The sequence below is a fragment of the Paenibacillus sp. AN1007 genome (assembly GCF_040702995.1).
Taxonomy (GTDB): Bacteria; Bacillota; Bacilli; order Paenibacillales; family Paenibacillaceae; genus Paenibacillus.
On sequence record NZ_CP159992.1, the window covers coordinates 2264630 to 2495315 of the forward strand.

The following is a 230686-nucleotide window of genomic DNA, read 5'->3' on the forward strand; positions in this document are numbered from 1 at the left end:
GCACGAAAGGCAGCTCCTCTCTGGAGCAAACGGATTGAGGTACAGGAACAGCACCAGGTCATTGAGACAGCACTTACCGAGCTCTCGCAAGGACTCGGTAAGTTATACGGTGTACAGCCTGCAATCTGGAATTCTCAAATTCAGAATGCTGAAGAGAATGAAGGCGGGCCAGCGATCCGCTTGGGCACGTGGGCAGGAAGTGACACTGCAGCCCATTCTTTCTCCGAGGCAGAACGTTCCGCGGTGCATGGCGAAGGTTTCATCATTCGTGAAGATGAATCACGCGGTGAACTGGTGATTGGTTCAGAAACGCCGCAAGGCGTCTTGTATGCTGTCTTCCATCTGCTTCGGGAGCTGACGCTGCAGCAGGGCGAAACGGTTATGGCGGATTCCACGATTCATGGGGAAGCAACGCGGATCGATATTACAGAACAGCCTGTGAATCAGCTGCGAATGATTAATCAGTGGGATAATGTGGACGGCAGTATCGAGCGGGGATATGCCGGACGTTCCATTTTTTACGATAACGGAGAGTTTACACAGGATATAGGACGAATTCGAGATTATGCACGGCTGCTGGCTTCAAGCGGCATTAATGCAATATCGATCAATAACGTGAATGTGCACAAGCAAGAGAGCTTGTTTCTGACAGAACGCTACCTGGATGATGTTGCAAAAGTAGCGGCTGCATTCAGAGCTTACGGTATTCGTTTATTCCTTAGTGCCAATTACGCCAGTCCAATTGAGGTTGGCGGACTGCAGACGGCCGACCCGCTTGATGAACAGGTGCGGGAATGGTGGAACATTCAGACAGCCAAAGTATATGCAGCGATCCCGGATTTCGGCGGATATCTGATCAAGGCTGATTCCGAAAATCGCCCGGGTCCGTTCACGTATAACCGTGATCATGCAGATGGTGCCAACATGTTAGCCGAAGCACTGCGTCCGTTTGGCGGATTAGTGATCTGGCGCTGTTTCGTTTACAACTGTAAACAGGATTGGCGTGATCGTTCCACAGACCGGGCACGTGCGGCTTATGATCACTTCAAACCGCTGGATGGACGGTTCGCGGATAACGTTATTCTGCAGATCAAAAATGGACCGATGGATTTCCAGGTAAGGGAAGCCGTGTCACCTCTGTTCGGGGCAATGGAGAATACGAACCAGGTGATTGAATTCCAGATTACACAGGAATATACGGGCCAGCAGCGTCATTTGGCTTATCTGGTGCCTCAGTGGAAGGAAATTTTGGATTTCGACACGTATGCCAAAGGCAAAGGCTCCGAAATCAAACGCATTGCAGACGGCTCACTCTATCAGCGGCCGTACAGTGGATTTGCCGCTGTGTCCAACATCGGTGCGGATGCCTGCTGGACAGGACATCCGCTTGCTCAAGCCAATCTTTACGGGTACGGCAGACTGGGATGGAATCCTGAACTTTCAGCAGAAGAGATTGCAGATGAGTGGGTAAGATTAACATTTGGACATGATGAGCAGGTTGTTCAGCGAATTACAGGTATGCTGCTGTCTTCACTGGATATTTACGAAAACTACACGGCTCCCCTTGGTGTCGGCTGGATGGTAAATCCGGATCATCATTACGGACCTAATGTGGACGGTTACGAGTATTCCAAATGGGGAACGTATCATTTTGCTGACTGTCACGGAATCGGGGTTGATCGGACGGTGAAGAGCGGAACAGGGTATACCTCACAGTATCACCCTGAGAATGCTGACCGATATGAGTCATTGGAGACGTGTCCTGACGAGTTAATACTCTTTTTCCATCACGTTCCATATACGCATGTCCTGCATTCAGGAAAGACCGTTATCCAGCATATCTACGATACTCACTTCGAAGGTGCTGCACAGGCTGAAGCATTAGCGGAGACATGGCGAGAACTGGAAGGTAAAATTGACCCGGTTATTTTTAACACGGTTGCTGCAAGGCAGGAGGAGCAGGCGGAACATGCCAAGGAATGGCGTGACATGATCAACACGTATTTCTACCGTAAGAGCGGAATACAGGATGAGCAGTCGCGCAGGATCTATTAGAACGAAACGAGTTCTTTTTAAGAAAGTTATTGGATCAATGGTCTCATCTGGGAAAATATTCAAGAAATATCTTGTGATGGATAACAATAATGTACAGAGTACGCAGCGTTTTCTTTAGAAGCCAAACACAGCACTGATCTGCACAAGGAGGAGAATGCCGTATGAATCAACAAGGGCTTGACCTGCCAGAATTGATGAAAGCTGCAGTCATGACAGAGCCAGGACATATCACTATTGAGGAACAGCCTGTTCCCAGACCTTCAGCCAATGAAGTACTCATAAAAGTGATGGCTGTAGGTGTCTGCGGTTCAGATATCCATTATTTCGAACATGGACGCATTGGCAGATTCGTTGTTGAGAAACCGATTATTCTGGGTCATGAATGCGCTGGTGTTATTGCAGCAGTAGGTAAAGACGTTTCACGTCTGAAACCGGGTGATCGGGTTGCGATTGAGCCTGGAGTGACATGCGGACACTGTGCCGCATGCAAAGAGGGCCGATACAATCTGTGTCCAGAGGTTCAGTTTCTGGCGACACCTCCGGTAGACGGAGCTTTTGTCCAGTACATGACGATCAGGGAAGATATGGCGTTCCCGATCCCGGATCATCTGACGTATGAGGAAGCAGCGATGAATGAACCGTTTTCTGTGGGTATTCATGCAGCACGCCGCAGTAAACTGGCTCCTGGTACAACGCTGGCGATCATGGGTATGGGACCCGTCGGACTGATGGCTGTAGCGGCAGCCAGGGCATTCGGCGTACAGACGATCATTGTTACGGATCTGGAGGAGGTTCGTTTGGAAGCTGCCCGTAAGATGGGCGCTGCACATACCATTAACGTACGGCATGAGGATGCAATGGAAGTGATTAAGGAAATCACTGGAGGCATCGGGGTGGATACAGCTTGGGAGACGGCTGGCAATCCGAAAGCGCTGCAGTCGGCTCTTTACTCGCTGCGCAGAGGTGGGAAACTTGCCATTGTAGGTTTGCCCGCACAGGATGAGATTGCTATCAATGTTCCGTTTATTGCGGATAATGAAGTGGATATCTACGGCATATTCCGTTATGCGAACACGTATCCGGCAGGGATTGCCTTTCTAGCCTCCGGGCAGCATGATGTTATGTCGTTGATCACAGATCGATATACGCTCGAGGAGACCCAGCAGGCTATGGAACGGGCGCTTCACAATAAAAGCGGCAGTCTGAAAGTGATGGTTTACCCGAACGGAATGTGAAAAATAATCAAAGGAAGTCCAGTACACTAATGTGTACTGGACTTTTTTGCTAATTCAAACGAAGTTTTTTTCTTTTTCACATAAAAGCCATGGACAAGCTGCCAGCACATGGTATAATTCATGTTGATTTTGTTATATAAATGAAAACACACCGTTAAAGGTGTATAGAACTCGGCGAAAGGAACTGAAGGTTGTGAGAACACATGAGTTTATGATTCACGCGGATTTTCATCGGGATGAGCTGTTGTCGGTATCTTCTCAGGCGTCACGTTTTTCCTCAGATATATTATTGTCTTATACGGAGTCTGAACACGAACATCGTGTAGATGTGAAGAGTCTTCTGGGCATGGCCCTGCTTCCGCTTCGGAATGGCAGTGTTGTCCGGTTACAGACAAGAGGAATGGATGAGCTTGAGGCGCTGGAATACATGCTTCATGTACTGGAGAAAGGCCCAGCGTAACGGATCAATCAGCTGCCCAATCGCATGGATTATAATTTTTTTGTCATTTCATTAAATCCTGCTGGTACTTCGTGCAAAAAAAGAGTATAATAAAATTTAGTTTGATTCTAGGGAGTACCCATATTAAAGGAGTGTAAATAGATTATGCCAAAAGTTGACATCCATCCTAAGACACAGCTCGTTATTTTCTACGATGCAAGTGCTGATTTCAAATTCCTTGCTTCTTCCACGAAGTTCTCCAACGAAACAATGGAATGGGAAGACGGTAACACTTACCCTGTTATTCGTGTAGACACCAGCTCTGCATCCCACCCGTTCTTCACTGGTAAACAAAGAAACGTGGACATCGGTGGACGTGTTGATAAGTTCAACCGTAAATACAACCTCAAAAACTAGTTTGTCCATAGATGACAGGAAAACCCCGGGAGATGATTCCTGGGGTTTTTTTGTGTCTCCACACAGCTGTATCGATTGAGTTCAGGCAGCCAATTATTGCGCTTTCAATAGATTCAGTTGTAAACTAGTACAGAGTCTGAACTTAGTGGAGGAGGAAACAGAAAATGAGCAGAATTACACATATGGTGACATTTACCCTTTATGCAGGCAAGGATACCGAGGAGGCCGAGGTTTTTTTGAAGGAAAGCAAGGAAGCGCTTGCGGTTATTCCGGGTGTTGAACATTTTCGAGTCCTGCGTCAAGTGAGTGCAAAGAACGAGTTTGATTACGGCTTTTCCATGGAATTTGCAGATCAGGAAGCGTATGATGCTTACAATGATCATCCCGTACACCGTCAGTATGTCGCAGAGCGCTGGGAGAAGGAAGTCAGCCGTTTTCAGGAAATCGATTTGATGGAACAACGTGCAAATTGATGATTGCAGGAGTCTGCAGAAATAGCATTAGGAAAGCATCTTCCTCTATCGTTTAATCGAAATCGTTTTCCGTGGAAGCTTCTAAACAGGTAGAATCCATAAGGAGGTGATCTCTGCAATGCAGCTGAATCTAACGGGGAAAACGGCATTAGTAACTGGAGCAACCGGACAATTGGGTAGAATCATTGCTCGTACACTTGCTGCTTGCGGCGCGAACCTGGCCCTTCATTACATAAACAATGAAACGAAGGCGAATGAACTGTTAGGCGAGATCGAAGCAATGGGGCGTCAGGCCGTCATTGTACAGGGTGACATTACCAAACAGGATACGGCATTTCGGATACGGGATGAAATCCAGAACAAGCTGGGTGGTGTAGACATTGTCGTTGCTAATGCAGTCATTCAATACGAATGGACCACTGTGCTGGAGCAGGCACCTGAGGACTATCTAAGTCAATTCGAATCCTGTGTGATGCAGAGTGTATATCTGGCCAAAGCTTTTATTCCGTATATGCAGCAGGTGAAGTCGGGTCGTTTTATCGGGATTAATACCGAGTGTGCGATGCAGAATTTTGCCCACCAATCGGCGTACAGTGCCGGAAAACGCGGTATGGATGGTGTCTACCGTGTTTTAGCCAAGGAGGTTGGCGCGTATCAGATTACGGTGAACCAGGTAGCTCCGGGTTGGACAATCAGTGAACGGGATCGAGCAGGTGAACCTGGGCAGGATGAAGCCTATACTCGGACCGTGCCATTACAGCGCAGAGGAGAGGATCAAGAAATCGCCAATGCGGTTGCGTTCTTGGCATCGGATCTGTCCTCCTTTATTACCGGAGCGTATATCCCTGTAAGCGGCGGAAATGTTATGCCAGCAATCTGAATTAGTCATAAGATATCGTATTTTTGATTTATCGGGATTCTCTGGAGCATGTAAAGTAGGATATAAAGCGCACCTTTATAAGATTATCCGTTTGCCTTCAAGGCAAACGGATTTTTTTGATTTTCTTTTTTTGATGTTCAATGAAATTATTGTATCGGTTGTCATCATCATATACTTGAAATGACATATGAGTTTGATTCGATTTTCAAAAATTTGGGGTATAAGAATAGGTATATTCACGGGAAGGTAACCTAATCAAAATAACATATCGAAGGAGTGACTGTGCATCATGAAAAAAACGATTGCAGATGTTCTTGTTGAAGCTTTGCTCAATGCAGGTATACACAGGATATACGGCATAGTTGGAGACTCTTTAAATGCAGTCCTCGACTCCATACGCAAGTCGGGCAAGATAGAATGGATTCATGTACGGCATGAAGAAGTGGCTGCTTTTGCTGCTGGTGCAGACGCTCAAGTCAGCGGCAGCTTAGCCGTGTGTGCAGGCAGCAGCGGGCCGGGTAATATGCATTTGATCAACGGACTATATGACTGCCACCGCAATCGAGTGCCGGTACTCGCCATTGCTGCTCATATTCCGAGTGACGAGATCGGCAGCGATTATTTTCAAGCGACTCATCCAGAGTATCTGTTTCAGGAATGCAGTCATTATTGCGAAGTGATTACAACCGCCAAACAGATGCCGCGTTCGCTCACCATGGCAATGCAGACAGCGGTTGCCCGTTCCGGTGTGTCTGTCATTGTGCTGCCAGGTGATGTTGCCGGGCTTGAAGCTGCTGATCTGCCTGTTCCTGAACATGTGTACCACGCACCACATCCGATCGTACATCCTTCTGAGCCTGAACTCGCCAAGCTCGCTTCATATTTGAATCAGGATAAAAAGATTACACTTCTCTGCGGAGCCGGGTGTGCCGGGGCACGTGAACCGCTGCTGGAGCTGTGTGACCGGCTGAAATCCCCTATGGTTATAGCCCTTCGTGGCAAAGAGTACCTGGAATACGACAATCCGTATTCGGTGGGACTAACAGGGCTGATCGGATATTCCTCGGGATACCATGCCATGATGGATTGTGATGTACTGCTCATGCTCGGAACAGACTTCCCGTATCGCCAGTTTTACCCGGAAGATGCCACAGTACTTCAGGTGGATATTCAAACCTCACATCTGGGCCGGCGTACGAAGCTGGATTATGGTGTGTGCGGAGACGTCAAGGCAACGCTCGAAGCCCTGCTTCCCTACCTGACGACGGAACATAGTGATAAACATCTGCGCAAAAGTGTGAAACACTACGCCAAGGTTCGTGAGGATCTGGACGAGCTGGCCGTAGGCAAACCAGGCAAAAAACCGATTCATCCACAGTATTTGACCAAAGTGATCAGTGATGCTGCTGCAGAAAATGCAATCTTTACCTGTGACGTGGGTACCCCTACCGTATGGGCAGCTCGTTATATTGAAATGAGCCGTAATCGCAGATTACTGGGTTCATTCAATCACGGAACAATGGCAAATGCACTGCCGCAGGCGATCGGCGCTCAGGTTGCTGAACCTGGAAGGCAGGTCATCTCCTTATCAGGTGATGGCGGTTTAGCGATGCTGATGGGTGATCTGCTCACGCTGAAACAGCATAACCTTCCAGTAAAAGTGGTTGTATTTAACAATGGCGCACTCAGTTTTGTGGAACTGGAGATGAAAGCAGCCGGATTCCTCGAATCCGGTACGGAACTTGTGAATCCCAACTTTGCGATGGTTGCTCAGGCGATGGGCATTGAGGGAATCCGTGTGAAAGACCCTGCAGAGCTTGAAGGGGCAGTTGATCGTGCGCTGCAGCACAATGGGCCGGTCCTGATCGACGTGGTGGTCAATCGCCAAGAGCTGTCGCTGCCTCCGAAGATTAATATAAAACAAGCTGAGGGTTTTACGTTATGGATGATGAAAGCTGTTCTGAACGGACGCGGTGATGAATTGATTGAGCTTGCCAAAACGAACCTGCTTCGATAGGGCATGGGTAACCGTGATAGATGCAGGAAGGATTCAAAAAACGAAATAGATTCAAAGAATTGGGTTTGTTTTCAAACCGAATGTTACTTAGAATAGGTAAAGTCAGGAAGGTATCCTTCCTGGCTTATATCATTTCATACATGTGAAGCCGAGCAAATGAATGAATTGGTACAAGCACACATGACACATATCGGAGGAGATCATCATGAGTCACACAGGAAAAGTAGCGATCATTACGGGAGCAGGCAGTGGATTAGGTCAGGCTGCAGCGCTGAAGCTTGCGAAGCAGGGCGCTTCAATCGTTGTCGTTGATCTAATCGAGGAAACAGGGCTTGAGACGGTGAAACAGATTGAGCAGCTGGGAAGTAAAGCTATTTTTGTCCAGGCAGACGTAAGTAAGGCCGACGAAGTCGAGAATTATGTGAAAAAGACAATTGAAGAGTTTGGCCGGATTGATCTGTTCTTTAACAACGCGGGGATCGCCGGACCGGGAATCAAATTGATTGAACATACCATTGAGCAGTTTGATCAGATTATCGACATTAATCTGAGAAGTGTGTTCTACGGACTAAAATATGTCATCACTGAAATGCTCAAAACAGGCGGAGGCGCTATTGTAAATACGGCTTCTACAGCAGGTATCGTGGGTGTACCGGCGGTTGCGCCTTATGCGGCAACCAAACACGGCGTTGTTGGTTTGACCCGCACAGCAGCAATTGAATATGGCAAGGATAACATTCGTGTCAACGCTATAGCCCCAGGTACTATAGAGACACCGATGGTTGTTCAGTTTGGCAAAGACAATCCGGAAGTATTCCAGGCTACGGTAGACAGCATTCCATCGGGGCGTCTGGGCAAACCGGAAGAGATCGCGAATCTGGTGTCCTTTTTGCTTGGAGATGAGGCTCCGTACATTAATGGCGCTGTATATCCGATTGATGGTGCAGTGACGGCACAATAAGGATTTATAAAATACACATATGGTTGATTAAGAAATAAGAAGAGGGGCTGTGTGGTGTATTTCGCTGCAGGTCCCTTTTTTGCATTGGATACAGTCCAGCCTGTCATACTGCCGATTGTGAGAAAGGCGTTAACAGTCTCTTTATCATCACAAAAAAACGAGCCGCTAGAATCGTTTCCAGGGCTCGTTTGGCCTACTATTTGTCCAGTGCATCCACCTGATCCTTGGCTTCTTTTAAAGAGAGGCCGCGGGCTTCACGCAATGTTTTGATCGCTTTAATTTTGTTCCCGCTGCGTACCATGGTAAGCAGTTCCTGCTCTAACTCACGATCCATTGTAGGATGAGACATCGTGCTGCTATCAGAAGAAGGAAAGAAGGATACAGCATCTGGTGCAGAAGAGGTGCTGTTTACACCAAAACGATGGGTATCGCCGGATGAACCGTACCGAAGCCCCTCCACCTCTGTCTTCAATTCATCTACCTGACGCTGCAGACTCCCTAGCTTGGACCATAATAATGGAGTGATGAGCAGCAGAACAACGAGCAAGAAGCCGCTCATTTCAGCTGTACCGGGAGTTCTTGGACGCCGCGTACGACCATGCCCGGTCTCCATTCCAAGGTGTCGACATCCTTTTGCAGTCTAATGTTGGGGAAACGCTTTAACAGCGTGCTGACTGCAATCTCTCCTTCAAGACGGGCCAGCGGTGCACCAAGACAGAGATGAATGCCTTTGCCAAAAGCTAAATGTGCGCTTTTCTCACGTGTAATATCAAACACGTCCGCGTCTTGGAACTGCTCTTCATCCCGATTGGCTGCATCCAGCGCAACGATCACAAGGTCTCCCTTGGCGATCTGCTGTCCGCGGAATTCAATATCCTCGGAAGCCCAGCGAGAAGTGCTGAATTCCACCGGCCCGTTATACCGCAGCATCTCTTCAATAGCTTGATGAATCAGCTCAGGCTGCTGAACTAACAAGTCCCGCTGTTCCGGATGTTCCAGTAGGGCCAGAATACCGTTACCTATAAGATTTACAGTCGTTTCATGTCCGGCAATAATAAGTAGAGAAACAACGCCAAGAAGTTCTCTTTCGGTTAACTGGTCACCGGATTCTTCGGCAATGACAAGCTGGCTGATGAGATCCTGTCCGGGTTCTTTTCGCACTTTGGCGAACCAAGCGGTCAGATACTCGGTGAACTCCCGTTCATGCTGCTCAAACAGTTCGACACTCTTGGTCGTGGATGCATCGATGACGGTGTTCGACCACATCCGGAATTTGTCACGATCCTCCACCGGAACACCTAAAATTTCACTGATGACAATAATAGGGAGCGGAAAGGCAAAGTCATCAATCAGATTCATTGTGTCCTGTGAAGGTAGATTGTCCAGGAGATCATCCGCGATATTCTGGATATGGCTTCTCATATCTGCGACTAGTTTAGGCGTAAAAGCCTTCTGTACCAAACCCCGCAAACGACGGTGATCCGGCGGATCGGAGAACAGCATGTTGCTGGAGAAAATACTCTGATTGCCCGCTCCGTATCGTTTGACCATGTCTTTGCTGAAGCGGTTATCTTTTAAGATTTGAACCGCGTCCTCATACTTGGATATCATCCAGCCAAACTCACCGTTAGGGAACATGACCTTGAAGACGGGATGCTCTTTTCTTAATTTTTCATAGACGGGATAGGGGTTGTGAGTAAAGGATGCCGTAAAAATACTGGAGCTTGAAGTGTCATTGGATTCATTCGGATTCAAATGTGTAATCTCCTCTCCTATGGCTTGATCGTATTTTACCCTCTTTTTAGGTGATAAGCAAAGAATGGAAATTGGATTCACGGTCCTAAAACCCGATTGCTGCAGGAATACAGGCAGGACTTCCAGAAAAGAAAAGAGTGAATCAAGATGAATGAAGAATACGCTTTCAAATTGAAAAATGAAAAAGAGGTGAGGACGGTTATGTCTTATAGACAGTTACCTTTGCATGATCATCAGATTCCGACAAGCCCTATGGTCCTGGGTTGTATGCGCTTTGGAGGGGACTGGGACGGTCAGCCCATTACAGATGATTTGGTGGTCGAAGGTCGGCAGGCGGTAGAAGCCGCGCTGGAGATCGGTATTCGTCACTTCGATCTTGCAGACATCTATACACGCGGTAAAGCTGAGCATGTATTCGGGCGGGTACTGTCCGATATCCAAGGACTTCGTGAACAGATCATCATTCAGTCGAAATGCGGAATCCGGCTGGCAGGAGATGACGAAGGTCCACAGCGCTATGATACTTCAGGTGCACATATTATCGAGAGTGTGGATGGTATTTTATCCCGGCTGGGCATCGATTATCTTGATATTCTGCTGCTGCATCGTCCTGATCCGCTTGCCCATCCGCAGGAGATTGGAGAAGCGCTGGCGAAACTGCATCAGGATGGAAAAGTAAGACATTTTGGCGTATCCAACATGGGCGCCGAACAAATTCGCCTGCTTCAAATGTACAGCCGCGTACCGTTTATCGTTAATCAGCTGGAGATGAGCCTGGATAAGATCGGTTTTGTTGAAGCAGGAGTAACGGTGAACCGCGCGCAGGCAAAAGAGAATGTGTTTCCTTATGGAACGATGGAATACTGTCAGGCAGAGCATATCCAGCTGCAGGCCTGGGGTCCTCTTGCTCAGGGAAGGTTCACAGGGCGCGTTGTCGAAGGCCAGCGGCCCGAGATTAAACCAACGGCAGATTTGGTGGCCCGCATAGCCAAAGAACGTGGTGTAACACCAGAAGCGATCGTACTGGCTTGGCTTATGAAACATCCTGCAGGCATTCAGCCCGTGATTGGTTCCATTCGTCCGGAACGGATTCTGGCCTGTCGCGATGCGGCTCAGGTGGAGCTGACGCGATATGAATGGTACGAGCTCTATTCCTCTTCGTGCGGACGCAGAATGTAATTGAATTCAGAAGATGAAGCACGGGCTCCCAGGAGCCTGTGCAATTTGCAATTTTTTTATGTAGGTGTGATTAAAGCCTATAGTGTATTGTTTATTGACTTGTAGTGTCTTTTCTCTGCAATCGTGCAGCTGGTAACATACTTAGATAGATACATATGCCTAAGATGAATACGTTGTAACGGGTGAAAAAATCACATGATTTGATATGAAGAGCGGATAGAAAATTCATGTTTGTGCGGCTGTGTAAGTCCTTGGACTTAGATAGAAGTGCAGATAAGAAGGACGTTTCAACCATTTTTGCTCGTTTTTTGGCTGAGTGGATGAAGGCTATGATAAAATAAGAGAAATAGGAACATACGATCTGTTTATACGAGAGGAGACATCGTCAATAATGGAGATGCTTAAACCGCCAGCCGAGACATTATACGAGGCCGAATTACGGGCGTTACAGCAGGAGGATCAGGGTCATCGGCCGCCTAACTGGCTGTTATCTCCAGCCTATGTGCGGGATTTTATTATTGGACGGGAGCAGCCAGCGATGCTGGATGGAGAGAAAATCAACATTACGCGTAAATTTTATGGAAATGATGTGTTAATTGAGCGTGCGGTTGTTACCCTGGCAGGGAATCGCGGGTTAATGCTGGTAGGAGAGCCGGGTACGGCCAAAACGATGCTTAGTGAGCTGCTGACAGCTGCGATCTCCGGAACGAGCCTGAATACGATACAAGGGACGGCTGGAACCACCGAAGATATGATTAAGTACTCCTGGAATTATGCCATGCTTCTGGACAAAGGTCCATCGGAAGCGGCTCTTGTGCCTTCTCCTTTATATAATGGGATGAAAAAAGGCATCCTCACCCGCTTTGAGGAGATTACGCGATGTCCGGCCGAAGCACAGGACAGCTTGATCAGTATACTTAGCGATAAGGTCATGAGTATTCCTGAACTCGACGGAGGTGTACTTTTTGCCAAACCAGGTTTCAATGTTATTGCTACCGCGAACATACGGGACAAAGGTGTGAATGAAATGAGCGGGGCGCTCAAACGCCGCTTTAATTTTGAAACGATCAAGCCGATCCAAAATGTGAAGATGGAAGCCAAAATCATTGAATCCCAGGCGAGAAACCTGTTATTACATAGTGGAATTGATATTGAAATACAAACCGACGTTGTGGAGTTACTTGCAACGACGTTTATGGAACTGCGTACAGGGATGTCACGTGAAGGTTATAAGCTGGATACACCGCAAGCGTCCATGAGTACTGCAGAGGCGGTATCCGTATATGTGCAGAGTGCGATGACATCTCATTACTACGAAGGGAAATCCATTGCGCTGGATCGTTTGGTGCAAAATATGCTGGGAACGATTGCAAAGGAAAATGACAAGGATCTAAGCATTCTCAAAAACTATTTTTCCAAAATTGTGAAAGCTCGCTCCGCGGAAGAGGAGATCTGGAAACATTATTATGAGGAAAGAAAATGGATCGGTTAGGTCAGGTACAGTCTGCTGACGCTGACGGTTTATTGGATGCTGCGGATTTAAGTCAACTGCAATCTCTGTTTGAGGCGTGTGTGTACAATCTGAATCAACGAACGGTTTATTTTCCAATACGGCATCACAGTCCAGCCTGTGCTCATCATCTGCTGCGTGCAATCGGAGAGTACCAACCCGATATCATTCTGATTGAAGGGCCGGAAAGCGGCAACCCCCTGATTTCCGTATTAACGGATGAAGCCACCCTTCCCCCGGTCAGTCTGTATTATACCTATGAGGATGAGCATGGAAGAGAAGCCTGTTATTATCCGATGCTTCGATATTCACCTGAGTATGTCGCGCTAAAAGAGGCTCACCGACTTGGTATCCCGGCACAGTTTATTGATTTGGATTATCGGCATGTTTCAAGAAGCAATGAAAGCTTGGTGGAAACGAAGCCGAAAGAAATCTCCATCCAGGACGAAACGCTGCTTGCCGGATCAGACTTCATTAACCGATTATGCGAGAAAACAAACTGCCGCAGTTTTGATGAGTTGTGGGAAAAGGTGTTTGAGATCGGGGGTCTGGAGAAGTCAACGTATGAATTTGTACGGGATGTGTTCACCTATTGTACGTTATCCAGAATGTGTTACACGCCCAGCCGTTTGATCGAAAATGGTGATTTGTTAAGGGAATCACATATGATGAAACGGATTAAGGAAGCCGAGGAGCAATATCAGCGTGTGCTTGTTATAACCGGAGGTTTCCATACGTATGGTTTAGTGACTGCGATAAGGCAGGAAGAGGAAGATCAGCTGAAAGTACGTACGGAGTCCAAGAAGAACATCGCTAGGGTCAACTCGTTGGAGAAGTCCGATCTACCTCCTGCCGAAGCAAAAATGAGCAGGTCAACCCGGAAGGCTGCCACAGATACAGCAGATGTACATCAGCAGATGTATCCAATGGTCTATACGTTTGCCGAAGCCGACCGTCTGAATGGTTATGCAAGCGGTATGCCTTATGTGTATTTTTACGATCAAATCTGGGGTCAGCTGCTTCGTTCCCCAAGTTCTCCTTATCGTGTAACTACGCTGCAGGTATTATCCAAGCTGATGCGCAGGCTGCGGGATAGCGAAGAACATGTATCTACGAGTGATGCGATCGAAGCTTACAGCATGATCCAAGGTCTGGCACAGCTGAGAGGCAAGCGGGAAGGCGGAGTCTATGAACTGATGGATGCGGCACGCTCCTCCTTTATCAAAGGGGAACTGACACTGGCCACGGACAAGCCGCTGCAGGAACTGCAGCTTCTGTTAACCGGGGATGCCATCGGAAGCGTTGCGCCTAATGCCTTTCATATTCCAATCGTGGAGGACTTTAAAGCGCGCTGTACAGCGTTCAAACTTCAGATTCGTACGACAGGACAGCATAAAAAGGTGCTGGACCTCTACGCCAAACCGGAACACCGGCTGCTCAGTCAGCTGTTCCAATGTATTTCTTATCTCGTTCCCGAATTTGCGAAACGTCAGGCAGGGCCGGACTGGATTGCACAGCGTGACATGAATCTGGTTCGAGAAACGTGGGAGTACATGTACTCCTCACGCATTGAAGCGCGATTAATTGAAAATTCTCTATATGGCGGTACGCTTGCAGGAGCCGCTGCTCGCAAAATGGAAGAGCAGATGCAGGACATACCGGACCATCACAGCGGTGAACTTGCCAGTTTGATGCTGCGGGCACTGTTAATGGGTCTTCAGGAGACGGCCTTGCATTTGTACGACAAAGTTCGGGCTGCCCTGCGGACAGATGGTCATTTCTTGTCCTTGTGCAGCAGCTTAACGATTCTGAACCGGATTCATCAGCACCGCAGACTGCTCGGTTTATCGGATGATCCGCATCTTTCGGACCTGGTGTCAGAAGCTTACAGTAATGCGGTGGACAAGCTGCAGCAGCTGTCCAGAACCAATGCGGATGAGCATGAGGGCATTATTCAGGGATTGAAGCTGCTGGCTATGCTGGCCGATTCATCGGAAGAGCGATTCCAGGATACGGCATTTCGGACCCATCTGGATGAACTTCTGTCCGATTCGAAACTTCCTGCCCAGCTTGAAGGTGTCTGTATCGCTATTGCCTCAGGACTTGGAGATCGATCCCGGGACGAGATTGTGGAGCGTGCCAGAGGGTATATCCGCGGTACGCCTGAACAGACCCGTCAGACGGCTTTATTTTTACAGGGCGTATTTACGGCAGCACGGGATGCTTTCTTATATGAAGATGAACTGCTCTACGAGCTTAACAGCCTAATAGAACAGTTATCCTATGATGATTTTATTGCAATGATTCCGGAGCTGCGCCTCGCTTTTACTTATTTTACGCCGATGGAAACAAGTCTAATTGCCGAACGTGCAGCCAAGCTTCATCAGGTGAAGCCGGATGAGATGGCGATTCCTGCACTGGACGAGCAGCTGCTCATAAAGTACAGAACGCAGGATGAGGCGCTTCGAAAGGAGTTTGCGGCATGGAAGCTAATATGAATGAAACATTGAATGAAACCCGACAGGGGCCGGACGAAACGCAGACAGAACTGTCATCACCGGAAAAACGAAGTGCTGCGGAAACATTGAATCGGTGGCGCCTGATTCTTGGTGAAGCTGCCGAAGAAGGCTTAAGTGAAGCCGATCAGTACCAGTCAGACGAGTTTCAGTATAAGGAACTGGATGAGATTCTGGGTTATCTGTACAACCGTGAGTACGGAGAGGAGCAGGGATATCGAAAAGAAGGCGGCCGCGGTCCATCCGAGCTTACCGTTCCCAATTGGCTGCACAAGGTCCGTGATCTTTTTCCAAAATCAACCGTTGAAATTCTGGAGAAACAGGCGCTGGATCGCTACGGACTGACAGAGCTGTTAACTGATAAAAAGCTGCTGGAGTCTCTTGAGCCCAATATGAATCTTCTCAAAAATATTATGCAGTTCAAAGGGCGAATGAAAGGAGACGTGCTCCGAAGTGCCAAGGATATTGTACGAACGGTGGTTGAGGATTTGCGCAGGAAGCTGGAGTCTCACGCCCGGGCCAGCATTATGGGAAAACGCAGTCGGTACGCATCCAGTTCGGTGCGCTCGCTGCGCAGCCTGAACTTTAAACGTACGATTACCCGCAATCTGAAAAATTATGATAAACAGAAACGAAGGTTTGTCATTGATCGACTTTATTTTGACGGGAACATACAGCAGCACAACAAGTGGAACATCATCATCGGTGTGGATGAGAGCGGCAGCATGATGGATTCGGTGATCTACAGTTCCGTTATGGCGAGTATTTTTTACCGTTTGAACGCGCTGCGGACGAAATTATTCATTTTTGACACCAAGGTTGTAGATTTGAGCGATCGGTTGGAAGACCCCGTAGATGTGCTGATGAATGTGCAACTCGGCGGAGGAACGCATATTGCCAAAGCGCTGCGTTATGGAGAGACACTGATTGAGAATCCGAGCAAAACGATCTATATTCTGGTCAGCGATCTGGAAGAAGGTTATCCGATCAATCAGATGTATCAAGCATGCAGGGATATTCTTGATGCGGGATGCAGGCTGTTGGTGCTCACGGCCCTCGATTTCAACGGAGATTCGGTGTATAACAAACATGCTGCGCAGACGCTGGCCAACATGGGGGCACACGTAGCCGCAATTACGCCTAACGAGCTTGCCGAATGGATTGGAGAAATTATTACCTGAATTTACTTTATTCATTGAGAAATATCAGATTAAAGGGTAGAGATTGAAGGCTGGATGTCCAAACGTTATTTTGACGTTACTTAGAGGAGGAATATATGATGCTTACCGCAGACCGCGCAGTAGAGAGTTTGGTAGAAAAGTTTGCTTCCATCTGTTCAGATGACTACTCACTCACGACGGACCGCAGTTCCGAGATTATTGATTATGTCATGGGTGTGACGGATAAATTTCCTGAAATGATGGGTAAAACGAGTCATTACGTCTATCGTACGGTAGAGGCGCTGGAAAAGCTGGGCAAGAAAGAGGATGGCGATATTTTTTTTCGTGCGGGTGCTGTTGCGATGCATCTGGAGTCGAATTATTTCCGAAGAAGTCCTTGGGGAGTTAATGCATTCGCAGCTTGTCTTGGCCAAGATTCGGAGGCGTACGGATTAAACGGGAAAAGCAAGAGTCCGGACCGGATGGGTGCCTTGTTATCCCGTTTGAAGAAAATGAAACAATTTGCTGGCGAAGAAGAGCTTCTCTCCGAGCTTAAGAGTCGTGTGAAGCGGGCACAATGGCTGTTTGATTCGAAAAAAGCAGATAGTCAGGGGAACTTTAGAGATGTTCTTGATGCATTGATTCTCGTAAATCTGTGTTCGCATCCAGATGTTGAGTTTGCGAATAAAGACGAGATCAAGAAACTCAGCGCCCTGCTGCCCGAGCTGTTCCAGCATGTGATGGCTAATGATGCCGAGAAGCTTCATAAAGAACTTTATGCTTTGATCGAACCATTAATTGCAGGCAGTGTGCAGGGAAAACAAAACAGTTCAACGCAGCTGCTTGGAGAGGAATTCCTTAAGCAGAAACGCAGTGAACTGATTGCCAGCCACTATCCTGAGATTACTTTTTCAGCAAAACATCATGTTTCACATGCCGTTTTCCATCAGACGATGGTGTTAATCAGCAGTGCAGTGCTGTACCTGACCAATATTAGCGGAGGCAAGCAGCGGTTTCTGGATAATGTCAGCGAGGTTGGCAAAGAGCTTATGAAAGTCGTGCAGCACCTGCATGAGCTGTATCCGATGGAAGTTCGCAAATATCTGCTCAGCATGAATCCTCGTTCAAGAAGTGAAGATGATCTGCTGGCTGGGCTGGTGCCGCTGGATGAGCCTTATCAGTTGATCGAATTAATGCAGATTGAGTTGAACTCATACAGAGTGTCATGGAGTATCCTTAAGGCGGCTGTGGCTAATCAGCCTGAGAAGTCCATGCGGGCTTATGAGATTGTCAAAGCGCCATTCCTGAAATTATGTTTTCAGAAGATGATGCTGGATCAGAACATCACTTTACTTCATCCCGAAAGTTCAATAGAAGAGGCTGTATTCCGCGTTTTGCGCCAACCTTTGGAAGGCGGGAGACAAGGACTGGCCATTGCCCGATATCTGAGCGGTGAATATTCACTCGAAGAGTACTGGGCGGATAAGGACAGCCGCGGATTGTTCAATCATGTTAACCGGGACCGAAAACGGATTAACAATCTGATCAGCATCAGCTTCCTGCCGATCGATTCAGACCCGATGCACCGCTTTGCGATTCTGCTCACCCATCCGGAATGGACGCTGGACATTATATCGGATATGTATCACTCGTATGCGTTTAGCGGGGAGCAGATTTTGAACAGGTACGGAGATGATCCCCAGGTCAAACGAGAGCAGCTGCTGACCAGTCTGATCTCCCTGAATGGCATGACGGATTATACGTATCAATCGATGCCTCAGGACGAGTATCGCCGTATTCTGCAGCACAATCTGGAGCATGCGTTGAAACAGTATAAAAAGCTGCCAACGGATACGCGTATTTTAACGCTGGAGGTGGCATTTGAGCAGCGGGATGCGATCCCTAAGAAACAACTGGTGGCAGCTGTTCAGGCAGGTCTGCAGGATGCCTCCAAACGGGCTAACAGTATCGCCCTGGCTGCGTTTAACCACGTTCCTGATCAAGAATTGTATATGATGATTTATCGTGCCGAGAAAAAGGCTTCAATTAAGGAAATGGCGCTGACAGCGGTCCGTAGTCTGGAGAACAGCAGGGAATTGTACATGGAGCTTCTACAGAACGAGAAGGCGGGAGAGTGGAAAAACCTGATTCAGATTCTGCTCGATACAGCTGAGCTGAGTCCTGAGTATGCGCATGCAGCACTTGCCGACTTGGCCGACGCCAAGAAAATGTCCCGAATCAGCTGGTTACCTCTTAAAGAGCTTCCGTCTCTGATTCGATCCGCGGATGGTCAGCCTTTAGATGATCGTATTAAACAGTATATATTACTGCAGTCGATTGATCATGGGTCTGGACCAAATGAGCGGTTAAATGAACTTAGAGAATATGTGAGCGAAGCTTCGCTTATTCGTTTCTCAACGGAACTGCTGCAGCTGTGGATTCAGGATGGTGCACCTGCCAAGGAGAAATGGGTGATGTATATCTCCGCACTCTTCGGTGATATTCAGATTGTTCATATTTTGACTCCGCAGATTAAGGAATGGACAGAGAACAGCCGCGGTGCAATTGCAGCAGAGGCCGTGAAGGTGCTTGCATATCTGAAAGAACCAGTCGCACTTATGGCGATTGATAAAGTTAAACGCAGTGTGAAGAACCGTCAAGTTAAGGGCGCAGCTGAAGAGGCCCTGCAGCTCGCTGCGGAGAACATGGGACTAACGGCTGAGCAGCTTGAAGATCGGCTGGTTACTTCTCTTGGTTTTGATGAAAAGGGAACACTGCAGCTCAGCTACGGCGAACGCTCCTTCCAGGTTAAAGTTAATGCGGACCTGCAGGTTGTTGTCATCAACGAAGAAACAGGTAAAGCGGTGAAAAGTCTGCCTGCTCCGGCACAAAAGGATGATCCTGAGCTTGCAGCACAATCCAAGACGCGCTTCACTCAACTGAAGAAGGACCTTAAAACGATGGTTACGATTCAGACTGCTCGTCTGGAGGAATCCTTATCAAAGCAGCGCCTCTGGACAGCAGAAGAATGGACATCCCTGTTTGTGGACAATGTGATCATGCAGAAATTCGCTGTAGGATTGATCTGGGGAATTTATGAGAACGGTGAGCTGGTTCGTACGTTCCGATACATGGAGGATGGTACATTCAATACGGTGGACGAGGATGAAACCGAACTGCCATCAGAAGCTCAGGTAGGGTTGGTGCATCCGCTTGAACTGGATCAGGAGACCCTTGAGGGCTGGAGTACACAGCTGGAGGATTATGAGGTCAAACAGCCGTTTGAGCAGCTGAAACGTCAAGTTCACTTGATTGAGGAGGAGGAACAGGATAAGACGGAATATGATCGTCTTCCAGAAGATGAATTCTCACCAACAGCTCTTCCGAAAGCGCTGGAGAAATACGGCTGGATCAAAGGTCCTGCGCAGGACGGCGGCTGGTTCAATGAGTTTTACAAAGAGTATGGAGAGATTGTTGCCGAGCTTCAATTCAGCGGCACAAGCATTACGTATTATGAAGGGATGGAAGATGTTACGCTGGAATCCCTGCACTTCTTCAAACCAAACGGCAAAAGACAGCACTATTATTATGCAGATAACAAATCGATCCCTTTGGGTAAAATTCCAGGCCGTGTATTTAGTGAAACGATCTATGATATTTTAAGAGCGGCGGGGCGTTGATCACGTGGGTATGAGTGAATTCAAGCAGCAGTTCAGGCATTTTTCGAAACGCTGCACAGAGGATTATCTCATTCGTTATGCTAATAAGGGATTATATAAAAGGGCACTTAAAGAGCTGGATCAAGGGATTCGTGTCCAGTACACATGGAATGAGACATCGGTGATCTGTCAGCTGAGTGAGGGTACGGAATGTACCCTCTATGCTTCACTGGATAAGTGGGAGTGCTCTTGTCCATCGGAACATATCTGCAAACATGTACTGATTGCAATTGTTTATGATCAGCGGCAGCAGATAGCAGAAGAAGATGTGTCTGCAGCAGCTTCGGCATCAGAAGAGCCTGAGCCTTTGTCTATGTCTCTTGATGGACATCAATCACCCTCAGCATCAGCGGAGCATGCCGATTCCAGTTCCGTTTCCGATTCTGGCGATCAGCCGATTCCTCTGGTGAAGGAGACAAATCATTCGGGTTATAGTCAGCATGCTCAGTCGGTGGAAACGAATTCCCGTTTTCAGTGGATGCTTGAAGCCGATCTGACAGCGCTGATTAAATCGTATACTTCAACGTTGGTTGAAGAAGTTGTTTTTCGCCTGCGTTACCCTGAAGAAATTCAAATCACAGCGGACACGCTTCTGACAGTTCTTTTGAAACGTCAAGATATTGAGGTTTCCTTCACAGAAGAACCTAATCTGACCAAAGCTCTATGCAAATGGAAGCAGACTGCAGGGAAGATGGCTAAACTTGAAGCCCTGCTGCGGTACCGTATGATTCATGGGCTGGATGATACGGAGGTTCTGAGTATGCGCGCATATGAAGCGAAATTCTCGCTTCAAACGGTTAGCGAATGCCGCGAAATGCTTGCAGGCATCCTTAAAACAGGGCTGGCACGGCTGCCGCAGTCGTATTTAGCGCAGCTGGAGACGCTGGCGATTGCTGCACACAGCGGTAACCTTCCGGATATTGAACGCAGCCTGCGCGGGATTCAGGGAGAGCTTCAGCTTTTCTTCAAAAGACATGTTCGCTTCTCCATGCAGACGATGCTGGAGCGTATAAGTAAACTTTATCTTGCGTTAGAGGTGCTTGTCGAAGGCGATATCTCTGTCAAACAGCAGAGCCAACTCGTTGGAAGCTTTCGAAGCAAGTATTTTACTGTACCTTCACTTCATCTCTATGGCCTGGGGGCTGATTCTTGGGAGACGCGTTCAGGTTTTCGCGGCATTACGTATTATTTCTACTGTTTTGACGATAGAAAAATCTATACGTACAGTGATGTGCGTGCAGTCTATTACGAAGACCAGCAATTCTCATTTGCAGAGCATTATGGAGCATTCACCCCGTGGCTTCCAAGTCTGACCTTCAGCCGGTTTACTGGAGAAGAAGTTCAGTTCCAATCTGTTAAAGTGAACGAAGAACGCCGGATATCGTCCGGTGATGGAGCCCAGCTTACGATTTTGCCGCGTACGAATGTATCTGAGGTTCATTTCGGAGCGTATATGATGGATATCTCTGCTGCGCTTCAGCAGCGGCCGGACTCCACCTCGTTATTCACTGAACCGAAAGAACGACTCGCATTGATTGAAGCAGCTCGGATTGTCGAGCATACGTTCAATAAGCAGACACAGGATCTAATTCTTACGGTGGAAGATCAAGAAGGAAGGCGCCTGCCTCTCACCCTTCCATATTCTTCAGATTGGCAGTCTATGATTAATCGACTGGAATCGGGACTTGGTTCACAGAAGCTGGAGCATTTTTATGCGTTTGTGCGACTGGAGGCAAAGCGGATCACTCCGATCAGTTTCCTGAAGGGCAAGACGCTGCTGAGTTTGAAGCTGGATTCCGGTAGTGGGAGGATAGGACGTTTTGGAAGAAGATAATGGATTGATTCAACAATTACGCGGCTGGTCCGAGGAATTATTTTTACGAGGGTTATCTCAGTTTACGATTCGAGATACGCAGCTGCTGGAGCATATGGCTCTTGATGCACAGCGACTACAGATGCATTTCCTTCATGAATTGATCAGCGGTGTAGTGGAAGCCGGCCGCCGGGCAGCACTTGGTGAAGGGCATGAGGAGCAGCTGCTGGATCAGTACTGCCGCCTTGCTCAATATGTACAGCTCAGTGAGCAGACATAAGCTTAGCATGATGGATTTTTCTTATTAGGCATGTACTGAGCTTCATATGAAAGAGTTCCTCCAGCCTACAGCTGAAATTTCTACCCGGTTATAGATCAATACAATAGATTATTGCAATAGTCAAAAAAGCAGGTGGCCGAGCCCTTGCTTTTTTTGTTGTTGATTGTAAGTAAAATGGATTGGAGAAACGAATATAAGAAGAAAGCAATCTTTTGCTTGGGAAATGAAAGTTACATTTGGAAGGAGGCGTGTAAGGCTGTGAAAGAAGAAGAAATCAGGCAGGCTGTAGCGAATCGTGATCCTGAAGGGATGGAATGGGTGATGAACCACTATTCGGGTCTGTTGTGGAAGATTGCTCATTCTATTCTCCGTCATGCTTCTAATGAAGAGATCGAAGAATGTGTAGCAGATACATTTTTTACATTTTGGCAGCGTCCGGAGGCTTTCCAAACGAGTCGAAGCAGTCTTAAAAATTATCTGGCGACAATAGCTAAACATAAGGCTATCGATCGTTATCGGAAAATGAATCGGAGATCCGAACTTACATACGAAGAACATATTCATTCGGTTGGAACGCAGGATGTTTTAATGCAGCTGATTAGTAAAGAGACGGACGCAGAACTGGAACAATTGATTGAATCTTTTCCAGAACCTGAACGTGAGATCTTGAAACGCCGCTTTTATGAGGGTCAGAAGCCGCATGAAATATCAGAAGCTTTATCACTGCAGGTCAGACAAGTTCATAACAAGTTGTACCGCTCCAGGCAGCAGTTGAGAACATGGTGGAACAATAGGAAGTAAAGGAGGCGATCCTGTGGGAGATTCCAAACATCAATTCACTGAACAGAACCTTTCCAATATTAAAAGTATGTTTTATGAAAAGGTAGCAAAATACAAATCGGATTCAAATGTAAGTGTGCTGCCAACAAGATCATCGTTCGACGAGTCTGTCCATGCCGAGAGAAACATAAAAAATATGAAAAGATACCGTAAAGTCTTTTATATTCCCGTGGCGGCAGTGTTATCTCTATGCATTGTGACCGGTGCGGCAGCTTCAATCGGGATCATTGATCTGACTTCCGTTCTTCAATTTCTAGGATTGGATCGGATTAATATCCTACAGCCTGTACATCGAGTAAGTGAAGATCAGGGCATACGTATGGAGGTTATTGGAGCAGTCCGGGATGGAGATGCGGCGGAAGTTTATGCTTCCGTGTCAGATCTGACAAGTGATCGTATTGACGAAACCCTTGATGTATATGATTACAGATTAAGTGGAGGCAGCGCGAGCAATGCCCAAACGATTCATTATGATAAAGCTTCAAGAACTGCCATTGTCCGTTTCATAACGCAAGGTAAAGGCAGCAGCAATCGGATGACGATCCGCATCAATACATTGATGTCGGGAGCGGCGCGGGAAGATGGATACTCTATTCCTATGGATTGGAATGCACTGCTTAAAAATAGAGATCAAAGCAGCTATGAATTATTAAATCAAGATCAAATCAGCGGACTGGGCGGTAAAATCGCGAATGAAATGGATAAAAATTCGTTCCAGGTACTGCGAAAGGATCAGACGAATATCTCCGTTCCGGGTGTAGACTGGATGCATATATCCAACATCGGCTTCATCAATGGAAAGCTTCATGTGCAGATTAACCCGGATAATGAGATGGGGGGATACAATCATGGATTTTTCTATTTTACAGATGCGCAGGGGCATAAGCTGGATATTCCCGAATACTCCATCAGCTATGGTCATTATATGAAAGATGGCGTTCGTTATGGTGGAGATTATATCGAATATGTGTACGATCTTACTGCAGTTGATGCTGTAGATAAGCTTAAGCTCCGGGGGAGTTTCACCAATATTGGCGAAGTTATTCAAGGAAAGTGGGAAACGAGCTTTAATCTGGAACAGCATAACGCAAGTAAAAGCGGACATGTAAACCTTGGTAGGAATGCAGACACGCATGTTAAGGTAACCCTTTCTCCAATCGGTATTACGTTAACCGGCGATGATCTAAGTCGAATCCGTATGGAGGATTTGAATATCGAACTGCATCTGACTGACGGCACGAAACGGGCTGCTCGATCCGGATTTATTCAATTGGACAACGATCTGCTCAAATGGATATCATCCGAGACGGTTCCGGTGAAAGAGGTAAGCTATCTCCTTATCGATGGAAAAAAGGTCAGTTTAGAAGAGTAAAAGATTATTTCTGAATTGACACTAATAGAGGAGTGTATTCAATAAAATGATGGAATGAATACAACTGCCTTAATTGGCCGCTGTATTCATTCCATCCATCTTTACTGCTTTGTAGTAAGTCTCATCATCTTTTACTGTGATATAATCAGTTGTCTCGACATTTCTTACTTTAAATAATTTTGTCCCTTTTTTATACTTGTTGGAAAACAGATTCGGTAATTCATTACTTTCATTTGTAGAGTGTTTTTTAATTATTCCAATTTCGATTTCAACTTCAGTTTTAGTAACAGTTTCATTTGTCACCTTGTAAATCCCATTCTTCCACGTTACAACATCAAATGCCCAACTTTGAAGTTCACTATGACCTGAGTTTGAGCATGCTGCAATCAACAACATTAATGTCAGAATGAATACAGAAGCTCTTCTTGAAGAGTGAAGTGGAGGCATTTTCATGTCATATCCCGAGTTATGATGCATACCATTAGGCGAATGCGGTCATAAGGGAGGAAGCGGAGATGTCGATGAGTGAACCGCTATTACTGCAAATTGTAAACCAGCATATTCCGGCGGGTGCAGCGGTCGTAACGATTGATAAACCAATACAGCATCCGGCCGTGTATGCGGCTGATCTCACAGGTGACGGCTTGCCGGAGATTGCCGCTGTATATCAGCTGAATAGCGAACTGTATTTGCTTATACTAAAGTTTGTTCAAGGACATTGGATCAAGATGGCTCTGACCAAGGGATTGGGTTATGGAGTTACCATGTTGACGGCAGCACCTGTAACTTCAACGTTAAGAAACAATCTCATTGTGGGCTGGCAGATCGGTGCGATATGGTCTAAGCTCGCGGTATATGAATGGGCCGAGTCCGGTCTCACGGATACTGCTCCTGACGATTTATATTACAGCTTCGCCGAAATTATCGATATACCGGGTGTGCATGGTCGAGACGGCAAGGTAGAGGTCGCGTTATGGATTCATGATACGGGGGAAGCTTATCGAGTGGAAATCATTCGGTGGCATCAGGGCCAGTGGATTCCCGCAAAGGATGCGTACCGGGCTTATTATCCCAAAGTAGTTCAGTATTACAAGCAGCTCACGCAGCATTATCCGGATTATGTATTCTATTGGTATTACCTTGCGGATGCTCAGTATCACGCGGGTTTATATGCGGCAGCACTTACTTCGGTTCAGAAAGCGCTGAGCTTCCCGGAAGCATATCCTTCGAGAGAAAATCTGCTTAAACTTGAGAAAAAGATTAAACAGGCCATGGATACCAGCATCCATGCCAGAGTCACAACCTGGTTGTATCCGGTCTCTGTTCGAACAACGAACGGGACTCGCTGGGGATACATGGATGCGCAGGGACATGTTCGTCTGGAGCCGGTGCTGGAGGAGGCTCAGTCTTTTCAGCCGAATGGATTGGCAGTTGTCGTGAAAAACGGACGTGCCGGGGTCATTAATCTTCAGGGGGTGTATGTGGTTCAGCCTGTGTATGATTCGATTAATTCTTTTTCCGAAGAACGGGCCATGGCTATTGATTCTCAAGGGTTCAAGATGATTAATGAGCAGGGCATCGTACTGACCAAACGGGCATACCCGTTTATTTCAGACATGCATGACGGCAGAGCGATGTTTTACGATTCTAATCCGAATCAGACCGATGGTTCGTCAATCCTGTATGGTTATCTGGATGCCTCGGGAAATGAAGTAATACGAGCACAATTTGCCTCGGCGAATGATTTTCAGCAGGGGAAAGCGGTAGTACAGATTAAAGATAAGGAGTATGCTCTCATTGATCGAAACGGAAATCGGATCGCGACATATCCATATGCTTATGTAGGACCACTTGGGGATGGATGGCTCGCTTTTCAAAAAGAGTCCTCGGGCAAGTATGGTTACATTGATGAACGGGGTAATATTCGCATTCAACCCAAGTTTACATCGGCATTTCCTTTTCACAACGGGCAGGCGATCGTTAATACGGCAGAGGATTACAAATCGAGCTATGGTGTCATTAATAAGCAGGGATCCTTTGTAATTCAACCCGCTTATAACGATATTCGGGAGCTAGGTGAGCAGAGATATGCACTCGGGAAAGCCATCGATCCGGAGCAGCCATATATCGGTTCGTTGTATGCCATAGCAGAGATAAACGGTAGGAGACTAACAGAGTTCATCTATCGTAATGTAGAAAATTACAAACATGGCCTTACTTCCGCATCAGATGGCATACAGACGTACCTGCTGGATTTGAGCGGCAGACCGGCTTCAGGGTATCCTCGTGTGACAGGGGCAGGTTCTATGGAAGTTGTGGCGCCGGATCTTATTAAAGTATTTGTAGACCAGCGTTTATCTTATGTGAATCGGGCCGGACAGATCATCTGGCAGCAAAATACGATCGTACCCTTAAATCCGCCTTATCGAGTGCGGGAGGAGAAATATAAACCCAATCGGGATTATCTTGTCTACTATCCGCAGGTTGAAGGATTAAGTAATCAAGCAGAGCAGAATCAGCTGAATGCCAGGTTGAAAGAACTATCCCAGGTCAAAGCGATCCCGGCAGATCAGCAGCTGGATTATACGTATACGGGTGATTTTGATATTACGTTCTATCAGCAGCTGCTGCTTCAACTGCAGTTGACAGGTTACAATTACCCGGCTGGCGCAGCACATGGAATGCCAACGATGGTATATGCCATTATTAATCTGAGTGATGGCCGACTGTATGAGCTGAAGGATCTGTTTAAGCCCAACAGTGACTATGTGAAGGTGTTAAGTCAGATTGTAGGGGAACAGATCAAAAATGATCCGCAGTATTCCTACGTTTTTCCAGATACGTACACTGGAATAAGTGCGAACCAGCCATTTTTCGTAACAGCAGATGCGCTGCATTTGTATTTCAATCCGTATGATATAGCCCCATATGCAGCAGGATTTCCGACGTTTACAATTCCGTTCAGCCAGATCATAAGTATCATCAATACAGAAGGGTCGTTCTGGAAAGCATTTCATATGTGAGCGCAGCAGGAGAGGGCAGCCAAAAAATAGAGGCCATATGCGCAGTACAGTATGGCTTCTATTCTGATTGAAAGAGAAACTGTAGGTGATGTAAGCTGAAGGATTTGTTAGTGCAGGAATTCACTTAGGTCTCGGCTACGAAAGGAAAAGAGCAGCGGAATGTCTATTTAACAACAGCATCCCGCCGCTTCTGAATCCCTAGCCATCCATACTATCTTTTCAAAAATAGACTTATGGAGTGGACAAAAAGCATATACTTTAATTTTTATGCTGACATAGACTATATCGTGGATCGACATTAAGGAGTCAGTTTCAGAATAGTCACCGTGGTATTCAGATTATTATGCAACTGTGCAGGAGTTGCATTCGCATTGACCAGTTGAATCGTTGTTGGAACTGTTGTGACCGTAATAATAACTTCAGCAGATATGGGGCCTCCGCCATTACCTGTGAAAGGCACGGGTGTGATGGGAGTCCCATTCACTGTAAGGTTGAAATCGGCATCGCCCTGATTATGAATGGAGAAAGAGATAAAGTAACTTCCTGTTTCATTGATGGTTATCGTTGAAGATGGCGGCACGAATGTAAAGGCCCCCCCCACGTTAGCCAAAACACCAGTCAACGTAATTGGCGAGTTTCCTGGAACGGTGTCCGTACCTGTGCCGGGATCAGCTCGGAAAACACTTAGGAAATCTGAGATTCCAGCCCCCGTTGGCCCTGCAGGACCTGTTGATCCAGTTGCACCTGTTGCTCCAGTTGCACCTGCTGGGCCAACTGCTCCGACCGCACCAGCCGGACCCACGGGTCCTTGTATACCAGGAATCCCTTGCAATCCGACTGGCCCCGGTATCCCTTGAGCACCAGTGGCCCCTTTGGGACCTATCGGTCCTATTGGACCAGGAATCCCTGGTACGCCTTGTGGTGCATTAACTGTAACCTTAGGTTTAACCTTTACTACCTTAACCTTCGCACCGCAATGTAAATGTTTTTTGAATTTACGTCTACAAATCCGTTTCCCATGATGATTAATCAATGAACTCACCTCCGTGATATTTCTCCACATACTATGTGCTGTAATCACTGGAGGCGTAGACAACTAACTATAATTCAGAAAATTACAGGGCCCATTATGAGGAAAGTTGTCTATCTCATGGAGCAATATTTAGACGTTAAGATTCTTCTACATATTGAAAAGCCTCTTACCAAAGAGCCGAGAATACAATGCAAAGCATATTAAATCTCTATACATTACACATGTTTGGTATGTGATGCTACACCCGCAAGCCAGTATGTGAGTGCACCTGCATAGGAGAAAAAATACTACCAAAACAAATATTTTGATGAGAAAGTTTGAATTGCAAGGGGGCAATTCGATTAGATCTAAATGGAAATGTCCGCATCAGACAAAGAAACGATTCATACACCTCAGAAAATCTCAATGCTATTGACAAGAAACTTGTACCGATTGCCAAAATGGACAAGATCCTAGCCCGATTACCGATTAGAGATACATCTAAACATTGATTACTTGATTGATCCAAAGGGACATGAGATAACTTACGATTACATACAGCCGGGAACTTGAGAAGTAGCTCAGTATGAATATGACGCATGGGGAACGTAATGGGAAAATTTAAGGAGGTGGTTCATGTTGAGAAGGGAATTCTTAAAATGTAGAAGAGTTCAGATATAAAATATCTATTTAATAACGAGATCGTGGCTTATGAAATGGGCGAACGCAACGACAATGAACTGGTGCTTAAGTCGAATTTGATTAGTTAAAATTCGTAAAAATCCATTTAATTCACTTACTGTTTCACAAAACTCGTATTTTGTACATATGTTCCTTGGTCGTAAATAACGCTGAATGGTTCTGCTAAATCCTGCCCGCAGGGTCACTATAGAGAAGAAAATTACTGCTCTCTCAGCGTAACTATAAATTATGAAGGCTTGAAATAAGCGAACACACTACTGCGTGTTCGCTTTGTTTTTATTTAAATCTTTTTAACGTAAAACTTATAAATACCGTTGTCTTCCTCATAGGAAATCAATTCGTGTTTGGTTTGTCTTACCCAAGCTTGAAAGTCATTAACGGAGCCTTTGTCCGTTGATATTACTTCTATGATTTGTCCGGTTTCAAGACCATCCAGCGGTTTCTTTGCTTTTACGATCGGCATAGGACATGCCAGTCCTTTAGTATCTACTACCAGATCTGTTTTCATAATTTCTTGCAATATGTCCATCGATAACCTGTTGCCACGCAAGAAAAAGGATGTAAATGTCCATTGTTTTTTTAATTCACTTGATACCGACTACTTCAGAGGTACTGGAATAACCTGCCCATACATCTTTGACATATCGACCCTCATCCTGCATCTGTCGAAGCCATAATTCTGCTTCCTCCAGTTTCACATTTTTCGTTTTCTGATAAGTTTCCTTCAAGGTCTCTTCGACTGCTGGAGCCATGCGTCTGCCGTCGCCGCACACATATATCTTGCCCTGTCGGTCTAAAAGATCCATGATCTCTAATCCAGCTCGTTTAACTAGGTCTTGAACATAGACACGGGGTTCCCCGTCAATACGGGAAAAAGCAGTATGCACCTTTACAATTCCCTCTTGCTCGAACTTAAGCAAATGATCCCGATAAAGAAAGTCGGCGTCATTCCTGCATCCGAAAAATAGATGTGCATCTCCGAGGCTGACTCCTTCTTGTTTAAGCGCGTATCTAGCCTGTAAAAACCCTCTAAACGGAGCCACACCTGTTCCTGGACCAATCATGATAATAGGTACGCTGGCATCTTTTGGAAGTTGGAATCCAGATTCCGGGGTTTCTACAAATAACAATACTCGATCTCCAGGAACTCGTTCTGCCAAGTAACACGAAGCTACCCCAGCATACTCACCTTTCCCATTCCATGCAGGATCTCTAAGGACACCAACAGTTATACTTACTTGTTCAGGCTGAAGGCGTGGAGAGCTGGAAATAGAATAATATCTAGGCTTGAGTGGTGTTGAAATCTCCAGAAATCTGGAGAAATTTAACTCACAGGCCTCATATTTCTCCAGCAGGTCCAGCATAGTTATTCGTAAGTCAAGAATCTCGCGGGTGTAATGTTCATCATCCATCACAACCTCTAGTTCCCTCCGATGAGGCGGGCAAACCGTGCTCGTTGCCAATTCCTGTAATTGTAAACGAGTAGCCGGTTCTTGAAGTTCTACACAGCTTTGAAGTAGTTCACGGACGTTTATCGTCCGGTCCATTGGTAAATGTGTTAGGTGTTTGACATCCGCACTCAAACGGATCATTTCCCCACCTTCCAGGTTAAAGCGGGTCAGTACGCGTTCGATGTTTATTTTTGAATTCAATGGCAATACACCAATGTGATCACCCTCTTGATAACCAATATTTTCGGGTAGACGTATTTCAATATGTCTAGTGCTTCGACCGCTATCTGGAGCTTGCAACTCGTGATTAGAGGTAACCTTCCCATAAAAAGCACCATATGTTTTTATATAAGGAATTTGAGGTGGCTCATTAACGAATTCCATTTTCAGTCCCGATGGAAGTTTTGGTTTGACTGGGTCAGACTGCACTCCCAATGTTTTCGTTACCGCAGTCCACATCCCACGCAGCCAATTCTTAACCTGGTGCTCCATATCGGAATTTGCATCAGCTTCCCCACGAGATAATAATCTTTTTCCTCCGATAGTCTCCATTTGATTATCAATGTAACGCGGGATGCTTTGATATGTTCCAGACCAGCTTCGATCACCGCAACCAAACACGGCATAACGTACTCCTTGCCCTGCACCTGCTTCAGCTTGTTTTAACCATTCGACGAACTTTGTTGCATTGTAAGGAGCCTTGCCATTGTAGGATGCAGTAACAATAATGACCAGAGCCTGGCTCGGCAATCTCCCTGCCCAGTCATTGAGTGATGCTATTTCGGTTTGGATCCCATAACCAAGGGCTGTGTGTGTGATTTGCCTAGCGATGCCTTCAGCTGTACCTAAATTGGAGCCATATAATACAAATAATGACGGTTCACCATTCTTTGCAGCAGATTGGTTAGATTGGCTTAGGACCGTGACTGTCCCAGTAGTGCTGTCAGCTTGAGTTGGTACAGAAGTCGAGTTCAAAGACGCTGTTGTTGAATCCGTTAGTGTTTCTGGATCCCGGGGTTTAGCCTGAATCTGAAAATCCCCAGGCTTCAAGGTCAACGTCTGTTTAACATCCAATTGATAATTATTAAAGTCATTAAGTTCAAAGTTCTTTAGGATCATGCCCACAACCAAAGTTGCTTCGTACAAGGCGAACTGCATCCCGATACAAGCACGTTCGCCGTTACCAAAAGGTTTGTATGCATGATGAGGCACTTTAGTCGGGTCTTCAAACCGCTCTGGTCTGAAAAATTCTGCATCCTCTCCCCAAACGGTGCGATCACGGTGAAGCCGAGTAAGAAGTATACTGAGATTTTGGCCTTTGGGTATATGAAATCTCTCCCCAATAACTGTATCCTCTTTTGCGTAAACTTCAAAGCCCGGTGCAGTCGGCCATAGCCGTAACGATTCATTAAGGATCAAACGGATATACTTGAGCTGGAGTACTTCTTCGTATGAAGGCGTAGAACTTGTCAGAATCTTATCCACCTCTAATTGTGCTTTTTTGAGAACCTCCGGATTCTTCAGCAGGAGATAAAGTGTAAAGGATAATAAGCCGCTTGTGGTCTCATGGCCAGCGATCAAAAAGGTGATGATTTGATGTCTAATATTTTCGTTGTCCAGCCTTTCCCCACTTTCAGGATCACGGCCCTCCAGCATGCGCGCAAGAAGATCCGTTTTCCCTGCCTGAGAACTCGCCTTTCGCTCAGCAATAATTTGGTCAACCAGTGTAAACATCGTCTCGATGTCTGATTCAAACTGTTTTTTGGTTCGAAACATCAGCATATTCTGAATTTTCATGCGTGAACTTCTGTGCATGGCTTCGTCCAAGGCCCGCACCATACTTTTTACAAAAGGTGCATGCTCTTCGCGGTAAAAACTATTGAACCGATAATCGAACCCGCAAAGACCTATGGTATCCAGGGTCAAACGTGTCATATCGTCAGCGACATCGATCGAATCCTGAGGGTTCAGTCTCTTCCATTTCAGGATTAACTGTTCGGCGACATCAATCATCATGGGGTGATATCCTTTCATCGCCTGTTTTCCGAATGTCGGAAGCAATATATTGTGTGCTTTTCTCCAGTTTGGCTCGTGTGTCCAGCTTGTAAACAGACCGTCACCGCCAAAAGCACGGACATTTTGTAACTCGCTAAAGACATATTTGTCAAATCGGTTCACATCACATGCCTCTGCGACTAGATCAGGACCAGAGAGCACAATCGTTGAGAACCCTGGTGCAGTAAAACGAAAGATAGGTCCATATTTTTCTGCCAATGTCCCTAAAGTCAGTGAGGGCTGGTCAGGATCAATTAGCGGCATGTTACCCAACGGACCATATGTTGGGGGTTGGGGAATTGAATTGGTAGTCATTTTCATCATTCCTCTCCTTGTATAATTCGAAAATAGCGTGAACTTTTAATTTAATGATAGTTAATTCTATCATTTGATTTAATAATAATTCAAATCAATTTAAATTTTCAACTTTACTGTTTGGCTGCAGAAGAACAATATCGCGATAACTTCCTTTTCCAACTCTAGACTCTTAAAATTCACCCGAAGCTGTCTTAACCTTAATTCGATTACACCCTGTTATTTTTTGATTGAAACTAAATACTTTTAGAGCGATTGTTTAGTATTTTTTTCGCTTTTTCAAAACTCACATTCACGACCCCTTTCATATTTTATGGGCTGTATGTTTGAATATCTGGAAAATTAAAAAGTCCCCAAGCATGGGGACTTTTTTTTGACTACGTTATAAAGGGCTATGGTATCACTTATCTTCCTTCTTTAATGATTAAAGATCATTATTACGAACATTTACAATTTGTCAGATTTAAGGATGCTGCATTGATTAGAAAGTTGTATCTTTTTTCATATAGCCAGCACATTTTAGATATGATTTGGTACCAATTACATCTCCATTCAATAAACAAAGTATAATAGGGAAATCGGATATGCAAAATTGTTTAATTTTCATATGGGTATAACTTCAGGTTATATTATTTATATTTTCGGTACCATTCATAAGAAGTATTCCTGATAAAAAAGGAGTTAGCCCAGCGTCAGTTATCCATAACAACGTGAACATTTTCAAATAAAATGGTATAAGTTCTTGTCCTGGGCTTAAGAACTTATACCGATAAAATAAAAGAAGCCGCTATAATAGCGACTTGCATGGAACAATGTTATTGTCCCGCGACAGGAGTTGATCCCGAATGCTATAGTGTTCGCCCTACTTGTCATGACCATGATTGATGCTGGTTGGGACGTAAGATCCCGTATAACAAGCGAGGCTATGGAGCGACAAAAAGAACTTCTGACCTTTAACTGCTGGCATAAAAAATGCCCCCCTTAGAATTTCATTGGATAAACCAGGGGTTTAATCCAATGTCTATTCTTAGGGGCACTTCATGTCAACTTAGGGCGAACGATTATGTCCGTGGTACCGCCTAAATTCAGATTTCTCTGCACTTGATCAATACGATGAAGATTCGCACTAACCATCTTATCTCTGTGAGATCCCTAATATCTACTATTTCTCATCATAGTCTCTCCCCTCCCATCAATTGCATCAACTTTTTGATTGGGATTGCGGATTTTATGCTAACTTGAAAGAAATAATCAAATATCTCATCTTCATCGACCTTCTTAGTCGTAATAATTCGCTGGAACAATCGCAGCGCTTCTCTTTGTTCTGCATCCGTTTCTTTTAATTTTTTTTCTTGGGACTTAGCTTCTAGAGTACTCAGCTCTTTCAGAGGCTGTAAAGCACCATATTCATATTCCTCTCTATTGTTATTGCGATTTGGCACGAGCAGCGCCGTTGAAAGACAAGCTGACAGTAAAGTAACATATTTGGGTTGATTGTATTCACTCATTAGTTCTGCAATTTGGTTATCATGCTCTTCACAAGAAAACGCATCAATATGAGGTAAAGTTTGCTTCATCATATTACGTAAGGCGGAGCGAGGCCCAATTTCAATAAACGTATTTACTCCCTGTCTTAGCATCCAATCCATACTATCTGACCATCGAACAGGATGCAGCATATGGTGACTAATTCCTGTTCTTATATCGTCTAAACTTACATAAGGTTTGGCAGTTACATTACCAATAACAGGCCATTCCCCATCGGCAAAATTGATCTGCGATAAAATGTCTAAAAGTTGAGCATTTGCACTTGCCATATACGGGGTATGAAACGGTGCTGATACATGTACCGGATAGACAGTGCCTCCCAATTTAGCAAGCTTGTCACTTGCCTGACGAACCTTTGAGTTTTCGCCAGAGATCACGATCTGATCTTCAGTATTGATATTTGATATTTGTACAAGTCTGTCTCCTTTAGATAGAAGGGAACAGACTTCTTCAATGATAGAACGATGCAATCCTTTTATTGCAGCCATACCTCCAAAACTATTTTCAGCTGCTTGCTGCATTAATTGACCTCTTTTATTGACAAGAGTAAGTGCATCATCAAAAGACAGTACTCCTGAACACGTAAGTGCTGTAAACTCTCCGAGACTATGTCCTGCTCCGCATACTGGCTTTATATTATAATTTTCTTTTAAAATTTGATACCAAGCATAACTGTAAGTAAATATAGCGGGCTGAGCATATTCTGTTTGCTGTAACACGTTCGGGTTACTATCATTCATTACGGACAATAGATCATACCCCAATATGTCACTTGCTTGATCAAAAATGCACTGAGCTATCTTGAATCTATCAGCTAGATATCCCATCCCTTTATACTGACTGCCTTGTCCCGAGAACATGAATCCTAACTTGATCAATACCCTTCCCCTCCGCTAAAAGACTTGGTTATGTTCCATATGCTGGTAAAGAACCATGTTGTTTTGGATCCAGCATTTCCATTTTTCCAAATTCCATCTTCACCAGCTTATCTGCTTGTTCGAAATATCGATCGTCGTGAGTGACTGCGATAACGCATTTCCCCCGTAATTTAAGTTCAGGCAGTACATGATGATAAAAATAACGGCGATATTCAGGATCCTGGTCCGCAGCCCATTCATCAAAAAGATACACCGGTCTGTCTTCGAGGTAACTTATGAGCAGCGCTAGGCGTCGACGTTGTCCTGAAGAGAGGTCTGTAGTGCTGAATTTCCCATCTTCTATAGAAACCTTTTGTTCAAGCTGCAGCTTCTCTAAATGGTAGTCAATAGAGCCCTTATCCAAGCTGTTCGTAAGACCATAAAGTTTGTCAAATAAATGATACTCACTAAATACGGCTGCAAACAGCTCGCTCTGCTCTCCGTTCAGTTTCGGTTTCCCATTGACGAATAAGTTTCCGGATGATGGTTTATAAAGCCCGGTAAGCAGTTTGACCAGGGTTGATTTCCCGCTGCCATTTCCGCCGGTGATAAAAGTAATCTCTCCAGCACGCAGAGTCAGATTGATGGGTCCGATCGAAAACGATGTCCCGTTGGGAGAAACATATTCATAATGAATATCCTGAAGTTCAAGATGGCTAAACTTATCGATTTGGTGTTCTTTAGTCATGTTCGAATTTGTTTCTGAATGTTTCTCGTCATCCAATTCACCGGCGAGCTCATTCATGCGATTCCAAGCGATGCGAACACGAATTAAATCAGGTACTGCATCCAGCACTCCCCTTACAGGTGCGCCCATATATAAAAAGATGAACACAAAACTACTGAGTGAATAAGATTGCACAGAGTCAAACAAGATTGGAAAAATAAATGCAACAACACCGATAACGACTGTAAATAAAATTTCGCCAATGACAAACACGTTGGCAAAGCGAATATCCCCTTGGATTCGCCGCTGTCTATATTCGTCACAAGTATCGTGCATATCGATCTGAAACTGTTTCTTTTTATCCTGATGCAAACTTAATTCTTTAAACCCTTGGGCCATGTGGCCAATGTACTTGTAAAATACGTTCTGAACATCTCTTGTCCTCGCCCAATGCTTGTTTGCATGTCGACCAGCCACATAATAAGCTAAGGCAGCAAGCGAAACTACGAGTAAAGATATGAGCAGCCCATATATGTTCAGATAGCCTAGATAAATAAAACAAAATATAAGGGTGATGATGCTCGTTAATCCGAAAACAAGAACGTTAATTCCACCACTAATGGTTTCAATATCGTGATTCAGTACAGCGTATAGCTTTTCCTTGGCAACTTTCTCGACCTTATAATATGGCGAGCGTAAAATGCGATTAATAATTTCAGTTTGTTTTTGATAAATAAGATCATTCGTGAAGCGAATCAGTTGACTGCGAACGATCTTTTGACTAATCACATAAGCTGCTAAACCCATTAGAAAGAAAGTAAACAGTCCTGTTTGAAATGAACTTGTATTTATAAGTGCTTGGTTAATGATAAAGATAATGAGTGTATTTCCAAGTCCACTTACGAGGCAAAGCACCGCAAATGGAAAAAGTGGAGTTCTTTTCCCTTCACCTGGAAACATTGAATGTAGCAACATACATAGCCCGAATAATATTAAACTGGCATATAAGATAGAGACCGCCATCTTTAAGCTGGGAGGTGCCCATACCTCCGCAAAACTCCAGTTAACGCCGTTAAAGAGTACCTGAGGGATATATAGAAAAGCGACACCTACACCTCCAGCAAACAAAACAAAACCAAACACCCGAATCACATGTTTAATCCAACCTTGGGCGGACTTTCTGCGCCGCTGCAAAATATCTCTCACCATGGTACCGAGAAACCACAAGGATAACCCCATAAAAGGTATGGAAACTGCCAAAATAACTACTGAGATGCTATCGACCGTTCTATAGATGTCACTTAATTCGGTTACCGGTTCTTTGCCGATCATGATGTCCAAAATGCCCTGTCCGATTACAAGTGTGCTGGATGAATTTAAATTTGCCATCACAGCCACTCCAACCTGCTCTTCCGGACGAAAAGCCACAAATGAGGAGTATGCAGGATTGTTACCTGAATGTGAGAGTTCCCCACCACCACTCTGATATACATACCATCCTGCAGCATAAGAGGAGCCGTCAGAGTCCGGTGAGACGGTACGATCAGGCATGTGTGACATACCTATGATCTCCTCCATAGAACCTTTAACAGGAACTGTGTTTAAGTGAATTTTGAGCCACTGTGCCATATCATTGCTATCGGAGTAGAGATATCCGGCTGGCGTATTTCCGCGGTAGATTGGGGCGTCAAATGGACGGGCATTCAAATATCCTAATTTATACCCTTGAGCCATAGTTCCACTAGTTTCCGCCTCTGCTTTGGAAAGGAAGGTATGTTGTAATCCTAGCGGTTCAAGAACTTCTGTATTCATGTATTCTTCGTAGGACTGATTGGTCACCTGCTCAATTACATATCCAAGGATGTCGTAATTAATCGTTGCGTACTGAAAACGCTCACCAGGAGAGAAGTCCAGTGTTGTTCCACTTAAATTTTCTATCGTTTCCCTTAAAGCTGTATCATCGTTGCTTGAAGGAATACTCGTGATAGAAGTAAATGGAATACCGCTTGTTTGGTACAGAACCTGCCTTAATGTAACGGAATCACTGCGGTTGGAGTCCTTTGTATGGAATTTGATCCAAGGGATATAATCCGTGACCGAGTCATCCAAGTTCAGCTTACCTTCCGCCACCAGCTTAAGAAGTCCAAGCCCGGTAAATGCTTTGGTTGTCGAACCTAGTTCAAAGATGCTTTTTGGGGAAACGGATTGTTTCTTATCGACATTAGCAAAACCAAAACCCTGCTGGTAGATGGTCTCATCTCCGTGAACGATGGTAACCGCCAATCCGGGAATAAGGGATTTATCCATCTGACTCTTAATCAGATGCTCAATCTGTTGAAGTTGTTCATCCTTGGGTAAACTAGTCTGGCTTGCCTCTGCAGAGGCAAGATAAGATACAGGATAAATCGCTAATAAAAGGCCTGTAATACACATAACAATGGTCATTATCGTTGAACTTATACGTGCTCCTCTTCGTATCCGCATACTCCGCTCCTTTAGTTTACTGACGCTGAAGTTAGGAAAAAATACTATCCAGTTCGTCTTGCGTTAAATCGACGCTTTCAAAGTCAGAGGGAGTAAATTCCTTTGTATGCTGGACCGAACAATGCTGCGTGATCTCCAGCAATGAAGCGTAAAAACGATCCATAATCAATTTAACCTGCTTCTTTTCGGCCAGCGATACATGGACAATACGTGCTTCGAACCTTAATCTGTGATCAAAAATACCGCCATTAATTTCTACTTTATGACGCCCACTACTTTGTGAAGCAGTCAGTGCATGAATTGAATTCACCAGGCTAAAGTCTGCTTGGTTATTTCTTTCTGTAAACTCCCCTAAATAATTAAAGATAAAATCATTGTTCGGGGCGTCTGGCATTGACCGGTGGATATATTTCAGGACTCCATAACCAACACCGCCTCGCGGTACTCTTCGAAGTTGTTCTTTCACTTTTATGATTAGGTCACCCCATGAAGCAGGTATTTCAGAAAGGACAAAGGGATAAAGACTAGTAAACCAACCGATGGATCTTGATAAATCGATAGTATTTATCTTTTTATCTCCTCCTTGTGGCAAAGCTTCTCGCCCGTTCCCTTCTAAATCAAGGCTTACGGCCGACTTTCCTGTAACCTCTCTTATCGCAGCAAATAAGCCTGCTAGAATAAGTTCAATCGTTCTCGTGTTGTATGCTTGGTTAGAGGTTCCAAGCAAGCTGGAGGTGATGTCTTCAGGAATCTCAATATAATGCGTCTCGACAGTTGATTCGTTTTCCACATCGTCACTTGAATCGTTAAATCCTTCTGCACTCGGACTGAAAAAAGGTATTACTTTACATATGATTTCATTCCAATATGACTGCTCCTGGTCATAGAAAGATGATTTCAGGTAGTGTAATGATTCTGCCCAACGGAGATACGAAGTGGTCTTGTGCAGAAATCTTGCCTCTTCTCCTTTTCGAGACTGTTTTGCAGCATGATTAATATCTTCCAATAGAATTCGCCAAGACACTCCGTCCATAATGACATGATGGGCAGTCAAGATAAGATAAAGGGGTTGGCTGTCTCGACAAAACAGAATAGACTGGATTAACCTATCGTTTTCCAAGTCGAGCTGCTTTTCAATACGGTCCACTTTTTCCAGCATTCTGTTGTAGATGTCATCCGGCGATTGAGCTGCCTCACCTAATTCATACACGAGATGTTCAGCCGGCCGAGGGAAATCGTTATAAAAGAAACTCGCAGATCCTTTCACCTTATTGATGCGGAATATATCATGGTAATCATACAACTGATTAAGCAGGGTACCGATCTCTAAGGCGGAAAGATTTCGTTTTACTTTTAGAATAATGCGCTGATGATACTGCTGAGGGCAATCAAGTTCAAGTGTATTAAACCAAGAAAGCATAGGAGTGTCTGGCAGCGGGCCGCTGCAGGGCTCCTCCTCCTGCTGCAGATTTAATTTTTGAATGAGCCTTGCCATATCGGTTACGACGGGATTAGATAAGATGTCGTTAGCTGTAAGTAGATAACCTTGTTCACGTAAATATGAAGAGACCTGAATCGCTTTAATGGAGTCTCCTCCCATGTGATAGAAGTGTGTGTCATAAGCGATATGTGATAATTGTAATACGTCAGCCAGCACGGTTAACAGCGATGTGTACCCCGAATTGTTTTCAGATAATTCATCAAGATGTCCAGCTTGATTTGATGTGGAGATTATTGGAGATGGAAGGCTCGCTTTATCTAGCTTGCCGTTTCGTGTCATAGGCAGTTGATCAAGGTATACATAGTGGTGCGGAACCATATAAGATGGCAGTTGCTGTGCTAAAAACGTCTGAATGTTCTCTGGAGTTTCTTCCTGGTTTAAGATGACATATGCACATAATTGCTGTGTGCTTCCCTGAATTGAAACGGCTGCTACCGCTGCTTCACTCACGGAAGGATGTGATAAGATTATGTGTTCAACTTCACCAGGTTCTATACGATATCCACGGATGCTAAGCTGATTATCGAGACGGTTTTTATATTCAAGAAGTCCGTCTTCTCGGAAACGTCCCCTATCACCTGTTTTGTAAATTCGTTTTCCGGTTTCGAAGGGATGAGGTAGGAAGCTTGTCGACGTTGCTTCCGCTCGGTTCAAATACCCCAGAGCAAGTCCGTCACCAGCTATATAAATCTCACCTATTTTCCCTCTTGGAAGAAGCCGGAGATGTTCGTCGAGCACGTAGATTTGCACATTGTCGGCCGGGACTCCAATAGGTAGAGATCCTTCGAGATCCTTTAATTTATCGTACGTATAGATCATGCAGCCTACTGTAGCTTCGGTAGGTCCATATTCGTTGTGTATAGAAACTCGCCCGCCCCATGCCCGATCGATTGCTGCTGCCGTGGCCACTTTGAAATCTTCCCCACCGACAATTAAAGATTTAATGGTACAGTTACGTAAGTCCATGTCTTTAAGCAAGGATAGGTGAGATGGCGTAAGCTTGAGAACCGTTACTTTATTTTCTCTTACAATTTGATATAACGGATGCTCGATTCCGTCGTCTGGATAAATCACGATGCTTCCACCACATATGAGTGGAGTGAAAATGGAAGTGACCGTCAGATCAAATGCGAGAGAGGAATAAAGAGCAAAAGCATCTTGCTTCCCGTCCGTGTACATTCTAGCTGCCCACCCAATATAGTTTACTAGTGAACGGTGCCCTACTAGCGTTCCTTTAGGTTGTCCTGTAGAACCTGAAGTGTAGATAATATAGGCCAGATCATCGGCTGTGGAGCTGCTTCGAACCGCTTCTTGATATACATTTTCATTACCTTCATACCATAAGGTCTGAGATTCAATCCACTCGCCTTCATACGGAAAACGCTCGGTCCGATCCGTTACAATGATGCTTACACTCGCATCCACAGCCATGAAGGAAAGCCGATCAAAAGGTGCCGATTGATCCATTGGGAGATAAGCAGCTCCGGATTTGAGTACCCCAAGAATAAATGCAACCGTTTCAATGGAGTGATTCATATAAATTCCAATGACATGTCCGCTACCCATTCCCTTAGATCGTAGGAGATCCCTTACTTTGTTCGCCAGATTGTCCAGCTCTGCATAGGTTAGACTGACTTTTCCAAAGCTCACTGCCGTTTTTTCAGGAGTAAGGCAAACCTGATTTTCTATAAGCTGCGTTATTATCGTTTCACGATTATAGTTGTGTGCGGTATCGTTATATTCGTACAGCTGCCAATTCACTTCCTGTGAAGAAAGTAAACTTAGCTGACAGACAGGAATATTGGGTTCGTTCATTCCCTGTCTCAGCAAACGACTAGCGATAATGTACATCTGCTCAATTTCCTCATCGGAATACACATCAACTTGGTAATCCATATCCAGAGTTAGTGCTGGATCGGACGACCAGTCACGGATAATCCATTGTAAGGCGTACCATTGTTCTCCACTGTAAAACTCAGTATTTTGAATAGATAAATCCATGACTTCAATCGTATGCCGAGTATTATAGTAATTAATAGACGTATCGAAAAGAGCAGCTTGTTCAAATCCCCTATTTCGTAAGTCCTGCAGCAATAGATCATAAGGGTAACGGTGGTGTTTATAGCATTGTTTCATCTCATCTTGAATATGTTGGATCAATTCTAAAAAAGTCCAGTTTCCTTGTATCTCCATGCGTAAAGGCATGGTGCTCGTAAACATACCAAATGTTTTTTTCTGAACAGCACCGTTCCGATTCAATAAAGGCATGGCTATCGTAATTTTTTGCTTACCTTCAACACGATGAAGGTAAGCAAAATATACGGCTACAAACAAAAGATTGACTGACAAGGATGTTTGTTTCGAGAAATCTCGGATTGCTTCAGATAACTCATTGTCCATCACAAAGGATTTTCGTTTTCCACGTAATTCTGAAACGGACAAGGGAGCAATGTCCGACGTATCTTCGAATTTGTCCAGCCAGTACTCCCGATCTTGCTTAAATCTAGGAGAACGTTTATAACGATCTTCCTGTTCAATAGCATCCTGAAGTCGGGACCCTAACAGAACAGGAGGTTCTGACTCGGTCCCCTTGTTTATGGACTTCTCTATTCGCTCATATAACATCCATAGCTGGTCTGTAAGGAGTGCTGTCGACCAACCATCCGCAACCACGTGGTGCAATTTAATCAGGAGTGCACTGACCCCCTCTCGAATGATACACAGTGAAAAGGTATAAAGTGGAGCATTCAGGAGCTGGAACGGTGTGCTTGCCTGCTCTTCAACCCATTCCTTGAAGCGGTCTTCTGGGTTAGGCTGATTCGAGAAGTTTACTAATGCTGCAATGCACTGATCAGCAGAAGGTTCTTCAGCAACAAATTGCTGCAGCTCACCGTCTTGTTGTACAAGCTGCACTCTTATGCCTTCATGATGACGTATAAACAATCGAATGACTTCTTCCATTAATTCCGGTTTAAAGGCGCCCTGAATGCGGATTACTCCTCCGATGTTATGCATGGGGGAGCCGGGGAACAATGATTCCATGGAGCTAACGCGTTTCTGGGGATGCACCAATTGGAAAGTTTCATCTGTTTTGGAAGCCTGCTTATTGTTCATGAAAGGTCTCCTTCTTTATAAAATCAAGTGCAAGGTATGCTTAATACAGATTTATACGATTTGACCGTGTTTTTCGCCAGATAATATCTGGGATACTCGATTGGACGAATCTACAAGTACAACATGAGGTACATGGCCAGCGGCCTCTTCTGCATTCATTAGCCCATAAGAAATAATAATGACGATGTCTCCCACTTGTACGAGCCGGGCTGCAGCCCCATTTAGGCAGATGACGCCAGATCCACGTTCACCTGCAATGATATATGTCTCCAGTCGGGCCCCGTTGTTATTGTTAACGACTTGAACTTTCTCGTTCTCTAGGAGGTTCGCTCTATCCATCAAATCACGATCGATCGTAATGCTGCCAACATAGTTGAGATTGGCTTCCGTCACGGTTGCTTTATGAATTTTGGATTTCATCATTGTTAGAAACAGTTAGATAACCCCCTTAAGATAGTGAACAACGGTTTCTATTACGTGTTCCTGGTCTTCATAAACGAAATAGTGCCCGCCAGGAAACATCTCATGCATACAAGATATATCCACTAATTCATGCCATTCTTTTTCTTCTGCCACGACAGACGAATCTTTCGCACCGTTCATAACAACGAGCTGGCTTCCGTATTTCTTTCGACCCTTTATATGGTGGTAGGTGTCACATAAACGCAGATCAGCTTTGAGTATAGGGAGATACATCTCTCGAATCTGCTGTCCATGCTCATGCTCATCCCAAGGCGTTTGACTTCCTTCTAGCAGGAAAGACCAGAGCTCATCATCAGACATGGCGGAATAGCGTGAAACGCCACGAAAATGATGAGGAGGATTTTGTCCTGCTAGAAAAAGCACATGTGGCGGGTGTCCATTCTCTTGAGCTCGCATAGCCAACTCGTATCCGAGTAGACTGCCCATGCTGTGTCCAAATATGGCATAAGGTTGACCAGACTGCATCTGAATGAGCTCATTATATAAATCAGCCGCAGCTTCTTCGAAGTCGTTATATAACGGTTGATTAAATTTACGACCTCTTCCAGCAAGCTCTAGCGGAACAAGCTCTACGCTTTTTGGCAGTCGATTCTTCCATTCCACGTACATGCTTGCAGAGCCAGCAGCGTGAGGAATGCAAAACAGCTGTACGTTATGGCTGCTCACCGTTGGTATCAAGTTTTGTTTCCCCCTCCATGAAATGTGCTAGTTCTTCAATGGTCTGATACTGATACAGGTGTCTTAAAGAAATTGTTAGTCCCCAATCGCGAGTGATTTCGGTAAGTATTCTGGTTGCAATTAAAGACTGTCCACCCATCTCAAAGAAATTATCGCGAATACCGATCCTTTCAGCATTCAAGTATTTTTTCCAAAGATCAGCAAGCCCTTGCTCCATTTCCGTTCTTGGCTGAATATAATTGGTTTCGTCCACTAATGAGATGTCGAAACTTTCAAGTTGTTTTCTATCCAGCTTGCCATTTAAAGTCACAGGCAGATGCGATAGCTTTACAATTTTTGCTGGCAGCATATAGTGAGGTATGCGGTCGGATAAAAATCTTCTTAACACATTGGAATCAACAGGCTCGCTTTCTACGATAAAAGCACATAAATAAGGCTCCTGATCTGTCATGGTTTTTACAATGACAACAGCTTCATGGACGAATGAGTGCTGTAAAAGAGCAAGCTCAATTTCCCCGGTTTCGATTCGGTAACCTCGTATTTTGACTTGATGATCGGCTCGCCCCTTAAACTCAATGTTACCGTCCATAAGCCAGCGGCCCTTGTCGCCTGTTTTGTACATTTTTTGGCCAGGTGAGAAAGGATCGGCTATGAAGTGTTTCTTATTTACTTCCTCTAGTCCAACATAACCTGCCGCGATGCCCTCGCCACCGATGTATAATTCTCCTTCAACACCAATCGGCTGTAATTCGAGTGATTCATTAAGAATGTAAATCTTTCTCCCTGCGACCGGTTTGCCAATTGGAACCTGCATTCCGTTGAGACCTCCCGGCTCAGGCCTCCATGCCGTCGCAAGAATTGTTGCTTCCGTAGGTCCGTAAAGATTAGCATATTCAAATTTCTGCCAGCGTTCATATTCATGTTTAGAAATAGCTTCTCCTCCAGTGGCTGCGAGGCGTACGGAATGGAGATGAGCTGGATTTAAATAAGCCAGATGTGAAGGCGTCATAAACATGACGGAAATGCCGCTTTCGTTTAGTAATTCTGTCAATTTCTCTGGATTCGCTGCAACCTTTCTTGGTACAAGGTGTAACTGGGCACCGGTAGACAAAGCGGCAATTATTTCGAATGCAGCCATATCAAAAGCAATGCTCGCTATCTGCGATATCTTATCTGATGGTCTAATTTCAAGGTTGTCAGTACACAACTCAGATAAGCTGCACAGTCCTCGGTGAGGAATTTTCACTCCCTTCGGTTTTCCTGTTGAACCCGAAGTATAGATGACATAAGCGAGATGGCTTGGCTCAAGCAGAACGTTTGGATTGTTGATTCTCATTTCCCATAGATCCACATTCGCTGCAAAATCGTAAATCATGGCAGGTACGTTTCCTGTCATTTTGGCATGATCAGCATCAGTAATGACCATTTTCGCCTCGCTGTCCTCAAGAATAAAGTGCACTCTGTCTAGAGGATACTCTGGATCCACAGGGAGATAGGCCGCTCCCGCTTTTAAAATGGCGATAATGGATACGACAGTATTAATAGAAGAGTCCATATATACAGCAACGACTTGATTGTGCCCAATACCTTGCTCCATTAAGGTATAAGCTAATTGATTCGCATGCGAATTTAATTCGCCATAACTTAAATGCATTTCTCCCATAACAATAGCTGTAGCGGATGGCTGACAATCAGCCAGGCGTTCAAAGGTGACATGTATCCATTCATCGGAGTAGATTTCCTTACTGCTTTGATTGAAATTATCCAAAATCAACTCTCTTTCGTTCAGCGGCATGCTTCCCAATTTCCCAATCAGAGTATCTTCCGAATGAATAATAGAAAGCAATATTTCACGGTAATGCGCCATCATCCGATCGACGGTTTCTCGACTAAAGAGAGAAGTTGCATACTCAACTAAGCATCGAACGCCATGTTCTTGTTCGGAAACAGACACAGATATATCAAACTTAGAACTAGTGTGGCTGCTATCCCAACTAGTAATTTTCATACCCTCCAGGTTCATTGCTGGCATATGCATGTTTTGAAAGTCGAAAGTAACAGAGAACAATGGATTTCGAGTTGGATCTGCAGCGAATTCCAATTTTTCCATCATACGCTCTAGCGGGTAATCCTGATGTTCGAATGCATCTAACAAAATCTGCTTCACTTCATGCAAATAGGCTGTGAATGTTTTATTGTGTTCTGGGCGGGTGCGGACAGGTAATGTATTGACCAACATGCCAACAACGCGGGCCGCGTCCGCATGTGATCTACCGGCTACAGGAACGCCGACAATAATGTCCTCATCACCCGAATATTTGTGCATCAGAATATAAAAGGCGGAAAGCATGATCATGTAAAGAGTCGAATTTGTTTTTTGGGTAAGCTTGCGTAATTCTAGTAATAAGTCCTGATCCAATTCTAGAAATGTTAACTCACCTTCGAATTTTTGGTGGATAGGTCTTGGAAAGTCTGTAGGTAATTGGAGTACCGGCAGCTCTCCTGATAGATGATTCGTCCAAAACGTTTCTTTTGAAATCGTTTGTTCTGACTTTAGCTGATCTTCTTGCCAAACTGCAAAATCTTTAAACGTAACCTGTACTGATGGAAGCTGTTCTCCACGATAAAGTGCAAGAAACTCTTCAATCAAAATGCCGATGGATGTGCCATCTGACACAATATGATGCATATCCATAAGAAGAATATGTTTTTCCTTATCCAGCCGAATAACTCCGAGTCTCATTAACGGGGCCGTATGAAGATCAAATGGACAAATGAAGGAGTTCACTAATTCATTTAATACGCCCTCCTCTACTCCTTCTGCATCTCGGTACCACAGAACGATGTCCTCGACATCATTCACGATTTGAATTGTTTCTTCGTCTTCCATATGGAAAGAAGTACGTAAACTTTCATGCCGCTTAAGGAGGGCCTGATAGACGAATTGGACTCGTTCTAGATCAAGCTTACCTTCTACAAGCAGCGAAGAAGACAAGTGGTACGTCGTGCTAATTCCTTCATATTGATCGAGAATGTAGAGTCTTTTTTGAGCAGAAGTTAGCGGGTATCCATGGAGACGATCTGTCTTAACAATAGACGCGGCTGCTTCAGCTCCATCCAATCCACTGACGTAATTTGCAAGTAATTGCACTGTCGGATATAGGAAAATATCCTTCAGGGTTATCTCTACGCTCAATTGTTTACGAATGTCTGCTACTAATTTCATTGCTTTCAATGAATGACCACCCTCGGCAAAGAAATCCGAATGTCTTCCGAGATGATTTTTGCCAAGAGCATGTTTAAACAATTCGCTTATTTTCAGTTCAATCTCCATCGTTGGTGCTTCATATGACTCGCTTATCAAAGTAGGAGCAGAAGCGGCTGACAATGCCTTATAGTCCACTTTTCCGTTTCGGGTAAGCGGAATGGTTTCAAGCCGGATCAAATGAGCAGGCATCATGTACGAAGGTAAACGCTTAGCAAGAAACAACGATACATCCGAATGCTCAATCTCCTTTTCTGCCACGTAGAAAGCAAGCAGTTCCTTACCTCCATGTGGATCGGTTTTTACGATTGCTGCTGCTTGACGAATTCCTTCTTGCTGAAGCAAAGATGCAGTAATCTCTCCTGGCTCTATCCGATAGCCTCTAATTTTAACCTGATGATCTGTCCTGCCAATCAGTTGAATCTCTCCAGTAGGTAATAATTTGGCAAGATCTCCTGTTCGATACATTACCACCCCATCTTGATAAAGATCTTGTGTGAACTGCTGCGCAGTCAGCTCTGGCTGATTGACGTACCCTTGTCCGACAGATGCTCCCGAAATGTATAATTCTCCTGCGACACCAATTGGAACGAATTGCTTCTGTTGATCTAAAATGTAACAACGTACATTGTTAATCGGCTTTCCAATGGTCGGTCGTTCTTGCAACCCCTCATCTTTGCCGAGGGCAATAGTTGTTACTACATGAGTTTCAGATGGGCCATAGTGATTGTGTAATATAACTTTGCTTTGCTGATAGGCTGATCTGAACGGGGCTGATAATACCAGCGCTTCACCAGCGACTACAATGTGCTGAAGTGTTCCCCCCAGTAGGTCGTTAACCATATCTGCTTCCCCAGCGAGGAAGTTGAAATATGCTGTCGGTAAAAATAATGTTTTGACTTCATGCTTCCGGATAAATTTTAACAACAGGTCAGGTGTTGTTTTGACCTGTTCCGGTGCGATCACAAGTTCCCCGCCGCTAAGAAGTGTTACAAACATTTCCTGATAACAGACATCAAATCCAATAGACGATGCGTGAAGCACTCTGCCATCCATTTGAATTGTGGATTGCTGCTGGTGATGCAAGACAAGGTTCATCAGATTACTGTGAGCCAACTGAACACCTTTTGGTGCACCTGTCGTTCCTGAAGTGTAGACAATGTATAACGGATCTTCAGGTTTGACGGTGGGTTCTAAACCGATGTTATACTCTTCGTCATCGTTTATCTCTAAAGAAAGTAAAGGAACTTCGGAAATATCCGAGAGTTCACCTGAACAATCTATTACAAGCTTTGCGTCTGAATCTTGGAGCATGTACAACATCCGATCTGGTGGCAGTGTTGAATCGATAGGAACAAAAGCAGCTCCGGCTTTTATGATTGCAAGTACACCCGTAATGTATGAAATAGAACGCTCCCCACAGATCGCTACAGCAGATCCATGACCAACTCCCTTCTTGCGAATAACGCTAGCAAGTCGATTGACACGCTGGCTAAGTTCTTGGTAGCTAAGAAATACCTCTTCCTCTACGATCGCAATTCGGTCCGGAGTGCGCAGTACCTGTTCTCTAAAGGCACTGTAGATCGTGTTCACTTGTCCGCCTTTTCTGTCTTCGCCAGAAAGCTGCCTATCTATTACTTGTATCTCCTGTGCAGTTAGAACACTGATATCTCTAATCTTCAATTCCGGATGGGTGACGACTTCCTCAAGAACACGCACGAGGCTCGAACCAAAACGCTCCACGGTGGCCTTGTGAAACAAGGAAGTCGCGTACTCGAATGTCAGCACAAGTCTTTCCGCATCTTCTTCAGCTTGAAGGAGCAAGTCGAACTTGGATGAGGTCCATTCGTAATCACAAGCTGTAATCTCCAGGCTATCCATGCGAAAAGTAACCTTTTCCATATTTTGAAAAGCGAGCATTGTATCAAACAACGGATTCCGGCTGGAATCACGCTGAACTTTAAGATCCTGAACCAATTGTTCCAGTGGATAATCTTCATGTTCAAAGGCTCCCAGGCAGACACTTTTGACTTCGTTCAAAAATGAATCAAAAGTCAAATCAGAACGCGGGAAACTTCGTATAGCCAGGGTATTAACAAACATGCCAATGATCGGTTCCAAATCCACATGTCCTCTACCTGCTGCCGGCGTACCCACAATGATGTCTTCTTGTCCCGTGTATTTATGCAGCATGATTTGGTAGGCTGCCATCAGCAGCATGTACATTGTTACGCCTCTCTGAAGGCAAGTTTCATGCAATTTTTGAGTAAGATTGCTGCTGAGGTGTATCGTTAGTTGATCTCCTCTAAAATCTTGGATTGCCGGTCGTTCTTGGTCGTATGGGAGCTGAAGTACAGGTAATTCCCCGGCAAGCTGGCTATGCCAATAGTTCTTTTGCTTTTCGCGTAAATCCTCTCCCTGTTCTTGCTGCCAGATAGCATAATCGGTGAACTGGATATGGAGAGGATTAAGCTGTTCTCCGCGGTATAAAGCCATAAACTCGTTAATCCACAAGTACAGTGAAGTACCATCTGAAATCAGATGATGCATATCCAGCATGAACATGTATTTATCATGGTTCAGACGGATGATTTCAAGCCGCATTAATGGAGGCTGGCTCAAATTAAAAGGACGTACGAATTCGTGAATGTGTTCTTGTAAAGACGTTTTGCTTACATCCTCCAGTTCAATGTAACGGATGTCTGGAGTCAGTTCATTTAACTCGAACACAATTTGAGCAGGAGAATCTTCGATCATGGTAAAGGCGGTACGTAAGCTAACATGTCGTTGTAGTAACTGCAAGCAGCATGCCCGTACGCGATCTACATCAAGCTTCCCCACTGCCTCAAGGATGAGAGGCATATTATAACTCGTACCGATGTCACTAAACTGCTCCAAAATGTACAACCTTTTTTGCGCTGAAGTCAGCGGGTAATGTTCTCTGGGTTCAGCCGGATGAATGCCTTCAAATGCACGAATGGAACGCAGCCCAGCCAAATGCACTGCAAGTTCATGAATGGAAGGGAAACGGAAAATATCCCTGAGATTCAATTCATAAGCTAACTCCTTGTATACGCGAGATACTAAACGTGTTGCCTTGAGCGAATGACCACCTAACTCAAAAAAGCTGTCATATCTTCCTATTCGTGATACGCCAAGGATGTCCTCAAAAATGCTAGCCAGACTTTCCTCAAGATCACCCATTGGCTGCTGGAATGTTTGTTCCCGGTGCAGGTCTAAACGGGGATCAGGAAGTTTTCTTCGATCTACTTTTCCGTTTGGAGTAAGAGGTATGCTGTCCACTTGAACGACAAAAGTAGGAATCATATATTTAGGCAGCTTCTTTGAGAGCCATTCTTTGATCTCTTTAGGACCCACTACACCGGAAACGGTATAGTACACACAAAGTTCTTTACTATCGTCCTTTGATTCGATCACTTGGACAATCGCCTGATCGACATTTGCATGCTGTAAAAGAGCAGCGGTAATTTCTCCTGATTCCAACCGATATCCCCTAATTTTGACCTGTTCGTCGATTCTGCCCATATACTCGAGCGTGCCGTCTGTATTCCAGCGTGCCAAATCACCCGTTCGATACACTTTTTTACCAGGCTGCATCGGAATGGAAGTGAATCGCTGCTCCGTTAAGTCCTTCAAATTTAAATATTGTCGTGCAACACCACTTCCACCTACATACATTTCACCTGGCACCCCAGCTGGGACGACCCGCTGTGATGGATCAAGAACGTACACCTGATAGGATGGTAGCGCCCTGCCAATATCGGATACATTACGATGAATATCCTCAGAAGTAATTTCTTTATAAGTAACGTGAACGGTTGTTTCTGTAATGCCATACATGTTGATTAACTGAACTTGCGGATAATGTACATTCCATTCACGAAGCATGGTCGGTTGTAGTGCTTCTCCGCCGAACACAATCGTTTGAAGTGATGGTAATTGAATATTGTTCTGCACGGCTTCACGGGCAAATTGATAAAACGCTGATGGCGTCTGGCTCAGCATCGTAACCTGATTCTCTTTCACAAATGGTACAAAACGACGAGTGTCCGCTGCCAGTTCCCGAGGTACAATGACAAGTTCGCCTCCATAGAGCAGTGCACCAAACATTTCCCAAACCGAAAAGTCGAATGATATGGAATGGAACATAGACCAAACATCACGATGGTTGTATGAAAACAGCGAGGCCGCTGTCTTTAGTAAACGAACCACATTATGATGTTCGACTACGACTCCTTTAGGTGTTCCAGTTGACCCTGAAGTATAAAGAATATATGCAGCGCTGCTTGCCGAAAAATCGACTTGAGGAGCGGAATCAGGCAGTTCTTTGATCCATTTCAGATCATGCTGATGCTTCCACTTGCTAGGTCTGCTGGATAATGAAGGCCCATTTTTTTCAAGGATCACATCATACCTAAACAAGGTGAGTTCGTTAGGAATCGTATACACCTTATCTGAGAAACGAACGCTGGTGATCTCCTCATATGTCGCATGAATATCCTCGAAAAATTCCCTAGACAAAAATAACTCATTATCAAATTCCATTTTCGTGTTCGCTTCCGGATGTGTTAGAGCAAATTGCCGTAAGTCCTCTAAAAAAGCTTCTTTGCTATCAAGGTCCATAACGTCGCCGATAAATATTTTGCCTTCTGCTGAGAGCATATTCAGAGCGGAACGAAGTACCTTCCGCAAATAATGGTGCCCTTTAAAAATTTGAACGACGCTGTTCAGAACAATGATGTCAAAAGGCGCTTCGTCAAGTGTTTCTATCTGATCAGCAGGGAGACTTCGTAATCGAATGTGTTCAAAGCCTTCTCGTTCGACTCTCTTCTGACAAAAATCAATCATGCTTTGGGATAGATCCGTTCCATAATAAAATCCAACATGAGGAGCGAGCGTAAACATACTGATCCCAGATGCACAACCAATCTCGAGAACACGAGTGTCTTTGTTTATGAAAGGTAACAGCTTTTGCTTGATGTTGTTCGCGTACTCATCCATTTCTGTCCGCGACAAATCCTGACGCGTATAACTGTTTACCCATGCACCGCCAGCAATATCATCACCAGCCTGGTCTGCTACAAAGTTCCATACAGCCTGATCCATAAACTCACTTTCTAACTCTTCAGCATGATCTAGTTGATCTGTATCGAGGCAAAGATATGCCTTAAACAATGACACTTCCCATTGCAGGCGATTGAGCTGTTTGAGATAAGTTTTAAGGGACAAGACCGTATCAATACAGGCATCGGTCATCATCGTTTTTAGTCGTACAAGGGGCAGTTCAGGATCCAATGGAACATAAGCTCCACCTGCTTTGAGAACGCCAAGGATGCTGAGGACTGAATAGACGGAATTATGCATCATAATTCCAACATGCCCTCCAGGCTGTAAACCGCGTTCCTGTATTAGATAAACAGCAACGCGATTAGCCATGTCATCTAATTCCTTGTAGGTGTACTTCCCGGTATCCGATCGAATGGCGACTTTGTCCGGATGCTGTTCCACTTGTTTTACGAATAATGTTGGAATTGTTGAAACTAGATTGAGATCCTCTTCCTGACTTATTGCGGGTACGAGTAAACTCAACTCGTTTTCATCAAGTATTTCGTACGATTCCAACAGTTGGTCTGGATGAAAGAGCAGTTGGTCTAATATCCGTTCAAAATGAATGAACAACTGGCTGATAAACCAATCGGCATAAGACGACCTCGCATAACTTAACTGTAAAACTATCTCGTCATTAGAACGCTCGAACTCGAAACGGCAATCATAATGAATATCTTCCACAATCGATGGATCATACGTTCCTTTCATGGTTGCGATGATGCTGCAGTGAGGGCCTTCTTTTTGATCAACACCAAGCATATCGAGCAAAAGGGAAAAAGGAAAATTGGAATGACGATCCGCATCTACTATGCATTGTTTCATCTGTGCAATGAGTTGTCGCCCATTTTCTCCAGACTGGTGCTTGGCCCGAATGAGCATCAACGTATTTAGCGAAGCTCGCTCCTCATCCGGGTTAGCTATGATGGGAACTCCGAAAGTAACATCGGTCTTCCCTGTATATCTATGCAAAAGGCAGCTGATCCCTGAGAGCAGCAATATAAACATGGCATGTTCAGAGCCTCTACTCACCGTCTGGAGACGTTGTGTAAGTTTTGAATTTAAGGAAAAACGCTTTACTACAACTTCTTTCTGTGGAACGGATGACTGAAAGGAGAGCCGTGTCATTTCTGTAAAATCAGAAAATTGTTCAAGCCAGAATCGCTTTTCCTTTTCCAGCCTTGCATCAGATAAAAGTACGTGTTTTTCGAGCGTATTCATTCACTTGCCCCTCTCCTGTTTCCTATGGGTTAGAAATCAAAAGAAATACTCTCCAGCCAGTCCTGCTGTTCTCGAACGGTATAGCCATGTTCTAGTTCGATTTCGTCAAGCCTTAACGATGGATCATGAACAAACCCTTTTAATATGTGCAAGTAGTTGCTGCTGAACCTGCGAATGGTTTCTTCCTTGAACAAACTGGTGCAATAGTCCATCGTGCACTGCAGCCCATCGGCACTTTCCGTTACTTCAAAACGGATATCAAACATCGTACTGTTCCTTTCAAAATCCCTTGGTTTGAACACTAGGTCTGAAATGATTGATGAAGGTTCCTTCATGTTCTGCATAACCAAGACCGTATCAAACAATGGGTTACGGCTTAAATCCCGGCGGTAATCTAATTGATCTACGAGTTCATCGAACGGGTAGTCTTGATTGGAATAGGCCTCCAAAGTTCGCGTCCGAACATTTTTAAGCAGTTCATTAAACGATACGTCTCCCTCCAACTGTATGCGCAGCGGAAGTGTGTTAACGAACATACCAAGCATGTCCTCAAGCTGCTCGTGCTGCCTTCCGGCAATAGGGCAGCCTATTACGATGTCTCGCTGGCCAGAATAACGGTACAGTAAAACGTAATATGCTGCGAGCAAGACCATATACATGGTGGATTCCGTATTAAACGCAAGCTCTTTTAATTGCTCTGTCAGCTTGGAATCGACAGCAAATGATAGAGAACGGCCTTCAAAACTTTGCAGTTTCGGACGCGCGTAATCGTAGGGAAGCTGGAGTACTGGCACTCCAATGTCAAACTGGTTGATCCAGTATTCTTTTTGCCGATCTAACTGACTTCCGCTAAGCATTTTGTGCTGCCATGTCGCGAAGTCCTTGTACTGTAGTTGAACAGCTGGAAGTGAATTCCCTCTGTACAACTCCATGAATTCCTCTATGAAGATAGCAATGGATACACCATCAGAAATAATGTGATGGATATCAAAAAGTAAAATGGCACGGTCTGTCTCGATATGAAATAGACACAGCTTAAGCTGGGATGGTTCATCCAGTCTAAAAGGCTGAATTTGTTTCTGAATCTCTGGATCGATCATTTCTTCGGATATCCATAACTCATTCCAATGGACTGGAGTTTGATTATGGATTACTTGGACAGGAACGCCATCAGCAAAATGGAACGATGTCCGTAATATGTCATGCCTCCGAACCATGATTTCGAAAGCTTCACGGCATCGGTTGGCATCCAGCGGTCCTGACACATCCATTACCAAAGGCATGTTGTAACTTATGCTGCTGCCTTCCGCAGCACTTAGCAGAAGCATTCGCTTTTGCGCAGAAGAAATAGGGTAATGATCCGATAGAGGTGCAGTTGAGATATTTTCTAGTTGAGCAGTATCTAGATTCGTTTCAAGAAAAGAAGACATTTCAGCAATTGTTTGGTATTGGAATACATGCTGTATGTTAAAATCAAGCCCAAATGCATGCCGAATTTTGACTGCAAGACTTGTAGCCCGAAGAGAATGACCACCTTTTTCAAAGAAGTTGTCATAGATACTAAGCTCAGAGCTTTCAAGCACTTCTTGCCACATCTGCATAATCTGAAGTTCCGTCTCTGTAGCTGTTCTCGCTGGCTCTTCTATTAAGGCTTCATTTTCTAAGAGCGCGAACTCTTGCTCAAGTTTTCGGCGATCCACTTTGCCATTTTGCGTCAGTGGAACATGATCCAGTTGAGTGAATTGATGTGGAATCATATATTCAGGCAATGCTTGTAATAATTGTTCGCGGATATTTGATCCAGGTACTATTTGATCTGTTACTAAGAAAGCTTGTAACCGCTGAAAATGGCGCTCATCACTTCTTACCAACACCACTGCTTCTCGTACACCTGAAATCTGAAGCAAAGCAGTTTCAATTTCCTGTAATTCCACGCGATATCCACGGATTTTCACTTGTTGATCCACGCGTCCAATAAAATGTAATGTGCCCATTTCATCCCACTTCGCCAAATCTCCTGTGCGATACATCCACCCGCCTTCGAATGGGTCTGGAATGAATTTTTCTGCCGTTAGTGTTTCTTTACCCGCATACCCTAGTGAAACTCCCGCACCGGCAATGAATAACTCTCCTGGAATTCCCGGGGGTTGGAGCTGGCCAAACGGGTTCAAAATATATATTCGGTAACCTGGAATAGGCTTACCGATAGGTATGACTTCGTCATCCCTCTCTTTACAATGGTGGTATGCAGCACATACTGTTGTTTCTGTTGGACCGTATGAATTGTAGACTTCAGCTTTTTGCATCAACCTACTAATGTGCTGTTTCTTAAGTACGTCTCCTCCAGAGATGAATAATCGAACTTGATGTTCCTTCAAGTGCCGATCCAATTCACTGAGCATGACGGGAGAAGCGGAAATGACGGTAATAGCCCGCTCAGCAACAAATGAAATTAAGCTTTCTACATGGCGAGCGACCGCCTTACCCGCGATATGCACAGATGCTCCTGTGACTAACGCAGGATAAATCTCTTCCATAGACGTATCAAAAGATACGGAAGAGTGGTGTAATACCCGATCACCAGGAACGATGCTAAAGCTTTCGCAAAATCTTCTTATATAATGAACAACATGGCTTTGTTTAAGCAAAACCCCTTTGGGCTGACCAGTTGTCCCTGAAGTATACAGTCTATATACGATATCATCTGGCTTGCTGCAGTCCGGAGGAATAGATCCGGCGGCTTGTACTCTTTTTGCTAAATTTGCATACCTTGCCCGTGAGTGGTTACTTTTCTTGTCCACTTCTGGTGCATGATTAAGAATGAGTGTTTGTCCTTCCCATAACGCTGGAATGTCACATTCTTCATTAGTAATTAATAGAGCAGCTTCGGCGTCTTCCAGCATGTATGCGATCCGCTTCTCCGGATAATCAGGATCAAGCGGCATGCAGACTGCACCTATGCGCTGAATGGCAAGTAAAGAAATAATCATCGCAGCACTGTTAGACATGAGAATGCCTACCGTGTCACCTTTCGCCACACGTAAATCTTTGAGATAACTGGAGAGCAGCCCAGATCTTTCTATTAACTCGCCATAGGTGAGCAGCTCGTTTTCGCTCTGAACAGCAGCCGATTCTGGTGAGATTTTAGCCTGAGCCTCCACAAGATGAGATAAGGTGAAAGAAAGATTTTCAATTTCGTATACTTGCGGATTAAACTCTTTGAGAATGGTTTGCTTTTTTTCGTTTGTCAGCATGTCTGCATTAGCGAGTTCTGCAGAAGGATGAAGAATGATCCACTCCAGAAGACTGGTGAAATGTTCTCCTAACAGCTGGATGGTGCTTTCTTTAAAAAGACGAGTACTGTATTCAACAAATACATCCAGATCCTCCTCTTGTTCATACAACTGGAACGACAGATCAAATCCCGACTGACCGGGGTCAAAATCATACGGTTTGCAATCCAGACCTGGAATCCTAATTGTGTTGGAGCTCATGTTCTGCAGTGAGAACATCGTATCAAATATAGGATTTCGGCTCGTATCCCGGGTGACGTTAAGGGCGTTAACGAGTTCCTCAAATGGATACGCAGCGTGTTCGTATGCCTGCAATGCTGTCTTTTCTATTTCTTCCAAATATTCAGATACAGTCAGTTTCCCGTGTAGACGAGACCTTATTGCCAGTGTATTAACGAACATCCCAATAACTTCAAGCATCTCCTCATGTGTTCTTCCTGCAACAGGTGTACCTATAATAAGGTCGTCCTGACCTGAATATCTATGCAGCAGTAGTCCATATGCAGCCAGGGTTAACATATATAAGGTAATACCGTGTTCTTTGCTGAACGCTCGCATTTTGTCAGTCAGTACGGGTCCTAGGGCAAAACGAAGCTGACTTCCGGCATAATCGCGCAGGATTGGGCGAGAATAATCCGTAGGTAAATCAAGGACAGGCAGCGTGCCTCCGAGCTGCTCAAGCCAGTACTTCTTATGAGAATCAAACGCACCTGAATGCAGCTGCTGCTGCTGCCAGACTGCGTAGTCCGTATACTGCAGTCGAATCATTTGAGTTTCGGTCAGATTGGTCCCATCGTATAGCCGCATGAACTCTCTGGCCCAAATGTTGATGGATACTCCGTCTGAAATCAGATGATGCATATCTAGAAGAAGTAGATGCAAGTCTGGAAGCAGTTGAACGATCCCTGCACGTACTAATGGTGGAGATTCTAGTACGAATGGCCGAATAAATCTTCCGATTATTTCTCTCAGCTTTTTTTCATCCGAGAGTGCACAGGTACAGCGTTCAATTTCAGTGCTAATATTTTCCATTGGAACGATATTTTGTACAGGTCTTCCGTCTGCTGTCATATGAAAAGATGCTCGGAGCATGGGGTGCCGAGTAAACATCGCTTTATAAGCGTTCTGTACACGATCCTCATCCAGTTTACCTTCCAGCTGAAAAACAAATGGCATGTTATAACTCGTTCCAATATCCTGAAACTGTTCGAGAATGAACAATCTTTGTTGAGCAGATGAAAGTGGAAAATCTGCTGTCTGTTTAGAAAGAGGAATAATCTTGTCGAGTTTAACTTCCCCCTGCTCCTTATCGCTCAGAACTTTATCTTCGAGGATAGATGCCAGTTCAGCCATAACTGGATGTCGAAACACATCTTTTAGTGTCAGTTCAATGCCCCACTCTGACCGAATACGGCTTACGAGCTGCATGGCTTTGAGAGAATGACCTCCTAAGTCAAAAAAATTACTGTTCCTTCCGGCAGCATCTATTTCTAACACTTCCTCAAAAATGGGGGCTAAACGCCTTTCCATATCGCTTGATGGGCCAAGGAGATATGAATCACTTTCCAGCACATCTGACCATGGATCTGGTAAAGCCCGTTTGTTTAGCTTGCCATTTGGTGTTAGCGGTAATGAATCGAGCTGAGTGATGAACGTAGGAACCATATAACGCGGAAGTCTAGCACCAATAAATTTACGCACTTCTTCACGCTCAAGCCCTATGATCTCAGATGTAAAATATGCGCTGATCTCCTTGCCACGCTCTCCTTCTTTCTCAACGGGAATTACTGCTGCACCTGTAATATAAGGATGCTCTAGCAAGCAAGCGTGTATCTCTTCAAGCTCCACACGATAACCCCTGACTTTCACCTGATCGTCGATTCGTCCGATGAACTGCAGTGTTCCATCTGGCTGCCATTTTGCGTAGTCTCCTGTGCGGTACATGAGCTGGCCTGGAGCATATGGATTCAGAACAAATTTGAGATCTGTCAAATCTGGTCTATTTAAATAGCCTCGACCCATGCCTTCTCCAGCCACACATAACTCACCCTCGACACCAAGAGGCTGAAGCTGATCGATCTGTTTTGGGTCCACAACGTAGGCTTGGGATCTGAAAAGCGGAACACCTATAGGTACAGTGCCAGTATGACCGGGTTCCACTTGATAATAAGTGGAGAATGTTGTGTTTTCAGTTGGGCCGTATCCGTTGATCAGTATCGTATTTGGACATGCCTGATACAACAAATCCGCATGATATGCTGACGCTGCTTCACCGCCAATAACGACAGTCTGTAGTGGAGCAAAAGCAGAAGGCTGCTGCTGCACTAAGTAGTTAAATAATGAGGTTGTCAGGAACAAATCGGATATTTGATATTTCAACACCGCTTCACCGAACAAATGAACATCCTGAATCACACGTTCATGTAATACGATTAGTGCTCCTCCGTTTGCCAGTGTACCCCATAACTCCAAGGTGAACGCATCGAACATGATAGAGGCAGTTTGGAGCACCCGTTCTCCTCTGATAAATAGACGGTAGTTCTCCTTCATAGCCATTCTGACAATATTGCGATTTTCAATCATTACCGCTTTAGGAGTACCCGTCGTACCAGATGTGTACATGACATAGGCCAGTCGGTCTGGTGAAGATTCAAACTGAAGATTATCCGTGCGCTGAGAGAGTGTCTCTGCTTGCAGCATAAGTTGTTCTGTATCTATCTCTACAAGACGATCTTCATGCTCAGGGACAGTTATGACCAGAACTGCGCCGCTATCCTTGATCATGTATGCAATCCGTTCTTGCGGTAAATCCGGCTCAATGAGCAGATAGGCTGCTCCAGCCTTTACGGTGCCTAATACGGATGGCACAAGCCAGCGGTTAGAACGTCCTAATAGGATGACGACTATAGATTCCTTGTTTTCTGGCAGTTTTGAAATAAGGGTGTGCGCCAAACGATTTGCCTGCTTGTTCAATGAATCATAAGACACACACTCTTCTCCGTTAAGCAATGCAAGTCTTTCTGGATATTGCTCGGCGATTGCCTCAAATCGAGACTCGATTAATTCTTTATCCACTGATTCACATTGGAGTGGGTGCGTAAATTCCAGTAAAAGCCGTTCTTCTTGCGGCTTCATTAACCGCATATGTTGTAGTTTCTTTTCAGGTTCCGTCAAACACTGATCGATGAGATGCATAAAGTGATTGCTCATTTGTTCCATATAAGCGGCAGAGAATCGTTGAGCTCGATAGTGGAACAAACAAATAATCTCACCGTTCAATTCTTTGGCTTCTAACATCAGGTCATATTTTGAAGTTGTATTCGGTACGTCAAGACCTGTAAAAGTTAACGAATTGGCTTTGACATGCAAATCAATGTTTTGATACACAAACATCGTTTCAATAAGAGGTTGTTTTTCTAGATCGCGTGTTAAATCTAGCTTTTGAACAAGTAATTCAAAAGGATATTCTTGATGATCAAATGATTGTAATACGTTAGATTTGATATCATTCAAGAAATCAAAAAATCGTTTATCCCCGGTTGGATAATTCCGTAATGGCAGTGTATTGACGAACATACCGACAATATCATCCGCGTGCTCATATTGTCTTCCAGCAGATGCAGTACCAATGACGATGTCTTCTTGATTGCAGTACTTAGACAAGAAAACATAATAAATGGCTAACAGTGTCATAAACGGTGTGCCTCGATATTGAAGGGACATAGCATTAAGTTTTTGTACGATATCCCGATCCAACATAAACTGGAATTTGCCCCCTTCATCATTCCGTATCCAACCTTGCTCTGGTTGTAACGGAAGATTCAGTGTAGGCAGCTCTCCTTGGTACTGATTTAGCCAGTACTGCTCCTTTTGTTTCATCTCCTCAGACGAAATAGATCTTACATAGTGCACATAATCGCTGTATTGGTGAGTGGGAAGAGGCAATATTTTGCCATCATAGAGTTGAATGAACTCTCTGATTAAAATCCCCGTGGAGACGCCGTCAGAAATAATATGGTGCATGTCCATGAATAACAGATGGCGGTCTGCATCAAATCGGATCAAAGATGCACGAAATTGTGATGGTAATTGTAAATCAAAAGGTTGAATAAATTCATGTAAATTAGCAGTCGATAGCTCAAACTCAGCTTCTCTGTAATCAAGAATAATGGAAACTTCGTCCACATGATGCACTTTCTGAACAGGCTCTGTTCCCTCCATATGGAAGCTAGACCGAAGCATAGGATGCCGCTCTACCAATCTGCGCAGAGCTAACTCTACCTGTGTTTTGTTTAAAGTTCCTTCAACGATAACTGCTGAAGGAATGTTGTAATTGGTATCTTTATCGTGAAACTGGCTCATGAAGTACATCCGAGTCTGCGCAGGTGACAGAGGATAAGTTGTCTCTTGTTTCCCATGAATTAACTCACCTTGCTTTGGTACAATTATATGGGTGAGTACCCGATCGAGACCTCGAATGGTAGAATTCTCGAAAAGCTCGCTTAAAGGAAGACGTATACCATGCTCTTTTTGCATGGCGGTAATTAAGGTTGCGCCTTTCAAAGAATCGCCGCCAAGTTCAAAGAAATCGTCGTCAATCCCGATAGGTTCAATACCAAAGAAATCTTCCCAGAGTGAGACGAGTTGACGTTGAAATTTATTTTCCGGCTCACAGTAAGAATCCGACAATAGGGGACGAGGAAGCTTCCGTATGGACCGTTTTGATGAGGCTCCATTTTTTACTGGCTTCAGTGCAGTCACCCAGCGTTTTCTTCGTTGAATTAAGTCTGCAGTCGCGACTATGAGATGACCCGTCTCAGTGCTTTGCAATATGCGTTCCAGCACCTCAATTCCTTCATGAGGTTCCATAAGGTAAGCATCATTTGATTGGTCCACATTAACTTCTGAACTTATATTCCAGCCATCCCAGCCAATGCTGATCCACCGACTGTCACCGTGATGAGAGACTGAATTGACGTATGCATCAAGAAAGCGATTACCTGCAGCATATGCTCCATAGCTGATGCCACCTAGAACAGCGGATAACGATGAAAACATCACGCAAAAATCAGGATTATGTTTTTCCAATACTCGCTTAAGCTCGATAGTTCCGTATACTTTAGCATGGAACTGTTCTTCTAGTTGTGTCTCGTTCAAGCTGGAAGTCAATTCAAATGTTGTGCCACCAGTCAATCCCGCGGCATGAATTACACCATGAATATCCCCCCATCTTAACTGGACCTGATGAAAAGCAGCTGTAAGATCGGTTTCTTTAGCAGCATCTGCAGTTACGAGCATGATCTGTCCACCACGTTCTTCCAAGCCGCGTGCCCACCGTATCAGGGAGGTTGTTCGCACACTCAACTCATCCTCCTCTGTCCTATCCCATGTTGATGGATCTGGTATGGCGGTTCTGCCTATTAGGACAATCCTAACCCCATGTCGAATGGAGAAATGTTCTGCCATTGCTCTACCGATACCGCCAAAACCACCTGTGATGCACCATACTTTATCTTTCCATGCACCATATGTTTCTTTATTTTCAACGGGTAATGAGGCTGGTACATACTGTGCGATCCAGCGATAACGATAACGGAAAGCAATAAACGGTTCAAAATGATGTTTAGAACGCACTGCTTCTTGCAGTACGGAACAGGCATATAACGCTGTATCTTCACTAGGCACTGTTTCTTCAAAATCAATTACAGTACATGTTACATTTGGATGTTCCTGTTGAACAACTAAAGAAAGTCCGTGAATTGGCGATTGGCCAGGATTTATAGACTCTGCACCTGTTACAAGCTGAACACCATTCGTAACTGAAATAACATCTAATTCAAGGTCTCCAGCGTATTCGATGAGTTTGCGAATATATCCCAAGAATCGGTATGAACCTTGCTTCTGTAATGACTTGAACTGCTTCTGCGTAAGATCGACTTCCTGCTGATGAACAGCTTGCAAATAAATGACTTTTAGCGGTTTGTTATTATTCTCAATGATTTTCAAGTCTAGATCATGATCTACATACAGCACTTCAGCTTTGTGTTCCTCAAGTAAAGCTCTAAGATGTTTCGCAATACCATAAGAATCAGGCATGATGATCCACAGGTTTTCCTTCAGATTCTCTTCGGTTTCTTTATCCAATACATCAGCAAGTTTAAATGTTCTCGACCAGCTCGGTATATATATCCAAGTGGACAAGTCGGATGATTTTTGTATTTCTTGCTTCACTACGGATGGAACTAATCCATCTGAATGGCTGCCAGACTTATCCACTAAACCTGTTCCATTCCTTGTTAGTTCCTTGTAGACCTCAAGCTGCCGATTGAATTGTGTTCGCTGGAAAGGATATGTTGGAATATGTAATATTTTTCCAGTTAAAAGATAACCATAATCTCTTTTAATACTGGCTCCTGAAAGCCAGTTGTCTCTTACCTCACCCCATATATGGTTAGCAGCCTGATCCGTCGAAGCCTTTAACTCTCCAGATGCTAGTTCATGAAGCAGTTCTAAAGCTTCCAGCCGGGATGAGCAAATGATACCAGCCCGATGCATCCACGCTTCTCTTGCATGAACCAGCGTATAAGCAATATCTTTCAGATCAATGTATGGATGCTCTTGCAAAAAACGAGCTAGCCTGTATGACGTTTGGTGCAGTGCTTCCGGTGTTTTGGCTGAAAGAGGAAAAAAGAAAGAACTCTGTTCATAACCACTTATGGACGGTTGTGAAGCGTCTGTTGTAGTTAAATCATCTTGTTCGAGATCTTTGGGTGCCTCTTCTAATATAAGGTGCGCGTTCGTACCGCCAATACCGAATGAACTTATTCCCGCTCGCAGCGGCGACCCATTACTAGATTTCCAAGGCCTGGTTTTTGTATTGACGTAGAATGGACTTTCTTTCCAATCAAATTGTGGATTCGGATTGGTAACATGCAGTGTTGGTGGTAGTGTCTTATACTTGAGAGCAAGTACAGTTTTGATTAACCCTGCCACGCCAGCAGCACAATCCAAATGTCCAATATTGGATTTAACGGAACCGATACCGCAAGAAGCAGGCATTGCTCCTTCGAAAGCTAGCCGAAGACCTTCTAGTTCAACCGGATCCCCGATGTAAGTACCTGTTCCATGAGCTTCTACATAACTGATGCTGCAGGCGTCAACCTCACCTGCGAGCATAGCGGTGCGGATCACTCGACTCTGTTCCTCAATGCTAGGAGCACTAAAAGCAGATTTAACAGAACCGTCGTTGTTAATGGCAGATCCTTTTATCACAGCATGAATCGGATCTCCATCTTCCAGGGCATCTTCTAGCCTTTTCAGCAGTACGACTCCTGCACCACTTCCCCCTACTGTTCCAGAAGCGTCTTGGTCAAAAGCTCGGCAATAACCATCCGGAGAGAGAATCATCCCTTCCTGATACAAATATCCACCCTCTTGGGGAAGTGAAATCGTTACCCCACCAGCTAGAGCCATGCGACATTCCCCGCTTAGCAGTGCCTGGCAAGCCATATGAATGGTCACTAATGATGTAGAGCAGGCTGTATACACAGTTAAGCTTGGTCCTTTCAAATTAAGCGCATATGATACCCGAGTAGATATAAAATCTTTATCCGTCAGCTGGCTGTCTGCAAATAATTTGGATTCCGGAGCACTTTCTGCAAGGGAAGCTGTTGCCTCCCACAGTAAGTTGGAAGAAGCTCCCGCGTATACGCCTATAGATCGATCCGCATCTGAATGTGCGTACCCTCCCTCTTCTAATGCCTCCCAGGCACACTCATGAAAAAGACGAATTTGAGGATCAAGTAATTCAGCATCTGTAGGGACGTAATTGAAAAACGATGCATCAAAATGATCATAATCGGTAAGCAGTCCTTTAGCGTTGACGTAACTCGGATGCCTCAGCAGATCATCAGGCACACCGTCCCTTTTCAGCTGCTCATCCGTAAAACGGGTGAGCGATTCAACACCATTTTTTAAATTGTGCCAAAACTGCTTCAGATCTGAAGCTCCCGGAAATCTACCAGACATACCTATAATTGCAACTTCTAATCCGTTATATTGACTACTTTCCATGTTTTCAATCTCTCCTTTGTATGCTACGTCTTACCTATTGCAAAACGTTGAAAGACACACAAATCTCCGTCATATAACTCTTCAACTTCAGTATGATGTATGCTGTATTTTTCGTAGACCTTTCTCCAAAAAGAGATCGCACGTTGATTTTCGGCTAACTGAAACACAAGATACTTTCCAGGAAATTGTTCAAAGACAAGACGTACGGCCGCCTGCCCGATTCCTTTGTTTCTGAAGGGATTCAATATAAATAGTTCATTCACACAATAATTTACATCCTCTGATGTGTAAGGAGGTTCATTAAGCAGGACGAATCCAGCGATTCTGGAATCATGCATGATTAAAAAAGCGTGTAGGCGTTCGTCTTCTTCGTATAAATGAAGCCCTTCATATTCAAATAATCCTTGATCATTCGGTTCTAGTTCACGCGTGTATGCGGACAAATCATGAAGATATAGAGCAGCAAGATTGCTTAGAATTTCTCTCTGTGCAGAATCCTGCACAGAGATTAAACGTGTACCTGTAGGCACCATTTTCTCGTCCTCCACTTCTTTGCCCGTTATCGGTTTCGTCTTCGATTCAGCATTTCTTTTTTTCGTTCATTTGCATCCTTAATACGTATGGACTCCTCCTTTTTCTGTTCCATCGCGTTTATCTCAGTTTGAACCGAAGACGGTGCCGCATTTAGCTGAGCGATGAAGGTGCGAATCGTTGGATATCTAAACAATGTGGCCACATTAAAATCAAGCGATAATTTCTTTCGGATTTTAGTATTCATCTCCAGGATGGACATTGAATTTCCTCCTAGATCGAAAAAGTTGTCATCCACTCCTACTTCACTGCAATCAAGCACAGTCATCCAAATGGAGGCTAGCTGTTTTTCGAGGTCCGTAGATGGCAGATTTGGACGGTTCCCTAAATAAGATGCTGGTACTTGAGGTAGCGGTAACGCTTTAATGTCAATTTTCCCGTTATGGCTAATTGGTAAGGTCTCAAGTCGCATCCATCGAGTTGGAATCATGAAATCCGGTAAGGAAGCCGCCAAAAGGAGCTGTAGTTCACGATAATCCAATTCCGTTTCGGACGTAAAATAAGCGTATAAAAGCGCGTCCCTACTTTCTTCTTTACGAGCGACGACGACGACTTCTTGGATCAAAGGATGTCGGCGCAGCACGCTTTCAACCTCTCCGGTTTCAATACGCAGCCCTCGTATTTTAACCTGTTCATCTTCGCGGCCTAAAAACTCAATGTTTCCGTCTTTTAGCCATCTGGCCATATCCCCCGTCCGATAAACCTTCTCTCCACTATTAAATGGGTCAGGCAGGAAGCGTTCTTCCGTCAACTTGGGCTGGCCACAATACCCTAACCCTACGCCGACTCCTCCGATGTAAAGCTCTCCGGCTACACCGGTCGGGACAAGCTTTCCAAGACGGTCTAAGACATAGAAATAGACATTAGGTAAAGGTTTTCCAATAGGTACAGTCGTTTCTGGGAATTGTGTACCTGGCTTCCATTCATAGTAACTTGAGTCTACCGCTGCTTCAGTCACACCATAGCTGTTCACGATTCGAAAATTGTTACCGAACCTGTCATGAAGCTGCTTGAAATCTTGGACTTTACATACGTCGGAGCCGATAATAAGCAGCTTTAGATGCGGAATGGCCATCTCTAGTTCGCATATAAATTTCATAAAGGGTACGATTAACGCTGCAGTGGACTCAAACAACGTGACCTTATGATCAACCAATAGGCGATGCAAGCGATGAAAATCATATTTTTCTTCTTCTGTGCTAATGACAAGCTTGCCTCCGTGTAGTAAGGTTCTGCCCATATCGCCAGTAAACACATCAAAGGATATACTTGCAAGCTGGAGAAGGCTAAAACCCGGTTCGTGGAGTTGGTATTCTTCCTTCCATATGCTGCACATGTTAACGAATTGACGGTGTCCAATCATTACTCCTTTGGGCCTGCCGGTAGAACCTGAAGTATAGATGATGTACATTAGGCTGTTTCCGTCGATTCGCGGCTTTTCAAATGGTGTTGGGACGGTGGACCAATCCATTCTCTCAATAGCAATGGTACGTATTGAAGTCGGTAGATCCTGCTCGGGATGTCCATGACAGATGATCCATTTCGCATTACTATTCTCGAGCATGTACCAAATCCGCTCTGCAGGATAACTAGGGTCAATAGGAATGTACGCAGCCCCAGTCTTCAGAGCAGCCAGAATAGAAATGATGCCTTCCATTGAACGTTCCAATAAAATACCGACCCTACTACCAACACGTACTCCTTTCCCATGTAATTCAGACGCGAGAATGGATACTCTTCGTTCCAGCTCGGCGTAAGAAAGCTGCTGACCTCCATAGAACAAGGCTGGCCGTTCACTATTTCGATAAACCGTTTGTTCAAACAACGTATAGAAATCCAATTCATCTATAAGAAGAAGTTGATGATTTTTATATAGGAGCTTTGCCTCTTCTACCTTAGATAAGATTTCGATTTCTCCCAGTTTCTGATCCAGATCAACAGTGCATGCTTCCAATATGCGGACATAATAACCTAGATAACGTTGAATGGTTTCTGCTTCAAAAAGCTCTTTACTATATTCAAGTTCCAAAATCATTTCTTCAGAAGTATCTAGTATATTCAGTGAGAGATCGAACTTGGAGATTGGAAAAGAATACAAATAAGGCTCCAATTTCAACTCCGTCGTCACGGGTAACTGCTGCTGCTTATTTTGGTAGCTGAACATCGTATCAAATAGTGGATTACGGCTCATATCTCTAGGCAGATTTAAGCGCTCAATCAAATTCTCAAACGGAATCATTTGTTGTTCCTGTGCGGCTAGTAGAAGTTCGCTTACTTCACCTACATATTCCCGTATCGTTTTTTCAGCAGATGGATAGGACCTTAAGGCGACAGTGTTAACGAACATGCCGATCATTTCCTGAACATCTGCTTGCTGTCGATTGGCAAATGGTGAGCCTACGATGACGTCTTCCTGGTTTGTAAGTCTATGGAGCAGCGTATAGTATGCGGTAAGCAGCAATGTATTTAAGGTAACGCCCTTATTAGCTGCGACCTGAATTAATTTTTCTCGCAGGGACGGAAGTAAGCTTGTTCTGACCGTGTCCCCGTCATATCCCTTGACTGCTGGCCTTGTCCGGTCAATTGGCAAATTCAGCAATGGTAACTCCCCATCCAAAAGCTTTAACCAGAATGATTCCGCATCTTGATAAGCGCCAGCTTCAATCTGGTGAATCTGCCATACACTATAGTCCTTATAATCAACCCTAGGTGCAGGCACCAACTGCTTTTCTTCGTAAAGAGCAAGAAAATCGCGAATGATGATGTCCGTACTGATTCCATCAGCAACAATATGATGCATATCCATCATGAATTGGCTATCATTCTGCCCGATACGAACGAGGCAAACTCTGGCGAGCGGTGCTTGTTCCAAAGTAAAAGGTTGAATGAACTGTGCCGCGACCTCAGGGAGCTCTTTGTCGGATTGAATCTCCCGATAACATACAGGAATTTCAGCAGTGGGTTGAATTTTTTGCACAGGCTTGCCGTCGAGAATCTCAAAGTAGGTGCGAAGTGAAGAGTGACGCTTGACCAGCTTTTCTAGAGCAAGCTTCATCCGGACTGGATCAAGTGATCCTCTAACTCTAACCATTAACGGCATGTTGTAGGAGACACCCTGCCCTTCTCCTTCAAGTTGATATAAAAAATACATGCGCCGCTGTGCAGGAGAAAGAGGATAGTACTCTGTTCCTTCGGTCACAGGTATCGTTAGCACTTTTGCAAGTCCCTTAGTTTCAACTAAAGCACTTAGCGCTCTCACTGTCGGCTCTATGAAAAACTCACGTAAGCTGATGTTAGTTCCTAGCCGGTCATTCATAATTAACAAAATCGAACTGGCTTGCAGAGAGTTTCCACCAATTTCGAAAAAAGATTGGCTTATAGATGGCGGTGCTGAAAGCCCCAGTACTTTCTCCCATATCGAAGCAATCTGCTGCTCTAGTTCAGTTGACGGCTTAACAAGTTGGTGAGCCTCTTCTTCTCTATACTCAATGGCATGTGTAGTGGACAGTCGCTTGCGATCCAGTTTGCCATTTGGCGTTAATGGAAATGAAGAAACGTGTATTAAACGCCCAGGCACCATGTATGGAGGAAGAAATTTGGAAAGATGTTTCCGCACCTCTCTAGGCGCACAGAAATCCCTAGCCGTGTAGTAACCGACCAATATTTCACCGTGTTCTTGGCTAGGTTCAGTTAGAACAGCAGCTTCTGCCACTCCTTCATAGGACATTATCGCTTCTTGAACTTCCTCTGTATCAATGCGGTACCCTCGAATTTTCACCTGATGATCGAGTCTGCCCATATACATGAGGTTTCCATTTTCTAGCCAGCGAACCAAATCACCGGTTTTATACATTCTTCCATCACCTGTGAATATATTAGGCACAAAACGTTCTTCTGTCAGCGCAGCATTACGATGATAGCCTCTGGATACTCCTCTGCCCCCGATATACAATTCTCCGGGAACACCCGTAGGAACTGGCTTGCCCAATGAATCCAACACATACACTTGGGTATTTGCAACGGGTTTCCCGATATCATTACGAGTCGAGAGGGTTAGTTCTTGCACCGTAGACCAGATCGTTGTTTCGGTTGGACCATACATGTTAAAGATTTTTGCCTGAGTAACCGCTTGAAGCTCAGCAAGTAAGACTAGGGACAAATGTTCACCGCCAACTAGGATCTGCTTGCTCTGGCTAAGAAGCTGTACCCCTGCTTCATGTTTGAGCAGCATCCCGAGACGGGATGGGGTGAGCTGCAGCGTATGGACAGGTGTATTTTGCACAAATTTGCCGAGCCATTCAGGATCTTGCTGCATCGCTTCGTCCGCTAACAATACGTTCATACCGTTAAACAAAGGTAAAAGCATCTCTACAAAGAAGATGTCAAACGATACCGTCGTTAGAGCCAGTACACCAGCACCTGCAGGACAATCCAGTCTCTCCCCCATTGCATGAATAAAATTGAACAGATTATCATGCGTGATAACTACGCCTTTAGGAGAACCAGTGGAACCTGACGTGTACAAAATATAAGCCATATCATCCGGATCATTGACAGATTGTGGGTTAGCAAATGAAGCAGGTTGTTTCGCCCACTCGTCCTGCAGTCGCAAAATTTCACCGTCATATTGCCATGCTGAGGTGATATGATCCTCTTTACTCAAGTCGGTCAATACCAGTTTTGCCCCACTGTTTTTGAGCATATGCTGGATACGCTCACCCGGAAAACTTGGATCAATAGGCAGATAGGCACCACCCGCCTTAAGTACTGCCATGATCGCAATTAAGAGATTCGGATTACGCCTTATGACAATTCCGACAAGTGTATTTCGATTCACACCATAACTTCTTAGTAGATGAGCCATATGATTAGACTTTTTATTTAACTCATCATAGGTCAATCTTTCTTCAGAGGTAACAAGTGCTGTGTGTTCCCCTAAGATGTTGGACCATTTTTCAAACCATTGATGAATGCCACCACTCGCATGATAAGCGGATTTGGTGTTATTCCACTTTCGAAGCAATTTGGTACGCTCAGCATCACTCATCCATGAAATCTCTTGAAGTGGTACTGAGGGATCATCTGTAATCAACCGAAGGAGTTGGATAAAATGTTCGGACAGTCTCTGAATCGTTTCTTCACGAAACAGGTTTGCTCGATACTCCCATACCAAGTCGAGCGAACGTTCGTTATGCATAACAGCGTAGAGACTAAGGTCAAACTTGGCTAAGTTTGGGGAGATCGCTTTTGCCTGTATGTGCAGCGGACCGATTTTAGGGATATCTGGCGAAATCTGAAGTGAGAACCAGGTGTCAAATAAAGGATTATGATTGATACCTCGTTCGGTCTTTGTTTCAGAAACCAGCTTCTCAAATGGGTAAGACTGATGCTCCAAGGCAGATATGAGAGTTTGATGGACCTCTTTTAAAAATTGATCAAATGTCATCTGTCCTGAAGGTTTGTTTCGCAATGCCAAGGTATTCACGAAAACACCAGCCACCTTTTTTACATCCGGATGCTCACGTCCTTCTACTGGTGTGCCGACGACGATATCATTCTGTCCACTATATTTGTGAAGCAGCACATTAAATGCAGCTAATAAAACGGTAAACAGGGTAGTTTGCTTGTTTTGAGCAAATGCAGTTATAGCGGGTACAATGTCAGGATCACAAGTCGATTTAAGAACGCTGCCCTGCCAGTCGTCTGTGTTTTTCTTTGGTGAATCCAAAGGTAAGGAGAGAATCGGAATATCTCCACCAAACTGTTCAAGCCAGTACGCCTCGTGGGTCAGCATCTCTTTGTTACCAAGCCCTCGCTTCTGCCAAGCCGCATAATCTTTGTAACCAACTGAAATTGGATCGAGCGTCTTCTCTTCGTAGAGGGAGAGCAGATCGCTAAGTAATATTTCCAGTGTGGTTCCATCCCCGATAATATGGTGCATATCAAACAGAAGATAGTAATGAAGCTCAGCGATACAAAGTAATTCAACTCTATATAGCGGCACGTTGTTTAGCTTAAAAGGTCTGACAAAAGACTTTATGAACCCGCCGAGAGACATTTCGTCAAGTGAAGTTATAGCAAAGTTTGTGTTTAACGTGAATTCATGGTCTGGAACGATCCGCATCACAGGGTGTCCTTCTCGTACCTCAAGGCAGGTGCGCAAGACCGCATGTCTAGATACAAGTTTCTTGAAAGCCGATTGCAGTTTCTCTTCCTCTAACGGTCCTTTAATCTCCAGCATTGCAGGCATATTATATAATGTGGATTCTTCACCTGCTGCCTGACTGAGAAAGTATATCCGCTCTTGTGCTGAAGAGCATTCATAGTGTTGTTTATTACCAATTTCAGGTATGTTGGTGAACGTATGATCCATACGTTCCTTTATTTCCTCACAGAGCGATGCGATAGTGGGATGTTCAAAAATAGATCGGATTGACAAAGTACATCCATAATATTGGTTTACTTCGTTGATAATCAAGGATGCAATAAGTGAGTGTCCTCCAATATAAAACAGTGAATCATCTACACCGAAATCAGCTTTTTGAGGCACATGCTTTTTCCAAATATCAAATATGACTTGTTCCATTTCATTCCGAGGCGAGATCTTTGTTGTTCGTGCAGCCAGTTTTTTTCGTTCGGATTGGAGCTTACGGTAATCAAGCTTGCCGTTAATGGTAAGTGGCATGGAATTCGTTTCATATATATGTGCTGGAACCATGTAAATAGGCAAACGTGCCTCTAAAAAACTACGTATTTCTTCATTTGTAATGACATTTCTAGCAATGATATAAGCAGCAAGCTCGGTACGTCCCATGTCATCTATTTCCGTTGTGATTGCCGCATCTATAACGGAATCATGGAGGAGCAGCTTCTCCATGATTTCACCGATTTCAATCCGATACCCACGTATTTTGACTTGCTGATCCATTCTACCCAAGTATTCGAGATCTCCGTTCTCCATTCGACGTACCAGATCTCCTGTTCGATAGAATCGAGTTGTTTCCATTAAAGGATGAAACATAAAACGTTCTTGGGTCAATTTTTCTTTCCTGTGATATCCTTGCGCAACACCCTGTCCCGCGATCCATAACTCACCTGGTACACCGGATGGCACCGGGTGGCCATCTCGATCCACAATCATTCCTTGTAAGTGAGGTAAAAGAACACCGATGTTGCTTAAAGAAGATCTGAAATCTTTTTCTTCTAATCTTTTAAATGTTGCATGGATTGTGGTCTCTGTAATTCCGTACATGTTAACCAATTCAACCGAAACATGCTGCTGAGCCCAATCTTTGATTTTACTTGGCATTAAAGCTTCGCCGCCAAAAATAATATAGCGGGGATCCCATGCTGAAATAGACTCTTCTCGAATAAGTTGATAGAAAGCCGAAGGTGTTTGATTGAGAACCGTTACGGCTTCTTCTATCAGCAAACGGGCAAAGCTAGTTGTATCCTTAGCTGTATGCTCTGCTACGATCACAAGAGTACCTCCCGTAACAAGTGCACCGAACATTTCCCACACCGAGAAGTCGAAACTAAACGAATGGAATAAAGTCCACCGATCATCTGAATTAAATTCGAACATAGGGAGTGTATGCCGCAATAGACAAGTAATTTGCTTATGCTGAATAACGGTTCCTTTTGGATTTCCCGTCGTGCCCGAGGTATAAATAATATAAGCCGGATTATTAAGAGTTTGTTTGATCGGACGAATGTCCGGTTCTCCATCATCTGCATCAACTTGCGAGTTTTCAGTTATATTTTCTACAAAGATCACGGTTTTGACTAATGGATGATTTATGTTTTCAAGATTTTGAGAGGTTAGGAGTATACTGGCGCTGGAGTCTTCTAAAATGTAATGATAACGCGCTTCGGGAAGACTAGGTTCAATTGGTAAGTAGGTGCCTCCTATGCTAAGTATGGCTAGTATACCTGCTACCATGTCGAAGGAACGTTCCAGCCGAATGGCTGCAATCGTACCTATACCGGCACCAGCCATTAGAAGTTCACGTCCAATACAATCTGCCCGTTTCTTTAGCTCCCCGTATGATAACTTGCACTCTCCATAGATAAGTGCAGTATGGTCAGGAATATCAATCGCTTTTCGAGCGAACATTTCATGGAGAAGCATATCCCCTTCATCGATTAACTCTGTGGTTAACTCCTGTTGAAGTTGTACAATTTCCTCGTCTCTCATTATTGAAATAGAGCCAATAGGTTGTTCTGGATCGGATAAAGATTTACCTAGGATCAATAAGAAATGTGTCAGTAACCGTTCAGCAGACGATTGATTGTAGCGTTCAGCATCATAGTACAAAGTCAACTGTACTAGATCCACTTCTATATCAAGTGAGAAGGTAAAAGCAGTTCCAATATCATTCATCCACAGCACGTCATGCGAAGATGCAACCATTACTGCGATGTCGAAAAAAGGGTTGTCCGTTCCTTCCCATGCCAGACTTAGTTCGTCAGCCAGCACCTCAAGCGGATACTGCAAATAAGCTTGTGCTTCGTTTAGACGCTTACGAGTAACAAGTAAAAGTTCTTTAAAGCTAAGATTAGAGGATATCTGAACAGGTATCACGCTAGCAGGCACACCGAGCAGAAAATAGTCCGCACCTACGTATTTATAGGTAAGTACGGAAGCACAAGCCAAAGCAAGTGCTTGAAGGTTTGTATCGGATCCGTTACTTATGCGAATCAACTCGCGCGCAATAGCGGCAGGTACTTCTTTTTTGACAGTATGAAGAAGAGTTGATGAGTGTTCACGATCTGACATTCGTTCTGGAATTCTATCGTAAGGTACTACTGGTTTAGGCAATTCCTCTGACACAAGTCCAATGAGCGTTTCTTTTTGACCGTGAAGGCCGGAAGCAAGTAGTACTTTTTCACTGTATAGTTGCTTGGTCACACCCATACGCTCCTTCGCTGTTTAGAATTGGAAGTCCGTTTCTTCTTTTGGTTCGAATTTTGCAGCATAGGTTTCAATGATGTGGATATCTTGGATCATCCTATCCGGCTGACTCGTCACTTGATCCAGTACATGCATATATCGTTCCACCCATTTTTTTGCACTTTCCGATTCAAATAAAGAGTGTGCATAATCAATCTTTATTTGAACAGGCATTCGATCTTCTTCCAATATTGTAACGGTTAAGTCGAATTTGCTTTGTGTATGATGAAGCGGGTTCAGGCTCATACTCATCTCAGGAAGTTCCCACGTTTTGTCCATCGGAAGAAATGTAAAAACAGTTTGAAACAGCTCCGACGATTTCCCACCAATATTTCTTATATTCTGTACTAGACGACTCAAAGGAAAGTATTGATTTTGCAGTGCTAGTAAAATCGATTTTTTCACCTCTCCAACTAAATTAGAGAATGAAGCATTCGAAGTTAACGTATGTCGAATCGGCATTGTATTAACAAACATCCCACTTATTTTTTCTAAATCTGGATGCCATCTCCCCGACAAAGGCACACCTACGGTGATGTCCTCTTGGCCCGTGTACTTGATCATCATAATAAAATGCGCAGCCAACAAGACGCTGAATGTAGATGTTTTATGTTTGTCTGCAAGTGTGATTACACCTTGGGCAAGCTTCGTTGAGAAAGAGCATTCAAGTCTGCTAACGCTGAATTCGTTAGAAGATCTTTTACCATCGGAAGGGAGTGCCCTAGGAATAGGGGCTTCGTTAATCACGGTCATCCAGTGCTTCTCTGCTTGAGCGTATGCTTCTGTTTTTTCAAATTCTTTTTCCCAAACTGCATAATCCTTATATTGTAAAGTGAATTTAGGAACATCGATTTGCTGATACAGCTTGTTAAAGTCCGACATAAGTAATTGCATGGAGAAATGATCCGCAATGCAATGATGAAGATCGCCTAGCAGTACATAATTATTCTCATCAAGGCCGAGTAATCTTGCTCTAAATAATGGTGCTTGACTTAGATCGAAGGGACGAATAAATTCATTCTTGTACTGGTTTAGCTCTGTAATGTTTATACAATTAAATTCGAGACGGAATGATACTTCTTCATGAACAATCTGTCTGATTTCAGTTCCTTCAACACGTATACTTGTGCGTAATGCCTCGTGTTTTTGAATTAATTGTCTTAACGCAGATTCGATTTTTTGAACACATGTATTGCCTTTAATCCTGATTTCGAATGGTAAATTATATGCTGTATTGTTTTCTTCCCATTTGCTGCTCAAATAAATGCCCAATTGAGCTGAAGACAACGGATAGTCTTTAGATTGTGGTGCAGGCATAAGAGAAGGAAGCGTCTCCTTACCTTGCCCACCGGTCAAAAACGCTGCTAACTGACCAAGTGTCGGATAGCGAAAAACATCCTGAACTGTCGCTGAGATCCCCAGCTCTTTTTGAATGCCAATTACCAAATACATTGCTTGCAGCGAGTGGCCGCCGAGATCTATAAAATGAACATTGGAATGAGGGGTTCCTTGCAATGAAAAAGTATCATTCCATACGTGCATGAGAACATGCTCCAATTCGCTTTGGGGCACAAAGACATCATCTGATATATTATTTAATTCATCATTCCATGCAGGTATAGGTAACGATTTGATATCCAGCTTTCCATTATGGTTCTGAGGAAGCTGCTCCACTTGTATAAAAAAGCTAGGAACCATATAATCTGGCAGTCTGGATAATAGAAATGCTTTGATTCGTTGAGGGGAAAGTGTAATTTCTCCGACTAAGTACGCGCATAAATACGGGATTTTTTCCTCCTCTTGGCTAACGATGACCGCGGCTGCAGCAACATCTGGAGCTAACAGTAAGTGGGATTCAACCTCTGCTAATTCAATCCGATATCCTCTAATTTTCACTTGACGATCCATACGTCCGAGGAACTCTAGGTGTCCATGTGCATCCCAGCGCCCAAGATCTCCAGTTCGGTACATTGTTTTGCCTGTTCCATCCGGATCAGAAACAAACCGATCGGCAGTCAAATGAGAACTGTTCCAATAGCCACGACCAACTCCATCTCCACTAATCCACAATTCTCCTGGAACCCCACGAGGTTTCAGACGGCCGGTATCGTCCATAATTTGAATTTTGACATTGTTGATTTCCTTGCCGATGCTAACTCCAGTAGTCTCGTTATATCGATATACAGTAGACCAGACGGTAGTCTCTGTTGGTCCGTAGAGGTTATACATTTCAGCACCGAGACTGTTTTTTACCAAGAGGGCCAGTTGTTCGGGTAAAGCCTCTCCACCAACTAAAACATCCGTTACGCTCTGCAGGCGTTTCGTATTTGCAGGGGAACTGAGCAATGTTTTCAGCCTCGTTGGCGTCATTTGTATAATGCTGATTTCATGTCGTTCTATCAACTTACTTAAAAGAATGGGGTCTTTTTGCTCCAGGGCATCTGCCATAACCACTTTCATACCAACAACCAGAGGAAGCAAGGTCTCGACAATAAAAATATCAAAGGAGAACGTGGATAATGACAGCATTATTTTGTCTCGAGTCCAACCAAGCTTACGGTCAAATGAGCGAATAAAGTGTACAAGATTCCGATTTTCGATCATGACGCCTTTTGGTTTACCGGATGTCCCTGAGGTATACAAAATATAAGCTAGAGAATGTCCGATTTGTCTAATATTCACGTCTTCGCATTCCCGCTGCACTTGATCTAATTCTGAAAGATGAATGAATTTGCATTCCCACTCCTGTTCATTAAGCATAGCTTGCGTGTGGTGATCCACAATAACAAGCGGTGAGCGAGTATCCTCCCAGATGTCATTAATTCTTGTTAAAGGCAAGTCAGCGTCCATTGGTACGAAGGCTGCACCTGATTTTAGAATGGCAAGTACGGTGATGATTAGGTCAACCGATCTGTACAGGAATACACCAATCGGAACTTCGGGCCCGGCCTTGTTTTCAATTAGCAGCTGTGATAAGCGATTGGCACGATGATTGATGTCTTTATACGTCCACTCTTCTTCTCTGAACACAACCGCCAACTGATCAGGATTTTTTCTTACCTGCTCTTCAAACCACTGAGCATAGGTCAACTCCTGTCCAGTATCGTTTTCTACGAAAAATTTCTCTTGGCACTGAAGTGACATCGTTAAACTTTCCCGCTGTTTTAGTTCATTCTGATGTAAATTAAGCAGTTCATTAACCGTCCTCTTCTGTTTATCACCCATGTGATTTAAAAAGAATACGAAATCTTGTAGTAGCCCTGTAATAAAATCTTCGTTGTAATCACTGGTGCGGTAAGAAATCGTGATCTTAATGTTTTCAAATGTCTGGACTCCAACAGATATCGGATAATGCGCATGTTCGTGGACGGTATGAGAATCAATAGTGAAATCACTAGATGATTTTTCCTGCCCATCCATTTGAATAAGCGGATAATTTTGCACGACTAATAAAGTATCCAATCCATGATCCGGGTTATTCTCACCGATATCTTGCATTATTTGTCCGAGTGGATAGAAACTATGATTTTCACATTCTAGTAAAGATTGTTGGACCTGCTGAAGCAGATGCTGAACTGATTTACTCTCGTCCAGCTGTACGCGAAAAGGAAGCGTTCGGATAAAAAGCCCTACCATTTCAGTTATCCCTTCTATAGGGACATTTCGACCTGAAAATGTAGTACCAAAAAGGATATCTCTCCGGCAGCTATAGATATGCAGCACAGTTGACCAAGCAGCATAGATTAATCCAGCAATTGTCATCTCATATTTCTTAGCAGCATTACGCAAGGTTTCCGTTTGTAGTGAGGACAACTCGTGGATATGCTGCTTTGCGTCTACTGTGTTTAGAGTTCCAGTTGCGATAAAAGATTTGATCTGAGCATGTTCAAGGTTATTGAGCTTAGAAAGCCAATACCTCCTCTCCTGATCTAGATTTAAGTTATGTACGTATTTGATATAATCTATCATCCTTCTTTTTTTATGGATAACAGCTGGTTCATCCGACTTCAATCTTTCATATATTTCGGTGAATTCCTTGAGAATAATACCTGTGCTCCACCCGTCTAATAATATGTGGTGGTTACTGATCATCATCTCAAAATGATTTTGACTTACTTGAGTAAGATATACCCTAAATGGTACTTTCTCCTGTAAGTCGAACCCCTTTTGGCGATCAACACTCCGTATTCCTTCCAATAGCTCTTCTGTTCTCAATTGATTCTCTGATTCTATAAGGTTAATGTGCAGTTCAAGTGGGTTTTCCTTTAAAATGATCTGAACGGGCTTTCTTAATCCTGACCAGCGAAAAAGCGAGCGTAGTGCTTCATTGGCTTCAATGACTTTGTGCCACGCTTGTTTGAATAAGTCAATATTCACCGTGCCCATAAGAGAGATGCAGATTTGTTCAAAGTATGTCATAGAATTTTTTTCGTTCATACTATGGTATAAAATTCCTTCTTGAACAGGAGACAATGCGACAATGTTTTCTATATTTTCCTTTTTAATATCGATCCACTCCTCGAATTACATAGGATGATTGAAATTATTGGATTTAATGTTTATGTTATTCAATTATATAATATTATTCCTGTCGAAAGCTCGAAAAACATGTCGATTCTTTTTTAACTTATTTTGTTATATTTACAAATTATTCATTTTATGTGTTGTCTAATGATATATTGATTCGCAAGAAGAATATTTGTAAAAAATCAGTCGAAAAACAACTGTTACTGTTACTGTTATGAAAATGGATACTTCGGTTACCGTAGTGGATTTCGTTCAACGTATCAATGACCGTGCTGCGGACCAGATGACCATACTTATGTTCTTCAGATTGAGTTGATTTCTGCAGAGTACCCTTGGATTGAAGCAGGCCCGTTTTGATATCATGCGAGATGTTCAAAATCCATTCCGCTTTCATCTGATCCAGCTTTTTCCGTTCCAGTTCACTTGCCTGAAGCTCCTCAATCAGCATGTTAACATTGTGAAACACGTCCTTATAGATGCTCTACGTTTGGAAGTGTGCCCGGCAGTTCTTATGGGAGATCTGTTTTATTCCGTCAATAGGCGCCGTAAGCAGAAGGGCTAACCTTCTGCTTAACAAATAAGCGATGCAGAGCAATGGAACCGTCTCGGATAAAAGTTAGTTCAAGTCACCTTCAAGCTTTTGCTTTGCTGTTTCGGGGAGCTCGTCCGCCTGCACTTCATGGTAAGATTTGACCGAGCTCCCTTTCACATAGATTCTGCTGAATATCATTGAAGCGAAATAAGAAAATAATTCATGAGATTATGTCGAATGTTCTTCCTTGCGATTTTAAACAGCGTCATGATGATCACCCCCGAGCGTCGCCAAAACTTCAATAATGACCGAAATGACCGAAAAATGCTTGTCTTCCCAGTTCCGTCTTGTGAAGCTCCTTAAACAGTCTGCCGTCATTGATGAAAATGACCCGTTAGTTTCCTTTTACTTGAAAATATTTAGATAACAATCTAATCGGTAATGACACAATGTTCTTGTCCTTCGCTTGGGACAAGAACTTGGTTCCTAAAAACAAAAAAGCCGCTATAGCAGCGACTTTGAATGGTACAATGTTCTTGTCCCTCGACAACAATCCAATACCAACTCCAGGGATAGCCATATATAACGCTAACCACATGATTGATAAAGCTAATGCGTTCAAAGGATTGTTTACTACCGATAGTGACAATCCAAGCAGTTCCATTACATATCTTCCTTTCCTATAAGTACACCTGTTGTTCTCTTGTATTAGACCTTTCTTCTTTTCTAATCCAAAATCTTTCCTTCAACTTTCTCCTCATGACTTATTTGTTAAACTATCCTGCCCTTATGATACGGTTTGGCGTATTATCTTTAGAGCGAAATCGAAGGCACATAGTAGAGTGCCCTCGAGGTTCTTACTGTCTCTCTTTGGCAAGTTGGATAAACGAACTCAAATCTATCAACCAACCTTGTTGGGACACTCGTTCATTGTAAAGAACGTGCAAGTGCATCAACAGAGCTGCGGAAATCGGGTCTGCCGTCAGCCGTCCACAAAAGCGCTGTCACAAATGTATGGCGATTCGGATCGTACAGCGGATCTCCTACAATGTTCTTGTACGTTCTTGCGTGAAACACAAATAGCGTCTCTTCTTCGTCCTCTGAGACCGTAAAGGAATTATGGCCGGGACCATACATTGATATGCTCTCATCGGTCGAGAGAACCGCTGTTTGCGACTTGCGCCATGAGGTGGCATCGAGCAAATCAGCATCCGCGTCGGCTTCAAGCAGCCCCATGCAATAATTGTAATCGGTGGCGCTAGCCGAGTAAGAGAGGAATACCCGATTACCCTTGCGAAGAAATGCCGCGCCTTCGTTCACTTTATAACCAATGATCTCCCAGTCATATTCCGGCAGCGAAATCATCGTTTGCGGCCCAGTCAGCGTCCATGGATTGCTCATTTTAGATATATACAGATTAGAGTTACCTTCAATATTTGGATCCTTTTGTGCCCATACGTAATAACGGCTGCCGTTATGCTCAAAGGTAGTGGCATCGAGGGCGAAGCTTTCCCATTCGGTACGAACCTGCCCTCTTTCCATCCAACTGCCTTGGAGCGGATTGGCATTTTCATTCTCCAGCACGTACATCCGGTGGTCGAACAAGCCTTCATTTGTTTCTGTCGTATGTGCTGCGAGCGAAATACACGTACCATTTGTTATCAATAAAATGCAGTTCGGGTGCCCAAATATTGGCACTAAGGATACCCGTCTCGCGCTTTCTCCAGATCACTACAGGAGTAGACGTAACAAGCTCTTCAAGGTTCTGAGCTCTACGGATTTCAATCCGATCATACTCCGGAACGGATGCTGCGAAGTAATAATAACCATCAGAATGTCGGTAAATAAAAGGATCAGCTCTCTGTTCAATTAATGGTTGAATGTCGTGTAACGCTCGTTGTTGGATTTCCATCTTATCACCCGTTTCGTCTTAATTTTTACTACCCTTTAACAGCACCTGCAGTCATACCGTCTATGAAATATTTCTGGAAGGCAATAAACAGTATGAAAATTGGAACGATGGAGAAGAAGGAGCCCACGATCAATAGGTCATAGTTATTGCCATAAGGAGTTAACAACGTTTTCAAACCGATTGGAAGTGTATATTTACTCTGATCTCCGAGTACCATGAATGGCCACAACAGATTATTCCAGCTATTCATCCCATTCAAAATAGCCATTGCCGCAAAGGATGGCTTCATAATCGGCATAATTAGTCTGAAATAAATCGCATATTCGTTTGCGCCATCAACCCGCCCAGATTGAATAATCTCTTTGGGTATGCTTCTTAGATATTGCCTGAAGAAAAATATTGTCGCGGCATTAGCTATACCCGGCAGAATGATTGCTGAATAGCTATTCACCATTCCCAAATCATTAATTAGGCTGTACAAAGGAACCAGCAGTATTTCAAAAGGCACCATCATAATGAGCAAAACACATATAAAGAGGAAGTTCTTACCTTTAAATTGATATGCTGCAAAACCATATGCAACAAATGCGCTTACAAAAAGTGTTAAAACCACTTGAGCGATTGTTAAAATCATACTGTTCCAAAACCACACAAAATAATCATGTTCTCCAGTAAACAGAAAGATAAAATTATCAAAACTCATGATTTCAAAATCCAAACTTAGGTTAAGACCATATCTAACTAATGATTCACCTGGTTTAAAGGAAGATAGGGCCACTGCGTAGAATGGGATCATAATTATAACGAATAGTATAATAAAGAAACAAATAATTACTATTCTAGAGATGAAATCACTCCTTGTCTGACTTCTGCCCACTTTAATCCTCCTCCTTTTTGAACATTCCACTAAATTTTAACTGTGTTAAATTGATAACCATAGCAATGACTAACAGAATGATACCAACCGAAGCTGCGTAACCCAGCTTATTCTGCTCAATCCCTTGTCTATACAGATATCCAACAATGGTTAAGCCAATATTTTGGGGTGATTTGTTACCGTTGAACATCATCAGACTCTCGGTAAACATGGCTAAACCTGCATAAACACTAATTGTGGTAACATATACCGTGGTCGGCTTCAATAATGGCATTGTGATCATTCTAAACTTCTGCCAAGCAGATGCACCGTCAATTGAGGCAGCCTCATAATATTCATTGTCAATGTTTTTCAAACCGGATAGATAGTAAAGCATATTAACGCCTGTCCATCTCCAACATGCGAGGATTAACAGTGCTGCCATACTCCAATTTCCGTCTTTCAAAAATTTAATAGGTTCTACACCAAATAGACCCAGGAAACTGTTCATTAATGAACCTTCCATTTCACCGAATGTCAGGCGGAAAATGGTACCCGCAACTGCGACAGATGTCAAGGCAGGGAGAAAGAACGAAGATTTAAAGAACTCTCTTCCCATCATTAACTTACTGTTAATCATAACGGCGAATAACATGGGAAAGGGAATTAACAGCACTAAGGTTCCTAACATGTACACAACGCTATTTTTAATAGATATCAAAAACACTTTATCTGTAAGCAATTTCGAATAATTCGCTTCACCAATCCATTTAGGATCCTGCCCCAACATCCTATCTTGAAAACTCATTACGAATGAATTTACAAGGGGGGAAAACCAGAATATCAAAAATATGATTATAAATGGCAATACAAAAACATAAGGCGCAACTTTTTGAGAGTATACAAATTTCTTTATCATATTCTCAATCTCCCTTGACTATGGTTAAACCTGCCGACCACTATACCTGCCAACAGGTTTAATCGAATCATTTGCTTATTATATTTATTTCAATTCTTGTTCAATTGCTGCTTGTGCTTCATCCAACGCTTCCTTCACGTCCTGGCCATCTTCAAAGATCGCATTCAAAGTAACCGTATTGAATATATTGCCGATGGTTGGTGAAGCTTTAACGGACTTTATCACTCTAATTTCGTCCTTGATTTCATTCAAAGTATCAAATGCATTTGTTTTAAAGTATTGGACGTATTCATTTTCAGGGTTTTTCGTAACTGCATCATCTTTCCATACTTCCATGTTGATTGGGTCAAATCCAAGTGTATTCCAGATTTCAGTAGTAGCTTCTTTCGAAAGCTTAGCAAAGGCTACAAATTCTTTTGCCAACTGAACGTCTTTACCATTCTTAGTAACAACTGTGCCAGTACCGCCTAAGCCAACGGAACGAGGATTACCTTCTTCAAATACAGGCAATGGAGCTATTGCATACTTCCCTTTAAGGTCTTTCATTTCGTTTACAAAGCGGGACATGTACCACTCAGGCATTAATGCACTTGCGTAGTTGCCTTTGTTATATTCGCCTTTTGCTTCTTCTGTGTCGGGTTGTCCGCCAGGGATCGTATGAATAACATTGTTCTTCTGCAGATCGACTAACATTTCAAATGCTTTAATCATTTCAGGCGAATTCACTTTTGGATTACCATTTTCATCTGTAAAATCAGCATTTTGCTGAGCTAGCAGCAGCGATGCTTGGAACGAAGCTGAAGTATCAGCAGTACCTAAGTACTTGCCAGTCTTTTCGTAAACCTGGATACCTGCTTGTTTGTAATCTTCCCACGTTTTGATTGTCTTGTAGTCAACACCTGCTTGTTCGAGAATTTCAGTGTTGTAGAAAGCAAGCGCAGCACCTACGTGATAATCAAAGCCATAAACCTGATCGGCTTTGGAGTAAATCTCGACACGTGAAGGAACAACCGCGTCTTTGTATGGTGCATATACATCATTCAAAGATTCCAGGGGAACGTTGTCACCTTCCAAAAATTTAGGGAATTTACCAAGCTCGATATCCGCGATATCAGGAGCACCTTTTCCGCTTGTAACTGCCAATAAGAGCTTGTTGTGCATATCATCGTAAGGCATAACCGTTACATTCAACTTAATCTGTTTGTCTGGGTTCTGTTGGTTCCATAACCCCAGCATTTTATCCAAATGCTTGCCGTGCAAATCTACGAATGTCCAAAATGATAATTCTGTTGCATTCTCACCGGCATTAGCGCCTAATTGCTGTGTTTCCGTTTTTGAACCAGAAGGATTACCACAAGCAGTAAAGACAATTGACATAATAAGGAGTGTAACGATGGAGATTAAAGCACTGCGTTTTTTCATTTGTTCGTCATCCTCTCTTTTTTTGTTATACATTTGAAAAGTCGGCTGACTAGTTAGTTTTGTTAATTTAAGCGGTTACAATCCATCTTGACAACACCGTCCTTAACTTAATTCTAACTTTTCAAAGAAAAGACCCCTTCGCAACAACTTCTTAGATTCCATATTGTAAGCGCTTCACATGACGTATTAATATATATATGAAATAAGCTTTATATAACCAACTGATTATAAAATCATAAAGTTTATGCGGAGATGCTGCTCTTTGAAAAAGCTAGCGTTCTGCAAACAAATTCGAGAATGGGTCGCACGATCGGCTTCGAGCAGGCGTACACAGATCAAGGCATTTCGATTGACAAGAGTTTGTGGTGTCACATCCTTCTCGAAATTCTACGCAGCGAGCAAGCATTAGACTATGTAATTGACTACTTGCAGGACTACAGTGGAATTTCGGCAGCCTTTTCCCTGACTGAAGAAACTGTACGCCTTACATCAGCCGCTATCAGTCGTCTGAACGATCATTCAAATATCGATTTGCTATCTTTCGATATTCCACATCTTTCAGATGCAGCTTATGTGCAGCAGGATGAACGGGAAATGGCACAAACAGCCGTAAAGCTGTTACGTGAACAAATGGAAGTATTCATTCTCCTAAGAGCCGTCATTCCCGTGCAACTCATTAACTTTTATCTCGCCACAGGATTCCATCATAATGCTATTTAGATAATTACCTAATCTGGAATGATACAATGTTCTTGTCCTTTTCGGCAAAGGGAGCAAGTTTTTGTCCTCAGCTTGGGACAAAAACTTGCTTCCTTAAAGCAAAAAAGCCGCTATATTAGCGACTTTGAATGGAACAATGTTCTTGTCTCGGGACAATCTAAGGCTCTCATAATGTGTGAGTGTTTAATTACCAAGCGTACATATCGATTAACTAACTCTAACAATATTCGGCTGCAACAGTTCCCGTTCTACCCTTGCTTCCAAACACAATGAAAGGCGACCTTCTTGCCGGCATTATATGCTCCAACAACCTCATGAATGGCTTGTTTGAAAAGCTCGGCTTCATATTCTTTCGTATCGTCATCAAGCGGAACCTTTACCCACTTCACATAATCTGCTGGATACGCGCACTCTGTTGCTTCTTCCCGAAGATCGACCACGACTTCAAAGCCTTCGTTAAGAACCACTGCCTCTACGTCGGCAGCTCCGCCCATAAAAACTTGTTCAGCATTAAGTGCATGGTATTTCTTTTCTGCGTGATCCATTTTACTTACCTTCTTTCAAAAATTGCTCGATACGAGCTTTAATTGAATCACGAACCTCAGCGAATGTAGCTGTGATTTCTTCCTCTGTACCTGTCGCCTTGGCCGGATCATCGAAGCCCCAGTGCCATCTTTCAGCTTTGTCATTACGTACAACGGGACAATTATCGTTGGCATGACCACAAAGCGTGATGATGTAGTCTGCTTGTTTTAAAATCTCAGGATCAATCACATCCGATGTATGATTCGAAATATCGATTCCAGCTTCTTTCATCGTTTGAACAGCACGAGGATTTAAGCCATGCGCCTCTAATCCAGCACTTCTCACCTCATATTTGTCACTACCAAGTGCCTTTAAAAATCCATCGGCGATTTGGCTTCTGCAAGAGTTTCCTGTACACAAAAAGTAAACAAGGGGTTTTTTGTTCATGATTATTGATCTCCTTTATCTTTGGTGTGGCTTACTTGTATTTTTTTGGCTTCACTCATTTTTGAGTTAGTCAACGTTTTTATGACCATAGCAATAACAACCAATGCTGCTGTGATTACGGCAATCATTAACCAAACGTTTATATTTGTTGAATGAATCAGGTATAGCCACAGATACAGTCCTGTTAACGTGATAAAGAGCGTTGGGATGGTGAGCACAATTCCAATTTTGAAATAACTTCCCCATGTGATTTTTACATCCTTACGGGATAGTACATGCAGCCACAAAAGTGTGGCGAGCGATCCAATCGGTGTAATCTTTGGACCCAAGTCACTGCCGGTAATATTGGCATAAATCAGCGATTCCCGGATGACACCTTGCGTGTTTGTTCCATCAATAGCAAGCGCATCAATCATCACTGTCGGCATATTGTTCATAACCGAAGACAATAGTGCAGCTAGAAAGCCCATACCAAGTGTGGAGATGTAGAGCCCCTGGTCGGCAATCGCTTGAATGACCTTCCCAAGTTCATCCGTCAATCCCACATTTCGCAGTCCATAAACGACGACGTACATACCAATGGAGAAAATCACGACTGCCCATGGAGCTCCTTTAATGAGCTTCCAGGTTTGAATAGCGCGACTCTGCCTTGCAGCTAAAATAAACAAGATGGCTATAACACCGGCGATTACAGACACCGGAACTTGAATGAACTCGCTCATCAAGTACGCCACCAGCAGCACGGCTAAAATCACCCAAGATATGTTGAAAAGTTTCTTATCCTTGATCGCTTCGGCTGGCTTTTTGAGCTGACTGACTTCGTAGTTGCCTGGAATACTCTTTCTAAAGAATAAGAACAGGACCAGAAGACTTGCCAATATTGAAAAGAAATTCGGAATAATCATACGACTCGCATACTCCACAAAGCCAATACCGAAGTAATCCGCAGAAACGATATTGACGAGGTTACTCACGACGAGCGGAAGTGAAGTTGTATCTGCAATGAAACCACTAGCGATGATAAAAGGTAAAATCATCTTTGGATCAAATTTGAGCGCTCGGACCATAGCAAGCACAATGGGCGTTAAGATCAGTGCAGCGCCGTCATTTGCAAAGAACGCTGCAACCCCTGCTCCAAGCAGCACAACATAAACGAACATCAACTTACCATTACCTCTTGCGAGCCTTGCCATGTGTAGTGCAGCCCATTCAAAAAATCCAATTTCATCTAAAATCAGTGAAATTAAAATAATAGCTACGAAAGCAAGCGTGGCGTTCCATACGATTCCTGTAACCGTACCTACATCGGATAGACTGACGACACCAAAAAGAAGTGCAAGGACAGCTCCAGCTGACGCTGGCCATCCAATATTAAGTCCCATAGGTTGCCAAATCACAAAAGTAAGTGTAAGCAAAAAGATTAATATCGCGATAATGGTCATGCTTCCTCCTGAGGACCGCAGCAGTTATTCAATCCTGCTATTTTATCTTTCATGGATGGCAGATACGGATACACACACTGAACATATGCTTCTGCATCCGGATTAAGAGAGTAGTACACCCACTGCCCTTTTTTCTTTTCATTAAGGAGACCGGCTGCCTTTAGTTTTCGAAGATGCTGACTGGCGTTTGGTTGTGACATGCCAATAATGTCAGTGATATCACATACACAAAGTTCGTGTTCCTGAAGTAGCGCAATAATGGTCAAACGTGTTTTATCAGCTAATAACTTATATGCCTCAGCCATCTCCTGAATTCTTTGTTCCATATGTACACCCCCTGTGATTAGTCTTGTCGGCTTTATTTAATGATATAAGCATATAATGAATCACTTATATAAGCAATGGCGAATATAATGAGATTTAGGGCACCAAAAAAGTCGGCAATAAAGATTACCGACTTTACTCTCCAACTAAAAATTCATATCCCCTGGACGGATAGCCCAGACTAAAATTATTTCTTATTTTTGTTCAGTCGCAGCATCGGTTTCAACGATCCAACTGTGATCTTCATGAAAACGTATTTATCTCTGAGTTAACTTATATTTAGTTCGTGGCTAATGGTAGTTTGATGTCACCCCGATTCCTTGGCGATAACTTGAACCCCTCCATTTTATTAAATCTGCTAGATAAATCAAAGGAATACACAGGATCAAATTCTCACGTTCCGTTCCTCCAATGAGCTGCCACAAACAGAATTTACCATGAAGGAGTTAAGTTCAAATCACTGCTAGACACGAGTATCATTCTTTATGACAAAATAGTTAGCTAAAGTTTGACCTTTTTAATTTTTAAACATTTCTTTCGAATCAGGCCCATTTATGGGACTGAGATAAAACACCAAGGTTTAGTTTTCCTTATCCAATCGTTCCCACCGATTAATCCGCATCGTACGATATACATGCCTTCACCAGCAGCATCAACTGATACTGCCTCCCACTGCGAAGCAACTTGTTTCTCCCTCCAAAGTCTCAGAACAGGTTTCTCGTAATTTATTGAACCATGTACTCCAGTTTGGGCAGGAATAAATATTACATTCCGGCTAGCCGCAAAACGTCTTCTATTTTCAGTTTCCCAATAACCTTATACCCCCTTTGATCTCCCAGAGGTTGTATAATAACAGTCTCCATACTTGAGAGTTCTCCCAGCCCTAACCCTGGAGGAAAAGAATGAGCTACAATTACCCTGTTGAAATGACTTGGAGGTATTTGTTCAACTTCTTTGTTGAAATCTTGTAGTGTACTGTTCATGGTTTCAGTGCTCGGATTTTGACTGAGTTTATATATATTCAGCCAGAAATCATTAACTTTTACATTTTGTATACCAAAAGCAGTTTGAGCGGTTTGGACGGTTCTACATAAGGGGCTGCTTTCCACGGGCATATAAACTGGAATATTTAGTTTTCGAATAGCACTGCCATACTTCTTAGCCTGTTCCTTTCCGAGAGCGTTTAAATTTCTTTGTGTAGTGCAATCAGTCAAACTAAGATCATGTTGATCTTCCCCTACAGTTGCATCTCCATGTCGGATATAAAGTATGTACCCACCATTTTGAAGATCATGTACTAGAGAACTATCAGAGAGCTCTGACGCCCCAGCAGTATTGGTACTTCCAAGCAGCAGAAAAATACAAAGTACTACTATGAACAAACGGTACATTGTTGCTCCACCTCAGTTTCTTTTTTATTCTATATCAACAGGATGTTTTAATTGATCTTTATAATAATCGATATATAATCTTCCATCACTTCCTTTGACTGCATAGAAGACATCACTGACGTTCTTATTGTTTGATTCAAGCTGTATGAGTAACTCTTTATCTGAAATACCATTTAACTTCAAATTCATCACTAATACCACTCCATCCATAACTAGCTCCACAGGCATACGTTCCTGTTTCTGTTCAGATTTTTTATGTACATCCTGAACTGTGGCTGCTCTGTAACCGGCTTTTTTCATCACCGAAACTTGTCCATTTACTTCCAATAATGCATATTCCACTTCTTCGATATTAAATATATCTTTTTGTCTTAACATCTGGTTCAAGGAATCTAATGTAAGTTTATTCTTTGCGAGGTTAATCTCCATAATTTTTCCTCCTTCAATTAATACAGTTGGAGAACCTTCAGCCAATAAACGTAATTTTCTGCTTTTTAGATTCATTTTAGACAACAGATAGGAGGTACAAGTAAAAACAATCAACGATATGATTAGATGCATGACTTCCATCTTCTCATTAAAAGCTAAATTAGCTGCAATCGCTCCCATGATTACTGCAGTGACAAATTCATGAAAATTCATGTTTGACAAGGTTTGTTTCCCCAGTATACGTGCGATAACTAATAAAAGTAAAAAGGCAGAGATACTTCTGATTAGAATCATGAAATGATCTAGCAAGTTAAGCACTCCTTCAATCGTAAAAACGCTATTGTTACAATTATTCTCCGACACCATTTTTTGATACATTGTAATGATTTCCAACATTAAATTGTATTGTTGAGAGCCTTATTCCCTCGTGGGCTTATCTGGTAGTATAGCCTGAATTGTATATCTCCCTTAATTGGTCTACATCTCTGGCTTCACGAGTAAATCGATTCCGACTAAAATCTATCCACTTAATGCAAATTCCACATTCTCGGTTAAGAGAATTAATAGATCAGAATGGTTGTCACTACTATGGCTTTTAGCAGTCCCCATTTTAAATATTTTTTATGGAATCTTAAACCGGGCAGGAGATCGAGTGTTTAGTCTTCAGACGAACTTGGACGTTCTAATCCCCTTCATTCCAGGTTTTATCGTCCCTTATTTAATTTGTATCCTTTTATTACCGGGGTATTGGTCGCCATAGCATTTCGGAACAGAATGGTCTACTTTCAAACGTTAATTGCATTATGTAGTGGACTAATCATGTCTATATTTTCTTTGCTTTATTTCAAACATCCATTCAACGCCCGGACATGCAATACGAAACGGGATTTATCGCTCGATTAGTTCAATTCGTATATTCGACAGATCAACCTTATAACTGTTTTCCAAGCATTCACGTATTAACAAGCTACCTTATGTTAAGAGGTGGACGTGTCTTTAACCCTACTATACGTGTGTACATTGCAAGCATTTCCTTGCTTATCATTATTTCAACGGTACTTGTCAAACAGCATGTGGCTGCAGATATATTAGGTGGTATTTTAGTTGGGGAGTTATGTTTCCGGCTGGCCAAATTGGCTGTCCTGCGAAAAAAAGTAATTCTTCTTAATCCAGAATAATGTTAAATCATGTTCAAAAATGTTTAAGCTGTTTACTCGAAAATATTTAGATAACAATCTTATGAGTATTGACACAATGTTCTTGTCCTTTTCGGCAAAGGAACCAAGTTCTTGTCCTGCGACAGTTGAGCAATATGTTGTTTTTTTTGGGATCAAAAGTACTTCAGCTCGTAAACACTTCAGAATGTGTGTATTCCCCGCTTGTAGTATCAATTTGTATATGTAAAACCCCCAGGGCATATAATGTGCCCCTGGAGGCAAAATGATTGTGAACGATATCTGCAGCCTTTACTGTATTGAATTTTTCAGCTGTTTTTTCTTTGATCGTGTTCCAATCCATAGCATGCCTAATGAAGCAACTACCAGTAACACAATAATGGCTGCAATAACAGCAAAAAAGGACTGATCAAACGCAAATCGCGCGGCCTGTTTCAATGTTTCCGAGGCAGTTCCAGACATCCCTTCTGCTGCGATTAAAGCTTCATCCAAACTATCTTTCACCTTTAATGAAACATTCAATCCTGTTGGAATTTTCATGGTTAACGTGTACACAAGACCTGATAGACTTCCGATCATGGCTATTCCTGCAGCTCCACCAACTTCATATCCCACACTTTCCATAGATGCAGCCATACCTGCCTTTTCATACGGAGCGCTGCTCATTATAGAATGCGAAGCTGCAGTCATCCCGCCACCTAAGCCTACTCCAAAAATGGCTAGTCCAAATACTTTCCCAGCAATGTCCGAATCCAATTGTGCAAGATAGATTCCCAATCCTGCTGCTGTAATGAATAGAACAGCACTCTTGATATAAATAACATTGAAGCGATTCAAGAGCATTCCGGTCACTGGAGCTGCAATGACAGATGCAAAAGGGATCGTTAACGTATATACTCCGGCTAGTAGTGGGCTGAAACCTTCTATTAATTGAAGGCGCTGCGTCACAATATATTGGATTCCCGTCATACCAAATAAACCTACCAATGCCGTAATAAATCCCGTGGCAAACAGAGGTATCTTAAATAATGAAAGGTCAATAAGTGGGTCAGAACTTCTGTTCTGACGACGTATAAAGATAACAAGTGCTGCAATGCCGACAGCAGCTCCAATCACTGCAAAAGTTACCGAACCTTCGCGGCGAGTAAACTCCTTGATCGCATAAATTAGAGTCACCAAGGCAATCATGATTTGGATTGAACTGGTTAAGTCAAACTTTTTACTTGTATTACCTTCATGTTTTGGAACCAGCAATATGGTTAGTACAAATGCTAGTATTGCGATGGGTAAATTTATTAAGAATACAGATCCCCACGAGAAATACTCGAGAAGAAGTCCACCTACAATGGGCCCAAGTCCTGCACCTCCTGAGGCAACAGCACCCCAAATACCTATAGCCAAGCCTAACTCACGCGGATCTGTGAACGTAACTCTGACGATTGCCATGGTAGCAGGCATCATAATCGATGCACCAACAGCAAGAAGTACCCTTCCCGCTATCAAAACATAGGGGGTGGGAGCAAAAGCCGCAGTAAGCGAAGCAATTGAAAATATAATCAAACCTATCAAGAAAACCCGTTTATAACCAAGGCGGTCTCCTAATGTCCCCATTGCGGGAAGCAGACCCGCCATAACAAGTGAGTAACCATTTAAAATCCATAATTTTTGTGATGCAGTCGCTCCCAATTCATGTGTTAATGTTGGCATCGCCGTGTAAAGAATCGTCATATCCATGACGATGAGTAAGAGTGCACTGGATACAATGATTAGAATCATCCAGCGTTTGAATGTTGACATAAGTAATCTTCCTCCGTACGAATTATTTTAAACCTGTAACATCTTGAACTATAATGTATAGGGTAACCCTATAGTCAATAAACAATCTCAGTACAACCAATAAATAGCTATAGAGGCATGGAGGATAGAAAAATGTCGAATATATCAAATGAATATTTCACAACCAGTGAACTAGCTAAAACTTGCGGAGTGACTAAACACACCCTTTTTCATTACGATGATATTGGACTGTTAAAACCTGAATTTGTCAATTCCAAAGGTTACCGTTATTATTCCGTTCAACAATGTCTTGTACTTGATTTGATTATTGTGCTCAAAAAAGCCGGGAGTTCACTAGAGGAAATCAAGGTGTTTCTCCAGAAGCAAAATACTCCTCTATTAATAAATATGTTAAAAGAAAAACAGGTGGATTTGGAAAGAGAACAACGTAGGATAGCTCAAATGCAAAATATTCTGACTAGTGCCATCAAGATGACAGAGGAAGCAGCAGTAGAATTACGAAACTCACCAAAGATTCTGGAATGTTTAGAGGAATATTTTATAACTACCCAACTGGATGCAGGTGATGGTGATAAGGAATTTGCCAAAAAATTAACCGAACATCGGGACTATTGTGAAAAACGCTATATCGATCATGAATTTCCGATTTGGACGATTATAAGTAAAGACCGATTTGAATCTAGGGACTATTATCCTGAATACATAGCTAACCAAATAAAGGCCCCCATTTCTGAAGAAAAGCTGTTTATTAAACCTGCAGGTTTATATGCAGTTATAGATCACAAAGGCTCATACGATAGCATGTCACAAACATATTCCGTTATTAAAAAGTACATTGCACGTAAAGGAATGAAAGTAATCGGAGATGTGTATGCATTGGACCAGCTCACCTATTGGGCAGAAAAGAATCCAGACGACTATAAAATACGGATATTTGTTCAGGTATCACATTGATTTCTCTTTCATTTGAAAGCCAGATTAAAAAATAAAATCCCCCTTCGTTTCTAACGGGAGGATTTCGAGTTTAGGTTCCTGCATAAGGCTGCTTATCGGGGAATTATTTTGTATTGCATATCTTTCTTGATTGTTCATGGATCAATCTCAGTCCTTCAGCCCCTCCCTGTTTTGTTGTATTTACAACAAAAAAATTATGATTTATAATCATTCTAAAAGTATGTTTAATTTGTTTTTAATGACAAAATGAATTTCTGAAAGGATTATAAGAAATGAAATCCAAAAAAATAGACTCCATTGAGGAGCTCAACATCGCTTTTCAAATAAGAGAAGAAGTGTAATGCTTTCTCTGTACATTCAACAAGCTCATTTCCAATGCCTGTTCTCTGATATTATGTTCTGCTCATTCGTTTAGCAAAAACAGCCGATCCATTGATCGACAAATATTTTGCATGAGATGGGAGATCATAAAAGTGGAAGACAGCCATAAAGGGAGCGTTATCAGCAATAAGTAAAGAAATCAAAAATGGGGGGTATTTTGTTGAACAAACAAAGAGCAATTGAAATTTCGGAATCGACCATTATGAAAAATGTAACTTATCAGGATGCACCGATCTTTATCCAGCATGTTAATGAGGATGAAACTGCCCGAATCTATCCGATCGGAAACTCGGAGCAGGAAATGACAGTACCTTTGTCCAGTTTAACTGAGCATCCCTAGTTTGTAAGCTCACTTCATTACAGTCCTGGTTCATGTGTTAATAAATCAAACGCCGTATCTCGACACGAGATACGGCGTTTGATTTATAGTGGGAAGATTACCAGAATTTTGTGGCTGAACCTGTGCAGGAGCTTAACCATTTTGCACCGGATTCGTTGTTTCCTATGCTGCTGTTATTTTCATTAAAGACCCTTAAATTCGCTTAATTTAGCATATTGAGGGGTATTGGTTGATCACATAATTCAGCTGCAGGGAATATAATCTTGTCCATTACGGCAATCGGTACAGGTTCTTGTCCTTGACTCGGAAAACGAACTTGCATCGATAACATAAAAGAGCCGCTAAAATAGCGATTCAATGGGATCATGTACCCCGACACTATAACTCGTATCATTAATCAAGTTTTACTCCTGATTGTGTGTATTCCCAATAATCACCCGCTAATCCTTCGATGATTGAGCTGCTTGCCCAAGGCATCAGACAGAACCAGGTACTGGCGGGAGTGCCATCTGCATATTTTTCGGTGACAAGTCCTTCAGAATGGCAGAAACGTTCTGACATCCATCCTTTTTTTCCAAAGCCGAATTCCTGATCATAGCGATTATAAGTCTGACATCCCCAGTTTATCGTGTCCATCATACGCTGAAAAATATAATGATCCTCCCGCTGCTGTAGATAGTAGAACAGCTCGTCTACGAGGTTACTAGACATAGGGTGAATATGTGGATTAGCTACTGAAGTGACACTTCCACCGGAACTTGACCAATTCAATGTACTGAGCGGTGGAACCTTTACCGGCGAATTGTAACAAAATTTAAAACTGAACTCATAAGAGATTGCGTCTCTCATATGATCGAGGAAAAGTTCCTCACCAGTCAATGCATGTAAATAACGAACCGCTTTTATATAAGCCAAAATACCCTCCGAATCAACCGATTTATCCGCATCCAGAGGAGCGCCGTAGCATTCCATATGTTTGACGTACGTATCATAATAATGGGCTTCACTTAGTCTAAGTTCCTTTATAGACGATGAATCCTTGGTTAACCATTTATAGTAAGCCATAGCAGCGAGACACCAGACACCGCTGAACGCATCATATTCGAGGCCAGCACCTGTTCTCTCTGACAAGATGATCGGATACTCTTTATCTGTATTTTTAGTACGTTCCATACGATCAAGTACCTGCTTGACGTATATAAGCCAATCATCGTGCTTATGATTGCGAATTCGAAGCTCATAATCATAGCACTTCAGGATATAGAACATGGCCTGAGCTGCTAGGTATGCAGAATGTCCTGGGGTCCGCATTCCATCGAACCACCAACCCTTTATATGCCATGTACCATCCTGATACGCATCATATGGTAGACCAGATTCAGGATTCATTGCATTTTCGATAATATTTGTAATACAAGACAGCGCCTGCTGCCGCATGGGTTCGTCATTTAACCGTAGAGCAGCCATAAGCATTGGTGCAGCTATGGCCATACCATTCGTCCAACTGATTGAGATAATTTTATTGTACCGGTAGCCTCCAGTTTCAGCATCCTCATATACAAAGGTGGAGTAATGTCGATCCTCTGGCAGCCAAGCGTATTCGTAAATGGCTTTGGATAAATCGAATACGGTTGTACGAATATCACTACCTTTTCTCGGATGCTCATGATACCGATCATAAATCGCTTCGAGTACTGAATTAATGCCAAGCTCTGATGTTGACTCGTAACTATACAGGTCTAATGTGAACTCAACTGTCTCTCCGGCAGCCAGTTCGAAGCAATTTTCTGCAAGGTCAGCACGTTCATGTACAAGCCTTGATTTGATAAATAATAATGGCGCATTCTCATACCCCAATGTGTATCCAACGGTACCTTTTTCAATGGAACAAGTAAATCCCCCGTATTGATAAAACTCTCCCTTCAAGCCGGGTTGCCACTGTTTCTTGTCTTTACCACTGCTGATCCAGTAAGGACTTGCACAAATGCCATACACATGACCCTCATCATAGACCAGTGCTGCCGGATGTGACAGCCGATCACTTCGAACCATCCACCATGGCGACGAAGGGCGAGACGGATTGCCTTCCCTTAATCTCGGAAACTCATTCGGAACATTTTGCGGTGCTTCTCCACGGTTGCGACCGTACATAAATGCAGGCAGAAAAAAATGTGGATTTTGCTTCTTAAACGGTAATTCTACATGAATGACCCCGGACCATGCGATTTCTCCGTAGTTGTGAATCCTTATCCCAGCACACCAAGGATCCTTTGCGTTACCTAACCCTTCTTTTAGATCCACTTCGGCTTCCAGACGATTGTCTGTCAAAGATGTATAGTCCGTACTTATCTGTGTTCTGCTTCGTGCAGTAAAAATTAGTTCCATAATCTCCTCCAATCAAGTGTCCACACATATCTGATAGCGCTTGCATTTTTTGATCCATCATGCTAGGATAATAACATTTTATAGGTTTAGATTTGCAATTTCATTGCACAAATCGCTATATTTATTGCGTGAAATAAAAGGAGATGTTTGATTGGTATGAATGAATCTTCCGAATACCTTTTTGATCCCATTCAAACTGAGATGATGTATCTTCATCGCGTAACTACTTACAACATGGGCACGTTCCTTCATCGTCATAATGCATATGAGCTGTATTTGTTTCTCCGCGGAAATGTAAATTTTTACATCGAAAACCGTTGTTACCATCTACAATCTGGTGACTTAATCCTTCTTACCCCGGAGGAGATGCACCGTTCCTTTGCAATGGACAAAAACGAATATGAGCGTATAACCATTAATCTAAAAAAATCATATTTGAACCGTTTGTCTACCTCGACGACCAACTTGTCAGCATGCTTTGATTTTCGTCCTAAGGGCAAGGGAAATATAATACATCTTGATTCTGATCAACTGCAACAGGTATTACAATTAACTGGAGAGCTTGAGCAGATTCTGAAGTCAAATGAATACGGAGCAGATATTCAAGCCAATGTACGGATTACTCAATTGCTGCTGGTGGTAAATCTCGCGTTTCAGAATACAAGCTTTGTTCCTACAGATATAATGCCCAAACTAGTCCGAAATACGATGGATTATATTGAAGCCAACCTTGCGGGGGAGCTGACACTTAAACATTTATCGGAAGCTTTATGTATGAGCACTACTTATATCAGTCGGCACTTTAAAGAACATACAGGACTTACTATTCGAGCATATGTTCACAGTCGCCGTATAGAGCTGTCTAAATATTATCTATCCGAGGGCATGAGTATTACAGAGGCATGTTATCAATCGGGCTTTAGAGATTATGCGAATTTCATTCGAAGTTTCACTAAGCTGGTTGGGATTTCTCCAGGGAGATTCACTAAGAATTTAATAAAAAAAAATAATGATATTTAATGAGGCTTTAAGCAGCATTGTATTCACTATTTTGATATACATCTAATCCGCACTGTGACTAATTTTTTGTCCTTGGCTCGGGACACGCGGTACAATAAAAAAGACGCTAATATAGCGACTTTTAATGGGAATATGTCCTTGTCCCTTGACAATAATCCGTAAACTCCTAAGTTCCTTGTATTTTAACTCACAATGGTTCAGCCTTCTCTGCTTAGTTGGATCAGCTGTTCTTGTGAACTGTTAAAGTCCTGGGTCAGTGAGTTGAACTTTTCTTGAATTTCAGTCAATTTGTCATAAAGAACATTTCGTTTTTGAATAGCAAGTTTAATTTCTTTAAGATCCGTTTTAGCACGCTCTCTCATGGATCCGTATACTTGCTCTTCAGCATCCAAACCTAGTCCGTAAGCTTCAATAAACATCTGAAGTGTTTGGTTTCTTGACTCATATTGTTCGAGAGCTTTGCCCGCGAGAGAAAGTGTTTCTTCTTTTTCAAACGAATGTTTTAACAGTGATTGTTGAAGTGATTTCGCTTGTTCATCTGCCTTCAGACTAGCTTTTTCTATTTGTTCAAGAATAGTTCTTCGCGCTTGAATATGAGCTGCTGCCTGATCGAGGAACCCAGTAACGTTACTGTTTTTCTCTTTCCCTTGACTCAGAATAACATTGTATAATTTCATATCTTCTTGTTCATGATTTGCAAGGGACTCCAGACCTTTGTCGGTGGCCTGACTATTTTGAGCTAGTTTGTTAATCTGATTGACCGCAGGCTCCTGAGGCTCTCCACATCCGTTAAGTAGGAGGAGTAATACGATAATGAGAACAGCATGTGTCCGTTTTTTACTTATATTGTTCACGGGTTTTCCCTCTTTTACTGTTAATTTATCTAAGTTGAACTACAAGCGAGGATCGTGGCTGAAATTAACGACCACATGCTCATTCGGATTGTAAACCTCAAACTCATAGCCTTTTGCTTTCAGCAGCTTTAAAATTTGTGGCAGAGCTTCTACAGTTTGTTTCCGTTCATGCATCAGAATCACTTCTATATCTCGGTGTACGCCTCTTTGTATCCGGGATATAATTTTATTGGGCTGGCCGGGAAGGTTCCAGTCAAGTGAGTCCGTAGTCCAATCCCACATTTTAAATCCTGCTGCCGCGATATCCCCTCTAAATGCCTCACCAATCTGCGGGCTGCTTCCATAAGGTGCGCGTATCAGATGTGGTGTATATCCAATCAATGCCTCGACCTTATACTGTACTTCTTTAAACTCATTCAAAAAGTTGTCAGTGCTTCCGCTCTTATATAACTTTTTATAACTATGTGTCATACTATGCAGCCCGGGATAATTGCCTTCTTTCACCAAACGCTTCACCGCTTCCGGGTAGTGATCCAGATTCTCTCCAACCATAAAAAAAGTAGCTTTAGCATCATACTGGTTCATAATGTCCAGCAACTGCCCCGTGTATTTGCTAGGGCCGTCATCAAAGGTAATATATGCCACTTTCCTCACTTGGCCGAAAAATCTCGTTGGTTGTTCTTTTACGTTTGGCAATTCCTGAATGAGCCCTAATTGAGCAGGCTGTTTAATAACAGAAATGGGTGGAGGTGCAACCATCGTTTTTATCCAATGTGCCATACCGCTGAATGAGTATGTAATCCCCATAACAAGGAGAATCAAACTCATAAGTACCAAACTGAACTTTCCATAACGAATTTTTTTTCTTCGTTTGCGAATTCCACTTCCGTAAACTTTTGTTGATTCATGATGTAATTTCAAAAACCGTTCACGTCCTATCATCTTGTTATTTATGCTAACGATCAATCTTTAAACTTGTTCTTACATAAGATTAATAAAACTTTGCCGGGAGGCGATCGTTCTGTCCACCATCTCATTTAATTCGTCGGGAATAGGAATGGAATCATACTCCTGCTTTATCCTATTCAGCTTGTTATGCATTATCGTTTCTCCTCTCTTGGTCTTCCTCGTTCATGTTCACACGAAGCTTCTGTGGTCCTTATAGAGCCTTGGTTTCACGGTACTGAGATTCTCGCGGCCGACTCTCATCTAATCAGACATTCCTTTGGGTCCGCGCGGGTAACCATCAATTGCAATAGCCTCACGTAAGCAAGACGGGGGAGTTGTTTGAAAAGTTTGATCTTGCATAAAGAATTTTTTTCAATGTGATCTTATCTGTGATTTGGCGGTCCATTCAGCCGCGCAACAGGAAAAAAGACCGCTGGCGCAAATGATTGCGGGCGGCCTTTTGCTGTAATCGAATATGAGGGCGTGCAAAAAGGAAGAAAGCGCGTTTTTTAATTTCCTGCGTTGGAGATCGTGATCTGACCTTGCTTGTCTTGGATGGCCTTCAAATTCAGAATTTCGGACAGGAACTCAAGCGGCACATACACGTATCCATTTTTCATTTCCGGTGCCGCACCGAGCTTGCGGGGAGCTTTTTTTCCAAGAAAATAGCTGTCCTTGTTCAAGCTGATGGAGCTCCAGAGGGCTCCTTTGGAAATGTCGGCGGTTTTACGTTTGCCATTCCATGTAACGTCGAAATTCAGCTGGCGCAGCACGCTGGCTAAAGGCACCATTAGCTTGCCGTCTTTGCCGATGTAATGCTGGCTGGAAAGAATGATCGATTGGACTGCTCCGTGTACGTCTTTCTGGTCCGGGATCTTCACGGCAAATTCCGGCGTGCCGGTCGATCCTGGAGCGATGCTGTATTTTTGGAACACGATGGATGCATAGCCGTCCTTCACGTAAAAGCTCTGCTCGGGATCTACACTCTGAAACCCGTTCTCTCCTTTGTAATAGAGCTCTTGGTCTGCAGCGATTGCGGAGTTAATATGCGCATCCAGAATGGATGCGTACTTATTGCCGAACAGGTCTTCAAGCTTTACGCGCTTTGCCTCCGTTTCATTCGTGAAATTGTATGTGTCGACATGTGCCTCCGGATTGTTCATGCCGGTCCCCTCCGTGGTGATTTTAAGGGAGACCAGGCCGTTGTCCGAGCCGTTCGAGGTCAGCTCATATTGGATCAACAGCTGGTAGGGATGCATGGTATAGCCATTCTTTTTGGCCAAGGTGGCTGCTTCGGCGGTGGCCTCTTCCCATTTTGCAAGATCCTTGGAGGCATGGGTTTCAATGATATTATTCAGCTCATCTTGATATTCGGTATCTGCGAGCCCTTGGAATACGGGAATGGTGATATCTGCCTTCAGCCATTTCTGAGATGATTGGAGTTTCTTGCTTGTCACCATCTTCGTGGAAAGCACGGGAGCCATGTTCTGTCCGCTTCCGGAAGCGGCCTGGACCTGTGCATGGAATTGTGCGGAAGAAAGCCCGGAAGCGGACACCATCAGAATGCCTGCCAATCCGGCCGCGGCTATGGTTTTAGTCCATTTTGTTGTATACTGTGTCGTTTTCATTGTAATTACCTCCTGGTGATTATAAAAGATTTAGTCGTAAAGTTGTTGTTGCATTCGGACCATTACCGTCTCGCCAGAGGCGATTTCCCGATCTTACGTGGGGCTCGTTTGTTTAATTCCCGAAATGTAACCCGCACAGTTCGCTAAGGAGCGATTGTGCGGAGCAAAACGGCTCTTATTGGACATACTCGTTGCTGACGAGCAAGTCTTGGATCGCGTCCGTCGGAATCGTAAACTGGGCAACGCCCATGTAGCCAGGCGCTACGTCATATTCATTGAAGCTGATGACCAGCTTGCCGTCCTGATTAATGTAGAAATTCTGGTCCTTCGCGATGCTGCGGAACAGATCATCCTCCGGCATATCCGCCTCGATCCCAGGTCGCTGAACCCAGTAAACCTTGCTTGGGTCGTCCTTCATCTGCTGACGCATTTGCTCTTTAATATTGTCGCTGATCCTTTGAATATAGCGATCATCGCTGAAAAGGCTCGGCAGCGTGATGACGATCTGGTTGACTTTATCGATCGTATCGTATTTGCGGGATTCGGCGGAGGATCCGGCTGATTCGACGACATAACGAGAGAGGGTCAGCAGCCGATCCGTATCGGTGACGACTTCATAGCCGCTTTCCAGCCCGAGATGCCCTTCCCCACCATTTTCCAGCTGGGCCACTTCATTCTTGAAGCCCTCGTACAGCTTTTTGTTTTCCTCCACATATTTGGTATTAAGGGACTGTTCCAGTTCAGGATTCCCGGTGCCGGTAATGCCGGGCGTTTTAAGACTTACATCGGTGTTTTCGTTCTGTTCAACATATTCTCGAATGGTGATCACCTTGACAATTTGCCCGAGCACCGGCACTTCAGACAGCGCCTTGGCGAAGGCCGGGCTGGCGTTTACGCCGACAGACAGCAGGATGCAGGCAGCCGCAGCGCTTACGAGCCAGGGTATAACCTTTCTTTTTGTTCGCCGGGAGGCGATCGTTCTGTTCACCATCTCATTTAATTCATCGGGAATAGGAATGGACTCATACTCCTGCCTCATCCTATTCAGCTTGTCATCCATTATGGTCTCTCCTCCTCTTGATCTTTCTCGCTCATGTCCACTCGAAGCTTCTGCAGTCCTTGATAGAGCCTTGTTTTCACGGTATTGATATTCTCGTTAAGCACTTCAGCTATTTCTTCGATCTTCATATCTTCAAAAAAGCGGAGGATAATCAAGATCCGATATTTGTCCGGCAGCTCATTCAGTGATCTTGCCAGATCCAGATCGGCATAATGGTCTTGGCTGCTTGGCAGCACAACCTCCAGTTTTTCTTCGTCCATGATTTGGACTTTTTTCTGTTTCCGTATAAAATCCAGAGACGTTGTTACTATGATCCGAAAAAACCAGCTTTTTAATGAACCCGTATTCTTCAGGTTTTCAATGGATATGAACGCTTTGTGGATGGCATCCTGTACGATGTCGAGAGCATCCTCTTTGTTGCGGACATAGCTGTAGGCCAGTCGATACGCTCTTTCTTGGTTTTCGGTAATGCATTGGATTAGAAGCTTTTCCAGCTTCCGGCCGACTTTCATCTAATCAGACACTCCTTTGGGCCCGCGCGGGTAACCATCAATTGCAATTGCCTTACGGAAGCAAGACGGGCGGGTTGTTCAAAAAGTTTGATTTGCAATAAAAAAATTCAAACAGAGTGATTTTATATGCCGATTTGGCAGGTCAATCAAGCCGTGTAACAAATTAAGGACCCCATCTTCATCGGGGTCCTTAGCTATTTTCTATTCACTTTCTTATATTTGGATATGTATTGCGGAAACATACCCACCGAAGCCTAACGAACTTTTCCAGCCAAAATACTAACCCTTTGGAACTTAAATTATCAGCTGGTTTTTAGAAATATACTTTATTTCATCTAATGCAGTTTCTTCAAGCCGGTACATCGTTCTTGTCCTCGACTCGGTACAAGAACCAGTACCGATAAAACAAGAAGGCCGTTAAATTAGCGATTTTAATGGGCTCATGTTCTTGTCCACCGACAAATATCGAGTTCTATTATTGTTATCCTGCCTGTCTATGTTCTAGCAAACGTTGTGATGTTCTCGATAATGATTTCATAATATATCTGTCTTACCAATACTTATTGGGATGCTTGGTTAAGAGCTTTAAAAATACTTCAGTTGGTTGTGCGCCGGATATCGCGTATTTTCTATCAATGACAAAGAAAGGTGCTCCTGTAATGCCTAATTGTTTTGCTGTGGCTTCATCTGAGCGCACTTCGCTCGCATATTTGGATGGATCATGGAGAACTGCCATTGACTCGTCCCTATTCATTCCAACTGGATTCTGCAATACTTGCTAAAGTATCATGATCACTAATTAGCTTGGCGTCCGTGTAATAAGAATAGAACATCTTCTCTGCTAATTGCTGATCTTTACCCACAGATTTGGCATACTGGGTTAAACGATGCGCATCAAACGTATTGGTGGGCTTTATTTGGTCGATATTATACACGAGACCCATCATTGCTGCTTGTTGTTCAAGTTCAGCATGTGCCTTTTTCGCTTGTTCGAGACTCATACCATGTTTCTCAGAAAGTATTTGATGCATACTTTTGCCTGAGTACATGGATGTTTGCGGATTAAGTTCAAAGCTTTTATATTCAATAAACACTTCATTCGGAGCAGCGAATTGCTCCAGTGCAGACTCTAATCGTCGTTTCCCAATATAACAAAATGGACAAATATAATCCGACCATATCTCGATGTTCATTTTGAATCCTCCCTCACTAACCACCTTAATCGGTGAATGCTGCTTTCTTATTAAACTTATTTGTTATAAATAATTGGCATTTTTCTAATCAATTGGTTGTCACGAGCGGCAGAGTACATAAATTGGGCAGCATTTTCTCTGGAAACAGACCATTTAGCCGATTTATCTCCGAATGAATAGTCGTAAGACTGCCCTGTATATTTTACATTGGGATTAATAATTCGAACGACTGTCCAATCCAGATTCGATTCCTTAATCATTCCTTCCATTTTCTTCATTTCTGCATAACCGTTTGGTAGGAAAACTTTCGCTAAGGCACCTGGAAGTATCGTGGACATGTTTTTCTTATCGTCATCGGATTGCAAAGCTGGCGTCGCAAGTGTAATGAGCCTTTTTTTGTTAAATTTGTTCATAGCCCTAATCATCAGTTCGTGCCCGTCAGCAATCGGCGTGCCTTTAAGCTTTCGTGACATATCCGATGCCGGCCCCAATGTGCTGATTACAACATCGGATTCGGCAACGGCCTTCTCGATGGTTGAACTATTCGAAAGTTCCCCTTGTACAAGGCTCAAGTTTGAATGTTTGAGGCTGATTTTTTTGGCGTTCCTAACGTATGCCGTAACGAAATCTCCGTGATCTAAAGCTAGTTGTGTTACAAGTTGTCCAATCGCACCACTTGCACCAAAAATGGTGATATTCATATTCTTTTCTTGTATCTCCTTTCAAATAAATTATTCAACTCACACTTTATCTTCAGTTATAAACTCTTCTACTCTGTCTTTTTTGGTGTACATGTCGTACCAAATATCAGCGATTTTATCTTGAACTCCTGAATTCGGCTGCATCCAGATTCCGATCGAAAGATGACCTGCATAAACTCCTTTGTCAGCAAGCTCGCTGTTCAAATTAAAGATATAATTGCGAAGTCCCGAGATTGCAATTCCGACATTACCCATCCTTGGAACCGGGTGGACTGAAGCACCTCCAGTTGTAAATAACAGAGCACCGCTTTGCTTATCCAACATATCCGGAAGCACTTGTTTGACACTCGATAAAGCACCTAAAACATTATATTGAAATTGGTATAACGCATTTTCTTCAGTTACATCTAATGTTGGCGCTACTGAGTCAAAGCTCGGCGTTGGACTGTACTCAAGAACATCAATAAACCCGTATTTCTCTTTAATAGCTGCAAACGCCATTTCTATTTGTTCTTTATTCAATATGTCCGCTTGAAAAGAAGCAGCTTCGATTCCCAATTGTTCTAATTCAATAACCAGTTGGTTCAACTTTTCTTCATTTCGCGCAATAAGCGCGACGCGGAAGCCATGTTGTCCGAATTTCTTTGCAATGGACATCCCTAAACCTGCTCCTGCTCCAACAATCGCTATCGTTTTCATCTAAAATCTCTCCTTTAGTTAAAGTTAATTATCAACCAGATAAATAATGGTCAACGTGTTGTATATTTATCTTTTGTTGATTATGATGAATAAAAGGTCAGCCTTCAATGTTTAATAATTTTGATTTTGAGAGATAAAATACAGTTTCAACTTAAATGTCGTATATCTAACAAAAAAAGTTAAGGGAATGAGCCATAATGAACAAAAAAACCGATTTGCGTATCCTTCGCTCCAAGCTCTCGATAAAAAAGGCGTTTATAGAACTTCTTAATGAAAAGGGCTACGAAGGAATTACGATCCAAGATATAGCCGATAAGGCGATGATTAACCGAAATACATTTTACCTTCATTATCAGAACAAACCCGATTTGTTAAATGTATCAATGGACGAATTATTAGATGAGTTAAAGAGTACACTCAAGCTTTGTTCGAGCAGCAAATCTCCTATAAGTGGCTCTATGCTTGAACAACTGATGCAAACCATACTGGAGAAAATTAAGGACAATATCCCCTTTTACAAAGCATTCTTACTGGATGAGAACAGAATTTATGGTTTTCAATCAAAAATGGAGGAGATTATAAAAAATACAGTGGAAGATGGCTTGGATCATACGCCCCTGAAGATTTCGAAGGAATTATTACTTCAATATATCGCATCTACTTTTATGGGTATTGTAATATGGTGGGTTAGAAATGATTTTTCTTATACTCCAAATGAACTTGCTTCTCAATTCGGAAAAATTCTAACTCATGGACATTTAACAGCTGCAGGTATTCCAATCAACGATTAAGTGATTCAATGGTTACGAAAGAAGCTGGTGAGATAGATGTGCTTTTATTCATTCACAATAGTTTCACTTAGGACTTCTTAGATAACTACTCAATTCGAAATAACACAATGTTCTTGTCCATTCAGGCCAAAGAACCAAGTTTTTGTCCTCCGCACGGGACAAGAACTTGGTTCCTTAATGGAAAAGGAATTATAGCAAAAGGAAATCAATTAAGAGGAAGACTGTTTTTTCTGTCATTAAATACATCTAATATATCAAGATCATCAAATGCCAACAGAATAACGTTGTTACAGATGGCAATCCTAAAATATCAGCTATTGTTCCACTTTTTTATTAATTACTCCTTTAATCCTTCTGACTCCAGCAGCAGAAGATTGTTCTTTTTTAATACTGAACTGTCCTAAGTTTGTTGTATCTTCTACATGAGGTCCCCCACACACTTCTCGACTCCAAACGTTCCCTTCGTTATCTTTGATTGTATACACCTTAACGATATCCGGATACTTATCCCAAAAATTCCCTTCAACATTACTTTCTTTCGCTTCGATTTTAGGCATCTCTGAAATATAGATAACTGCCTTTGATGAAATCGCATCATTCACATACTTTTCCACCGCAGCTAGTTGCTCTGGCGTAAGTTTTTCATCATGGTTGAAATCAAACCTTAATCGTTCTGAAGTAATATTACTTCCTTGTTGATGAACATGATCACCTAAAACTTCCCTTAAACCAGAAAGTAATAAATGAGATACCGTGTGCAGCGCTGTTGTTTCCGTTGAATGTTCAGCTAATCCACCTTTAAATTTACCCGCAGAAGCAGTTCTGCTCTTCTCCGTATGTTTCTTTGCCGCCTCTATATAAGACACCTTGTCTTCCATGCTGTAACCATTTTCAGTTAGAAACTCTTCCGTTAACTCCAAGGGAAACCCATATGTTTCGTAAAAATAAAAGGCATCTGCACCTGTAACTTTACCCTTATTCTTAAGATGGTTTTGTATTTCAGATTCTCCTTGCTGTAAAGTTCTATGGAAAAGATTTTCTTCCTTATTTACTACTTCGATAACTTTCTTTTTATTACCGATCAAATCTTCATAAGCTGCTGCTTCATCTATATAAACCTCAGACAACTCGCCCACAAAACTTCTTTGTATACCTATTTTTTTACCTGCACGAATCGCCCTTCTTAATAACCTTCTTGTTATATACCCTGCATCACTATTAGCTGGCTCCGCGCCATCATTAATTAAAAAAACAGCCGCTCTCACATGATCAAGTATGATTCTAAAAGACTTTAAATCGTCAGTATATTGTTTACCACTTAACTCCATCAATTTTTTCTTGGGATTAAGGAAGAAAGCCGTATTATAAATATCCTTGTCACCATTAAGGGCTGCTGCAACCCTTTCTAATCCGCCTCCATAATCCGTATTGGGATTTTGCATTTTTACAAATCCTATGTCTTCTTTTTTGTAACACATAAATACGTTGTTCCCAATTTCTAAAAACCTTTCGCTTGCAGAAGCAGGATGATCCAGTGAATCTCCGCCTGGTTCAAAATCATAGAACATTTCACTATCAGGCCCACCCGGTTCACCAATAGGCATATTCAATGGACTTCCGGCTCTACTCCACCAATTTTCTTTTTCATCATATAAGAATATCCTTCCACCTCTAGATACCCCATATTGATAGGGATCATCTTCAATGATGGGTTCTATACCCACAGATTCAAATTTTTCTGACCAGATTCGAATGGCTTCCGTATCTTTCTGTATATTCAAATCATTACTTCCTATAAAAGCACTGATATACAGCCTGCCAGGATCCATTCCTAATTCGATAATATGCCAATTCCAAATGGCATCAATTTGCTTTTTCTTATAGTTATTTTCATTTGCTTTAAACTCCCATCGACCTATCATTTCAAAAAATGTCAGATGAGACGTATCTCCTACTTCGTCAATATCCACTGTCCTTAAACACTTCTGAATATTAGCAATATCATTACCGATCGGATGCTTTTCCCCCAATAAATAGGGAACCATAGGCTGCATTCCACTTCCTGTAAACAACGTCGAGGGATCATTTTCTGGTAACAAGCTGGATGAGGGCACATGACTAGCCCCTATTCCTTTCATAAAATCAACATATGATCTCCTTAACTCATCTGGTGTCATTCTCACCATGCTCAATCCCTCCATCAATATTATTTATTCTAAGCAATAAAACAAAAAAGCCCTAAGCTGACATGTTTCTTGTCAACTTAGGGCGAACTATTATGTCCGTGTTACCACCTAACTTCAGATTGCTCTGCACTCGATCAGTACGGGATTTCTCCGATACTGTTTCCTGAATAACGGTGGAACTCCGTTGAAGCCTACTAAGATTCTTCTGTTCGGTTCACAGCTCCGAGACTGCTTCACTATTAGATCAATGAAGATTCGCACCAACCATCTTCTCTCTGTGAGATCCCTAATAGCTACTATTTCTCATCATAGCCTTTTTGTTTTAAATTAAGCCAATGCTATCATACTTAATTAACTCCGTCAATTAACATTTATGTTAAATTTTCGAAAGGACGGGAATTAGTCAATCTGTCCTTATAGAAAATCTAGTATGACATTTTTGTTAGTTAGGTTAAGCCAAAATGTTCTGTTAAAATCTCCACTAAACATTGCTTATAAACATTTAAATCATATGAAGAATTGTTTGCCTTTACCTTAGCTATGTTTATGTTATTAAAAATTTCCTCTTCCAATTCTCTTCTTGCCTTAAGAACCTGAAGAGTTCCCTCTAACCCAATGTAACCAAAATTTTTCCCATATCCTTGATTTGTATAATATTCAATAAAACCCTCTGACCATTCTTTAGGTCTTTCCTTAACCGCTTTTCTGAAGGAATGCTCGAGATCATTCTGTTCAACGTAAATCAATAAGGGATTAAGTCTCTCTACAATTTTTTCTAGTTCTTTAATGTAGCTGGCGACATCTTCATGCGCTGCACCATATTTGATCATTCCTATTGTTATAGGATTTTGCATAAAACAGCAATCAAAAATGTAAGTGTCTGAACCATTCAAGGCACGTTTAGTAAACTGCTTCCATCTTTCTGTAATTAGTTCCTTGTTGTGATCTAATGTTAATTCATAAACATCGTTTCTGAAAATTGCAGTTAGCAATTCATTTGGAATCTGGGTCGCATCTTCATTTATCATTTTTCGATATTCAAGGAAATAATGGTTGCCTTCATTAATAATACGATTATTTAATAAATCTCTAAATTTTTCATGGTTATTTAACAATTCATCGTATTCTTCTTTCTTAAAACAAGCTACTCCATCATAGTCAGCAGGATGATCCAAGTTCCCTTCCAAATAAAGCTGAGTTTTAATGTTCGTATCCGTTAGAATTTCATGGACCAATCGAGCAGTTGTTGTTTTCCCGAAGCCTGGTATTCCCTCAATTAAAATCAATTTAGGTTTCATAAAATTTCCTCCATTCAAAAATTTGGAGGATAAGCAGGTACGAAGTAATTCGAGATGCGTTTTCCCAATCAAATAAAAAAGCGAATACCAATAGGTATCCGCGGAATAGGTTTATGAAATACCTTGACCTGCATACCCTGTAAGAATAAATGAAAAAATGCCAAATAAAAGATCGTTACTTTTAAAGGCATATTTTAATTTGTTTATCTTTACAGGTTAATCCACATGATAAGATTATGCTCCTTTGTATGCATCTCATGACTGATTTTACCAATAAAAATGTAGAAATACAATGAAACGTAAGGATCTCCTTTAACGTAACTGTTTTATTCTTTTTTAACTAAGGTTTCCATTAGCTAACGAAAGCCGCAGAGTTGACTTGAGATGATCAATATGATTTGGACACTGCAGCTCTTTCTCAAATTCCGTATCCCTATCTCTTGTATCAGCAATTTTTAGAAGAAATGTTCAATCTTTAATTCTAGAAAGTACAGCAAGGATGCAGCTGATAATCCTGACCTTTGAAAACTTACCGTCTTACATTCGTCAGTGTACTACCCCATTCACCGACTGGTTCAAGCCAGCTTACGATTCTATCATCAATTAAATTGGTGAGCAAACCTTCATACTCAGCACGATAAGGTTTGTTTAGTTCGTGTTGAATCCAACTTTCTTTTGTACCCTGCCAGATCTCATAGATGACAAGATCATCCGGATGATCAAGATCATCGGAGACGATCGCATTGACAAAGGTAGCTTCACTCTTGAAGTTGCTAATCATTGCAAATAGACTTTCACGGAAAGCTTCTTTCTTACCAGGCTTAATTTTAAAACGTATATTGAGAATTATTTGATTGTTGTTTGTTGACATCACTAAACACTCCTTTTATTAATTTTCATCCTGATCACAAGTTTTATTATGTACTATGAAGTACGATTAAAATAGTACGTACTTTTAAGTTATATAGTAACTAAAAAGTAATAATTGTGATGAAGTACAGAATAAATAAAATTATTCTATTCTACATTTAATCTCCGATATTTATCCTTGATCCATGTTTTCTCTGCATAATCCTGCCCCCAATTACAAAGAGCTCGCAAAGTGGGTTCAAGTGACATGCCCATTTCTGTAATTGCATATTCCACTTTTGGTGGTACCTGGTTATACATTTTTCTTTTAATCAAATTATTACTCTCTAACTCCCTCAATGACTGTACTAACATTTTCTGTGAAATTGAAGGTATGAGCCTTTTCAACTCACCGGTTCGTTTAGGTCCTTTTATTAAGTAATACAGAATTAGAGGTCTCCACTTTCCGCCAATGACATCTAACGTAATTTCCAGATCACAATAAACAGTTTTCAATTGAGAAACACCATCTCTCATTTAATTTTCATTATTATAGTACACTTCTGGTGGAACAACGCAACTGATCCTCCTATCAAAAAAGCAGCTCCGTCAGGAGCTGCCTCATGTTATGCTTTATCTTGTAATCTAATCTGTTTCCGCTAACCGCCAGCTTACTCGGCATCCGGATAAGGATTGATCTTCTGGATCGTTCCGTCTTCGTTGTATTTCAGCTCGGAATATTTAACGCAGCGCTTGTGGTTGACGCCTTCCGACAGGGAGCTGTCGTGATAGAACAGATACCACTTGTCTTCAACCTGCACAATGGAGTGGTGGGTTGTCCAGCCGATAACCGGAGAGAGAATTTCACCTTTGAACGTGAATGGTCCCATCGGGTTCTTGCCGATCGCATATACGAGCTTATGCGTCGTTCCCGTAGAGTAGGACAGGTAGTAATAGCCGTTATATTTATGCACCCATGGGCCTTCAAAATATCTCCGGTCCTCATCCCCGGCCAGAATCGGATTTCCGTCTTCATCGACAATCGATATCTCGGCAGGTTTGTCCTGGAAGGAGAGCATGTCGTCGCTAAGCAGTGCAGCTTGGGGTCCAAGCGCCGGCTGGTCAGGAGCCGGTCCTTCTGCATCCGGAACGAAGCTCCCGGTCTGCCATTTCTCCAACTGGCCGCCCCAGAGTCCGCCGAAATAGATGTATGACTGATTGTCATCATCCACCAGTACGGCCGGATCGATACTGAAGCTGCCTTCCATATAATTCGGCTGCGGCTTGAACGGGCCTGCCGGAGAGTCTGATACCGCCACACCCAGACGGAAGATGCCGTCATGATCCCGTGCCGGGAAGAACAGGTAGTAGGTATTGTTCTTATAAGCGGCATCCGGGGCCCAGAGCTGCTTAGAGGCCCATGGAATATCTCTCAGATGTAGCGCTTCGCCGTGATCGACCACCGGGGAATTGATGTTGTCCATCGAGAGGACATGATAGTCTTCCATTTTATACTGGTCGCCATTATCGTTGCTCGGCTCGTCATGATCGAGGTCATGGGAAGGATAGATGTAGATTTTGCCCTCGTAGACATGGGCGGATGGGTCCGCAGTGAAGATGTGGGTTACGAGCGGCTGGTGGGGCTTAGGTAGTTGTTGTTGTTGTTGTTGTTGTTGATTCATAAGGCATCTCCTTTGGTATTGGAATGATAGATTCCTTCATAGTAAGCAGGGCTGGCGTTCTCTGTACCGATGACGGAGGCGTGCAGCCCCAGGCAGACCCCGGTGAAGCTGAGGTGTTCAGCCGCGCCGTGAGTCCTGCATGTTCTCCTTCAGTTTCGGGCGTGAAGTTCAGGCTTAAGCCCTTCTCCATCCGGTGATGCTGCCGGCTGAGGTGCGTGAACATGTGAGGCACTTCATCGTCCAGCATGTAGGTATTCCCGCACTCGGTCCAGGAATAGTGCTCAAATATCGGGCGATTACGGGATTACGGTAAAACTTTGAATGCATCGTACCCTTCCTCTGAACTCAAAGCAAGCGTTTACAATCTTTAATGTTATTGTACAAGCCCCGATTGTTCTTTCCTATACTCATACTAAAGATCTTCCCCCATAAAAATGTACAATTCCCGCCTATCCCATTATACTGGAAATATACACCTATTGCTCGCGTTTTGCTTACTCGGGTGGACATTATTTAATTGTGATTGTACATTCCAATTCTCAGGAGGTTTTCTGCCTTCTGAAAACCAGTTATAACCATTGTTTATCCAAACTTCTCTCCACATTCGAAATGATTCCTCATTAGTGCAAAACTTCAGAACATCCTTATTAATGGATGAGTCAGCGGATATAGGTTCGTTGACTCATCCTGTAATTTTGCAATAATAAACTCGTCCGCAATAACGCCATGCCATTTAATTCATTACGCATCTCTGTATCAGCATTAACATCATCAAGAATGATTCTTTTGTTTCTTATTATAGTACGTCTCCATCACTTGATAAATAGATTCGCTTTTGATGGGTTTACTAATGTAATCATCCATTCCTGCCTTCAAGCATCGTTCCCTATCCCCTCTTAGAGCATTTGCAGTCACTGCAACAATATATGGACCGTCTTCAGAAGATCGATTCTCTTTGAGGGCTTGAGTCACTTCAAACCCATTCAATTTAGGCATATGCACATCCATAAACACAATATCGTATGCATTTCTCTCAGCAGCCTCTAAAGCTTCTTTTCCGTCCACGACATGATCTACGAAGTGTCCCTTTTTTTCAATCATTTTACTAAGGACAAGCCGATTCATTTCATTATCCTCAGCAATCAAAATATGGAGAGGGGTGTCTTTGTTAATAGTCTGAGAGAACTCTATGCGTTGGCCAACTTCTTCATTGTTCATTTTAAAGCATGCCGTGAATATAAACGTTGTGCCAGGTTCATCTGAATCCTCAATCCATATATCTCCATGCATGAGTTCTATCAATTTTTTGCTGATTGCCAGTCCCAATCCCGTTCCTTGCGTTTTGCGGGTCATAAAGTTGTCCAATTGGTAGAATGGCTCAAATAATTGCGGTCTTTTCTCTGCTGGAATCCCCACACCTGTATCTTTGACTTTAAACTTGAGAACCACGTTTTCATCACACTGCTCTTTAACAAGTACTTGAATTTCTATGCTGCCTTCGAGAGTAAACTTCACAGCGTTACCGATGATATTAGTAAGTACTTGTTTTAAACGAGAGGCATCACCATAAAGCGGAATGGGAAGCGCCTCATCCAAACAAATCCGAATATCTAACTTCTTTTCACGGATCAAAGGTTTTACGATTTGCACCGTTTCTGTCACGATTTCCTCAAGATCAAAAGGATCAACTGCTAAATCGGTTTTTCCAGACTCGATCTTAGAAAAATCAAGGATATCATTGATAATCGTAAGCAGGGAGTCACCACTCTTTTGGATAATCTGAATATATTCCTTTTGCTCCCCGCTCAGTCCCGGAGTATCTAGAAGAAGATCTGTCATTCCGATTACACCATTCATAGGTGTTCGTATTTCATGGCTCATCATCGCCAAAAAATCACTTTTCGCCTGATTCATCCTTTCAGCTGTTTCTTTGGCAATGAGAAGCTTTTTCTGTTCTGTAATGTCCTTGGCGATTAAATAGTAACCGACATTGACATTGTTAATAATAATTGGAGCAAGTGTTGCCAGTACTTCGGTCTCACGGCCATCTTTGTGCAAAACAGCATTCATTTTCTTCTCAGCCAAACCATAGTGACTCCGTAGAATGAGGCCTAGATTACCGGCTCCAATAAATCTTCCTATACTTTTCCCAACCATCTCGTTTACTGCATAACCAGTCATTTTTACTGCTGCAGGATTAGCGTTTATAATGTTTCCACTCATGTCGAATGAAATAATCGCATCATGATTATACTTTTTGAGCGAGGTGTAACGTTCAATGGTTTCTTGAAGCCTGAATTCGATCTGTTTCTGTTCGGTAATATCCTGAAGTACACCGTTTAACTCTATGGGCTCTTGATGCTCGTCATCAATGATCAGCCCACGTAATTGAATATATTTTTCTCTACCATTGGACCGAGCGCATTTAAATTCAAAAACAAAAGGGTCCCTTTGTTCTCTATCTCCTATTTTTTCTCGCAAAGATGCTGCATCCGCAGTACTCATTACTTTATAGATATCTTTTGCGCAATAATATTTGTTCGTGCGGTCAAGTTCAAAGATTTCCAATACCTGTTCAGAAATAGTGATCTGATCATGAACGACATCCCATTTCCAAGTTCCAATCTTCGCCAATCGTTCGGCATTTCTGCTAATGCCTTCACGGTGCGAAAGTTTCCGTTCAGATCGGATACGATCAGTGATATCTACCATAAAGCAAATGAAGTAATGGGGTTCAGAAGCTGTTTCATCACTGACTGGAGTTACATGAAATGAACACCAGAATTCTTCGCCATTTTTTTTAATGCAGCGTCTTTCATAGATGTTATCTTTTACTTTGTTATCGAAAATTCCAGCTTCTTCAACATGATACTTCGAGGCATCCTCCGGATGTGTTAAATCCTGGAAGTTTATTTTCATCAGTTCTTCACAAGTGAAACCGGTCATACGGCAAAAAGCAGGATTCACTTTCAGCCAATTTCCTGCCGGAGATATCAGAGCAACTCCAATCGGTGTTTGATTGTATATTTGCTCGAAGCATTCATGATGATTAACCTGCTGAACCTGCATTGAGAGCTCTCTCCCCTACACTTCATTTTATGATATAGAGTCGCTTTTCATAAAAACATCATTCTTTGTAAATCGAATGAACACGTAATAACCCATTTTTGAGATATTCGACTATATTCTACTCTTCAAATTTACCACAAAAAGTATAGGTCCATATATAATTATGCTATAAATATATCAAATAAAGGCAGTGGATTATGACGATCCTCCACTGCCTCTTTTGGTTTTCTTCTTTATTTTTTTATACTATCGTTCCCTTCTGAAAAAAAAATTCTATTTACCAAAGGTAGATGCAGGTAATTATAATTTTCAAACGTAATAAACTATTCGGATTTGGATCACGGCTCAATGCCCCTCTGTGGAACGCAACACAGCAAACGCATATGGATAACGAAATCTTAATATTCAACAGATTTGAGATTCATCCGAGCGTACTTGTGTGTTCCGAACAGGTTCTAAAAGTGGACTAATGCTGTTTTAAGAGAAATATGAAAGGGTGCCCTAATGAAAGAGCACTCCCGAATATCAAAATGAATTAGAGTGTCAGACCGCCATCAACTACGACGACTAAACCTGTCACACAGCTTAGTCGACCTCAACCTATTTCGGCCGGCCTTAACCTTCGACGTGTATCATTTTAAAAGTTCACTGGAATACGCTTTAATTCATGATCTTAAGTCATCAATACTTCGTCTTTCAACATATCCGTGACGTATTCAAAAATAAGTCTAAGCGGAATTCCTAAGGCATTTTGAGGAGGAGAATCCCGGAATGTCAAAGGGATGCTCGTTAGGTCCCACGCATCGGGTAAAAAAGTGAAATACCCCGTATCTTCCTAAGAATTCGAGCGTTCTTCCAGTTCTTTTACTATTTGAGGATACTTCTCATCCAAATCGTACTTGCGCAAGCAGATATACGTAAGAACGAATATCACCAAAGGAAGATATACCGTCAGAACCAGGATGCTGGTAATCGCTGAACTCGCCTGCGTTGCTAACGTTCCGTCGTAGCTGCCCATGGCAAGAATCCAGCCGATCATCGCGGCAGCCAGGCCCATACCAATTTTAACGCCAAAACTGTTTGCGCTGTTGACCATTCCAACTAACCGTTTACCTGTTTTCCATTCACCGTATTCCACGGTGTTGTTCACCAACACCCCGCCCACAGCCATCATAGGAATGGTTGCCAGTGTGGCGATCCCGCCTAGTACTAAAGCAGCTATAAAGTTATATGGCATGAAGCAGCGAATAAGTGATGAAACGATACCAAGAATCATACCTATCCGTGCAGTTCTGGTAAGTCCGAACTTCTTGATCATGGGTCCTACCATAACAAAACCTAAAAATACCGGTACCAATCCAACTGCTCCCATGACTCCTATCAGATCCTCATTTCCAAGAATATACTTGGTGTAATAGATTCCTGTTGAACCGTTAAGCGTATACAACATGTTGATCAATAACTGAGCAAACAGCATGATGACCCAGTATTTGTTCTGGAATAAAAGCTTGATGCTTTCCCAAAAGGGGATGTTATCGCTTTCAATAATACTTACGCCAGCATTGTTTTCTTTGGAAGCTAAGAAGGTCAGAATCAAGGAAACGAAGGACACCATACCCAATACAACCGCAACGATGATCCATGCTTTTTGATTCCCACCAAGCATATTGGTTATTGGAATTAATGCGATCGAGATAATCATCCCGATAATATATCCAAAGATGGTTCGGGTAAGTCCCATTTTACCGCGTTCTTCTACACTTTTGGTACGAATAGAAATCATACTTCCGAAAGGGATCGCAATTCCCGTATACACAATGGCTGAAGCAAAGGCAACGGTAGCTAAAGCATAGACGGTTTTTACGGTTGATGATGCCTCAGCGGGCACTGTAAACAGTAAGATGATCGATACCATTGCGGGTAAAGCCATCCAAAGAAACCAAGGTCTAGCCTTTCCATATTTGGATTTTGTCGCATCAACGATTCTACCCATCAGCAAGTCTGCTATTGCATTAATAAATTTGGTGATGAGCATAATCGTACCCACTGTGGCAGCTGCAATACCTACCTTGTCTGTATAAAAGTAAGTTAACATCCCGATTAGTCCGCTGATGGAGTTTAAAGCAACTTGCGCTACTCCGTCGCCTAAGTAATGGTGAGGACGCATTGTTTTCTGTATTCCTTGGGCATCAAGACCTAATGCCTTGGACTTTTTACTTCCCTTTTCAACTGGTGGATTAAGGATTTCTCGCTCTGTTTTCATGGTTGTTCCCCCTTATTTCATTCGCCCCATGGTATCGCTTTCAAACATAATTTTAGTCCTCTTCGAATTATAAATATGGTAACATAATTATTTTTTTAGTAATTTTATATTGAGCTCAGTATTTTTTAATGTGCTTTTTATGACGTTCTTCAAAACAGAATTTTGTAATACAAAAAGGCGCTGCTCGTTCTGTGCAGCACCTTCTAAATTCAACCCTTTCCTCTTCACGCCTTGGAGGCATTGAGTATTTGAATGACGCTTCTAAATAACTGTTCAGTCTCCGGCGGAGTATTGGCCAGCATTTCGCTTACAGAAAAATCATAAGCATATTGGATCATTGGGTGATCCAGCATACCGGGAGCGTGCTCGTTTAACATTTGAACTGCTGCGGGCTCTTCCACAATCTCTTTGAGTGTGGAGTCCATTGTAAACCGTTCTCTTTCGAGACTCGTTTCCGTCGCATATTCGAAACGGTATGATCCGGAACCAACCTCCAGAGGCACTGGTTTCTCAGGCAGTTCGATAATGGCTGTTGTATTTGCTGGTATCGTTACATTTACAATTATTTTACCCGCCCTACATGACCAAGAGCTTTTTATCTCTCCGTAGACCGATTCAAAAGCAGCATCTACCGAACTGATTCCTCGGATGAATTGAGGTTTTATTAGAATCTTCTTATAACCTGCTTCAATTGGATTGACTCCCGCGAGTTTTCTATACATCCATTCACCAATGGAACCGTAGGCGTAATGATTCAAGGAATTCATACCTGATGTATCGAAATCACCATTAGGAAGAATGGAATTCCACCGTTCCCATATGGTAGTAGCCCCTTTTTTTACGGCGTACAGCCAGGAAGGGAAATCCTCTTTTAAAAACAAGGTACCCGCAAGGTCATGCAGGTCATTGTCCGATAAAGCATGACAAAGATATGGAGTACCAACGAATCCTGTCGTGAGATGGTTTTTATGTTTCGCTATATTGATTTCAAGCGTTTTGCGGATTCGATCCTTGTATTTTTCCTCGGCAAGATCGAAGTGCAGCGCTAACACGCAGGCCGTTTGAGTTTCGCTAACCAGTCTGCCGGTAGAAGAGATATATTCTGCATTGAAGGCTTGTTTGATCTGGCTGTGCAATGCTTCGTAACGGACCGCATCTTCGGTTTTGTCCAGAAGCTTAGCTGTTTTTGCAACCAGTTCGGTCGAATACGCATAATAAGCGTTTGCTACCAGATATATATCTGTAGCTCCTGTTCTTTCGTTACTTATCTCCTCTCTGTCTAAACCGAGCCAGTCCCCATATTGTTGACCCGTCTGCCATAATCCGTTGGCTCCACAACGTGCAGTAATATAATCAATCCAGCCCTTCATGCTGTCGTATTGTTCTCGCAGCAATCGAAGATCTCCGTAGGTTTGATACATGACCCAAGGAACAATAACAGCAGCATCACTCCAGGCGGCAGCCCCTTCCTGATTCCCAAGAATGTTAGGGACGACATGTGGAACCCCATATTCCTCCGTCTGTTCAGAGGCAAGGTCGCGCAGCCATTTCTTGAAGAAGGAGGCAACATTCATATTGAACGCAGCTGTGCCAGCAAATACTTGTGCATCTCCTGTCCACCCTAGACGCTCATCTCTTTGAGGGCAGTCCGTCGGTATGTCAAGAAAGTTGCCTCTTTGGCTCCACTGGATGTTGCTTTGCAACTGGTTTACCAACGCATTAGAGGTTACGAAAGTACCTGTTTCCTCCAAATTCGAATGCAGCACGCAAGCGGTGAATTGATCAAGCTGAATCTCATCCATCCCTTCAATGGCGTTATAGCGGAATCCATGGAAAGTGAAGTGAGGGCTGAAGATTTGATCTTGACCGTTGCAGATCAATCGATCAATAGATACCGCCTGCCTTAACGTATCCGGATAGAAATTTCCTTCCTTATCAAGGACTTCAGCATGCCGTATGGTTATCGTTTGACCTTTCTGTCCTTTGGTTCTAAGCTCTACAAACCCCGTAAGGATTTGCCCGAAATCAATGACGCGTTCACCTTTAGGAGTAGTAATCAATTGAAGTGCAGGAAGTCTTTTTGTGATTTTTACCGGCTCACTTTCCTGAGCAACAAGGCGATTTTTATCGAAAGAGGCCGTCTCCACATAGAAGGACTGACTTTCATCAAAACCAGAGTCATAAGTCTCACCCATGTAAATTTCGCTTGAACGGATGGGTCCGGTAGTCACCTGCCAACTTTTGTCGGTAATAACGATGTCTTTTGACCCATCTTTATAGACAATGTGAATTTCCGCAAGTGCAGCGACTCGATCCCCGTAATGGTTTGGCGTGCAAGTGAAACCAAATATGCCTTTATACCAGCCATTCCCCACCGTAATCTCTATTTTATTCTGACTCTCCAGCAACCCGTCCAAACGGTACGTTTGATACTGCAATCGCTCGTTGTAATTCGTCCACCCAGGTGCAAAGTAGTCTGCTCCTACTCTTGTCCCATTGATCGCAATTTCATAAACTCCGAGGGCACTCGTATAGATTCGCGCTTGTTGAATTTCCTTTTCGACGGAAAATTCTTTGTAAAACACGGGTGGAGCACTTTCTTCGCTCGGGAATGGATGTGTGATCCACTCTGCCTGAAAGTTGCTGCCCTTCAGCAATCCGGTCTCAAAATGTCCTTCCGTTACTGCGTGATTACCTTTGTTATCCCAAACTTCGACTTGAACTTGATACAAAGTCGAGCCTTCTAAACGAGGGCCAGCATATTCCACTAAAACGGAGTTATCTTCATCCCTCTTTCCAGAATCCCAGATGTTTTGCAAACCTTGTTTAACTATTATTTGGTAAGCTGATTGCATAACGTCCTGTTCAGTAGATACCAATTTCCATGAAAATCTTGGGTTTATTGTGTCCAGCCCCACCGGATTTTGCATGTATTCAATCCGAAAATCTTCTAATTCCATGAGATAACCGCCTTTCATCATAGATCGTACACCAATATGTTAACGCTTACTAAAATAGTATAATGAATTTCGCTCGTGCAATATGGTAGTATCGTTGTAATTTTATAATTATGGTATGATATGATGATTAATAAAGGAGGCAAATACAAAATGGATTTAAAACGTCAATGTAAACTCATTGCGGACCTTTTTGATATGTCCATCTTCTTCGTAAGCACCACCGGAGAAGTTAAATTCGAATTGTTGGGTAATCGGATGCTTAATCCGCTGTATAAAAATGATAAACAAATCTTTTTTTCAGTGTTGGGGTTTGATCCATCCGTGTCTAAAGAAGCTCCATGTGTTGTAAGAACGAAGTTTTTTGAGAACTACATTTTAATTCGTATGGGTAACGATCAGAACGATGAAGGGACCATCATCTTAGGACCTTCCCTTCCATTTAGCTTGATTGAGCACAAAATCAATGGGCTTATCAACGACACACATCTCTTTGCGAACCGGGAACAAGTAAATTATTATTATCAGACTGTTCCTGTGATAGCCCTTGAGAGGCTAATCAACATCGCGATCTTGGCTAATCAAATGTTTAATCATGAATGGATCGAAGCTGAGAATGTAGTACAGGACTATTTGCACGGTATGTCTATCGAGGAAAAACCAATACAAGGTTCCGTAAATTCTTCCAAAGGCTATGATGAGATGCTTCATCACAACCCGTTGAATGAAAAGCAATTGTTAACGTTCGTCAAGGAAGGTAAATTGGATATGCTCAAACACTTTACACAACTTGGTCATGAAAATACAGGAGTGCTGTCCAAATCAAGTCATATCCGTTCTAAAAAGAATCTTGGCATTATCGGTATAGCTCTCGCAGCCAGAGCAGCCATTGACGGGGGGCTCTATTCGGAGCTTGCGTTTTCAATAAGTGATCTTTATATACAGCGCCTTGAGGAGCTACGAACCGATAAAGAAATCGATCAATGCTGCTTGGAAGCATTTTTTTCGTTAACCGATAAAGTCTCTCAGATTAAAGAATCGCAGCATTCTAAAACCGTAACCCTTTGCAAAAATTATATATATAACCACCGTTATTCCAAAATTACACACGAAGAAATTGCTGAACACGCCGGTATTAGCCCAAACTACCTGTCTGTATTATTTAAAAAAGAAGTTGGGGTTCCCGTTAATGAATATATTCAACAGATCAAAATTGAGGAAGCTAAGCATATGATTCAATTTACGAGCACTCCACTTTCTGAAATCGGGTCTCTATTGAGTTTTACGGATCAGAGTTATTTCACCAAAATTTTTAAAAAACATTCAGGTAGAACCCCTAAGCAGTATCAACAAACGTATCATATGATAGAGGAATAAGCCCGGGCTACGCCGGGCTTGTTTTAACGATGCATTCTTTTACTGGTTAACTGCGGACAAGATGCTCTGTAGTGTTTCTTCTGTGAACTGACCGCTGCTCATAAGTGATGCATTGTGCAATGTAGTTCCCATAATTAATTCCTGCATTCCCTCACCCAGGCCTGCATCATTTCCGTCATATTGCCCCATTGCTGCCATAATTTCAGCACCAACGGGATGCTGCAGTAATTCACCGAATGTGGAATACCTGGTAATTGGTTTGGTAACAATTACGCTCGATTCTACCTCGATCGTTTCAGAGAGTTCAATCTCTCTTGAAGATTTTCCGACCATTATGTCGAATTTACCCGTCTCCACATGCCAGTCTTTCAGCTTAACATCGTAGTAAGCAAAGGCTCTTTTGCCCAGTTCAAAATGTACGGTGGTCTCTTCACCAGGCTGAAGCGAAACTTTTGTGTACCCTTTCAATTCCTGAAGGGGACGCGGCACAGTTGATTCTACATCACGTACATATAGCTGAACGGCCTCTTTGCCTGCTCTTTCACCCGTATTTTTAACTTTTGCAGTAACCGTTACACTGCCGGTATCTTTAATCTGTTTATGACTGACCTGAAGATCACTATATTCAAATTGGGTGTAGCTCAAACCGAAGCCAAATGGAAACAAAGGCTCGACATCTCTTGTATCGTAATGACGGTAGCCCGTAAAAATTCCTTCTCGATATTCGGCAGTCTCGCCGTCTCCAGGGAAATTCAGGTACGACGGATTGTGGATCAGTTTTTTAGGAAATGTCTCGGCCAGTTTCCCGCTTGGATTTACACGTCCAAAAAGAATATCAGCGATTGCACCGCCCAAAGCCTGTCCTCCAAGGTATGCCTTCAATACAGCTTTAACTTTACCCAGCCAAGGCATTTCAATGGGACCTCCGCTGCTCAATACAACAACGATATTCTCTTGAACCTCAGCGACTGCTTCAATTAAAGTTCTGTGACTTTCCGGCAATTGAAGGTGTTTCCGGTCGAATCCTTCGGACTCATAACGTTCAGGCAGCCCGGCAAAAATCACTGCAACTTGTGCATTTTTTGCGGCAGCAACTGCTTCTTGAATCAGTTCTTCGTTTACAACATCTTCGTCTACTGCATAACCGGCCGCATACGAGATGCTTGCGCTGTTAGTGGCTGTTTTAAGGATTTCTTCATAGATGTTATCCAGCTTCGTCGGCATAATGTGTGAACTACCGCCGCCCTGGTAGCGTGGCTGCTGCGCGAATGCTCCGATAACCGCAATGGTATCTTCGGTGTTTAGAGGTAGAATGCTCTCCTCATTCTTAAGCAGTACCATGCTTTCACTTGCAATTTTTCTGGCTAACTGGTGCTGTGCTTCTACATCAACCGATGCTGACTTCCGCTGGCTATCTACAGCTTTGAATACAAGTGACAACAATCTCTCAACAGACTGATCCAACACCTCTTCGTTCAATTTTCCTGATTGAACAGCTTCAATAATTTTCTTGCATCCCAAACCGCTGCTGGAAGGCATCTCCAGATCCATACCAGCAGCTAGTCCTTCATCTCGTTCATTGACCGCTCCCCAATCTGACACCACTACCCCTGAAAAGCCCCATTCGTCCCGAAGAATTTCAGTCAGTAACCGGCTGTTCTCGGAACAATAATCACCATTTACTTTGTTATATGCTGCCATGACGGTCCATGGCTCTCCCTCTTTCACTGCGTATTCAAAGCTCGCAAGATATATTTCCCGTAGAGTCCGTTCATCCACCACCGCATCTACAGACATTCGCTTATATTCCTGGTTGTTTACAGCAAAATGTTTAATGGAAGTACCCACGCCTTGGCTTTGTACGCCTACAATATAGCTAGCTCCTAAAGTTCCCGATAAATAAGGGTCTTCAGAAAAATATTCAAAATTTCGTCCGCACAGCGGGGAACGCTTGATATTCACACCAGGTCCCAAAACAATCGAAATATCCGCAGCTTGTGCTTCTTGTCCGATGGCTTCCCCCATGGTATGGGCAAGTTCACGATTCCACGATGAGGCCAGCCCACTTCCGGAGGGAAAGCAGGTAGCCGGTATACTTTTGTTTATACCTAAGTGGTCCGCGCTCCCCTCTTGTTTTCTAAGCCCGTGAGGGCCATCTGTCATCATAATGGAAGGAATCCCGAGACGGTCAATGGATTCGGTATTCCAGAAATCTTTACCCGAGCAGAGTGCTGCTTTTTCTTCCAATGTCATTTGCTTGATCATTTCTTTTAAATCTCGTTCCATTTGTATTCCTCCAACCCTAATGATATCGCTTTCTTATATAAGAATAAATGAATCCGTTTATCGAATATGGTAATATCATTGTTTTTTTAGAATTAATCAACGGAATCGTATCGAATCTTTAAGATTTAAGGTATTCGGCTCAATCCGAATCTCCTTTCACCTAGGCATAGTACCTTGTACACCAAGCAAGGCATGAGTAAATTCATTCTGATACAGTCATAAGCGCTCCTTCATTTCAGATTCCGATGATGGATTCTGCCAATTCATTACGATGCTGAATTCGCCGTTCTCTTCTCCTCTTACTATTTGACCATTCGGCAAAACAATCGTGCATGAGATTTGCTCTGGCCAAGCGGCATGCATGCGAAATGTAGAATCGACAAGCTGCCATTGTACGGAAACCATGCCTTTAGAGGTCATTGCACACCCTTCAGCGTGGGAAAGGCGGCCGATTTGCGGACTTATTTTTATCTTCTCGCAGCCTGGGGCAGAGGGCTGAATCCCTAACGTTTCTGTTGTATATTCATAAATAGGCACGGAGCCCCAAGCGTGAGCATCGCTGCGCTTGCTTACAGTATCTTCCATCCACGTTGTTAGCCCTTCACACGCCATTTGCCGCCATGGAGCCAGTAAATCATATACTTTATCGTACAAACCAACTAAAGAAAGCGCACGGAACTGGTAGATGGACATCGCGAATGAACAGGGTACGAAGTCCGGGCATTCGATCGAGTGAAGGATTGCATGCCTGGCCTCTCTTCCTGTCAACGTTCCACTTAACACAGCCCAAATTTGGACATGTTGGCTGAAAAGCTCCAGTCCGGGGCCGTCGGTAAGACTGCCAGGGCGGCTGATCGACATGCAGTTTTCCTTAACAGCTAGCTGCATGCGTTCGGCTCGATCAAGATACTCCTTCGCAACGCTCCTTCTATCAGTAAAAGCAGCAAGCTCAGCAGCTCTTTGCAGTGCGTAAGTATACATTAGACAATAAACCGTCAGCGGGCCTTGGCGGGCTGCGTCAGGGACGCCATATTCTTCCTTCCATTTATCAGCCCAGTCTACAAAGGACCAATACCGAGGGTTCATCTTACCGATCAGACCGCTTGTCTCAATCTGCCGATAGAAATAACCGAGTATGGCATCTACACCAGGCAGGTATTGCTCAACAAGTTTCCGGTCTCCCACAAACATCATGTGGTCATGCAGCATGTAAATCCAATATAATGAAAAGCCTGGTATGACTTGGGTTGATACACTAGGATATCGGGACTGTGTTAATCCCTCCGGAAGCAAGGAACTGTAAAAATCAAATAAAGTTTTGCGGGCAAGCCTGTCATCGCCAGATAGAATATAGGTGAACTGGATTTGGGAGCGGGTATCCATCACATATTGAAGCTGCTCATAATACGGACAATCTTCGTATGTTTCATGCATGCATCGTTTAAGCGTTCTGACGCTAATATCCCATAAAGCAGTTTCTTGAGGATCTGAAGAACGATATTGGGCGATGACATCAAGCGGGTAACCTGTTTCTCTATAAGAAAATTTACGAAGCGTTAATGGTGCTTCTCCTGTCCTGATTTCAACTCTGACATAGCGGAATGTCCGGAACCAGAATGGTTCATATTTCTCTATAAATTCTCCGCTTTCCTGTTCCATGCCACTAGGTCTATAAATATCCAAATCACCATATAAATCTCCATTTGTACTGTCCGTCCGATCCCCTTTGTCGCGTATCCAAGGGACTGATATGGGCGGATTCTCATAACATTCGGCACACAACAGCTTAATTTCACTCCCTTGACCTCCGGACAAATCCATCTCAAGGTAACCTGTAGTCAGCTCTCCGGCGTCAAAATCTATCGTTATAACTGAATGAGGTGCGATCGTTAACGAGCGGTCATACGTCACCAGTTTTAACCAATCAGGCTTGCTTCCTTTTTCCGAGAGTCGGGAAATACCAACAAACCGGCGTTCAGTTTCATAGAGAGGAGGAATGGGACGTTTTCTTAACTCCCACGGTTTTAGTTCCCCATGAACGATATCGAATACATATCGGGAGGCCTTCTCCCACTTTTCTGGAACATAGCCTGCTTCTGTCCATCCAAAAGGACGCTTGAATCCGTCAACGGCTTCCGAAATTCCGAGAAATTGCGTATATACGCCTTGAGATAAAGTAATCGCCTCATCCTTCATACATTCCCAGGATTCATCGGTATGTGCAGCTGCAGCCTGAGTATTCTGCTCATCTCTGATGACAGCATGCACATACAGCCCGGCAAGCCGCGTACGCCATACAGACTGATTTCCACCGCCTGTATAAGGATAACGCAGCACCTGAGCAGCAAAAACGTTTATGCCTTCTTTCAGGTATTCTCCAATCTCAACTTCCTCATAATGCCACGTGAACCGGTCGCCTTTGCAAGGTCCCCGGCTTACGGGTATACCATTGACATAAAGCAAATAACGGCTGTCAGCTGAAATACGAAGCGCACAGTTATGCCTGCCTTTTCGAAGTTCAAATGTTTTTCTAAAATAGACAAATCCTCCTCCCTTAGCTTCATTTTCTTCCTTCCAATGAGGGTGCCATATCCAGCTTGCCTCTTCTTCCCAATCAGGACTCATAAGTGACCTCCTTTTTGCAGATCGATTACTCTTTTACACTTCCTGAAGCGACTCCTGAAATAATTCGTTCCGAAAAGATGAAAAATAATATGAGAACCGGAATGGTTGCAATGACGGAAGTTGCCAATGCTTTATCCATATTGAGCAGAATATTGGATGTATACTTCATAACTGCCAGCGGTATTGTCTTGACTGCGTCGTCTTGAAGCATAATTAACGGCAGGAAAAATTGGTTCCAGATATTAACGGACAATATAATGCACAGACTGACGATTACTGGTGAAGCAAGCGGAAACATAATTCGGTAAAAAATTCTCCATTCTCCGGCGCCGTCTATTCGTGCGGATTCGGCCAGAGCGTCCGGCAAGCCGGCAAAGAAATTCGTGAGCATCAGTACAGCCATTGATAATCCCGCTGATAACACCAGAATTACACTCCACGGAGAATTAATCAGTCCAAGATTCTTGATAATCAGAAATACGGGAACCACACCGAGCTGGACAGGGAACATGAGACCGATCAAAAAATACAGCATTACACCTTGCTTAAACTTAAAAGAGTAACGACCTAAACCATAAGCAACCATGGAGGCTAAGGCTACAATGATGATGATTGTCATCATGAGGATAAATACGCTGTTCCAGATATTGACGCCGAAATGCTCGTTGCGAAAAACTTTGACATAGGATTCCAATGTAAAGGACTTGGGCCAGCCCAGTGTATTTGACAGTACATCCTGCTTGGTGCGAAATGAGTTCCATGTAAGATACCCAAGGATGAGTAAGGTGAAGGAAGAGTACACCCAGAGGATCAGCTTCGTTACATACAGCTTTTTGACATCAGCCATGATCATTTCTCCTCCTTATAAGTGAATCTTAGCTGAATCAAAGCAACCACAAAGATGATGGCAAACATTACGACGGCAATGGTAGTCCCCATACCTACGGAGTTTGTGCTTACCGTTCCTCCCATTGCGCCGGTCGTTCCGAAAGTAATTCTGTAGAAAAACAGTGTCATCACATCCATCGAATTGTTAATACCGCCGCTCACCCCTCCCAGCAAATAGCTGAAATCAAATAAGGTCATGGCAGCGATATAACTGATCATAGCAATATTTACAATACTGGAACGGATCTGCGGTATAATGACCGAGAAGAACCGTCTCCAGTAGCCGGCTCCGTCCAAATAAGAAGCTTCCATCACTTCGTCGGACAGCATCTTCATGGCTGCCACGAAGTAGATCATACTGAAGCCTACACCGGCCCAAGCATTCATAATGAACAAGGTAAGGACCTCGTAGCCCGGAACCCCTAACCAATTTCGAGCATGTTCTCCTAACCCGATTAGCTGGAGAAATTCATTGAAAATACCGATATTCTGGTCAAAAACAAGTGTAGCCAGAAATACGATAACGCTAGTGGTAATAAACTGTGGAGCAAAGATCATTGTTTGAAAAAAACGGTAGCCTTTTACACGTGTATAAATGACATAGGCAAAATAAAGCTGTATAGGAATCAGTAGTCCGACGTTAAGCACGACCAATATCACATTGTTCTTAAGCGCATTTAAGAACTGCCGTTTTAATTCCGAATTAGTGAACAATTCAATATAATTATCAAAGCCTACAAACACCTTCTCACTAAAACCGTTTGACTGAAACAGACTAAGCTGGGCAGCTGAGAAAATGGGATAGATCACGAAAATAGAATACAGAATAAAACCGGGCAATATGAACCACAAATAAGGTTTCTTTCTAAGCCACTGCAACACCTAGATCGCCTCCAAATGATTTGGACGGTTAAGCAGCTCGGCTTAACCGTCCAAAAATCGTTCTGATTATTTTGTGCGGAGCAGCGCTTCTTCCAGCATGTCTGCAGCTTGCTGACCATCAATATGAGAGGTCAACAGTTGCGGCATTACTTGCTGAAGGAAGATATCATTCAACTTGATCTCTTCTGTTGATATGTTCGTTAATACGGAATAAATATTATGACCCAGGGAATCAAACGCACTCAATTCTTTGACTCCCTCATCTCTAGGCGTGATATCCTGCAGGGCCGGCACCATACCTGTTTCATCCTCAAACAGCTGTTGAGCTTTTTGGCTGGACAGAAACTTTACATATTCGACCGCTTCTTCCGGATGCTTGGTTCCAGCAGATACGGCAAAAGTGGTCGCATTACTGAAGCTTTGCGGAGCAATGCGTTCACCAGATCCTGTCGGGATATAAAATCTGCCGAGGTTTATTCCAGCGCCTACGAAGGTTGGATCATTCCAGGTACCATCTGCCATCATTGCTGTCCTGCCGTTAGTAAATGCCAACTGGGCTCCGGCATTGTCTACAGAGGCCAAATCCTTGGTGAAATAACCTTTGTCGGCGAACTCTCTGATCGTTTGGAATACCTTGATTATGCTTGGGTCTTTGAAAGAACCAGTCCCCTCATTAATCTTGCTTAATGCTTCCTCAGCGGCAGCAGGCATTAGCGCAAAGGCAAGCCAGGCCCGTTCGAATTCAGCTTTACCGGGAACGCTGAAAGGTGTGATTCCCTTATCCTTTAATGCCGCGACCAACGTCACGAACTCATCTAACGTTGCCGGAGCCTGCAAACCTTCCTTTTCAAAAATGTCCTTATTATAATAAATCAACTGAGAGTCCATAAAGGCCGGAGGCGAGGAATATAGTTTTCCGTCCACCTTTGCGTATTCCATGAGGTCTTCCCCGAAACGGCTGGTATCGAGTCCGTAATCATCCAGATCAAGCAATGCACCGCTCTGCACATACAGCTTCATTTTAGGCGTCTTGTTTCCTTGAACATAGAACACATCCGGCAGCGAGTTGCTCTTAACAGCCGTATCGATCGCTGTCTCTGACCCTGAGAATTGAAAGTTTAATTTGATATTCGGATGTTCTTCTTCAAATGCTTGATTGATTGCGGTAAATCCCGACTCAAACGATGATTGGTTAGACTGGTCTCCCCACACGGTTAATTCCACTTGTTTTTCAGTTCCGGCTTTGCTGCCTTGATCGGGTGAAGAGCTGTTTGTGTTGTCGCCACATGCTGCCAACAGCAAGACGGAGACACCTGTCACTGCAAGAAGTACTTTTCTGAATAACCCCTTTTTCATTTTTTATTTCTCCCTTCGTGTCTAACGGTTTGTAAGCATGTAATAATCATAGTTCACAAAATAAAGCGTTTCCATGAACAAGTTTTTGTTTATGATTCCACATTATTCGATAGTTGCATTTGATTTAGGGCAAAAAACCGGAACAGTGATGTCCCGGTTGATCGTCATTCCATATTATTAGATGAACATTCCATTTATTTAGTTGAGAAGCCAGTCGAGTTTCTGAATTCAGAAACGGTCATTCCGGTAACTTTTTTAAACACCTTCACGAAATAATTCGAGTTTGGATATCCCACACGGGAAGCTACCTCTTCAGCAGAAAGCGAGTATCGCTTCATGAGATCTACAGATTTACGGATACGAACCTGGGTCAGGTATTCAAGAAACGTCATCCCCATTTCCCGGCTAAATCGATGACTGAAATAATGAATGTTTAAATTCACTAAGCCTGCGGCATCCTCAAGCCGAATGCTTTGGGCGAAATGTGCTTCTACATAACGAAAAACCGGCTCCAGCCATGTTTGCGATTTCATCCTAGCGGTGGCGGATAAGTCATTGAACCGTTTAATCATCTGTAAAAAGCAGGACTTTAATTCGTCCCATGTTCGGATGGAATCCACTGAATAAAAGGGGAGGGTCATAAAATCGGACTTCTCTGTATCAATCAGCATATTCATGTTCGATGGATCATTTTGATAAATTTTAAGCATACACTGGACCAAACGGAACGCAGTATAGGGAGAATAACGTGTCTCTAGTTCGCTGCCTACGGCGTCCAGCCACTTCGCCATTTCTTCCTCTGAAGCTGATTTCAATATGCTTATAAATTGCTGCTGCCATTGTTGAAACTTTATGTCTAGCTGCTCCTGAACAACATTTAGACTCGCATCAAAGCGGTACAAGCCTGGCCCATTGAAAAAGGATCGGTCAATCATTTGCTCTGCTTGGTTTCTTATCACTTTACACTTCTGAAAGATCAGATGATCAGACATACCGGCTGATACTGTAATGGCAAGATTCTGCTTCACTGTGTCCATCCATTCTTTTACCAGACCGGCCATCATCGTTGTTTCTTCCGAATTTGTTTCTCGACTAAAGAGTAAGCCGTGAAAAAAGCCTTGATCAAACCCTAGAGGAATTGCATGAGTCGTTTTATTCATAAGATCTTGCAGGAGAAAGCCCAAGGCAGTCTGGTCATCATCGTTGCCTGAGTTATCCGTTGACCAAATACGAATAGCAACCCAACAAACGAAAGCAGCTTCTTTCAAAAGGTCTGTAAGCACAGGGTACTCTTTGTGAGAGAAATCCGCCGCAAAAGCAACAATACCCGGAAGTATTCTGGATTGTGCCATCAGTCGCTGCCTTTCTTCATCCATGGCATTGGCCCGGCTCTGTCTAGCGCGAACCTTTGAGGAGAGTCTCTCTGATAATCGGGTCAGTGTTGAAATCAATTCATCTGGGTCGAACAGATGCTTTGGAATATAGTCCTGCACACCCAATTGGATTGATCTTCTTGTATATTCAAACTCTTCATAGCTGCTCAGGACTAAAATGATCATCTCTTTATCCGTCTCTCTAATTCGTCTTATCAATTCTAGACCATCCATTTCAGGCATTCGTATATCGGTCAGCAGCACTTCGGGGTAACCATCTGTAGAAAAGGCCTCCCATGCCTCCTTGCCGTTCCGATAAACCCCTTGTATTTCATAGCCATTTTCATGCCAGTCAATAATAGTTTGAAATCCAACCCGAACCAGGGATTCATCATCTACAATCGCGATTTTAATCATTTTCGTTTGGCCATCCTTCTTTCAAGATAGGAAGCTTTAATTCCACAGTAGTGCCTGCTCCCCGTTCACTCGTAATGTTCATTCCGTAGGCAGGACCATAGAACATTTCAATCCTCTCTTTCACACTCAATAATCCGATGTGGCTTCCAGTTCCGCTGCTCATAACCTGCTGGATTTCAGATAAGCGCTCTTGATCTATTCCGCTGCCATTGTCCCATACCCGAATACTAAGCATCCCTTTCTCTGCTTTTGCCTCCAGACGAATCTGTCCTGAATGATCAATAGACGACAAACCATGAACTATAGCATTTTCTAAGAGCGGCTGAATCAAAAATTTAAGCAGCCGATACGGTTTCACCTCATCCTCCAGTTCGACCTGAAATATAAAGTTTTGATGACGTACTTGTTGAATCTTGACAAATTCACGCATGACGTTAATTTCGTTTTCAAGCGAAACAAGTTCATTGGTGTCTCTGATCGAGTATCTCAACAGATTGCTCAATGCATCAACTATCTCTTTTATATGATCCTGTTTTCGTATCATGGCCATCCACCGGATAGTATTTAACGTATTGTAGATGAAGTGAGGAGAAAGTTGATTTTGGAGCACTTTTAACTGCACCTGCCGTTTGCGTTCTTCACTGGCCTTTACTTCACCTAATAGATTGTAGATTTCATACATAACAGAAATAAAGGTTTCATTCAGCTGCGTAATTTCTCTGGCCCCTCTGAATTTGGTAAGGGAGTTAGGCTTCTCCCCGCGCAATCCTCTCCGCATATTGGCAAGAAGCCTCGCGATCGGCAAAGCAATGTCGGTACGAATCAGGTAGGAGGCAGCCAAACCAAGGACCAGACTTCCCCCGGCCAGCCAAGCTGCAAAAACACTCATTCGGTAGACGGTGGCATACACGGTATTTAGAGCATACTCCGCTGTAAGCGTCCATTCATTGTAATCAATACTTTGTTCAAGACGTAAAACTTCAGAAAAGGTATCTTCCTGTATTACTTGTTCTTGAAGCAGCACTCTATCCGGACCGTTAAGGAAAAAAGCAGTATTGGAACCTGCCATAGCAGAGCTAAGAACGTCCCTGAGTACATTAGAAGAAACAATAAGATAAAAATATCCTATAGGTCGGAAGTTCTCATCTTTAATGACACGCCCTAACCTGAAAGCACTTACATCATTATCTGTAGTATAACCTGACCTTACAGAATCCCAATAAGGTGCTCCGTTGGCTGTAACCGTATTTGACTTTCCTTTCTCACTTAAAGGCTCTTGTTCATCTTGGCCGATGATAAAGGTCGTGTTGTCAGTCATAAATACACATCCTTTGATACGGTTGCTGTCTAGTCCTCCAATGATCGGCAGCACACTTCGCTCCAGCTGCTGCTGCAGTTCGATTTTTTCAAATTCGTTATGTACCGGTTCAGACAGAATTGCTCCTATTTCATCTGAGGTTAGAATGTGCAGACTCACATTGTTATAGGTCTCTATGGTTGCTTCCAGTTTGTCTACAGTCAGGCTCGTAATCGAATCGGAATATGACTCGGCGTTGGTACGGATCGCAGCATTATAGTTCTGGGCTAAGAGACTTAGTCCAACGATAGAGGGGAGAACAAATAAGGGCAAGTAAAACAGGACCAGCTTCTTGGTCAAACTCCAACTATTCCATCGACGATTTAACCATTTGTATCCAGGTAGATAGGAAAGGGATTTTCTCATGCCAGATTCTTCTATACCTCCTATGCTGCTCTTAAAGAGAGTAACAGCCCTTACCTGATTCATTTAAACAACCAAGCAGTTCTTTAAAAGTAGCATAGCCGAAAAGGTGCAGCCCGGCAACAAGGTATCTATGTCAGGATGTAGTTAGCTAAGCAACTGGAAAAAACAAAAAGCCGCTATAAGCGACTTTTCTATAAAGACCTGATAAAATTAATCTTTATTTCAATTTGTTTTCTTCGGATATAGCATCCATTAATATTTTCTTGGCTTTAGCGCCATGATCCGAGTAATCAAACATGGACATACTTCCCCACCCACTGTAATCTGGAGCCCAATACCGGATACCTATAAGCCCATGTGTTTTACCCCACTGAACCACATCATGATAGATTGCCGCTTGTCCTTCTTCATTATGCGGATATCCCTTGATCGTGTTTGACCATCCCGCATATGCGCCCTGCACTTCACCTGAAGGATAAGAAAACTCTGCGATAAATACAGGTATACCCACCTCTTTGTTAATGGCAGTAACTATTTTTTTATACATAACCATTTTGTCGATGTACACTCCTGGCGCGCTGGGATAAAAACTAATTCCAGCAGTATCAATAGGGAATCCATTTTCCTTTAACGTCTTGAAATATGTGACTGCTGTTTTCACTGTTGTTACTACCGTGGCGATGTGAGTAGAAAACTTAACATTGCTTGAATCAAGTCCTAAACTCGTGTACGCCTCTTTAATCCCTTTAGCTACCGCAGTCATCTGCACTGCATTGTATTTCCATATATTATTTTTCAACCAATTGGTTCCCATCACAGAATAGACATGTCTCATAAAGCCCGGAACTTTTTCCAACTTTTCGTTTACTGCGGTTTTCAACCCAATGCTTACCCCTGCAAAACCATAGTTTGCTTCGTTACCAATGTTCCAGTTCTCTACTTTGACGCCTGTTTTCAAAAGTTCGGTTGCCACAAATTTTCCGTATGCTTCCAAGACAACGTTCATTTCACCCAAAGTTAATTCTTCCCAAGGCTTTCCATTTTGCAAAGCATATATCTCGGGATATCCTTCGAAATTAGGTGCTTGCTGCCGATCCATATCCATGTATGTGTAAGCCAGCATAATTTCAGGGTTCAACGGTATGTTTAATTTGGCTGCCATGTGAGCCAGCTCTAATCCCTGCTCCAAGGTATGGAAATTTGCATTTGAGTCTTCCTCACCATTCACGATATTATCTTCAGTAGGAGATCGTTTAGTCGCAATTCTTGCGTACATTTCCGTAGCCCCTGATGAAATATAGATCTTTTCTAATTCCTCTCGACTTTTCGCAGTAACGTCTCCTGCTGTATACGTAGTATTCCCCGTCTTAAATTCATTTCCCGAAAACGGGCTTACCGAAAGCGCTGCACGGAACTTCTCTGTAGTGGCAGCAGGTACATAATCTTTATCTTCCACATATACTGATAAATTTCTTACGATAATCCCTGCTATGATTAAAATAATGATAAGTAAAGAAATCATGATCTTTGTTCTTGTTTTCATGTGATTGAATACATACTTTATTTTCTTCATGATGAAAGAAGTCTCCCTTTATAGCTAAGCTAGGTAGTATTTTAATTAAAGTATAATCTGAAATAAATCGTTTAATATGTGCTTCGTTAACAAAAATTACAGAGACGAGAGATCATCCCTATTCGCCATATTCTAATCCTTCCCCTTTCACTTTTCTGAATTCCTTGAGCTGTAAACCGAGCAACCTGTACCCCCATGATAACGAAAAAGAAAGAAAAAAAATAGTACGAAAGGGCAAGCCCTTTATGTACGATGGGGCAACGGAATCAGCCCGAACTATTTGTGAGCATTTTTCGGTTGGCTTATAACTAAAAAGGATATTATTTGAATTTCTATGTATTTTTGTGATAGAGTTTCTTTGAGGTTGATAGTTTTGATATCAAATCGAAGTTTATCATATTAAAATCAGAGGTGGTGTTGGAAAGATGAACTCAGAACAGAGCAGCATCGTCATTCATGAGATATCAAAGTTACAAACTCCTGAACAATTATGGAATCCCTATGAGTGGTACAACGATATGCTTGTCAATAATCCGATATATTATGATGAGAAACAAAACGTCTGGAACGTATTTCGCTATGATGACGTGAATATGGTGCTTAGTGACTTCAAGCTGTTCTCAAGTATACGGAAAAGAAGTGTGTCACCTATTCCAAAAACAGTCAATACACGTGTAGATATCAATTCTACCGATCCTCCTATTCAACGTGATATACGTAAGCTGGTATCCAGTGCATTTACCCCAAGAAGTCTAAAAGAGTGGGAACCAAGAATCAGGATCATTGCAAAAGAATTAATAGATAATATGAAGCAGATGAAAAAGCCCGACATGATCCGTGATCTTGCCGTTCCTCTTCCTGTCACGGTCATTTCTGATTTGTTAGGCACACCAAGACAAGATCTTCATTATATAAAGAACTGGTCCGATATTTTGTTTTTCCCTAATTCAGATGACAACGTAACGGATCAAGTCGAAAGAAAATACCATGCGAAGTCGGAGTTCAATGATTATTTGCTTCCCATTGTTAAAGCAAAACGTCAGAATCCTGAGAAGGATATTATTTCTGATCTAACTCTTGCAGCGTATGAAGGGACACAACTTACAGATGAGGAAGTCGTAACCTTCAGCCTGGGTCTGCTTGCTGCCGGCAATGAAACAACAACCAATTTACTTGGGAACATGTTCTACACTTTCGCATATGAACAACCAGGAATATTTCAGGAGATTCTCTCCAATCACAGCCTTATCTCCAATGCCATTGAAGAAACATTGCGTTATCGCTTCCCCATCACACTAGATCGGGTATTGACCATGGATAGCGATGTGTTGGGTGTCCCTATGAAAAAAGGTAATATCATTGTTGTATGGCTTGGAGCCGCGAATAATGATGCAGAGCAATTCCCTGAACCAAACAAGTTTGATATACACCGAGAGAATAGTAACAAGCATCTTAGCTTTGGTAAAGGCCCTCATTTTTGTCTAGGAGCCCCTCTTGCGCGTCTTGAAGCTCAAATAGCATTAGAGTGCTTCGTTGAAACCTTTGCTGATATTGTTCCAACTGAAGCCTTTAATCCGGGACTGCATTTACACAAAGGGACACAAAATCTGCTTACTTTACCCGTAGAATTGAAAATTTTGGATAAGAGCATTATTTGATTTTTCTTCCATAAATAAAATAAGCGACCGGCCCTCTTTTGAACACTGAGGGAACGGTCGTTTTTGTATGAGGATTTTATTGAAATTAATCAGGACGTGTTTTGAATTTTATGTTAGTTAGTTCTCAATTCACTTGTTAATTTAATTACCGTTTGTCAAATGGCTTCTCTTATGCGTTAATAATTGAGCCCCCATCGACAAAAAAGGTTTGACCCGTTATATGTCTGGCATCTTCACTTGCCAGAAAAGCAACGACCGGAGCGATATCTTCATAAGGGTCTCCATACCGACCGATTGCCGTGGGCTTGAACCCCAGCAGCTGCGGGTCACGCTGATCTTCAGGCAGTGCATCCAGATGTGCGCGAATCCCATCCGTGAGGGCTCCAGGATTTACGACATTCACATTGATGTTTTCCTTGCCCCATTCTCGGGCAACAACACGCGACAACGCTCGTATTCCTTCTTTAATGGCAGCATATGCGGCATAACCCTCAAGCCCGTCATACCCTGCTCCTGAGCCAAAATTAATGATCTTTCCTCCACCTTGTTTTAAATACGGGTAACTTTCCTTCATCATGAGCCAAGTGGATATAAGTCCTGTTCGGTAGCTCTCATCAAGTGTATCCAATTCATGTTCCAAGAAGGAATGCGGTGTCCGAATAGCAATTGCTAAATTGACTAGAATGTCGATGGTATTGAATTTCTTAATCGTATCTTCAACCAGTAATTTGACCTGCTTAGGCTCAGACAAATCAGCAGTCTTGGCAAGAACCGAAAACCCTGCACGTTCACAACGTGCAGCGGTTTCCTCTAATGACGAGCCATTGATATCAGTAAGTATTAATGATGCGCCCTCTTCTGCCAGGCGTAGGGAGATGTAACTGCCCAGACCTCCTCCTGCACCTGTTACAATGGCAACCTTTCCCTTCAGTTTTCCCATGCTTCAATCCCTCCGCCTTTTTTGGATGCTTGCTGGATCTTATAAGCTGCTGTTTCAACTGGCATCTTCTAGAAGTTGGCTGATAATCAAGCGCACGTTCAGAATTTAGTATGCGACCGGGAACGCTTTGAGTCCCCGAATGATCATACCTGGCCTCCACTCCAGCAGTTCCAGTTCTGTATTTAACCGAATCTCCGGCAGCCGTTGAAGTAATGCATTGATCGCAATCTCGCCTTCAAGTCTCGCAAGTGGAGCGCCAAGACAATAATGAATTCCTTTACCAAAAGCAATGTGGTCATTGACTTTGCGAGTAATGTCAAACGTATCGGGTTCTTCATAATGACTGGAATCCCGATTCGCTGAGGATAACGCGACAAGCATCATATCTCCTTGGCGGATTTGTATTCCCTGAAACTCCACATCTTCTGCAGCCCACCGTACATTGTTTATTTCAGCTGGTCCATTAAATCGCAGCACTTCCTCAACCGCTGCTTGAATCAGATCAGGATCATCCATAAGGAGCTGCTTTTGCTGTGGATGTTCCAGCAATGCCAGCATACCGTTCCCAATCAGATTCACTGTTGTTTCATGCCCTGCAATGATGAGTACGAAAACAAGTGCATATAACTCCTGTTCCGTTAGTTTGTCACCTTCTTCCTCTATACTGATGAGATCGCTGATGAGGTCCTGTTGAAGATGTTTGCGCCGCTCCGTGATCAGTTCTTGTAAGTAATCGACAAAAGCCTTCATTACTTCATCGCTTTCCTGGCTCATCTGCGGGTTGCTGACACTCTCCATAATGGTGTTGGACCAGGCTCTGAATTTATCTTGATCCTCTAGTGGAACGCCTAGCATTTCACAAATAACGATAATGGGCAGAGGGAAGGCATAGTCCTCGATCAAATCAAACTCTCGAGTGCCTCCTGCCTGAATCTGTTCTAACAATTGATCACTTATTTCCACAATTCGTCCTCGAAGTCTCTCAATCATACGGGGAGTAAATGCCTTCTGGATCAACCGCCGAAGCCGACGATGATCTTCAGGACCAACACTGATCAGATTTCGTGAAATAATCGCCTGATGCGGAGGAAGTGTCTCCTCGTTTTCATTGTTATAGTTATCGAGAACTCCGGTTACAAAGCGGCCATCCTGCAAAATGTTGACGGCATCCTCATAACGGGTAACCATCCAGGCAGCATGCCCACTCGGCAGTAAAAGTCGATGCACAGGCTCTTCGGCACGCAATTTTTCGTAGACCGGGAAAGGCTGCTGAATGAATGAATGATCCATGAAATCAACTTTGGACTTGGAACGATCTTGATTTGTATTGGTAAACATCGTAACGCCTCCTAAAATGATAGTTAAAATATCAATACAATATAAAGACTATCATATTTAGGGATTTACTTTCAAATTACTTCGTTTAATTCCAGTAATACGAAATTCAACATTTTCTTGTCTCTAAACCTGCACTCCACTGTATAACTTGTGTACGATATTAGTTAAAAGAGAAAGTACACAAAGTCTGTAAAGAGAGTTTCACGAATTAAAAAAGACAAACGAAGGTCAATCAATGATCTTGGTTTGTCTTTTTAGGTTATTCACAAAAGACATCGATATTTATTAAATCAGGAATTATTGCTTCTGCTTTTTGTAGAAATCAATTAACATATTAAAAATGATTAAGTCATCACGGTAATCCTCTGGAGTTGTTTTTATGACCTGATCGTGAACAATTGCATCATAAAGTGCTTCCAGCTCAATCGTATAAGGGTCTTTATACGTATGGCGAATAACCGTTTCTTTGTACAGGTCCTCTTCTGTCTCTGATACGATTAATTTAACAGGTAGTCCTTGAATATAAGGTGTGTCAAATTCTACTCTAACCGTTTTATCCTTTCCGTACACTTCCAGATGAGCATCAAACTTACCTACGTTATTCATGCCTGTTTCATAAACAACATTGAAAGAAGGATAATTGAAAATGGCATTCATAAAGCCTCCACTATTAATAGCAAAACCGGATACGGATTCCGGCATTCCCAAAGCCTCACGCATGGCAGAAAGATCATGCGACCCTAACGCTGTAAGGAAATAGTACACCATAACTGTAGTCTCATCAGCGCCCTCACCAAGAACTTCGCTAATCCACTTTTTGGATTTTTCAGCCAGTTCTTTATTTAATTCTTCAGGAAAATCATTAAACTTTTTCGGGTGCGCTCCAGATTGCCTTATGAAATAATCATTTGGTCCAATAATATCTCGTACTCTTGCGTACAAAATCTGGTCTAACCCTCCTATTTCTTTAACTGCAGCTTCAAATGCGGGAGCATATCTTCGCATATAACCGACCATAACATGAACATTATTTCTGTTTTTCGCCTTGATCACAGCTTCTGCTTCGGATAATGACAGGACCATAGGCTTTTCGATGAAGACATGTTTACCTGCGTTGGCACCTGCTATAGCAGCATCTGCATGATATTCGTTACTGTTACAGACGAAAACAACATCAATATCTTCGTTATTAACAAGATCCTCTACATTTGTATAGAGATTTGAAATACCAAATTTTTCGCCGTTATATTTGAGGGAATTATACGAAACATCACATAGAGCGGTTACTTTGAATTGTTCTGATAATTCTTTAAGGATAGGCAGGTGTACGACTTGTGCAAGTTCTCCCGTACCAATAATTCCTACATTAAGAACTTTACTCATTAGAACTCATCCTCTCCGTATGGAAATGGCAAATTTCAATTTAAAATTTAATCGTGTCATTTAATTCCGCTGAACGATAAATCGCTTCAAGTATCTGAGTGACGACTAGTGCTTGTCTTGGTTCAACCACAGGATTTTTGTCTTCAAGAATTGCGTCGATCCATTGAGCCATTTCTCGATCAGCATCTGTTTCTTCTACGGGTGATATATACGATATACCGGCTGCATTCTGTAACTGGGTGTTAACGAGATTTCCATACATTTCTGTATTAAATATCAGTTCATTTGTACCTAAGGCTGTATTTCGGCGCATTTCGGCGCCTCCTTTTGTTCCAGATAACGTAGTCATTGCTTCTCTTTCATCTACTGAGTTCAGAGCCCAGGAACATTCTAGATAAATGGATGCGCCATTCTTCATTTTGATAAAAGAGAACGCTGACTCTTCTACGTTAAAATGATCCGAATCCCACGGGCCAAAAGGATTGGCTTTATTCTCATATCTTAATTTGTTGTGTACTACGCCGGTTACACTGTCAACTTCATAGTTATTCATCAACCATAGAGTCAGATCAAGTGCATGGGTGCCAATATCAATAAGAGCACCGCCTCCTTGCATTTCTTTATTTAGGAATACTCCCCACGTTGGGACACCTCTACGTCGAATTGCGTGCGCTTTAGCTACATAAATTTCTCCCAGATCGCCATTAGTACACGATTGTTTCAAAAGTAATGAATCTTTTCTGAAACGATTCTGATATGCGATTGTCAATTTTTTACCTGTACGCTCAGCAGCTTTTACCATTTCCTCAGCTTCTTGACTATTCATGGCCATTGGCTTTTCACACATGACATGCTTCCCTGCCTCTAAGGCCTCGACAGTCATTGAACTGTGTAATGCATTCGGTGTACAGATATGAACGACATCAATTTCAGGATCTTGCAGCATATCTTTATAATTGGTATAAACTTTTTTATCATTTCCTACCGAATCAGCAGCTTTTTTTGCTTTTTCTTCATTTCTATTAGCAAAACCTTTGACCTCTACCTTATCAGACAGTTTGAGTAATGCTGGTAGATGCTTTTCCATAGCAATTGCCCCGCAGCCAATAATACCTACATTTAATTTATTCATACTCAACACCCAATAAATCGGATAAGGCGCTAAAGCTTATCTCAACACTTTTCATTTCATCTATCGATATAACATCTTGCTCAACAATGATATATTTAGTGGCTGTGTGCTCTTTTACTAATTTGATAATTTCCTTAATATCCAGCTTCCCTTGTCCTATTTCTACAAAATTATCAGAATTAAACAATGGAATGAAATCATGTAAAGTTATCGCTTTTTCCTCGTTTAATGTTTCGAGTATATTTATTGAGCTAATTGGATGAGGCAAATCTTTTATATGAATGAATTCACATCGAGTTCCAAGTTGTTTTAGCAACTGCTCGACATTTGCCCCTCCTCTAATAGCCCAATAGATATCTAATTCAAATTTCAAATAATCAGGACTCGTATTTTCTAATAGGATCTCAAATACCGTTTTCCCATCAAACTTTTGAAATTCTTGAAAATGATTATGATAATACAGCTGGATCCCGTGTGTCCAAAGTCTCTTTCCATACTCATTTAATCGCTTACTGAAAGCGATTGCGTCATTAGCTCCTTGAAACAGCCTCATAGGAATAATGGCTCTATTACACCCCAACTCTTTGTGATAAGAAATTATTACATCGAGTTCTTGCTCATTTAATTCGGCTGGAATATGTGTTCCAATTACTTGTATGCCTGCCGTTTCAGTCATTCGTTTTAAATCACTGGCAGACAGAGAGTTGATATTAAAAGCGCTATCGCTTTGAAAATCAACTGGGATTTCAATGTGCTTGTACCCAATTGTTGATAAATCCTGTAATGTTTTAATTCGATCTTCATTGAATTTATTTCGAACAGAAAACATTTGTAAACCAATTTTAATAGACAATAAAGTGACCTCCTCTTTTAATCTTTTCCCAATACTTTAGCTTAATCATGGGGCCAAACTCCCCAAGAGCCTGGACCCCAACGATTTAATTACGATGTCTTTATAACGCTTGAAGGACGGCTCCATATCCTTCGATGTTGAAGACCGTCAAAATCCAGCTTCAGATTGCCATACTCGTCTTTTCGGGCCGGATGAAGATCCACGTACTCGATTGCAAGGCGAGGAATATGACCATCCCCTCCCCCAAAGCTTGAAAGGTTCGGCAAAACGTCCTATTTGTTCGGGAACGCCTTCGAAATGCGATTGCGTTTCTCCTGGTTGTCAAGATAATACAATTCCAACGGGACCAATCAAGCCGCAATCTAGCGGCAGCCGGTTAGGATCGAAAATGCTTAGCGCATTGTTCAGCGTAGTAGCCACTTCGACCTCTAGCACGTTGTCTTCTCCATAGCGTAAGTATTCTCCGATCGGAATATGACGCCCGATCTGATCCACACCGTGGATCTCTTGGCCATTAACGAAGACCCTGAACGTATCGGACACCTCACCCATCTCTAAAATAACGGCAGCGGAAGTATCATTCCGCTCTTCAATGCGGAAACTTGTCCGATATCGTCCAATTCCGGATACTTGCCGAAGCACCGGAATGTGAGTCCAGGAGCGCAGCTCGTCAAGTTCAAGCTCGATCCTTTCAAGCTTCGTCTCCGTCGGATGCGCGCCTGCAGTCCAACGGTCCACGACGAGAGACCAGTGATCTGGTATGATCCGCGTACCTTTCGCAATCATATCGCGATATTCCTCGCGCTGAAGCGCTTCTGTCCATTCATCTGCAACCGCGATCAAAGCAGTTCCGTTCGGAGCGAGTCGCAGCTTCGCCGTCGTTTGACCGGAGCCTGTATGAACAGCGGCCATCGGGCATATTGTTCCATCCCAAGCGTTCAGCTTGAAAGGATTCCCTGTCCCTGTGAACTGCACTTCTCCCTCGAATGCCTGCACTTGACTTGGATTGTAGATGAAGTAAAAGGAAATACCGTTTTCGTACCGACGGGCATTCAACAGAGGCGACTCGCACTGGACTTGAACAGCAGGAATGACGGAAAGCTCGCCCAGTGCCGCGACCGCATCTTCTTGAGTCTTAACCGCTCTTACCGTCGGCAGGTTTAACAGATGCTCGATTTGATCGCACAGCTCGACGTCTTTGGCTCTCATCTTGTCCTTGCTGCCAAAGAACGAACCAGCATGATTCGGAGCTTCTCCAACGACCACGACAGGTAGTCCGCTCTCCGCGAAGGCGATCAGTTGATTGGCTGTTTCAATCGGGAGATCGGACGCTATCCAGTCTCCGGTCAACGACTTCTTGCGCATATCTACGACGATAGCGCGATATGCCGGACCGTCTGCTGCCAGTACGGATTGCCCCTCGAATGTACCAATCTGGGCACGCGGTGAATCCAACAAACAAGGACTTACAAAGTCATACGTGAAACCGGCTTGTTCATAAGAAGTCAATTCCGTTCCCATCGCGCCATGAATTCCATCAATATGATAACGATAAATCGCCAGATCTACCTTCGGCTTACCAAGTTGAAGCAGATATTGAGTGCGCGCGATATAGTCTGTGAGGGCTCTTGCATGAAGGGAATTTGGTTGGCGTCCTCCCCATTCGTTCGAGAACCTCGACCCCATGAGCGATAAACCCGGCCATTTGAACATCGCTTCGAAATGTTCCGAAGCAGATGAAGTATCGTAGGACATACCGTGAAGAACCGCCTGGTTGACGCCAGCCGCAAAGCCTCGATGCAATTGCCAGAGAAGGCCGAAGTCCTGTCCGGTCCACGTCTGCTTGTAGCCATAACCCATAACAGCGCCTACCTCAATCGAATAGATCTCGCGATCATATAGATGAACTGCCCCCGATTGGATTCGGTAACCATCGGTCGAATCATGGAAACCGAGCGATTCCGTCTCCGGGATGTCAACTTCGTAAAGGCCCGTGGAGAGCTCGGTAGGCATGCCGTATGTTTGATAACGAAGCTTCATATGATGTCCGTTTGCCCACCTTCTTATTGTCCGTAGGTGATTGTCCCGGAACATATCTGTCAAGGTTTGAAAGAAGTCGTTCCTGATGCGCAGGTTTGCCGAGCGGTCAGCAAAATCGTAATCCGAGTCTCCGTCCGTCCGATTGCCCGCACCTAGCTGATACAAACCTTTGACGAATATCGAAGGCAGATAAGCAGTCAAATCATAGCCTCGACGCATACGGAACTCCTCTAATACGGCGGGAGACCAGATCGCGACGGGCATCGGCGCTGCACCGTACATCCCGCCCAGCATGGTTGCGTTCAATTCAATGGAATCACAGAACAAGCTTCCGGCGTTCTTCTCGTATAAGGCAAGAATCTCAGGGTCCGCAAACAGGCGTTTGTCCCAGAAACCCGTAACTGCATCGGCTGCAGCTTTCGAGAAGTGATCGATCGCGGGAGCCCCGATCGAGTCATTCATCTGTCCGTTCGTTTGGCTCCAAAAGCCGAACAAGCACCATTCTCCGTCAAGAGGAGCTGTCCATTCTATCTTTCCGTCGTCAACGCTGAAGGTAAGATCGGTCGCCGTTTCCAGTTCTAGCGTTACGACTTCGCCTATGGACTCGCCTCTGTATCTCCGAGCAGCCGTCACAGCAACAAGTTTATAAGGACGTGACGGATCGATCGTCTCTGGGATAGGAATTGCTTCGTTGTAAGTCCCTACAACTACCGCCGTCCCGATATGCAATCCATGTGTGCAGCGATCGTCATTCTTGTCCATGACAGCGGGCGTTGCGATCGGCCATAGCGGTCCTACAGTGAAATCCAACTGAAAGTTAAGCGGAATGGCGGCTTCGAGCGCATCTTTCATCCGATTGTTCCATTCATCACTTCCGAAAACGAAGCGGCCATAATCCGCTGGATTTACATCTGCCGAAGGGATCGGGAAGAAATGGATGATTTCCGCACCGCCGTAGCCTGCCTCCGCCATCCACTCGATCTCCCGTTTAATCTCGTCTTTGTCCATGAATGCGCCGGGAAGCCACCACCTCATTTTCGGGCGATAGCGCTTGGAGGTAGTTTGGAATTCTGCTGGATTCCATGTATTCATTTCAAACACTCCTTAATTGAGAAGATTGGGAAACTTTAATTTTTCAAAACTGTTATACATTCATTATAAGAACTTTGATTTAGAGAAACTGTAACGGAAACCAAACATCATATAACGCGATCTTAATCTGTGTTATCAATTAGAATAGAGAGGAAGCAAGTCAAAAATTCGCATTTGCTTCATGAAAAGAGTACAATTAACTTCAAGTTAACTTTAACTATTAAAGGAGCATCTTGATATGTACAGTATTAGTGAAATTGAGAAGATCACAGGTTTACGTCCCTCCACCCTACGTTATTATGAACAAGAAGGCATCTTACCACATGTGGAACGGAATGCTTCAGGTAGAAGAGAATATTCAGAAGAGGTTTTAGAGTGGCTTGAACTGGTTATCGCTTTAAAAGATACGGGAATGTCTATTGAAGACATTAAGACTTATACAGAGCTGATTCGCCAAGGTGATCCTTCCCTAGATGCCAGAAAACAATTTTTGCTTATGCATAAAACCAAAGTGGAACGTACTCTGGCTCAGACTCAGTTCCATCTGGAAAAGATTATTCGGAAGATAGCGATTTACGATATTTTAATGCATAAGAAGATGACATAGTCTATGAATATTCTTATTTCAAAAATGAGTATTGACTTCAAGTTAACTTTAAGAGGTAGAGTAAAGTTATTACCTTGAAGGAGTGATTACATTGTCAGAATCAAAAGTTTGGCTTATCACTGGATGTTCAACAGGATTTGGGCGGCACATCGCGCAGAAAGCGATTGAAGCAGGTTATAAAGTTGTCGTGACCGCACGTAATGTGCAGCAGGTAACAGATCTTGTTGCCGGGCATGAGGATCAGGTAATTGCTCTCTCACTGGACGTGACTAATCCAGATCAGATCCGCAATGTGGTTGACCGTACGATTGAGAAGTTTAACCGTATAGATGTGCTTGTGAACAATGCAGGTATCGGATATTTCAGCTCCGTTGAGGAAAGCGTAGAGGAAGAAACCCGTAAGATGTTTGAGGTTAACTTCTGGGGTCTCATGCATGTAACTAATGCTGTTCTTCCACATATGAGATCACAAAAAAGTGGTCACATTATAAACTTCTCATCCATTGGCGGTCTGGCTTCATTCCCGACCCTGGGCTATTATCACGCTACAAAATACGCTGTTGAGGGCATATCCGAGAGTCTCTCCCAAGAATTAAAACCTTTTAATATTCATGTGACTTTAATAGAGCCAAGCGGTTTTCGCACAGATTGGGCTGGCCGTTCTTCTGTCAAAACAGAGACAAGCATCCCTGAGCTTAAAGAATCCATCGTCGGACAAATGCTGCAAGGGATCGAACTCGGTGTTGGTCAAGAAAATGGAGATCCTGCAAAGGCTGCCGATGCAGTTATTAAAGTGGTGGAAACAACGGAACCGCCTCTTCGTTTGCTGCTGGGACAACAAGCCTACGATACAGCGACCTATAAATTCAACAGCCTGCTTGCCAGTATAGAACAATGGAAAGAAACAACGATAAACGCAGATTACAAATAATTAAATCTTGAATTACAAAATTTCACAGGGCATCACTTTTTGATGTGATAGCCTTGTGAAATTTTGCTGTTTGTCAGAAAGCGCATGCTGTTTACGATTTTAATTTCAATGCATAGTCTGGTTTGGATTTAGTCTTGAGAGATAAAGCAGCTGAAGGTTTTTGCTCCACGCAATGCATGCTCCGTACCATCTGGAAGCTTAACTATAGCCGAAGTTGCTATAGGCAATTTAGCTTGAAGTAAAAATTGATGCTCCTTTATACGCCATTCGATCTCAACCAATCCTTGCTTTGTTGCAACACTGCCCTTCGCCCACTCTAACTTCCCCACGTGCGGCTCGATTTTAATGCTAGTTGATCCCGGATCGGCGGGTGATACACCAAGTATAGTAGCTGGGAATTCAGCGAGCGGAACTGCACTCCAAGCATGACAATCGCTTCTTGGATTCACTTCCATCTCTGGAAGTGTCGTCAAACCTTGTGAAGTGAATACACGCCAGCGATCCCACAGTCCAAATATTTTATGCTGTAGGCCCACTTTCTTTAAAGCTTGAATCATTAAATACGAGAACGGCAGCGTTACCTGGTGAATTGGCTCATCCAGTGTGCGTTCCATCAGTCGTCGGGCTTCTTCTCCTTCGATTGCTCCTGCAAGGATCGATATAATCTGAGTGTGCTGACTATATATCTCCAGCCCAGGCATATCGCGAAATAACTGACGTTCTTCAGACCAGGCAAGCTTTCTCAAGGCATTACACACTTGTTCTGCTCTCGATTCCATCGTTGATGCAGTTTGACTCCAGCCTGCAGCATGTAATAATGCTGCGGATTTCCTTAACGCTGCTGCATACATGAAACTCAGCAAAAACATGGGACGATCCACGCTCTCAGGCGGGGCACCCAGCGGCCATGCATCAACCCAATCGAAATAGGTCCAGAATCGGTTTGAAGTTACACCAACGATTCCGTCATCCGTTAATCTTGTATAAAACCAATCCATTAATTCAATGATGGCAGGTCGATATTGTTCCACTAATTGCAGGTCTCCATTAAACTCAAAATGCTCTGAGATCATATCCACCCAGTAAAGTGAAAAGGATGGAATGACTTGAGGCTCTACCGATGGAAAACGTGCTTGAAGTAATCCGGAAGGTTGTCTGGATCGATAAAAATCGTCTATGGTTCTCCTTGCCATTCTGTCATCGCCGCTAACATTATACGTAAACAACATCATGAGTCGACTATCCATCGCATACTGGAGCTGTTCGTAATAAGGACAATCTTCATAAGTTTCGTGCATACAAAGTTGTAAGGTTCGAATGCTCAGATCCCATATCTTGTTAAGTTCTTGATCTGAAGATTCAAATTGAGCTTTTACTTCTAATGGATATCCGGTTTCTCGGTACGACAACTGCAGCAATTCAAGTGGTGTATCTTCTGTTTCAATTTCCAAACGAACGTAACGGAATGTTCTGAACCAGAAGGGCTCGTATACCTCATCCATTACATTTTCATTTACTTGTCCTGCAGCAATATAGGTATCGAATTCACCCATTAACTGTCCGGTGTTATCTTCTCGATCTCCTTTTTTTCGCTGCATTTCAGTGCTCTCGTGAGGTTCATAACACTCGGCGCCCATCAATCTCACTTTAGCACCTCGGCCATTGCGCATCCGTATGTTGAGATAAGCGGTTGTCAATTCTCCAGCATCTAAATCCACCTGGATTTTATGTCCGCTTGGGATTAGCAGCGATGATGTGTTATCAAGCGTATTTTGTAGAAACTGTTCAGCCTCTTCGACTCCCACACCCGTTGCTTTTGTTACTTCAACAAATTGTTTTTCTTCTTCGTACATAAATGGTATGGGTCGAGGTAACAAGTTCCATGGACTAAGGATCCCGGCGAATCCACGTGTCTCGGCAAATGGGACAGCATGTTCCCAGCTAGAATCATCATAATAAGGGAACTCCCAGCCTTGCGGTGCGCCATTCCCTTCTACTTCTTCTACGCCTCCCATCCAACGAATTAGCTCTTTGGATACATGTCTGTATCCTTGATGACGGTAGGTACGCCAGTTTGCATCAGAGTGGAGTGGCATTATCTCAGTGCCGTTTTCGTCTCGTAAAGAGGCCTCTATTAGCAGGCCAGCAGACTGTGAGCGCCAAACGGAAATGGGGCCTCCCTCTCCAATTTTGAATGGTTCCATCGCAGGATAACGGAGCACCTTTACTGCGAGTACGTTGTTACCTGGAAAAAGATATTCACTTACATCTACGGATTCGTAATATGTAGTATGCATATCGCCTTTACAAGGGCCGATCGAAACGGATGTACCGTTAACATAGAGTCTGTATCTGCTATCTGCAGAAATATTAATCACTAATTTGGGTGATATCGATTCACCGATGTGGAAGCTTTTTCTGAAATACACAAGGCGATGCTCAGTATTTGCCTGCTCCTCCGGCTGCCTTACATCCCATATCCATTTCCCTCTCCAGTACCGGTTCTCCTGAACAGAAGTTTCACCATATTTCTGAAGCTTCTCGTTTAAGGAAGCCCCCCGCCCTTTTTCACCTGAGAACTGAACTGTTCCCATGTATGGTAAAGATATTGATCCAGTACAAGTTTGATGTTGAAAAGTAAGTTCGATGTCATAAGACTGACCTGATGGATCTATTCCTTTTGCCGAAAGTACGTTTTCATTCAAACGAACCTGTTCAAAAGAAAGGTTTAGATTCATCGGTTCCGTTTCTACTACAAGCTGAACAGCCCCGCTGCTGTCTTTAGTGATTGTAAATACGGCATAAAACTGAAGGTAGGGCGTCTTAATGGTTCCATTCCATAATTCATGCATTTATTTAACTCCTTTCTTTTTTTATTCTTCTGCATATTAAAGCTTCAATTCAGCGTGAATTGACTGTAATATTTCTTGGGATACAGGGGAATGAGGAAATGAAGAAAGCATTTTAAGAGTAAAGCCTTTGGTATAATCAAGGTGCGGAGACTGTACCAGTTCGGGCAGGTATTTATTCAATATTGCTCTAGCCTTCTCATTACTCAACATATCGCCCAAAGTCGAAAATGATCCCCATTGGGCATTGGTTGCAATAAACCTTCTTTTCTTCAACCATTCCTCGCACAAAACGGGCCAATGCTGCGCCTCAAGATGATCTTCTGCCAAGCCAATTCCATGCATGCCACTTTCGAACAGATGTAGTGCAAACGGAATATTATGCTTACGGAGACCATTTGCGAACAGGAGACTGTTTTCCAAAGGTACACCGTTATCTTCAACCGTATGCCATAAAAACACCGGCGGCGTATCTGCAGTAATTTGCTTTTCGTTGGATAACAGATTCAGTAGATCGGGATCTGTTTGCCGCTCTCCCAAAAGCGCTTCTCGACTGCCTTTACTGGTAAATTCATCGTTCATTGTGATGACTGGATAGCCAAGGACCATGAGGTCAGGACGACTGCTTTGCTGATGGATTGGATCATTCGAATGAGGATTTCCGAGATCAAAATGGGTCCCTACTGTCGATGCAAGGTGACCTCCTGCGGAGAATCCCATGATGCCAACCCTTTTTGGATCCACATTCCATTCAGATGCGTTTGCTCTAACAAGACGGATGGCTGTCTGAGCATCCTCTAGCGGAGCAGGGTGTTGGTGTGGAGATACTCTGTAGTTCAATACAAAAGCCGAGATACCTATACGATTAAGCCACAATGCGACTGGCTCCCCTTCATGATATGCTCTTGTGGAGTAAGCACCACCTGGACAGATAATCATGGCAGGGAAAGAGTTATTTCCTTCTACTATATATGGTGTTAGCAAATCCATAGTAATCGCTCCTAGTATGTGATGGAGGTGCAACAATATAAATTTTAGTGGACAGATCTAGTTCGGAATATAACTATTTCTTAAGGTCGAATAATTCAATCTGAACTAGCTGTTATATTTCAAACTTATTGCTCAGATTATTGTTTATTGACTGAACGTTATCATAAACAAAAAAGGCACCTCCCTGGAGAAGTGCCTTTAATCTATATTAACCGAGAGACATATCATTGGCTGAGTAACGCATAAAGATGTTAGAATGCTCCGTTATTGAACACTATAAATAAAGCTTGCTTCTTTGTTTTCAAGCATGTACCTTGCATCTATTATCCGAATGTTGCTCGCATGATCGGTTAGAACTTGAAACTCTGGCCAGGCAGTAACAATGACACAAATATCACTACCTGCTGCGATTTCATCCAGGGAGTTTGCCATCTTTAATGGATAACCGTAGTGCTCTTCAAAATTCCTCATAGCCATCGGATCATAAGCAGAGAGGTTCGTACATCCCTCATCCAGAAGTGCTTCGATAATCCCTACAGCAGGGGAGTGTCTAACATCATCACTGCCAGGTTTGAAAGCTAAACCGAGTATGCCGATTTGTTCATCCCGATGTTTTAGACTTCTGATTACTTTTCTGACCGTGTGTTCAGATATATCAAGATTTACTTCCATAACAGCGTTCAATACCTTTGCTTCAACACCATGTTGATTTGCCGCATTTTTCAGAGCAAGAGTGTCCTTAGGAAGACAATATCCTCCGAATCCGCAGCCGAGATAAACATAATTTATCATTCCAGCCGGAGACCCTGACCAACGTTTATCCATGTGCAAGAGGCGGAATAACTCAGGTATATTCACCTGTCCTATATGTTCTGCAATTAGTGCCTGTTCATTTGCGAAGCTGATCATCGTTGCGAGCAATGCATTGGAAGAAAATTTGAGCATTTCTGCTGTTTCTGCGCTCACTTGGGCATATGGCACAGTAAAACTTTCATAGAGCTTTACAAGTGAATCTGACGTTACCCGATCTAATTCACCTATGATGATTCGATCAGGATGCATAAAGTCATCCCAAGCGTTACCTTCTCTCAAAAATTCCGGATTGTATGCCAAGCCGATATCTTGTCCAACTCGAAGTCCGTAATCCTCTATAACTGGCTTGATCTTGGTGCGCATCGTGCCTGGGGGTATAGTTGATTTGACTATGATGCTTGGATATGAATCTTTAGATGAAAATCGACATATGTCTTTAACCACATTAAGCAGCATAGACAGATCAAGGCCTGCTCCTTCAAGGTAAGGAGTACCGACACTTATAAAAATCAGTTTAGCATCGGAAAGGGATTCCTCCAGACTGTCACACAGTACTACATTTTCATTCAAATGTTTGTTCAGCATAGTGGATAAACCTGGCTCATGAAATGGAAGTTCACCCTTGCTCAATTCTATTGTTTTATAGATATCCGAGTCATATGCCTTTACCGAATAGCCTTTTTCCGCAAACCCCAGCGCCGCGGTTAGTCCAACAAAACCTAATCCAACAACAGTAATATCTATGGAATCTTTCACATTCATCTCCCCACCCCGCAACTGATCAAGTAACGCCGGATTCCTTGTTCTAATCCGATTTCAGGATTGAAACGAAGTAGTTTTCTCGCTTTTTCAATGCTGGGGCATCTTCGTTGTGGGTTATGAGTCAAATAATGGGGATCAGCTGATTTTTGATATGTAACTGCAGGAAAATACCCTGTTAGTACCCTTGAACATTCAGCAAATAGTTGTGCCAGACGGGATACGCTGATTTCTTGGGAATCGGCTCCAATATTAAATACATCAAATTCAGAATGAGTTATGACTTTAAAATACCCCACGATGGCATCCGCAATGTAACAATACGTTCGGGTTGGTGTACCATCTGATAGAATATCAATTGCTCGCTTTTCTTTGATCGCTTTGGCAAAGTCTGCAGCAGCTCTCTGATCACTCAGCTCAAGCCCGGGACCATAATTGTTGAAGGGGCGAACAATACGCACCGGGAGCTGATGCTCTTGATAATACAACGAGCAGATCGTTTCTCCCATCCGCTTGGACTCATCATAACAAGCCCTCGGCCCAATGGTAGCTACATTACCGTTGTATTGTTCTGAGGTGGGTATATACTCTGGATCGGGATTACCATAAATCTCGCTGCTTGAAAAATATAATATGCCTTTCGGTTGGTGAGACAGACAAGCATGTAACAGACGCTGCAAGCCAAATACATTAGCCTCCAGCGTACGCAGTGGATACTTCCGGTAAAATGATGGTGATGCGATGGATGCCATGTGAAAGATATAATCAGTCCCCGAAATATAATCAGAAAATGAATCCGTAGTCACGTCAAAGACAGCTGCAGTTAAGGGCTCCCCTACGGCCTGAAGTCGTTCAAGCCATGAAGGGATTCCTTTAGGAAAACGATCCAAAACAGTAATATGTTTAATCGGCATGCCTGACCTGTTTATATGTAAAAGGGCAAGCACGAGGTAGTAACCAATAAAACCTCCACCTCCGGTAATTAAAAACCGACATCCTGAAAATAAATGTCTCTGCTCCAATTTTTGAGTTATATAGTTCAAGTCTTCTTCAATGATTTCGTTTCCGAAGAAACCAGGCTCCCAGTGAAGGTTGAATGTACGAGATTGGTCATGTTCTATTGAATCTAACCCCATATTTTCCATGGTGCATTCCCTTCCTCCCATAATTGTTCCAATTCCTGTTTGTCCCGAATCGTATCCATACATGCCCAATAACCTTCATGATAATAGGCCATTAATTGTCCCTGATGAGCAAGTTCTGGTAACACATGGCGCTCTAATTCTGTCTGATCTCCATGGATATAATCCAATACCTTTGGTTCCATAACAAAAAAACCCGCGTTTATCCATTCATCAGATAACTGCCCCTTCTCTTGAAAGGAAGTTACTGTACGATCCTGACATTTCATTATGCCAAAGCGGGCTTTGGGTCTAACTGCTGTTACGGTTACAAGCTTGCCATGACTTTTATGAAAGCTTATCAGCTTATGAAGATCGATATCTCCGATACCGTCGCCATAAGTTAACATAAAGGGTTCACCGTGTAGACGCTGTTTCAATCGCGCTATTCTTCCCCCGGTCATTGTGGCTTGTCCCGTATCGATTAGATTGATTTTCCAGTTCAGTTTTGTTGCTGTTAGTAAATCGGTTTGATTTTGATCCAGACTCACCGAGAAATCATTATATAAAAACGGGTAATCCAGAAAATACTTTTTGATATAATTAGATTTATATCCCAGAGCGAGCTCGAACTCATGAAACCCCTGCGAACTATAGATATGCATAATGTGGCACAAAATTGGCATGTCACCGATCTCAACCATAGGTTTAGGGCGTACTCTCGTTTCCTCTGCAAGTCTTGTACCTAAACCTCCACATAGAATCACTGTTTTCATTAGAAGTGACTCCCTTCGTTTCCGGTTTCGCGATTCATTGTTGCATGTTGCTGTGCGTATTCCATAATCGTTTGATGCCATATCATTCGTTCCACACTTAAATGTCCTTCAGCTTGCCGAACATCAGGGTGAAGACAGCGATTGGCGAAGGCCTGTAGTTGATTCACATAATAATTCATGGGTTCAAATTGTTTTAAATAAGTCTGCGGATTAGAATCGTTCAGACGGATTTTCAAGCTGTAGAAGCCTGTTAATGGTTTGAAAAAGTTCGGAACAACCACTGTTGCCCGCTCAAAGTAAAGCGTATGCATGGCTTTATAAGGGAGTTCGAATGAAGTCAAAACATTCGCTTCAAACCCATTACCATATCGAAGTTTGGCATTAAACGTCCAGTCACAGCCATCGGGGCCATCAAAATTAGAAAAAGCTGAAACTCGACTTCCTTCCAGGCCTACCAAATGCTGTATCCATTGAAGCCAGTAACAACCAAGGTCATTAAAGCAGCCTCCGCCTTTAAGTCTCACACTACGATAATTATCACGATGACTTTTGGGTGCTGGAATGCTAATACGGGTTTCTGTCCGATTTAACAAGCCGTATTGACCAGAGTTTACAATGGCTTTGAGAGCAGCTTGCCAGGGATGATGTGCAGTTATTATCCCTTCCATGAAGACGAGTGAAGGAGATTGCTTCAGAGCACTCGCAAGCTGCTGGGCATCCTCCTTCCCTAATCCTGCAGGTTTTTCTACAAGCACATGTTTGCCAGCCTCAAGTGCACATAAAACCCATTCCATATGGAGGTCATTGCTAAGTGCAATATAAACGGCATCAACATGCGGATGCTCCAGTACCTCCTCAAGAGAGTGCAGGACATGAGGGATGGAGTATCGTTGGGCCAGGTGAAGTGCCTTCGAGCGGGTACGATTAGCTATGGCTACTACCTCCACCTGTGGTATATGCGAAATGACATCCAAAACAGCACGGCTAACGATAGCTGCACTGCCAAGTATGCCAAGCCGGCAAGTGTTTTTGTTGAGCTCGTTCATATATGAGTCAGCGACGATGAGCCATGCAGGTATAATACATTGCATTTTGAACAGGCGGGGGACAACTGTTTTCCTAATGTGGTTCGTATTTGATCATAAGCTTTCGAATGCCAAATATCGGATAATGATTGATCATGCAAGTTGCCTACAGAAAATTCGGAGAAAAACTTACAGGCACTTACATTGCCTGTTGGTGTAATATCTGCTCTTGTGCTCAGTGCCAAACAATTCGAAGCACAGCGTGAAGTCATTGAACGACCACTCACGAAATCTTCAATTTCATCAAAGTCCAGTCCAGGCTGATATCGAATCCGTGTTTTCCATGTATGTTCATTAATTGCACTGAGTTCCATCATTAATGCTGGAATATGCTCGGGTTTGATGTGATATTTAAAAGCATGCCAGCTGCTGCGGTGCTGCTGGTCCATGGGATGAAGCCAATTAAAGTTTTCCTGAAAAAAGGTATCCATTTCTGCCGACGTTTCATGTGAGATATACCAGGGGAAACATAATAAAACCAGATCAATCCCTTTTTCTTCAAAGAATTTCATTAATGGATGTAGTTGACCAATCATACTGTCGTTAATTACCGTGTGTATCGATATTTTCCCCTGAAACTTTCCTTCTTTACGCAGCTCCATCAGCCGGTCGATCTGTTTCATCACTTTGTCAAATGATCCTTTTCCACGTATCAGATCATGTTCTTTCTCAAACCCTTCAATGGCAATAAGTAACTCAAGGTGAGGTGAGATACGACACAACTCATCTTCAAATTTCTCGATCAGGTATGCGTTAGTACAAATCGTTGTTTCTCGGGGGTCTTTTTCAAGCAAGTCGAGAATACCACGAATATCCCGGTGGAAAAGCGGTTCTCCACCCCATAAATACAGTCTGGACTTCGTATGATGAGTTTCTTCCAATACTCGCTGAAAAACAGCAAGGTCCATGTCCATATTTTGTTCCGTTTTATCCATATCATGATGGTAGCCCGACTCATTCCACTGATAACAGTGCTTGCATCGCAGATTGCATCGATTGGTCAGTTTTAACGCAACCACTTCGGGCATGTCCATCTTAAATGAAGGGTTTAGCTTTCGCTCTCTATGCGGAATAACCACATTTCTCATCGTTCGTTTCAAAATCTCAAATGATTTATCATCCATTTCTACCCGACTGTTAGGCTGCATCATATCTCTTCCTTTCAGACTGAGATTTTGTTAAAAACGTTATGTCCGCGTTGTTGCCTTTTACGGTTTTTCGTTATAAAACAGGCAGCATCCTTGGCATATAGGCAAAAGATGCTTACGAAGGTAACGCCGATATTGCTTGTACTTTTCCCCTCTCCAGATCGCAGCAATGCTCTCATCATTAACGTTGCCCAGCGTAAGATCATAATAAGCATGACAGGACGTAACATCACCTCTGGCGTTAATTTCGGTGCTTATCCACGGAAAAGGGCAGCGTTTTTTGATATGCGTCATCGAATGCCAGTCTGCGGAAAAGTATTTCCTGATGTTATCCTCCGACATCATTTGAGGATACGTATTCATATATTTGTTGTTTTTTTCGCAAAATTCAGCTAGACGCTGGACTTGTTTCTCAATCAGACCCGCATCCATGTCCGAAAAAATGGCTGGATCACAAACAAATCCTTTGGATAGAGGCGCCTCTTGTACTCCAAATTCTTTTCTGAGAATCCCGCTATACTGTTGATGGTTTTCCTCCGTTATATAAGCCTGCAGCTCAATACTGATGCAATCCAGCTTGGAAATATCAATGGATTCAAAGAAAAATCGTTGCAGATGCCGGTGATTTGCAGGTGTAACAACTGTACTAATACCGATCTGCGGATACGCACTTCCTGCTTGTTCTCTCAAGGAAAGCAGTTTGTTGATTCCGCGAATAGCTTTTTTAAACACACCCTTACCACGCTGAGCATCATTAATTTCTTCAGGACCATCGAGTGAAATCCATATTCGCTCAGGCGCATATTGAATTAACATCTCCGCATGTTTCTCCAAAAGCGTTCCATTCGTCGGGAAATGAACTTTGCTTCCTGATTCATGAATGGCCTGAAGTATTTCACCAATTTGAGGATGCAGCAGAGGTTCCCCTCCGTAGAGCTCATAGTAAGGTTGTGCAGGTTTACAGGTTGCGATAATATCACGAATCACATCGATACTTAACTGGTTTAAAACCTTATACTCACGATAAGGACCGTTCTCTCCCCATTCGTAACACATTCTGCATCGAAGATTACAGCTCTCAAGCAGTTGTAAAAAAACCCACTTGGGTAATGAGACATCAAGCTTTGGCATGGTTATTGTGGATTCGATCTGCATGTAATGCCTCCTTCTCGGAATGAATGAAGCGGCTCATATATTCTGTGGGATAATCTTGAATCTGTTGTCGTCTAGAGATCAGATTATGAGCAAGTTGTGCTAGTAGATCTTTGGAGTAACCCTGCTCAGCCCATACGTTGTACGGTATGCCAAACCCGTTTTCCTCCCAGATGGATGCATTGCGCTTCTCATGCTCACCAAATGGTTCAAGCATAATGAGTGGTGTGCCTGATGCTAAAGAATCCATCAAAGCCCCTGCACCAGGCTTGGATACAACCGCCATAGCTTGGCGAACCAATCCATAGAGTCCGTGATGTTCAATGGGTGTCTCATAAACAAAAGGTTTACCAGAATCCGTAACAACGTAGGGAGGAAATGTGTGCAAACCAGACTCGTCTCTGAACCATGTTCGCCAGTGAGGATCATTCATTACATAGCGTAAAGCTGGCCTATTTGAAGGAACCACCTCATCTTCCGTGTATGCTACAATATCCAGGTCATACCCGTGTTCGGTGTCCAGGAGTTGACGAAGCTTTTCCCTGAAGGTTCCAATGCCCCATCCTCCTCCGTGAATAACGAGGCGACTTGCGCGTTCTTCATATGGAACCGACGGTTTATCATCCACATCAAGTCGATACATAATCTCAAGCCTGTTCGGATGATACAGCGGAATTTCCCGATAAAATGAGGCATAGTCCGGTTTAAGCTTCAGTAATTGTTTCCATGAGGGGGATAGACTGGAGTCCACATACAACAGATCCACGTCAATCTCATCCTTTGTTCGTTCACGCAGCATATCCAGCAAGTGGACCCAGTGCCCGGACAACACGATAAATCGAGTACGTTCTTCCTCCAGCCACTGGTCAAGTAGAGACTTTACTGCAGCGGAGTTCAGACTTTGGCGAATGTCTCCGGGTATTCGTTGTGATGCAAGAGCGACAGCGAAATTTTCACGATAAGCCTGTCTGCTTTGGTCTGTTTTGAATTGCTTGTCCTCATCCATCACGTTTTCGAATACTTCAATGCAGGTTTCCAGGCCGAGTTGCTGTAACCTTCTTGCGATGATTAGCCCTGGGATATAAAAACCCAATCCAAAACCGGAACATAATATAGTAATCTTTTGACCCATTTGCACCGTCTCCCCTAGCATAGTAAGTTTGGAATCCCGACAAACTCGGGCTAGGTAATCATGTTTATCCCTGAATCCAGCAATGACTGGTTAACTCCAGCAACTACGTTTTGCATATGCTGCTGGCTCTCATAAATAACTGCAAAATAGAGTCGTCCCATGGTACGTTCATTCTGATCACGATTTGTCAAAGGAGATATAAGAGTTCCCGAGGAGAGTGGCAAGATTCCCATCTCTCTCTCTTTGGTGTACAAGATCTGCTGTTGATTTAAATTTTGAAGCAAGTGTTCATATTGGAAACGGGCAGGAACTGCGAGATTGAGCTGTATCAGGCTACTATGCAGCTGTGTATCGGTAATTAAGCCATCCACACCGTGTTTAATTAAACTCATGGATTTTCGGGCATTTATTTCAACCAGAGGTTCAATTGAATGATCTTGTAATATCATAGAATCGATACAAACATCACCAAAATAGCCGTCTTGATATAATAAGCGTCCGATTTCTAACACTTGATCCGTATAACCGGAATCATATAAGTGCGCTTTGAAGGATTCACTCATCGTATGTGAAGCACCGAATGCGTATCCATGATTATCAAGTTGTTGAAAAGAAACGAGTTGAACCTCGCCCGATTCATGAATATAAAGCTGGCAAGAGAAATCAAATTTACGATCCAGTAGAGGTTCTACGACAAAACGAATCAACTTTTCCTGTGCAGCTTGCTTATCCAGATGCTTGATCAAACGAAGCAAGGCTTTTTCGGAGTGAATGACGAAATTTCCTTTTCCGGACACACCAAACTCATCTTTTAGCATCACAGCTCCGTCACAAAGCATTTCTCTGGTGATCGCAAGTAGTTGTTCCCTCCCCTCGACCACTCTGCCGACATTCGGCAGATTCAACCTATCGCGCATTTCAAGTGAGTACGATTTAGCATTAATTCGCTGTATAATATTTTGCTCGGGATAATGGGATGCAAGATGATACCTTTGTGCAAAAGCTAGCGTTCCGGGTATTGCTGCAAACGCTTCTAAAGTTGCTTTTTCCAAAGAGAAGCAAGATAGTAGTTGATCTGTAACATTAGAGATATTCATGATTTCAAAGACATTTAAGTGATCCATTTCGTTCTCCCTATCTGAGATAAACCATGGATTTCGATTCATATGGATGTCATACCCGATCGAGCGAATGTAATCATATTGAACGGAGTCCATGACATGGCGCGTAAGCAGCAAGTCTCCGGTTTTACAAAAGACAAACAGAAGCTCGTCCATGGAATCAGTAATCTTCTTTGTTTGTATATTCTGTATGGCAGGAATAGAAGCAAGCCGGGAATCGCGCCAGTACCGCTCTGCTTCAAATGATCCACAATGTAGAGCAAAATTCATACGCTGGCCATCTGATGGATGAATTGTGAAAATTTCTGCACGGATTGCAGATGCTCCAGACTGAAATGATCAAAATCAACTTCGATATCGAACTCTTCTTCAATACGTAAAATAAAATTGATAATCTGCAGTGAATCCATTCCTGCATCATGAGTCAGATCAGAGGATTCATTCAGCTTGTTAACCAGGCTTGGGTCTTCCTTGATTTCAGCTATGATCTCAATAATTTTAGTTGTCATTGTATACAGCCTCCCTTTTTCGCAGTACCACTACGATATCTGTCTGAGGTACAAATAAATTGTAATTCGTTACATGCACTTGTCTTGTTTCGGTTACGGATTCAATCTTTAATTCAGGAGGAATACAGCGCTCAATGTGAGCAATTAACGATTCTTTCGTAAATCTCCAAATTACACCATCAATCGAAGAGTTCGCCATATAGCCACTTTCCATTGTAGAACCTGAAAGAGGCTTGAGAACAACCGGGTCGGCAATAATGATAGATCCACCGTCACGTAACAGTCTGGAGCTCTCAACGAAGGCTTTTTTGTGATGACGAATGTGATGAAAGCTTCGTGCAAACAAAATCATATCGCAGCTATGATCAGGTAAAGAAGTCGGCTTATCAATGAAGGCATGGATATAAGAATCAAACCTTCCCCACTTCTTTCCAAGTTTCAGAGCATTTAAATTGGGATCCATGTTGAAAAAACGAACATCCTTCTGCTTGCGAAGATACTTGTTTAATAAACCTGTACCACAGCCCACCTGAAGAACATCGCCCTTTAAACGGGGTAAAACTTTGTAGACATTACGAGGAATAGGGAAATTTTGAACGTACATGGCCAATTCGTAGAAAATCGGATAACGCTCTTGCAATCGAACCAATTTACTGGTATAGAAAGGCTTCCGCTTTTTGTGACGTTTAAAGTCCCATTTGTTCAAATAGTAGACAGGGGTTAACAGCAGGAACAGAATAATAAAGACACCTTGTACGCCATAAATCCCCAATTTTTTAAAACGATCATTGGAATTACGAGGCATCATTTGTTCAGAAGTATTGAAAATGATCACTCCCCTCTCACAACGCTATAAATGGTGTAGAACCCATTCTAACAAGATCAGAGAATCCAATATATGGTTGAATACGCCAAAAAATATAGATATACTGTCCGTAAGCAATGTTCACTACCAAATGACTTACGAAGCGGAGGGAATCTGATCATGCACGATTCAATCGAATTTAGAGAAGAGTATTTTTTTGACTCTATCACCCCCGTCCATTTGAAGCTGACAAAAGAAGAGCCGTTTACGATGATGCATCACCATGATTTTGTTGAAATCGCTTATGTATATGAAGGAGAAGGGCTTCATCAGATTGGGGATCAATGTATCCTGGTTTCCAAAGGCGACTTGTTTGTCATCCCTCCTGGCGTATCACATGTGTTTCAACCACTGGATTTGAAAGAAAAGGCCCCGTTATATATTATGAACTGTCTCTATAAGCCATTTTTGGAGAAATCATTTTTTCGTGGAGGACGCACTTGGTCTATGTTCGTCGAGCGGCGTAATGAATTTCGCAACGTATTCAAACAAATGTTACATCAACAGGAGGCTCCTGCTGCGCCTTATTTAGCTGCTGCTCAATGCCAGTTACTGAATAAACTATTCTACATTCTCTACAATAGTAATCAGCAGAAGTTGTACAGAAAGACCGAGATTAAGGATTTTTCCATACACCAAGCCATTCAATATATGGGGACCCATTATAGGGATACACTTACACTTGAAAAAATAAGCCAGCTTGTTGCGATGAGTACAAGAAACTTTCAACGAATGTTTAAAAAAGAAACGGGTATCAGTTATATTCAGATGTTACAACACATTCGTATTTTATACAGTTGCAAACTGCTGGAGTATTCAAACTGGAGTGTTCAAAAAATTGCTCAAGCGATTGGCATCGATGACATGAAATATTTTTACAAATTATTTAGAGAACATTATGGAACTACTCCAGGGGCATACAGGCAATACATAGGGATTTCTGCTGAACTACTTCGGGAGGATACAACATGTTAGATATACAACCGCTCAAAAGCTTCAATACCCAATTTCAAGTAACGTCTTGTATTGATGATCACTTCAGAACGATTTCCACTTGGCTAGGAAGAGATACGAGAACGATGTATGCAGATGCATGGGCTTTTGAGTACGATGCTGATGCACAACAACTTTTGCTGGATCGCGTCGTCTATCCTCGTTTAAATCTGAGTTACCTGGACACCTATCATGGTATACAAGTTGATTTTAGAGACAGAAATTTCAGTGGGACTATGCTGAACAGCAACGAGGATGAAAAGCCATTTCTAGATATGCTGCAGTCTGAGTTAGATGCTGGCATGGCTGTACTGGTAGGTATTGATGTGTATTATTGTCCATGGTCTGACGGGTACCTCCAAACGCATGCACGGCATTCCTGTCTTGCTGTAGGCATAGACCAGAAAGACCAGAGAATAATGCTGGTGGATGCGTATTATGGACAAAAAAATATAGAGATGGAACTCCAATTGTTTTTGAACATCTCATTTTACTATGCTATCTTTCGTTTAACGGATCCCTGCTCTTCTCACAACGATTGGAAAGGACTGCTATCTTCCAGTTTACATGATCAAACGAGCATCCAAACAATGCAAAACAGTATTCGGAACTTAAAAGATTTTGCCAAGGCTTACTCAGAGGAAGGAATCGTTATTTCAGATCCCAAAATAGATACACAACACGCTATCTTTCAATGGATGAGGTTTTCATTGGCCAGACTTAGATATGCGTCGTTTATCTTTTATTTACATGAACTATCTCAGGAAGATATGTTCCATACGATTGGAGGACACTACTTGGAGCTTGCTAGAAAATGGGATGCTATCATGCATCAGTCCATCAAAAGTAGTTTTTCCGGCGATCCCGTGGATCAGCGTCAGAAAATATATAATAAAATGCTCTCTATCATCCAAAGTGAGAGTGAATTCCTTAAGCAACTGCAGGATTTGGCGTAATCCACTATATATCTTATTTGTTCGCTTCTGTAAATTTGAAGTTAGATGAAGTTATCAAATCATACAGGAGTGATTTTTTATGTTTCAGCATCATCAGATCGCATTGAATCAATTGGTCGAGCTTTTAAAACCTGACCCTACGATCAGAGCAATTATAACGGCAGGCTCAATCGCTCAAGGTAAAGCCAGAGAAAACTCGGATATTGACGTTTACATTGTCGTTACAGATGAATCTTTTGAAGAGAGAAAATTGCAGCATCAACTATCATATACCAATCATGAGATCTGTGATTATCCTGAAGGGTATATTGATGGCAAGATTATCAATTATCGTTTTTTGGAACTCGCTGCTGAACAAGGCAGTGAACCTACAAGGTATTCTTTCTTGGGTTCCAAGGCAGTGTATTCAACAATTCCTCAATTGGATGAACTTCTTCAGCGAATCCCTGTTTACCCGGAGCAAAATCGCAAGAAAAATATAATGGATTTTTATGCAGAAATTTACTTGCACGCTTTCTATTTTGCTGGAGAAGCCGTCAAAAAAAACAATCCTTATCTGCTCTCCCATGCTGTTAGCAATTTAGTTTTATTTTCCGGTCGGGCAATTTTGGCGATAAATCATCAGTTGTTTCCCTGCCATAAAGGTCTGATGAATGCAGTCTCTGGAGTAACGAATAAACCGGAAGGCTTTGTAGAATTGACTAATGATCTCATCGCTCATCCGAATTACGAAAAATGCATGGATTACGCGAAGGTCATGCTTGGATTCTATAATCCTAACATTGCTTTCGAGCAAGCGCTTACTATTTTTGTGGCCAACAATGAATGGAACTGGATCGATCAAGAACCGCCGCTAGCGGATCGTTAAGTAGAATAAAGCCAATACGAAATTTTCAAAATATCATCTCCCATTGTTAGGGATCGAATTTGAACAAACTAAACAAGGCCATCACTTTCTGAGTGTGGTGGCCTTGTGGGTTAATTGTTGGATTCTGTTGAACGTATTTGCTTAGATGTTAGAGAGTAAGTCCGCCGTCTGCTAAAATTATGGAGCCGGTCATATAGCTTGATCCATCTGATGCGAGGAATGCTACAAGCTCAGCAAGTTCTTCGGGCTCGGCATAACGTCCCATACGCATATTAGGGAATTCTTCCGGCATATAATCGCTATCCTGAAGCATCTGCGGCACTCCTGCTGTGAGTGAAGTTGCTACACCGCCAGGGCATATTGCATTCACACGAATTCCTTTCCTTACGTATTCAATGGCAGCCGCTTTGGTTAAACCTGCAACACCGTGTTTACTTGCTGTATACGCGGCCAGGCTGTGCTCTGCACGGATTGCAGTTGTGGAGGCTGTGTTAATCACATGGCCAAAGCCTTGTTGATCCATCACCTTAAGCGCATGCTTCATACCGAGGAAAATCCCCTTCAGGTTGACATCAATAATTCGTGAAAAATCGCTCAGCGCTGTTTCGTGGAAAGGTTGGAATTTCTGGATGATTCCGGCGTTGTTAAATGCTACATCAATCTTGCCAAACGTTTCTACCGCTTTTTGAATATAGTTTTGAACATGCTCTTCGTTAGATACGTCCGCTTGAACGAAGATGGCTTCCCCCTCTTGCTCTTTCACAAGTTCAAGAGTTTCGTTACCCGTGGCCTCGTTAAAATCAACCAGTACTAGTTTAGCTCCTCTTGAAGCCATAAGTACTGCACTTGCTCTACCGATGCCACTACCCGCCCCCGTAATCGTAATCACTTTCCCAGCCAGAGAATCTGATTTTTTCTTTACTGCTTGAGTTGCCTTTGAAGTCTCTTCTTCTACAAAAGTTACATTAGCGAGATCTGCTTTTAATGCAGCCAAAATCGTTTCAGGCAAATCCACCTGAGGAATAGCGGCAAGTTGATCGAGTGTAAAATGGGAAGCCATTTTGAATGAAGGTTCGTTAATAAACTCTGGCAGATGTTTAGCAAGAAGTGCAGTTGCTTCCGCGTTATTTAATAATTCCGAAATTTTGATGTTCTCGTTGTAGTTTGTCATGTGATCCTCCCTAGATGAATGTATTTCGCTGTTACTGCAATTTCTAAGAATGATTTACCGGAATTTGCCGCAGAGAATCATTCAGTTGCATTATCTTTTCTTCGTTTAATACGTCCCCTGCATATTCTATAATTACACCCAGTGGTACTCCCATGGCATCCGGATGAGGTTCCTCTCCAATCTCCGGCATAGCAGCAAGAATCAACATTTTACAGCTGTCATTCTTCCATAACGCCCCTAGTTTTACATCCAGACTGTACTCCAATACCTCTTCCTCAGGTAAGTGTTCGAGATCTGCAGCAAATTCTCCGAACACACGAGTCATCCAGTTTGTACATAAACTAAACCATTGTGCAACCGAGGGCTCCACCATGCTGATCAGACCCATTGACGTTTGTGGACGGGCAAGGGACAGCCCATGAGTACCTGTAGGAAAAATATGCATCTCAAAAGGTACGTTTTGGCGAGTCAAAGCATCAGCAAAAGCAAGGGAGTTACTCACAGAAACGAGCTTGTCATCGAATGTGTGGAATATAAATGTCGGTGGTGTGAGATGGTCCACCTTCTGATCTACACCTGGGACAGGATTCGGAAAAATCGCACTCATTTCTTCGAGAATACAAGGATAACCAAGAATCAAAGCATCAGGACGATCAGAACCCATCGTACTTAGTGCTGCAGCCAAATGTCCACCTGCGGAGAAACCGCAGACGGCAATTTTTTGCGGATGGATGTCCCACTCTGCACTATGTGTGCGAATAAGCTTCATTGCCTCTTCTGCATCGTTGAGAGGTTGTGGAAACGCAGCATCTTGATTGAGCGAGTAACGTAAAATAAAAGCCTGATATCCTTCGGCCAAAAAAGCCATAGCAATCGGTTCAGCCTCTCGATCAGAGCAGGCTCTGTACCCTCCGCCCGGGAGGATAAGTACCGCAGGCCGTTGTTTCATATTTGGCATCTCGGGTGATGAATCCAGCAGATAGCCAGTCAGGGTAACATTTGTATTGCTCAAGTCATACGATAGAACTTTCATACACGTGCAGGTCTCCTTTTTTATAAGTGTGGTTTCAAAGAAAAAGGGATACTTCCATTGTAGATTTCAGAGATTGGCCCTGCTATAACGCGATACAAAGATCAAATAGCGAAATCCGAAGAAATCATTTCAAACAAAAAAACCGCAAGATCGCGGTTCAATTGTAGTGTTCATCGAAGTGTCCAACCATGAACAAAGGGATTTGAATTTAAACCAGTTGAATCGTCATCAACTTGAGATCCAACTCATCCAGTTCTTCCTCTGGTGTGTTAAACGAAGGATAACTGGACAGATCGCGTATGCTCGCTTCTCCCATAGGACCGATGGTTGAAGGGTCCAGAGAGGCAAGCGTAGGTGAAAGTTCTTGCAGCATACTCCGACTCTCTTCATTACGAAGCAGCACATTGAGAGGTGTACGTGTACTCAGTGTTTGTTTGTATGGAGTAGAAGGCATATAATTAAAGTCGTAATTGCCGCTTGCTACTTCAATACAGACTTCATGGTCACCCTGTAATACCGGCAGGCCGGCATCAGATAGTGCAATCCCGTTCATAAGGACTTGGTCAATAATTGCGCGTGGCAGCTTAATTGTTGCTGTTGCATTAAAGGGAACGGAGAAGCTCAAATATAATTTGCCATGCTCATCAAACTTCCATTCACTTCTGTAAGCTCCAGCTGCTGTATCAATGTGGGCTTTTGTCCACTGAATTCGGAAGTCTGGCATTGGTGCAAGCACGGTATGACGGAAACCAGGCTGATCTTCAGAAGGATTGATGCCAGCCATGTGACGATACATCCATTCCACGATTGCACCATATGCGTAATGATTTAGCGAATTCATACCGCTCTCACTAATTTTCCCATCGGGTAAGATGGAGTTCCACCGTTCCCAGATCGTTGTAGCTCCTAAATTAACGGCATACAGCCAGCTAGGGTAATCATCATTAAGCAAGAGTGTGTAAGCCACATCATTACTTCCGTGTGCTGACAGAACACGATTCAAATATGGCGTTCCAACAAAACCGGTTCTCAGATGATTTTGATCCTTGCGAACACGCATGCGGAGGTCTTCCTCAATTCGTGCTGTATACTGTTCGGGTACGAGATCCATATACAAGGCGACCGCATATGCAGTTTGGGTATCCACTGCCAAACGCCCGTTTGCTGTGAAAAATTCATTTTGAATTGCTGTTCTAACTTCTTGGGCCAGCTTTTCGTAGGAGGCAGCAAGTTCCTCATGCCCTAACACCTTAGCAGCTTTGGCAACGATGTCCGAGGAGTACGCGTAATATGCAGAAGCGATGAAGAAATTATCTGTCCCGCCCATCGGTGAATCGGGATTATCTCCATCTAGTGCCAACCAATCGCCAAAATGGAAACCTACTGTCCAGAGTCTAGATCCCCCGGACTCTTCGTCTGAACGTTTGATGTAATCCACCCATGCTTTCATGCTATCGAATTGTTGCTCCAGGATAGCCTTATCTCCGGAATGTACATACGTATTCCAAGGAATAATTGTTGCTGCATCTCCCCAAGCGCTTGAGCCACCGCCCTGCACTCGGCCCACAGGAACGACCATCGGAACCATTCCATCCCGATCCTCTTGCTCCATCCACAAATCATAACCATATTTATTAAAAAAGGCATACGTGTCCATATTGTAGTTAGCCGTGCCTGAGAAGACCTGTGCGTCTCCAGTCCAGCCCATGCGCTCATCCCGCTGAGGGCAATCTGTAGGCGTGTCCAGGAAATTCCCCTTTTGTCCCCAAAGTGCATTTTGGAATAGACGATTTACACCGGCGTGACTGGTTTCCAGATAACCAATACGATCCATATCGGAGTAAACTACACAGCCTGTAAAATCATTCAGATCCAGCTCTCCAGGCCAGCCTTCTACCTTGACATAGCGGAAGCCGTAAAAGGTGAAATATGGACGTACAACGGCTTCCTCACCATTTGCTGTATATACGTATTCCGCTTTGGCTGACCGAAGGTTTTCACGGAAAAAGTTTCCTTCCTGCAATACTTCGCCGTATTGCAAGCGGATCATGGTTCCTCGGGGTGCTGTTGTGCGGAATTGAAGCCAGCCGACCATATTTTGTCCCATATCAATCACGGTTTCACCCGCTGGTGTGGTCAGAACAGATACAGGTTTCAAAGTTTCCTTGATGACTACCGGGAGACTTCTTCTGGCTTGAAGCCGATCGTATCCCAGATCGCTTTCACGAACCGGATAAATTTCCCTTACGTCCAGTGTGGCATCGTAAATTTCTCCATCATAGATATTGCCATCCAAGACATGGGAGCGAGTGGCGTGCCAAGATGTATCTGATGGAATGACTTCTTCCGTACCATCGGCATAAGTGATCACGAATTCGGACAACAAAGCAAAATGATCACCATACAGATTGGCTGTCGTATCACCTTCGAAACCAAAACGGCCCTTGTACCACCCGTTTCCCAGTCGCACATCTACCGAATTTGTTCCTTCCTGCAGCAAATCTGTAATATCGTATGTCTGATATTGCAACCATTTGTGATACGCATTATAATGCGGAGTCAGATATTCCTCCCCTGCTTTGACCCCGTTTAATTCCAATTCATAGATGCCCAAACCGCAAATGTAGGCTCTTGCTTGAATAATCGGACCTCTTAATTCGAAGCTTTTCTTCATCACGGGATGAATATCCCTGTCCAGATCAGGTGTAATCCACATGGCCGTCCAGGATTCATCCATTTTCGCTGTTTCAAACCAGGCAGTTTCACTAACGGCTTGTTCACCACGTTCATTCCACACGGTCACTCTCCAGAAGTATCGCGTCCGTGGAATTAATTTCAAGTTTGGTGAGTACGAAAGTGAATCGATATCCTGTTTCTGCCCGCTGTTAAATACGATCTGTGAAAAAGATTCATCAACAGCGATTTCGATCTGTGCCGCAATTTGTTTCGTTGCCGTAGTATCCGTAACCATGTAAGAAAAACTTGGATTGGATATCTCAAATCCTAACGGATTGGAGATATGATTTGTTTTTAGCTTCGTAATCTTCATCTAAGTAACCTCCTGTGTTGATTCGCGAAATTCAGCTGTAAATGATTCAATGTTATGGCCTAGTCTCTGTGGAGCGGTACCACTCGTTCACTTCGTTTGTAATTTGTCTTCCTCCGGAATTCATCCACTTTTGTACAAACTCATCAAACGCAGCAAGTGGCTCCTCTCCATAAATGATCGAGTTAAAAGTTTCCAGCTCATTTTTTTGCAAATAGGCGTTTCGAGCTTGCATCGTTTTGGTCGGGGGACCTTGAAACAGATTGCTGCGATCAATCTGCCTCTGCTGCATCACTACAGCATCTGCCTGCATGATAGGGGATTGAATTTCATCCTTGGGATCAACCCCCATACTTAGTAAAACAGCGCGATCATGTGAATTGAGATTCTTCCCTCGGCCCATTTTCAGTAAAGCTGCTTTGATTCTGGAAGGGTAACTTGCGTATTGTCCCATGAGGGTGTACTTAAACGTTTGCACCTTCCCCCCAGGAATATCATTGCTGTTGCTATCTAAGGATCCATCAGGGTTTAGAACATAATCGTAACCATTTTGATAAGCGCTGAGATACAAAGGATCGTTGGTCACTGTTGCTTCGTATAAATAGTTCTGATACCTGAAAAATGCCTGCAATGCTTCTTCTGAAATATGCCGATTAATCATCAATGCTCCACTGTATGAGTTTCCTTTCAAGCGGGCCGCGGTTCCGTCCATCCCGGCAGGAATGGGATAAGGTACAAACTCGGCTGACGGCTCCTTGGCTTTTAGTTGCTGGAAAGGATAGTCACCAAACCAGCGGGGGCCAGCAACTATCCCTACTTTTCCATCAATGATGTTTTGATTTACTTGACTAAAGTCTTGAAGTGCTAGGTTATTTCCAATGTAACCTTTTCTCTTCCATGATTTTAATGTCGCAAGCGCTTGTTTGATCTGAGGCTGAACACTTCCATACACGAGTTGGCCTTTTTCATTCTTGCTCCATATACTCGGGATCGCTCCATATGCACCGAATACCCATGAGATATCCCCTATCGGTGAGACGACGTACTGGTCTTTAATTGCAAAATCAATACCGTACGTGTCCTGTATGCCATTTCCGTCCGGGTCGTCATAGGTAAAGGCAGTCATGACCGTTTCCAGTTCTTTCAGATTGTTAGGAGCTTCGAGGTTCAAGTGCTTCAGCCAGTCCTTGCGAATCCAGAGAACAGACTGTGATGCTTGCTCCGTAATGATCGGAATAGCCATACGCTTTCCATTGATCTCGAAAGGCTCCCAGGCTTCTGGCACCTCTGCCATTGCTGCTTTCCATGTGGGCGAAGCATAACGCTCCCAAGCTTCTCCTGCATCCAAGAGTTTTCCTGAAAGCATAAACGTGTTGACCGTATCCATCACATTCGACGTAAAAACATCAGGTAATACATCATCGGAAGAGAGCATTAGCCGAAGCTTCATATCATAGTCTTCAACTGGAGCACTCCATTTTGTACGAATGTTTACACCCAGTGTGTTATAAGCCCAGCGGATATGTACATTATCTGCAACATTTTCGCCGTTTTTATATACGGTAGTCGGGTCATTCATATTGACCGTTGTCAGCACAACTGCCGATTTATCGGGCTCAGGTTGTGGCGTTTTAGGGCTACATCCTGCAGTGAGCAGGATCAGACATAAGAATGAAAGAGAAAGATAAATTTGTTTCCAGTTCATACGAATCAAGCTCCTTCATCATCATCATATCGTGCCAGTGGTTGAGTCTAAATAACGCTTTATCAACATTACATAATTCATTATTAACCTTACTTCTATATGTAAGTTAAATGGCTTGTAATTCAGAGTTGGCAAGCCTACAATAAGGTGAATTTAGTTCTTGTCAGGGGGAATTTCAGATTGAGAGAGAAATACAGAACATTTCTGAGTATGGTAGCAATTACGTTTATTATGCTTGCTGCTGTTCTTATCATGTATACCTTTTCTGTTCAATCCAGTGTGGATACGGTGCAGAAGGATATTGAAACGAATAATCTCAATCGTGTCCAATTTGTAGTGAATTCGCTGGATCAAAGCCTGGACCGGTTAAACATGTTATCCATCTCGATGGAAACAGACAACTCCATTGCTTTGTTACGCTCGGTTGATGTGATGAGCTCCTACGAACAGGTACAATTAATTCAGAATATTGCTACAAGAGTCAATCTTCAAAGTTTGTCAGAAGGATGGAACAACAAAATCTCCATCTATTCTACACTTTTGAAACAATGGATTATTTCTTCCGAGATGGGCATGAAAGCTCCTATCGTTAACTCCAATAATACAGGTTGGCATTTTGATAAAGCATCAGATAAATACTACAAATATAAAGTGATGCCCCAGACTATTATCCGACTTGAGTTCCCTCGAAGTAATCTTGAAGATATTGTAGAGAACTCCCATCAGGGAGAGAATGAGTCTGTATTTTATAATACTAACGGGGACTCCATCACACGTAAGAAGGCCAGTCCGGTAACATCTAATATTGTAAAGGAGATCGCAAAACATCTTCAACCTACCTCCGGTTCTGAAACCGTGTCTGTAAACGAAGAAAAGTATATCGTAAACTATGTATACTCTCATCAGCTCGGATGGTATTTAATTGACTTCATGCCGCTTGACAGGGCTTTACAACCCATTCGTTTCACTCAGATCTGGTTCTATGCTTCTTGTATCATGCTGTTTATCGCAGGAATCACGATCATTGTGGTTCTCTTCCGTAAAGTACAGATTCCAATTCTCGCCTTATTGAAAGGTGTTCGACTTTTGAAGCATGGTGACTTCTCTTATCGAATACAGCGGGAGAGCAGTAACGAGTTTGATTTTTTATATGGACAATTTAATGATATGGCTGGGCAAATCGAGGATCTGATTGAAAAAGTGTATAAAGAGAAAATTGTAGCAAGGGAAGCCGTGTTAAAGCAGCTGCAGGCTCAGATTAATCCTCATTTTCTGTATAATTGCCTTTTCTTTATCAACAATATGACGAGATTGGGCAATGAGGAAGCGGTGACAGCCATGACACAAAATTTGGCCGAATATTTCAGGTATACGACGCGATTGGACGAACCTATGACAACCCTGGAAAAAGAGATGGGGATCATACGCAACTATCTTAAAATTCAGAGCTTGCGCATGGATCGGCTCTCCTATCAGATTGAATTTCCAGAGGAATTAAAGACTGTGCCGATTCCGAAACTGCTCATTCAGCCTTTGGTGGAAAACAGTATCATTCATGGGATTGAAACAAAGCGTGATTCTGGCGTCATACACGTCTCAATAAAACGAATTGAACATGGGATCTGCATCAAGGTAGATGATGACGGGAAAGGAATGAGTACGAATGATATCCATGCGCTTAAGGCTAGGATCTCAAAACCTCCGATCGATACGGTGGGATGTGCGCTTTGGAACATTTCGGAACGCCTAAGAATACATGATCCTGTTAACTCACATCTCGAGTTTGAGCAAAGCCCGCTTGGGGGTCTGCGCGTCCAGTTACAGTGGTCTCTTGAACCTCAACGAAGTGAAAACACGGAGTGAGTTATGGAACTGACCTCATGGACTCTCGTACGTTTAACCAATAAATCGCACCAAAACAAAGGCACCTGGATTATTATAATCCAAGTGCCTTTTCTCTGGTCTATTGTTGCTTCACGGTATCATACCACTCATTTACTTCTTTGATGATGTTATCTCCTCCAGATGATTTCCACTTTGCAACAAAAGAATCGAATTCATCAACGGGCTTTTTGCCATAAATAATTTCAATATAGGAGTCTATCTGCATTTTGGTCAATAATTCCTGCCTGGAAAGCATCGTTTTGGTAGAAGGACCTAAGAAATACTCTGGTACATCGATATCACTCTGATCCATTGCAATCAGCAAAGCTTTTGAAGAAAAAGCCTCCAGAGGATTAGATGTGTCATTGCCAAGAATGCCTGTTGGTGCCAATGCCGCTAACTCTTGATTACTCAACGTTTCGTTTTTAGCCATTTTAACATTGGCTTCCAACCTTTTGGAAGGATATACGGCGTCCGAGCCAGTAATCGTATATTTCATCGTTGAAACTTTGCCACCTGTAATTTTACTCTCATCCATAACGGCTTTGCCATTCTCAATCACATAATCGTATCCATCCTGAAAACCCTTGAATAGCAATGGATCATTCGAGTTATATGCCTCATACAATTCATTTTGATAATGGAAAAACGCTTGTAGAGCTTCTTCTGAAATATCTTTATTGATCAGGATCGCACTCGTATATGGTTCCGCGATAGTTCGCATATTTTTGCCATCTGCTCCCTCAGGAATCGGATAAGGATTGTAAATCGCATTGGGGTTAGATGCCAGAAGCATCGAGCCCGGATAAACCATCATCCAGTTTTCTCCTCCAAGCATACCCACTTTTCCAGAAGCAACGTTCTCAGCTACTTTATTAAAATCGTGCAGAGCAATGTCACTCGCAATGTATCCCTTGTTCATCCACTCATTGAGTTTGCTCAAACCTGACTTGATCTCTGGTTGAATTGACCCATACTTGAGGTTGCCATCCGTGTCTGGATACCAGCGTTCCGGTATAGCTCCAAACATTCCAAAGAACCATGAAGTATCACCCATAGGTGAGCCGACTACTTGATCTTTCATCGCGAGTTCCAGAGCTAAAGTGTCCTTTTTTCCATTGCCATCAGGATCTTGATTCACAAAAGCATCCATCACCTTCTCCAGCTCATCCAATGTGGTTGGTGCTTTAAGGTTTAACTTATCCAGCCAATCCTGTCTGATCCAAAGTACAGACTGGGTTCCAGCTGTAGGGCGAACTACCGGTATGGCAAATTTTTTGCCATCTTTTATGAAAGGATACCAAGCGGTGGGTTCCTCTGCGAGAGCTGCTTTCCAGGTATCCGATGCGTATTTGTCGAATGCTTCTGTTACGTCAAGCAATTTACCTGAGTCAATAAAAGTATTGATCGTGTTGGATTGGCTTGAGTTGGCGACGAACAGATCAGGTATCTGGTCTCCAGAAGACAACATTAGCTTCAATTTGGTGTCGTAATCTACCGCAGAGGATGTCCATAACGTTTTCATTTCTACGCCGAGCGTATCTTTGGCCCAGCGGGTATGAACATTGTCCATATAGTTTTCACCATTTTTGAATTTGACTGTAGGGTCCTCGCTTCTCACCATTGTTACCGATACCGCAGGCTCGATTTTTCCATTCACAATTTTAATTTCTTTTGCAGGCTCATTCGATTTGGCTGCCTCTTCTTTATTGCTGCAAGCGGTTAACAGACTAAAGCTCATCGCAAGAAGCAGGCATCCCCACATCATTTTTCTTTGTTTTTTCATACTTTTCCCCCCAATGGAATTATTCTTTTACTGCACCGATAACAATCCCGGCTGTAAAAAACTTTTGAAGCACAGGATAGATGAGCAAAATCGGTATAGCCCCAATTAAGACCTGAGCTGCCCGAATAGAGCGATTGTTAATTTTCGCAATGTCATTCACATTGCTGGCATCGACAACCGGTACAGCAATTAGAGATTTGAGGAGCGTACTGAGTGGTACATTGTCTCCCCTCATATAAATGGAGCCCGCAAACCATTCATTCCAATCGTTCACCACCATAAATAGGCCTACAGTTGCAAGGACAGGCAAGGATAGCGGCAGAAACATATTGAAGAACACCTGCCAATGATTGGCTCCGTCCATAAAAGCAGATTCTTCGATCTCCTTCGGTAATGCTTTGAAAAAATTCATGATGAGAACGAGATAAAATACGTTGACCAAACCTGGAAGCACAAGTGCCCAGACGGAATTATACAAGCCAATTTTGGTGACGAGCAGATAGGTAGGAATTAGCCCGCCATTAAACAACATCGCAACCACAAACAGACTTACAAACAGTTTGTATCCAGCGATGCCGTCCCTCCCGCCGCCTTTGGATAACACATAAGCTGCCATACAGTTGATCATAAGTCCGAGCACCAGGCTTAGCACGGTACGCTGTATTGAAATCCATATCGCTGGCAGGAAAGCGGGATTCTCAAGTGCTTTCAGATAGGAGTTAAAGGTAATATCGATCGGGAAAAAAGTAACTCTGTTTGCCATAACGGCTTCTGTTGAACTTAGCGATATGGCAACAACATGTAGCAATGGTACAACACAAATTAGTGCTAGTAATATCATGAGTACATTATTAAATGTCTGAAACCAGCGCTGAGGCGTAGACATCACTTGCATAAAATCCCACCTTAGAAAATTTTATAGTCAGCTACTTTGTAGGCAATCCGGTATGCACCCAGAATTAAAATCAGGCTGACAATGGATTTGAATAAACCGATTGCAGTAGAGAAGCTGTAGTTACCATCAATCAGACCGATCCGATAAACAAAAGTATCGATGATATCACCTTTTTCATACACCAGAGGGTTATACAAATTAAAGATTTGATCAAAGCCTGCATTCAGTATTTGACTGAGTGAAAGTGTTAGTACCACAGCTATTGTTGGAATTAGAGATGGCAAAGTGATATGCAGCATCTGTTTCCATTTGCCTGCTCCATCAATCTGTGCTGCTTCATACAGTGCTGGATTGATTCCGACTATGGCCGCGAGGAAAATGATGGAACCATATCCGAACTCTTTCCATACTTCACTCGATACCACTGTAAACAGAAACCAGTTGTTATCACCCAGAAAGAAGATGGGGTTGAGTCCTAATGCCTGCAGTGCCTGATTAACAAGACCGCTGTCCGGGTTAAGCAGCTCAATAAAAATACCGCCTAGAACAACCCATGAGAGAAAGTGTGGGAGAAAAACAAATGTTTGAACAGTACTTCTTAATACTTTGCGGCGGACTTCATTAATCAGCAGTGCAAAGCCCATCGTCGAAATAAAACCAAAAACCAGTTTTAACACCGCGATCCGAAGTGTATTCCAGATGACCTGCACGCTATCTGGATATTCAAATAGAAATTTGAAATGTTCCATGCCTACCCATTCGGACCCCATTATCCCCAGATAAGGTTTGTAATCCTGAAACGCCATGACTAGTCCGCCCAGGGGCATGTAGACAAATACAAGAACCAATAGCACGGCGGGGCTTAACATTAAGTAGAGCTGCCAGCGATCTCCTCGTCTATTGATTTTCACTTTGTCCTTTTTTGGGGCTGCCAACTCCATATGAGACCTCCTCATGTCTGATGTAGAATAGTATTAATGGATTTATTGTAAGCGCATACAAGTCTGCGGGATATAATGCAATACAAAGGGTGAATAGCGTTTTCTTAACTTATAGATGAAAAAGCTGATCGTAAAAAAAGCCGCCATACAGGCGACTTCATTACGTAGACCGTTCTCTGGACTAACTTAATGTACAACGATTTGCTCTTTATAACTTTTTTTTACAGGAGCATTTGTATTCAAGGAGCATCGGAAGCTGTGCTGTCCACTCGTCAAAATGTGTATCTCTTCATTGGGCATGTGTAAAGAGCATGTTGTAGAAACGGGGACTGTAACCTCGACATGGAATTGATGTTCATCCCGTTTCCAGTCTACACTCGCCAGGCCATAAGGGGTTATCGTAGAAGCTTTAGCCCATGTAATGCCTCCTCCAATCATAGGAGCGACTCGGAAAGTCTGATATCCGCCGCTGGTGGACTCCAAACCTGCAAGCCTTTTATAAAGCCAATCGCCCACAGCTCCATTCGCGTAATGATTAAAGGAAACCATTCCCCCATTCGATTCTTCTGCAGATTTATTGCCGCTTAGTTCTTCAATATTTACAGTTCCATCAGGTCTCAGTGCATCCCAGCGCTCCCAGATCGTTGTCCCGCCAGCCTTCACCTCGTATAGCCAGGATGGACATTCCTCCTGTAACAGCAGTTCATATGCTGCGTCAAGCTGTCCATTGTCAGACAGGGCAAACAGTAGATAAGGGGTTCCGGTAAAGCCTGTTGTAAGGTGATTTCCCGCTTCGTGAATTAATCGAGTCAAATTATTCACCATTTGCTTTGTTTCCTCACCTTCCGTCATGCCAAAATGAAGGGGGAGCACATAGGCCGTCTGAAATTCTTCTTTCATATTCCCCTGTTTATCAGTAAATACGTTCCGGTACGCGGTGATAATTTTTTTTCTTAAATCGTAGTAATAGGATACATCTTCGGTGTGCCCTAGAATGGAAGCGATCTTTGCCATAATGCCACACGAGTTAGCGAAATAAGCGGTGCCTACCCATTTCCCTTTTTTAATCCATGCTTTGGCATCTCCTTCCGGTGCAGCCCAGTCACCAAAATGGAACGGGAAACGCCAAACATAACGATCAGCAGGCGAGACTGCTAGGAAAGAAGACCACCATTTCGCTGCTTTTAGAAATTTCTTCATGGAAACATATTGTTTTTCAAGAACCTGTTTATTGCCGCGTGCCAAGTATTCAGCCCAAGGGACCAGAATACTGCTGTCTCCCCAACATGAATTAGCCATTGCAGGCCAGTGATCTCCACCTCGGGGAATAACCATAGGAAATCCGCCACCTTTGGATTGCTCTGCTCGCATATCCATCAACCATTTATCAAAGAATCGGCTCATGTCGAAGTTGAAACAAGCCGTTGAAGCAAAAACAGCAATATCCCCTGTCCATCCCTGACGTTCATCCCGTTGCGGACAGTCTGTTGGAATATCAACAAAGTTGGAGCGTCCTCCCCAACGGATGTTACTCTGAAGCTGTGTTAAGAGTGGATTGGAACATGAAAAATGACCAATCTCCTTGAAATCAGAATGTAGTACATAAGCCGAAAGTTCAATCTGGTCCGGATCTATCCCGGTCAAACCAACATAACGAAATCCCATATAAGTCAACCGAGGTGAATACGTTTGCTCTCCTTCCAGACAAACATATGTCGCAGCAGCCTTCGCGGTACGCAAAGATTTTACGAATAGTTCTTGATCAACCAATACTTCAGCGTGTCGAAACACAACCTTTTGATTGTGTTTCCCCACAATTTTGGCTTGGATAACGCCTGCAAAGTTTTGACCAAAATCATAGATGATTTCACCACTCGGTGCTATAGTGCGGGATATCGGTTTCAATTCTTCCTGTACACGCACGGGCAAACCATACTGGGCTAATAATGCCGGCTTTTTGCGAGGGTGGGTTATATCAACCCGCTTCCAATGAACATGGTTAAGATCAATGGTGGCATCATAATGTTCACCGTCATACCATTCTGCCATACGATAGTTTCCATTCAGAGTAACTTCCCAGGTTGGATCAGTAACGATTAAATCTGATGTACCGTCTGTATACTCGATGTACAGTTCCAATAATAATGCTTGACGATCAGCACTAATTTTATTTTTACGAACATAATTGAATGAACCGACAGCCCATCCCCCCGCTACTACAGCTGTGACTGCGTTCGATGATTTCAGTTGATGTGTAACATCATAGGTCTGGTACTGGATCTGATGATCATATGAAGTGAACCCTGGAGCAAAATAATCTTTCCCCACCTTTTCACCATTCAGAGTAAGTTCATATACCCCCAGCGCCGTTACGTTGATCCACGCCCTTGTCACCGTCCGTGTGAGTTCAAAGTTACGGCGAAATGTCATAGGTACAGGAGAAACCTTTTTAGGGAAATCGTAAGACATATCGGTAATCCATTGAGCAGACCATTTTGAACCCATTCTGCCTGTCTTGAATAAAGCAAAATGCTCTGCCTGTTCTCCACTGGTTCCAGTTGCTATGATCCTGACATGATATTCCGTATGCGGTTTTAGCGGCCCCGTGTAAAGATTGTTAATCTGATCTGAGGTGGTCACACGCCAGTCACCGACTTCAATGATGGCTTCATGCAACTTTTCTCCAGCTCGATCCGAAGAAAGTGCAAACGAAATCATGGGTGCATGATCTGTAATACAGCCGGATTCCAATCCGTTGATCTTGATGGAAGATAGCATTAACATTGAGGCCTCTCCTGCCTTGTCAAAATATTATACATCCAGCTCAGAAACTATTTTTTTATAAACTCTGGTCTCATTCGGAGCATGTAACGGAGTCCATACTTGAGCAAAAAATGGATCTACTTTTGCACGTTCAGCATAATTCCAACTCTCACGTTCACATTCAGGGCACCAATGACCAGCATGCAGCACCAGCTTCGGACTGGCTTGGAATGTATGTCCAAATGCACATGTAAAACTCAACTTATTTCTCCAGTTTCCTTTTTCCATCTCTGAAGACAAACATTGTCCTCCCCGAAATGCTGCGGCCGACTTCACATCATCAATTTCGAGATCCCGCTCAGGTTTGGTGTCATCATATCCATGATCAATATGAACTACGGTGTTCCAATCTTTGAAATGCTGGAACTCGCTTAATTTATCAGGTATGTTGTTCCATGCCTCTTTACTGCCCCAATACGCATCAATGTGGTCTTCCACATTTTCTTCAATAAACCGCAGTGTGCCATGTTCCGTTCTGGCCGGTTTTTCAAACATTTTTTTCATGACGGTTCCCATGATTCGTTCTCCAAACGGAAGTTTACACAAGATTTTCGCTGCCGTTGCCTGAGAACCCAGATTTTCAAGGTAACAATGATAAAAATAATCCATCCCGTCCTGACGGAAATGCAAATAATCGTTTAGCTTGTCCGAATCGAGGTAATACTGTCCGTGAAAATTACGAGTGGCATACCATTTCGGATTAATCACATGGTCAAGGTTTTTGAAACCAATTGCCCCGTATAGTTTTTGGTACATCTCATAGGTACTGACACGGCAGGATTCCCCGCCTCCTATATTGTAAACATGACACCAGAAATCCTCGGGCAGCTTGCCTGTAAACTCATAATTGCACAAATTCTCCATCATTCTGCCAGAGTCACGGTCTGATACATACTCCAGGACGTTGTCCAGACAGTTGTGAAACATAATCGCATCCATAATTTTACTCATGGCGGGTCCCATAATTCCGGTTTGACGCAGGCTTACCCAGTATTTGAGCCCGGATTCAATCACAAGACGCTCGGCTGCAATTTTAGAAACGGCATAATAGTCAAACATGCTTGGTTTAAGGGGATCACCTACGCGTCCCCAATGGATAGGTGGCATGCGATCGCCGGTTTCTGCGATGGTTCCGATAAACACCAGCTTGGTATGTTCCTCTTGGCCATGTTCGTATATAGCACTCACCAGATTTTTGACGGCACCGTAATTAATTTCCATAGCTTTCTTGGGGAAATAATCTGCAGCAGGTGACACAAATGCAGCAATGTGAAGAATCAAATCTACGTCTTTGACACATTCAAGCACCTTTTCATAATCCAGTATGTCTCCATACTTTATGGTTACTTCTTTCAACTCTTGATACGGCTCCAGGGCCTTACGATCCTTTTCCGTATCCAGACACAAAGTAACAATGTCATACAAATGGCTGTCTTTGATCATTCTTTTCAAGCTTTCCTGCCCCATGCCACCGGATGCACCAGTAATAAAAACACGTTTTTTGCTGATCATGCGCTGACTCATGTTGTTTCCTCCTGTATGTTCGTGGTTTAAGGTGTAGTCACTTCTGGTCCTTCGGCAGAGGGGACAAACGTTCTTTTCGAAGCATGCGTTTGATGCCTTGCATGATCTGACCATTCAGCAAGTCAATCAGCCCTGCTGCGATATGGTAGCCAAAACGGCCTGTACTGGACACGGACATGGAACGAATGCTGTTATTCGGCATCATTTTCATCAGAAACATGCCATTTTTGCGCTGCATATCCCGCTCGGGACCTTCAGGCATCTTTTGTGATCGATTAAACTGTTTTTTGCCAATACCGATAACGAATGTATAAAATAAATTCCCTATAAAGGATTCCCGCAATTCATCCAATCTGGAATCCAGAGTATATTTCGTTGATTCCTTATTAGATGATCTCGTTACTTTCCTCCCAAGTAGAACTTCGAATTCTTCCATACTCACTTGAGATAACAAATGTGGAGAGAAGTAATGCTTTAATTGTTCGCGAGAATACGGGCTTGCAATGTCAGGTTGGCTGGTGATAGACAGGCTGGCTGACAACCGAATATCGGTTGCTGAAGCAGCAATCAAGACCTGATAATCCCCATTTTCTACAACCCACTCTTTCCGGTCCACATGATAGTAAGCGAGGTCGCTTAGGGTAAAGCTCATTTTTACTTGCTTTTTCTCACCTGGCTTCAAATATACTTTGCCAAAAGCACGAAGTTCCTTGGTAGGCTTAAACACATCTGAGGTTGGGTTTGCAACATACACCTGTATGATTTCTCCACCCTCCATCTGCCCTGTATTCGAGATTTCACATGTGACGATGAACGTTTCTGAATCTTGCCGGACTTGCAGCGATTCATAAGCAAACTGTGTATAGCTAAGTCCATGACCAAATGGATAACGCACACCCTCTCCCTGCAAAAAATCATAATAGCGATAGCCTACGTAAATAGATTCCTTGTAAAGCTCGGACTTCTGCTGCACAAACTGTTCACCAAAGGGTACATCTGTATAACTTTTCATCCATGTCTCCGCCAGTTTCCCGGAAGGATTTTTTTCTCCGAAAAGGAGTTGAGCCGCAGCTTCTCCTCCTGCTTGGCCAGGCAAGTACATATTCAAGATCGCATGAACCTCATCTTCAAAAGGCAATTCGACAGGTGAACCCCCAAATAATACAAGAACAATTTTTTTGTTCAGCTGGACCAGCTTGCGCAGAAGAGCAAGTTGATTATCAGGTAATGTCATCGACTCCCGGTCATACCCTTCACTTTCTGTATAATCGGTTTGTCCTGCGAAGAATAGAACAACATCCGCTGACTGTGCCTTTGCCATAGCTGAATTAACATATTCCGGTTCTGATTCAAACTCGGACTCTCTGTAGCCACTTGCATAATCGTAGCGGATGCCGCGTTGATCAAAAGCAGTTTTTGGAGAAGTAAGCTTGCTTGGGTTGATCAAAGAGCTTCCGGCCCCCTGAAAACGCATCTTCTCAAACAATTCACCGATGACAACATAGTTTTGGGACGAATCTAATGGCAGGATGCCATCGTTTTTCATAAGGACAGCACTATCGGCTGCGATTTCACCTGACAGGTTATGATGTTCTTCTCTGTCATATGCAAGGCCGTACTGAATATCGTGTGTACGCTGAATCAGCTTCAAAATATTGCTCACCGACTGATCCAGCGCAGAAATTGGTAATTCACCACTATGAACTGTATCTATAATTGACTTTCTAAAATATTCGTAATCACCTGGCATCTCCAGATCCATTCCCGCCTTAATGCCATCTACCCGATCAGATACTGCACCCCAGTCACTGATAACCGCACCATCAAAACCCCATTCTTCTCTTAGAATTTCAGTTAATAGTCTGTGATTTTCGGAACAGAAGACACCATTAATCTTGTTGTATGCACTCATTACAGTTACTGGCTTTGTGTTTTTGACAATTCGTTCAAATGCTCTGAGATAGATCTCACGTAATGCACGCTCATCCAATACAGAATCTCCCATAAAACGATAATTTTCGTTGTTGTTTACAGCGAAATGTTTCAGGGAGACTCCAATCCCTTCATTTTGAACACCCTCGACAAAAGCGCTGCCAAGAATTCCCGAGAGGTAAGGGTCTTCAGAGAAATATTCGAAGTTTCTGCCGCACTTGGGATTTCTTTTAATGTTAACAGCAGGACCAAGGAGAAGATTAACCCCGAAATGGTGACACTCCTTCGCTATAGCTGCACCCATCTTACGAATATTATCCCGGTTCCAGCTGGCAGCAAGCGTAACTCCTGTGGGAAATGATGTTGTCTGCTCGCTGTTGTTTAGACCGAGATGGTCTGCCTTTTCTCCTTGTTTACGCAAGCCGCAAGGCCCATCCGTCATATATATAGATGGTATGGATAATCTCGGAATAGAATTTGTTTTCCAAAAATCCACACCAGCCATTAAAGCCGCTTTTTCTTCTACCGTCATACGTTGAATTAGTTCATTAACGGTCTGCATGATCCTTCTCCCTTCGCTCCGGATGCATTAGTTAAGATTTATTGTATTCCATTATGGAAATGCTATCTTTCATATATGTAATGTAAATTTCAGATTTGTTCTTTAAATATATTGACTGCCTTAGACGAGTTTGATATTTTTGAAAATAATGATTAGAATGCTCGCACTTCAACCATTTGTTTAACCCGGAGGAGATTTTGTTGAACAGCATACAAAAAACATTGAAATTTCTCTACCAGTCTACGTTGATTCCGACATATTTGTATAACCAGCAGCACCATACATTTAGTCATCCTGCTCAGAGCGAATTAACTTATCCGCCACTTGAGTATTTATCCCAACTTTTGCTTTCACACGAAGAGGTCGCATATTTATCTACTTCCTTCTTTGCTTATTATGGTGCGATCAAAGTCAGTTCCCTTCCGGGCCATGTTATTCTTGTCGGACCCGTCAGTCAAACACCTTATTTGAAAGACACACTGCGTATCGCTAAAAAAGCCTTTGTCGTTTCCGGTCAAGATGAAGCAAACTTCGAAAGTTTTCTAAAGCAGATCACTCCAATGCCGCTGCAGCAATTTCTAAATCATCTTGTGACCATTCATTATTTTGTGAACGGCCAAGAGATGAGTTACTTGGACTTACTTCAAATGAATTCGATGAAGGAAATTAACAACGAGCAAACAAAACGAATTTACGAGAATAAAGAAAACTTATATTTTAACAATTCCTACGAGATTGAAAACCAGATGTGTTATTACATTGAGAACGGTAATGAAGTTGGCCTTAAACAGTTTTTGGAACGGCCTTTTATGGTTCATGAGGGTATGACCGCTGGGGACACCATTCGTCAGACGAAAAATACATCGATTGTCGCGATTGCCCTGGCTACGCGAGCAGCCATTCGGGGGCAATTAGATACAGAAGTTGCTTTTCAGTTATCCGATCTCTATCTCCAAGAGATTGAACAATTATCGACGCCTGAATCCATTCAAAATTTCATGAAAGAGGCATTGTTTAATTTTGCTAGGAGAGTCCAAGCCGCAAGGTATGATATAGCAGATGACGTAAGTATGCGAAGTTTGATTCAATATATTTATAATAACGTGCATCAGAATTTGACCGTTGATCATGTGGCAAAACATTTTGGTTACAGTCGTACGTATCTATCGACCACTTTCAAAAAAAAAATCGGCAAAAGCCTGCATCAATTTATTATGGATTGCAAGCTAAAGGAAGCTCAAAATTTGCTTGTTTATACGAACAAACCCATTAGCGAAATTAGCAACTATCTTTGTTTCTCCAGTCAAAGTCACTTTCAGACCGTCTTCAAAAAATCATTAAATATTACACCTGCTCACTTCAGGCAACAGAGCAGCCATGGTGTGCGCCAGAATAAATGGTCCTAATATTGAATTAAGTGTCTTGAGCCAGTAGAGTTTATCTTCTAACAGAACGTATTTAAAACGGTCAACAAAAAGAAGCTTTCCCTTATGGGAGAGCTTCTTTTTCTAATGAATCAGGACTGTTTTCTGGCGTCTAATTCTTGAATGATCTTAGGATATTCTTTATCAAGTTTATATTTATACAAGGCTGCAGCAAGAATAATCAAAATGACTATGGGCACGTAAATGTTCAGGGCAATAATCGCTTGTTTAGCTCCTGCTCCCTGCTCGGAAGCCTGCTCCACATATCCTCCTAATGCAAGCAGCCAACCGATCATAGCGGTTCCGACTGCTGTTCCTACTTTGGAACCAAATGCGATAACACTATTGGTCAATCCAACCAGACGTTTATTGAACTTCCATTCCCCGTATTCAATCGTATCCGTTGTCAGAGCTGTACCAACGGCCATAAGTGGAATCGTACCTAGAGCCTGAAAGATGGAGCAGACCAGTCCCAGAATAATGCTTTCCGGTGAGATCAGTCTAATCGCAGCTGCGATTAGAGCTATAATAATGCCGCCCAAGGCCGTATTGCGTTTCCCAAAACGTTTGATGAACGGTCCAGAGAGTGCGAATCCAATAATAACGGGTATCAGACCGATCGCCCCCATCAAACCAACCAGGCTGACATTTCCCCAAATGTATTTGGCAAAGTAGCTCCCTGCAGCTACGTTAAGAGCAAACAGGATGTTTACAACTGTCATCACGATGAGGATTTGAACCCAGTACTTATTAGCAAACAACATTTTAAGACCTTGTGACAGCGGAACTTTATCCTGGAAAAAACCAAGTTCATCCAGCTGCACATTATTATATTTTTCTTTGTTGGATAAAAAGGCGACGAAAATACCGATGGCAGCAACGGCAGCAAATACACCGGCTAAGATCGTCCATTCCTTGCGTCCTCCCCCCATAGCTGTTACCACCGGAATGAAAGCAATGGCAACAATCATACCGGACAAATATCCTCCTGCGGAGCGGAAAATCCCCATCAATGATCGTTCATAGTTGTTACGTGTCGTTAGTGCCATTAGGCTGGAATACGGAATAGATGTTGGTGTATACACAAGAATATAAAAAATAAGATTGGTCACAACAGCATATATTATTTTACCAGTTGGACTGATATCTGGAACAGAAAATACGAGCAGCAGCGAGACGAACATCGGGATGGTCATCCATCGAAGCCATGGACGAGCCTGCCCGTATTTTGACTTGGTGCGGTCAACAAGCACTCCCATACCAACGTCTGCAAACGCATCCAATATTTTAGTTAACAGCAGCACTGTACCGACAATTGCAGCGGATACACCGACTACATCGGTATAATAATACGTAATTAATCCAAGCAAGCCGCTGGAGATGTTAAGACCAAATTGCCCCATGGAATCTCCAAGTAATCTGCGTGTGGGAATTTCTCGTTCAGGTTGTTTGGGCTTAACGTTCTCGGTTACAATGGGTTGTTCATTTACTATGGTTCCCATACTGTTTCCCTCCGGTATCTAGTTGTTTTAATGCTCAATTGAGTTCTTTATCTTATAACTTTATTTTAATAACTGTTTGAAGAGAGGGATATAACTCATAACAAAGATGGAATAGCGTAATCTAAATGATTGGTTTAATCGTTACAGCAGTTAGAATTTAGTATCAACTCTCCCGATTTCTCTCCATACTCCGAATCCTTTTCATTTTTTCTATTTTCGCCCTCATCCTCACATATATCAGGTTTTGTAAATGGAGATTTGATCTCTCATATTAAAAGCAGAATCTCGAATGTTATCGGAAAAATGCTGTATTTCTTCTGCAATAACCATCTGCTGTTCAACGGCCTGAACCATCGTTGTGCTTTCTGTATGTGCTTGTTTGGCAATAGAAGCTAAATGCTGCATCGAAGCGCTGACCTCCTCAGAGCTTGCGGATAATTGCTCAGAAGCGGATGAGATCTCTTGCATCTGACTGGCAACGTCTTTGGCAGATTCAAGGATCATTGCGAATGCTTGACCTGCTTGTTCAACTGCATTTATCGTTTGTGCCAACTCTTTTTTTCCTTGAACTACGATAGTGTTTGCTGATACCGTATCTTCCTGAATGTCGTTAATCGTATCAAATATGTTGCTTAACGATCGACGGGTTTGATCTGCCAGTGAGCGAATTTCACTTGCAACAACGGAAAATCCTCTTCCTTGTTCCCCACTTCTTGCAGACTCTATACCTGCGTTAAGAGCGAGTAAGTCAGTTTGACGAGCAACTGTCGCTATAAGATGAACGATTTCTTGAATAGTAACGGAATGCTGTTTCATTGTCGCAACAGATCTTTCTATTTCATCCATCGTGTGATTAAAGCGGTCAATGCGAAGTTTAGCGTTCTTTAGAAGTTCCTCTCCCTTTCTAGCTTCTTGTTCAGTAGTGGATGAACATTCTGTAGCTTCATTATTTGACTCACTGATCAGGGCAATGCCTCGGGCTACTTCATCTATGGCTCGTACCGTTTCTTCTGCTGACTGAAGTTGTACAAGCGCTCCATCGGAAACGGAAGCTGCCGACCGACCAATTTTTCTCATTGAAATGGAGGACTTCTCCAAATTCTTTATTAGATTCTGACTGGTTTGTACAACCACATCGGAATTATCCTGGGCTGAACGTATGAAGCCTGTAAGGCCAGTGCGCATGACTTCAAACATAATTGCAAGTTTGCCAATCTCATCTGAAGCGTTTGAATGAAATGACTGGCTTAAATCTCCATTATGGATCCGTTCCGTTCCTTTAACGAGACGTTCAATAGGCTTAATAATAGAACGCGCGAGCAGCAGGGCGATGACGATAACAAGTAAAGTCACTAATAACTGATATGTGATGGACTGCCAAAATACATTTTTGTTGGACGTGATCAATGTATGAATATTGGAGTTCACATCAATCACACTTTTGGATTTTAATCCAAGGATTAATTCGTTTAGTTTCTGTCCTCCCTCCAAATGACCTTGGTCAATGTAACTGGAATATGCTTCCTGAATCTGAACTGCTTCATTTTTTTCGGATGGATTCAATGCAGAATACTCTTGCAAAGCTTGCTTGAATTTTGTTAACAATTGTGCACTTGCTTCTTCAACGGATTCCTTAGACGCATATCCAATCGATGGAAGCATCATTTGAACCTGGTATTCCATCAGACTCTCCTGCATCTCCTGTGCTTTCAGCGAGGAGGTAAATTGAACTTTTCGTATCTCTTCCAACTTTTCATTTTGGATTAAAGATTTGTAATTTTGGTAACTTAGTGCCACGAGATACAGTACAATAACAGTCCCAAACACGAATAGCATTTTCCTACGAATACTCATTTAATATCCACCTTCTCTAAAAGTTACATATTAATAATTCTTATAAATTTATACATGTACGAGTTAAGTATAAAGACTATACAAAGGATAAAAGTCGCCTTCATGGCGACTTTTATCTGAAATCAAGCTGAAAAGAAAGATCAAATTCTATGTTTCGCTTTGTACTGCCTGATTCAATGCTGCAAGTAATTGTGATAAGGTTTCCTCTGTCATCCCTGAAAAAGGAATCAGGTTCCGCAATGGCAAATACTGCATGGAAGCTTGAACCATCTCAGCGGATACTGCACTGGATTGAATCTCACTTTGATCCTGATCCGCTTGAGGTTGCATTTGAGAAAAAATTGCCATCGTTTTAGGATTTGCAAGCAGCTCACCAAAAGTAGTATCACGATGGTATGTTGGGATAATTTCACGGGATGTCGAATTTACGACAACTTTTGTTGTAAGCCTAATCTCTTGAGAAGATGCACCTACCAATATCTCGAATTCGCCGCTGTCCACATGCCAATCGGATCGCTCTACATCGTAATATGCAAATGAACGTTTATCGAGACTTATTGTGACTTGTTTCTCTTCACCTGGTTTTAAGTCGATCTTGGTGAAGCCCTTCAACTCTTTGTCAGGACGTGTAACACGGGATGCTGTGTCATGAATATAAAGTTGAACAATCTCCTTACCCTGCACAGAACCAGTATTCTTAATCTTTACCGAGACGTTGATGCAATCTGTATCGTTGATCTTCCTTTTATCAACAGTCAGGTTGGAGTATTCAAATTGTGTGTAGCTTAGTCCATAACCAAAAGGAAACAGCGGTTCTATATCTTTGGCTTCATAGTACCGATAACCTACAAATATCCCCTCTCTGTATTCAACCTGGTTTCCATCACCAGGGAAAAACAATGCGGATGGATTGTGTTTGGTTGAACGCGGGAACGTCTCGGCAAGCTTGCCGCTCGGGTTGGCATCACCAAATAAAATATCAGCGATAGCGCCTCCAGTTGCCTGTCCCCCCAGATATGCTTCCAGAACGGCTTTGACATTGTGGAGCCAAGGCATAACGACAGGGGCACCATTGCTCAACACTACAATTACATTAGGTTGAACAGCAGCTATTGCGGTAATGAGCTCCTGATGATTGTTTGGCAGGTCAAGATGTTTGCGGTCATATCCCTCAGATTCATAACGATCGGGTAGTCCTACAAACAAGATGGCCACATCAGCTGCCGCTGCCGTTTCCAGAGCAGCTTGTAATAATGGAGCATTGGTTTCATCCGAGCTCAGTTCATATCCCTGCGCATACGTGAGTTGTGCTTGGTCTCCTGCTGAAAGAAGCAACTGCTCATAAGGAATATCAATTTTCGTTGCATTAATGTGTGAACTTCCCCCGCCCTGATAACGGGCAGATTGGGCTAGTTCTCCAATAACAGCGATATGGCCCGTTTTCTGCAATGGTAGTATCCCATTTTCGTTTTTCAGCAATACCATGGTCTCTTGGGCCACCTGTCTCGCAAAAGCATGATGCTCTTCAGCATCGTATGTCGCATCTTGCTGCATATGATCTGCACATTTAAAAATAACCGTAAGCAAGCGTTCGACCGCTTGATCAAGTAATGAGATATCGAGTGTGCCCTCTTCAACCGCTTGAATAATTTTAAGTTGTGCCTCCCCATTGGAAGGCGGCATTTCAAGTTCCATGCCTGCCGCCACGCTAGGTACAATTTCACTGACTGCTCCCCAGTCTGACATAACAATTCCGTCATGACCCCATTCTTCTCGCAATATATCATTCAGCAGGTAGGGATTCTCCGATGCATAGGTCCCATTAACTTTGTTGTATGCAGACATAAGAGTCCATGGTTGAGCTTGTTTGACCGCTTTTTCAAAGCCAGTTAAGTAAATTTCGCGTAAAGTCCTTTCATCCACTACCGCATTAACAGACATTCGACGATCCTCCTGATTGTTAACGGCAAAATGCTTCAACGAAGTGCCGACTCCCTGGCTTTGCACACCGCGAATGTGAGATGAAGCCAGTTCACCTGTAAGATACGGATCTTCAGAAAAATACTCAAAGTTTCGTCCGCACAGCGGGGAGCGCTTGATATTAGCACCTGGTCCCAGCAAAACAGATACATTCTCAGTCTGGGCTTCTTTACCAATGGTACTTCCTACCTGTTCAATCAGGTCGCGATTCCAGGAACTTGCCAGCCCGCTGGCTGTAGGAAAACATGTCGCGGGTACACTTTCGTTCAGACCCAGATGATCCGATTCTCCATCTTGTTTTCGCAGTCCATGTGGTCCGTCAGCTAGCATAATGGATGGAATACCTAATCTTTCGATTCCTGTGGTTGTCCAGAAGGTGCTGCCGGAACACAGACTGGCTTTCTCCTCGATTGTCATTTGATCTATGAGCTGTTTAATATCTCGTTTCATCCATGGATACTCCCTTTCGTTATGTATCATTTAAAGGTATCCATTTTATTTTACGGTTGAGGGAGAAGAAGGCATATAACGCATTCTTAAGATTGCATAACGCATTTCGCAAGATTCATTTTGACTTTTGTGTCCTTTTTTACACCTATAGATAACTACATCCAAACACGGATAACAATATCTTAATATTCGCAGGTTAAGAAGGAGATCCGGATTGTAATGCCCGTGATGATTGCCTACAATAAGGAGACCAATCATCAGGAAGGAAGTTGTTGCACTTATGTATGCGCTTTTAATTGTAGACGACGAGAAGTCTGTGGTGGACAGTCTTGCTCTCACGATTCCTTGGGAAGATAGCGGCATCGAAGAAGTGCATCGTGCCTACTCTGCCGAGGAAGCACTGGATATCACGTCCCGGTTTGCGATTGATGTGATGATTACGGATATACGTATGCCTGAAATGGATGGCCTTGAATTAATCCGCCTTATTCGCTTATCAGCTCCTCGCATTCAGAGTATTATTTTGTCAGGACATGATGAATTTGAATATGCGCAGCAAGCCATTCGCTATCAGGCGATGAACTATATGCTTAAACCTGTGGACACTCAAGCGCTTATCAAGACTGTTGAAGACGCCATTAAGAATATTGAGCAAGAATGGGAAAAGATAAGTTCAATGCAGCAGATCCAGCACATGTTACATGCTAATCTTCCCGTGTTGCGAAATCAGTTTCTTAATGATCTCCTCCAAAATAAGCCTATGAGTCAGCATATTTTGGAGGAGCGCCTGAAGATTCTGAATCTTCCTATCCGTATGGAAGACAACTATCGAATGATGGTGATCCGAATGGAAGAGGAATTCTCAGGATATGATCTTCAATCTCTATCCCTCCTTGAATATGCGATTACCAATATTGCAGATGAAGTTTTCACTCCATTTGGATTATGGCATTGTATTACCGATCAGGGGTATCTGGTGTTCCTCGTTCATCATGAGGACCGCAAAACACTAAATTCTGTTGATTCTTTTGCAGTTAAGCTGCAAAATCATGTGCAAAAATTTCTAAATGGGGCAATCTCCATCTGTTTGGGGCAAGAGAGCTTTTTCCTAGAGGATTAAGTGAAGGTTTTAATCGGTGCGTGGCGGTTATTCAACAAAATGTTGGTGACCATAAAAGCTATTTTATTACCGTCGACGATCAGCTGCCGAGCCCCGTGATGGATCAAGGTTATCTTCAACTTTTGGAGCCTCCACTTCTGCCGCAATTGTTGGAAGCTGGAAACTGGGAAGAAGCGATTGCCAAAATCAAACGTGTGCTTGTAGTGGATGAAGAAGGGGCGGACCTGTCTCATGAAGTTCTCTATACCTGCTTGCTGTACTTATCATCCACCTTTGCCATTGCATTTCGCTCACAACATGTTACGGTAGATGAACTGCTTAATGAAGAGTTCGATTTGATGATTCGAAAAAAAAGTCAAATTTCCAGCCATCGTGTATATGGCTGGGCTGAGAAAATAATTCAGTTTCATCGAAGCAAAGCGATAAATCAGATTAGGCATACTCACGATGATATTGCTTCAAGTGTGCATGCCTACATTCAGAATCATCTTTCAGATGGGATCTCGTTGCAAATTATTGCAGATCATGTTGGACTGCATCCGGTCTACTTGTCTAAAGTCTACAAAACAGCAACAGGAGAAACGATTGGCGATTATCTGTTTCGACTGCGCATGCAAAGAGCGGTTCACCTCCTGACCCAAACCGAACTTAAAGTTGCTGATGTGAGCAAAAAGCTTGGGTTCATGGCTCCCCCTCATTTTATAAAAATTTTCAAAAAACAATATGGCTGCACACCTCAGGAATATAGAAACCGTTAATTTTTCCAATACGATCATTGGACTCATGGAAACAGAAAAAAACCTTCTACACCATATGAATTATGAGTGGAAGGTTCTTCTTTGTTATTATGCAATTTGTTGAAGTTGTTTTAAGAATATGGTCCGTATCTATTGTTGGTATACAAGATCCTCTTCCGTTGACAAACCATACTTAAGTTGATAGCATAATTTAATTGAACTTAAGGAGGTCATTATCATTCAACCCAAGCAAAGGTTAGAACAGGAGCGCACAAGCTTGCGGCAGAAACGCCGAACCGCAATCATTGAAGCGGCTACAGCAGTATTTGCACGACAGGGTTTTGAGCAGACGACGATGCAGGAAATTGCCAATGAAGCGATACTTGGCGTCGCGACAATTTTCCGTTACTTTCCTAAGAAAGAACATCTTATTGTGGAAGTTGCGGCTAACATTGTGCATTCAGAAATTGAGATACTTCAAGACGTATTACATGACGAAGGTACGTGTTATGAGAAAATGGAGCGCATTTTTGACGCTTTGGTCTTCTATCATCAAGCTCATTACCAACAGAATTCCAAACTTATAGAAGCATTTGAATGTTATGTTGCCTTGTCTAAAGCACCTTTGGAGAACTTACAAATTTATCAGGACGCATATGATCAGCTGATCCATCTGTTTACGGAGCTGGCCCATTTAGGCGAACGGGATGGTTCTGTGCGCACGGACATGAATACAGTAGATACACTAATTACGATGATGAATGTATTCGGTAACTTTTCTAAAAAAATGTCCTCGCTGCATGATACGGATGCATTCCATACCCGGGTAGACTTGAATCAACAATTTAACATTCTTAAAACAACTTTCCTTTCAGCGCTTAAGGCTTAATTACATTTTTGTTATTTAGATGTGTGTCTCCGTCTGGACTTTGGTATTTGGCGCCACTTTGTTCTCCTTCCTATTCTCTTGCATAATGGATTCGCCTTCAATATCGATATTAGGCAGAAGCCGATCCAACCATTTAGGCAGATACCAAGCGTGTTTACCCAGTATTGTCATGACAGCGGGTACAAGTGTCATTCGTACGATAAAGGCATCTACCAGGATACCAAAGGCAAGGGCAAGTCCCATCGATTTGATGATCGTATCTTCGGCAAAAATAAAGCTGGCAAACACCGCAATCATGATGAGGCCAGCGGCTGTAACCACAGGCCCGCTGTGAGTTAATCCACTTCTTACTGAACGGTGGGCGTCGCCCGTGTGGGTATAATCCTCACGCATTCTGCTTACCAGAAATACTTCGTAATCCATTGCCAGTCCGAACAAAATTCCGGTCACAAGAATAGGTAGGAAACTCAAGACGGGTCCAGGTTCTGGAATGCCGAACAAGCTGCCGAGGTATCCATCCTGTATGACCCATACGATAAAACCAAGTGTTGAACCTAACGTGAACAAGAAGCCGGCAACTGCTTTAATAGGAACCAGGATTGAACGGAATACGAGCATTAGCAGAACAAAGGCGAGTCCAACGATAAGCAATGCAAACTTAGGCAGTGCCTCCTGTAATTTTTCGGAAATATCAATGTTGACTGCCGTCCCACCGGTTACCATAATCTCTACGTTGTCTTTTTTCAGCACGTTCTCCGATTGATCCCGAATAGCTTGTACTAATTCAGTTGTGCGAATATCATGTGGTCCTGTCTCAGGCAATACGGTAATGATTGCTGCTTGTCCCGAAGGACTAGGAATCGCAGGTGATACACTTGCAACACCTGGAATATCTTTGATGTAAGTGGCTGCCTCCGCAATCTTCTTCTGGCCATCCTTGCTGTCACTGGTCTTGGCTACAATGACAAGCGGACCATTAAAGCCGGCTCCAAATCCCTCTGCTAATAAGTCGTAACCTCTTCGTTCCGTGGTTTCAGTTGATTTAAGCCCGCTATCGGGCAAGCCTAGCTCCATGTGCAGGAATGGCAATGTACATACCGCAAGAATGACTATGGATACAATCGAGGTTAACCACGGTTTTCGGGTGATCATTCCTCCCCAAGCGTTATCTTTTGTTTTATTTTTCTTTTGACCCGACCATTTGCGCAACCAGCGATTTTCCCGTGCCGGACTGATCCGATCTCCTGCAACAGCCAGAATAGCAGGCACAAAGATGATGGCAATAAGCACTGCGACAAATACACTGATTGCTGCAGCCAAGCCCATCATGGTAATAAACGGAATTTGAACAACGGAGAGCCCTACAAGGGCGATAATAACGGTCAGTCCCGCAAACACGACGGATCCTCCGGCAGTAGCATTGGCTTGCGCAATGGCCGTCTCACGGTCATAACCTTCGGCCAGCTGTTGACGGTAGCGGGATATAATGAACAGAGCGTAGTCAATACCTACGGCTAAAGCGAGCATGACAGCGAGAGTGATTGAAAATGAAGACATCGATACAAAGTTTGATCCAACGATTACGGTCATCAAGCCAATTCCCAAACCGATCACTGCTGTCAGAATAGGTAATCCGGCTGCCAGAAATGATGTGAAGGTAAAAGCCAGAATCATAAACGCAATCAGAATTCCGATGACTTCAGAGATGCCGCCTACCTCAATTTCAGAGAAAGCCACACTGCCTCCGAGTTCTGTCTGCACTCCATTTTTGGTTAACATTTCTGCTATATTTAGTACGTTTTCTTTTGAATGTTCTTCGACTTCACTTGCGGCTTGTTTGTACGTAATATCAGCATATCCGATTTTTTTGTCTGGACTTAGTGTCATGGTTTCGTATGGATTTGAAACGGAGACGACGGACAGGTCCGTTTTAACATCTCTCAACGCCTTTTTTATTTTAGATTGATTACCCTCTGAGGTGAGCAATCCCTGATCCGCTTTGAAAATCAGACGAATCTGACCACCACCATCCGACGCGGGAAATTCGGATTTCAATACCTCGGCGGCCTGGTCGGATTTTGTTCCGGGTATGGTCATCTCGCCTGTGAACGCAGTCCCCATGCCTAGGCCGAGAGATGCCATTACAATGAGAAGTGTAAGTGTTGCTGTAATTACTGTTTTTCTTTTCCTCGAAGACCAGGCTCCGAGACGATATAACCATTTTGCCATAATAAATGTCATGCCCCTTTCAACTTGCTGCAATTAGGAAGTGTGTCATCACCACCCTATGTCTGTATTGTATTGAAAAATAGACGAAAAAAAATCGTACATAAGGGCATTCCCCAAATGTACGATCGGGCAAGATCGGGCATGTACGTTAGATTGTGTCAAGACGTACGCGAGTATTTTTTACTTAGAGGTGCAGGAGTCCCTTTTCGACAGCGACAGCAACCGCTTCAGACCGCGAATCCACGCCAAGTTTGTTGTAAATATTAGTTAGATGAGCTTTCACCGTACGTTCGGCAATGCCCATGTCGAAAGCAATCTCCTTGCTGCGCATCCCTCTTGCGATGGCTTGCAATACAATCGTTTCTTTATCGCTAAGCAAGGTAGGTTCCGTTTTTCGGGCTAGCGATCGGGTCTGATGAGCAAATACTCTGGCCGTAATCTCTGGCTGAAGCAAGGTCTCTCCACGGAGAGCAGAGTCCAATGTACGGAACAGATTTTCACGGCTGGTATCCTTTAAAAGATATCCTTTGGCACCCAGGGATAAACCTTCGATCATAAGTTCGTCCTCGTTATATGTGGTAAGAATGATAACTGGAATAAGAAGGCCTTGCTCCTGCATCCGTTTCATGGTGTCCAGTCCCCCAAGCCCCCCTGGCATGTTAAGGTCCATCAGGATGACATCCGGTTCTGAACTTTCCATCAGTTTTAATGCCTCAACACCTTCGTTTGCTTCTCCTACAATGCTGTAATTGTCGTCTGTTTCAAGAATAAGCTTCAGACCTTCTCTTACAACCCAATGATCGTCCACAATCAGGACTTTGTGCTTCATGCGGTTATCCCTCTCCTGCTCTGATTATAATGGAACACTTAAATGTACAGTTGTTCCTTCTTCATTACTCTCAATCTCAATACTTCCACCAATGAGTCTGGCGCGCTCCTGTATACCAATCAAACCGTAGTGGCCATGTAATTTTCCGATGTGACCCGTGTTAAATCCTTGGCCGTTATCAACGATGTTCAGGGTGAACTTATTGCTGCTTTGGCTGGTAGTTACTGTGACAAGGTTCGCTTGTGCGTGACGGGCGATATTCATAAGGGATTCGCTCAAAATATGCAGGATATGCTCCATCTGCACTTTCGATAACTGTGAAGAAAGCTCTCCCTGAAATTCAGTAGTAATCCCAGTCGCCTGCCGGAATCGTTCCAGTTGTTCTTGAAACGCCTCGCTGAACGTGATGGAAGGGTTTGATTTTGTGCGTAAATCATCTATTGCTCTTCGTGCGTCTGCCAATGATTGTCTGGCCTGTACCATGGCATTACGTATAATTTCCTTTGCTTTGAGCTGGTTCCCCTTTTCTTGATGAATGCTTGCAGCTTCCAGCTGCATAATAATTCCGGCAAGGCCTTGGGCCAATGTGTCATGCAAATCCCTAGCCATCCGCTGTCTCTCACCAGTGAGTGTAAGTTCCTCTACTTTTTGATGAGCCAGCTCTAATTCCCGCAAGAAATTTTGGGTTCTGACACGTGCATTAACTTGTTTGTAAAACAATGAAGCGTATGATATGACTACAACCATCATGAGTAAAAGTAATAAAACAAGCAGTGCCGCCTCAGGGCCAGTTCGATTAAATAAAGTTAGAGAACAAAACATGACATAGAGCACAAATGCAATAAAAACTACTTTTGCTGTTTCGAAATAGATCGCAACGGTTTGCCCGATCAGTACAGGTATAAGACCAATCAGAATCGCCGGCATGCCGTCCGGCATAAGAATAGCACTACCGTATATTAAAATTGCTTGAATTATAATATATAACGGTTTGGAATAAGCAACGACTGAACCTGTTATCCAGTAAAAGTAACTATGGGCGAGCATTACTATCACGAAAAAAACACTCGGAATAATAATGGGCGCTGTCATGGTCTGTAATATAAGAGTTGCAGTGGTAACAAGGCATAGCCATATTAACACAGGGAGCCGCGAAGCGGATAAAGGATCGATAGGTTCCTCTACATCTGAAGCGGCATTCAGTCTTTTCTTAAACCACATTGGATTCACCTCGGTATCCAGTATACCTCTTTTCACCAGAAATAATAGTACGTTAGTACATGCCCTTTCGGACATTTCCCGCTGCCTTTTATAATACCTAGCGGCTCGTGTCAGTTGTTCTAAAAAAGTTGAAGAATTTCATGTATTAGGGTACTTTAATGAAATTTTAAGTACATTTGATGTGTGTTTAGATGTACATCTAATCGGAACTAGGACCTTTTCTTGTCCTCCGACAGATAAACAACGACTTTCACCGACTTTTTTCAATACCCACCAAACACTTTTCATTGCCTTTCTTGTTAATCAAAGCAACTTCAAAATCAGATTCCCATTTAATTTCGCCTAAATGTTTAGCATAAGCAAATTCATCCGGTTGTTCTGATATGACCTTTTCTAAAAGTACTTGGGCACCATCTCGTTGTAGAATAGATATAAATATATCCATGCTTTCTACAGTATGATGGCATATGACTTTAGCATTGTACTTCTTATTAGGGCTCTTAACCATTTTTTTCCACGTCCACTCATTTACGTAACCTAACTCTTCTATTTGTATTGCTGTTTTTCTAAATGGCTCGATAGCCCAACGATTACGTAAAGCTAGTTTCTCGAGTCCGTCCATCAGTAGTCGAAGCGCAGCCCTTTTTTTCTCCATCTCATTTTTGGCAAGATAGTTATTCAAACTAAACTGGATTGGCGCCGAGCACACTCCTGAATCATTAACAATCCTTTCTTCCGATATGTTCTCTACACATTCTATTAGTACTTTCCAACAATCGTTTGTTTTGTATTTCCCAAACAAACGTTCAAACATCGCTGTAATACAGCGAGTTTCCAACCTAAATGAACGTCTTCTCCATTTCCAATTTAATTCATAATCTAATTTTGCTGCTTCTTTGTAATCACATTTTTGTAATTCCATTAGCGATTCAATGCTTTCAGTATCCTCAATATATGGTAAGTCCAAGTCAAATTCTTTTAGGTACATGTGAGTCTCTCCTTACTTATTTCCCTTGGGCGTGTCCCCTGCAGATTTTGTGCTGGATATGCTTTGTGTGTTTTTTACGGAAGGCGTGGTGAGTAACCATTCATTAAACAAAAAAACAGCCCATCACAATGACCAGCTGCTTTCTTGTTGTTGGAGCTGTAATTTCCCGTTATTTCAACAATATTTTCCCTTTAAAATCTGTACATACTTTACATCAATTCCAGTGATTTTGGATATTGTGCCCGTATCCATTCCCTCTTTGAGGGCGTTACGGGCAATGTTTAGATTATATTTCATTTTTGAGATCTTATCCTTTAATAAAGTATCGCTAAAATCCAAATAGTCATCAGCAATCTCGCCATCTAAATTAAATTCAATGTCATAACTACCTATTTCTTCTTCCAAATAAAATATATCGACTGAACAAAATATAACTGCTTCTTCGACATTGAAAGAATACTTAAGATAAATGGAACGTTCTTGAACACTTAAAAATTCTTCGTACAGCTTACCTTGAAATGTATTGAGATAATCGCCTCTCTCTTCTTCACGCCATTTTCTAAAACAATCCCAGAAACCCTCTACAGTTCGCTTTATTGCTTTATGTTTACTCTCCCAAGCAAGCAGCGTTTTTTTATCCATGATTCATTTCCTTTACTTTTAAATATGCGTCTCCATTGTAACATCCTTGATTGATTTATTCTGCCCGTTAGTTTAATGATTTGAAAAGCAAGATGCCGATTAGATACAAGTCTAAAAGGGAACCGATTGCATTTCCTGCCAGGTCTATTCAAAAGGATGGCTAAGCATTAACCAACATTCCTAACTGAAGGCTGCATTATTAGTTCACGCCGAGCTTCTCTAACAAGAGATCAATCGATTTCTCCTTAATATAGGGAGCGTCACTAATGACCCAGTGAGGTACAGTATACACTTGTTTATTCTTCATTGCCTTCATGCTGTTCCAGATCGAACTTCGAGTTAACTCCTCATATATCTTTTTAGCTTCTTGATCTCCGCCACGCAGAGGGCGCCCTACCTGAATAAAAATATGATCTGGATTTAGCTCAGGCAGCTGTTCAATTGAAATATTTTCGAAATTTTGGATCGATTCGGTTTGAGGCAAATAGTGTAGGCCCATATCTTGAGATAACGTTGCTCCCAAGGATTGAGTTGAGTTATAGATTCGAAGTACCTTAGGCATCACACGCATATAGAGGACATTTTCAGTAGGATCAATCTTTGAGCTAAGGAGGTGCATTGAAGCAGCTGCCTTCTGATCATACTGAGCTAACCATTCTTCCGCTTCCTTGTTTTTGCCAAGCATACTTCCGAGTTCTTGCAAAGATTTACGCCAATCCTCATTTTCCTTTGTAAGGATTGTGGGTGCGATTTTGGTCAACTGGTCGTAAATTTCTCTTCGGCTTTCCCAACCGATGATTAAATCCGGATTGCTTTGAGAGAGTAATTCGAGATTGGGCTTGTCTCCGAGATCAATTACACCATCTAATGCATCGTTCTCTAAATATTCCAGGTTCGTCTCCCCAATAAAATTTGTCATAGCATAAGGTTTGATGTCCAAGGCTAAGAGAAAATCAGCTAGCTGCCAATTTAGAACTGCAATCTTTTTGGGCTCTCCAATTATTGTGGTTTCCCCTTCTTCGTTCTGGATAGATATGGAGTTATCGGACGCGCTCTCGTCCGTTTTAACTGCATTATGATCACTTTGCGTAACGCGTTTGCTGTCATTTATACCACAACCAGAAAGGAAAAGGATACTAAACAATAGTAGGAGTAAAGCAGCTTTAAAGTTTTTTCTATGTAACAAATTTCTTTCCCCCTTTTATATAGAATGGACACATTATAATGATAATAATTATCATCGTCAATTGGCGGAGGGTGCTGTCCATTGCTTGCAGAACGATTACAAACCTAATGTCAAGATTCGATGTAACCTCCCATTCTGTTCATGACGTGGGCAGCTGCTAGCTCTAGAAACAACGGCAATGTAGGATATTCGTATCCTACATTGCCGCTGTATAATTCTTGCGATATACTTCTCCGCCACTGTAACAATGCAACCTTTCAGTAGTTCCTAAAAGAGTTAGTGTACAATGAGGACTGGGCAGCTTGATAATTGTGAAACTTTGTGGCTGACACTTCCAAGCATCATTCCTTTTACCCCTATTAGTCCCCGGCTTCCGATAATAATAAGCTGCTGCTCGGTTTCCCTTGCATATTTTAATATCTCATACGCAGGATCTCCTTTGAGATGAACAGTTTCCGGATTTATCCCTTCAGCTTTTAATTTAGATTTGGCGTGCTGCAGCAGCTCCAAACTCGCTTTTTCCATTTCGTCCACTATCTCTTCCAAAAATCTCTCGGGTACATATGTCATTCCATTCGACACATAATCCTGACTTACTTTAACCAAGGTGATTTGAGAATGTTTATTTTGGGCTATTTCAACGGCTGCATCAAGAAGTTTATTGGTTATTTCAGCTTTATCAATGGCCACCATAACTTTGTCAAACATCGTTATCATCCTTTCCGCGGCTGCTCGTAACGATTTGGGCTGCCTACAGTACGATTGCTTGCTGCTCCCATGCCTACTAAAAAGAGCAGGACCGAAGCTCCTAGCAAAATAAAAAGTGGCAGGTCCCAGCTATTTGATGCATCATGCAGATATCCAATAAGGGCTGGACCCATAGCGGCAAGAAGATATCCGATCGATTGTGCCATGCCGGATAGTTCCGCTGCTTGATGCGCATTCTCAGTGCGCAGTCCGAAAAACATCATGGACAAACTAAAGGCGAAGCCTCCACCAATTCCGAGCATGATGATCCACAGCAGAATGATATTGGGACAGCCGTATAGAAGTCCGAGTGTTCCCGTTAAAAGCAAAACGGTAGTGATGACTACTAACAAACGTTGGTTAGACATACGCCCAGCAATAACAGGAACGATAAAAGTAAATGGAAGCATCCCTAACTGCATGATGGACAAGAACCATCCTGATTGGTTGGGGGCAATTCCCTGCTGCTTTAAAATTTCAGGCATCCAAGCGATCAATACATAAAATATCATGGACTGTATCCCCATGAACAAGGTTACCTGCCAGGCAAGCGGGGATTTCCAAACATTCACATCATGGCTGACAATTCTTTGACTCGTCGTGACTGTTTGCTTTGTTTGTTTTCTTAATTGAGGCAGCCAACAGAGGACCGATATAAAGCTTAGAATTCCCCATACTCCTAATGCACCCTGCCATTTAAGACCAGCGTTCACAGCTAGGGGCACACTGATTCCTGATGCGATTGCTCCACATAAATTCATTGAAATGGAGTAAGCACCTGTCATGGAGCCAATTTTATCTGGAAAATCTCTTTTGATTATACTTGGCAATAACACATTACATATGGCAATCGCGAATCCTAGAACCGCTGTCCCGATAAACAGATGAATTGCGCCCGATAATGACCGTATAACAATACCAGCAGTCAGAAAAATTAGAGCAATCATAATAATACGCTCTACCCCATATCTTCGTCCTAATTTGGGTACTAGAGACGATAATAGAGCAAAGGCCAGCAAGGGTACCGTCGTGATCAGGCCTGCTGATGTATTTGAAATATGAACGTCATCCCTTATAAGACTCACTAAAGGACCTACTGAGGTTAAGGGAGTACGTATATTAGCTGCAATAACAATGATGCCGAGAATGATCAACCCCATAGAGGACTGTACGTTTTGTTGTTTATTCGGCATACTTTATTTCTCCTTCCTGTAATCTTTCGTATGATTTGCTTTATTCTGATTTGAAAATCTTTGCTATAGCATCCGCGCGAATAGTGAAAGTATATTATAATATACTTTTTTAATCAATAAGTATTTTAAAACATACTGAATTTATATAAAAAAATACAACTCAGATCTTCCGTCATGGAAATCGAAGTTGTATTTCATAAGTGGATTTTCGAATTTTAGAAACCATATTTTAAGGAAATATGGAGAACGGTTTGGCTGTTGGTACGATTGGTATAAGAATGAGGAGAATCTGCACGAAAACTGATCGTATCATATTGATTCAGTGTGTAGACTTCTTCACCGACTTGTATCTCAATGGAACCTGTCATCACTGTTGCAATTTCAGTTGTATTTACGTGATGACCTTCAGGACAATACGAGCTGTTTGGCTGTAAGTACGCCCGGCACATTTCAATATCATTGCTTTTAAAGACCGGTTCAATGCTCCAATTTTTTTCATCATTAGAAAACCTTAATCCTTCGCCAGCACGATAAACACGAACCGGCTTCTCTGTTTGGATCAAAGCCAATAGCGGTAAAGATATCCCTTTTGAAATTTTCCATATGATTGCCAGAGTCGGATTTGTCTCGCCACGTTCGATATTTCCCAGTGTAAGTTTGCTTACGCCTGTTAATTCGGATAAGTCGTCCAAGGTTATGTTTTTTTCTTTTCTATACTTTTTCAATGCACCGCCGATTTGTAATACAAGTTGTTTTGATTCATCGATTTCATCCATTAGATATTCACCTCAACAATAAACTGTTATAGCTAGTATATTGTTTATCTGAATTCTTTTCCATACGAGCTGTAATGGACTTCCACTTGCTATAGAAGAATCAGTTGATAAATACGAAATGCAGCTATAAAAAATTTAGGTAGTCGAACTAATTCATTAAGGAAGGAATTATTAAATCAATTTGCATCTCTCTAGATGCTTTTAACAAAATCACATCATTTATCTTGATTTTTTGCTTTAATGTATTCGCTAGGATTATTTGATCTTTAAAAGTCATCACTGCCTCTAATGGATATCTTCTTTTTGCTTCTGAACCAATATAATAACTGAGATCACCATAAGTATAAATATAATTTATTTTATCTGGATCAAGGTATCTTCCAACAACTTGGTGAAACTCTATTTCATTATCGCCCAGTTCAAGCATATCACCAATTACTAAATGCTTCTTACTATAACCCGTCATTTCCTGAAAAGTCGTAACTGCTGCATAGACGGAATCCGGGCTGGCATTCCAAGCATCATTAATAATGGTAAATCCCAAGGGTGAACTGATTTTCTCAAATCTCATATTAGGCAATTTCAGCTGAGTAAACCCCTCATTAATTTCAGAAGTGTTTAAACCCAATCTTAGAGCAATAGCAATGGTAGCAAGAGCATTATTAATATTATGCTTAGCAGGAAGTGGAAGGTAGTACACTTGGTTTGCAACTGAGAATTGTGAACCCTCGGCACTTGATATTGTATTTTTGGCAATTACATCATTAAAGTCTCCCTGTCCAAAACTAATTGTTTCTAATAAGATATTTCTTTTAATATTATTTATTTCTTTAACTAATAACTGCTCGTCACCTTGGAAAACAAAGCACCCACCATTCTTTAGACCACTAATAATTTCTAATTTTGCTGCTGCTATTTGTTCTCTAGAGCCGAGACTAGATAGATGTGAAACTCCTATCATTGTAATTAAGGCTATGTCTGGATGAGTAATTCGGGAGAGCTGCTCAATTTGACCTCTTTCACTCATCCCCATCTCGATTACTGCAATTTCAGAATCTTTATCTATCGCTAAAATCGTTAAAGGGACACCGATTTGACTGTTTAAATTACCTTCTGTTTTATGGACTCGAAATTTTTCCTGTAAGACAGAATTTAGCATCTCTTTTGTAGTTGTTTTACCATTGCTTCCCGTAACACCTATAACTTTAATTTGTAACTCTTTTCGGTATTCTGCCGCTAATTTTTGTAAGGATTCTAAACAGTCATCTACATAAATTAACGGAAAATGATCTGGTGGACTAGGGTGATCCTTTTGCCAGAAAGAAGCAATTGCTCCTTTAGATATTGCTTCACTTACATAATTATGACCATCTAACTCTCTTATGATTGGAACAAATAAATTCCCTGGCGTTATATTCCTGGAGTCAATAGACACACCATGAATTATGAGTTCCTCAAAATCCAACGATAATCCTTCACCTGCTGACATGCGTTCGATAACTTTGAGTTTATGATTAATCATCACTGCACCATCCATTGAATTATTTTTTAAGTGGAGCTCATAACTCATCTTATTTTTGATAATGACATGTATGAGAAGAAATCAAAAGATCCAACACAAAGGCTTTTTCTATAAAGAGTGGTTCTCATACACATTAAATTGATCATATTTTCATCTTTTAGATATTGCCCCCTGTGTTACTACAATGGGACCATTCTTCTCATATTTAAGAAACCACGCAAGTGTATAAGGCCATATAATGATTTGCTCATATGACAGACGGTGCAATATGCCGTGTTCTTTATCTGATAAGCCGCAGACTAGGGAAATGTCAGGGCTGGATGATAAAAGAAGCTGCAGCAAAAGGTCCGGTTAAGGCTGACCTTTTACTGCAGCTTTTCTTTTGTATTTCTACTCGCTTTGTATAGCATATTCATCATAGCTTTAAGCTTTGCGAAGCATTTGTCTCTCGCTTAGCTGTGAAAGCATATCCTTCGTCATGGCCTTCAAGTCGTAGCGGGCATGGAATCCCCATTCTGTTTTTGCTGCCGTCGCATCAATGGAATGCGGCCAGCTATCGGCAATCGCCTGTCTCTTCGGGTCAATGTCATAATCGAGGATAAAGCCGGGAAACTCATCCCGAATTGCTGCAGCGATCGCCTCCGGATCCACGCTCATTGCGGTGACATTAAATGAATTTCGGTGTATCAACCGGGATGAATCCGCTTCCATTAAATCAATGATGGCGTTTAGGGCATCCGGCATATACATCATGTCCATGTTTGAGCCTTTGGCGATATACGAGGTATACCGGCCAGTCGATACGGCTGCATAATAAATTTCCACCGCGTAATCTGTCGTTCCTCCGCCAGGTGGCGTCATATAAGATATCAAACCCGGAAGTCGCAATCCCCTCGTATCCAAGCCGTATTTATGAAAATAGTAATCACAAAGCAGTTCGCCGGACACCTTGTTCACACCGTACATCGTATTGGGCCTCTGGATCGTATCCTGCGGGGTATTGTCTTTCGGAGTCGAAGGGCCAAAAGAGCCAATGGAGCTTGGAGTGAAAAATTGACAGCCGAGCTCCCTGGATACTTCAAGTGCATTCATCAAACCGCCCATATTCAAGTTCCAGGCAAGCAAGGGTTTCTCCTCCGCGACAGCTGACAGCAGCGCGGCCAAATGAATGACGGTATCTACTTTGTACCGCTTGGCGATTTCGAACATCGCCTTAGCATTCGTCACGTCCAGCAGCTCGAATGGTCCGGATTGGGTAATTTCGTGGGATGATGACCTGAGATCCGCAGCAACGACGTGATCCGCACCATAAATCTCACGTAATTTAACGACTAACTCAGAACCGATTTGGCCTAGTGCTCCGGTCACCAAAATCTTGTTCATAAGACATTCCTCCCGCAATAGACTCCCGCGAATGCAGCTAAATCAGCTTCATTTCCTTGCCGACTTTCTCATAAACAGAGATCACCTGGTCCAGCATCTCCTTGGTATGGGAAGCTGTCGGCATGTTGCGTATTCTTCCCGTTCCTTTTGGAACCGTCGGAAACAGGATGGCCTTGGCATAAACGCCTTCTTCATAGAGTCGTTTGCTGAACTGTTGGGTGGTTACTTCATCGCCAATGATACAAGGTGTGATCGGCGTTTCGCTTTGGCCTATATCATATCCAAGTCGTTTCAATCCATTTTTCAAGTCCTTGCCGTTCTCCCACAGCTTCTCGATCAGCTCTTTGTCATTCATCAAAATGTCGACTGAAGCGCTGCAAGAAGCAATTACAGCCGGAGGCAGCGATGTCGAGAAAAGAAATGGGCGGCTTCTCAGCTTCAACCATTCGATCAGTTGTTTTTTACCCGCGACATAACCGCCGACAACGCCGATCGCCTTGGAAAGAGTACCAATCTGAAAGTCGATGCGGTCGGACAATCCAAAATGCTTCACGGTTCCTGCACCTGCTCCGAGAACGCCTGAACCATGGGCATCATCCACATAAGTAATCAGATCGAATTCTTCTGCTATTTTCACGATTTCGGGCAGTTTTGCGATATCACCATCCATCGAGAAAACTCCGTCGGTAATGACCATAATTTTACGGTACTGTCCGGATTCCTTGGCCTCTTTCGCCTGCTGTCTTAAATCATTCATATCCGAATGTTTAAAGCGGATCACCTTGGCTCTCGACAGGCGGCAGCCATCAATAATTGAAGCGTGGTTCAGTTCATCTGATAAGATTGCATCATGCTGATCCATTACCGCGGATATAGCAGCCATATTGCAGTTAAATCCCGATTGATACACGATAACGGCTTCCGTTTTTTTGAAAAGGGCTAGTTTTTCTTCAAGCTCAATATGAAGATCCATCGTACCATTAATTGTTCTCACAGCCCCTGCGCCTGCCCCGTATGTCTGAGCTGCCTTAACTGAAGCATCAATCAGACGGTAATCTGTCGCCAATCCCAAATAGTTATTAGAAGACAAATTGATCAGAGACTTCCCGTCGATACGAATCACAGGACCATTTGCACCCTGCAGCGTATCGATGTCGTTATACAGATCTTTAGTCTTTAGATCTTCGATGCTCGAACTTAAGAATTGGTCTAATGCTTGACTTGACATTCCATTCCCTCCTCGATATACGTATGTCCTCTTACAGGAGACATGATATTCTTCGAAGAAACCTTTTATAAAAGGGGTTATATTGATTTCAATGTATCACCTTTTTTGTTTTATGTACACATGTGGTGGACAAAAAAATAAAAGATCCGCAAATGCACATAACGATTTGTTACGGGAATGGGGAAATCAATCGTTACTCCATCTTGTTTACGCTTTGTACAAAATCGAGTTCTGCTAATCGCTATCCAATTTCAGCTTAATGTTAAACTACCAAACTTAAACTTTTTCGAATTGCCATTTCAATTTTTTTATTAAATTTCGCAAAATGGAACTAGAAAAGTCATTTACTCTAGTCATGGATATTCGAAAGCGGTTAAAAGATGTGCCTTTGTTATCTTCAAAATAATACTCTATAATAATTGCCGGATTCCTATCCATTGTTTTACTACTTACACCGATGGCTGCACATGCAGATGAGGCAGTTCATCTTAACGGTATGTTGGTTGATGGTCGAGTATTTATGCCTTTGAGAGCCGCGGGTGATCAGTTCGGAGCATTAACAACGGAAATTCCTGACTGTTTTTTTTCTTATATAGAACAGTTAAAACGACAATGAGAGCTATCTATTCGGTTCTTGGTTTCACTTCTACACAGATCCCTTCTAAATAATGCCAAATTTCTCCCTGAGACGTTTGACATCCTGAATCGGGAGTAAATTAGGAAAGGGACTTTTTCATTTCAAAAGAAAAGCTCCCTTAGGCAGCCCCATTCTTTTCTTCATTATTATCGCAGTGGCGCGAAATGACTGATGGAAGACAGAATGTTTTCAGTTTCCATAATTAGATCAGGTGTCAGTTCAAGCTTAACCGCTTTGATATTCTCTTCAATCTGTGCGGGTCTGCTGGAACCAATGATGGCAGAACTTACTACGGGTTGACGTAGAATCCAAGCTAATGCAAATTGAGACAAGGTTACTCCGAGTTCGTTAGCAATTTCCGCCAGCTGTACAGTACATTGGAGCACATCCTCACGTAAATAACTATTGATGACCCCATTCGTTTGATGGTTCGCAGCCCGCGTGCCTTCAGGAATTTGCTGCCCCGGTTTGTATTTGCCCGTGAGAACACCTTGTGCTAATGGAGAGAACACGATGATCCCCAGCCCTTCCTGCTCGCACTGCTCAATCACACCTTCTCGCTCGATATAACGCTCAAACATATTGTAGATCGGCTGATTGGAAATCAACGGACGCAAATTCAGACGTTTGCTGATCTCGGATGCTTCTGCAATTTGTGCGGCCGTCCATTCACTGACACCTGCATATAAAATTTTGCCCTGCGCTTGCAGATCATCCAATGCTCGAAGCGTTTCGTCAACAGGAGTTTCGGAATCAAAACGATGACACTGATATAAGTCAATGTAATCTGTACCCAATCGTTTCAAGCTCGCCTCACACTGTTCGATAATGTGTTTACGTGACAACCCGCGATCATTCGGTCCCGATCCTTGCGGGAAAAACAACTTTGTAGCAAGGACATAACTGCTGCGTGAATAAGGCTTCAACGTGTTTCCCATAACCTCTTCCGCACCTGGATACGAATTTGATGTATCAAAAAAGTTAATGCCGAGTTCGTATGCTTTACGCATACATGCACGTGCCGCCTCCTCTGAAGTGGCCGATCCATAGGTCAGCCAGCTTCCCAATCCGATCTCACTAACCTTCAACCCACTTCTACCCAGCCTTCTGTATTTCAACTGAATCACTCCTTATGAGAATAGTTGGACTAGAGCCTATAATTGTAAACGCTCTATTGTACTATCTGAGGATAGTCGTTAAACTTAGGTTTAAGTCAAGGCCTTTAACCATTTTTTGAAAGGAAGATTTGCTTGGAATTTACGATTAAACAAGCTGCGGAACGCACCCAACTGCCTGCTTCCACATTGCGATTCTATGATCGGGCAGGTCTGATGCCTTTGTTGAAAAAGACAGAGTACGGTACCCGTAAATATTCGGAGATGGATATAAGTTGGCTGGAATTGGTACGCTGTCTGAGAGACAGTGGTATGCCGCTTGAGGATATAAAAGCATTCATGCTGCTCTGTCTCGAAGGTTCAATCACTAGTGAACAGAGAAAAGAAATGCTGCAGCAGCATCGTCAAAATATTTTGAAGCAAATGGAGATGTTGAACTGCAGCCTGGGGACCATTGATTACAAGCTGGAACATTATAATGAGATAGGCATCTTCCATATCGATACCAAATAATATGTTGTTGTTTATCATTAAACCCTGTTGAAAATATTTTTATTAGGAGTGACTTGCATGCGACAACCGATCCAAGACGAATCATGGTACTCATACCCCGGAATGGTTGCCATAGTGACTGCGCGTCATGAGGGACAGCAAAATATCATGGCTTCAGGATGGCACACATACATCGGCTCATCGCCAGGAATATATGGTATATCTCTTCGCAAAGAAACTTTTACCTACTCATTAATTGAGCAAAGCGGGGCATTCGGTGTACACTTTTTGCCTGCACATTGCTCCGAAATAATTCAAGCCGTTGGAACATACAGCGGAAGAGATTTGGATAAATTCAAGGAATTCAATATTGGGTATGAAGAAGGACTTCAAGTTGATATACCTGTTCTTACGGATGCCTACTTTGCGTATGAATGCCGAACGCTCAGCATTACAAGCCTTGGCGACCATGAGTGGATAGCAGGAGAAATTGTACAGCGGTATAGGGATGATCAATGTTTTCTAGAGAATGGACTTCCCGACTTTTCAAAGCTTGAGATTCCATTATATACAGGACGATCAACCTACAAAATATTAAATCACGAAAGCCCGGAAAAGAACCATCCAATGTATCTTACTAGATCGAGGTAGATCTAACTAGAGCTGGATCGATGTGTTATTGTTCAACGTTTGCTTTCTGCAGCTCCCGTGCCAAACTTTCACACAGAACATTATAGGCACGCAGCGCAATTTTAAGCTTCATCCGCAAGGATGGTGATTGAATCATCGAAATACGAGACCATTATTCGCAAAATGAATTCTCCATCTCCCTCAATCCGGTAATAAATCTGATAAATCTTCTCTTCTTTACTGCTGCGCTCTAATATTATCTCAGCATTTACAAAAAGAACCCCCGTTAATTATCAAATAGAAATTAACGGAGGTATACAAATTAATCTTTACAAAAGGTATTCTTCATCATTTTCTTGCGGCATTCTTGACTTCTAAAGCAGCTTTGCTGTATATAGCATTGCTGTTTTTTGTTTATTCCATCATATCTGTTACTGCTCCTTTTGAAGCCGAGGAAACTAATTTGGCATATTTACCGAGTACACCGGATTTTACTTTCAGCGGAGGTTGAACCCACGCTTTCGCTCGAGCCGCTAACTCTTCTTCTGATACTTCAACCTTCATCTCCTGGATGTCACTGTTAATGGTGATGAGATCCCCATTTTGGAGCAAAGCGATCGGTCCGCCTACTTGTGCCTCAGGTGATACATGGCCGACTACAAATCCATGCGAGCCACCTGAGAACCTGCCATCTGTGATGAGAGCAACTTTCCCGCCGAGTCCTTTGCCTACAATGAGTGCTGTTACGGAAAGCATCTCAGGCATACCTGGTCCACCCTTCGGACCACAATAGCGTATGACCAAGACGTCTCCTTCTTGAATTTCATCATTCATAATCGCTTCTGTCGCTTCATCTTCGCTATCGTACACCTTAGTCGGGCCTGAAAACTGCTGTATCTTCATGCCTGACATTTTGGCAACAGCACCTTCAGGAGCGAGGTTACCTCGAAGCACAACCAGGGGTCCATCTGGCTTCAGCGGATTATCGAGTGGTCGTATAATCTCTTGGTCATTCGGAAGTGGAGCCGTTTCCGCTAAATTCTCCGCCAACGTTTTACCTGTTACCGTGAGGCAATCCCCATGAAGTAATCCCTCAGCAAGCAACAGCTTCATTACCCCTGAAACACCGCCAATATCATTCAAATCCTGCATCACATATTGACCACTTGGCTTCAGATCTGCCAGATGAGGAACACGCAGACGAATTCGCTCAAAATCATCCAAGGTTAAATCCACTTCTACGGAGTGCGCAATAGCCAGCAGATGGAGAAATGCGTTGGTTGATCCCCCCAGAGCCATAACAACGGTGATCGCATTCTCAAATGCTTTCTTTGTCATAATGTCTCTTGGATAGATTTCCTGTTCAAGCAGTGAGATGACCTGTTTACCGGCTGCTTCGCATTCCTTTGCTTTATCCGCCGAGATAGCTGATGTCGAAGAAGAACCAGGCAAACACATACCCATTGCTTCTGCAGCAGCGGCCATCGTATTAGCGGTATACATGCCTCCGCAAGCGCCTGGACCTGGACAAACACTACATTCGACCTTATGCAGCTGTTCATCTGATATTTTGCCATCTTGATATTGACCAACGGCTTCAAAAGCGGAAACGATATCCACTTTTTTGCCGTCGAGATTACCTGGTTGAATGGTTCCCCCATATACATAAACGGAGGGAATGTTCATGCGTCCAATAGCCATTAGACATGCAGGCGTATTCTTGTCACAGCCACCGATCGCAACAACGCCGTCAAAACGCTCAGCTCCGCTCACAATTTCAATCGAATCAGCAATAGCTTCGCGACTTGGCAGCGAGAACAACATTCCTCCATGCCCCATCGAGATTCCATCTGACACGGTAATTGTATTAAAAATTAGCGGCGCACCACCGTTATCACGTGCGCCCTGTTTAGCTTGTACCGCTAAATCGTTGATGTGCATATTACACGGTGTTACCTCACTCCACGTGCTCGCTATTCCGATCATTGGTTTTTTGAAATCCTCATCCTGGAAACCAACCGCACGCAGCATGGCCCTGTTCGGTACCCGGTTAGCGCCTTCACTGATTACCCTGCTTCGAATACGAAGATCTTTTTTATTTTCCATGTCCTTAACCCCTCACTTCAAAGTATCTCGTACAGTTCCTGCATCGGCCTGATAAAATTTTGTTTCATTAGTTTATGGGCATCGTCGCTATTCTTGTCTTCAAAAGCTTTAATAATCAAATCATGTTCTTCGACAGAAGCAAGTGTAGCTGTAATAGGTTGTTTTAGAAACACATATTTAAATCGCCTAATGTGAATCTGAAGAGATGTGTTAAATGTGGCCACGTAAGAATTATCTGAGAGCTTCACGATATAATTGTGAAATAGCTCATCTACCTCCATGGCCTGATAAACTTGACCATTCTTGATCGAACTTGCAAATTCCAAATTGATGGATCTTAATTTCTCGATTTGTTCAGGAACAATAATTTTGGCGGTAATTTCAGCAGCCAAGGCCTGAAGAGCAGCCATCGTTGAATACATCTTAAAAATATCGTTTTTCTCAATAGTCGTTACCTTTGTTTCTTTTCCTGGATGCATAGACACGAGACCTTGAACTTCAAGTAACTGAAATGCCTCCCGAATCGGAGTCCGGCTGACTCCGAGCGATTCAGCCATTTCCGCATCAATTAGCTTTTCACCTGGCTGCAGTGTTCCATCAATAATCCACCGTTGAATCTGAGAAAATGCTCGTTCTTTTGCCGACATACGGACGGGTAAAGCAAAATCTTTAGGAATTGGCATTGTTTTTCATCCTCATTACAATTATTCTTGTATGCAATATATCGCATATAGCATGAAGAAGCAATGAGTATTTCGTTTTTTACTCGTCCAATTAAGTTAATCCAGATCACTACTTTTTTTTATTGAGCTTTTAGACCAAAAAGAAAGAACGAAAATAATATAGTCGATGAAGGCGAACTAGGAAATGAACAGTACATTGGAAAAAGTAATATCGATGGGTCTTTAACTGGTGATATTGGTGTTCTGGAGCCTGGGACTTATAAATATGTAATAACTGCATTTGATCCGAATACTGAATACATGTCTCCAAAGAGTACTGAAAATGTATTTGAATTCATTTTAACTAAAGGTCCGGCGCCGACTTTGAAATCCACTCACTACGGGTTCAATGAAAGTGTTAGAGAATTAACACTGGAGGCTGGATCAATCCCACAACAGATTCGTCTCAATTATCTTCCTGGCGAGCCTTATACCAATGGTACTCTAGAAATAACAGCAGAAGGGATTACATTTGGTGTAGATAATTATTATCATGATGGCAGAACAGTTTGGAAGCAATTCACTCAAGACATGATATACGATAATGGACACAAAGTTATTATAGATGGGCTTTTAGGGTCTTATAGCTTGGCCTTCACTTTCTATAATCAAGTTATTTCCCAAGAGGGAACATACAATATCACATTTATAGCAGATGCTGACGGAACAAACAGGGACAGATAAAGCACCATCTGAACCTCATAGTATTACACTCTTCTCAGCACCAGCGCCACCAGCACCTTAAATAATTATATGCACCACTCTGATTTTAACTATAGGGTGGTATTTTATAAAGCCGTTATTTACAATAGCGGCTTTCCACGGGAACATGTATTTGTCCTTCCATGTCAATGGACACAAAAAAGGACATGCAGTTTTATGTATGCAGTCCCCTCACATTTAATGACCAATTAATGGTATGCTTATAGTATTCTAGTCTTCATTTGTATTTAATTCTTACGATCAACCAAATTTTCAGTGAGTGCAGCTGTGGAGCCTGTTATTCGAGAACTTAAATCCAGTTTTGAAAGTCTGAATCCTTTCGATATGGAGAAACCTGAATACCTGTCCAATTTAACTTCCGATAGACTTCAACTAATCTCTTATCCGAACTTCGCTATTGAATTTGACAGTCCCTTTTACCTATTCAGATTTGAAGAGCCCGAAAGTAACAGAGTATGACCAGTAGAGTCTATGCATCAGATCTTTAGCTGTATGTAATGCAGTTAATTCATACGGCTCTAATTGTTCAAGTGATTTCGAAGGATAGGTTGAACCGAGTAGAGCATGAGTCCCGACGTTTTCCGAAATCTCGACTAATATAATGTTTGGGTAATTCGACATCTGTTTTGGGGATCGCCGCCGAACCTTTCAATTTTTGTTTTGCGGTTAATTTTACAGCCGAATGCAGCACTCGGATCACTCGAAATTCGTGAATATTCTGTAAATTAACCTCATTCCAAGCAGAGGTTGAATTCTCCAAAAAAATATTAAACATGATAATATAAGTTTTTTTGAGTAATTGAATAACTGTAGAAACGGAGTCTGTCAGAGGTATTACATAAACATCATTTTCTTTCCAGCTGAACCGATTTAACAACTGTCTGCCCTCTTTAGAGCATTTTTCAGTTTTAAGTAAAGAACTTTTTCTGCTAATACATATCTTTTAAAAAACTGAAAACACCGCTTAGAATTTGTACTGCTTGTGAATTATCTGTTATTTATTTTAACCTAAATGCTTTTGTAAATGTATTAACCACATGGACTTCATTCGCTTGTCTTCAGCAATATTCTCATAGAGAATATGGTCTTTTCCTGCTTGGTTAAACCAGCTGCGTAATGCTGCAATCCTTCCTTTATTAAAATCAATAAATCGAAAATCCAGTTGTTGCAAGTGCTTCATTTCAGTTAAAGGCTCTAAATCTTTGGCTTTGATGCTTGTGGGAATTTGCCTTAACTGTAACATTTCGAGACGCGGTGCTGACCACAATTGATCTATATGTTTTAATGCTTTCATATGGTCCATTTCCAGCTGCCTAAGGTTATTCATTTTAGAGAAATCACATAAAGCCTCCACCTTGGGTAAGGATAATCGCAGGTAAGTAAGATTATGCATTGAAGTTATATCATCCAGGTCCGTTAAGTTACGTATATTAGCTAAGCTGAGCATTTTAACATTAGAATCTGCAAGTCCTTCCAAGGATCCTTTAAGGGTACAATCATGAATAAAGAGACATTCCAATTGATTTAAATGACGAACAAAGTTCAGTTCATGAATATTCGTACTCAGAATGAGTGTGTCTAGTTCAGCTGCATCTTCTATAGGCGCTAAATCTACAAATGTTCCATATAAAGAAAGATATTGTAGATTACTGAAAGTAGAAAGGAATTCTAAGCTTACCGACTTTTACTTGTTATGGATAGAAACTGCAATTGTTCTAGCTTACCAAGTATACTAAGATCAATCGGATGATATAGCTTTAATTGTAAAGCTGTTATATGTTTTAAACTAGCTATAGTTTGTAATAATTCTTCCGTATAACAACCCTTCATATCAATTTGATGTACAGACAATATTAAATCCGGACGTTTAGCAAAAACATGCTTATCTAACGCTTGTAGATCTTCAAGTTTATCTATATCGATCACAAACGAAATGAGCGCCCGATGTCCCAGCTGCTTGACCGCTTTATTCATTTTCCTTATAGTCCAAGGTGTACCCTGCATCGAACTGGTCCATACTTCTCCCATAACGACTCCCCCAATTCTTTTATGTTAACTACAATGTTACGAAACGGACTGTACTAGCTTAACGATATGATATACTTTGCTTTATTTCTTGTTTCATATATTCAACAAATGCTGCAAAACTTGGTATATCAAGATTGCTGTTGTCTTTATCTCCGCTCGCTGATTCGTCGATGTATGCCGTTAGATACATCTCAACCAAGGGCTGAAAGTTTCGAGGCAAATATGTCAAAGCCCATTCTCCTCCCTCTCGCTTCGAAGATATTTTACCTTCTTTTACGTAATAAAGAACTCGGCAAAAATTCAAGGTTATGTACATAGGAGTAAGGTATGCAGGAGGAGTGTCCATGATCTCATCAGCACATCCTTCCACATCGTTTAATATAGAGTCGAGGTAGTATTGACTATCAATCGGTTCATAAAGTTCACATAATGGTTGTCCATACAGGGTTTTTCCTCTCTCGTAGGCAGCAGCAATTTGAGAAGCTAAATCCTTATCTTCCAATCCGCCGCAAACATAATTCTCATCCGTACGATATTTCTTCCTATGGTAATCAGAATAATGGAACTCAAAAGGTGTAGGATAGACAAAAGGTTTTAGGTACGTTTCTAGAATAATGGTAAATTCTATTCCGCGTTCATTAAAATTCACAGACATTTCATCATGCAATGATAAAGCGATTTTTGCAATCCTGGAGTTATTTGCTGGTGTAAGCTTTTCTTTTACAATAACTAAAAAATCGATGTCACTTTTATTGGGATTAAAACATCCCATAGCCAATGACCCATGCAAATAAATACCGATCAAATTCCCTTTTAACTCTTCTTTAAAAAGTACTGTTATTTTATCTAATAAAGCTTGGGTATTCATATCCAGACACCTCACTTTGATCTTCTCGTGTTCTAGGTTAAGTATAAAGTGCCTACTACTTCAATCAAGATAAAATTTATTTATAGTTAATCAATCTGTCCATTAGTTTATGAACGAGCATAATGGTTTGGACAGTACTTGAACGAGAAAAAAGCCGCTAGAACAGCGACTTCAAATGGAACAAGTCTTGTACCTCGACATAATAGCGGCTGACTGCAATTCTGTGAGATGCTTAGAAAGGAAAGTAGATAGATATCAGTGTGCCTTTTGCCCTGCGGTCCATCCAAACGACCCCGTTATGCTTCTCAACCGCGCTTTTTACGATGGAAAGCCCTAATCCAGACCCACCATCATTGCGGCGCGCCCGGTCCCCACGTACAAACGGGTCGAATACGGATGCCGCTAAGTCTTCAGATATCCCTGGCCCATCATCCCCTACGGTCAAAAGTACACCTTCCTCTCTTTCTTCCAGTGTAAACCACGCATGAGCGCCGTGAGTATTGTACTTTAAGGCATTCGCAAGCAAATTATGAATGATTCTTCTGAATAATCCCTCATGAAAATGAAATAAAACCGGTTTATCAGGTATTGTAATATCTAACTGAATGCCTTTCTGTTCAAAGAAATCGTACAGATCAGCTGCTTCTGTGCGGCATATTTCGGACAGATCACCCTGTACTCGTTTAAAAGAGAAAGATGCGTTTTCGAGTTTGGTCAACTCCAACAGGTCCTGAACGAGAGCACCGATAAAAAGAGCTTTTCGATGGATGTATCCTGCATATTTTTTGCGCTGAAAATCATCCTGTTCCAGTCCTAAGCGCAAGACTTCTGCATATCCCTGAATGGTGGTAATGGGAGTCTTCAAGTCATGTGAAATGTCCATAAACATGCGTGTACGGTCATTTTCCAACCGTCGTTTATCTTCGCGCGCTTTTTGCAGCCGGGTCGTCATGCGGTTGAAATTCAGTTGGATCTCCATAAGTTCCCTATTGGCCTTAATTTGGAGATGTTCTCCCTGCTCCTCTTCCGATACTGCCGCCAGTCTGCTCGAGACAGCTCGAAGTGGGAGCGTTATTTTTCTGGCAGTAATCCGGCTGTATAACCAGAGCATAAGAGAAAATGCTGCAGCAAATACAATCAATCCAGTGACAATCAGTCTGACGAAATATGCGGTCTGTTCCCGATCGGTTCGTACGATTCTGCTTTCTTTCATGATCGCCCCTCCGGGTATCACAACCAGCAAATGATGCTTTTCTCCTGTTTTCGTTAATTGCGGTGCAATGGAGTAATAATCTGAATCAGAAGACTCATAGAACAGGCTCAGCAGCTCTTCTTCCGTATAACTTTGAGGAGATTCTTCATCTGCACGTCCTCTAGTGAAAACGACATGGTAATTTTCATCCAGAACCTGCACATATCCGCCCATAGAGGCTGCGGTTTCGTAGGGAATTTCCTCCCACTCTTCCCGAACCAAATTGTCCGCCTCTACCAAAGGCAGCGTTTGATTCATATATTCATCCCTGGCATCGTACATAATGCTGTATACCACGTAACAAATGAGCGCAAAAAAGATAGTAAACCATACATAATTGATCATTAGGCTTGAATGCATGCTGCGCGTTCTCATTTGCTGCTCGCCTGGCTGGCCCATTTATAGCCGAGCCCCTTGATCGTCTGGAGATAGCGAGGATGCTTGGGATCGCTCTCAATCTTATCTCGAAGTCTGCTGATTTGAACCATAACGGTGTTGCTGTCCTCAAGGTAGGGTTCGTTCCATACCGCTTCATAGATTTGTTTCTTGGTATATATTCGTCCAGGAGCATTCATGAACAGGTTTAACAGCCTATATTCCAGCGGCCCAAGTACAATGCCCTCATTTTCTCGGAAAAGCATACAGGAATCATGATCCAACTGTAATGAACCGCATATGCTTCGTGCAGGCTTTATTTCGGCAGCAGGTTGAGCACCAAGCAGATCATAATATCTCCGCAGCTGAGCCTGAATTCGTGCCACAACCTCAATCGGACTGAACGGCTTTGCTATAAAATCATCTGCGCCAACTCCGAGTCCTGTGACTTTGTCTAGATCCCCGGTTTTAGCCGAAATGATGATCACTGGCAGTTTCAGCTTCTCGCGAATACGGCTGATCAACTGATAGCCATCCATTCCAGGCATCATTATATCCACGAGCGCAAGGTCTATATGTTCCCGCTGAAGCAGGGCCCAAGCTTCCTGCCCGCTGCCGGCTTCCTTAACAGCATAATTCTCCTTTACAAGGAAAATTCGCAGCAGTTCCACAATCTCTTCTTCGTCATCTACGATCAAGACTGTGCGCTTCATTTTTAGGTTTGGGTTATGATTCATCTCTGTATTCCTCCAAGCTGGCAATTCTCTTACTTCTCATCTTTCCAGTACTATACATGTTTATTATCGGTTGGGGTTTCCTGCAATTCAATTGTAAGGATAATGTAAGATTGGCTTCAGGATCTTTACAGTTATGTGCAGTACTCTTTATATTACAATACATGTTCTAGGAGGATTCATGCGAAACATTGAAATGCTGCTGTTGATTGTAAATATGATTTTGCTCTTCGGTTGCGTATTCCTGCCGCTCCCCAAAAAGGCCCAATGGCAAACAATAGGTGCCGGGATTTCGATCATATGTGCAGGAATCCAAATCCAATTTGAAGGCTATCGCTGGCAAAATACTGCTCTATACGGCTCAGCTTTAGTTATCGGTTTAATAGCTTTCCAGTCGTATAGGGCTCAAAAATCAGGACAACCCACACCAAAATCATCTTTATCAAAAACAAGAGCGTGGTTAAAAAAAGGTGCAGTTGTGCTGCTCCTGACTGTCTATATTGGCGCTTCAGCTCTCCTGCCAACCATTTTGCCGGTCTTTGCTTTCTCAGAACCGGCGGGGCCCTTTCCAGTAGGGACGTCTACACTCTTCATGGAAGACGTAACGAGAGGTGAGCCAGCAACGGACGACCCTGATGATCGTCGGAAGCTCATGGTGCAGATCTGGTACCCTGCCGAAACTTCTTCTGGGTTACCAGACGCAGATTATATCGAGAATGTGCCTGTCGTGTTATCCGGAATTCGGGAAGCCATGTCTTTGCCGCCTTTTTTACTTTCTCAACTTCGATATGTAAAAACCCATGCTCATACGGATGCCAAAATATCATCTGCGCAAGAACGTTTTCCATTATTATTGTTTTCTCCGGGTTTAACCGGTTTTCGTAACCAAAACACATTTCAAGTGGAAGAGCTGGCAAGTCAGGGGTATATCGTGGTGGGCATTGACCATCCTTACGATGCGGCAGCCGTTATATACCCTGATCAAACGATCGCTCTACTCCAATTGGAAAGTTTATCGGGCTTTGAAGATTATGCAACAAAAATGAATTATTGGGTCGATGACACCAAATTTGTTCTCGATCATATCGAGGCCATGTCTTCTGATGCAAATTCAGGTTTTCTCTCGGGAAAAGTGGATATGAATCAAGTCGGGGTATTGGGTCATTCGTTCGGAGGTGCGGCGGCAGCTCAAATGCTGATGAAGGATGCGCGGATTCAGGCGGCTCTGAATATGGATGGGGTCCTTTATGGTGACCCGGTCCCTGAACGAGGTTTTGATAAACCGTATTTGCAGATGAATGCTGTGCAGAGCATCGACGATGGATGGTTTGCGCAATCTCTGGATCAAGCCGTTGAAGCTTCCGGGCATGACCGAGAACATTATCAGCGATTTTGGGCTGAGTCCCAGGAAAGACGTAAAAGAGCAGCTGCGGGAACGGATTCCTACTTCGTCGTCTTTGACCATGCCAATCATATGAGTTTCACGGACTTTTATCTATTCTCTCCATTACTGCCGCCAAGTGGAGCCGAACCAAGACAGGTACAGACCCGCATTAATGAACTATCAGCTGCTTTCTTTGATAAATACCTGAAAGGGATAAAAAATATTAATATCGAAACAATCGTCCAATATCGAAACAATATCACCTTGCAAAAGCCGTAAACAGAGCAGCCGATCACCTCGATCAGCTGCTTTCTTTTCCCGAAAATCCATAGAAATTTTAATCAGCTTTTTTATAGATTTCATATCGATTAGAACTTACCAAATCAGCTTCTCTTTCGGAGCATGCTCCATACTTTTCGTAATTACTCCTGCCTTCTGACAATGTCATGTGATTAGGTCCGCTGTACCTGCTTGGATCATTGTTACCATCATCCTCCCAGAAACAAACGGGACAAATATCATATTCTCCTCGCTGTTCCAAGGTTTCGTAGTTACAACAAGGACAAGCTAATAATTTCTCCACGCGGCCTTCGACTTCAATACTGCTTCCTGCTATTTCCGAGACAAGTTTAGATAAATATTCGTTGGGTTTTCCATAGAAACTGCCTTCGGACACCTTAAATAACAATTCGTTGTAACGAACGTCCATTATATCCTTTGTTGGTACATCTGAACTCAGCAGTTCATCCTGCAAAGACTTCGAAAAAAAATGGAATTCCGGGTCATCTTCATTGATTCCCCAAGAATTCAATAACATGGCTTCACGTTCATCTCTAGCTAGTTTAGTGATATCATTTTCGATGATGATCTTTATTGCTTCCTGCCTTAACACGATATACAACCCCGATCCATGTTTGCTCCAAATGTTGTACCTCTCCCTATAGGGAAAAATACGCTTCATTCTATTATGCAGTATTTATTCTTCTAAAAACATGAGCGGATGCAACTAAATTATGAATCAGTCTACATTTCCCTCTTCATTTTTACGATAAAGAGTATGGAGCTATACATATAGCCATATTGTTTTATTTACTTCCAAGGGGGAACAGAACGTGAAACAAAAGCGCAGCAAAAGAATGGATTTAAGGTTAAAACTATATTCGATCATCCTTGTCCCACTGCTTGCTATGGGCGGCCTGATTCTATGGGCAACGAATTACTCCAGTGAAAATTCATCTTTGATGACAATGCAGCATAACAACCAGAAGCTTGCAGTGAATATCGCTTCTGAGATGGGTAAGGAATCAGCGTTAATTAACTCGTTATACACTTCAGCTTCGGAGGAAAGCTCTGAATACAAGACACTTAGAGAACAGCTTGTTAAGGCTCGCCTTCAATCGGGGGCCCTTTATGTTTATATGTATAATAAAACACCGAATGGATGGGTCTACACCGTGGATGGCGCGGATTGGGGCGATGCGGAATACAGTCCCTACGGCACTGCATTTGAGCTGAACTCTCAAACGCTAGAACGTTTGGTAAGCGGTGAAGTTGTGACTACCGGCATTGTCGAAGATCCTGTCTGGGGAAAGCTGATGTCCTCTTTTACACCAATTAAAGATTCGCAAGGAACGATTATTGGTTATTTGGGCATGGACCAGTCTGCAGCAGAAGTTGAACGTGTTTCTGCAATAACGTTGAATTATACGTATGGCAAAGTTATCCCGATTTTTGCAGTGGTTTTAATTCTATCGTTCTTCATCATGCTGCTTGTGGTAAGGGGTATCCTTCGACAAGTATCGGAGATTAAGGTAAGCCTGGAACAGGTCGCTTCCGGTAATCTCCAAGTTGTATCTACTCGGATGACTAACGATCAACTCGGGGACATCAGTAACCTCATTAATACTATGGTTATGCAAATAACAAACATTATGAAGGGAATACAGCAAGGCTCCTCTACGCTGCAGCAGTCTTCGAAAAATATTGCAGAGACGTCTCTGAGAAACCAGCGTCAGTCTGAAGAACTTTCCAGAGCAATCGAAGAAATTGCCATAGGTTCCATGAAACAAGCCGAAGAGACAGAACGTTCCGTCCAGCATTCTGAAAGTCTGGGGAGTATTATGAATGAAGTGGGTTCTTATGTGGAACAGTTCACCCATACTTCCGAACAGCTGTCTGCACTGCAGGTACAAGTGACACGCCAACATGAGATGCTTCTTGAAAAAGGCCGTGAGAATGCCAAACTTGTTGAAGATCAACAGAATATTTCCAAGTCGCTGACGACACGTTCGGAACTTGCTTCTACCATCAGTGGACAGATCCACAACATTTTAAAGCAAACTCAAATTTTATCGTTAAATGCTTCGATTGAAGCAGCCCGTGTAGGTGAAGCGGGTAAAGGTTTTGGAGTTGTTGCTAATGAGATGGGACATCTGGCTCAGGAATCTGAACGTTCGATTCAGGAGATTGACGAAATTCTGAGCTCATTTGTTCAAGAGATTCATCATATGGGAACACATCTGGATTCAAATATGCTGGCTGCCAAGGAGCAGGAAGAACAGATCGCTGCATGTCTTCAAAGTTTCAAACAAGTCAGCCATTTATCCTCTGAAGTGAATGAGCTTGCTCAACGTTTGGAAAATCGTACAATTCATATGCAATCCATTCGCCAAGAGGTGGAGCAGCATCTAAGCTATATTGCTTCCGCAACCGAGGAAACTTCAGCCATGTCCGAAGAAGTTTCTGCCAGTGCTGTAGAGCAGCAGCGTTCGGCCAATGAACTATCAGGTATTTCGGGGCAGCTTGCAAACCTTGCCGGCAAGCTCAAATCGTCTTCGGATCAATTTCATATCGAAAGCAGCGATTCAGAAACGAATTAATGTCTTCATTGAAGTCCCGTTCACAAGGGGCGGTTCGCGATAAAAATATTATTCTGTTAAGATAAAACAAACCGACCAGTGTTTCATTACACGGCGGTTTGTTTTAATTTATCAACAGCTGGCTCTCTGAAATATAACAAGCTGGACTTGAACATACTAAGAACAGTTAGCTGAAGCTTACATAACGGAGGTCACTTCATGGTATTCATAATCTCAATTATCATCGTTGCGCTCTTTGCAATATGGGGAGCCGTTGCTCCTGATCAGCTGGCGGACGCAGCTAACGTTGCCTACAATTTCTCTATTCAGAATTTTGGCTGGTTTTACTTGTTAGCTACACTGTTCTTCCTGATCTTTGCTTTCTATCTGGCATTCAGCCGTTTTGGCAGTATTAGACTGGGGGATGACGATGATGAACCGGAGTATTCTACAATTTCCTGGCTGTCCATGCTGTTTAGCGCGGGTATGGGGATAGGACTGGTTTTCTGGGGTGTTGCTGAACCGCTATCCCACTATCTGTCTGCACCGGAGGGAGCAGCACCTGAAACCACGCAGGCAGCGAGACTTTCCATGCGTTATTCGTTTTTCCACTGGGGACTGCATCCTTGGGCGATCTATACCGTAATTGGCTTGGCGCTTGCTTACTTCCAGTTCCGGAAAGGGTACAAAGGTCTGATCAGTTCCACCTTTATCCCTCTGATCGGTGAGCGTCTTGCTGCAGGCTGGCTTGGCAAAGCCATTGATATTCTAGCGGTCATTTCTACCATCTTTGGTGTTGCAACCTCCCTTGGATTGGGTGCACTTCAGATCGGTGGCGGTCTGAATCACTTGTTCGGTATTCCCAACTCGACCATGTCGCAGGTTGTCATTATTGCAATAGTAACGGTATTGTTCTTAATCTCGGCAACCTCAGGTCTTGATAAAGGGATCAAGATTTTGAGTAACACTAACATTCTTATAGCTGTACTGTTAATGATTTTTGTGTTGGTGACTGGACCGACTTCTTTTATATTCGACACCTTCACGACAACCTTGGGCAGTTACATGCAGAATATTATTAACATGAGTTTGAGACTGACGCCGTTCTCAAGAGAAACCTGGATTGGAGCATGGACGTTATTTTATTGGGCATGGTGGATTGCGTGGGCTCCCTTTGTTGGAACTTTTATCGCAAGGGTATCCAGAGGAAGAACGATAAAAGAGTTCGTCATTTACGTCATGGTGATTCCAAGCTTCTTCGGATTTATCTGGTTCTCTGTCTTTGGCGGAACAGGACTTCACATGGAATTGTTCAATGCGGCCCATCTGGCGGAGGCCGTTAAGGAAGATACGACAAGTGCTCTATTCCTGATGTTGGACCAGCTGCCTTTGGGTACGATCATATCGTTCGTCACTACACTCCTGATAATGATCTTCTTTATTACATCGGCTGATTCGGCTACCTTTGTGCTCGGTATGCTGACTTCAGATGGAAAACTGGACCCGAGTGCAAGAGTGAAATTAACCTGGGGAATTCTGCAGTCTTCTATCGCGGTCGTACTGCTGATCAGCGGCGGATTGAATGGCCTTCAAACGGCCTCCATTGTGGCGGCACTGCCTTTCGCGGTTGTTCTAATCGGTATGTGTGTCTCCCTACTTAGGGCCCTGCAGGCCGAGGACAGAGAGCGCCGCCAGAAGGAAAAACGGCAGCGCCAAAAGCTGAAACGACTGCTGGAGGAACATGAAAACCTGCAGCACGACGTTTCCGGCAGGTAATGCATAGTTGATCCTTATAAAAATGGTACCCGCATGAAGGCGGGTACCATTTTTTTTTGATGACTGCGTGTAAGTTCTGAGCACTACATTCACCTCATTTTATTATTAATGCAGAAATATGATTTTAGTTGTGCTTCTTCATTAGGGTAGTATATTGCTGGATGCTGCTCCATCCACTCACATTGCATTGTTCATAATCATTGTTACCCACCGCAACCACCGAGCCATCCGATTTCAAGCCAATCGTATGAGCACATCCTGCGGACACAGCCCTGATTCCGTGCCATCCGCTTACATCGCATTGGTGATGCTTATTCGAACCTGCCGCAACCACTGTACCGTCAAACTTAAGACCAACGGTATGATAACTCCCCGCTGCAACTGCCACTATATCGTGCCAGCTGTTTACGTCACACACACCATCCTTGTTTCTACCGACAGCTATTACCGTGCCATCCGATCTCAGCCCAACAGTATGAAGATACCCTGCCGACACAGCCAACATGTCGCTCCAGCCGCTTACCCTGCATTGGTTATATTTATTGTTACCGGCTGCCGTTACTGTTCCGTCTGATTTCAGTCCGACGGTATGCCAGTCACCCGTCGCGACTGCAGTAACATCATGCCAGCTGCTCACGTTACATTCCCCTTCATTGTTTCGCCCTACAGCGACCACCGTGCCATCTGATTTAACACCAACTGTACGACACCAGCCTGCTGCAACTGCCACAACATCGCGCCATTGGCTCACATTGCATTGGTCATGTTTATTCCAACCTGCGGCTAATACAGTACCATTCGATTTCAGGCCAACGGTATGCGCATTGCCCGTGTTCGCAGCCATATGCACATTACCAGCAGCAACCGATATGATATGGGACCAATCGCTTACCTCACATTGACCGCATTTGTTATCACCTACAGCTGTTACTGTCCCGTCAGATTTAAGCCCAACGGTATGACGACACCCCGCTGCTGTGGTCTCGTTCCGGAATCGTTTTGTTTCAAACAAAGCTTTCATTCGTGAGTCGTAGTCCATATCGTTCCTCCATAATAATAAAAAAACCTCAGATCATATAACCACCCTGAGGTCAATAATTCCTATTTTTAAAATTCTTATCATTTCTCTGTATTTCACTTTATTGTTGGATAATGCATCTGTTGATTGTATTATAACCTACCAATAATCATTGTTAAAGATTTTTGCCACCGGAGTGAAGGCTTGAATTGAAAACTCCTGTCGCTGCCTAAATGGATATCTAACTTTTTCGGTAGGCAATCTTATGAAAAGCATTGATATAACGAAACAGCGCTTCGCCATCATCACGCACATATGCACTTCCATCCAGCGGCAGCATCATGGCCTGATACAGCTCCGGCACCATTCTGTATTGATGAACATAAGAGGTCAGGATAAACCCGCTGCGCTGCCAGAACTGAATACGTTCCTGATGAGCATCCGTTGACCCGGACTCCACCTCGATAATCACGCCTGTTATCCCGTGCTCCCTTAACGCCCAGGCTTTGAGCTGTTCCAGCATCCAGGTCCCTATACCTGATCCGCGCAGTTTCTGCTCAACCGCGAGATAATCAATCATCATCATGCGGTCCTTATCTTTGCCTCCCAGCCCAGTAACAGCCATCGCAACAGCTTCTCCATGATGCACGCCGATGTGTAAGCAGCCGATCTGCCTTTCGAGCATGCTGCGCAGAATCACTTTTGTCTTGGCACCGCTTGGAAAAGCCTCATGATAGATCCGCTCTATTTGCGCCCATAAAACTTCATCCCACTTCTTTATCGTCCTAAACTCCAGTTCGAGCATCGCATTCGCCTCTCTCATGTCAAATGTAATGTTTGCCATATAATGGATTATGACCTTATCTTGAATTAACACAAGGGGCGTTGATTTTTGAACATTTCAGCTCAATATAAATAACCTAATAAATCTAAATTACCTTGTCCCCATTGTTTCTTACCAACATTCTTTACCATTAATTCTTTTAGGGATTCGCAGCCGACTCCTTTTGAAATGTGCGATTCGTTATCCACTTTTAACCAAGTACACTTGTTTTCTACGGATGTATACCCCTTTTTCTTATACAAAGTCTTATCATCTGCAAACAATAGTATGAAATCAATATCCCTTCCTTGAGAGAATTGATCAACTTCTGATAATAATGAACTACCTATTCCTTCAGACCGAGAGTTTGGTGAAACACATAAATCAATGACACCTAGTACTTTTACGGGTTCTCCATCTAGATTCATCACTCTGTAATCTAAACCAACCTGGCCGACAAGTTGATTTTCTTCATTAAATGCAAGAAATCTAAAATGAGGCAGTTGTTTAAAATAAATTCTGTCTTCCGGGTAGATCTGTGGAAAACAGTTGGTTAATAAATCCTGCAGCGCTGTTTCCAATTCGCCATTCATATCATATTCAAATACCTGTTTAATTTTCAAAAGGACCCCTCCATACATAAACGTATAAAATCCTCCCTTCTTTTCAAAAAGGGAGGATACCTATAATCCGTTCAGACGAACATCATTCTACAAAGATCGCTGATCCAGCATGATTCCCTCATTTTACTCTAAAATGGTTTGGAGCATATTTGCTTATAAGAGGTGCAGCACTAAAGAAATAGGCTGCAGTCAATACAGCCAGAGCAGCAGTGAATACCCAGAGTGCAGGTCCTACGAATATCGCTATAACCATGCTTAATGAGATCAGACTATTCGCGATAGTAAAAAGAGGATTGCTGGTTTCCAACTCCGCCGTGTAGGGCTGAAGCACATAGTACAATAATAGATGATGCAGAGAAAAGAAAACCGCCAGCGTAATAATCAAAATCCAGATAGCAAGAAGTGAATCTATATTCCGTCCCTCAGTTAATATGAGTATAGACACACTTATTACAGATGCGAAACACAACCCTAATTTTAGATTCATGCTGAATACACTTCTCAATCTCAAAAGGAAATGCTGTTTCGCATTCTTGCGATAAAATCCATAGCGCATAAGCGGCATGTCGCAATGGAAGAATAATATCTTACAGATTTGGCTGCCTACCGTTAGATTCAACATAGCCAGAACTAATAAAGGAATGAACCTTTCCATTGAATCCAGCGAAAGATGATCTTTGAACATTAGTGTCGAGATCGACAGCAGCAAACCAATGATCATAATCGCGATTAAACGTCTGCGGAACGGTGCTCGCAAGAGATTATTGTGTCTTTTAACGAACAACTCGTGCATTTGTTCATATCCCTTTTTGTCTAACGATGCCCGTTCACTGACTTGAAGTTGAAGAGAGGAAGGTCCGCTCAGATCGTTGTCATTGGACTGGATCATTTTTCGTTGAAGATCAGCTATCATAATTTCTGGGTTTAACAATGGATCAGCATAGTTTGTTACCGCGCGCACTGCGGCTGCATAATCCGTATGTTTGAACAAGACATAGCCAGCGACAGTCCCGCAGAACAAGATCAATACAGCCAGCCATCGCTGCTCCAATATTACAGCTCCAACCAAAGGAATGCTCCAGGGGGTTAAGGGAAGATAAGCAGCAGTCAGTGTAAGCAGCATGACCAAACTCATAAGCCATGTTTTCTGTACAAGAATAATGCCCTTCCGTTGAAATACAGCCAAATGAAAAAACTCGCACAGTACTCGCCATAACGTCATGGTGGCCACCGCAAGTAAAGCATGAAGAATTGAAAAGTTAAAAAATACGCATATCAGGATAAAAGCAATCCCCTGATACAAGAAAAATGTGGTATAGCGGTGGAACAGCACCGCCCGCATAAATCGGGTTGGAACGATTCGCATAAGTCGAACAGCAGTGTACTTCATTTTGCTTGACTCCAACACTTTTGCACTAGTTACGCCTCCCATTACCCCACTAATGCAAAAATACATATGAAGAAGAAGTGCGAATCGCCCGGTATGCTGCTCTTCTGTCCATAAAAATATGGGCAGCGCAAGTAAACCGCAGAAGTAGAGCAAGCTTTCTAGCACACCAGCGCCAAACATGACAATGACTGCTGCTGCACCTAATGTGCGTTTCGTCCGGAAAGCAGCATACGTTTGATCATGAATTAGCGTGCCTAAGGCTGGTATCCTTTGCATGAAATATATGAAACGGTTGACCCGCGTAATCACCTGCAGCTGCCGCATACGAGAGATCGTATTAAAGATTCCCTGCATCGGCATTCTCCTTCCCGGTATCAAGTTCGCTTTCCCTGCGCAATAACTCGATAATCTGTTCTTCAAAGTCGGGCTCAGTGAGAATTTCAGATGAAATCCGAGTCAAATTCCCGTGATTTAAAAGTATTAACTCATCACACAAATCCGCTGCCAATTGTAGGATATGGGTCGAAAAAATGAGAATATGATCCTTTTTCAAATTACGCAGCAGTTGTTTCATCTCGCTGGCAACGATGACGTCAAAGGAAGTCATAGGTTCGTCCAGCAGGATCACAGCAGGTTTGATGAGTAAAAACAGCAGCATTTGAATTTTATTTTTCATGCCGTGCGAATAATGCTTGATGAGTTTATGCCGGTCATCCTGCGCAATATGCATCATATCAAATAAGGCTTCCATATCGCTGCCTCGCCCTTCGATTACATCTGCATTAACTTCAGTGAAAAAACGCACAAACTCATATCCCGTCAGAAACTCCGGTAACATCGGCAGCGAATATACGTATCCCACATCATCCATCTCTAAATTACGTGATGTCGATTCGCTGACCAGTTTCATCATGCCGTGATCCGCTGGAATTTCGCCACCCAAACAATTAAATAATGTTGTTTTGCCGGCGCCATTTCGCCCAAGCAGTCCGTAAATCTTGCCTTTTTCAAATTGAAAATTTATATCGGTTAATACC

154 protein-coding genes, 1 pseudogene and 1 other annotated feature (2 of these 156 cut by a window edge) are annotated in these 230686 nt (G+C 42.9%); of the genes and pseudogenes, 42 read left to right on the forward strand and 113 right to left on the reverse strand.

From position 1 onward, the window contains the following. The 8 genes from ABXS70_RS10340 to ABXS70_RS10375 all read left to right on the forward strand — a co-directional run. A protein-coding gene (locus ABXS70_RS10340) for an alpha-glucuronidase family glycosyl hydrolase (RefSeq protein WP_342551304.1) crosses the window boundary here: on the forward strand, positions 1-2055 show its 3' portion. The gene continues 93 nt to the left of window position 1, outside the view; the window shows 2055 of its 2148 coding nt (coding positions 94-2148); its start codon lies beyond the left edge, outside the window; it ends in the stop codon at positions 2053-2055. Positions 2056-2216: 161 nt separating this feature from the next. Then, entirely contained in the window at positions 2217-3290 is a 1074-nt protein-coding gene (locus tag ABXS70_RS10345; RefSeq protein ID WP_342551303.1) for an NAD(P)-dependent alcohol dehydrogenase, read from the forward strand. Between the two features lie 193 nt (positions 3291-3483). Then, complete coding sequence (locus ABXS70_RS10350; RefSeq protein ID WP_366295614.1) at positions 3484-3750, forward strand: HPr family phosphocarrier protein; 267 nt, start codon at positions 3484-3486, stop codon at positions 3748-3750. Between the two features lie 144 nt (positions 3751-3894). Next, complete coding sequence (locus ABXS70_RS10355) at positions 3895-4146, forward strand: type B 50S ribosomal protein L31 (RefSeq protein WP_090916418.1); 252 nt, start codon at positions 3895-3897, stop codon at positions 4144-4146. Between the two features lie 164 nt (positions 4147-4310). Then, on the forward strand, positions 4311-4619 hold the full coding sequence (locus ABXS70_RS10360) for a Dabb family protein (protein ID WP_342551301.1): 309 nt from the start codon (positions 4311-4313) through the stop codon (positions 4617-4619). A gap of 118 nt (positions 4620-4737) precedes the next feature. Next, a complete protein-coding gene (locus tag ABXS70_RS10365) occupies positions 4738-5499 on the forward strand; it encodes an SDR family oxidoreductase (protein ID WP_342551300.1) in 762 nt (253 codons plus the stop codon). A 289-nt stretch (positions 5500-5788) separates the two neighbouring features. Further along, entirely contained in the window at positions 5789-7516 is a 1728-nt protein-coding gene (gene poxB, locus ABXS70_RS10370; RefSeq protein WP_366295617.1) for a ubiquinone-dependent pyruvate dehydrogenase, read from the forward strand. Positions 7517-7721: 205 nt separating this feature from the next. Further along, positions 7722-8477: a glucose 1-dehydrogenase gene (locus ABXS70_RS10375; protein WP_366295619.1), complete on the forward strand. Its 756-nt coding sequence runs from the start codon at positions 7722-7724 to the stop codon at positions 8475-8477. 196 nt (positions 8478-8673) lie between these two features. On the opposite strand, the gene ABXS70_RS10380 is transcribed toward ABXS70_RS10375, so the two are convergent. Then, complete coding sequence (locus tag ABXS70_RS10380; RefSeq protein ID WP_366295621.1) at positions 8674-9090, reverse strand: ribosomal protein L7/L12; 417 nt, start codon at positions 9088-9090, stop codon at positions 8674-8676. Beyond that, a complete protein-coding gene (locus tag ABXS70_RS10385) occupies positions 9033-10232 on the reverse strand; it encodes a cytochrome P450 (protein ID WP_342551296.1) in 1200 nt (399 codons plus the stop codon). The genes ABXS70_RS10380 and ABXS70_RS10385 overlap by 58 nt, the downstream gene beginning before the upstream one ends. A gap of 201 nt (positions 10233-10433) precedes the next feature. Between ABXS70_RS10385 and ABXS70_RS10390 the strand changes: the two genes are divergently transcribed. From ABXS70_RS10390 to ABXS70_RS10430, 9 genes are all read left to right on the forward strand, one after another. Then, positions 10434-11411 carry an aldo/keto reductase gene (locus ABXS70_RS10390; RefSeq protein ID WP_342551295.1) on the forward strand — a complete coding sequence of 326 codons (978 nt, stop codon included), beginning with the start codon at positions 10434-10436 and terminating at the stop codon, positions 11409-11411. A 391-nt stretch (positions 11412-11802) separates the two neighbouring features. Next, entirely contained in the window at positions 11803-12903 is a 1101-nt protein-coding gene (locus ABXS70_RS10395; protein ID WP_342551294.1) for an AAA family ATPase, read from the forward strand. After that, entirely contained in the window at positions 12891-15419 is a 2529-nt protein-coding gene (locus ABXS70_RS10400; RefSeq protein WP_342551293.1) for a DUF5682 family protein, read from the forward strand. Before ABXS70_RS10395 ends, ABXS70_RS10400 begins: the two co-directional genes overlap by 13 nt. Beyond that, the gene (locus ABXS70_RS10405) at positions 15404-16618 is read left to right on the forward strand and encodes a VWA domain-containing protein (RefSeq protein ID WP_366295624.1); all 1215 of its coding nucleotides are present in this window, start codon (positions 15404-15406) and stop codon (positions 16616-16618) included. The genes ABXS70_RS10400 and ABXS70_RS10405 overlap by 16 nt, the downstream gene beginning before the upstream one ends. A gap of 95 nt (positions 16619-16713) precedes the next feature. Beyond that, positions 16714-20277: a DUF4132 domain-containing protein gene (locus tag ABXS70_RS10410; RefSeq protein ID WP_366295626.1), complete on the forward strand. Its 3564-nt coding sequence runs from the start codon at positions 16714-16716 to the stop codon at positions 20275-20277. 4 nt (positions 20278-20281) lie between these two features. After that, positions 20282-22150, forward strand: a complete 1869-nt coding sequence (locus ABXS70_RS10415; protein WP_366295628.1) for a hypothetical protein — start codon at positions 20282-20284, stop codon at positions 22148-22150. Next, complete coding sequence (locus ABXS70_RS10420) at positions 22137-22409, forward strand: hypothetical protein (RefSeq protein WP_342551289.1); 273 nt, start codon at positions 22137-22139, stop codon at positions 22407-22409. Before ABXS70_RS10415 ends, ABXS70_RS10420 begins: the two co-directional genes overlap by 14 nt. Before the next feature lie 258 nt (positions 22410-22667). Next, the gene (locus tag ABXS70_RS10425) at positions 22668-23210 is read left to right on the forward strand and encodes a sigma-70 family RNA polymerase sigma factor (protein ID WP_342551288.1); all 543 of its coding nucleotides are present in this window, start codon (positions 22668-22670) and stop codon (positions 23208-23210) included. 13 nt (positions 23211-23223) lie between these two features. Next, a complete protein-coding gene (locus ABXS70_RS10430; RefSeq protein WP_366295631.1) occupies positions 23224-24621 on the forward strand; it encodes a hypothetical protein in 1398 nt (465 codons plus the stop codon). Between the two features lie 69 nt (positions 24622-24690). On the opposite strand, the gene ABXS70_RS10435 is transcribed toward ABXS70_RS10430, so the two are convergent. Next, positions 24691-25074, reverse strand: a complete 384-nt coding sequence (locus ABXS70_RS10435) for a hypothetical protein (RefSeq protein WP_342551286.1) — start codon at positions 25072-25074, stop codon at positions 24691-24693. Between the two features lie 62 nt (positions 25075-25136). Between ABXS70_RS10435 and ABXS70_RS10440 the strand changes: the two genes are divergently transcribed. Next, positions 25137-27644 (forward strand): WG repeat-containing protein, encoded by a 2508-nt coding sequence (locus ABXS70_RS10440; RefSeq protein ID WP_342551285.1) that lies wholly within the window; start codon positions 25137-25139, stop codon positions 27642-27644. Positions 27645-27942: 298 nt separating this feature from the next. Here ABXS70_RS10440 and ABXS70_RS10445 read toward each other — a convergent pair whose 3' ends face one another. From ABXS70_RS10445 to ABXS70_RS10535, 19 genes and pseudogenes are all read right to left on the reverse strand, one after another. Beyond that, positions 27943-28677: a collagen-like protein gene (locus ABXS70_RS10445; protein ID WP_366295633.1), complete on the reverse strand. Its 735-nt coding sequence runs from the start codon at positions 28675-28677 to the stop codon at positions 27943-27945. 961 nt (positions 28678-29638) lie between these two features. Next, positions 29639-29866, reverse strand: a complete 228-nt coding sequence (locus ABXS70_RS10450) for a sulfurtransferase TusA family protein (RefSeq protein ID WP_342556350.1) — start codon at positions 29864-29866, stop codon at positions 29639-29641. Positions 29867-29942: 76 nt separating this feature from the next. After that, positions 29943-33185, reverse strand: coding sequence for a cytochrome P450 (locus ABXS70_RS10455; RefSeq protein WP_366296603.1), 3243 nt, complete (start codon positions 33183-33185; stop codon positions 29943-29945). A gap of 1166 nt (positions 33186-34351) precedes the next feature. Continuing rightward, positions 34352-35605, reverse strand: a complete 1254-nt coding sequence (gene fabD, locus ABXS70_RS10460; RefSeq protein WP_366295635.1) for an ACP S-malonyltransferase — start codon at positions 35603-35605, stop codon at positions 34352-34354. 28 nt (positions 35606-35633) lie between these two features. Next, on the reverse strand, positions 35634-38756 hold the full coding sequence (locus ABXS70_RS10465) for a cyclic peptide export ABC transporter (RefSeq protein WP_366295637.1): 3123 nt from the start codon (positions 38754-38756) through the stop codon (positions 35634-35636). A 70-nt stretch (positions 38757-38826) separates the two neighbouring features. Continuing rightward, positions 38827-43410, reverse strand: a complete 4584-nt coding sequence (locus tag ABXS70_RS10470; RefSeq protein WP_366295639.1) for an amino acid adenylation domain-containing protein — start codon at positions 43408-43410, stop codon at positions 38827-38829. 51 nt (positions 43411-43461) lie between these two features. Continuing rightward, positions 43462-43845: an aspartate 1-decarboxylase gene (panD, locus tag ABXS70_RS10475; RefSeq protein ID WP_342556348.1), complete on the reverse strand. Its 384-nt coding sequence runs from the start codon at positions 43843-43845 to the stop codon at positions 43462-43464. Next, positions 43846-44559: an alpha/beta fold hydrolase gene (locus tag ABXS70_RS10480; RefSeq protein WP_366296606.1), complete on the reverse strand. Its 714-nt coding sequence runs from the start codon at positions 44557-44559 to the stop codon at positions 43846-43848. It abuts the gene before it with no gap. After that, positions 44546-54184 (reverse strand): amino acid adenylation domain-containing protein, encoded by a 9639-nt coding sequence (locus ABXS70_RS10485; RefSeq protein ID WP_366295641.1) that lies wholly within the window; start codon positions 54182-54184, stop codon positions 44546-44548. The genes ABXS70_RS10480 and ABXS70_RS10485 overlap by 14 nt, the downstream gene beginning before the upstream one ends. Before the next feature lie 29 nt (positions 54185-54213). Next, positions 54214-65550, reverse strand: coding sequence for an amino acid adenylation domain-containing protein (locus ABXS70_RS10490; RefSeq protein ID WP_366295643.1), 11337 nt, complete (start codon positions 65548-65550; stop codon positions 54214-54216). A gap of 23 nt (positions 65551-65573) precedes the next feature. Then, positions 65574-66083, reverse strand: coding sequence for a GNAT family N-acetyltransferase (locus tag ABXS70_RS10495; RefSeq protein WP_342551277.1), 510 nt, complete (start codon positions 66081-66083; stop codon positions 65574-65576). 26 nt (positions 66084-66109) lie between these two features. Beyond that, on the reverse strand, positions 66110-75052 hold the full coding sequence (locus ABXS70_RS10500) for an amino acid adenylation domain-containing protein (protein WP_366295646.1): 8943 nt from the start codon (positions 75050-75052) through the stop codon (positions 66110-66112). Between the two features lie 21 nt (positions 75053-75073). Then, positions 75074-79606, reverse strand: coding sequence for an amino acid adenylation domain-containing protein (locus ABXS70_RS10505; protein WP_366296608.1), 4533 nt, complete (start codon positions 79604-79606; stop codon positions 75074-75076). Positions 79607-79751: 145 nt separating this feature from the next. Continuing rightward, positions 79752-80087: a hypothetical protein gene (locus ABXS70_RS10510; protein ID WP_366295648.1), complete on the reverse strand. Its 336-nt coding sequence runs from the start codon at positions 80085-80087 to the stop codon at positions 79752-79754. Positions 80088-80547: 460 nt separating this feature from the next. Beyond that, the gene (locus ABXS70_RS10515) at positions 80548-80817 is read right to left on the reverse strand and encodes a hypothetical protein (RefSeq protein WP_342551275.1); all 270 of its coding nucleotides are present in this window, start codon (positions 80815-80817) and stop codon (positions 80548-80550) included. A 263-nt stretch (positions 80818-81080) separates the two neighbouring features. After that, positions 81081-82065 (reverse strand): annotated as a pseudogene (locus ABXS70_RS10520) (family 43 glycosylhydrolase). 28 nt (positions 82066-82093) lie between these two features. After that, positions 82094-82942: a carbohydrate ABC transporter permease gene (locus ABXS70_RS10525; RefSeq protein WP_366295650.1), complete on the reverse strand. Its 849-nt coding sequence runs from the start codon at positions 82940-82942 to the stop codon at positions 82094-82096. A 1-nt stretch (position 82943) separates the two neighbouring features. After that, positions 82944-83840 (reverse strand): sugar ABC transporter permease, encoded by an 897-nt coding sequence (locus ABXS70_RS10530; protein WP_366295652.1) that lies wholly within the window; start codon positions 83838-83840, stop codon positions 82944-82946. 84 nt (positions 83841-83924) lie between these two features. Then, the gene (locus ABXS70_RS10535) at positions 83925-85262 is read right to left on the reverse strand and encodes an extracellular solute-binding protein (protein WP_366295654.1); all 1338 of its coding nucleotides are present in this window, start codon (positions 85260-85262) and stop codon (positions 83925-83927) included. Between the two features lie 252 nt (positions 85263-85514). Here ABXS70_RS10535 and ABXS70_RS10540 point away from each other — a divergent pair, with 252 nt between their 5' ends. Beyond that, complete coding sequence (locus ABXS70_RS10540; RefSeq protein WP_366295656.1) at positions 85515-85982, forward strand: hypothetical protein; 468 nt, start codon at positions 85515-85517, stop codon at positions 85980-85982. Positions 85983-86230: 248 nt separating this feature from the next. Here ABXS70_RS10540 and ABXS70_RS10545 read toward each other — a convergent pair whose 3' ends face one another. The 6 genes from ABXS70_RS10545 to ABXS70_RS10570 all read right to left on the reverse strand — a co-directional run bounded on the left by ABXS70_RS10545 (position 86231) and on the right by ABXS70_RS10570 (position 90918). After that, positions 86231-86527 carry a hypothetical protein gene (locus ABXS70_RS10545; protein WP_366295658.1) on the reverse strand — a complete coding sequence of 99 codons (297 nt, stop codon included), beginning with the start codon at positions 86525-86527 and terminating at the stop codon, positions 86231-86233. Between the two features lies 1 nt (position 86528). After that, complete coding sequence (arsC, locus tag ABXS70_RS10550) at positions 86529-86954, reverse strand: arsenate reductase (thioredoxin) (RefSeq protein ID WP_342551269.1); 426 nt, start codon at positions 86952-86954, stop codon at positions 86529-86531. A 2-nt stretch (positions 86955-86956) separates the two neighbouring features. Further along, positions 86957-88396 carry an arsenic transporter gene (locus tag ABXS70_RS10555; RefSeq protein ID WP_366295660.1) on the reverse strand — a complete coding sequence of 480 codons (1440 nt, stop codon included), beginning with the start codon at positions 88394-88396 and terminating at the stop codon, positions 86957-86959. Beyond that, a complete protein-coding gene (locus ABXS70_RS10560) occupies positions 88393-88722 on the reverse strand; it encodes a metalloregulator ArsR/SmtB family transcription factor (RefSeq protein WP_366295662.1) in 330 nt (109 codons plus the stop codon). Before ABXS70_RS10560 ends, ABXS70_RS10555 begins: the two co-directional genes overlap by 4 nt. A 762-nt stretch (positions 88723-89484) precedes the next feature. After that, positions 89485-90111 carry a histidine phosphatase family protein gene (locus ABXS70_RS10565; RefSeq protein ID WP_342551267.1) on the reverse strand — a complete coding sequence of 209 codons (627 nt, stop codon included), beginning with the start codon at positions 90109-90111 and terminating at the stop codon, positions 89485-89487. A 24-nt stretch (positions 90112-90135) separates the two neighbouring features. Next, positions 90136-90918 (reverse strand): DUF421 domain-containing protein, encoded by a 783-nt coding sequence (locus ABXS70_RS10570; protein ID WP_342551266.1) that lies wholly within the window; start codon positions 90916-90918, stop codon positions 90136-90138. 491 nt (positions 90919-91409) lie between these two features. Between ABXS70_RS10570 and ABXS70_RS10575 the strand changes: the two genes are divergently transcribed. Then, entirely contained in the window at positions 91410-91718 is a 309-nt protein-coding gene (locus ABXS70_RS10575; RefSeq protein WP_366295665.1) for a phosphatase PAP2 family protein, read from the forward strand. A gap of 288 nt (positions 91719-92006) precedes the next feature. Here ABXS70_RS10575 and ABXS70_RS10580 read toward each other — a convergent pair whose 3' ends face one another. Beyond that, positions 92007-93512, reverse strand: a complete 1506-nt coding sequence (locus ABXS70_RS10580) for an MFS transporter (protein WP_342551264.1) — start codon at positions 93510-93512, stop codon at positions 92007-92009. A 132-nt stretch (positions 93513-93644) separates the two neighbouring features. Between ABXS70_RS10580 and ABXS70_RS10585 the strand changes: the two genes are divergently transcribed. Together ABXS70_RS10585 and ABXS70_RS10590 are read left to right on the forward strand one after the other, a co-directional pair. Continuing rightward, positions 93645-94466 carry a MerR family transcriptional regulator gene (locus ABXS70_RS10585; protein ID WP_366295667.1) on the forward strand — a complete coding sequence of 274 codons (822 nt, stop codon included), beginning with the start codon at positions 93645-93647 and terminating at the stop codon, positions 94464-94466. A 541-nt stretch (positions 94467-95007) separates the two neighbouring features. Next, a complete protein-coding gene (locus ABXS70_RS10590; protein WP_272038093.1) occupies positions 95008-95187 on the forward strand; it encodes an H-type small acid-soluble spore protein in 180 nt (59 codons plus the stop codon). A 393-nt stretch (positions 95188-95580) separates the two neighbouring features. On the opposite strand, the gene ABXS70_RS10595 is transcribed toward ABXS70_RS10590, so the two are convergent. After that, the gene (locus tag ABXS70_RS10595) at positions 95581-97572 is read right to left on the reverse strand and encodes a hypothetical protein (protein ID WP_366295669.1); all 1992 of its coding nucleotides are present in this window, start codon (positions 97570-97572) and stop codon (positions 95581-95583) included. Positions 97573-97728: 156 nt separating this feature from the next. Here ABXS70_RS10595 and ABXS70_RS10600 point away from each other — a divergent pair, with 156 nt between their 5' ends. Then, entirely contained in the window at positions 97729-98592 is an 864-nt protein-coding gene (locus ABXS70_RS10600) for an AraC family transcriptional regulator (RefSeq protein WP_366295671.1), read from the forward strand. Positions 98593-98789: 197 nt separating this feature from the next. On the opposite strand, the gene ABXS70_RS10605 is transcribed toward ABXS70_RS10600, so the two are convergent. The 9 genes from ABXS70_RS10605 to ABXS70_RS10645 form a co-directional block, all read right to left on the reverse strand. Continuing rightward, positions 98790-99446 carry a YkyA family protein gene (locus tag ABXS70_RS10605; RefSeq protein ID WP_342551260.1) on the reverse strand — a complete coding sequence of 219 codons (657 nt, stop codon included), beginning with the start codon at positions 99444-99446 and terminating at the stop codon, positions 98790-98792. Between the two features lie 39 nt (positions 99447-99485). Then, positions 99486-100367, reverse strand: a complete 882-nt coding sequence (locus ABXS70_RS10610; protein ID WP_366295673.1) for a polysaccharide deacetylase family protein — start codon at positions 100365-100367, stop codon at positions 99486-99488. 536 nt (positions 100368-100903) lie between these two features. After that, positions 100904-102022 (reverse strand): stalk domain-containing protein, encoded by a 1119-nt coding sequence (locus ABXS70_RS10615; RefSeq protein WP_342551258.1) that lies wholly within the window; start codon positions 102020-102022, stop codon positions 100904-100906. A gap of 175 nt (positions 102023-102197) precedes the next feature. Further along, positions 102198-103082 (reverse strand): DUF3298 domain-containing protein, encoded by an 885-nt coding sequence (locus ABXS70_RS10620; protein WP_342551257.1) that lies wholly within the window; start codon positions 103080-103082, stop codon positions 102198-102200. Next, on the reverse strand, positions 103082-103594 hold the full coding sequence (locus ABXS70_RS10625) for an RNA polymerase sigma factor (RefSeq protein ID WP_342551256.1): 513 nt from the start codon (positions 103592-103594) through the stop codon (positions 103082-103084). The genes ABXS70_RS10620 and ABXS70_RS10625 overlap by 1 nt, the downstream gene beginning before the upstream one ends. Positions 103595-104144: 550 nt before the next feature. Next, positions 104145-104348 (reverse strand): DsbA family protein, encoded by a 204-nt coding sequence (locus ABXS70_RS10630; protein WP_366295676.1) that lies wholly within the window; start codon positions 104346-104348, stop codon positions 104145-104147. After that, a complete protein-coding gene (locus tag ABXS70_RS10635; RefSeq protein ID WP_366295678.1) occupies positions 104341-104787 on the reverse strand; it encodes a DsbA family oxidoreductase in 447 nt (148 codons plus the stop codon). Before ABXS70_RS10635 ends, ABXS70_RS10630 begins: the two co-directional genes overlap by 8 nt. Before the next feature lie 56 nt (positions 104788-104843). Beyond that, positions 104844-105488 (reverse strand): NAD(P)H-binding protein, encoded by a 645-nt coding sequence (locus tag ABXS70_RS10640; protein ID WP_366295680.1) that lies wholly within the window; start codon positions 105486-105488, stop codon positions 104844-104846. 39 nt (positions 105489-105527) lie between these two features. Next, positions 105528-106187: an SDR family oxidoreductase gene (locus ABXS70_RS10645; protein ID WP_342551253.1), complete on the reverse strand. Its 660-nt coding sequence runs from the start codon at positions 106185-106187 to the stop codon at positions 105528-105530. A gap of 197 nt (positions 106188-106384) precedes the next feature. Between ABXS70_RS10645 and ABXS70_RS10650 the strand changes: the two genes are divergently transcribed. After that, positions 106385-106978, forward strand: a complete 594-nt coding sequence (locus ABXS70_RS10650; protein ID WP_342551252.1) for a TetR/AcrR family transcriptional regulator — start codon at positions 106385-106387, stop codon at positions 106976-106978. Positions 106979-107292: 314 nt separating this feature from the next. On the opposite strand, the gene ABXS70_RS10655 is transcribed toward ABXS70_RS10650, so the two are convergent. The 9 genes from ABXS70_RS10655 to ABXS70_RS10695 form a co-directional block, all read right to left on the reverse strand. Further along, positions 107293-109164 carry an alanine--tRNA ligase gene (locus tag ABXS70_RS10655; protein WP_366295683.1) on the reverse strand — a complete coding sequence of 624 codons (1872 nt, stop codon included), beginning with the start codon at positions 109162-109164 and terminating at the stop codon, positions 107293-107295. A gap of 75 nt (positions 109165-109239) precedes the next feature. Then, positions 109240-109483, reverse strand: a binding site (T-box leader). Between the two features lie 127 nt (positions 109484-109610). Continuing rightward, positions 109611-110462, reverse strand: a complete 852-nt coding sequence (locus ABXS70_RS10660; RefSeq protein ID WP_342551250.1) for a hypothetical protein — start codon at positions 110460-110462, stop codon at positions 109611-109613. Between the two features lie 529 nt (positions 110463-110991). Further along, positions 110992-111333, reverse strand: coding sequence for an antibiotic biosynthesis monooxygenase family protein (locus ABXS70_RS10665; protein ID WP_366295685.1), 342 nt, complete (start codon positions 111331-111333; stop codon positions 110992-110994). Positions 111334-111479: 146 nt separating this feature from the next. Beyond that, positions 111480-111848: a helix-turn-helix domain-containing protein gene (locus tag ABXS70_RS10670; protein ID WP_342551248.1), complete on the reverse strand. Its 369-nt coding sequence runs from the start codon at positions 111846-111848 to the stop codon at positions 111480-111482. 134 nt (positions 111849-111982) lie between these two features. Then, positions 111983-112993, reverse strand: coding sequence for a glycoside hydrolase family 43 protein (locus ABXS70_RS10675; RefSeq protein ID WP_366295687.1), 1011 nt, complete (start codon positions 112991-112993; stop codon positions 111983-111985). After that, positions 112956-113240 carry a hypothetical protein gene (locus ABXS70_RS10680; protein WP_366295689.1) on the reverse strand — a complete coding sequence of 95 codons (285 nt, stop codon included), beginning with the start codon at positions 113238-113240 and terminating at the stop codon, positions 112956-112958. The genes ABXS70_RS10675 and ABXS70_RS10680 overlap by 38 nt, the downstream gene beginning before the upstream one ends. A 524-nt stretch (positions 113241-113764) precedes the next feature. Continuing rightward, a complete protein-coding gene (locus ABXS70_RS10685; protein WP_342551244.1) occupies positions 113765-116062 on the reverse strand; it encodes a PAS domain S-box protein in 2298 nt (765 codons plus the stop codon). An 835-nt stretch (positions 116063-116897) separates the two neighbouring features. Then, a complete protein-coding gene (locus tag ABXS70_RS10690) occupies positions 116898-118325 on the reverse strand; it encodes a glycoside-pentoside-hexuronide (GPH):cation symporter (protein WP_342551243.1) in 1428 nt (475 codons plus the stop codon). Between the two features lie 224 nt (positions 118326-118549). After that, on the reverse strand, positions 118550-121057 hold the full coding sequence (locus ABXS70_RS10695) for a glycoside hydrolase family 78 protein (RefSeq protein WP_366295691.1): 2508 nt from the start codon (positions 121055-121057) through the stop codon (positions 118550-118552). Positions 121058-121435: 378 nt separating this feature from the next. Here ABXS70_RS10695 and ABXS70_RS10700 point away from each other — a divergent pair, with 378 nt between their 5' ends. After that, complete coding sequence (locus tag ABXS70_RS10700; protein ID WP_342551241.1) at positions 121436-122659, forward strand: helix-turn-helix domain-containing protein; 1224 nt, start codon at positions 121436-121438, stop codon at positions 122657-122659. 39 nt (positions 122660-122698) lie between these two features. Here the strand turns inward: ABXS70_RS10700 and ABXS70_RS10705 are convergent, their stop codons facing one another. From ABXS70_RS10705 to ABXS70_RS10740, 8 genes are all read right to left on the reverse strand, one after another. Next, complete coding sequence (locus ABXS70_RS10705) at positions 122699-124945, reverse strand: glycoside hydrolase family 3 C-terminal domain-containing protein (RefSeq protein WP_366295693.1); 2247 nt, start codon at positions 124943-124945, stop codon at positions 122699-122701. Positions 124946-125161: 216 nt separating this feature from the next. After that, positions 125162-127570 (reverse strand): alpha-L-rhamnosidase C-terminal domain-containing protein, encoded by a 2409-nt coding sequence (locus ABXS70_RS10710; protein WP_366295695.1) that lies wholly within the window; start codon positions 127568-127570, stop codon positions 125162-125164. Positions 127571-127595: 25 nt separating this feature from the next. Then, entirely contained in the window at positions 127596-128417 is an 822-nt protein-coding gene (locus ABXS70_RS10715) for a carbohydrate ABC transporter permease (RefSeq protein WP_342551238.1), read from the reverse strand. 2 nt (positions 128418-128419) lie between these two features. After that, the gene (locus tag ABXS70_RS10720) at positions 128420-129340 is read right to left on the reverse strand and encodes a sugar ABC transporter permease (protein ID WP_366295697.1); all 921 of its coding nucleotides are present in this window, start codon (positions 129338-129340) and stop codon (positions 128420-128422) included. A gap of 66 nt (positions 129341-129406) precedes the next feature. Next, on the reverse strand, positions 129407-130696 hold the full coding sequence (locus tag ABXS70_RS10725; protein ID WP_366295699.1) for an extracellular solute-binding protein: 1290 nt from the start codon (positions 130694-130696) through the stop codon (positions 129407-129409). Positions 130697-130890: 194 nt separating this feature from the next. After that, entirely contained in the window at positions 130891-132486 is a 1596-nt protein-coding gene (locus tag ABXS70_RS10730; RefSeq protein WP_366295701.1) for a response regulator, read from the reverse strand. Beyond that, positions 132479-134209 carry a sensor histidine kinase gene (locus ABXS70_RS10735; protein ID WP_366295703.1) on the reverse strand — a complete coding sequence of 577 codons (1731 nt, stop codon included), beginning with the start codon at positions 134207-134209 and terminating at the stop codon, positions 132479-132481. The genes ABXS70_RS10730 and ABXS70_RS10735 overlap by 8 nt, the downstream gene beginning before the upstream one ends. Before the next feature lie 217 nt (positions 134210-134426). Continuing rightward, positions 134427-135782 (reverse strand): glycosyl hydrolase 53 family protein, encoded by a 1356-nt coding sequence (locus tag ABXS70_RS10740; RefSeq protein WP_366295705.1) that lies wholly within the window; start codon positions 135780-135782, stop codon positions 134427-134429. 425 nt (positions 135783-136207) lie between these two features. On the opposite strand from ABXS70_RS10740, the gene ABXS70_RS10745 reads away from it, so the two are divergent. Beyond that, complete coding sequence (locus ABXS70_RS10745; RefSeq protein WP_342551232.1) at positions 136208-137440, forward strand: cytochrome P450; 1233 nt, start codon at positions 136208-136210, stop codon at positions 137438-137440. 169 nt (positions 137441-137609) lie between these two features. Here ABXS70_RS10745 and ABXS70_RS10750 read toward each other — a convergent pair whose 3' ends face one another. From ABXS70_RS10750 to ABXS70_RS10775, 6 genes are all read right to left on the reverse strand, one after another. Further along, positions 137610-138380, reverse strand: a complete 771-nt coding sequence (locus ABXS70_RS10750; protein WP_342551231.1) for an SDR family oxidoreductase — start codon at positions 138378-138380, stop codon at positions 137610-137612. Positions 138381-138485: 105 nt separating this feature from the next. Beyond that, positions 138486-139718: a cytochrome P450 gene (locus tag ABXS70_RS10755; protein ID WP_366295708.1), complete on the reverse strand. Its 1233-nt coding sequence runs from the start codon at positions 139716-139718 to the stop codon at positions 138486-138488. Positions 139719-140015: 297 nt separating this feature from the next. Next, complete coding sequence (locus ABXS70_RS10760) at positions 140016-141101, reverse strand: Gfo/Idh/MocA family oxidoreductase (protein ID WP_342551229.1); 1086 nt, start codon at positions 141099-141101, stop codon at positions 140016-140018. Between the two features lie 40 nt (positions 141102-141141). After that, positions 141142-142233 carry a Gfo/Idh/MocA family oxidoreductase gene (locus ABXS70_RS10765; RefSeq protein ID WP_366295710.1) on the reverse strand — a complete coding sequence of 364 codons (1092 nt, stop codon included), beginning with the start codon at positions 142231-142233 and terminating at the stop codon, positions 141142-141144. After that, positions 142226-143086 (reverse strand): sugar phosphate isomerase/epimerase, encoded by an 861-nt coding sequence (locus tag ABXS70_RS10770; protein WP_366295712.1) that lies wholly within the window; start codon positions 143084-143086, stop codon positions 142226-142228. The genes ABXS70_RS10765 and ABXS70_RS10770 overlap by 8 nt, the downstream gene beginning before the upstream one ends. Before the next feature lie 321 nt (positions 143087-143407). Then, positions 143408-146218, reverse strand: a complete 2811-nt coding sequence (locus ABXS70_RS10775) for a glycosyl hydrolase (RefSeq protein ID WP_366295714.1) — start codon at positions 146216-146218, stop codon at positions 143408-143410. 238 nt (positions 146219-146456) lie between these two features. Between ABXS70_RS10775 and ABXS70_RS10780 the strand changes: the two genes are divergently transcribed. Both ABXS70_RS10780 and ABXS70_RS10785 read left to right on the forward strand, forming a co-directional pair. Further along, on the forward strand, positions 146457-146825 hold the full coding sequence (locus ABXS70_RS10780; protein WP_342551225.1) for a MerR family transcriptional regulator: 369 nt from the start codon (positions 146457-146459) through the stop codon (positions 146823-146825). A gap of 82 nt (positions 146826-146907) precedes the next feature. Next, positions 146908-147756, forward strand: coding sequence for an oxidoreductase (locus ABXS70_RS10785; RefSeq protein WP_366295717.1), 849 nt, complete (start codon positions 146908-146910; stop codon positions 147754-147756). A 128-nt stretch (positions 147757-147884) separates the two neighbouring features. Here the strand turns inward: ABXS70_RS10785 and ABXS70_RS10790 are convergent, their stop codons facing one another. The 12 genes from ABXS70_RS10790 to ABXS70_RS10845 all read right to left on the reverse strand — a co-directional run bounded on the left by ABXS70_RS10790 (position 147885) and on the right by ABXS70_RS10845 (position 162046). Beyond that, positions 147885-150608 (reverse strand): family 78 glycoside hydrolase catalytic domain, encoded by a 2724-nt coding sequence (locus ABXS70_RS10790; protein ID WP_342551223.1) that lies wholly within the window; start codon positions 150606-150608, stop codon positions 147885-147887. 36 nt (positions 150609-150644) lie between these two features. Then, a complete protein-coding gene (locus tag ABXS70_RS10795; protein WP_342551222.1) occupies positions 150645-151595 on the reverse strand; it encodes an alpha/beta hydrolase in 951 nt (316 codons plus the stop codon). 264 nt (positions 151596-151859) lie between these two features. Further along, a complete protein-coding gene (locus ABXS70_RS10800; RefSeq protein ID WP_366295720.1) occupies positions 151860-153170 on the reverse strand; it encodes a nucleotide sugar dehydrogenase in 1311 nt (436 codons plus the stop codon). After that, entirely contained in the window at positions 153167-154312 is a 1146-nt protein-coding gene (locus ABXS70_RS10805; RefSeq protein ID WP_366295722.1) for an NAD-dependent epimerase/dehydratase family protein, read from the reverse strand. The genes ABXS70_RS10800 and ABXS70_RS10805 overlap by 4 nt, the downstream gene beginning before the upstream one ends. Then, a complete protein-coding gene (gene rfbF / locus ABXS70_RS10810; RefSeq protein WP_342551219.1) occupies positions 154294-155064 on the reverse strand; it encodes a glucose-1-phosphate cytidylyltransferase in 771 nt (256 codons plus the stop codon). The genes ABXS70_RS10805 and rfbF overlap by 19 nt, the downstream gene beginning before the upstream one ends. Further along, positions 155064-156155: a Gfo/Idh/MocA family oxidoreductase gene (locus ABXS70_RS10815; RefSeq protein ID WP_366295724.1), complete on the reverse strand. Its 1092-nt coding sequence runs from the start codon at positions 156153-156155 to the stop codon at positions 155064-155066. The genes rfbF and ABXS70_RS10815 overlap by 1 nt, the downstream gene beginning before the upstream one ends. Next, positions 156107-157297, reverse strand: coding sequence for a radical SAM protein (locus ABXS70_RS10820; protein ID WP_366296610.1), 1191 nt, complete (start codon positions 157295-157297; stop codon positions 156107-156109). Before ABXS70_RS10820 ends, ABXS70_RS10815 begins: the two co-directional genes overlap by 49 nt. 60 nt (positions 157298-157357) lie before the next feature. Beyond that, positions 157358-158452, reverse strand: a complete 1095-nt coding sequence (locus ABXS70_RS10825) for a radical SAM protein (protein ID WP_366295726.1) — start codon at positions 158450-158452, stop codon at positions 157358-157360. Continuing rightward, on the reverse strand, positions 158415-159581 hold the full coding sequence (locus tag ABXS70_RS10830) for a UDP-glucuronosyltransferase (RefSeq protein ID WP_366295728.1): 1167 nt from the start codon (positions 159579-159581) through the stop codon (positions 158415-158417). Before ABXS70_RS10830 ends, ABXS70_RS10825 begins: the two co-directional genes overlap by 38 nt. Before the next feature lie 50 nt (positions 159582-159631). Beyond that, on the reverse strand, positions 159632-160972 hold the full coding sequence (locus tag ABXS70_RS10835; RefSeq protein ID WP_366295730.1) for a hypothetical protein: 1341 nt from the start codon (positions 160970-160972) through the stop codon (positions 159632-159634). Beyond that, positions 160969-161211 (reverse strand): phosphopantetheine-binding protein, encoded by a 243-nt coding sequence (locus ABXS70_RS10840; RefSeq protein ID WP_123066949.1) that lies wholly within the window; start codon positions 161209-161211, stop codon positions 160969-160971. The genes ABXS70_RS10835 and ABXS70_RS10840 overlap by 4 nt, the downstream gene beginning before the upstream one ends. Then, positions 161201-162046, reverse strand: coding sequence for a class I SAM-dependent methyltransferase (locus ABXS70_RS10845; RefSeq protein WP_342551214.1), 846 nt, complete (start codon positions 162044-162046; stop codon positions 161201-161203). Before ABXS70_RS10845 ends, ABXS70_RS10840 begins: the two co-directional genes overlap by 11 nt. Before the next feature lie 150 nt (positions 162047-162196). On the opposite strand from ABXS70_RS10845, the gene ABXS70_RS10850 reads away from it, so the two are divergent. From ABXS70_RS10850 to ABXS70_RS10860, 3 genes are all read left to right on the forward strand, one after another. Further along, on the forward strand, positions 162197-163051 hold the full coding sequence (locus tag ABXS70_RS10850; RefSeq protein ID WP_366295733.1) for a helix-turn-helix domain-containing protein: 855 nt from the start codon (positions 162197-162199) through the stop codon (positions 163049-163051). After that, positions 163045-164025, forward strand: coding sequence for a hypothetical protein (locus ABXS70_RS10855; RefSeq protein WP_366295735.1), 981 nt, complete (start codon positions 163045-163047; stop codon positions 164023-164025). The genes ABXS70_RS10850 and ABXS70_RS10855 overlap by 7 nt, the downstream gene beginning before the upstream one ends. Before the next feature lie 79 nt (positions 164026-164104). Next, positions 164105-164893, forward strand: coding sequence for a nucleotidyltransferase domain-containing protein (locus ABXS70_RS10860; RefSeq protein ID WP_342551211.1), 789 nt, complete (start codon positions 164105-164107; stop codon positions 164891-164893). A gap of 148 nt (positions 164894-165041) precedes the next feature. Here the strand turns inward: ABXS70_RS10860 and ABXS70_RS10865 are convergent, their stop codons facing one another. The 4 genes from ABXS70_RS10865 to ABXS70_RS10880 form a co-directional block, all read right to left on the reverse strand. Then, positions 165042-165794 (reverse strand): glucose 1-dehydrogenase, encoded by a 753-nt coding sequence (locus ABXS70_RS10865; protein ID WP_342556345.1) that lies wholly within the window; start codon positions 165792-165794, stop codon positions 165042-165044. 313 nt (positions 165795-166107) lie between these two features. Further along, positions 166108-167097: an alpha/beta hydrolase gene (locus ABXS70_RS10870; protein ID WP_366295737.1), complete on the reverse strand. Its 990-nt coding sequence runs from the start codon at positions 167095-167097 to the stop codon at positions 166108-166110. 208 nt (positions 167098-167305) lie between these two features. Continuing rightward, on the reverse strand, positions 167306-170146 hold the full coding sequence (locus ABXS70_RS10875; RefSeq protein WP_366295739.1) for a family 78 glycoside hydrolase catalytic domain: 2841 nt from the start codon (positions 170144-170146) through the stop codon (positions 167306-167308). A 52-nt stretch (positions 170147-170198) separates the two neighbouring features. Next, complete coding sequence (locus tag ABXS70_RS10880) at positions 170199-171848, reverse strand: hypothetical protein (protein ID WP_366295741.1); 1650 nt, start codon at positions 171846-171848, stop codon at positions 170199-170201. A gap of 180 nt (positions 171849-172028) precedes the next feature. Between ABXS70_RS10880 and ABXS70_RS10885 the strand changes: the two genes are divergently transcribed. Beyond that, positions 172029-173711, forward strand: a complete 1683-nt coding sequence (locus tag ABXS70_RS10885; protein WP_366295743.1) for a histidine kinase — start codon at positions 172029-172031, stop codon at positions 173709-173711. A 100-nt stretch (positions 173712-173811) separates the two neighbouring features. Here ABXS70_RS10885 and ABXS70_RS10890 read toward each other — a convergent pair whose 3' ends face one another. The 6 genes from ABXS70_RS10890 to ABXS70_RS10915 all read right to left on the reverse strand — a co-directional run bounded on the left by ABXS70_RS10890 (position 173812) and on the right by ABXS70_RS10915 (position 184195). Beyond that, positions 173812-175518 carry a sugar ABC transporter gene (locus tag ABXS70_RS10890; RefSeq protein ID WP_366295745.1) on the reverse strand — a complete coding sequence of 569 codons (1707 nt, stop codon included), beginning with the start codon at positions 175516-175518 and terminating at the stop codon, positions 173812-173814. Positions 175519-175537: 19 nt separating this feature from the next. Beyond that, on the reverse strand, positions 175538-176281 hold the full coding sequence (locus ABXS70_RS10895; RefSeq protein ID WP_342551206.1) for a carbohydrate ABC transporter permease: 744 nt from the start codon (positions 176279-176281) through the stop codon (positions 175538-175540). Positions 176282-176424: 143 nt separating this feature from the next. Beyond that, complete coding sequence (locus ABXS70_RS10900) at positions 176425-177282, reverse strand: ABC transporter permease subunit (RefSeq protein ID WP_342556344.1); 858 nt, start codon at positions 177280-177282, stop codon at positions 176425-176427. 258 nt (positions 177283-177540) lie between these two features. Next, a complete protein-coding gene (locus tag ABXS70_RS10905; RefSeq protein ID WP_366295747.1) occupies positions 177541-180138 on the reverse strand; it encodes a family 78 glycoside hydrolase catalytic domain in 2598 nt (865 codons plus the stop codon). Between the two features lie 27 nt (positions 180139-180165). After that, positions 180166-181701: an NAD(P)-dependent oxidoreductase gene (locus tag ABXS70_RS10910; protein WP_342551204.1), complete on the reverse strand. Its 1536-nt coding sequence runs from the start codon at positions 181699-181701 to the stop codon at positions 180166-180168. A 37-nt stretch (positions 181702-181738) separates the two neighbouring features. Next, positions 181739-184195: a glycoside hydrolase family 3 C-terminal domain-containing protein gene (locus tag ABXS70_RS10915; protein ID WP_366295749.1), complete on the reverse strand. Its 2457-nt coding sequence runs from the start codon at positions 184193-184195 to the stop codon at positions 181739-181741. Positions 184196-184395: 200 nt separating this feature from the next. On the opposite strand from ABXS70_RS10915, the gene ABXS70_RS10920 reads away from it, so the two are divergent. Then, entirely contained in the window at positions 184396-185601 is a 1206-nt protein-coding gene (locus ABXS70_RS10920; protein ID WP_366295751.1) for a helix-turn-helix domain-containing protein, read from the forward strand. Positions 185602-185711: 110 nt separating this feature from the next. On the opposite strand, the gene ABXS70_RS10925 is transcribed toward ABXS70_RS10920, so the two are convergent. The 3 genes from ABXS70_RS10925 to ABXS70_RS10935 all read right to left on the reverse strand — a co-directional run bounded on the left by ABXS70_RS10925 (position 185712) and on the right by ABXS70_RS10935 (position 191405). Next, the gene (locus tag ABXS70_RS10925; RefSeq protein WP_342551201.1) at positions 185712-187121 is read right to left on the reverse strand and encodes a glycoside-pentoside-hexuronide (GPH):cation symporter; all 1410 of its coding nucleotides are present in this window, start codon (positions 187119-187121) and stop codon (positions 185712-185714) included. Positions 187122-187358: 237 nt separating this feature from the next. Continuing rightward, a complete protein-coding gene (locus ABXS70_RS10930; RefSeq protein WP_366295753.1) occupies positions 187359-188975 on the reverse strand; it encodes a HAMP domain-containing methyl-accepting chemotaxis protein in 1617 nt (538 codons plus the stop codon). A gap of 147 nt (positions 188976-189122) precedes the next feature. Beyond that, positions 189123-191405 carry a glycoside hydrolase family 3 C-terminal domain-containing protein gene (locus ABXS70_RS10935; protein ID WP_366295755.1) on the reverse strand — a complete coding sequence of 761 codons (2283 nt, stop codon included), beginning with the start codon at positions 191403-191405 and terminating at the stop codon, positions 189123-189125. 280 nt (positions 191406-191685) lie between these two features. Here ABXS70_RS10935 and ABXS70_RS10940 point away from each other — a divergent pair, with 280 nt between their 5' ends. The 3 genes from ABXS70_RS10940 (at position 191686) to ABXS70_RS10950 (ending at position 194151) form a co-directional block, all read left to right on the forward strand. Beyond that, positions 191686-192525: a response regulator gene (locus ABXS70_RS10940; RefSeq protein ID WP_366295757.1), complete on the forward strand. Its 840-nt coding sequence runs from the start codon at positions 191686-191688 to the stop codon at positions 192523-192525. 20 nt (positions 192526-192545) lie between these two features. Continuing rightward, the gene (locus tag ABXS70_RS10945) at positions 192546-193283 is read left to right on the forward strand and encodes an AraC family transcriptional regulator (RefSeq protein ID WP_366295759.1); all 738 of its coding nucleotides are present in this window, start codon (positions 192546-192548) and stop codon (positions 193281-193283) included. A 256-nt stretch (positions 193284-193539) separates the two neighbouring features. Further along, a complete protein-coding gene (locus ABXS70_RS10950; protein WP_366295761.1) occupies positions 193540-194151 on the forward strand; it encodes a TetR/AcrR family transcriptional regulator in 612 nt (203 codons plus the stop codon). A 15-nt stretch (positions 194152-194166) separates the two neighbouring features. Here ABXS70_RS10950 and ABXS70_RS10955 read toward each other — a convergent pair whose 3' ends face one another. The 13 genes from ABXS70_RS10955 to ABXS70_RS11015 form a co-directional block, all read right to left on the reverse strand. Then, a complete protein-coding gene (locus ABXS70_RS10955; protein ID WP_366295763.1) occupies positions 194167-196380 on the reverse strand; it encodes an MMPL family transporter in 2214 nt (737 codons plus the stop codon). A 184-nt stretch (positions 196381-196564) separates the two neighbouring features. Then, positions 196565-197209 carry a response regulator transcription factor gene (locus ABXS70_RS10960; RefSeq protein ID WP_366295765.1) on the reverse strand — a complete coding sequence of 215 codons (645 nt, stop codon included), beginning with the start codon at positions 197207-197209 and terminating at the stop codon, positions 196565-196567. Positions 197210-197233: 24 nt separating this feature from the next. Next, the gene (locus tag ABXS70_RS10965) at positions 197234-198430 is read right to left on the reverse strand and encodes a sensor histidine kinase (RefSeq protein WP_366295767.1); all 1197 of its coding nucleotides are present in this window, start codon (positions 198428-198430) and stop codon (positions 197234-197236) included. Between the two features lie 250 nt (positions 198431-198680). Then, positions 198681-199418 carry a hypothetical protein gene (locus ABXS70_RS10970; protein WP_366295769.1) on the reverse strand — a complete coding sequence of 246 codons (738 nt, stop codon included), beginning with the start codon at positions 199416-199418 and terminating at the stop codon, positions 198681-198683. 174 nt (positions 199419-199592) lie between these two features. Beyond that, positions 199593-200060, reverse strand: coding sequence for a hypothetical protein (locus tag ABXS70_RS10975; RefSeq protein WP_366295771.1), 468 nt, complete (start codon positions 200058-200060; stop codon positions 199593-199595). Between the two features lie 199 nt (positions 200061-200259). Continuing rightward, positions 200260-201246 (reverse strand): iron-siderophore ABC transporter substrate-binding protein, encoded by a 987-nt coding sequence (locus ABXS70_RS10980; protein WP_342551193.1) that lies wholly within the window; start codon positions 201244-201246, stop codon positions 200260-200262. Positions 201247-201522: 276 nt separating this feature from the next. After that, positions 201523-201954, reverse strand: a complete 432-nt coding sequence (locus ABXS70_RS10985; RefSeq protein ID WP_342551192.1) for a universal stress protein — start codon at positions 201952-201954, stop codon at positions 201523-201525. Positions 201955-201959: 5 nt separating this feature from the next. Further along, positions 201960-203186 (reverse strand): MFS transporter, encoded by a 1227-nt coding sequence (locus ABXS70_RS10990; protein WP_366295774.1) that lies wholly within the window; start codon positions 203184-203186, stop codon positions 201960-201962. Positions 203187-203401: 215 nt separating this feature from the next. Next, positions 203402-203962, reverse strand: a complete 561-nt coding sequence (locus ABXS70_RS10995) for an XRE family transcriptional regulator (protein ID WP_342551190.1) — start codon at positions 203960-203962, stop codon at positions 203402-203404. 148 nt (positions 203963-204110) lie between these two features. Continuing rightward, positions 204111-205484, reverse strand: coding sequence for a UDP-N-acetylmuramoyl-tripeptide--D-alanyl-D-alanine ligase (gene murF / locus ABXS70_RS11000; protein ID WP_366295776.1), 1374 nt, complete (start codon positions 205482-205484; stop codon positions 204111-204113). A 423-nt stretch (positions 205485-205907) separates the two neighbouring features. Then, entirely contained in the window at positions 205908-206867 is a 960-nt protein-coding gene (locus ABXS70_RS11005) for an L-threonine 3-dehydrogenase (protein WP_366295778.1), read from the reverse strand. 37 nt (positions 206868-206904) lie between these two features. After that, positions 206905-208095 carry a glycine C-acetyltransferase gene (locus ABXS70_RS11010; RefSeq protein ID WP_366295780.1) on the reverse strand — a complete coding sequence of 397 codons (1191 nt, stop codon included), beginning with the start codon at positions 208093-208095 and terminating at the stop codon, positions 206905-206907. Between the two features lie 783 nt (positions 208096-208878). Then, the gene (locus ABXS70_RS11015) at positions 208879-209850 is read right to left on the reverse strand and encodes an aldo/keto reductase family protein (protein ID WP_366295782.1); all 972 of its coding nucleotides are present in this window, start codon (positions 209848-209850) and stop codon (positions 208879-208881) included. 132 nt (positions 209851-209982) lie between these two features. Here ABXS70_RS11015 and ABXS70_RS11020 point away from each other — a divergent pair, with 132 nt between their 5' ends. Further along, positions 209983-210360 carry a MerR family transcriptional regulator gene (locus tag ABXS70_RS11020; protein ID WP_342551181.1) on the forward strand — a complete coding sequence of 126 codons (378 nt, stop codon included), beginning with the start codon at positions 209983-209985 and terminating at the stop codon, positions 210358-210360. Positions 210361-210417: 57 nt separating this feature from the next. Then, a complete protein-coding gene (locus ABXS70_RS11025) occupies positions 210418-210990 on the forward strand; it encodes a flavin reductase family protein (protein ID WP_366295785.1) in 573 nt (190 codons plus the stop codon). A gap of 393 nt (positions 210991-211383) precedes the next feature. On the opposite strand, the gene ilvD is transcribed toward ABXS70_RS11025, so the two are convergent. Next, positions 211384-213075 carry a dihydroxy-acid dehydratase gene (ilvD, locus tag ABXS70_RS11030; protein WP_366295787.1) on the reverse strand — a complete coding sequence of 564 codons (1692 nt, stop codon included), beginning with the start codon at positions 213073-213075 and terminating at the stop codon, positions 211384-211386. Between the two features lie 17 nt (positions 213076-213092). Continuing rightward, on the reverse strand, positions 213093-213758 hold the full coding sequence (locus ABXS70_RS11035; RefSeq protein ID WP_366295789.1) for a GntR family transcriptional regulator: 666 nt from the start codon (positions 213756-213758) through the stop codon (positions 213093-213095). Positions 213759-214058: 300 nt separating this feature from the next. On the opposite strand from ABXS70_RS11035, the gene ABXS70_RS11040 reads away from it, so the two are divergent. After that, positions 214059-214481, forward strand: coding sequence for a hypothetical protein (locus tag ABXS70_RS11040; protein ID WP_342551177.1), 423 nt, complete (start codon positions 214059-214061; stop codon positions 214479-214481). A 1042-nt stretch (positions 214482-215523) separates the two neighbouring features. Here ABXS70_RS11040 and ABXS70_RS11045 read toward each other — a convergent pair. The 5 genes from ABXS70_RS11045 to ABXS70_RS11065 all read right to left on the reverse strand — a co-directional run bounded on the left by ABXS70_RS11045 (position 215524) and on the right by ABXS70_RS11065 (position 219756). Further along, positions 215524-215814, reverse strand: coding sequence for a hypothetical protein (locus ABXS70_RS11045; protein WP_366295791.1), 291 nt, complete (start codon positions 215812-215814; stop codon positions 215524-215526). A gap of 380 nt (positions 215815-216194) precedes the next feature. Continuing rightward, positions 216195-216548, reverse strand: a complete 354-nt coding sequence (locus tag ABXS70_RS11050) for a hypothetical protein (RefSeq protein ID WP_366295793.1) — start codon at positions 216546-216548, stop codon at positions 216195-216197. A 58-nt stretch (positions 216549-216606) separates the two neighbouring features. After that, positions 216607-217416, reverse strand: a complete 810-nt coding sequence (locus tag ABXS70_RS11055; protein ID WP_366295795.1) for an aminoglycoside adenylyltransferase domain-containing protein — start codon at positions 217414-217416, stop codon at positions 216607-216609. Positions 217417-217648: 232 nt separating this feature from the next. Continuing rightward, complete coding sequence (locus ABXS70_RS11060) at positions 217649-219067, reverse strand: HAMP domain-containing sensor histidine kinase (protein ID WP_366295797.1); 1419 nt, start codon at positions 219065-219067, stop codon at positions 217649-217651. Beyond that, entirely contained in the window at positions 219040-219756 is a 717-nt protein-coding gene (locus ABXS70_RS11065) for a response regulator transcription factor (protein ID WP_366296612.1), read from the reverse strand. Before ABXS70_RS11065 ends, ABXS70_RS11060 begins: the two co-directional genes overlap by 28 nt. Before the next feature lie 202 nt (positions 219757-219958). Between ABXS70_RS11065 and ABXS70_RS11070 the strand changes: the two genes are divergently transcribed. Beyond that, positions 219959-221440 carry an acetylhydrolase gene (locus tag ABXS70_RS11070; RefSeq protein ID WP_366295799.1) on the forward strand — a complete coding sequence of 494 codons (1482 nt, stop codon included), beginning with the start codon at positions 219959-219961 and terminating at the stop codon, positions 221438-221440. Between the two features lie 58 nt (positions 221441-221498). Here ABXS70_RS11070 and ABXS70_RS11075 read toward each other — a convergent pair whose 3' ends face one another. Continuing rightward, positions 221499-222053, reverse strand: a complete 555-nt coding sequence (locus ABXS70_RS11075; RefSeq protein WP_366295801.1) for a CPCC family cysteine-rich protein — start codon at positions 222051-222053, stop codon at positions 221499-221501. Positions 222054-222273: 220 nt separating this feature from the next. Here ABXS70_RS11075 and ABXS70_RS11080 point away from each other — a divergent pair, with 220 nt between their 5' ends. Together ABXS70_RS11080 and ABXS70_RS11085 are read left to right on the forward strand one after the other, a co-directional pair. Beyond that, on the forward strand, positions 222274-224040 hold the full coding sequence (locus ABXS70_RS11080; protein ID WP_366295803.1) for a methyl-accepting chemotaxis protein: 1767 nt from the start codon (positions 222274-222276) through the stop codon (positions 224038-224040). Between the two features lie 198 nt (positions 224041-224238). Further along, positions 224239-225795, forward strand: a complete 1557-nt coding sequence (locus tag ABXS70_RS11085) for a BCCT family transporter (RefSeq protein ID WP_366295805.1) — start codon at positions 224239-224241, stop codon at positions 225793-225795. A gap of 124 nt (positions 225796-225919) precedes the next feature. Here the strand turns inward: ABXS70_RS11085 and ABXS70_RS11090 are convergent, their stop codons facing one another. From ABXS70_RS11090 to ABXS70_RS11110, 5 genes are all read right to left on the reverse strand, one after another. Further along, positions 225920-226834 (reverse strand): chromosome condensation regulator, encoded by a 915-nt coding sequence (locus ABXS70_RS11090; RefSeq protein ID WP_366295807.1) that lies wholly within the window; start codon positions 226832-226834, stop codon positions 225920-225922. Between the two features lie 220 nt (positions 226835-227054). Next, positions 227055-227657: a GNAT family N-acetyltransferase gene (locus ABXS70_RS11095; RefSeq protein ID WP_366295809.1), complete on the reverse strand. Its 603-nt coding sequence runs from the start codon at positions 227655-227657 to the stop codon at positions 227055-227057. Positions 227658-227719: 62 nt separating this feature from the next. Further along, complete coding sequence (locus tag ABXS70_RS11100) at positions 227720-228259, reverse strand: GNAT family N-acetyltransferase (RefSeq protein WP_366295811.1); 540 nt, start codon at positions 228257-228259, stop codon at positions 227720-227722. Positions 228260-228377: 118 nt separating this feature from the next. Further along, positions 228378-230003 (reverse strand): hypothetical protein, encoded by a 1626-nt coding sequence (locus tag ABXS70_RS11105; RefSeq protein WP_342556183.1) that lies wholly within the window; start codon positions 230001-230003, stop codon positions 228378-228380. Beyond that, positions 229987-230686, reverse strand: partial view of an ABC transporter ATP-binding protein gene (locus ABXS70_RS11110; protein WP_342556182.1) — the 3' portion only. 47 nt of this gene lie beyond the right edge of the window; 700 of the gene's 747 nt are visible here — the last part of the coding sequence; its start codon lies beyond the right edge, outside the window — the gene reads right to left on this strand; it ends in the stop codon at positions 229987-229989. Before ABXS70_RS11110 ends, ABXS70_RS11105 begins: the two co-directional genes overlap by 17 nt.

Excerpts from the sequence above, each read along its gene's own strand:
- ABXS70_RS10345 (WP_342551303.1), top strand. The coding sequence starts at position 2,217 with ATGAATCAACAAGGGCTTGACCTGCCAGAATTGATGAAAGCTGCAGTC.
- ABXS70_RS10355 (WP_090916418.1), top strand. The coding sequence starts at position 3,895 with ATGCCAAAAGTTGACATCCATCCTAAGACACAGCTCGTTATTTTCTAC.
- ABXS70_RS10360 (WP_342551301.1), top strand. The coding sequence starts at position 4,311 with ATGAGCAGAATTACACATATGGTGACATTTACCCTTTATGCAGGCAAG.
- ABXS70_RS10365 (WP_342551300.1), top strand. The coding sequence starts at position 4,738 with ATGCAGCTGAATCTAACGGGGAAAACGGCATTAGTAACTGGAGCAACC.
- poxB (WP_366295617.1), top strand. The coding sequence starts at position 5,789 with ATGAAAAAAACGATTGCAGATGTTCTTGTTGAAGCTTTGCTCAATGCA.
- ABXS70_RS10375 (WP_366295619.1), top strand. The coding sequence starts at position 7,722 with ATGAGTCACACAGGAAAAGTAGCGATCATTACGGGAGCAGGCAGTGGA.
- ABXS70_RS10380 (WP_366295621.1), bottom strand. The coding sequence starts at position 9,090 with ATGGAGACCGGGCATGGTCGTACGCGGCGTCCAAGAACTCCCGGTACA.
- ABXS70_RS10390 (WP_342551295.1), top strand. The coding sequence starts at position 10,434 with ATGTCTTATAGACAGTTACCTTTGCATGATCATCAGATTCCGACAAGC.
- ABXS70_RS10395 (WP_342551294.1), top strand. The coding sequence starts at position 11,803 with ATGGAGATGCTTAAACCGCCAGCCGAGACATTATACGAGGCCGAATTA.
- ABXS70_RS10400 (WP_342551293.1), top strand. The coding sequence starts at position 12,891 with ATGGATCGGTTAGGTCAGGTACAGTCTGCTGACGCTGACGGTTTATTG.
- ABXS70_RS10405 (WP_366295624.1), top strand. The coding sequence starts at position 15,404 with ATGGAAGCTAATATGAATGAAACATTGAATGAAACCCGACAGGGGCCG.
- ABXS70_RS10410 (WP_366295626.1), top strand. The coding sequence starts at position 16,714 with ATGATGCTTACCGCAGACCGCGCAGTAGAGAGTTTGGTAGAAAAGTTT.
- ABXS70_RS10435 (WP_342551286.1), bottom strand. The coding sequence starts at position 25,074 with ATGAAAATGCCTCCACTTCACTCTTCAAGAAGAGCTTCTGTATTCATT.
- ABXS70_RS10440 (WP_342551285.1), top strand. The coding sequence starts at position 25,137 with ATGTCGATGAGTGAACCGCTATTACTGCAAATTGTAAACCAGCATATT.
- ABXS70_RS10450 (WP_342556350.1), bottom strand. The coding sequence starts at position 29,866 with ATGAAAACAGATCTGGTAGTAGATACTAAAGGACTGGCATGTCCTATG.
- ABXS70_RS10455 (WP_366296603.1), bottom strand. The coding sequence starts at position 33,185 with ATGAAAATGACTACCAATTCAATTCCCCAACCCCCAACATATGGTCCG.
- ABXS70_RS10465 (WP_366295637.1), bottom strand. The coding sequence starts at position 38,756 with ATGACCATTGTTATGTGTATTACAGGCCTTTTATTAGCGATTTATCCT.
- ABXS70_RS10470 (WP_366295639.1), bottom strand. The coding sequence starts at position 43,410 with ATGAACAATAAGCAGGCTTCCAAAACAGATGAAACTTTCCAATTGGTG.
- ABXS70_RS10485 (WP_366295641.1), bottom strand. The coding sequence starts at position 54,184 with ATGAATACGCTCGAAAAACACGTACTTTTATCTGATGCAAGGCTGGAA.
- ABXS70_RS10490 (WP_366295643.1), bottom strand. The coding sequence starts at position 65,550 with ATGGAAAGTAGTCAATATAACGGATTAGAAGTTGCAATTATAGGTATG.
- ABXS70_RS10495 (WP_342551277.1), bottom strand. The coding sequence starts at position 66,083 with ATGGTGCCTACAGGTACACGTTTAATCTCTGTGCAGGATTCTGCACAG.
- ABXS70_RS10515 (WP_342551275.1), bottom strand. The coding sequence starts at position 80,817 with ATGGAACTGCTTGGATTGTCACTATCGGTAGTAAACAATCCTTTGAAC.
- ABXS70_RS10530 (WP_366295652.1), bottom strand. The coding sequence starts at position 83,840 with ATGATAAAGAAATTTGTATACTCTCAAAAAGTTGCGCCTTATGTTTTT.
- ABXS70_RS10535 (WP_366295654.1), bottom strand. The coding sequence starts at position 85,262 with ATGAAAAAACGCAGTGCTTTAATCTCCATCGTTACACTCCTTATTATG.
- ABXS70_RS10540 (WP_366295656.1), top strand. The coding sequence starts at position 85,515 with ATGCTGCTCTTTGAAAAAGCTAGCGTTCTGCAAACAAATTCGAGAATG.
- ABXS70_RS10545 (WP_366295658.1), bottom strand. The coding sequence starts at position 86,527 with ATGGATCACGCAGAAAAGAAATACCATGCACTTAATGCTGAACAAGTT.
- arsC (WP_342551269.1), bottom strand. The coding sequence starts at position 86,954 with ATGAACAAAAAACCCCTTGTTTACTTTTTGTGTACAGGAAACTCTTGC.
- ABXS70_RS10555 (WP_366295660.1), bottom strand. The coding sequence starts at position 88,396 with ATGACCATTATCGCGATATTAATCTTTTTGCTTACACTTACTTTTGTG.
- ABXS70_RS10560 (WP_366295662.1), bottom strand. The coding sequence starts at position 88,722 with ATGGAACAAAGAATTCAGGAGATGGCTGAGGCATATAAGTTATTAGCT.
- ABXS70_RS10565 (WP_342551267.1), bottom strand. The coding sequence starts at position 90,111 with ATGTACCGTTTGTTCATAGTAGTACTTTGTATTTTTCTGCTGCTTGGA.
- ABXS70_RS10570 (WP_342551266.1), bottom strand. The coding sequence starts at position 90,918 with ATGTATCAAAAAATGGTGTCGGAGAATAATTGTAACAATAGCGTTTTT.
- ABXS70_RS10575 (WP_366295665.1), top strand. The coding sequence starts at position 91,410 with ATGCAATACGAAACGGGATTTATCGCTCGATTAGTTCAATTCGTATAT.
- ABXS70_RS10580 (WP_342551264.1), bottom strand. The coding sequence starts at position 93,512 with ATGTCAACATTCAAACGCTGGATGATTCTAATCATTGTATCCAGTGCA.
- ABXS70_RS10585 (WP_366295667.1), top strand. The coding sequence starts at position 93,645 with ATGTCGAATATATCAAATGAATATTTCACAACCAGTGAACTAGCTAAA.
- ABXS70_RS10595 (WP_366295669.1), bottom strand. The coding sequence starts at position 97,572 with ATGGAACTAATTTTTACTGCACGAAGCAGAACACAGATAAGTACGGAC.
- ABXS70_RS10600 (WP_366295671.1), top strand. The coding sequence starts at position 97,729 with ATGAATGAATCTTCCGAATACCTTTTTGATCCCATTCAAACTGAGATG.
- ABXS70_RS10615 (WP_342551258.1), bottom strand. The coding sequence starts at position 102,022 with ATGAAAACGACACAGTATACAACAAAATGGACTAAAACCATAGCCGCG.
- ABXS70_RS10620 (WP_342551257.1), bottom strand. The coding sequence starts at position 103,082 with ATGGATGACAAGCTGAATAGGATGAGGCAGGAGTATGAGTCCATTCCT.
- ABXS70_RS10625 (WP_342551256.1), bottom strand. The coding sequence starts at position 103,594 with ATGAAAGTCGGCCGGAAGCTGGAAAAGCTTCTAATCCAATGCATTACC.
- ABXS70_RS10630 (WP_366295676.1), bottom strand. The coding sequence starts at position 104,348 with ATGAATAGGGACGAGTCAATGGCAGTTCTCCATGATCCATCCAAATAT.
- ABXS70_RS10635 (WP_366295678.1), bottom strand. The coding sequence starts at position 104,787 with ATGAACATCGAGATATGGTCGGATTATATTTGTCCATTTTGTTATATT.
- ABXS70_RS10640 (WP_366295680.1), bottom strand. The coding sequence starts at position 105,488 with ATGAATATCACCATTTTTGGTGCAAGTGGTGCGATTGGACAACTTGTA.
- ABXS70_RS10645 (WP_342551253.1), bottom strand. The coding sequence starts at position 106,187 with ATGAAAACGATAGCGATTGTTGGAGCAGGAGCAGGTTTAGGGATGTCC.
- ABXS70_RS10650 (WP_342551252.1), top strand. The coding sequence starts at position 106,385 with ATGAACAAAAAAACCGATTTGCGTATCCTTCGCTCCAAGCTCTCGATA.
- ABXS70_RS10655 (WP_366295683.1), bottom strand. The coding sequence starts at position 109,164 with ATGGTGAGAATGACACCAGATGAGTTAAGGAGATCATATGTTGATTTT.
- ABXS70_RS10660 (WP_342551250.1), bottom strand. The coding sequence starts at position 110,462 with ATGAAACCTAAATTGATTTTAATTGAGGGAATACCAGGCTTCGGGAAA.
- ABXS70_RS10665 (WP_366295685.1), bottom strand. The coding sequence starts at position 111,333 with ATGTCAACAAACAACAATCAAATAATTCTCAATATACGTTTTAAAATT.
- ABXS70_RS10670 (WP_342551248.1), bottom strand. The coding sequence starts at position 111,848 with ATGAGAGATGGTGTTTCTCAATTGAAAACTGTTTATTGTGATCTGGAA.
- ABXS70_RS10675 (WP_366295687.1), bottom strand. The coding sequence starts at position 112,993 with ATGAATCAACAACAACAACAACAACAACAACTACCTAAGCCCCACCAG.
- ABXS70_RS10680 (WP_366295689.1), bottom strand. The coding sequence starts at position 113,240 with ATGCTGGACGATGAAGTGCCTCACATGTTCACGCACCTCAGCCGGCAG.
- ABXS70_RS10685 (WP_342551244.1), bottom strand. The coding sequence starts at position 116,062 with ATGCAGGTTCAGCAGGTTAATCATCATGAATGCTTCGAGCAAATATAC.
- ABXS70_RS10690 (WP_342551243.1), bottom strand. The coding sequence starts at position 118,325 with ATGAAAACAGAGCGAGAAATCCTTAATCCACCAGTTGAAAAGGGAAGT.
- ABXS70_RS10700 (WP_342551241.1), top strand. The coding sequence starts at position 121,436 with ATGGATTTAAAACGTCAATGTAAACTCATTGCGGACCTTTTTGATATG.
- ABXS70_RS10705 (WP_366295693.1), bottom strand. The coding sequence starts at position 124,945 with ATGGAACGAGATTTAAAAGAAATGATCAAGCAAATGACATTGGAAGAA.
- ABXS70_RS10710 (WP_366295695.1), bottom strand. The coding sequence starts at position 127,570 with ATGAGTCCTGATTGGGAAGAAGAGGCAAGCTGGATATGGCACCCTCAT.
- ABXS70_RS10715 (WP_342551238.1), bottom strand. The coding sequence starts at position 128,417 with ATGGCTGATGTCAAAAAGCTGTATGTAACGAAGCTGATCCTCTGGGTG.
- ABXS70_RS10725 (WP_366295699.1), bottom strand. The coding sequence starts at position 130,696 with ATGAAAAAGGGGTTATTCAGAAAAGTACTTCTTGCAGTGACAGGTGTC.
- ABXS70_RS10730 (WP_366295701.1), bottom strand. The coding sequence starts at position 132,486 with ATGATTAAAATCGCGATTGTAGATGATGAATCCCTGGTTCGGGTTGGA.
- ABXS70_RS10735 (WP_366295703.1), bottom strand. The coding sequence starts at position 134,209 with ATGAGAAAATCCCTTTCCTATCTACCTGGATACAAATGGTTAAATCGT.
- ABXS70_RS10740 (WP_366295705.1), bottom strand. The coding sequence starts at position 135,782 with ATGAAGAAAATAAAGTATGTATTCAATCACATGAAAACAAGAACAAAG.
- ABXS70_RS10745 (WP_342551232.1), top strand. The coding sequence starts at position 136,208 with ATGAACTCAGAACAGAGCAGCATCGTCATTCATGAGATATCAAAGTTA.
- ABXS70_RS10750 (WP_342551231.1), bottom strand. The coding sequence starts at position 138,380 with ATGGGAAAACTGAAGGGAAAGGTTGCCATTGTAACAGGTGCAGGAGGA.
- ABXS70_RS10755 (WP_366295708.1), bottom strand. The coding sequence starts at position 139,718 with ATGTTTACCAATACAAATCAAGATCGTTCCAAGTCCAAAGTTGATTTC.
- ABXS70_RS10760 (WP_342551229.1), bottom strand. The coding sequence starts at position 141,101 with ATGAGTAAAGTTCTTAATGTAGGAATTATTGGTACGGGAGAACTTGCA.
- ABXS70_RS10765 (WP_366295710.1), bottom strand. The coding sequence starts at position 142,233 with ATGAATAAATTAAATGTAGGTATTATTGGCTGCGGGGCAATTGCTATG.
- ABXS70_RS10775 (WP_366295714.1), bottom strand. The coding sequence starts at position 146,218 with ATGAATACATGGAATCCAGCAGAATTCCAAACTACCTCCAAGCGCTAT.
- ABXS70_RS10780 (WP_342551225.1), top strand. The coding sequence starts at position 146,457 with ATGTACAGTATTAGTGAAATTGAGAAGATCACAGGTTTACGTCCCTCC.
- ABXS70_RS10790 (WP_342551223.1), bottom strand. The coding sequence starts at position 150,608 with ATGCATGAATTATGGAATGGAACCATTAAGACGCCCTACCTTCAGTTT.
- ABXS70_RS10795 (WP_342551222.1), bottom strand. The coding sequence starts at position 151,595 with ATGGATTTGCTAACACCATATATAGTAGAAGGAAATAACTCTTTCCCT.
- ABXS70_RS10800 (WP_366295720.1), bottom strand. The coding sequence starts at position 153,170 with ATGAATGTGAAAGATTCCATAGATATTACTGTTGTTGGATTAGGTTTT.
- ABXS70_RS10805 (WP_366295722.1), bottom strand. The coding sequence starts at position 154,312 with ATGGAAAATATGGGGTTAGATTCAATAGAACATGACCAATCTCGTACA.
- rfbF (WP_342551219.1), bottom strand. The coding sequence starts at position 155,064 with ATGAAAACAGTGATTCTATGTGGAGGTTTAGGTACAAGACTTGCAGAG.
- ABXS70_RS10815 (WP_366295724.1), bottom strand. The coding sequence starts at position 156,155 with ATGCAATGTATTATACCTGCATGGCTCATCGTCGCTGACTCATATATG.
- ABXS70_RS10820 (WP_366296610.1), bottom strand. The coding sequence starts at position 157,297 with ATGCAGCCTAACAGTCGGGTAGAAATGGATGATAAATCATTTGAGATT.
- ABXS70_RS10825 (WP_366295726.1), bottom strand. The coding sequence starts at position 158,452 with ATGCAGATCGAATCCACAATAACCATGCCAAAGCTTGATGTCTCATTA.
- ABXS70_RS10830 (WP_366295728.1), bottom strand. The coding sequence starts at position 159,581 with ATGGGTCAAAAGATTACTATATTATGTTCCGGTTTTGGATTGGGTTTT.
- ABXS70_RS10835 (WP_366295730.1), bottom strand. The coding sequence starts at position 160,972 with ATGAATTTTGCTCTACATTGTGGATCATTTGAAGCAGAGCGGTACTGG.
- ABXS70_RS10840 (WP_123066949.1), bottom strand. The coding sequence starts at position 161,211 with ATGACAACTAAAATTATTGAGATCATAGCTGAAATCAAGGAAGACCCA.
- ABXS70_RS10850 (WP_366295733.1), top strand. The coding sequence starts at position 162,197 with ATGCACGATTCAATCGAATTTAGAGAAGAGTATTTTTTTGACTCTATC.
- ABXS70_RS10855 (WP_366295735.1), top strand. The coding sequence starts at position 163,045 with ATGTTAGATATACAACCGCTCAAAAGCTTCAATACCCAATTTCAAGTA.
- ABXS70_RS10860 (WP_342551211.1), top strand. The coding sequence starts at position 164,105 with ATGTTTCAGCATCATCAGATCGCATTGAATCAATTGGTCGAGCTTTTA.
- ABXS70_RS10870 (WP_366295737.1), bottom strand. The coding sequence starts at position 167,097 with ATGAAAGTTCTATCGTATGACTTGAGCAATACAAATGTTACCCTGACT.
- ABXS70_RS10875 (WP_366295739.1), bottom strand. The coding sequence starts at position 170,146 with ATGAAGATTACGAAGCTAAAAACAAATCATATCTCCAATCCGTTAGGA.
- ABXS70_RS10880 (WP_366295741.1), bottom strand. The coding sequence starts at position 171,848 with ATGAACTGGAAACAAATTTATCTTTCTCTTTCATTCTTATGTCTGATC.
- ABXS70_RS10890 (WP_366295745.1), bottom strand. The coding sequence starts at position 175,518 with ATGAAAAAACAAAGAAAAATGATGTGGGGATGCCTGCTTCTTGCGATG.
- ABXS70_RS10895 (WP_342551206.1), bottom strand. The coding sequence starts at position 176,281 with ATGGCAAACAGAGTTACTTTTTTCCCGATCGATATTACCTTTAACTCC.
- ABXS70_RS10900 (WP_342556344.1), bottom strand. The coding sequence starts at position 177,282 with ATGTTAAGCCCCGCCGTGCTATTGGTTCTTGTATTTGTCTACATGCCC.
- ABXS70_RS10905 (WP_366295747.1), bottom strand. The coding sequence starts at position 180,138 with ATGTTAATGCTATCTTCCATCAAGATCAACGGATTGGAATCCGGCTGT.
- ABXS70_RS10910 (WP_342551204.1), bottom strand. The coding sequence starts at position 181,701 with ATGAGTCAGCGCATGATCAGCAAAAAACGTGTTTTTATTACTGGTGCA.
- ABXS70_RS10915 (WP_366295749.1), bottom strand. The coding sequence starts at position 184,195 with ATGCAGACCGTTAATGAACTAATTCAACGTATGACGGTAGAAGAAAAA.
- ABXS70_RS10925 (WP_342551201.1), bottom strand. The coding sequence starts at position 187,121 with ATGGGAACCATAGTAAATGAACAACCCATTGTAACCGAGAACGTTAAG.
- ABXS70_RS10930 (WP_366295753.1), bottom strand. The coding sequence starts at position 188,975 with ATGAGTATTCGTAGGAAAATGCTATTCGTGTTTGGGACTGTTATTGTA.
- ABXS70_RS10935 (WP_366295755.1), bottom strand. The coding sequence starts at position 191,405 with ATGAAACGAGATATTAAACAGCTCATAGATCAAATGACAATCGAGGAG.
- ABXS70_RS10940 (WP_366295757.1), top strand. The coding sequence starts at position 191,686 with ATGTATGCGCTTTTAATTGTAGACGACGAGAAGTCTGTGGTGGACAGT.
- ABXS70_RS10955 (WP_366295763.1), bottom strand. The coding sequence starts at position 196,380 with ATGGCAAAATGGTTATATCGTCTCGGAGCCTGGTCTTCGAGGAAAAGA.
- ABXS70_RS10960 (WP_366295765.1), bottom strand. The coding sequence starts at position 197,209 with ATGAAGCACAAAGTCCTGATTGTGGACGATCATTGGGTTGTAAGAGAA.
- ABXS70_RS10965 (WP_366295767.1), bottom strand. The coding sequence starts at position 198,430 with ATGTGGTTTAAGAAAAGACTGAATGCCGCTTCAGATGTAGAGGAACCT.
- ABXS70_RS10970 (WP_366295769.1), bottom strand. The coding sequence starts at position 199,418 with ATGTACCTAAAAGAATTTGACTTGGACTTACCATATATTGAGGATACT.
- ABXS70_RS10975 (WP_366295771.1), bottom strand. The coding sequence starts at position 200,060 with ATGGATAAAAAAACGCTGCTTGCTTGGGAGAGTAAACATAAAGCAATA.
- ABXS70_RS10985 (WP_342551192.1), bottom strand. The coding sequence starts at position 201,954 with ATGTTTGACAAAGTTATGGTGGCCATTGATAAAGCTGAAATAACCAAT.
- ABXS70_RS10990 (WP_366295774.1), bottom strand. The coding sequence starts at position 203,186 with ATGCCGAATAAACAACAAAACGTACAGTCCTCTATGGGGTTGATCATT.
- ABXS70_RS10995 (WP_342551190.1), bottom strand. The coding sequence starts at position 203,962 with ATGGATGAAATCGATGAATCAAAACAACTTGTATTACAAATCGGCGGT.
- murF (WP_366295776.1), bottom strand. The coding sequence starts at position 205,484 with ATGATTAATCATAAACTCAAAGTTATCGAACGCATGTCAGCAGGTGAA.
- ABXS70_RS11005 (WP_366295778.1), bottom strand. The coding sequence starts at position 206,867 with ATGAACAAGATTTTGGTGACCGGAGCACTAGGCCAAATCGGTTCTGAG.
- ABXS70_RS11010 (WP_366295780.1), bottom strand. The coding sequence starts at position 208,095 with ATGTCAAGTCAAGCATTAGACCAATTCTTAAGTTCGAGCATCGAAGAT.
- ABXS70_RS11025 (WP_366295785.1), top strand. The coding sequence starts at position 210,418 with ATGCGACAACCGATCCAAGACGAATCATGGTACTCATACCCCGGAATG.
- ilvD (WP_366295787.1), bottom strand. The coding sequence starts at position 213,075 with ATGGAAAATAAAAAAGATCTTCGTATTCGAAGCAGGGTAATCAGTGAA.
- ABXS70_RS11035 (WP_366295789.1), bottom strand. The coding sequence starts at position 213,758 with ATGCCAATTCCTAAAGATTTTGCTTTACCCGTCCGTATGTCGGCAAAA.
- ABXS70_RS11040 (WP_342551177.1), top strand. The coding sequence starts at position 214,059 with ATGTCTCCAAAGAGTACTGAAAATGTATTTGAATTCATTTTAACTAAA.
- ABXS70_RS11045 (WP_366295791.1), bottom strand. The coding sequence starts at position 215,814 with ATGAAAGCATTAAAACATATAGATCAATTGTGGTCAGCACCGCGTCTC.
- ABXS70_RS11050 (WP_366295793.1), bottom strand. The coding sequence starts at position 216,548 with ATGGGAGAAGTATGGACCAGTTCGATGCAGGGTACACCTTGGACTATA.
- ABXS70_RS11055 (WP_366295795.1), bottom strand. The coding sequence starts at position 217,416 with ATGAATACCCAAGCTTTATTAGATAAAATAACAGTACTTTTTAAAGAA.
- ABXS70_RS11060 (WP_366295797.1), bottom strand. The coding sequence starts at position 219,067 with ATGGGCCAGCCAGGCGAGCAGCAAATGAGAACGCGCAGCATGCATTCA.
- ABXS70_RS11065 (WP_366296612.1), bottom strand. The coding sequence starts at position 219,756 with ATGAAGCGCACAGTCTTGATCGTAGATGACGAAGAAGAGATTGTGGAA.
- ABXS70_RS11070 (WP_366295799.1), top strand. The coding sequence starts at position 219,959 with ATGCGAAACATTGAAATGCTGCTGTTGATTGTAAATATGATTTTGCTC.
- ABXS70_RS11085 (WP_366295805.1), top strand. The coding sequence starts at position 224,239 with ATGGTATTCATAATCTCAATTATCATCGTTGCGCTCTTTGCAATATGG.
- ABXS70_RS11090 (WP_366295807.1), bottom strand. The coding sequence starts at position 226,834 with ATGGACTACGACTCACGAATGAAAGCTTTGTTTGAAACAAAACGATTC.
- ABXS70_RS11095 (WP_366295809.1), bottom strand. The coding sequence starts at position 227,657 with ATGGCAAACATTACATTTGACATGAGAGAGGCGAATGCGATGCTCGAA.
- ABXS70_RS11105 (WP_342556183.1), bottom strand. The coding sequence starts at position 230,003 with ATGCAGGGAATCTTTAATACGATCTCTCGTATGCGGCAGCTGCAGGTG.